This window comes from Streptomyces sp. NPDC104313 (assembly GCF_055583985.1).
In genome coordinates, this window is the sequence record NZ_JBVJMW010000012.1 from 56,782 (window position 1) to 247,820 (window position 191,039).

At 71.6% G+C, this 191,039-nt stretch carries 184 protein-coding genes, 1 tRNA gene and 5 pseudogenes; 86 read left to right on the top strand and 104 right to left on the bottom strand.

Going from position 1 to position 191,039, the window contains the following annotated elements; all coding sequences use genetic code 11:
* Positions 1–140: 140 nt before the first annotated feature.
* Together ACZ60Q_RS25640 and dacB are read right to left on the bottom strand one after the other, a co-directional pair.
* Complete coding sequence (locus ACZ60Q_RS25640) at positions 141–1,277, bottom strand: zinc-dependent metalloprotease (protein ID WP_469639042.1); 1,137 nt, start codon at positions 1,275–1,277, stop codon at positions 141–143.
* Positions 1,278–1,348: 71 nt separating this feature from the next.
* Positions 1,349–2,797, bottom strand: coding sequence for a D-alanyl-D-alanine carboxypeptidase/D-alanyl-D-alanine endopeptidase (gene dacB, locus ACZ60Q_RS25645; RefSeq protein WP_469639045.1), 1,449 nt, complete (start codon positions 2,795–2,797; stop codon positions 1,349–1,351).
* 113 nt (positions 2,798–2,910) lie between these two features.
* Between dacB and ACZ60Q_RS25650 the strand changes: the two genes are divergently transcribed.
* Both ACZ60Q_RS25650 and ACZ60Q_RS25655 read left to right on the top strand, forming a co-directional pair.
* Positions 2,911–3,405 carry an inorganic diphosphatase gene (locus tag ACZ60Q_RS25650; protein WP_018959738.1) on the top strand — a complete coding sequence of 165 codons (495 nt, stop codon included), beginning with the start codon at positions 2,911–2,913 and terminating at the stop codon, positions 3,403–3,405.
* A gap of 211 nt (positions 3,406–3,616) precedes the next feature.
* Complete coding sequence (locus tag ACZ60Q_RS25655) at positions 3,617–5,320, top strand: threonine/serine exporter family protein (RefSeq protein WP_469639048.1); 1,704 nt, start codon at positions 3,617–3,619, stop codon at positions 5,318–5,320.
* 125 nt (positions 5,321–5,445) lie between these two features.
* Here ACZ60Q_RS25655 and ACZ60Q_RS25660 read toward each other — a convergent pair whose 3' ends face one another.
* Positions 5,446–6,171: a DedA family protein gene (locus tag ACZ60Q_RS25660; protein WP_469639050.1), complete on the bottom strand. Its 726-nt coding sequence runs from the start codon at positions 6,169–6,171 to the stop codon at positions 5,446–5,448.
* A gap of 151 nt (positions 6,172–6,322) precedes the next feature.
* Here ACZ60Q_RS25660 and ACZ60Q_RS25665 point away from each other — a divergent pair, with 151 nt between their 5' ends.
* The 4 genes from ACZ60Q_RS25665 to ACZ60Q_RS25680 all read left to right on the top strand — a co-directional run bounded on the left by ACZ60Q_RS25665 (position 6,323) and on the right by ACZ60Q_RS25680 (position 10,430).
* Positions 6,323–6,688 (top strand): YbjQ family protein, encoded by a 366-nt coding sequence (locus ACZ60Q_RS25665; RefSeq protein ID WP_469639053.1) that lies wholly within the window; start codon positions 6,323–6,325, stop codon positions 6,686–6,688.
* Between the two features lie 192 nt (positions 6,689–6,880).
* Positions 6,881–8,173 carry an ion channel protein gene (locus tag ACZ60Q_RS25670; RefSeq protein WP_469639055.1) on the top strand — a complete coding sequence of 431 codons (1,293 nt, stop codon included), beginning with the start codon at positions 6,881–6,883 and terminating at the stop codon, positions 8,171–8,173.
* Positions 8,174–8,337: 164 nt separating this feature from the next.
* The gene (wrbA, locus tag ACZ60Q_RS25675) at positions 8,338–8,961 is read left to right on the top strand and encodes an NAD(P)H:quinone oxidoreductase (RefSeq protein WP_469639058.1); all 624 of its coding nucleotides are present in this window, start codon (positions 8,338–8,340) and stop codon (positions 8,959–8,961) included.
* A 41-nt stretch (positions 8,962–9,002) separates the two neighbouring features.
* Complete coding sequence (locus ACZ60Q_RS25680) at positions 9,003–10,430, top strand: glutamate decarboxylase (protein ID WP_469639061.1); 1,428 nt, start codon at positions 9,003–9,005, stop codon at positions 10,428–10,430.
* Positions 10,431–10,443: 13 nt separating this feature from the next.
* On the opposite strand, the gene ACZ60Q_RS25685 is transcribed toward ACZ60Q_RS25680, so the two are convergent.
* The 5 genes from ACZ60Q_RS25685 to ACZ60Q_RS25705 all read right to left on the bottom strand — a co-directional run bounded on the left by ACZ60Q_RS25685 (position 10,444) and on the right by ACZ60Q_RS25705 (position 15,557).
* Positions 10,444–11,298 (bottom strand): ABC transporter permease, encoded by an 855-nt coding sequence (locus ACZ60Q_RS25685; RefSeq protein WP_469639064.1) that lies wholly within the window; start codon positions 11,296–11,298, stop codon positions 10,444–10,446.
* The gene (locus tag ACZ60Q_RS25690; RefSeq protein WP_469639067.1) at positions 11,295–12,260 is read right to left on the bottom strand and encodes an ATP-binding cassette domain-containing protein; all 966 of its coding nucleotides are present in this window, start codon (positions 12,258–12,260) and stop codon (positions 11,295–11,297) included. The genes ACZ60Q_RS25685 and ACZ60Q_RS25690 overlap by 4 nt, the downstream gene beginning before the upstream one ends.
* Before the next feature lie 77 nt (positions 12,261–12,337).
* Positions 12,338–12,979, bottom strand: a complete 642-nt coding sequence (locus ACZ60Q_RS25695; protein ID WP_469639070.1) for a PadR family transcriptional regulator — start codon at positions 12,977–12,979, stop codon at positions 12,338–12,340.
* A 198-nt stretch (positions 12,980–13,177) separates the two neighbouring features.
* Positions 13,178–14,635 (bottom strand): aldehyde dehydrogenase family protein, encoded by a 1,458-nt coding sequence (locus tag ACZ60Q_RS25700; RefSeq protein ID WP_469639074.1) that lies wholly within the window; start codon positions 14,633–14,635, stop codon positions 13,178–13,180.
* 58 nt (positions 14,636–14,693) lie between these two features.
* Positions 14,694–15,557, bottom strand: coding sequence for a helix-turn-helix domain-containing protein (locus tag ACZ60Q_RS25705; RefSeq protein ID WP_469639077.1), 864 nt, complete (start codon positions 15,555–15,557; stop codon positions 14,694–14,696).
* Between the two features lie 335 nt (positions 15,558–15,892).
* On the opposite strand from ACZ60Q_RS25705, the gene ACZ60Q_RS25710 reads away from it, so the two are divergent.
* Complete coding sequence (locus tag ACZ60Q_RS25710; RefSeq protein WP_469639080.1) at positions 15,893–16,420, top strand: ATP-binding protein; 528 nt, start codon at positions 15,893–15,895, stop codon at positions 16,418–16,420.
* Positions 16,421–16,456: 36 nt separating this feature from the next.
* On the opposite strand, the gene ACZ60Q_RS25715 is transcribed toward ACZ60Q_RS25710, so the two are convergent.
* The gene (locus tag ACZ60Q_RS25715; protein WP_003968242.1) at positions 16,457–16,699 is read right to left on the bottom strand and encodes a DUF397 domain-containing protein; all 243 of its coding nucleotides are present in this window, start codon (positions 16,697–16,699) and stop codon (positions 16,457–16,459) included.
* A gap of 255 nt (positions 16,700–16,954) precedes the next feature.
* Here ACZ60Q_RS25715 and ACZ60Q_RS25720 point away from each other — a divergent pair, with 255 nt between their 5' ends.
* Positions 16,955–17,473 (top strand): hypothetical protein, encoded by a 519-nt coding sequence (locus ACZ60Q_RS25720; protein ID WP_469639083.1) that lies wholly within the window; start codon positions 16,955–16,957, stop codon positions 17,471–17,473.
* A gap of 35 nt (positions 17,474–17,508) precedes the next feature.
* Here ACZ60Q_RS25720 and ACZ60Q_RS25725 read toward each other — a convergent pair whose 3' ends face one another.
* The 3 genes from ACZ60Q_RS25725 to ACZ60Q_RS25735 are packed head-to-tail and all read right to left on the bottom strand — an operon-like array spanning position 17,509 to position 21,796.
* Complete coding sequence (locus ACZ60Q_RS25725; protein WP_469639086.1) at positions 17,509–19,635, bottom strand: FUSC family protein; 2,127 nt, start codon at positions 19,633–19,635, stop codon at positions 17,509–17,511.
* 39 nt (positions 19,636–19,674) lie between these two features.
* Positions 19,675–20,847: a DUF2786 domain-containing protein gene (locus tag ACZ60Q_RS25730; protein WP_469639089.1), complete on the bottom strand. Its 1,173-nt coding sequence runs from the start codon at positions 20,845–20,847 to the stop codon at positions 19,675–19,677.
* A gap of 34 nt (positions 20,848–20,881) precedes the next feature.
* Positions 20,882–21,796, bottom strand: coding sequence for an NADP-dependent oxidoreductase (locus ACZ60Q_RS25735; RefSeq protein ID WP_469639092.1), 915 nt, complete (start codon positions 21,794–21,796; stop codon positions 20,882–20,884).
* Between the two features lie 126 nt (positions 21,797–21,922).
* On the opposite strand from ACZ60Q_RS25735, the gene ACZ60Q_RS25740 reads away from it, so the two are divergent.
* On the top strand, positions 21,923–23,599 hold the full coding sequence (locus tag ACZ60Q_RS25740; RefSeq protein ID WP_469639095.1) for a bifunctional 3'-5' exonuclease/DNA polymerase: 1,677 nt from the start codon (positions 21,923–21,925) through the stop codon (positions 23,597–23,599).
* 192 nt (positions 23,600–23,791) lie between these two features.
* Here the strand turns inward: ACZ60Q_RS25740 and ACZ60Q_RS25745 are convergent, their stop codons facing one another.
* Together ACZ60Q_RS25745 and ACZ60Q_RS25750 are read right to left on the bottom strand one after the other, a co-directional pair.
* The gene (locus ACZ60Q_RS25745; protein ID WP_469639549.1) at positions 23,792–24,643 is read right to left on the bottom strand and encodes a dioxygenase family protein; all 852 of its coding nucleotides are present in this window, start codon (positions 24,641–24,643) and stop codon (positions 23,792–23,794) included.
* 153 nt (positions 24,644–24,796) lie between these two features.
* Positions 24,797–26,167, bottom strand: coding sequence for an alpha-lytic protease prodomain-containing protein (locus tag ACZ60Q_RS25750; protein ID WP_469639098.1), 1,371 nt, complete (start codon positions 26,165–26,167; stop codon positions 24,797–24,799).
* A 251-nt stretch (positions 26,168–26,418) separates the two neighbouring features.
* On the opposite strand from ACZ60Q_RS25750, the gene ACZ60Q_RS25755 reads away from it, so the two are divergent.
* A complete protein-coding gene (locus tag ACZ60Q_RS25755; protein WP_469639101.1) occupies positions 26,419–27,099 on the top strand; it encodes a phosphotransferase in 681 nt (226 codons plus the stop codon).
* A 115-nt stretch (positions 27,100–27,214) separates the two neighbouring features.
* Here the strand turns inward: ACZ60Q_RS25755 and ACZ60Q_RS25760 are convergent, their stop codons facing one another.
* Positions 27,215–27,496: a DUF3263 domain-containing protein gene (locus ACZ60Q_RS25760; protein ID WP_469639104.1), complete on the bottom strand. Its 282-nt coding sequence runs from the start codon at positions 27,494–27,496 to the stop codon at positions 27,215–27,217.
* A gap of 44 nt (positions 27,497–27,540) precedes the next feature.
* Positions 27,541–28,818, bottom strand: coding sequence for an ABC transporter substrate-binding protein (locus ACZ60Q_RS25765; RefSeq protein ID WP_469639107.1), 1,278 nt, complete (start codon positions 28,816–28,818; stop codon positions 27,541–27,543).
* A 425-nt stretch (positions 28,819–29,243) separates the two neighbouring features.
* Here ACZ60Q_RS25765 and ACZ60Q_RS25770 point away from each other — a divergent pair, with 425 nt between their 5' ends.
* The 3 genes from ACZ60Q_RS25770 (at position 29,244) to ACZ60Q_RS25780 (ending at position 32,366) form a co-directional block, all read left to right on the top strand.
* On the top strand, positions 29,244–30,134 hold the full coding sequence (locus ACZ60Q_RS25770; RefSeq protein ID WP_469639552.1) for an ROK family protein: 891 nt from the start codon (positions 29,244–29,246) through the stop codon (positions 30,132–30,134).
* A complete protein-coding gene (gene nagA / locus ACZ60Q_RS25775) occupies positions 30,134–31,291 on the top strand; it encodes an N-acetylglucosamine-6-phosphate deacetylase (RefSeq protein WP_469639110.1) in 1,158 nt (385 codons plus the stop codon). The genes ACZ60Q_RS25770 and nagA overlap by 1 nt, the downstream gene beginning before the upstream one ends.
* A 148-nt stretch (positions 31,292–31,439) precedes the next feature.
* The gene (locus ACZ60Q_RS25780) at positions 31,440–32,366 is read left to right on the top strand and encodes a 1-phosphofructokinase family hexose kinase (RefSeq protein ID WP_469639113.1); all 927 of its coding nucleotides are present in this window, start codon (positions 31,440–31,442) and stop codon (positions 32,364–32,366) included.
* A 55-nt stretch (positions 32,367–32,421) separates the two neighbouring features.
* On the opposite strand, the gene ACZ60Q_RS25785 is transcribed toward ACZ60Q_RS25780, so the two are convergent.
* Together ACZ60Q_RS25785 and cdgB are read right to left on the bottom strand one after the other, a co-directional pair.
* Entirely contained in the window at positions 32,422–33,408 is a 987-nt protein-coding gene (locus ACZ60Q_RS25785; protein ID WP_469639116.1) for a carbohydrate-binding protein, read from the bottom strand.
* 143 nt (positions 33,409–33,551) lie between these two features.
* Entirely contained in the window at positions 33,552–35,207 is a 1,656-nt protein-coding gene (gene cdgB / locus ACZ60Q_RS25790; RefSeq protein ID WP_469639119.1) for a diguanylate cyclase CdgB, read from the bottom strand.
* Between the two features lie 418 nt (positions 35,208–35,625).
* On the opposite strand from cdgB, the gene ACZ60Q_RS25795 reads away from it, so the two are divergent.
* On the top strand, positions 35,626–36,132 hold the full coding sequence (locus ACZ60Q_RS25795; protein ID WP_469639555.1) for a flavin reductase family protein: 507 nt from the start codon (positions 35,626–35,628) through the stop codon (positions 36,130–36,132).
* 56 nt (positions 36,133–36,188) lie between these two features.
* Here the strand turns inward: ACZ60Q_RS25795 and arfB are convergent, their stop codons facing one another.
* The gene (gene arfB / locus ACZ60Q_RS25800) at positions 36,189–36,623 is read right to left on the bottom strand and encodes an alternative ribosome rescue aminoacyl-tRNA hydrolase ArfB (RefSeq protein ID WP_469639122.1); all 435 of its coding nucleotides are present in this window, start codon (positions 36,621–36,623) and stop codon (positions 36,189–36,191) included.
* Positions 36,624–36,839: 216 nt separating this feature from the next.
* Here arfB and ACZ60Q_RS25805 point away from each other — a divergent pair, with 216 nt between their 5' ends.
* On the top strand, positions 36,840–37,415 hold the full coding sequence (locus tag ACZ60Q_RS25805; protein ID WP_219610745.1) for a TerD family protein: 576 nt from the start codon (positions 36,840–36,842) through the stop codon (positions 37,413–37,415).
* Between the two features lie 214 nt (positions 37,416–37,629).
* Here ACZ60Q_RS25805 and ACZ60Q_RS25810 read toward each other — a convergent pair whose 3' ends face one another.
* The 3 genes from ACZ60Q_RS25810 to ACZ60Q_RS25820 all read right to left on the bottom strand — a co-directional run bounded on the left by ACZ60Q_RS25810 (position 37,630) and on the right by ACZ60Q_RS25820 (position 40,994).
* Positions 37,630–39,051, bottom strand: a complete 1,422-nt coding sequence (locus ACZ60Q_RS25810; protein ID WP_469639125.1) for a M1 family metallopeptidase — start codon at positions 39,049–39,051, stop codon at positions 37,630–37,632.
* Between the two features lie 92 nt (positions 39,052–39,143).
* A complete protein-coding gene (locus ACZ60Q_RS25815) occupies positions 39,144–40,394 on the bottom strand; it encodes a hypothetical protein (RefSeq protein ID WP_469639128.1) in 1,251 nt (416 codons plus the stop codon).
* 42 nt (positions 40,395–40,436) lie between these two features.
* Positions 40,437–40,994 (bottom strand): GlcG/HbpS family heme-binding protein, encoded by a 558-nt coding sequence (locus tag ACZ60Q_RS25820; RefSeq protein ID WP_469639131.1) that lies wholly within the window; start codon positions 40,992–40,994, stop codon positions 40,437–40,439.
* Positions 40,995–41,225: 231 nt separating this feature from the next.
* Here ACZ60Q_RS25820 and ACZ60Q_RS25825 point away from each other — a divergent pair, with 231 nt between their 5' ends.
* Together ACZ60Q_RS25825 and ACZ60Q_RS25830 are read left to right on the top strand one after the other, a co-directional pair.
* Positions 41,226–42,632 carry a sensor histidine kinase gene (locus ACZ60Q_RS25825; protein ID WP_469639134.1) on the top strand — a complete coding sequence of 469 codons (1,407 nt, stop codon included), beginning with the start codon at positions 41,226–41,228 and terminating at the stop codon, positions 42,630–42,632.
* Complete coding sequence (locus tag ACZ60Q_RS25830) at positions 42,629–43,273, top strand: response regulator (protein WP_469639136.1); 645 nt, start codon at positions 42,629–42,631, stop codon at positions 43,271–43,273. Before ACZ60Q_RS25825 ends, ACZ60Q_RS25830 begins: the two co-directional genes overlap by 4 nt.
* A 158-nt stretch (positions 43,274–43,431) precedes the next feature.
* On the opposite strand, the gene ACZ60Q_RS25835 is transcribed toward ACZ60Q_RS25830, so the two are convergent.
* Positions 43,432–44,328: an RpnC/YadD family protein gene (locus ACZ60Q_RS25835; protein ID WP_469639139.1), complete on the bottom strand. Its 897-nt coding sequence runs from the start codon at positions 44,326–44,328 to the stop codon at positions 43,432–43,434.
* A 102-nt stretch (positions 44,329–44,430) separates the two neighbouring features.
* Between ACZ60Q_RS25835 and ACZ60Q_RS25840 the strand changes: the two genes are divergently transcribed.
* Entirely contained in the window at positions 44,431–44,928 is a 498-nt protein-coding gene (locus tag ACZ60Q_RS25840) for a hypothetical protein (protein ID WP_469639142.1), read from the top strand.
* Positions 44,929–45,036: 108 nt separating this feature from the next.
* Here the strand turns inward: ACZ60Q_RS25840 and ACZ60Q_RS25845 are convergent, their stop codons facing one another.
* On the bottom strand, positions 45,037–45,765 hold the full coding sequence (locus tag ACZ60Q_RS25845; RefSeq protein WP_469639145.1) for a pentapeptide repeat-containing protein: 729 nt from the start codon (positions 45,763–45,765) through the stop codon (positions 45,037–45,039).
* A gap of 102 nt (positions 45,766–45,867) precedes the next feature.
* Here ACZ60Q_RS25845 and ACZ60Q_RS25850 point away from each other — a divergent pair, with 102 nt between their 5' ends.
* Both ACZ60Q_RS25850 and ACZ60Q_RS25855 read left to right on the top strand, forming a co-directional pair.
* On the top strand, positions 45,868–47,058 hold the full coding sequence (locus ACZ60Q_RS25850; RefSeq protein ID WP_469639148.1) for an NAD(P)-binding protein: 1,191 nt from the start codon (positions 45,868–45,870) through the stop codon (positions 47,056–47,058).
* An 80-nt stretch (positions 47,059–47,138) separates the two neighbouring features.
* Positions 47,139–48,140 (top strand): zinc-binding dehydrogenase, encoded by a 1,002-nt coding sequence (locus tag ACZ60Q_RS25855; RefSeq protein ID WP_469639151.1) that lies wholly within the window; start codon positions 47,139–47,141, stop codon positions 48,138–48,140.
* Here the strand turns inward: ACZ60Q_RS25855 and ACZ60Q_RS25860 are convergent, their stop codons facing one another.
* Positions 48,141–48,575, bottom strand: coding sequence for a hypothetical protein (locus ACZ60Q_RS25860; RefSeq protein WP_469639154.1), 435 nt, complete (start codon positions 48,573–48,575; stop codon positions 48,141–48,143).
* A 48-nt stretch (positions 48,576–48,623) separates the two neighbouring features.
* On the opposite strand from ACZ60Q_RS25860, the gene ACZ60Q_RS25865 reads away from it, so the two are divergent.
* From ACZ60Q_RS25865 to ACZ60Q_RS25900, 8 genes are all read left to right on the top strand, one after another.
* Entirely contained in the window at positions 48,624–49,037 is a 414-nt protein-coding gene (locus tag ACZ60Q_RS25865; protein ID WP_469639157.1) for a hypothetical protein, read from the top strand.
* 422 nt (positions 49,038–49,459) lie between these two features.
* On the top strand, positions 49,460–50,212 hold the full coding sequence (locus ACZ60Q_RS25870) for a DUF6879 family protein (protein ID WP_469639159.1): 753 nt from the start codon (positions 49,460–49,462) through the stop codon (positions 50,210–50,212).
* Complete coding sequence (locus ACZ60Q_RS25875; RefSeq protein WP_469639162.1) at positions 50,209–51,051, top strand: helix-turn-helix domain-containing protein; 843 nt, start codon at positions 50,209–50,211, stop codon at positions 51,049–51,051. The genes ACZ60Q_RS25870 and ACZ60Q_RS25875 overlap by 4 nt, the downstream gene beginning before the upstream one ends.
* 87 nt (positions 51,052–51,138) lie before the next feature.
* Positions 51,139–51,342: a hypothetical protein gene (locus ACZ60Q_RS25880; protein WP_469639165.1), complete on the top strand. Its 204-nt coding sequence runs from the start codon at positions 51,139–51,141 to the stop codon at positions 51,340–51,342.
* Positions 51,339–51,551 carry a hypothetical protein gene (locus ACZ60Q_RS25885; protein ID WP_469639168.1) on the top strand — a complete coding sequence of 71 codons (213 nt, stop codon included), beginning with the start codon at positions 51,339–51,341 and terminating at the stop codon, positions 51,549–51,551. The genes ACZ60Q_RS25880 and ACZ60Q_RS25885 overlap by 4 nt, the downstream gene beginning before the upstream one ends.
* Positions 51,548–51,760: a hypothetical protein gene (locus tag ACZ60Q_RS25890; RefSeq protein WP_469639170.1), complete on the top strand. Its 213-nt coding sequence runs from the start codon at positions 51,548–51,550 to the stop codon at positions 51,758–51,760. Before ACZ60Q_RS25885 ends, ACZ60Q_RS25890 begins: the two co-directional genes overlap by 4 nt.
* A gap of 92 nt (positions 51,761–51,852) precedes the next feature.
* The gene (locus tag ACZ60Q_RS25895; RefSeq protein ID WP_190344470.1) at positions 51,853–51,999 is read left to right on the top strand and encodes a hypothetical protein; all 147 of its coding nucleotides are present in this window, start codon (positions 51,853–51,855) and stop codon (positions 51,997–51,999) included.
* Positions 51,996–53,177 carry a methyltransferase domain-containing protein gene (locus ACZ60Q_RS25900; protein WP_469639174.1) on the top strand — a complete coding sequence of 394 codons (1,182 nt, stop codon included), beginning with the start codon at positions 51,996–51,998 and terminating at the stop codon, positions 53,175–53,177. The genes ACZ60Q_RS25895 and ACZ60Q_RS25900 overlap by 4 nt, the downstream gene beginning before the upstream one ends.
* A 58-nt stretch (positions 53,178–53,235) precedes the next feature.
* Here the strand turns inward: ACZ60Q_RS25900 and ACZ60Q_RS25905 are convergent, their stop codons facing one another.
* Together ACZ60Q_RS25905 and ACZ60Q_RS25910 are read right to left on the bottom strand one after the other, a co-directional pair.
* On the bottom strand, positions 53,236–53,721 hold the full coding sequence (locus tag ACZ60Q_RS25905; RefSeq protein ID WP_469639177.1) for a GNAT family N-acetyltransferase: 486 nt from the start codon (positions 53,719–53,721) through the stop codon (positions 53,236–53,238).
* A 75-nt stretch (positions 53,722–53,796) separates the two neighbouring features.
* A complete protein-coding gene (locus tag ACZ60Q_RS25910) occupies positions 53,797–54,711 on the bottom strand; it encodes an aminoglycoside phosphotransferase family protein (RefSeq protein WP_469639179.1) in 915 nt (304 codons plus the stop codon).
* Between the two features lie 118 nt (positions 54,712–54,829).
* Here ACZ60Q_RS25910 and ACZ60Q_RS25915 point away from each other — a divergent pair, with 118 nt between their 5' ends.
* Positions 54,830–56,230 carry an NAD(P)/FAD-dependent oxidoreductase gene (locus ACZ60Q_RS25915; RefSeq protein WP_469639182.1) on the top strand — a complete coding sequence of 467 codons (1,401 nt, stop codon included), beginning with the start codon at positions 54,830–54,832 and terminating at the stop codon, positions 56,228–56,230.
* Between the two features lie 86 nt (positions 56,231–56,316).
* On the opposite strand, the gene ACZ60Q_RS25920 is transcribed toward ACZ60Q_RS25915, so the two are convergent.
* Positions 56,317–56,763: a MarR family winged helix-turn-helix transcriptional regulator gene (locus ACZ60Q_RS25920; protein WP_469639185.1), complete on the bottom strand. Its 447-nt coding sequence runs from the start codon at positions 56,761–56,763 to the stop codon at positions 56,317–56,319.
* A 233-nt stretch (positions 56,764–56,996) separates the two neighbouring features.
* Here ACZ60Q_RS25920 and ACZ60Q_RS25925 point away from each other — a divergent pair, with 233 nt between their 5' ends.
* The gene (locus tag ACZ60Q_RS25925) at positions 56,997–58,463 is read left to right on the top strand and encodes an MFS transporter (protein ID WP_469639188.1); all 1,467 of its coding nucleotides are present in this window, start codon (positions 56,997–56,999) and stop codon (positions 58,461–58,463) included.
* Between the two features lie 101 nt (positions 58,464–58,564).
* Here ACZ60Q_RS25925 and ACZ60Q_RS25930 read toward each other — a convergent pair.
* The 8 genes and pseudogenes from ACZ60Q_RS25930 to ACZ60Q_RS25965 all read right to left on the bottom strand — a co-directional run.
* Positions 58,565–58,756, bottom strand: a pseudogene (locus ACZ60Q_RS25930) (hypothetical protein); the annotation flags it as partial.
* A gap of 3 nt (positions 58,757–58,759) precedes the next feature.
* Positions 58,760–59,092, bottom strand: a pseudogene (locus ACZ60Q_RS25935) (diiron oxygenase); the annotation flags it as partial.
* Between the two features lie 203 nt (positions 59,093–59,295).
* Positions 59,296–60,588 (bottom strand): cytochrome P450, encoded by a 1,293-nt coding sequence (locus tag ACZ60Q_RS25940; RefSeq protein WP_469639191.1) that lies wholly within the window; start codon positions 60,586–60,588, stop codon positions 59,296–59,298.
* A 103-nt stretch (positions 60,589–60,691) separates the two neighbouring features.
* The gene (locus ACZ60Q_RS25945) at positions 60,692–61,483 is read right to left on the bottom strand and encodes an ABC transporter permease (protein ID WP_469639194.1); all 792 of its coding nucleotides are present in this window, start codon (positions 61,481–61,483) and stop codon (positions 60,692–60,694) included.
* A complete protein-coding gene (locus ACZ60Q_RS25950; RefSeq protein WP_469639197.1) occupies positions 61,480–62,481 on the bottom strand; it encodes an ATP-binding cassette domain-containing protein in 1,002 nt (333 codons plus the stop codon). Before ACZ60Q_RS25950 ends, ACZ60Q_RS25945 begins: the two co-directional genes overlap by 4 nt.
* Positions 62,482–62,611: 130 nt before the next feature.
* On the bottom strand, positions 62,612–63,502 hold the full coding sequence (locus ACZ60Q_RS25955) for a DUF4097 family beta strand repeat-containing protein (RefSeq protein ID WP_469639203.1): 891 nt from the start codon (positions 63,500–63,502) through the stop codon (positions 62,612–62,614).
* Positions 63,503–63,633: 131 nt separating this feature from the next.
* On the bottom strand, positions 63,634–64,161 hold the full coding sequence (locus ACZ60Q_RS25960; protein ID WP_469639206.1) for a type II toxin-antitoxin system HicB family antitoxin: 528 nt from the start codon (positions 64,159–64,161) through the stop codon (positions 63,634–63,636).
* Positions 64,162–64,612: 451 nt separating this feature from the next.
* On the bottom strand, positions 64,613–66,175 hold the full coding sequence (locus ACZ60Q_RS25965) for an MFS transporter (protein WP_469639209.1): 1,563 nt from the start codon (positions 66,173–66,175) through the stop codon (positions 64,613–64,615).
* A gap of 243 nt (positions 66,176–66,418) precedes the next feature.
* Here ACZ60Q_RS25965 and ACZ60Q_RS25970 point away from each other — a divergent pair, with 243 nt between their 5' ends.
* The gene (locus tag ACZ60Q_RS25970) at positions 66,419–66,991 is read left to right on the top strand and encodes a MarR family winged helix-turn-helix transcriptional regulator (RefSeq protein WP_469639558.1); all 573 of its coding nucleotides are present in this window, start codon (positions 66,419–66,421) and stop codon (positions 66,989–66,991) included.
* A gap of 157 nt (positions 66,992–67,148) precedes the next feature.
* On the opposite strand, the gene ACZ60Q_RS25975 is transcribed toward ACZ60Q_RS25970, so the two are convergent.
* Positions 67,149–67,222: transfer RNA gene (locus tag ACZ60Q_RS25975), tRNA-Thr, on the bottom strand.
* A 177-nt stretch (positions 67,223–67,399) separates the two neighbouring features.
* Between ACZ60Q_RS25975 and ACZ60Q_RS25980 the strand changes: the two genes are divergently transcribed.
* The 3 genes from ACZ60Q_RS25980 (at position 67,400) to ACZ60Q_RS25990 (ending at position 69,985) form a co-directional block, all read left to right on the top strand.
* Positions 67,400–68,536 carry an ABC transporter ATP-binding protein gene (locus ACZ60Q_RS25980; RefSeq protein ID WP_469639212.1) on the top strand — a complete coding sequence of 379 codons (1,137 nt, stop codon included), beginning with the start codon at positions 67,400–67,402 and terminating at the stop codon, positions 68,534–68,536.
* A 255-nt stretch (positions 68,537–68,791) separates the two neighbouring features.
* Positions 68,792–69,205, top strand: a complete 414-nt coding sequence (locus ACZ60Q_RS25985; protein WP_469639215.1) for a hypothetical protein — start codon at positions 68,792–68,794, stop codon at positions 69,203–69,205.
* 63 nt (positions 69,206–69,268) lie between these two features.
* Positions 69,269–69,985: a nucleotidyltransferase family protein gene (locus ACZ60Q_RS25990; RefSeq protein ID WP_469639218.1), complete on the top strand. Its 717-nt coding sequence runs from the start codon at positions 69,269–69,271 to the stop codon at positions 69,983–69,985.
* Positions 69,986–70,072: 87 nt separating this feature from the next.
* Here the strand turns inward: ACZ60Q_RS25990 and ACZ60Q_RS25995 are convergent, their stop codons facing one another.
* From ACZ60Q_RS25995 to ACZ60Q_RS26045, 11 genes are all read right to left on the bottom strand, one after another.
* Positions 70,073–71,707, bottom strand: coding sequence for a DoxX family membrane protein (locus tag ACZ60Q_RS25995; protein WP_469639221.1), 1,635 nt, complete (start codon positions 71,705–71,707; stop codon positions 70,073–70,075).
* A gap of 229 nt (positions 71,708–71,936) precedes the next feature.
* Positions 71,937–72,893, bottom strand: a complete 957-nt coding sequence (gene rlmB, locus ACZ60Q_RS26000) for a 23S rRNA (guanosine(2251)-2'-O)-methyltransferase RlmB (RefSeq protein ID WP_007446476.1) — start codon at positions 72,891–72,893, stop codon at positions 71,937–71,939.
* A 98-nt stretch (positions 72,894–72,991) separates the two neighbouring features.
* Positions 72,992–74,392, bottom strand: a complete 1,401-nt coding sequence (gene cysS / locus ACZ60Q_RS26005) for a cysteine--tRNA ligase (protein ID WP_469639227.1) — start codon at positions 74,390–74,392, stop codon at positions 72,992–72,994.
* A 131-nt stretch (positions 74,393–74,523) separates the two neighbouring features.
* Positions 74,524–74,928, bottom strand: coding sequence for a PPOX class F420-dependent oxidoreductase (locus tag ACZ60Q_RS26010; protein ID WP_469639230.1), 405 nt, complete (start codon positions 74,926–74,928; stop codon positions 74,524–74,526).
* Positions 74,929–74,978: 50 nt separating this feature from the next.
* A complete protein-coding gene (locus tag ACZ60Q_RS26015) occupies positions 74,979–76,148 on the bottom strand; it encodes an MFS transporter (protein WP_469639561.1) in 1,170 nt (389 codons plus the stop codon).
* 191 nt (positions 76,149–76,339) lie between these two features.
* Positions 76,340–78,061 carry an ABC transporter permease subunit gene (locus ACZ60Q_RS26020; RefSeq protein WP_469639233.1) on the bottom strand — a complete coding sequence of 574 codons (1,722 nt, stop codon included), beginning with the start codon at positions 78,059–78,061 and terminating at the stop codon, positions 76,340–76,342.
* Positions 78,062–78,065: 4 nt separating this feature from the next.
* Positions 78,066–79,589, bottom strand: coding sequence for an ABC transporter substrate-binding protein (locus tag ACZ60Q_RS26025; protein WP_469639236.1), 1,524 nt, complete (start codon positions 79,587–79,589; stop codon positions 78,066–78,068).
* 31 nt (positions 79,590–79,620) lie between these two features.
* Positions 79,621–80,247, bottom strand: a complete 627-nt coding sequence (locus ACZ60Q_RS26030; RefSeq protein WP_469639564.1) for a GNAT family N-acetyltransferase — start codon at positions 80,245–80,247, stop codon at positions 79,621–79,623.
* A gap of 141 nt (positions 80,248–80,388) precedes the next feature.
* Positions 80,389–80,898, bottom strand: a complete 510-nt coding sequence (gene ispF, locus ACZ60Q_RS26035) for a 2-C-methyl-D-erythritol 2,4-cyclodiphosphate synthase (protein ID WP_469639239.1) — start codon at positions 80,896–80,898, stop codon at positions 80,389–80,391.
* Positions 80,888–81,655 carry a 2-C-methyl-D-erythritol 4-phosphate cytidylyltransferase gene (gene ispD, locus ACZ60Q_RS26040; protein ID WP_469639242.1) on the bottom strand — a complete coding sequence of 256 codons (768 nt, stop codon included), beginning with the start codon at positions 81,653–81,655 and terminating at the stop codon, positions 80,888–80,890. The genes ispF and ispD overlap by 11 nt, the downstream gene beginning before the upstream one ends.
* Before the next feature lie 371 nt (positions 81,656–82,026).
* The gene (locus ACZ60Q_RS26045) at positions 82,027–82,509 is read right to left on the bottom strand and encodes a CarD family transcriptional regulator (protein WP_003953493.1); all 483 of its coding nucleotides are present in this window, start codon (positions 82,507–82,509) and stop codon (positions 82,027–82,029) included.
* A 699-nt stretch (positions 82,510–83,208) separates the two neighbouring features.
* On the opposite strand from ACZ60Q_RS26045, the gene ACZ60Q_RS26050 reads away from it, so the two are divergent.
* Positions 83,209–83,922 (top strand): DUF461 domain-containing protein, encoded by a 714-nt coding sequence (locus ACZ60Q_RS26050; RefSeq protein ID WP_469639245.1) that lies wholly within the window; start codon positions 83,209–83,211, stop codon positions 83,920–83,922.
* 119 nt (positions 83,923–84,041) lie between these two features.
* Here ACZ60Q_RS26050 and phoP read toward each other — a convergent pair whose 3' ends face one another.
* A complete protein-coding gene (phoP, locus tag ACZ60Q_RS26055) occupies positions 84,042–84,713 on the bottom strand; it encodes a two-component system response regulator PhoP (RefSeq protein ID WP_469639567.1) in 672 nt (223 codons plus the stop codon).
* A gap of 5 nt (positions 84,714–84,718) precedes the next feature.
* On the bottom strand, positions 84,719–85,981 hold the full coding sequence (gene phoR / locus ACZ60Q_RS26060) for a two-component system sensor histidine kinase PhoR (protein ID WP_469639248.1): 1,263 nt from the start codon (positions 85,979–85,981) through the stop codon (positions 84,719–84,721).
* A 198-nt stretch (positions 85,982–86,179) separates the two neighbouring features.
* Between phoR and phoU the strand changes: the two genes are divergently transcribed.
* Positions 86,180–86,857, top strand: a complete 678-nt coding sequence (gene phoU / locus ACZ60Q_RS26065; RefSeq protein WP_469639251.1) for a phosphate signaling complex protein PhoU — start codon at positions 86,180–86,182, stop codon at positions 86,855–86,857.
* A 484-nt stretch (positions 86,858–87,341) separates the two neighbouring features.
* Here phoU and ACZ60Q_RS26070 read toward each other — a convergent pair whose 3' ends face one another.
* Complete coding sequence (locus ACZ60Q_RS26070; protein ID WP_469639570.1) at positions 87,342–88,670, bottom strand: MDR family MFS transporter; 1,329 nt, start codon at positions 88,668–88,670, stop codon at positions 87,342–87,344.
* Positions 88,671–88,875: 205 nt separating this feature from the next.
* On the opposite strand from ACZ60Q_RS26070, the gene ACZ60Q_RS26075 reads away from it, so the two are divergent.
* Positions 88,876–89,637: a phosphoglyceromutase gene (locus ACZ60Q_RS26075; protein WP_469639256.1), complete on the top strand. Its 762-nt coding sequence runs from the start codon at positions 88,876–88,878 to the stop codon at positions 89,635–89,637.
* Between the two features lie 79 nt (positions 89,638–89,716).
* Here the strand turns inward: ACZ60Q_RS26075 and ACZ60Q_RS26080 are convergent, their stop codons facing one another.
* Both ACZ60Q_RS26080 and ACZ60Q_RS26085 read right to left on the bottom strand, forming a co-directional pair.
* Positions 89,717–89,878 carry a hypothetical protein gene (locus ACZ60Q_RS26080; RefSeq protein WP_469639259.1) on the bottom strand — a complete coding sequence of 54 codons (162 nt, stop codon included), beginning with the start codon at positions 89,876–89,878 and terminating at the stop codon, positions 89,717–89,719.
* A 516-nt stretch (positions 89,879–90,394) separates the two neighbouring features.
* Positions 90,395–90,595: pseudogene (locus tag ACZ60Q_RS26085) on the bottom strand (tyrosine-type recombinase/integrase); the annotation flags it as partial.
* A gap of 5 nt (positions 90,596–90,600) precedes the next feature.
* Here ACZ60Q_RS26085 and ACZ60Q_RS26090 point away from each other — a divergent pair.
* A pseudogene (locus tag ACZ60Q_RS26090) lies at positions 90,601–90,699 on the top strand (GntR family transcriptional regulator); the annotation flags it as partial.
* A gap of 104 nt (positions 90,700–90,803) precedes the next feature.
* Here ACZ60Q_RS26090 and ACZ60Q_RS26095 read toward each other — a convergent pair.
* The 4 genes and pseudogenes from ACZ60Q_RS26095 to ACZ60Q_RS26110 all read right to left on the bottom strand — a co-directional run bounded on the left by ACZ60Q_RS26095 (position 90,804) and on the right by ACZ60Q_RS26110 (position 93,803).
* Positions 90,804–91,614, bottom strand: a pseudogene (locus ACZ60Q_RS26095) (class I SAM-dependent methyltransferase).
* Positions 91,611–92,030, bottom strand: coding sequence for a hypothetical protein (locus ACZ60Q_RS26100; protein WP_469639261.1), 420 nt, complete (start codon positions 92,028–92,030; stop codon positions 91,611–91,613). Before ACZ60Q_RS26100 ends, ACZ60Q_RS26095 begins: the two are co-directional and overlap by 4 nt.
* Before the next feature lie 268 nt (positions 92,031–92,298).
* The gene (locus tag ACZ60Q_RS26105; RefSeq protein WP_469639573.1) at positions 92,299–92,943 is read right to left on the bottom strand and encodes a hypothetical protein; all 645 of its coding nucleotides are present in this window, start codon (positions 92,941–92,943) and stop codon (positions 92,299–92,301) included.
* A 104-nt stretch (positions 92,944–93,047) separates the two neighbouring features.
* Positions 93,048–93,803, bottom strand: coding sequence for a class I SAM-dependent DNA methyltransferase (locus ACZ60Q_RS26110; protein WP_469639264.1), 756 nt, complete (start codon positions 93,801–93,803; stop codon positions 93,048–93,050).
* A 320-nt stretch (positions 93,804–94,123) separates the two neighbouring features.
* Between ACZ60Q_RS26110 and ACZ60Q_RS26115 the strand changes: the two genes are divergently transcribed.
* The 3 genes from ACZ60Q_RS26115 (at position 94,124) to ACZ60Q_RS26125 (ending at position 95,185) form a co-directional block, all read left to right on the top strand.
* On the top strand, positions 94,124–94,603 hold the full coding sequence (locus ACZ60Q_RS26115; RefSeq protein WP_469639270.1) for a YunG family protein: 480 nt from the start codon (positions 94,124–94,126) through the stop codon (positions 94,601–94,603).
* A gap of 94 nt (positions 94,604–94,697) precedes the next feature.
* Positions 94,698–94,946 (top strand): hypothetical protein, encoded by a 249-nt coding sequence (locus tag ACZ60Q_RS26120; RefSeq protein WP_469639274.1) that lies wholly within the window; start codon positions 94,698–94,700, stop codon positions 94,944–94,946.
* The gene (locus ACZ60Q_RS26125) at positions 94,943–95,185 is read left to right on the top strand and encodes a hypothetical protein (RefSeq protein WP_469639277.1); all 243 of its coding nucleotides are present in this window, start codon (positions 94,943–94,945) and stop codon (positions 95,183–95,185) included. The genes ACZ60Q_RS26120 and ACZ60Q_RS26125 overlap by 4 nt, the downstream gene beginning before the upstream one ends.
* Positions 95,186–95,236: 51 nt before the next feature.
* Here the strand turns inward: ACZ60Q_RS26125 and ACZ60Q_RS26130 are convergent, their stop codons facing one another.
* A complete protein-coding gene (locus tag ACZ60Q_RS26130) occupies positions 95,237–96,037 on the bottom strand; it encodes a hypothetical protein (protein WP_469639280.1) in 801 nt (266 codons plus the stop codon).
* Between the two features lie 308 nt (positions 96,038–96,345).
* Here ACZ60Q_RS26130 and ACZ60Q_RS26135 point away from each other — a divergent pair, with 308 nt between their 5' ends.
* Positions 96,346–97,353, top strand: coding sequence for a phosphotransferase family protein (locus ACZ60Q_RS26135; protein WP_469639283.1), 1,008 nt, complete (start codon positions 96,346–96,348; stop codon positions 97,351–97,353).
* 48 nt (positions 97,354–97,401) lie between these two features.
* On the opposite strand, the gene ACZ60Q_RS26140 is transcribed toward ACZ60Q_RS26135, so the two are convergent.
* Together ACZ60Q_RS26140 and mshA are read right to left on the bottom strand one after the other, a co-directional pair.
* A complete protein-coding gene (locus ACZ60Q_RS26140; RefSeq protein ID WP_469639287.1) occupies positions 97,402–97,914 on the bottom strand; it encodes a type III secretion system chaperone family protein in 513 nt (170 codons plus the stop codon).
* A gap of 72 nt (positions 97,915–97,986) precedes the next feature.
* Positions 97,987–99,378, bottom strand: coding sequence for a D-inositol-3-phosphate glycosyltransferase (gene mshA, locus ACZ60Q_RS26145; RefSeq protein ID WP_469639290.1), 1,392 nt, complete (start codon positions 99,376–99,378; stop codon positions 97,987–97,989).
* 190 nt (positions 99,379–99,568) lie between these two features.
* Between mshA and ACZ60Q_RS26150 the strand changes: the two genes are divergently transcribed.
* The 3 genes from ACZ60Q_RS26150 to ACZ60Q_RS26160 all read left to right on the top strand — a co-directional run bounded on the left by ACZ60Q_RS26150 (position 99,569) and on the right by ACZ60Q_RS26160 (position 103,677).
* Positions 99,569–100,354: a methyltransferase domain-containing protein gene (locus tag ACZ60Q_RS26150; protein WP_469639293.1), complete on the top strand. Its 786-nt coding sequence runs from the start codon at positions 99,569–99,571 to the stop codon at positions 100,352–100,354.
* 395 nt (positions 100,355–100,749) lie between these two features.
* On the top strand, positions 100,750–101,835 hold the full coding sequence (locus tag ACZ60Q_RS26155) for a C40 family peptidase (protein WP_469639295.1): 1,086 nt from the start codon (positions 100,750–100,752) through the stop codon (positions 101,833–101,835).
* Between the two features lie 420 nt (positions 101,836–102,255).
* The gene (locus ACZ60Q_RS26160; RefSeq protein ID WP_469639298.1) at positions 102,256–103,677 is read left to right on the top strand and encodes a PP2C family protein-serine/threonine phosphatase; all 1,422 of its coding nucleotides are present in this window, start codon (positions 102,256–102,258) and stop codon (positions 103,675–103,677) included.
* Here the strand turns inward: ACZ60Q_RS26160 and ACZ60Q_RS26165 are convergent.
* The 3 genes from ACZ60Q_RS26165 to ACZ60Q_RS26175 all read right to left on the bottom strand — a co-directional run bounded on the left by ACZ60Q_RS26165 (position 103,659) and on the right by ACZ60Q_RS26175 (position 105,350).
* On the bottom strand, positions 103,659–103,997 hold the full coding sequence (locus tag ACZ60Q_RS26165) for a DUF2516 family protein (protein ID WP_469639301.1): 339 nt from the start codon (positions 103,995–103,997) through the stop codon (positions 103,659–103,661). The genes ACZ60Q_RS26160 and ACZ60Q_RS26165 overlap by 19 nt on opposite strands.
* Before the next feature lie 145 nt (positions 103,998–104,142).
* Positions 104,143–104,829 carry a hypothetical protein gene (locus ACZ60Q_RS26170; protein ID WP_469639304.1) on the bottom strand — a complete coding sequence of 229 codons (687 nt, stop codon included), beginning with the start codon at positions 104,827–104,829 and terminating at the stop codon, positions 104,143–104,145.
* Positions 104,830–104,864: 35 nt separating this feature from the next.
* Positions 104,865–105,350, bottom strand: coding sequence for a helix-turn-helix domain-containing protein (locus ACZ60Q_RS26175; protein ID WP_469639307.1), 486 nt, complete (start codon positions 105,348–105,350; stop codon positions 104,865–104,867).
* A 302-nt stretch (positions 105,351–105,652) separates the two neighbouring features.
* Between ACZ60Q_RS26175 and ACZ60Q_RS26180 the strand changes: the two genes are divergently transcribed.
* Positions 105,653–106,549: an aminoglycoside phosphotransferase family protein gene (locus ACZ60Q_RS26180; RefSeq protein ID WP_469639310.1), complete on the top strand. Its 897-nt coding sequence runs from the start codon at positions 105,653–105,655 to the stop codon at positions 106,547–106,549.
* Positions 106,550–106,593: 44 nt separating this feature from the next.
* Here the strand turns inward: ACZ60Q_RS26180 and ACZ60Q_RS26185 are convergent, their stop codons facing one another.
* The 3 genes from ACZ60Q_RS26185 to ACZ60Q_RS26195 all read right to left on the bottom strand — a co-directional run bounded on the left by ACZ60Q_RS26185 (position 106,594) and on the right by ACZ60Q_RS26195 (position 110,260).
* Entirely contained in the window at positions 106,594–108,339 is a 1,746-nt protein-coding gene (locus tag ACZ60Q_RS26185; RefSeq protein ID WP_469639313.1) for a histidine kinase, read from the bottom strand.
* Between the two features lie 122 nt (positions 108,340–108,461).
* The gene (locus ACZ60Q_RS26190; RefSeq protein ID WP_469639316.1) at positions 108,462–109,268 is read right to left on the bottom strand and encodes an ABC transporter permease; all 807 of its coding nucleotides are present in this window, start codon (positions 109,266–109,268) and stop codon (positions 108,462–108,464) included.
* Positions 109,265–110,260, bottom strand: coding sequence for an ABC transporter ATP-binding protein (locus tag ACZ60Q_RS26195; RefSeq protein ID WP_469639319.1), 996 nt, complete (start codon positions 110,258–110,260; stop codon positions 109,265–109,267). Before ACZ60Q_RS26195 ends, ACZ60Q_RS26190 begins: the two co-directional genes overlap by 4 nt.
* Before the next feature lie 337 nt (positions 110,261–110,597).
* Between ACZ60Q_RS26195 and ACZ60Q_RS26200 the strand changes: the two genes are divergently transcribed.
* The 3 genes from ACZ60Q_RS26200 to ACZ60Q_RS26210 all read left to right on the top strand — a co-directional run bounded on the left by ACZ60Q_RS26200 (position 110,598) and on the right by ACZ60Q_RS26210 (position 113,187).
* The gene (locus ACZ60Q_RS26200) at positions 110,598–111,242 is read left to right on the top strand and encodes a response regulator (RefSeq protein WP_469639576.1); all 645 of its coding nucleotides are present in this window, start codon (positions 110,598–110,600) and stop codon (positions 111,240–111,242) included.
* Between the two features lie 158 nt (positions 111,243–111,400).
* On the top strand, positions 111,401–112,255 hold the full coding sequence (locus ACZ60Q_RS26205) for an alpha/beta fold hydrolase (RefSeq protein WP_469639322.1): 855 nt from the start codon (positions 111,401–111,403) through the stop codon (positions 112,253–112,255).
* Positions 112,256–112,374: 119 nt separating this feature from the next.
* On the top strand, positions 112,375–113,187 hold the full coding sequence (locus tag ACZ60Q_RS26210) for a phosphotransferase (RefSeq protein ID WP_469639325.1): 813 nt from the start codon (positions 112,375–112,377) through the stop codon (positions 113,185–113,187).
* Positions 113,188–113,256: 69 nt separating this feature from the next.
* On the opposite strand, the gene ACZ60Q_RS26215 is transcribed toward ACZ60Q_RS26210, so the two are convergent.
* Both ACZ60Q_RS26215 and ACZ60Q_RS26220 read right to left on the bottom strand, forming a co-directional pair.
* Positions 113,257–113,967, bottom strand: a complete 711-nt coding sequence (locus ACZ60Q_RS26215; RefSeq protein ID WP_469639328.1) for a TetR family transcriptional regulator — start codon at positions 113,965–113,967, stop codon at positions 113,257–113,259.
* Between the two features lie 19 nt (positions 113,968–113,986).
* The gene (locus ACZ60Q_RS26220; RefSeq protein ID WP_469639331.1) at positions 113,987–114,799 is read right to left on the bottom strand and encodes a TetR/AcrR family transcriptional regulator; all 813 of its coding nucleotides are present in this window, start codon (positions 114,797–114,799) and stop codon (positions 113,987–113,989) included.
* A gap of 157 nt (positions 114,800–114,956) precedes the next feature.
* On the opposite strand from ACZ60Q_RS26220, the gene ACZ60Q_RS26225 reads away from it, so the two are divergent.
* Positions 114,957–115,961 (top strand): ATP-binding cassette domain-containing protein, encoded by a 1,005-nt coding sequence (locus ACZ60Q_RS26225; protein ID WP_469639334.1) that lies wholly within the window; start codon positions 114,957–114,959, stop codon positions 115,959–115,961.
* Positions 115,954–116,790, top strand: a complete 837-nt coding sequence (locus tag ACZ60Q_RS26230; RefSeq protein WP_469639337.1) for an ABC transporter permease — start codon at positions 115,954–115,956, stop codon at positions 116,788–116,790. The genes ACZ60Q_RS26225 and ACZ60Q_RS26230 overlap by 8 nt, the downstream gene beginning before the upstream one ends.
* 120 nt (positions 116,791–116,910) lie before the next feature.
* On the opposite strand, the gene ACZ60Q_RS26235 is transcribed toward ACZ60Q_RS26230, so the two are convergent.
* The 3 genes from ACZ60Q_RS26235 to ACZ60Q_RS26245 are packed head-to-tail and all read right to left on the bottom strand — an operon-like array spanning position 116,911 to position 119,879.
* Positions 116,911–118,161, bottom strand: a complete 1,251-nt coding sequence (locus ACZ60Q_RS26235) for a GNAT family N-acetyltransferase (RefSeq protein WP_469639340.1) — start codon at positions 118,159–118,161, stop codon at positions 116,911–116,913.
* A gap of 24 nt (positions 118,162–118,185) precedes the next feature.
* Positions 118,186–119,172: an asparaginase gene (locus ACZ60Q_RS26240; protein ID WP_469639342.1), complete on the bottom strand. Its 987-nt coding sequence runs from the start codon at positions 119,170–119,172 to the stop codon at positions 118,186–118,188.
* Between the two features lie 50 nt (positions 119,173–119,222).
* The gene (locus ACZ60Q_RS26245; protein ID WP_469639344.1) at positions 119,223–119,879 is read right to left on the bottom strand and encodes an RsiG family protein; all 657 of its coding nucleotides are present in this window, start codon (positions 119,877–119,879) and stop codon (positions 119,223–119,225) included.
* A 116-nt stretch (positions 119,880–119,995) separates the two neighbouring features.
* Here ACZ60Q_RS26245 and dtd point away from each other — a divergent pair, with 116 nt between their 5' ends.
* Positions 119,996–120,445 carry a D-aminoacyl-tRNA deacylase gene (gene dtd, locus ACZ60Q_RS26250; RefSeq protein ID WP_469639347.1) on the top strand — a complete coding sequence of 150 codons (450 nt, stop codon included), beginning with the start codon at positions 119,996–119,998 and terminating at the stop codon, positions 120,443–120,445.
* Positions 120,446–120,468: 23 nt separating this feature from the next.
* On the opposite strand, the gene ygfZ is transcribed toward dtd, so the two are convergent.
* The 4 genes from ygfZ to ACZ60Q_RS26270 all read right to left on the bottom strand — a co-directional run bounded on the left by ygfZ (position 120,469) and on the right by ACZ60Q_RS26270 (position 123,459).
* Positions 120,469–121,434 carry a CAF17-like 4Fe-4S cluster assembly/insertion protein YgfZ gene (gene ygfZ / locus ACZ60Q_RS26255; protein WP_469639350.1) on the bottom strand — a complete coding sequence of 322 codons (966 nt, stop codon included), beginning with the start codon at positions 121,432–121,434 and terminating at the stop codon, positions 120,469–120,471.
* 9 nt (positions 121,435–121,443) lie between these two features.
* A complete protein-coding gene (locus tag ACZ60Q_RS26260) occupies positions 121,444–121,884 on the bottom strand; it encodes a Fur family transcriptional regulator (RefSeq protein WP_469639357.1) in 441 nt (146 codons plus the stop codon).
* A 53-nt stretch (positions 121,885–121,937) separates the two neighbouring features.
* Positions 121,938–122,510: a heme-binding beta-barrel domain-containing protein gene (locus tag ACZ60Q_RS26265; protein ID WP_469639364.1), complete on the bottom strand. Its 573-nt coding sequence runs from the start codon at positions 122,508–122,510 to the stop codon at positions 121,938–121,940.
* Positions 122,511–122,790: 280 nt separating this feature from the next.
* Positions 122,791–123,459 carry a hypothetical protein gene (locus ACZ60Q_RS26270; RefSeq protein WP_469639367.1) on the bottom strand — a complete coding sequence of 223 codons (669 nt, stop codon included), beginning with the start codon at positions 123,457–123,459 and terminating at the stop codon, positions 122,791–122,793.
* Between the two features lie 28 nt (positions 123,460–123,487).
* Here ACZ60Q_RS26270 and ACZ60Q_RS26275 point away from each other — a divergent pair, with 28 nt between their 5' ends.
* Complete coding sequence (locus tag ACZ60Q_RS26275; protein ID WP_469639370.1) at positions 123,488–123,850, top strand: DsrE family protein; 363 nt, start codon at positions 123,488–123,490, stop codon at positions 123,848–123,850.
* Positions 123,851–123,893: 43 nt separating this feature from the next.
* Here ACZ60Q_RS26275 and ACZ60Q_RS26280 read toward each other — a convergent pair whose 3' ends face one another.
* The 8 genes from ACZ60Q_RS26280 to ACZ60Q_RS26315 form a co-directional block, all read right to left on the bottom strand.
* Entirely contained in the window at positions 123,894–124,163 is a 270-nt protein-coding gene (locus ACZ60Q_RS26280) for a DUF3099 domain-containing protein (protein ID WP_469639374.1), read from the bottom strand.
* Positions 124,164–124,313: 150 nt separating this feature from the next.
* The gene (locus ACZ60Q_RS26285) at positions 124,314–124,601 is read right to left on the bottom strand and encodes a DUF1416 domain-containing protein (protein ID WP_003968135.1); all 288 of its coding nucleotides are present in this window, start codon (positions 124,599–124,601) and stop codon (positions 124,314–124,316) included.
* A gap of 39 nt (positions 124,602–124,640) precedes the next feature.
* On the bottom strand, positions 124,641–125,480 hold the full coding sequence (locus ACZ60Q_RS26290) for a sulfurtransferase (RefSeq protein WP_469639378.1): 840 nt from the start codon (positions 125,478–125,480) through the stop codon (positions 124,641–124,643).
* Positions 125,481–125,644: 164 nt separating this feature from the next.
* On the bottom strand, positions 125,645–125,725 hold the full coding sequence (locus ACZ60Q_RS26295; protein WP_350310325.1) for a putative leader peptide: 81 nt from the start codon (positions 125,723–125,725) through the stop codon (positions 125,645–125,647).
* Between the two features lie 285 nt (positions 125,726–126,010).
* Positions 126,011–126,700, bottom strand: a complete 690-nt coding sequence (locus tag ACZ60Q_RS26300; protein ID WP_469639381.1) for an LmeA family phospholipid-binding protein — start codon at positions 126,698–126,700, stop codon at positions 126,011–126,013.
* Positions 126,701–126,841: 141 nt separating this feature from the next.
* The gene (locus ACZ60Q_RS26305) at positions 126,842–128,248 is read right to left on the bottom strand and encodes a hypothetical protein (RefSeq protein ID WP_469639384.1); all 1,407 of its coding nucleotides are present in this window, start codon (positions 128,246–128,248) and stop codon (positions 126,842–126,844) included.
* Positions 128,249–128,258: 10 nt separating this feature from the next.
* Positions 128,259–128,513, bottom strand: coding sequence for a MoaD/ThiS family protein (locus tag ACZ60Q_RS26310; protein ID WP_469639387.1), 255 nt, complete (start codon positions 128,511–128,513; stop codon positions 128,259–128,261).
* 59 nt (positions 128,514–128,572) lie between these two features.
* Entirely contained in the window at positions 128,573–129,415 is an 843-nt protein-coding gene (locus ACZ60Q_RS26315; RefSeq protein WP_469639390.1) for an alpha/beta hydrolase, read from the bottom strand.
* 365 nt (positions 129,416–129,780) lie between these two features.
* Between ACZ60Q_RS26315 and ACZ60Q_RS26320 the strand changes: the two genes are divergently transcribed.
* The 5 genes from ACZ60Q_RS26320 to ACZ60Q_RS26340 all read left to right on the top strand — a co-directional run bounded on the left by ACZ60Q_RS26320 (position 129,781) and on the right by ACZ60Q_RS26340 (position 135,158).
* A complete protein-coding gene (locus ACZ60Q_RS26320) occupies positions 129,781–130,608 on the top strand; it encodes a winged helix-turn-helix transcriptional regulator (RefSeq protein WP_469639393.1) in 828 nt (275 codons plus the stop codon).
* A gap of 24 nt (positions 130,609–130,632) precedes the next feature.
* Complete coding sequence (locus tag ACZ60Q_RS26325; protein ID WP_469639396.1) at positions 130,633–131,673, top strand: LacI family DNA-binding transcriptional regulator; 1,041 nt, start codon at positions 130,633–130,635, stop codon at positions 131,671–131,673.
* 100 nt (positions 131,674–131,773) lie between these two features.
* Complete coding sequence (locus tag ACZ60Q_RS26330; RefSeq protein ID WP_469639399.1) at positions 131,774–132,889, top strand: S1C family serine protease; 1,116 nt, start codon at positions 131,774–131,776, stop codon at positions 132,887–132,889.
* Between the two features lie 77 nt (positions 132,890–132,966).
* A complete protein-coding gene (locus ACZ60Q_RS26335) occupies positions 132,967–133,704 on the top strand; it encodes a response regulator transcription factor (protein ID WP_469639402.1) in 738 nt (245 codons plus the stop codon).
* Positions 133,701–135,158 carry a sensor histidine kinase gene (locus ACZ60Q_RS26340; RefSeq protein ID WP_469639405.1) on the top strand — a complete coding sequence of 486 codons (1,458 nt, stop codon included), beginning with the start codon at positions 133,701–133,703 and terminating at the stop codon, positions 135,156–135,158. The genes ACZ60Q_RS26335 and ACZ60Q_RS26340 overlap by 4 nt, the downstream gene beginning before the upstream one ends.
* A 42-nt stretch (positions 135,159–135,200) precedes the next feature.
* Here the strand turns inward: ACZ60Q_RS26340 and ACZ60Q_RS26345 are convergent, their stop codons facing one another.
* The gene (locus ACZ60Q_RS26345; protein WP_469639409.1) at positions 135,201–136,130 is read right to left on the bottom strand and encodes a phosphatidylinositol-specific phospholipase C; all 930 of its coding nucleotides are present in this window, start codon (positions 136,128–136,130) and stop codon (positions 135,201–135,203) included.
* A 310-nt stretch (positions 136,131–136,440) separates the two neighbouring features.
* Positions 136,441–137,550 (bottom strand): PP2C family protein-serine/threonine phosphatase, encoded by a 1,110-nt coding sequence (locus tag ACZ60Q_RS26350; RefSeq protein ID WP_469639412.1) that lies wholly within the window; start codon positions 137,548–137,550, stop codon positions 136,441–136,443.
* A 279-nt stretch (positions 137,551–137,829) separates the two neighbouring features.
* On the opposite strand from ACZ60Q_RS26350, the gene ACZ60Q_RS26355 reads away from it, so the two are divergent.
* Positions 137,830–138,687 (top strand): L,D-transpeptidase, encoded by an 858-nt coding sequence (locus ACZ60Q_RS26355; protein WP_469639415.1) that lies wholly within the window; start codon positions 137,830–137,832, stop codon positions 138,685–138,687.
* Positions 138,688–138,806: 119 nt separating this feature from the next.
* Here ACZ60Q_RS26355 and ACZ60Q_RS26360 read toward each other — a convergent pair whose 3' ends face one another.
* From ACZ60Q_RS26360 to ACZ60Q_RS26380, 5 genes are all read right to left on the bottom strand, one after another.
* Positions 138,807–140,786, bottom strand: a complete 1,980-nt coding sequence (locus ACZ60Q_RS26360; protein ID WP_469639418.1) for a DUF6923 family protein — start codon at positions 140,784–140,786, stop codon at positions 138,807–138,809.
* Positions 140,787–141,019: 233 nt separating this feature from the next.
* Positions 141,020–141,268 (bottom strand): maleylpyruvate isomerase family mycothiol-dependent enzyme, encoded by a 249-nt coding sequence (locus tag ACZ60Q_RS26365; protein WP_469639421.1) that lies wholly within the window; start codon positions 141,266–141,268, stop codon positions 141,020–141,022.
* A gap of 361 nt (positions 141,269–141,629) precedes the next feature.
* Positions 141,630–142,958 (bottom strand): MFS transporter, encoded by a 1,329-nt coding sequence (locus tag ACZ60Q_RS26370; RefSeq protein ID WP_469639424.1) that lies wholly within the window; start codon positions 142,956–142,958, stop codon positions 141,630–141,632.
* A gap of 619 nt (positions 142,959–143,577) precedes the next feature.
* Entirely contained in the window at positions 143,578–143,775 is a 198-nt protein-coding gene (locus ACZ60Q_RS26375) for a DUF397 domain-containing protein (RefSeq protein ID WP_469639426.1), read from the bottom strand.
* 10 nt (positions 143,776–143,785) lie between these two features.
* Positions 143,786–144,637, bottom strand: a complete 852-nt coding sequence (locus ACZ60Q_RS26380) for a helix-turn-helix domain-containing protein (protein WP_469639429.1) — start codon at positions 144,635–144,637, stop codon at positions 143,786–143,788.
* Between the two features lie 249 nt (positions 144,638–144,886).
* Between ACZ60Q_RS26380 and ACZ60Q_RS26385 the strand changes: the two genes are divergently transcribed.
* The 3 genes from ACZ60Q_RS26385 to ACZ60Q_RS26395 all read left to right on the top strand — a co-directional run bounded on the left by ACZ60Q_RS26385 (position 144,887) and on the right by ACZ60Q_RS26395 (position 148,054).
* On the top strand, positions 144,887–145,339 hold the full coding sequence (locus ACZ60Q_RS26385; protein WP_469639432.1) for an ATP-binding protein: 453 nt from the start codon (positions 144,887–144,889) through the stop codon (positions 145,337–145,339).
* Positions 145,340–146,034: 695 nt separating this feature from the next.
* Entirely contained in the window at positions 146,035–147,351 is a 1,317-nt protein-coding gene (locus tag ACZ60Q_RS26390) for an LPXTG cell wall anchor domain-containing protein (protein ID WP_469639434.1), read from the top strand.
* A gap of 199 nt (positions 147,352–147,550) precedes the next feature.
* A complete protein-coding gene (locus ACZ60Q_RS26395; RefSeq protein ID WP_469639437.1) occupies positions 147,551–148,054 on the top strand; it encodes a GNAT family N-acetyltransferase in 504 nt (167 codons plus the stop codon).
* Between the two features lie 308 nt (positions 148,055–148,362).
* On the opposite strand, the gene ACZ60Q_RS26400 is transcribed toward ACZ60Q_RS26395, so the two are convergent.
* The 3 genes from ACZ60Q_RS26400 to ACZ60Q_RS26410 form a co-directional block, all read right to left on the bottom strand.
* Positions 148,363–148,956, bottom strand: a complete 594-nt coding sequence (locus ACZ60Q_RS26400) for a TetR/AcrR family transcriptional regulator (protein ID WP_469639440.1) — start codon at positions 148,954–148,956, stop codon at positions 148,363–148,365.
* A gap of 142 nt (positions 148,957–149,098) precedes the next feature.
* A complete protein-coding gene (locus tag ACZ60Q_RS26405) occupies positions 149,099–150,778 on the bottom strand; it encodes an ATP-binding cassette domain-containing protein (protein ID WP_469639443.1) in 1,680 nt (559 codons plus the stop codon).
* Between the two features lie 336 nt (positions 150,779–151,114).
* Positions 151,115–152,920 carry a bifunctional metallophosphatase/5'-nucleotidase gene (locus ACZ60Q_RS26410; RefSeq protein WP_469639446.1) on the bottom strand — a complete coding sequence of 602 codons (1,806 nt, stop codon included), beginning with the start codon at positions 152,918–152,920 and terminating at the stop codon, positions 151,115–151,117.
* Between the two features lie 245 nt (positions 152,921–153,165).
* Between ACZ60Q_RS26410 and ACZ60Q_RS26415 the strand changes: the two genes are divergently transcribed.
* The 12 genes from ACZ60Q_RS26415 to pstB all read left to right on the top strand — a co-directional run bounded on the left by ACZ60Q_RS26415 (position 153,166) and on the right by pstB (position 165,858).
* Positions 153,166–153,735 carry a DUF1016 N-terminal domain-containing protein gene (locus ACZ60Q_RS26415; RefSeq protein WP_469639448.1) on the top strand — a complete coding sequence of 190 codons (570 nt, stop codon included), beginning with the start codon at positions 153,166–153,168 and terminating at the stop codon, positions 153,733–153,735.
* Entirely contained in the window at positions 153,725–154,648 is a 924-nt protein-coding gene (gene mshD, locus ACZ60Q_RS26420) for a mycothiol synthase (protein WP_469639450.1), read from the top strand. The genes ACZ60Q_RS26415 and mshD overlap by 11 nt, the downstream gene beginning before the upstream one ends.
* A gap of 165 nt (positions 154,649–154,813) precedes the next feature.
* Positions 154,814–155,233, top strand: a complete 420-nt coding sequence (locus ACZ60Q_RS26425) for a GntR family transcriptional regulator (protein ID WP_469639453.1) — start codon at positions 154,814–154,816, stop codon at positions 155,231–155,233.
* A complete protein-coding gene (locus ACZ60Q_RS26430; protein WP_469639456.1) occupies positions 155,230–156,141 on the top strand; it encodes an ABC transporter ATP-binding protein in 912 nt (303 codons plus the stop codon). The genes ACZ60Q_RS26425 and ACZ60Q_RS26430 overlap by 4 nt, the downstream gene beginning before the upstream one ends.
* The gene (locus ACZ60Q_RS26435; RefSeq protein WP_469639459.1) at positions 156,138–157,145 is read left to right on the top strand and encodes an ABC transporter permease; all 1,008 of its coding nucleotides are present in this window, start codon (positions 156,138–156,140) and stop codon (positions 157,143–157,145) included. The genes ACZ60Q_RS26430 and ACZ60Q_RS26435 overlap by 4 nt, the downstream gene beginning before the upstream one ends.
* Before the next feature lie 356 nt (positions 157,146–157,501).
* Positions 157,502–159,751: an RNA degradosome polyphosphate kinase gene (locus ACZ60Q_RS26440; protein ID WP_469639462.1), complete on the top strand. Its 2,250-nt coding sequence runs from the start codon at positions 157,502–157,504 to the stop codon at positions 159,749–159,751.
* Complete coding sequence (locus ACZ60Q_RS26445; RefSeq protein WP_469639465.1) at positions 159,738–160,916, top strand: CHAD domain-containing protein; 1,179 nt, start codon at positions 159,738–159,740, stop codon at positions 160,914–160,916. The genes ACZ60Q_RS26440 and ACZ60Q_RS26445 overlap by 14 nt, the downstream gene beginning before the upstream one ends.
* Positions 160,913–161,368: an NUDIX hydrolase gene (locus ACZ60Q_RS26450; RefSeq protein ID WP_469639468.1), complete on the top strand. Its 456-nt coding sequence runs from the start codon at positions 160,913–160,915 to the stop codon at positions 161,366–161,368. The genes ACZ60Q_RS26445 and ACZ60Q_RS26450 overlap by 4 nt, the downstream gene beginning before the upstream one ends.
* A 283-nt stretch (positions 161,369–161,651) precedes the next feature.
* Positions 161,652–162,788 carry a phosphate ABC transporter substrate-binding protein PstS gene (pstS, locus tag ACZ60Q_RS26455; RefSeq protein ID WP_469639471.1) on the top strand — a complete coding sequence of 379 codons (1,137 nt, stop codon included), beginning with the start codon at positions 161,652–161,654 and terminating at the stop codon, positions 162,786–162,788.
* Positions 162,789–162,969: 181 nt separating this feature from the next.
* Complete coding sequence (gene pstC / locus ACZ60Q_RS26460; protein ID WP_469639474.1) at positions 162,970–163,962, top strand: phosphate ABC transporter permease subunit PstC; 993 nt, start codon at positions 162,970–162,972, stop codon at positions 163,960–163,962.
* On the top strand, positions 163,959–165,041 hold the full coding sequence (gene pstA / locus ACZ60Q_RS26465; RefSeq protein ID WP_469639477.1) for a phosphate ABC transporter permease PstA: 1,083 nt from the start codon (positions 163,959–163,961) through the stop codon (positions 165,039–165,041). The genes pstC and pstA overlap by 4 nt, the downstream gene beginning before the upstream one ends.
* A 40-nt stretch (positions 165,042–165,081) precedes the next feature.
* Positions 165,082–165,858 carry a phosphate ABC transporter ATP-binding protein PstB gene (pstB, locus tag ACZ60Q_RS26470; RefSeq protein WP_469639480.1) on the top strand — a complete coding sequence of 259 codons (777 nt, stop codon included), beginning with the start codon at positions 165,082–165,084 and terminating at the stop codon, positions 165,856–165,858.
* Between the two features lie 152 nt (positions 165,859–166,010).
* Here pstB and ACZ60Q_RS26475 read toward each other — a convergent pair whose 3' ends face one another.
* Positions 166,011–167,009, bottom strand: a complete 999-nt coding sequence (locus ACZ60Q_RS26475; RefSeq protein WP_469639483.1) for an inorganic phosphate transporter — start codon at positions 167,007–167,009, stop codon at positions 166,011–166,013.
* Between the two features lie 5 nt (positions 167,010–167,014).
* Positions 167,015–167,635, bottom strand: a complete 621-nt coding sequence (locus ACZ60Q_RS26480) for a DUF47 domain-containing protein (protein ID WP_469639486.1) — start codon at positions 167,633–167,635, stop codon at positions 167,015–167,017.
* 304 nt (positions 167,636–167,939) lie between these two features.
* Between ACZ60Q_RS26480 and ACZ60Q_RS26485 the strand changes: the two genes are divergently transcribed.
* Positions 167,940–168,323, top strand: a complete 384-nt coding sequence (locus tag ACZ60Q_RS26485; protein ID WP_469639489.1) for a metal-sensitive transcriptional regulator — start codon at positions 167,940–167,942, stop codon at positions 168,321–168,323.
* Positions 168,324–168,365: 42 nt separating this feature from the next.
* Here the strand turns inward: ACZ60Q_RS26485 and ACZ60Q_RS26490 are convergent, their stop codons facing one another.
* Both ACZ60Q_RS26490 and ACZ60Q_RS26495 read right to left on the bottom strand, forming a co-directional pair.
* Positions 168,366–168,569, bottom strand: a complete 204-nt coding sequence (locus tag ACZ60Q_RS26490) for a hypothetical protein (protein WP_215107999.1) — start codon at positions 168,567–168,569, stop codon at positions 168,366–168,368.
* Between the two features lie 315 nt (positions 168,570–168,884).
* Positions 168,885–169,745, bottom strand: a complete 861-nt coding sequence (locus ACZ60Q_RS26495) for an SCO4651 family lipoprotein (protein ID WP_469639492.1) — start codon at positions 169,743–169,745, stop codon at positions 168,885–168,887.
* Between the two features lie 375 nt (positions 169,746–170,120).
* On the opposite strand from ACZ60Q_RS26495, the gene ACZ60Q_RS26500 reads away from it, so the two are divergent.
* Positions 170,121–170,324 (top strand): hypothetical protein, encoded by a 204-nt coding sequence (locus tag ACZ60Q_RS26500; RefSeq protein ID WP_469639579.1) that lies wholly within the window; start codon positions 170,121–170,123, stop codon positions 170,322–170,324.
* 152 nt (positions 170,325–170,476) lie between these two features.
* On the opposite strand, the gene ACZ60Q_RS26505 is transcribed toward ACZ60Q_RS26500, so the two are convergent.
* The 4 genes from ACZ60Q_RS26505 to ACZ60Q_RS26520 all read right to left on the bottom strand — a co-directional run bounded on the left by ACZ60Q_RS26505 (position 170,477) and on the right by ACZ60Q_RS26520 (position 175,883).
* The gene (locus tag ACZ60Q_RS26505) at positions 170,477–171,208 is read right to left on the bottom strand and encodes a phosphatase PAP2 family protein (RefSeq protein ID WP_398615388.1); all 732 of its coding nucleotides are present in this window, start codon (positions 171,206–171,208) and stop codon (positions 170,477–170,479) included.
* A gap of 423 nt (positions 171,209–171,631) precedes the next feature.
* Positions 171,632–172,627 (bottom strand): C40 family peptidase, encoded by a 996-nt coding sequence (locus ACZ60Q_RS26510; RefSeq protein ID WP_469639581.1) that lies wholly within the window; start codon positions 172,625–172,627, stop codon positions 171,632–171,634.
* A 263-nt stretch (positions 172,628–172,890) separates the two neighbouring features.
* Positions 172,891–173,472: a hypothetical protein gene (locus tag ACZ60Q_RS26515; protein ID WP_469639496.1), complete on the bottom strand. Its 582-nt coding sequence runs from the start codon at positions 173,470–173,472 to the stop codon at positions 172,891–172,893.
* The gene (locus ACZ60Q_RS26520; RefSeq protein WP_469639499.1) at positions 173,469–175,883 is read right to left on the bottom strand and encodes an alpha/beta hydrolase; all 2,415 of its coding nucleotides are present in this window, start codon (positions 175,881–175,883) and stop codon (positions 173,469–173,471) included. The genes ACZ60Q_RS26515 and ACZ60Q_RS26520 overlap by 4 nt, the downstream gene beginning before the upstream one ends.
* 1,058 nt (positions 175,884–176,941) lie before the next feature.
* On the opposite strand from ACZ60Q_RS26520, the gene ACZ60Q_RS26525 reads away from it, so the two are divergent.
* The 6 genes from ACZ60Q_RS26525 to ACZ60Q_RS26550 all read left to right on the top strand — a co-directional run bounded on the left by ACZ60Q_RS26525 (position 176,942) and on the right by ACZ60Q_RS26550 (position 184,328).
* Positions 176,942–177,250 carry a hypothetical protein gene (locus tag ACZ60Q_RS26525; RefSeq protein WP_003968086.1) on the top strand — a complete coding sequence of 103 codons (309 nt, stop codon included), beginning with the start codon at positions 176,942–176,944 and terminating at the stop codon, positions 177,248–177,250.
* A 180-nt stretch (positions 177,251–177,430) separates the two neighbouring features.
* Entirely contained in the window at positions 177,431–178,300 is an 870-nt protein-coding gene (locus ACZ60Q_RS26530; RefSeq protein WP_469639501.1) for a DUF8175 domain-containg protein, read from the top strand.
* Positions 178,301–178,361: 61 nt separating this feature from the next.
* Positions 178,362–179,624: a hypothetical protein gene (locus ACZ60Q_RS26535; RefSeq protein ID WP_469639504.1), complete on the top strand. Its 1,263-nt coding sequence runs from the start codon at positions 178,362–178,364 to the stop codon at positions 179,622–179,624.
* A complete protein-coding gene (locus tag ACZ60Q_RS26540) occupies positions 179,621–181,171 on the top strand; it encodes an SCO6880 family protein (protein ID WP_469639507.1) in 1,551 nt (516 codons plus the stop codon). Before ACZ60Q_RS26535 ends, ACZ60Q_RS26540 begins: the two co-directional genes overlap by 4 nt.
* Positions 181,172–181,285: 114 nt before the next feature.
* Positions 181,286–182,704, top strand: a complete 1,419-nt coding sequence (locus ACZ60Q_RS26545) for an ATP-binding protein (protein ID WP_469639510.1) — start codon at positions 181,286–181,288, stop codon at positions 182,702–182,704.
* Position 182,705: 1 nt separating this feature from the next.
* Positions 182,706–184,328 carry a type IV secretory system conjugative DNA transfer family protein gene (locus ACZ60Q_RS26550; RefSeq protein WP_469639513.1) on the top strand — a complete coding sequence of 541 codons (1,623 nt, stop codon included), beginning with the start codon at positions 182,706–182,708 and terminating at the stop codon, positions 184,326–184,328.
* A gap of 26 nt (positions 184,329–184,354) precedes the next feature.
* On the opposite strand, the gene ACZ60Q_RS26555 is transcribed toward ACZ60Q_RS26550, so the two are convergent.
* The gene (locus tag ACZ60Q_RS26555) at positions 184,355–184,915 is read right to left on the bottom strand and encodes a GNAT family N-acetyltransferase (protein WP_469639516.1); all 561 of its coding nucleotides are present in this window, start codon (positions 184,913–184,915) and stop codon (positions 184,355–184,357) included.
* A gap of 214 nt (positions 184,916–185,129) precedes the next feature.
* Here ACZ60Q_RS26555 and ACZ60Q_RS26560 point away from each other — a divergent pair, with 214 nt between their 5' ends.
* The 3 genes from ACZ60Q_RS26560 to ACZ60Q_RS26570 are packed head-to-tail and all read left to right on the top strand — an operon-like array spanning position 185,130 to position 188,368.
* Positions 185,130–186,116 carry an ABC transporter ATP-binding protein gene (locus ACZ60Q_RS26560; RefSeq protein WP_469639519.1) on the top strand — a complete coding sequence of 329 codons (987 nt, stop codon included), beginning with the start codon at positions 185,130–185,132 and terminating at the stop codon, positions 186,114–186,116.
* A complete protein-coding gene (locus ACZ60Q_RS26565; RefSeq protein WP_469639521.1) occupies positions 186,113–186,988 on the top strand; it encodes an ABC transporter permease in 876 nt (291 codons plus the stop codon). The genes ACZ60Q_RS26560 and ACZ60Q_RS26565 overlap by 4 nt, the downstream gene beginning before the upstream one ends.
* A gap of 18 nt (positions 186,989–187,006) precedes the next feature.
* Positions 187,007–188,368, top strand: coding sequence for a sensor histidine kinase (locus tag ACZ60Q_RS26570; protein WP_469639524.1), 1,362 nt, complete (start codon positions 187,007–187,009; stop codon positions 188,366–188,368).
* A 100-nt stretch (positions 188,369–188,468) separates the two neighbouring features.
* On the opposite strand, the gene ACZ60Q_RS26575 is transcribed toward ACZ60Q_RS26570, so the two are convergent.
* Positions 188,469–188,816, bottom strand: a complete 348-nt coding sequence (locus ACZ60Q_RS26575; RefSeq protein WP_469639527.1) for a hypothetical protein — start codon at positions 188,814–188,816, stop codon at positions 188,469–188,471.
* A gap of 95 nt (positions 188,817–188,911) precedes the next feature.
* Positions 188,912–189,637 carry a dienelactone hydrolase family protein gene (locus tag ACZ60Q_RS26580; protein ID WP_469639530.1) on the bottom strand — a complete coding sequence of 242 codons (726 nt, stop codon included), beginning with the start codon at positions 189,635–189,637 and terminating at the stop codon, positions 188,912–188,914.
* A gap of 570 nt (positions 189,638–190,207) precedes the next feature.
* Between ACZ60Q_RS26580 and ACZ60Q_RS26585 the strand changes: the two genes are divergently transcribed.
* Entirely contained in the window at positions 190,208–190,873 is a 666-nt protein-coding gene (locus ACZ60Q_RS26585) for a response regulator (protein ID WP_469639533.1), read from the top strand.
* Positions 190,874–191,039 lie beyond the last annotated feature (166 nt).

Consider the following 191,039-nt stretch of genomic DNA (forward strand, 5'->3'; position numbering starts at 1 on the left):
GCGTGAGTCCCGTCACTCAGAGTGCGTCGATGGTGACAGAGGCAAGCTGTCCATCGAGCATTGCACGCCTTCCCATGCCTCCATGGTCCCTCGGATGGGTGATTGGAGGGCCAAATATGCGCCTGCGGCCGGGCTGATGGTCAGGATGCGGACTTACGGTGCACCCGTGCGACCCAGTCGGCGGGCTTGGCGATCTCGGCTTTGGTCGGGAGGGTGTTCGGTGAGGTCCAGACGCGGTTGAAGCCGTCCATGCCGACCTCTTCGACGACCGATCGTACGAACTTCTCGCCGTCCTTGTACTGCCGGAGCTTGGCGTCCAGGCCGAGGAGCTTGCGCAGGGCCTGGTCGAGGCGGCCGGCGCCCTGGGCCCGGCGCCGCTGGAACTTCTCCCGGATCTCGGAGACGGAGCCGACGACGTCGGGGCCCACGCCGTCCATCACGAAGTCCGCGTGTCCTTCGAGGAGGGACATGACGGCGGTGAGGCGGCCGAGCACTTCGCGCTGGGCGGGGGGCTGGACGATGTCGACGAGGCTCCGGCCGCCGTCCTCGCCCTGTTCGCCCTCGGGCCGTCCGGCGCCGGAGAGGGACTGGGCGGCTTCGCGGAGGCGTTCCAGGAAGGTCACCGGGTCGACGTCGGTCTCGTCGAGGAACGTCTGGATCTCGCCCCGGAGGTGGTCGCGGAGCCAGGGCACACCGGTGAACTGGGTGCGGTGGGTCTCCTCGTGGAGGGCGACCCAGAGCCGGAAGTCGTGCGGGTCGACGTCCAGCTCGCGTTCGACGTGGACGATGTTGGGGGCGACGAGGAGCAGCCGGCCTCCGCCGTTGGCGGAGGCCGGCAGGTCTCTGGTGGCCGGGGCGAACGTCTCGTACTGGCCGAGGACCCGGGAGGCGAGGAAGGAGAGCAGCATGCCGAGCTCCACGCCGGTGACCTTGCCGCCGACCGCGCCGAGGACGGCGCCGCCGGGTCCGCCGGAGCGGCGGCTCTCCATCTTGGCGAGCAGGGGGCGGAGCAGTTCGCGGAAGCCGGCGACGTTGGCCCTGATCCAGCCGGCCCGGTCGACGACGAGGACGGGGGTGTCCTCGGGTTCGGTCCCCTCGGGGATCATCCGGGTGAAGAGCCGGACGTGTTCCTCCGAGGCCTTGGCATGCCGCCGGAGCTCCGCGACGACGGCGCGGGCCTCCTCGCGGCTGATGTCGGGGCCGGGCCGGACCAGTCGGGTCGCGGTCGCCACCGCGAGATTCCAGTCGACCATCTGGGCACCACCGACGCTCGTCATGCGTCAACCGTACGTGAGCCCGTCGCCCGGTGGTGGGGTCTTGCACGGCTCTTCGGGTGGTGGAGGGCCGCTCAGCGGGCCGGGAGGGCGAGTGCGGTGGCCAGGGCGTCGAGGGCGGGTTCGGCCTCGGCCGCGGAGAGGCTGCCGGAGGCGAGGAAGGCGAAGGCGAGCAGGCGGCCCCGGGGGTCGACGACGGTTCCCGCGAGGGAGTTGACGCCGCTGAGGGTGCCGGTCTTGGCGCGGATCAGTCCGGTGCCTTCGGAGCCGTGCTCGTAGCGGCCGTCGAGGGTGCCGCTGAATCCGGCGATCGGGAGGCCGGTGAGGACCGGGCGCAGTCCGGGGCGGTCGGGGTCGGCGGCGCGGGCGAGGAGCGCGGTGAGGAGGGCGGGGGTGACCCGGTCCTCGCGGTCGAGGCCGCTGCCGTCGGCGAGGCGGGCCCCGGTCACCGGGACTCCCAGCTTCTTCAGTTCGTTGGTGACGGCGCGACGGGCTCCGGCGAAGTCGGCGCTCTCGCCCTTGGCGATGGCGGTCTGCCGGGCGAGGGCCTCGGCGATGTCGTTGTCGCTGTTGGTGAGGGTGCGCTCGACGAGGGCGGCGAGCGGGGCCGAGTGGTGGGTGGCGACGGTGCGGGCCTCGGCGGCCGGACGGGCCTCACCGGGTGTGCCGGTGACCTTGACCCCGGCCTTCTTCAGTTCCGCGGCGAAGGCGCGGGCCGCGTCACCGGCGGGGTCCTCGGTGCGCTCGGCGGGGCCGCGGTCCGTGTCGTCCAGGCGCCCCTCGTTGACCATCAGGGCGGTGACGGGGGCGATGTTGTCGTTGGGGCTGATCGGGTGGAGCACGGGGCCGGTGTAGCGGGAGGTGTCGTACGTGAGGCGTACGGAGGCCCCGCTCTCCTCGCGCAGGGCCTCGGCGGTCTCGGCGGCCATCGAGCGCAGGGCCGCCCTGCTGAGGGTGGGGTCGCCGCCGCCGACGAGGGTGAGGGTGCGGGAGTCGGGGGACAGCGCGGCGGTGGTGGCGATGCGGTGGTCGGGGCCCAGGACGGAGAGCGCGGCGGTGGTGGTGGCGATCTTGATGGTGGAGGCCGGGGTCATCGGGGCGGTGGCACCGGTTCCGTACAGCTGCTTGCCGGTGGCGGTGTCGATGACCGACGCGGCGACCTTGTCGCCGAGTTCGGGCACGCCGATGAGCGGGGCGAGGGTGTCGCGGAGCGCGGCGGCGTCCTGAAGGGCGTCGCGGGTGGTGGTGCCGAGGGCCGGGAGGACGGCCGGGGCGCTGGGGGCCGGGCGGGGGTCGTCGGGCGTCGGGCGGCCGTGATGTGCGCCACCTGTTCGCTCCGCGGTGACTGCCAGTGCCCGCTCGGCCTTACGCTGACCGTTGTCCCAGGGGCCGGCGGCGAGGACGGCGCCGGCAGCGACGACCAGGCCGAGCGTGGCGGAGCCTGCGATGACCTGCCAGGTGTACGACCCGTTGTGTCTGTTCTTCAGGACCTTCAGCCTGCCCCACGGGTCCGACGGGCGCATCGACGGTCTATCCACCGGCTCGGCCACCGTTGACCAGCCCCTTTCGCGAGCACTCTTCTGCGTGGGGGACACTTAATCACCAGTCGTATGTGTTGATCATGGAGGAGCCACCCGTGGAGTTCGACGTCACCATCGAGATCCCGAAGGGTTCGCGGAACAAGTACGAGGTGGACCACGAGACCGGTCGGATCCGCCTGGACCGTCGACTCTTCACCTCGACCAGCTACCCGGCCGACTACGGCTTCGTCGAGAACACCCTCGGCGAGGACGGCGACCCGCTGGACGCGCTGGTCATTCTGGATGAGCCGACCTTCCCCGGTTGCCTCATCAAGTGCCGCGCCATCGGTATGTTCCGGATGACCGACGAGGCGGGCGGCGACGACAAGCTGCTCTGCGTCCCGGCGTCCGACCCGCGGGTGGAGCACCTGCGCGACATCCACCACGTGTCGGAGTTCGACCGCCTGGAGATCCAGCACTTCTTCGAGGTCTACAAGGACCTGGAGCCGGGCAAGTCCGTCGAGGGCGCCGACTGGGTCGGCCGTACCGAGGCGGAGGCCGAGATCGAGGCCTCGTACAAGCGTCTTGAGGCCCAGGGCGGCGCGCACTGACGTCCCTCTTCCGGTTCCGTTTGTGAGCCGGACGGCCGTCCCGGAACGGGCGGTACACCTTCGCGGGTGTGCCGCCCGTTTCGCTGTCCGCACCTCCGCGCGTGCGGGCCCATGTCTTCCGCGCGTGCGGGACCCATGCCCGTGGCCATACTGGGCACACGTGCGGCGGGGTACTCCCCAGGGACATGCGGTCGAGGAGGAGCGAGGTCGAGTGGTGGCGGAATCGGGCGGTCCTGAGGACCAGAAGCCCCAGTCCGACGAGGCGCGGAACGCTTTCTCTCCCCCCGCGGGAACGATGCATCCGGTGTCGCCGCCCGAGGAGGACCATCCGACGTCGGAGTTCGCGCTGCCGACCGGTGTGCACCAGGATCAGGGCGGTCAGGCCGCTTCGGGCGGCGGCTCCGGGGGCGGTACGAACTCCGACACGCTGAGTTCCGCTTTCACCCCGCCGAGCACGTATCAGGCCCAGCAGTCACCGACCGCGTTCACCCCGGCGCAGGGCATTCCGATGGTCAGGCTGACCAAGGAGGCGCCCTGGCAGGACCGGATGCGCACGATGCTGCGGATGCCGGTGACCGAGCGCCCGGCAGCGGAGTCCATCCAGCGCACGGACGACGAAACGGGTCCCGCCGTACCGCGCGTGCTCGACCTGACGCTGCGTATCGGGGAGCTGCTGCTGGCGGGCGGCGAGGGCGCCGAGGACGTCGAGGCGGCGATGTTCGCGGTGACCCGGTCCTACGGTCTGGACCGCTGCGAGCCGACGGTCACGTTCACGCTGCTGTCCATCTCGCACCAGCCGTCGCTGGTCGACGACCCGGTGACGGCAAGCCGTACGGTACGCCGCCGGGGCACCGACTACACCCGTCTGGCGGCCGTGTTCCGGCTGGTCGACGACATCACCAGCACGGACACCGAGATCTCGCTGGAGGAGGCCTACCGGCGGCTCGCGGAGATCCGCCGTAATCGCCACCCGTATCCGGGCTGGGTGCTGACCTCGGCCGCCGGGCTGCTGGCCGGTTCGGCCTCCGTGCTGGTCGGCGGCGGCCTGCTGGTGTTCGTCGTGGCGGCGGCGGGCGCGATGCTCGGCGACCGGCTCGCGTGGCTGTGCGCCGGTCGCGGGCTGCCGGAGTTCTACCAGTTCACGGTGGCCGCGATGCCGCCCGCCGCGATGGGGGTGGCACTGACACTGACCCATTCGACGGACATCCGGCCGTCCGCGGTGATCACCGGTGGGCTGTTCGCGCTGTTGCCGGGGCGGGCCCTGGTGGCGGGGGTGCAGGACGGGCTGACCGGCTACTACATCACCGCCTCGGCCCGCCTCCTGGAGGTCATGTACTTCTTCATCGGGATCGTCGCGGGCGTGCTGATCGTCCTGTATCTGGGGCTCCAGCTGGGGGCCCAGCTCAATCCCGAGGCCCGGTTCGTGGCATACGACGAACCGGCGGTCCAGATCCTGGCGTCGATGGGGCTGAGCCTGGCCTTCGCGGTGCTGCTCCAGCAGGAGCGGTCGACCGTGCTCGCGGTCACCCTGAACGGCGGCGTGGCCTGGATCATCTTCGGGGCGATGGCCCGGACCGGGGGCATCTCGCCGGTCGCGGCGACGGCGGTGGCGGCCGGTCTGGTGGGGCTGTTCGGCCAGTTGTTCTCCCGCTACCGGTTCACCTCCTCGCTGCCGTACATCACGGCGGCGATCGGGCCGCTGCTGCCCGGTTCGGCGACGTACTTCGGTCTGCTGGGCGTGGCGCAGAACGAGCTGGACATGGGGCTCGCCTCGCTGTCGACGGCGGTCGCGACGGCGCTGGCCATCGCGATCGGGGTGAACCTGGGGAGTGAGATCTCGCGGCTGTTCATAGGGGCGCCGGGCGCGGTCGGCGGGGCGAGCCGCCGGGCGGCGAAGCGGACCAGGGGGTTCTGAGCGCGCGGACCCGGGGGCCCGTGCGAACCCCGCGCGGCCCCGTGCCCCGTACGGCGAAGGTGCCCCTCCCCCGGACCCGGGGAGGGGCACCTTCGGTGGGTACGTACGTGGTGTGCGGCGTGGGCTCAGCGCTTGGCGTGCCGGCCGCGCTGGCCGTTGGAAGGGCCGTTGCCGCCCGCCGGGGGGCGGCCGGAGCCGTCGCCCTCCAGTGCCTGGGCCGCGGCGGCCTTCTTGCCCTGGCTGCGGGCCCGCAGCACCTCGACCACGATCGGCACCACGGAGATGAGCACGATCAGGATGAGGATCATCTCGATGTGCTCGTGTACGAAGTCGATCTTGCCGAGCATCGCGCCGAGCACGGTGACGCCGACGCCCCAGAGGATCGCGCCGACGATGTTGTACGTGATGAAGGAGCGGTAGTTCATCCGGCTGACGCCCGCGATGATCGGCGTGAAGGTGCGCACGATGGGCACGAAGCGCGCCAGGACCAGGGACTTCGGGCCGTGCTTCTCGAAGAACTCGTGGGCCTTCTCCACGTTCTCCTGCTTGAAGAGACGGGAGTCGGGGCGCTTGAAGAGGGCCGGGCCGACCTTGCGGCCGAAGAGATAGCCCACCTGGTCGCCGACGATCGCGGCGACGGCGACCAGCGTGCAGACCAGCCAGAGCGGGTACTTCAGCTGCCCCGTGGTCACCAGCAGCCCCGTGGTGAACAGGAGCGAGTCGCCGGGCAGGAAGAAGCCGATCAGGAGGCCGGACTCGGCGAAGACGATGAGGAGGAGGCCGGGGAGTCCGAACGTGTTGAGCAGATAGTCCGGGTCCAGCCAGCTCGGTCCGAGCGCAAGCGTATTCAAGGGTCCGGGCTCCAGGAGGATGGGTACGGTGACGGCTCTGTGGCTGCCCAAGCTATCAACGCCCGGCCGATGCCCTGGGTTCCAGTGGCGCACAGCGGGAATGCGCATCCCATGGAGCGGCCCGAAGCTGATCACAGGAGGTGCCACAAACATGGGCATTGAGGAATTCGGCGGCGGCCAGGCGGCCCAGGCGGACGTGCTGGTCGTCACCACGAACGACGTACCCGGCTATCAGGTGACGCAGGTCATCGGCGAGGTCTTCGGGCTGACCGTACGGTCGCGTCACCTCGGCAGCCAGATCGGCGCCGGGCTGAAGTCGATGATCGGCGGCGAGCTGAAGGGGCTGACCAAGACGCTGGTCGAGACCCGCAACCAGGCGATGGAGCGGCTCGTGGAGCAGGCCAGGGCCCGGGGCGCCAACGCGGTCCTGATGATGCGCTTCGATGTCAGCGAGGCGGCGGACGTCGGCACGGAGGTCTGCGCGTACGGGACGGCCGCGGTGATCAGCAAGACGTGACGCGGGCGCGGGCCGGGCCCCGGACCAGGTGCGACACGGCATGAGCCAGGCCCCGGACCAGGTGCGACACGGCATGAGCCAGGCCCCGGACCAGGTGCGGCACGAACGGGCCGGGCCCCGGACCGGTGCGACGCGGTGCCACCCGGACCACCCTTGGGCGTTATATCCGCTTTGCCGCCCTAGGGTTGCCCGGTGGCCCCTGATTCCCCCGCGCCCCCGCCGGCTCACCCGCACCCTCCGGCCGCCCCGGCCCGGCGGCTGCTGCCGCTCGTGCTGCCCGCGATCGCCGTCGGCGTCGTCTGCGCGCTGATCCTGCTCGGGGTGAGCCTCCTGGCGGAGGAGCTCCAGGACGTGCTCTGGAAGGTCCTGCCCGACGCGCTCGGGGTGGGGCGGTACTCCTCGCTGTGGATGATCGTGATGCTCACCGCGACCGGCCTCGCGGTGGGGCTCGTGCTGCGGGCCGTGCCCGGTCACGGCGGGCCGGACCCGGCCACCACCGGGCTGGTGGACGCGCCGATGAGGCCCGGCATCGTGCCCGGGCTGCTCCTGGTGACCACCCTGGCGCTGGCGGGCGGGGTGAGCCTGGGACCGGAGAACCCGATCACCGCCGCCAACATCGCGCTGGCCTTCTGGCTCGGCCGGCGGTTCGCGCCCGGGGCGCCGGGCGAGCTGTGGGTGGCGCTCGCCGCGGCCGGAACGATCGGGGCCCTCTTCGGGACTCCGGTCGCCGCCGCGCTGGTCCTCTCCGAGACGCTGGCCTCACAGCCGGGCCCCGGGGCGTTCTGGGACCGGCTGTTCGCCCCGCTCGCGGCCGGCACGGCGGGCGCGCTGACCATGTCGCTGCTCGCGCACCCCAGCTTCGACCTGTCCCTCCCGGCGTACTCCGGACCGCACTGGGGCGATCTGCTCTCCGCCCTGGTGATCGCCTCGGCGGGCGCACTCCTCGGCCTGCTCGCGGTGTACGCCTTCCCGGTGGCCCACCGGGTCTTCACGGCGCTGCGGCGTCCGGTGCTCGCCCTGACGCTGGGCGGGCTGGTGCTGGGGCTGCTCGGCGCGCTGGGCGGCCACCTCACCCTCTTCAAGGGGCTCGACGAGGTGAAGGTGCTCGCCGGGGACCCGGACGGCTGGTCGGCCGGGGAGTTCGCGGGGATGGCGGTGGTGAAGACGGCTGCCCTCGTGATCGCCGCGGCCTGCGGCTTCCGGGGCGGGCGGATCTTCCCGGCGGTCTTCGCGGGGGTGTCCCTCGGGCTCTGCGCCCACGCGCTCGTCGACGCGGTCCCGCCGTCGCTCGCGGTCTCCTGCGCGGTGCTGGGCATCTTGCTGGCCGTCACCCGGCAGGGCTGGGTGAGCCTGTTCACCGCGGCGGTGATGGTCGGCGACGCGTCCGTGCTGCCTCTGCTGTGTGCGGCCACCCTGCCCGCCTGGCTGCTGGTCACCGGCCGGGCCCAGATGCAGTTGGACGGGGACGGGAAGTCGCTGCGCTGAGCGGGCGGAGGCCCCGCGCGAGGCGGCACAGGACGTCACGGAGAAGGCCCCGTCCGGCGCGCCGGACGCACGGAACCTCCGTATCGTCTACTGCGTGCGGTATGACCCGTTCCGTGCAATTTGCCCCTTTGTGCTCCCATGCTGCTTCGACGGAGGTCTCCCGTATGCCCGCTCCCGTCAACGTCGCCGTCATCTACTACTCCTCCACCGGCACCGTCGCGGCGATCGCGAAGGCCATCGCCGGGGACGCGGAGCGGGCCGGGGCGCGGGTGCGGCTGCGCCGGGCGGCGGAACTCGCCCCGCAGGCCGCCATCGACTCCAACCCGGCGTGGGCCGAGAACGTGACCGCGACCGCGGACGTCCCCGAGGTCTCGCAGGAGGACATGGCGTGGGCGGACGCGGTGATCTTCGGTTCGCCGACCCGGTACGGGAACATCACCGCCCAGCTGAAGCAGTTCATCGACACGCTCGGCGGAATGTGGCAGGCGGGGCAGCTCGCCGACAAGGTCTACAGCGGCTTCACCTCCAGCGCCACCACCCACGGCGGCCAGGAGTCCACGCTGCTCGCGCTCTACAACACGATCCACCACTTCGGCGGCATTCTCGTCACCCCCGGGTACACCGACCCCACGAAGTTCGTGGACGGCAACCCGTACGGCACCTCCCACGTCGCCGGGCAGGGCGACATCCCGGTCGGCGAGCAGACCCTGACCGCCGCCCGGGTGCAGGCCGAGCGGGTCGTGAAGTTCACCCGGGCGATCAAGGCGGGCCTGGCCGCCGAGAGCTGACCCGCACCCCGACCGCTTCGGCCGAGAGAAGGGCTTCCACCATGCCGCTCCACCGCGGTGCCCACCCGGAACAGGACGAACCCTCCGAGGAGCGGCGCAGGCTCGCCCTGAACCCGTTCTTCGGCGAGGCGGACCCGACGGCCGCGATGAACACCGCGCCGCCCCGGCACCGGCTGCCCGACGGGCCGCTGCCGCCGCTGACGGCGTACCGGCTGGTCCACGACGAGCTGATGCTCGACGGGAACTCGCGCCTCAACCTGGCCACGTTCGTGACCACCTGGATGGAGCCGCAGGCCGGCGTCCTGATGGGTGAGTGCCGGGACAAGAACATGATCGACAAGGACGAGTACCCGCGCACCGCCGAGCTGGAGCGGCGCTGTGTGGCGATGCTCGCCGACCTGTGGAACGCACCGGATCCGCGGTCGACCGTGGGGTGTTCGACCACCGGGTCGAGCGAGGCGTGCATGCTCGCGGGGCTCGCCCTGAAGCGGCGCTGGGCGAAGCGGAACGCGGACCGCTACCCCGCGACGGCCCGGCCCAATCTGGTGATGGGCGTCAATGTGCAGGTCTGCTGGGAGAAGTTCTGCGAGTTCTGGGAGGTGGAGGCCCGGCTCGTCCCCATGGAGGGCGAGCGGTTCCACCTCGACCCGGCGGCCGCCGCCGAGCTCTGCGACGAGAACACCATCGGGGTCGTGGGCATCCTCGGCTCCACCTTCGACGGGTCCTACGAACCGATCGCGGAGCTGTGCGCGGCTCTGGACGCCCTCCGGGAGCGGACCGGCCTCGACATCCCGGTCCATGTGGACGGGGCGTCCGGGGCGATGGTGGCACCCTTCCTCGACCCGGACCTGGTGTGGGACTTCCGGCTGCCGAGGGTGGCGTCGATCAACACCTCGGGCCACAAGTACGGCCTCGTCTACCCGGGGGTCGGCTGGGCGCTGTGGCGTACGGCGGACGCGCTGCCCGAGGAGCTGGTCTTCCGGGTGAACTACCTGGGTGGCGACATGCCGACGTTCGCGCTGAACTTCTCCCGGCCCGGGGCGCAGGTGGTCGCGCAGTACTACACGTTCCTGCGCCTCGGGCACGAGGGCTACCGGGCGGTCCAGCAGGCCTCCCGGGACGTGGCCCGCTCGCTGGCCCGCGCGGTGGAGGAGCTGGGCGACTTCCGGCTGCTGACCCGGGGCGACGAGCTGCCGGTGTTCGCCTTCACGACGAACAGCGACGTCCACGCGTACGACGTGTTCGACGTGTCCCGCCGACTGCGGGAGCACGGCTGGCTGGTGCCCGCGTACACCTTCCCCGCCAACCGGCAGGACCTGTCGGTGCTGCGGGTGGTGTGCCGCAACGGGTTCTCCTCGGACCTGGCCGAGCTGCTGGTCGAGGACCTGAAGCTGCTGCTTCCCGAACTCCGGGACCAGAAACACCCGTTGAGTCATGACCGGGCGGTCCCGACGGCCTTCCACCACTGACGCCCCTGATCTTCTACCGGCTGAGCCGCGCGAACCTGCCGACCGCCAGCGGGAAGAACACCGCGATGATGGCCACCGGCCACAGCACCGCGAGGAGTTGGGCGTGCTCGGCCGCCCAGGAACCGGTCGCGCCGCCCGGATTGCCGAACAGCTCCCGTACGGCGGTGGCCGTGGCGGACATCGGGTTCCACTCGACCACCGCGCCCAGCCGGCCCGGCATGGACTCGGGGGCGGCGAAGACGTTGGAGAGGAAGCCGACCGGCCAGACCAGGATCTGGACCGCCGAGACCATCTCCGGCCGCCCCGCCACCATGGCCAGCAGGATGCCGACCCAGAGCATCGCGAACCGCAGCAGGAGCAGCAGCCCGAACGCTCCTAGCGCGGCGGCGGCCCCGTGGTGCCAGCGCCAGCCGACCGCGTACCCGACCCCGGTCATCACCGCGAGCGCGGCCGTCGACTGGAGCATGTCCGCGGCGCTGCGGCCGACCAGGACGGCGCCGGGGACCATCGGCATCGAGCGGAAACGGTCGATGACGCCCTTGCCGAGGTCCTGGGTGACCGCGAGCATCGTGCTCTCCAGGCCGAAGGCCATGGTCAGCGCGAGCATCCCGGGGACCAGGAACTCGGTGGGGTCACCGTCCACGCCCCGGCCGCCGCCGACCAGATACGTGAACATCAGCAGCAGCATCACCGGGAAGACCAGGCCGACGAGCACCTCGACGGGTTGCCTGGCCCAGTGCGCCAGTTCGCGGCGGGTCATCGTCCAGGAGTCGGCCAGGGCCCAGCCGAGCCGGGAGGACGCCCCGCCCGGTCCGGGGCCGCCGCGCCCGGCGCCGACCGGTCCGGGGGCCGTCGTCGTCGCGCTCATGCCGCCACCTCCGTCTTCTCCGTACGCCGTTCGTCGACGGGCTGCCCGGTCAGCGACAGGAACACCTCGTCCAGGGTGGGGCGGCGCACCGCGATGTCCTCCGCCTCGATGCCCGCCTCCGCCAGCACCCGCACCGTCCGGGCCAGGGACGCCATCCGGTCCGGGGCGGGCGCGCCGATCCGTCGCCGGTCCGCGTCCAGCACCAGGTCCGCGCCCCCGAGCAGGGCGCCCGCTTCCACCAGCCGGGACGCGTCACGCAGGACGATGTCGATCCGGTCGCCGCCGACGAGGGCCTTCAGCTCGTCGGGGGTGCCCTCGGCGACCGTCCGGCCGCCGTCGATCAGGGAGATCCGGTCGGCCAGCTGGTCCGCCTCCTCCAGGTACTGCGTGGTCAGCAGCACCGTGGTGCCGCCGCCCACCAGGGACCGCACCGCGTCCCACACCTCGGTCCGGCCACGCGGGTCGAGGCCGATCGTCGGCTCGTCCAGGAACAGCACGTCCGGATCGGTGATCAGCGAAGCGGCCAGGTCGAGGCGCCTGCGCATGCCGCCGCTGTACCGCTTGACGGCCTTGCGCCCGGTGTCCGCGAGACCGAACCGTTCCAGCAGCTCGTCCGCCCGGCTGCCCGCCCGGCGTGCGCTCAGGTGGTACAGCCGCCCGAACATCTCCAGGTTCTGCCGTCCGCCGAGCTGCTCGTCCACCGCCGCGTGCTGGCCGAGCAGCCCGATCCTGCGCCGCACCTCCCCCGCCCGCTCGCGCACGTCGAGGCCGGCCACGGTCACCCGGCCCGCGTCGTAGCGCAGCAGCGTCGACATGATCCGTACGGCGGTGGTCTTGCCCGCCCCGTTGGGGCCGAGCACTCCGTGCACGGTGCCGCCGCCGACGGCCAGGTCCAGTCCGTCCAGGGCGCGCTTCTCCCCGTACCGCTTGTGCACGCCGTCCATGACGATCGCTTCGGTCACGATGCCCACGCCCTCTCGTAGTCAAACTTGACTAGCAGGCCAAAGGTAAGCCTCCGACCCTCATTCGTCAAACTTGATTAGTCGCGGTCCCCCGGATCGGGGACACCGGTGGCGTAGGGGTTCTCCTCGCCGTCGGCGAGCACTCCGACGAACGGGTCACCCTCGCCCGCGAAGGTGTACGCGCCGCCCTCGATGCGGGCGATCAGGCCCCGGGTCCACTCCGCGCCGGAGTCGGCCGAGTGCACCCACAGGTTCATGATCTCGCCGATGTGGCCGAGGGATTCGGGACCGTCCGCAGGCGTGTAGTACTCGGTGACCGAGTCCCGCCACCCCTTGATGGTCTCGATCCGCTCCTTGAGCAGCCCGACCGCCTCCTCGCGGGGCAGGTCGACGATGAACCCGACCGCCGCCGAGAGGACGTCGGTGTTCTGGTCGTAGGCGCGGATGGCGTCCCGCAGCAGGGTGCGGTACTCCGCCAGCCCCTCGTCCGTAACCTCGTACTCGGTGCGCGGCGGGCCCCCGACCGTGGAGGGGGCCGTCTCGTGCGCGAGGAGCAGTCCCTGCTTCGCCATCTGCTTCAGGGCGTGGTAGATCGACCCGGGCTTGGCGTTGGACCACTCGTGCGCGCCCCAGTACTCCAGGTCGTTGCGGACCTGATAGCCGTGTGCGCGGCCGTGCATGCGCACGGCGCCGAGGACCAGCAGTCGGATAGCGGACATGACACCCAGCACCCCTCTTCCTATTCAACTTTGACTAGGGTAGCCCGCCCGCTTGCGGACAGCCGGTCGGTGGGTCCTCCCGCGCAACCACGTCCACGCGGCGGCGCCGGGCGTCCCGCCGGGCGCCTACCGCACCACGTTCCGGGGGCCGGGGCCGGGGAATTGAGGAAGGCGGAGGGCGGAAGGCGGAGAGCCTCGTCAGAACGGGTAGACCGAGCGGCCGTGCTGGATCGACATCCACCGCTGGGTGGTGAACGCCTCGACGACGGCCTCGCCGTTCACCCGTCCCACCCCGGATGTCTTCTCGCCGCCGAACGCGACCAGCGGATCGTCCTGCACGGTGGAGTCGTTGACGTGGAACATCCCGCTGACGATCCGCTGCGCGAACTTCACCCCGCGCTCCGCGTCCCGGGTGTGCACCGCGCCGCTGAGGCCGTACGGGCCCTCGTTGACGAGCCGCACGGCCTCCTCCTCGCCGTCGAACGTCATCAGCAGGGCCACCGGGCCGAGGATCTCCTGGTGAAGCAGCGGGGAGTCCTCCGCGAGTCCGGTCAGGACGGTCGGGGAGACGACGTTGCCGACGGTCGGGCCACGCACGAGCGCCGTCGCGCCGTCCGCGACCGCCCGTTCCACCAGGGCGTCCAGCGCATCGGCCTGGAAGGCGTTGATGACCGGTCCGATCCGGGTCTCCGGGTCCCTCGGGTCCCCGGTCTTCAGGGCGGCCACCTCGGCGGTGAACCGCTCGGTGAACTCCGCCGCCACCGACCGGTCCACCAGGATCCGGTTGGCCGCCATGCTGAGCTGCCCCTGGTGCAGGAAGCGGCTGAAGACGGCCGCCCGGACCGCGTAGTCGACGTCGGCGTCCTCCAGCACCACCAAGGCGCTGTTCCCGCTCAGTTCGAGGATGGTCCGCTTGAAGGCACCCGCCGCGGTGGCGGCGATGTGCCGGCCGACCCGGTCCGATCCGGTGAACGAGATCACCTTGGGCACGGGGTGCTCGATGAACGCGTCACCGATCTCGGCGCTGTCGGTGATCACCACGTTGAGCAGCCCGGCGGGCAGCCCCGCGTCCTCGAAGATCTTCGCGATCAGACCGCCGCCCACGACGGGCGCGTTCTGGTGGGGTTTCACGACGACCGCGTTGCCGAGCGCCAGGGCGGGCGCGACGGACTTCATCGTCACCAGGAAAGGGAAGTTGAAGGCGCTGATGACGCCCACGACGCCGACGGGCAGCCGGTAGAGCCGGTTCTCCCGGCCGTCCCCCACGGCGGGCAGCAGCCGCCCGGTGGGCCGCAGTGCCTGGCGGACCGCCTCGCGCAGGAACTCCGTCGCGCCCCGGACCTCGTGCTGGGCCCGCAGCCGGGTGCCGCCCAGCTCGTCGATGATCGCCTCGACGATCTCCTCCGTGCGCTCACCGGTGACGCGGAGCGCGCGCTCGAGGACGGCGCGACGCTCATACGGATTGACGGCGGCCCATTCCCGCTGGGCCCGCTCGGCGGCCCGGTAGGCCCGGTCGACCTCCAGCGCGGTGGCCACGGTGACGGCGGCGAGTTTCTCACCGTTGTAGGGATTGAAATCGATGATGTCCCACGAGCCGCTGCCGGTCAGCCACTCGCCGTCGATGTACTGGTGGGCCAGTTCATGGAAGAAGGACATGCAATCCCTTACTGCAGGCGTTCGCAGACTCCTGATGCGACGTCATCGTACTGAGAAATTACGCCAGTTGGAGTAGACCACGCAGAAGATCCCGACTGTCTTCCGGTGTGGGGCTGTCCTGGGCGAGGCCCGCCATGGCCTTTTCGTACTGCGCGACTTCCTCGGGCTTGTCCAGATAGAGCGCGCTCGTCAGCTGCTCCAAATAGACAATGTCCGACAGATCGGATTCCGGGAAACGCAGCATCGTGAATGATCCGCTCTCGCCGGCATGACCGCCGTGACTGAAGGGCATGACCTGGAGCGTGATGTTCGGCTGCTCCGACATATCGATCAGATGCCGCAATTGGGCACGCATGACGTCCCGTTCGCCGTACGGGCGGCGCAGTGCCGCCTCGTCGAGAACGGCGTGGAACGCCGGGGCGCGCTCCGAGACGAGGGCCTTCTGGCGTTCCAGACGCAGGGCCACCCGGCGGTCGATCTCGGCGGGCGAGGCTCCGCGCATCCCGCGCGAGACGACGGCATGGGCGTATGCCTCGGTCTGCAACAGCCCGTGCACGAACTGCACTTCATAGATACGGATGATGGACGCGGCACCCTCCAGGCCGATGTACGTCTGGAACCAGCCGGGCAGCACGTCTCCGTAACTGTGCCACCAGCCCGCCACGTTGGCCTCACGGGCCAGGCCGAGGAGGGAGTCGCGCTCCGCCTCGTCCGCGACTCCGTAGAGCGTGAGCAGGTCCTCGACGTCCCTGGCCTTGAAGCTCACCCGTCCCAACTCCATGCGGCTGATCTTCGATTCGGAGGCCCGGATCGAGTAGCCGGCCGCCTCACGGGTGATTCCGCGCGACTCCCGCAGTCTCCTGAGCTGAGAGCCCAGGAGGATGCGTCGCACCACCGATCCACTCGACTCGCCTGCCGACACTGGTCCGACCCTCCCCATCACGGTCCCTGGCATCCGGAGCCCCCCAACCCCGAGAGCCGGATTCTGCCACCAAAACGCTTCAGCCCGTACTCATTCGATTACGGAAATGGGAAGACGTCCAGAAACCTCCGAAACTGACCCCGGGAAGAAATACCCCAGAACCACCACGCTATCGGGCAGGTCCGGCGCGTGCACGTGCATCTGCCCTTGCATCTGCCCTGCGCATTCGGAACCATGGTCCTCGCGCACCTGCGTGCTCGTGTTGTGCCGCTGTACCCCCCGCAGTACCGCTACAGGCAGTGCCGCTACAGCCGCGAATCCCGGGAGTGCCTCGCATGGGGACGAATGGATCGACGACGCTCGAGCCGTTACGGCAGGGGCTTCCCCCCACCGACCCCTCAGGGGTTGCCGGATCGGCGTCCTGCGCTCTGCCCGCACGCTACGAAGCGGTCGGCGGGGCGCGGAAGTTCACCCGGTCGACGCTGGAGCGATGGGAGCTGGGCGACCGTTTCGACGATGTCGCCCTGGTGGTGTCCGAACTCGTCACCAACGCCCTGCGCCACGCGTTGCCCGGCGATCCGCCCCGGGAGTTCCAGGACCCGCCGGTGCGACTGCACCTGATGCGCTGGACCTCGCGACTGGTGTGCGCGGTGCGCGACCCCAGCCGGGAGAGCCCCGTGGCGGGCGAGGCCGCGGATTCGGCCGAATCGGGCCGCGGGCTGTTCCTGGTGGAATGCGTCAGCGACAGCTGGGGCTGGCACCCCTCTCCCGTACCGCTCGGGGAGCTGCCCTCCGGCCCGCTGCACGGCAAGGTCGTCTGGGCCCTGTTCCGCCTCCAGGAGAACCCGAAGCCGGGCTCGTGAGTACCCCGGTCCGGCCCATGACGGGCCGGACCCGCGTCAGGCGCCGGCGGCGAGATGGTCGAACTCGCCGTCCTTGACGCCGAGCAGCAGCGCCTCTATCTCCGCGGGCGTATAGACGAGGGCGGGACCGTCGGGGTGACGGGAGTTCCGCATCGCCACATTCCCTCCGGGCAGCCGCGCGAACTCCACACAGGATCCCTGGGAGTTGCTGTGTCTGCTCTTCTGCCAGACGACTCCGCGAAGCTCTGTGGCCGCCATGCCGTTGTACACGTGGTGCACAGGACGCTCCCCGATTTGCAAGGTGCAAGTGTCAACTAGCTCGGATCATAGCTCTGTTCATATGCCAATGCATGAGCAGATGCACGTGCACGCGGGGTGTTCCTTTGATTACAGGCTTATCCGCCCCGGTCGCGCCCTCCGGGAAGAGAGACGAACGGCACGCCTATTTCGCTCCCGCTCACGGGAGTTGATCCGCGGGGGCCTTGGTAACGTGGCGCGGTCTTTCGACCGGAAAACAGCAAGGGGGAACTCCACGTGACCAGGTCTCTACGCACCGGCGCCATCACCGTCGCCGCTCTGGCCGCCTCACTGGCGCTGACCGCATGCGGCGGCGACGACGCGAGCAGGGATTCCGGCGCGGATTCCGCGGCGAGCGCGACTGCCGGGAGCGGCGGCGACAGCGGTTCCGGGGAGTCGGCCGGGAGCGGTGCCGTGGACGCCGCGGCGCTGGAGGGCACCTGGGTGGGGCTGACGGACGCGAAGAACGTCACCGTCTCCATCAGCTCCCGCAAGGTCGCCCTCGTCGCCGACCGGGCCGTGTGCCAGGGCGATGTGAAGGACATGGGCGGCGAACCGATGCTGGCGCTGAAGTGCACCGGCGGCTCCGCCGACCGCACGATGGGCGCGATCGAATCCGTGGACGGCACGAAGCTGGTCCTCTCGTGGGACGGCGGCGTCGAGGACACCCTCGCCAGGGCCGACCCGGGCAAACTGCCGAGCGCCATGCCCTCGCTCCCCGACCTCCCCGACCTGCCCGAGGTCCCCGCGCCGTGACGCCCGCCGGGGCCTGACGCCCGGCCGGGGGCCGTTCAGCTCTCGGCCAGCGTGCTGCTGACGCGGGTGGAGCCGCCCCGCTCGTCCAGGGCGCGGGTGAACTCCTCCAGCGCCTCCAGGAGCAGCGCCGCGCCCCGGCGCACGACCGGGTCGCCGACCGGCGTCGTGCCGTCGTCCGTCGGAGTGGGCATGTCCCAGTGGGCCACCGCGTCCACCACCGGCTGCCAGTCGGGCAGCCGGCGCTCCCGTACCGCCCTGGCGCCCTTCTCGGTGGCCCGGCGCAACGCCTCGGCCAGCTGCGCGGCGCCGGGCACCGGGTCGGCCGACCGGGTCGGCAGATGGGCCTCCAGGACCATCGCGGACCGGCCCAGCTGCGCCAGCGCGTGCTGGGCGTCGGTGGCGGCGGCCCGGGAGATGCCCCGGTGGCGTACGGGCTCGTGCTGGGCGGTCTCCAGCGCCTCCTGCCACGCCACACGTGCCTCCCGGGTGGCGATCAGGGCGTCCCGGACGTCCTCGGCGTCCCGGGAGGCGGGGTCCGCGTACCGGTCGACGACCGTGGCCGCGTACCGCCCGTCCGCCACCAGCCACTCGGCCAGCCGGTTGCGCAGCCGCGGGGTCTCCCAGGCCGGGTAGACGGCGTACGAGATCATCGCGAGGAGTCCGCCGACGAGCGTCAGCACGACGCGTTCGGTGATGGTCTGGGACCAGTCGTCGCCGGCCATGCCGAGCAGGAAGACGACGTACGCGGCGACGCAGACCTGGCCGACCGCGTAACCGGTGCGCATCAGCAGGTACATCAGCCCGGCGCAGATCACCGCGAGGAGCGCGGAGAGCCGGGCGTCGGGGTGGGCGGCCTGCACGATCGCGGTGGCCAGCCCGACGCCGACCAGGGTGCCTCCGAAGCGTCCCGCCGAGCGGGCGTACGTCTGCGAGAACTCGGGCCGCATCACCATGACGGCGGTCATCGGGGCCCAGTAGCCGTGGCCGAGCGGCACGGCCTGCCCGACGAAGTACCCGGCCACGGCGACCACCGCGACCCGGATGGCGTGGCGCATGATCGGCGAACCGTGGTGCAGCTCGCGGCGCATCGCGGCCAGCACCACCGGGACCAGTCTCAGCAGCGTGGGCCGGTGCCGGGTGTCCGGGGCGAGGTCGGAGGGGACCCCACTGTCGGTCCCGGTGCCCTCCGCGATCTCCAGGACGTCGTCGAGCAGGGCCGCGAGCCGGTCGGCTGCCCGGCGGGCGGGGCCGACGAGGATCACGTCGTTGTCCGGGGTCTTCAGGACGCCCAGGTCGGTGGCGGAGAGATGGACGGGTTCGCCGTGCCGGACGGCCCGCGCGGCGGCGTCCAGGACCGATCCGGCCGCGCCCAGCAGCTCGTTCACCCAGAGCCGCTCCAGCCCCTCGCCCGGCACCCCCATCGCCGGGTCCGCGAGCGAGGCCAGTACCGGGCGCAGCCGTTCGGCGACCCCCCGGGCCCCGTGCAGTTCGGCCGGGCGGCGGCGGGCCTCACGCGGGGTGACGGCGGCGGCGCTGCGGGCGGTCATCAGGGGCAGCGGGTCGAAGGGGGCGACCGGGTCGTGCCGCAGCCGCCGGGCGTAGTCGGCCTCGGCGGCCAGGGCGTCGGCGAGCGCGTCGCGCTGGGCGCCCCATCTGCGGACCGGGAAGAGGACGATCAGTGCCGCCTGCACGAAGCCGCCGACGGCGATCATCCCCGCGTGGGCGGCGGCGTCCTCGACCGAGGTGGGCAGGGTGATGGTCACCAGCATGATCGCGACGTTGGACGCGGCGATGATGCCGCCCGTGGGGCCCGCCGCCCAGGCGAGTCCGGCGAGGAAGGTCCAGGCGCCGAGCAGACAGAGGAAGAGCACGACGTGCGCGCCGCTGACGTAGCCGACGAACGTGGTGACGGCGAGGCTCACGCCGGAGACCAGGGCGAGGACGGGGCGCGGCCGCCAGCTGCGCTGGAAGGTGGCGACGGCCGCCTGGAACGCGCCGAACGCGGAGCTCGCCGCGATCTCCGGCCCGAACAGCACGAGGCTGACCCCGACGACGAGGGCGAGGCCGGCCGCACCGCGCAGGGCGATGAGGGGTTCCAGCCTCTGCCGCTCGATCTCCAGCCCCGAGCGGGCGGTCTCCTTCAGCGCCCGGAGCCAGCTCATGGGCCGAGCCTAACCCGAGCAATCTCGGACAAGCCCGCCTTACGGCACGATTTCGCCTTCGGGTCCCCGGGGCGTGCCGCCCATGCGGGCCCGGTCGGCGGCCTCGGTGCCGTGCGTCCAGCCGTCCAGGTCGCTGACGCCACGGACCCGGGTGGTCGTGGTCCTCGGGAACATCCGCCCGGCGGTGTCGGTGACCGCGACGTCCCGGGCGGCCAGCACCGGCAGCAGCTCGCCGGCCGGGCCCGCGCCGGCCTCGTCCGCCGCCGCCGTGGCCCGCTCGGCGCTGTCGGCGAGCCGACGGCCGAGCCGCTGGGCGTACCCCATCAGGAACGCCTGCCGGAAGGTCTTGGTCCGCTTGCGTCCCCCGGCGCGCTGCCCGGCCTCCGCCCGGGTCATCGCGGCCGTCCCCTGGACGAGCAGCGAGGTGAACAGCAGCTCGACGGCCTCCAGATCCGGCTCGAAGCCGACGACCGCGGTGAAGCCGAGATCGTCGTTCCACACGGCCCGGCAGCGGTTCGCGGAGGCGACGGCGTCGAGCAGGATCGCCTTGGCGCTCTCGTACGGGGGCTCCACCCCGATCCGGCAGGCCCCGGGCGTCTCACGGCTCCGCGTCCGGGCGGCGAGGAGAGCCTCGTCGACGCTGTGCCGGGCCATCAGCTCCTGCGCCTTGGTGGTCAGCGCCTCGGCCTCCTCCGGGAAGCCGGTCGCCTCCGCCTTCGCCAGCAGTGCCCGGATCCGGGTGAGCATGCGGGGCTCGTCGGCCGCGGGCGGCCGGTGCAGGTGGTCGGCGGCGGCGCCGGGCGGGGGTCCCACGGGCTCGATGGCGGGCAGCCGCAGCAGCAGCCGGTACAGCTCCAGCAGGTCACCCGCGTAACGGAACCGGTCGGGGTGGTTGCGCGGCACGGGGGCGGGCAGCCCGGCGAGCTGCTGGAGCCAGCGGGGCGGCAGCTCCGCGTACCGGGCGGTCTCCGAGGCGATCAGGGTCGCGGCCAGCGCCGCCCGCCGCTCGTCCAGCTCGTGGCGGACGTACCGGACCAGATCGGCCGGGTGCCAGCCCCGGTCCCACGCCCGGCGCACGAACTCCTCGCCGCGCCGGTGCGCCTCCGCGTCCGCCTCCGGGGCGGCGGCGAGCAGGGAGGCCCCGGTGTCCAGGGCGGCGTCGCCCTCCACATAGAGGGCCGCCGCGCACGCCCGGTCGATCACCGATTCCATCCGGCCAAGGGTAGGCGCACTGCCCGGGCACCCCTTACGGCAGCAGGACCAGCTTGCCCCGGACGTGGCCGCCCTCGCTCAGCGCGTGTGCGCTCGCGGCGTCGGCGAGCGGGAAGACCTGGGCGATCTCCACCCGCAGCTCACCGGCCTCCGCCAGCCGGGCGTTCTCCGCGAGGCGTTCTGCCGAGGGCCCGCCACCGCCGGAGGAGAAGGCGACACCCAGCTCGGCGGCGTCCCCGTCGGCGATGGTGACGATCCGGTCGGTCGTGCCGCCGCGCAGCTCGATGGAGGCGGGCAGCGCACCGCGCCCCGACGCGTCGAAGACCGCGTCCACCCCCTCCGGGGCCAGCTCCCGCACCCGCTCGACCAGCCCGTCCCCGTACGCCACCGGGACCGCGCCCAGCACCCGCAGATAGTCGTGGTTGGCCGGGGACGCGGTGCCGATGACGGTCGCGCCGCGGGCCACCGCGAGCTGTACGGCGACGGAGCCGACACCGCCGCCCGCCCCGTGCAGGAGCAGCGTCTCCCCCTCGGCCAAGGCCAGTTCGTCCAGGACCCGGGAGGCGGTGTCGGTCGCGACGGGCAGCGCCGCGGCCCGCTCCCAGGACAGCCCCTGCGGCTTGCGGGCGAGGGAGCCCGCGGCGGCCAGGGTCTCGGTGGCGTAGGAGCCGGTGGCGCTCCAGCCGAGGACCTCGTCACCGGGGGTGAACGCGGTGACGCCCTCCCCCGCCTCCTGGACCACCCCGGCGAACTCGGCACCGGGCGTGGCGGGCAGCGAGGTGGGGAAGGCGCCCTCCATCGAGCCGTTTCTGATCTTGTGGTCGATCGGGTTCACCCCGGCCGCCCGCACGGCGACCCGGACCTGTCCGGGGCCGGGGCGCGGCGGGTCGCGGCGCTCCAGGTGCAGCACGCCGGGGCCACCGAACTTCTCGTACACGATCGCTTCCATGGAGTGATCATCGCCGCCCCCGGAACGTCCGGCCACTCGGCGGAGCGAGTCGGCGGAGCGGGTCGCCGGGGCGGGTCGGGCCGCGGGTCCGGGGTGCTGTCAGTGGCGGGTGCCAGACTCGCACCCATGACCGAACGGTGGGCGGTGGCGGCTGTGGACGGGGGCGGGGCGCTGCTCGCGCCGCTGGCCCGCGACGGCATGCCCGCCGGGCCGGTCCTCGCCGAACCCGACCTCGTCGAGGCGGTCCGCTCCCGGCCCGATGTGGTGCGCTGGGTGTGGCGGTCGACCGCCGGGATCTACCCCCGGCTGCTGGCCGCCGGGGTCCGCGTCGAGCGGTGCTACGACATCGAGTGCGCCGAGCTGCTGCTGCTCGGGCACGCCGGCCGGCTCGGCGAGCCCCGGTCCGCCGCCGCCGCGCTGGCCCGGCTCGACAACGCGCCGGTGCCGCCGGACCCGCCCGCCCGGTCCGCCGAACCGGGCGCGCAGTCCTCCCTCTTCGAGCCGCCGTCGGGCCCCGGGGTGCCGTTCGAGGGGCTGCTCCGGGTCTACGCGGACCAGCTGCGCCGCCACGACGCGGCGGAGCACCCGGACCGGATGCGCCTGCTGACCGCGGCGGAGTCGGCGGGGATGCTCGTGGCCGCCGAGATGTACCGGGCCGGGCTGCCCTGGCGCGCCGATGTCCACCGGAAGGTGCTGAGCGGGCTGCTCGGCGAGCGGTACGCGGGCGGCGGCGAGCCCCGCAGACTCGCCGAGCTGGCGGACGAGGTGTCGGCGGCGTTCGGCCGAAGGGTCCGCCCCGACCTGCCCGCCGATGTGGTGAAGGCGTTCGCGCAGGCGGGGATCTCGGTGAAGTCGACCCGGCGGTGGGAGCTGGAGGAGCTGGACCATCCGGCGGTCGAGCCGCTGATCGCGTACAAGAAGCTGTACCGGATCTGGACGGCGCACGGCTGGTCCTGGCTCCAGGACTGGGTGCGCGATGGCCGTTTCCGCCCCGAGTACCAGCCGGGCGGCACGGTCAGCGGCCGGTGGACGACCAACGGCGGCGGGGCCCTCCAGATCCCCAAGGTGATACGGCAGGCCGTCGTCGCCGACGAGGGATGGTGCCTCGTCGTGGCGGACGCCGACCAGATGGAGCCCCGGGTGCTGGCGGCGATCTCCCGCGACCGGGGCCTGATGGAGGTGGCCGGTCATGACGGCGACCTCTACAAGGCCCTGTCCGACCGGGCGTTCTCCGGCGACCGCGACCACGCCAAGCTGGCGCTGCTCGGTGCGATCTACGGCCAGACGTCCGGGGACGGGCTGAAGAACCTGGCCGCCCTGCGCCGCCGCTTCCCGCTCGCCGTCGCCTATGTCGACGACGCGGCGCGGGCGGGCGAGGAGGGGCGGGTGGTGCGGACCTGGCTGGGCCGGACCAGCCCGCCGGTCGCGCCGGAGGGCCAGGACGAGGAGGCGGGCCTTCCGCAGGAGGGCCCCGAGGGTTCCGGGGCGGCCTCCGACGGCGGTCCGGCGCGGGCCCGGGGGCGCTTCACCCGTAACTTCGTGGTGCAGGGCAGTGCGGCCGACTGGGCGCTGCTGCTGCTGGCCGCGCTGCGCCGGGCGCTCTTCGAGCAGGGGCTGCGGGCGCAGTTGGTGTTCTTCCAGCACGACGAGGTGATCGTGCACTGCCCGGCCGGGGAGAGTGCCGCCGTCGCCGAGGCGATCCGCGCGGCGGGCGAGCTGGCCGGGCGGACCGCCTTCGGTCGGACGCCGGTGCGGTTCCCCTTCACGACGGCGGTGGTGGAGCGGTACGCCGACGCGAAGTGACGCCGCGGCCGCACCGGGAGGACGGCGGCGCTCTCCTCGGCCGTGCTTCGAAAGTCCCGCCTGCCCGGCGCCGCCCTCGTGCGACGTTCCCCGGCCGGGTCCGGACAGCGCGGAGGAACACGAGAAGCGCCCCGTCCACGCGCCGGACGGCGTGAACGGGGCGCGGGCGGTGGTGCGCTCGCTGTTCCTCATCTACCCGCGTTCCCACAACGCGGGGACGTTCGGCGGCTCCCAGCCCGACACGGCCCGGTGCGCCTGCAGACAGCGGTAGGCGACCCCGCCGTACGTCACGCGGTCACCCGCGCGGTAGGAGGTGCCGGTGGCCCAGGTGGTGGACCCCGGCTCGGTGGGCGGATCGGTCGGGTCGGGTGTCTGGGCGACATCCAGCACGAAGTCGAAGGTGCCCTGGCGCCCGTTCCCGACGTCGCGGACGTTCATCAGCAGCTCGGGGTCGAACAGCGCGTCGGTGTTGTTGCGCGGCTCGTTCGGGAAGTACAGCTGGGTGGTGAGGACGCGCCCGCCGGGCGCCTGCGCCTTCACGTGGAGGTGCCGCGTACGGCCCGGGTAGAGGCCCGGCACGATGGTGGTCAGGCCGAACGACCCGTCCGTGCCGGTGAACTGATGCCCGCGGAAGGCGAACCGGGCCATGTCGTACGACCCGTTGGTGTCGGCCTGCCAGAAGTCGAGCAGGGCCCCGGAGACGGGCCGGCAGGCCCGGCCGAAGACGTAGCCGCTGACGGTGAGCGGCACGCCGGGGGTGCTCGGGGTCACCAGGCTGGAGCGGCGCGGCGAGTCGGGCTTGAAGTACGGCCCCTCCATCTGTGGCGGCGTCGTGTCGTCGCCGTCGTCGCACTCCGGGGTGGGAGCCAGGGGCCCGTTCCCGGTGGAGGGGGCGTCCCGGGCGAGCGCGACGCCTCCTCCGGCGAGCAGGGGCGCGGCGCTCGCGACGAGCGCGGCCTTCAGGAGACCTTTGCGGCTGATCCGCCGCCGGTCCCCCGACGCCTCGTCGGACGCGTCGGGCTCATGGGGGGAGGTGCTGTCCATGGGTGGGGTCATGACTGTTTCCTCGGAGTCCTCGGGGAGCCTCGGCGCGGGGAGACGGGAGGCGGGAGGTTCAGGAGGTTCAGGAGGTTCAGGAGGTTCGGTGGCGCCGGACCGGTCCCGGGGGCGGTCGGACCTGGGACCGGTCGTGGGCGGTCAGACCCGCTGCCAGAGCGCCGGCACGGCCGCCGGGGTCCAGCCGGGCTGGGCGGTGTGTCCCTGGAGGCAGCGGTAGGTCGCTCCGCCGTACGTCACCGTGGCTCCGGCGGCGTACACGGTGCCGGCCGCCCAGGTGCCGCCCGGCGGGTCGGTCGGCGGGGTGGTGGGCGGGTCCGTCGGGGTACCGCCGCCGCTGGTGACCAGGGTCAGCCCGTACGCCTGGAGCAGCGGGTTGATGGGCTGGAAGTACGTCGTTCCGCCGGAGGAGCAGTTGCCCGAGCCCCCGGAGGTGACGCCCTGGGCCTGGTTGCCGGAGATGTACGAGCCGCCGGAGTCGCCCGGTTCGGCGCAGACGCTGGTGCGGGTCACCCCGGAGATGGTGCCTTCCGGGTAGGTGACGCTGGTGTTCAGCTGCTGGATGGTGCCGCAGTGCCAGCCCGTGGTGGAGCCGGAGCGGCAGACCGAGGCTCCGACGACGGACGCGCCGGAGCCGGCGACGGTGGCGTCGCCCCGCCCGTAGCCGTTGACCAGCGGACGCGGGGTCCAGTTGGCGTTGGTGGCGACCCAGGCGATGTCCCGGCCCGGGAAGGTCGAGCCCTGGAAGGTGCCCTGGGCCTGCTGGTTGACGCCGGTGGTGGTCGTGCCGACCCGTCCGCAGTGGCCCGCGGTGGCGAAGCCGTTCTGCGTGCCGCGCGTCACCGGGAAGCCGACGGAACACCGGCCGGAGCCGTTCATGAAGTACGCGTCGCCGCCGCGGATGTCGGCGAAAGTGCGGGGCCGCTCGGCGGACCGGGCGACCGTGACGAGGGCGCCGCCGACCCCGGCCGCCTTCAGGAACGCCTGTCCGGCGGCGGTGCTCGCGGCGTTCACGACGACCCGGTTGGTCTCGACGTCGACGTACCAGACGGGCACGTCCTTCGGGGCCTTGCGCAGCGCGGCCCGGTCGAGGGCGTTCTTGACGCCTTCGAGCCGGTCCAGGCTGTGGCCGACGACCTCGGCCTTCGCTCCGGCGTCGGTGATCCGGACGGCCTCGGAGGCATCGGTGGTGGCAACGGTCAGGGTCGCCTTCACACCGCTGACCCGGGCTCCGGCGAAGCTGGCGCCGAGGGAATCCTCCAGCCCGGCGGCGATGGCGGCGGCGCGGTACTCGTGGGCTATCCGGCTCCGGGCGTCGTCCGCGCCCAGGCCGAGGTCGCTCTCCAGGGCGGCCAGCAGTCCGGGGGACAGGCTGTCCTCGGAGACCGGCGGGACGGCGGGCGCGGGGTCGGCGGACGCCACGCCGGTCAGCCCGGCGAGGGCGAGCGCACCCACGGCCACCGCGGCGGTGCCGACGGCGAGGGCGCGTCTGCGGAGCGTGGCACTTTCCACGTGACTCTCCTTGGGCCAGGGGGTGTCCGGATCCAGTGGGGGTTGGTCCGGACCGGGGAATTGCCGAAACCGTAGCGGCGGCGGCACCCGGCGCAGGAGATCCCGTTCGCCCCCTCCCTCCGCGTTATGGGGCCGCGCGGCACCTGCGTCGGCCCACCGCGCAGGCGGGTACGGAGCCGATTTCGCGGCCCGGCCGGGCGAAGCGGGAGCGCGTCTCCCCTTCGGCGGGGCGCCCGGGTAGGTTCGGCCCCATGCACACAGGGCAACTTCTGGGCTCGGGACGCACCGCCGACGTGTACGCACTCGACGACTCCTGGGTCCTTCGCCGTTACCGGGACCGCACCGACACCACGGAGGAGCTGGCCGTGATGAGTTACGTCGGCGCCTTCGGCTTCCCGGTGCCGCGCATCGGTCCGCCCGCCGAGGGGGCCCGCCCCACGGACCTGGTGCTCCAGCGGCTGGCCGGCCCGACCCTGGCCGAGGCCCTGCCGGCGGGGCGGCTGGGGGCGGCCGAGGCGGGCGCGCTGCTCGCCCGGCTGCTGCGCGAGCTCCACGCGATACCGCCCCGGGTCTCGGCGAACCCGGAGGACTGCGTGCTCCATCTGGATCTGCGTCCGGAGAACGTGGTGCTGACGGAGGAGGGCGCGGTGGTGATCGACTGGTCCACCGCGGCGGAGGGGCCACCCGGTCTCGACCGGGCGATGTCGGCGCTGGCCCTGGCCCGGAGCGCGCTCGACCCGGAGTTCCCGGCCGCGGCGGACGTCCGCCACCTGCTGGCGGCGCTCCTCGCGGAACTCGCCGACGACGGCGGCGCGTCGCCTGCCGATCTGGCGCTCGCCCACGCCCGCCAGCGGGTGAACCCGTATCTGACCGACCGCGAACGGGGCCGCCTGGACCGGGCGGTGGACCTGGTACTGGGCTGCGCCCCGTAAGTTCGAGCGCCTCCGGGGGGAATCGAGCCCTCCGGCGATGGAGGAGCGGGGCGCGGCGGGGCGCTTGGGGCGCGTAACGGCGGCCCGGGGCGGAGCCCCCGATCGGCCCGCGCGCTCAGCGCCGCCCGCGCTTCGCGTCGCGCACACGCCGCAGCCGGTTCACCGTGACCGGATCCTCGCGCAGCGCCCGCTCGTCGTCGATCAGCGCGTTCAGCAGCTGGTAGTAGCGGACCGGCGAGATCCCGAGCTCCTCGCGGATCGCCCGCTCCTTCGCCCCGGGCCCCGCCCAGGACCGCCGCTCCAGGGCCAGCAGTGCCCGATCCCGTAGGGACAGCCCGTCGGCGTCGGGGGCGGGCTCGGCCCGGGGATCGTGGGGCTCGTGGTCGGGGGCGGTCATATCAGCCAACCTAATCCCCACCCCCGACACCGCGCCCGCGGCGACTACTCGGCGGCCTCCGCCCGGGATGCCTCGGCGGCTATCCCCCCAAGGATGCTCTCGGGGTTGCTGCCCGGTGCGACCGCGCTGCCGATGTTCTTCTTGATCGCGTCGCTCGCCGTGGCCCAGGACGTCTTGCCGTAGGGGATGAACGTCGAGTTCGGCAGTGCCGCCAGGAACGGACGCAGCTTCTTGTGCTTCTTGTCGGTCTCCATCGCGGCGGAGGCGCTGCCGGTCACCGGGAGCATGTCGTACTGGTCGGCGAACTCCAGCACGTTCTCGTCGGAGTAGGCGTAGTCGAAGAACTTGCCTATCTCCTGGCGGTGGCCCTTCTCCTTGAAGCCCATCATCCAGTCGGCGACGCCCATGGAGCCCTTGGTCGGGCCGTCGGGGCCGGGCAGCGGCACCATGCCGACCTTGATGCCCTTGGCCTCGGCCTTTTCCATCAGGGTGGGATGGCCGTTGAGCATGCCGACCTCGCCGTCGGCGAACGCCTCGAACGCCTTCGCCCGGTCCAGCTTGCCCGGCGCGACCGGGCCGGTGAGGCCCTCACCGACGAGGTTGTCGCGCAGCCAGCGGAACGTGGCGACGTTCTCCGCCGAGTCGATGTCGTACGCGCCGACGTCGTCCGTATAGCCACCGCCACCGCTGAGCAGCCACATGAGGGTCTCGGCCTGGGCCTCCTCCGGGCCGAGCGGCAGGGCGAAGGGGTAGTCGACGCCCTTCGCCTTGAGCGCGGCGGCGTCGCTCCGGATGTCGTCCCAGGTCTGGGGGGCGCCCAGGCCCGCCTGGTCGAAGAGCTTCTCGTTGTAGAAGAGCAGCCGGGTGCTGGTGACGAAGGGCAGGCCGTACAGCGTGCCGTTGATCTTGCCCGCGTCGGTGAGCCTCGGCAGGAAGTTCGCCGTGGTGCGGATCGCGAGCGTCTCGTCGGCGGTGTAGAGCTTGCCCGCCTTGGCGTAGTCCGCGTACGCGCCGATCTGGGCGATGTCCGGGGCGTCGCCGGCCTTGACCATCGCGGCGACCTCGCGGTCGACGTCCTTCCAGTGAAGGACGGAGACGTCGACCTTGATGCCGGGATGCTCCTGCTCGAAGCCCGCCGCGACTCCGCTCCAGTACTTCTCGGAGCTGTTCTCCGGGCCGGTGCCGTAGTCGGCCGCGACCAGCTTGAGCGTGACGTCGCCCGAATCGCCGTCACCGCCGCAGCCCGCCAACGTCGCCGTCATTCCCAGCGCGGCCACCACCGCGGTCAGACCCAAAAAGCGCCGCTGCACAGCCTCGCCCATCCTCGTTGATCGCCTGGCTCACGGACGGTGCGCACGGCACCGGCCTCCGATCGGCCGCGGCAGGACCGCCCTGTCCTGGACACCGTCCGGATGAACTGCGATTTTCCCCCATTGGCGACACGGAGGTCTACACCACCGGAGTATCGCTTCGGCAACGTCTACGGACCCCGGGGGCCACAACTGGCGTACGCGTACTGGCAGTCGGGGACCCCGACGCGTATATTGGTCCAGACCTTTAGCCCGATTCCCCCCGATCCGGCTTCCCCATTAGTGACTTTCCGGCAGAAAAAGACCAGCCTTCACTCGTTCATCATTTTGTATGGGTGCGCAACAAACCGCGCTAGTGGACTAGACCTTTTGGGGGTCGGCGGGCGAAACTGTCTCCCGTGAGACATGTCATCGCCCTCGATGTGGGCGGCACCGGAATGAAGGCCGCACTGGTCGGGACCGACGGCACCCTCCTCCACGAGGCGCGGCGAGCCACCGGCCGGGAGCGCGGCGCCGACGCGGTCGTCGAGACCATCCTCGCGTTCGCGGCGGATCTGCGGGCCCACGGCGAGGAGCACCTCGGTGAGAGCGCCGTCGCCGCCGGAGTCGCCGTGCCCGGCATCGTCGACTCCGAGAAGGGCATCGCGGTGTACGCCGCGAACCTGGGCTGGCGCGACGTACCGCTGCGCGCCCTGCTGGGGACCCGCCTCGGCGTCCCCGTCGCCCTCGGTCACGACGTCCGCACGGGCGGGCTCGCCGAGGGCCGGATCGGGGCCGGGCGGGGCGCGGACCGCTTCCTGTTCGTCCCGCTGGGCACCGGGATCGCCGGGGCCATCGGCATCGCGGGCGCCATCGAGGCGGGCGCCCACGGGGACGCGGGCGAGATCGGCCACATCGTGGTCCGCCCGGACGGCCCCGACTGCAGCTGCGGCCAGCGCGGCTGTCTGGAGACGCTGGCCTCGGCCGCCGCGGTGACCCGGGCCTGGGCCGCCGCCTCCGGGGACCCCGGGGCGGACGCCGCGGACTGTGCGAAGGCCGTCGAGTCGGGCGACCCGGCGGCGGTCCGGGTCTGGCAGGACGCGATCGACGCGCTCGCCGCCGGCCTCGTCACCGCGCTCACCCTCCTCGACCCGGGCACCCTCATCATCGGTGGCGGTCTCGCCGAAGCCGGGGAAACCTTGTTCACACCACTGCGTGCGGCCGTCGAGGAACGCGTCACGTTCCAGAAACTGCCCCACATCGTCCCGGCGGCCCTCGGGGACACCGCCGGATGCCTGGGCGCGGGGCTGCTCGCCTGGGATCTACTCTCCACGGAGGTTTCCGCCTGATGGCCGGACGCGCAGCAGACAGCACCGTTCTCGCCGGCGCCCGGGTGGTGCTCCCCACCGGCACCGTCGAGGACGGCCGGGTGGCCGTCGAGTCCACCCGGATCTCCGGTTCCGCACCGGAGGGCGCCCGGACCATCGACCTCGCCGGCCACTGGGTGGTCCCCGGCTTCGTGGACATGCACAACCACGGCGGCGGCGGGGCCTCCTTCACCTCCGGCACCGTCGACGAGGTCCTCACCGGCATCCATACGCACCGCGAGCACGGCACCACCACCATGGTCGCCTCCACGGTCACCGGCGAGATGGACTTCCTCGCCCGGCGCGCGGGCATCCTGTCCGAGCTGGTCGAGCAGGGCGACCTGGCCGGGATCCACTTCGAGGGCCCCTTCATCTCGCCGTGCCGCAAGGGCGCCCACAGCGAGGAGCTGCTCCGCGACCCGGCCCCGGCCGACGTCCGCAAGCTGCTGGACGCCGCGCGCGGCACCGCCCGGATGTTCACCCTCGCCACCGAACTGCCCGGCGGCATCGACTCCGTACGGCTGCTCGCCGAGCACGGGGTCATCGCCGCGATCGGCCACACGGACGCGACGTACGAGCAGACCGTCGAGGCCATCGACGCGGGCGCGACCGTCGCCACACACCTGTTCAACGCGATGCCGCCGCTCGCCCACCGCGCCCCCGGCCCGATCGCCGCCCTCCTGGAGGACGACCGGATCACCGTCGAGCTGATCAACGACGGCACACATCTGCACCCGGCCGTCCTGGAGCTGGCCTACCGCCACAAGGGCGCGGGCCGCGTCGCGCTGATCACCGACGCGATGGACGCCGCCGGCTTCGGCGACGGGGAGTACCAGCTCGGCCCGCTCGCGGTCGCGGTCACCGACGGGGTGGCCCGGCTGGTGGAGGGCGGCTCGATCGCCGGCTCCACGCTCACCCTGGACACCGCGTTCCGGCGGGCCGTCACCCTCGACGACATCCCCGTCGAGGACGTCGTCCGGTCCATCTCCGCCAACCCGGCCCGGCTCCTCGGCGTCTACGACCGGGTCGGCTCGCTCGACCCGGGCAAGGACGCCGACCTCGTCGTCCTCGACGAGAACTTCGTCCTCAAGGGCGTCATGCGCCGCGGCGAGTGGATCATCGAGCCGAAGACCGTCTAGGCGCGGCGGTGGAGACGTAACGAAGCGGTGGCGGTCGGCCCGCGGGACTGGGCCGACCGCCACCGCTTTGACATGATCATCGGATTGGCGTGCCGCGGACGGGTGCGCGTACCGCTGGGAACACGCACCGAGGAAGGGACCGGCAGAGGTGATCCTGACCGTCACTCCGAACACCGCGCTCGACGTGACCTACACCGTCGACGCGCTCGTCCCGCACCGCAGCCACCGGGTCGGCGAGGTCACCGAACGCCCCGGCGGCAAGGGCCTCAACGTCGCCCGGGTGCTCGGCGCACTGGGCCACGACTGCGTCGTCACCGGCTTCGTCGGCGGCGCGACCGGGGACGTTCTGCGCTCCCTGCTCGCCCCGCTCCCGCCACGCGACGCCCTCGTTCCCGTCGCCGGGAACACCCGCCGCACGCTCGCGATCACCGACCGCTCGACCGGCGACACCACCCAGCTCAACGAACCCGGACCGCAGGTGAGCCCCGCCGAATGGGCCGCCTTCCTGCGGACGTACGAGGAGTTGGTCGCCGGAGCCGACGCCGTCGCGCTCTGCGGCAGTCTGCCGCCCGGCATCCATGTCGGGGCCTACGCGGATCTGATCCGGATCGCCCGCGCCGCCGCCGTGCCCGTGCTGCTCGACACCAGCGGCGAACCGCTGCGCCGGGGCATCGCCGCCCGCCCCGACCTGGTCAAGCCGAACGCGGAGGAGCTGGCCCTGCTGACCGGCTCCCGCGAACCGCTGCGCGCCGCCCGCGACGCCCGCCGCCGCGGGGCCCGCTCCGTGATCGTGTCCCTGGGCCCGGAAGGCATGCTCGCGCTCACCCCGGATGGTGTCTGGCGGGCCGCCCCGCCCGCCCCCGTACGCGGCAACCCGACCGGCGCGGGCGACTCGGCGGTGGCCGGGCTGCTGTCCGCCCTGGCCGAGGGTCTCGACTGGCCGGAGCGCCTCGCCCGGGCGGTGGCCCTGTCGGCGGCGACCGTGCTGGCCCCGACGGCCGGCGAGTTCGACGCGGCGGCCTACGCGGAGCTGCTGCCCCGCGTCACGGTCCAGCCGCACACGCCGACGCCCTGACCACCTCGCGGGCGGTCAGGGCGTCGGATGCCCGGAGCGGATGTCCGGGGTGTGACTAGCTCTTGATGTGGCCGGACTTCATCTCCAGCTGGTCGAGATTGGCGTCGCACTCGTCGCCCGTCTCGCACGACAGCTTGAGGTTGTTGGAGCCCTTGTCGAGCTGGACGTACGCGTACGTGTTCGTCCAGCCCTTCTCCAGATCGCCCTCGGGGGCCCGCGCGAAGTTCTTCATGTTGATGGAGCGGGGCTCCTGCGCGTTGACCGTCAGGGTCGTCTTCGCGTCCTTGCCTGGCACGCCGTACGTCACGTACAGGGTGTACGCGCCGGCCTCGGGAACCTCGACCGTCCAGGTGGCCGACCGGCCGACCTCGTTCAGGTTGATGTAGTTGCCGTTCGCGCCCTTGGCGCCCTTGACCGTGGAGTCCAGGGCCGCTGTGCCGCCCAGCGTCAGCGTCGCCGCGTCCTGCTTCGGCAGCTCGACCGGCTTCGGGTTCTCCTTGGGCTTCTTCTCCGGCTTCTTCGACTCCTCGACCTCGCCGGCGGGACCCTGCGAGGAGGACGCCTCGTTCTTGTTGCCGTCCTGGTCACCGTCGTCGCCCGTGAGCAGGGCGGCGCCGATGCCGATGAGGACGACCGCGACCACGGCGACCGCCGCGATCAGGAGCGCCTTCGTGTTCGGACCGCCCCGGCCCGGACCGCCGCCACGGCCGCCCTGCGCCGGAGGCTGTCCGTTGGACCCGCCGCCCGGGTAGGTCTCGGGGGCCGCGTACTGCGACTGCGGCGCCTGCTGCTGGCCGTAGCTCTGCTGGGGCGGGTAGCCGTACCCGCCCTGCTGCTGCGGCGCCTGACCGTACTGGCGCTCGCCGACGGCACGCACCTGGTTGTAGGACGTTCTGGGCACGCCCGGCTGTGCGGCCGGCCCCGGGTAGCCGTAGCCGCTCTGGCCGGGCGGCTGGGCGCCTGCCGCCATTCCGTCCGCGTACAGATAGCCGAACGGATCGTCGTCCTCGGGCTTGCTCGCGCCGTTGTTTCCGGCCGTCATCCCTGGGTCACTCCTCACCATGTCGCCAGCCGTCGCCGACCGGCCGAGCCTACCTCGAACGGAGCAGGCCCCGAGTTGTTCTCAGTGACCCGGGCGGCCGTCGGGGAACGGGTACGGGGTAGGGGAGGAACGGGTCGTGAACGTCATCCGGCCCTGCGGTGAACCTTCGACCGGGACCGCTTTTCCACGTACATCCGCTGGTCGGCGGAGCGCAGGACCTCTTCGACGGTCATTCCGCACTCGGCCCAGCCGATGCCGAAGCTCGCCCCGACCCGGACCGCGCGACCGTCGACCCTTATGGGCGGAATGATGGCATTTCTCAGGCGAACGGCCAGGTCAGCGGCGTCCGCCGCCCCGAGGCCGTCGGCGAGAACGACGAATTCGTCACCCCCGAGCCGGGCGACGGTGTCGCCGTCCCGCACACAGATGCTCAGCCGCCGGGCGACCTCGATGAGCACGGCGTCGCCGGTGTGGTGCCCGAAACGGTCGTTGATGGACTTGAAGCCGTCGAGGTCACAGAAAAGGACCGCGAGGCCCTTCGTCCCGTCGTCGTGCTCCGGGTCCGGGGCCACCGCGTGCACATGGTGCTCGAAGGGACCGCCGCCCGGGACCGCCTCACCCTCGTAGCCGTCGGCCTGGTAGCCATGGGTCAGGGACGACTCGACGTCCCCGTAGGCCGCGTCCAACGCCTCGATCGCGGTCGCGGCCGGGGAGTGCGGCCGCTCGCAGATCCGGTCGCTGAGCCGCGACTTCAGCTCGGCACTGTTGGGCAGCCCGGTCAGCGCGTCGTGCGAGGCGCGGTGGGCGAGGTTCAGCTCGTGCCGCTTGCGCTCCTCTATGTCCTCGACATGGGTGAGCAGGAAGCGCGGCCCGTCCGCGGTGTCGGCGACGACCGAATTGCGCAACGAGACCCACAGATAGGTGCCGTCCCGGCGGCTCAGCCGCAGCTCGGCCCGGCCGCCCTCGGCGGAGGTGCGCAGCAGGGTGCCGATGTCCTCGGGGTGAACCAGGTCGGCGAAGGAGTAACGGCGCATGACGGAGGCCGGGCGGCCGATCAGCCGGCACAGGGCGTCGTTGGTGCGCAGCAGCCTGCCCTGCTGGTCGCCGCCCATCTCCGCGATGGCCATCCCGCTGGGCGCGTACTCGAAGGCCTGCCGGAAGGACTCCTCGCTGGCCCGCAGCGCCTGCTGCTCCCGCTCCAGGCGGACCAGGGCGCGCTGCATGTTGGCCCGCAGGCGGGCGTTGCTGATCGCGATGGCGGCCTGGGACGCGTACATCTGGAGCGCTTCGCGCCCCCAGGCTCCGGGGCGGCGCCCGTTGCGCGGCCGGTCGACGGATATGACCCCGAGGAGGTCCCGGCCGCCCGCGGAGGCGTACATCGGGGCGTAGAGCCGGTCCAACGGGTGCCACTCGTCCTCGAACCGGGGTTCGGGCCCCTCGGTGTGCCACTGGGGTACGTCGTCGTCGAGGAGGACCCAGCCCTCGGTGTGCGGGATGAAGCGGAGGTTCTCCCAGGCCTCACCCATGGAGAGCCGGCGCTCCCAGGAGGCGCGGGAGCCGACGCGACCGGTGATCAGGGCCTCGGCCGCGGCGTTGCCCGCGAAGGCGGCGATGACGAGGTCGCCGTCCGGCCGGACCAGATTCACGCAGCCCAGCTCGTAGCCGAGACCCTCGACGATCCCGTCGGCCACGGTCTGCAGCGTGTCCGCCAGGCTCCGCGCCGTATTGAGATCAGCGACGGCCTGATGCAGCTGCCGCATGGTCGCAAGGCGGACGTACGGTTCCGACTCGGCCTCCATCGCTCGCACTCCCCGAGACCTCGACAGCAACTCCAGGTTTCATATCGACGTACTTGTTGCAGTGTCACGGCCACTGAATCACAGTGAGCTGTGCACCCGGTACACAGGGTCAGCAGAAAATGGACTCTGTGACTCAAGTCACAACAGATGGTCCGGGGGGTGTCGGCGACTCAGGGTGACGGTCCCCGTTCGGTGCGGAGCGGGAAGGGCCGGTTCCCGTGGTGTGCGCCCGCGTTTCGCACGGCTCGTGTGCCCGCGCACGGCTCGTGTGACCGCGCACGCGGTCCCTGACGGAGTCCTAGGACCGGCCTGGTCCCCTGGCCCGATGCGACCGCCCGGCCCCCGCGGTTAGCGTCTGTGTGTGTTCCAGACGAAGCCGATCGCCCCCCACCCCGAGCCCACCCCCCATGCTGAGGGAGTGAGCAACGACGAGTTCCGTGCCGCACTCGCACGGCTGGCCGCCGGGGTGGTGCTGGTCACCGCCCAGGAGCCGCCCCTCGACGAGGACGGCCGGGGCGAGGACGTGGGCATGACGGCGACCGCCTTCATGTCCGTATCCCTGGAACCGCCCCTGGTGATGGTGAGCCTGCGCAACGGCTCCCGGATGGACGACCTGCTGGACGAGCAGCCGCTGTGGGCGGTCTCCGTCCTGGCCGCCGGCCAGCGGCACATCGCGGGGCGGTTCGCCATGAAGGGCCGGATCAGCGACCGGCTGCTGTTCGAGGACGTCCCGTACGTACGGGGCGAGGTCACGCACGCGCCGCTGATCGGCGGGGCGCTGGCGACGCTGGAGTGCCGTACCGAGCAGCGCGTGGTGGCCGGGGACCACACCCTGGTGATCGGGCGGGTGCTCACGGCGGAGCTGCCGAGCCCGGAGGGCGACCCGCTGGCGTACTTCAAGGGGCGGTATCGCCAGTTGGGCTGACGTTACGTTCCGGCGCCGGCCGCACGGGCGCGGCGCCGGTCACACGGGCGCGGCGTCTACCAGTCGCGGCCCGAGCGCCCGCGCTTGGTGTCGCCGCGCTGCTTCTTCTCCCGCAGTCTGCGCTCGTTGATCCCGCGCGGGATCTTCCGCTTGATCCGGGGCCTGGGCGGCGGCGCCGTGGCCTCGGCGAGGAGTGCGGCGAGCCGCACGGCGGCCGTCTCGCGGTTGCGCCACTGGGAGCGGTGTTCGGAGGCCCGTACGGAGATCACCCCGCCCACCAGCCTGCTCGCGAGCCGCTCCAGCGCCCGCGCCTTCCACACCTCGGGGAGCGCGTCGGTCGCCGCCAGGTCGAGGCGCAGCTCCACCTGGGAGTCGCTGGTGTTGACGTGCTGGCCGCCGGGCCCGGAGGACCGCGAGAAACGCCACATGAGCTCGGCCTCCGGGAGGGAGACCGAGCCGCGGATGACATAGGGCCCGGACATGACACCCATGGTCCCTTCCCGGCACCCCCTTCGTCACCTTCTTTAGCGCGTTCTTCAGCACGCGGGATCCGCGCGGGGTCCGCTGACCGGCTCCACTTCGGCACGAAGTCCGGCAAAGAAAGTAAAGCGACCAGGAACCTCGTGGTCTGCTGCTTGCGTTATGACGGGTGACGGTAGCTTTCGTGATGGCACGAAGCCCGCACACGACGAGGAAAGGGACTTCCCATGGCAGTAAGCCTGTCCAAGGGCGGCAACGTCTCGCTCACCAAGGAGGCACCGGGCCTTACCGCCGTCACGGTCGGCCTCGGCTGGGACGTCCGCACCACCACCGGCACCGACTTCGACCTCGACGCCTCGGCGATCGCGGTCAACCCGGCGGGGAAGGTCGTCTCGGACGGCCACTTCGTCTTCTTCAACAACAAGTCGACGCCGGACCAGACCATCGTGCACACCGGTGACAACGTCACGGGTGAGGGCGAGGGCGACGACGAGCAGATCAACGTCAACCTGGCGGGTCTGCCGGCCGACGTGGACAAGATCGTCTTCCCGGTCTCGATCTACGACGCCGAGAACCGCAACCAGAACTTCGGCCAGGTCCGCAACGCGTTCATCCGCATCCTCAACCAGGCCGGCGGCGCCGAGATCGCCCGCTACGACCTGAGCGAGGACGCCGCCACCGAGACCGCCATGGTCTTCGGCGAGCTCTACCGCAACGGCGCCGAGTGGAAGTTCCGCGCGGTCGGCCAGGGGTACGCCTCCGGCCTGCGCGGCATCGCCCAGGACTTCGGCGTCAACCTCTGACCCGAGCGCGCAACTGCTTCATCGCTTCACCGGAGCCCCCGGCCGCCTTCGCGGCCGGGGGCTCCGGCGTGTGTGAGGCGCCGTCACCCTGCCTGCCCGTACGGCGGAGAATCCGCTACTCCGCCGCACACCCACCACGGCGCGGCGAAGACCTGGACCGGGGTCGACGTCAAGGGACGCGGTACGTCAGCGAGTACGGGAGCCGGTCGGCCCTTCAAACGGGCGGGCGGCTCCTGCCGTACAGCCAGGCGTCCCACAGTGCCGTCAGGTCCCGCCCCGTCTCCTCCTCCACGTAGGCGGTGAAGTCGCCGGTCGAGGCGTTGGCGTGCCGGTGGGCCTTCGTCCACCCCTTGACCAGGGCGAAGAACGCCCGGTCGTCGTCCAGGGCGAGCCGGACGCGGTGCACGGCCATCGCCCCGCGCCCGTAGACCGGCGGCTCGGACAGCTCGGCGGCGGTCGGCGGATCCGCCGGCGGGAAGGCCCAGTTCGCGTCGTCCTCGTACGCCTCCTGGAAGCTCTCCTGAACCGGTACGTCCTCGTGGTCGGCGGCCCAGAGCCACTCCGCGTACGTGGCGAAGCCCTCGTTCAGCCACATGTCCCGCCAGGTCGCGGGGGTGACGGAGTTCCCGAACCACTGGTGGGCCAGTTCGTGGACGAGGAGCGCGGTGTCCGGCGGGCCGGGGTAGACGGGCCGGTTCTGGGTCTCCAGGGCGTAGGCCGAGTCGCCCGTCCGCTCGACGATCGCCCCGGCGGAGGAGAACGGATACGGTCCGAACTTCCCTGCCGACCACTTCAGCACGGCCGGAATCCGCGCCAGCACGTCCTCGCTCGCCGTCGCCGACTCCGGGTCCACGGCGGTGAACAGCCGGATGCCGTCGGGGGTCACCGACTCCTCGGTGGCGAACCGCCCCACGGCGACGGTCGCCAGATAGCTCGCCATCGGTTCGGCGGTCCGCCAGCGGTGGGTGGTGCGGCCGTTCGCCGTACGCCGGGACACCAGTTCCCCGTTGGAGATCCCCGCGAGTCCCTCGGGGACGGTGATCGCGATGTCGTACGCGGCCTTGTCGCTCGGGTGGTGGTTGCCGGGGAACCAGGCCAGGGATCCGGCCGGTTCGCCGAGGGCGACCGCGCCGTCCGCCGTCCACAGCCAGCCCTCCTTCGACCCGTCCGGGTCGGTGATCGTCTCCGGGGGGCCGGAGTAGCGCACGACGGCGGTGAACGTACGCCCTTCGCGCAGCCGGTCCTCGGCCTCGGCCGCCGGACGCAGCGTCAGCTCCCTGCCCGCCCGGTTCACGGCGGCCGGGCGGCCCTCGACCGTGGCGCCGTCCACGTCGAGCCCGGCGAGGTCGAGGTGGAAGGCGCTCAGGTCCTGGGTGGCGCGGGCGGTGATCGTGGCCGTGCCGCGCAGCCGGCCGGCGCCCGGGTCGACGTCGAGCTCCAGGCCGTAGTGGGTGACGTCGTAGCCGCCGTTGCCGAGCCCCGGGAAGTACGGGTCGCGCAGTCCGACCGCTCCCGGGGTCCCCTGCACCCCTCCCGTACAGCCGCCGCCGAGCAGCGCCAGGGCGAGGGCCAGCGGCAGCGGGGTGCGGGCGGTGCGCCGCCGGGCCGGGGCGGGGGCCGGGGTTCGGTGGTCCACGCCGTCGATCCTAGAGACGCGCGTCGGGGGCGAGATGCCCGACGCCCGGGAAGGAGCCGCCCGCCTCGGGGGGAGGAACGGGCGGCTCCAGCTCAGAGGACCGCGATTCCGAGCGGCCGGTTGCCTGCCTCCAGGCGGACCGGCTCGCTCTTCTCGTCGTCCAGGTCGACGGCCGTGATGCCGTTCCAGTAACCGTCGCGGGTGAAGCCACCGGTGACGTACGCCGTCCGGCCGTCCTTCGACACCGCCACGTCCTCGTGCGGCCCGCCCAGTGGGACGACCCGCTCCGTGCCGTCGGGGGACCGGACGGTGAGCGAGGGGTCCTCGTCGTCCGATCCGATCGGGCCGGTGCCCACCACGAGGAGGGTGCCGTCCGGGGCGAGGGCCGCGCCGTGCTGGTGGGTGTTGGCGGTCATCGGCTCGATGGCCACCTCTCCGGTGCGCGGGTCGAGGACCGCGAGCCGCTCCCCCTCGAACGGCAGCAGCAGCTTGCCGTCCTCGGGGCGCACGACGGCGTAGTGCGGCTTCAGCCAGGAGCCGAGCCCGCCCTCCGTGCCGTACGGGGCGACTTCCATGCGCCGGGTCTCCAGCGAGTCGGCGTCCACCGCCGTCACGTCGAAGGAGTCGTGATCGGTGGCGTACACCTCGCGGCCGTCCGGCGACACGTCCACGTCGAAGGGACGCATGCCGACCGGAGCGGCGCCGGTGACCTCGCGGGTCGCGGTGTCGATGACCTCGACCGTGCCGTCGCCGCCGGGCACGTTGACCCCGACGTAGACGTGTTTCCCGTCCGGGGCCAGGGCGATGCCCATGCCGCCGCCCCGGTACTCGCCGGTGGTGACCGGGCCGGACTCCGTCTCGTACGGGACGAGCGCCAGCCGGGTCCGCTCCCGCGTGTCGACGACCGCGACTCCCTCGGCGGTGGCGACCCAGGCCCGCCCGTCCTCGCCGACGACGAGGCCGTAGGGCGCGGTGCCGACCCGCACCGAGGCGACGGGGGCCCCGCCCTTCCCGGACCCGTTCCGGCCGGGGTCGACGAAGGTCACGGTGTCGCCGCCGAAGTCGGCGACGAGGAGGGTGCCTTCAGGAGTGCGGCCGGCGGGGGTACGGGAGGGGTCGGCGGTCGCCACGGTGCCGGACGCGGCGGACGAGCCCGGAATGTCCGGAGCGTCCGGGGCCGCCTCCGTCGGGCCGGCCGAGCACCCGGCGAGCAGGGCGGCGGCGGCGAGCCCGAGGGCGAGGGCGAGACGACGGGTGCGGGTGCCGCCCTCGATCGCGGTGCGCACACCTTCGGTGTCGCCGGTGCGCGCGGCGGTGAGCAGGCCGTGATCGAGGGCGTTCATGGGTACTCCGTTCCCGGCTGTTCCTGTGCGGATGGTGCGTGACTACCGGGCGAGGGCCGCGACGCCCGCCTGGGCGAACTTCTCGTCGAGGTCGCCGCTGGGCGCGCCGGCCACCCCGATGCCGGCTACCGGGGCGCCCTTGACCTGCACCGGGGCACCGCCCCCGAGGAACAGGGTGCCAGGGATGTCCTTCAGGTTCGGGGCCTGCTCCAGGCGCTTGACCAGCTCGGAGGTGGGGGCGTTCCAGGAGACGGCGGTGTACGCCTTCTTCACAGCGGACTCGGGGGACTGCGGGCCCGCGCCGTCGCCGCGCAGGGAGACGATGGTGTTGCCGTTGCGGTCGACGACCGCGACGGAGATCCGCTGGTTCTCCTTCTTCGCCGCGTCCAGTGTGGCCTGCGCGGCCTTGGTGGCGGCGGCCACGGTCAGCTGCGTCGTCTGCTGGAGGTTACGGTTGCCCGTGTCCGCCTTGGCCGCGGCGGCGGGGGCGGCGGCCGGGGAGGAGGCACTCGCGGACATCGCGCCGAACGTGCCGGCCCCGAGGGCGGTGACGACGACGGCGCCGGTGACGACACGGGTGCGCAGCGACAGCTTCTTCATGGTGGCTCCTTGGTGGTCCGGGGGCGGCCCGGTGGTCCGGGCGTTTCGCTCTGGTATCGATCCTCCCGGCGGATCCGGCCCCGTACGGTCGACGTACCGGCTGGAAGCGACGCGCGGGTCGGCCGACGCCCCCGTCAGCCGATCGGTTGATGCAAGGGTGGCCGGATCGGGTCACCATGGAAGATCCACGCAGGTCAGCAGGGGCGGGCGAGACAGAACACGAGGTACGAGGTGGACCACCGGAGCGATCCGCAGACCTCGGAGGGGGGCGGCTCCGCCGACGCCGGACCCGGCTCGGGGCGGGCCGCCGACCCCACTCCGGGTCCCGGCACCGCCCCCGGATCGGGTCTGGGCGCCGACAGTCCGGACCTCGGCTCGGACCCCGGCGCCGACCCAGGCGCCGACCCCGGCTCGGACCCCGACGCCCGCTGGCTCGCGCTCCTGATGCACGCCGCGTTCTTCCTGCTGCTCGGCGCCTCGCTGACCCGGTTCCTGATGCGGCACCCCGGGGAGGCCCGCACCCCGTGGATCATCGCCCTGTCGATCACCCTGGCGGTGCTGTACCTCCTGGGACCCGTCCTGGGTTCACGCCCCACCCCGCGCCGGCTCGCCTGGCTCGGCGTGCTCGTCCTCGTCTGGATGGTGCTGGTCGTCCTCGCGCCGAGCTTCGCGTGGTGCGCGGTGCCGTTGTTCTACACCGGGCTGCGCATCCTGCCGCCGCGCGCGGCCCTCGCCCTGGTCGCCCTGCTCACCGCGTTCGTCGTGGCCGCACAACTGCGCCTGGCCCAGGGGTTCGACCCGAACCTGGTCCTCGCCCCGCCCGCGGTCGCCGCCGTGGCGACCGCCGTCTTCGTCCATATGCGGCGCCAGGCGGTACGCCAGGGGGAACTGGCCGGACGCCAGCGCGAGCTGATCGACGACCTGCTGCGCACCCGGCGCGAACTGGCCGCCACCGAGCGGCGCGAAGGGACCCTCGCCGAGCGCCAGAGGCTCTCCATGGAGATCCACGACACCCTGGCCCAGGGCCTGTCCAGCCAGCAGATGCTGCTCCAGGCGGCCGACCGCACCTGGACGGCCGATCCGGACGCGGCCCGCCGCCATGTCCGTACGGCCACCGGCATCGCGGAACGCAACCTCGCCGAGGCCCGCCGCTTCGTCCACGACCTGGCCCCCGCCGACCTGGCGCAGGGCGGCGGCCTGGAGGCGGCCCTGCACACGCTGGCGGCCCGGGAGAGCGCCCAGGCGCAAGGCGCGCTCACCGTCCACTGCCATGTGGAGGGCGCCCCGCACGCCCCGCTGCCGGACCGGGCGCAGTCCGCCCTGCTGCGCATCGCCCAGGGGGCCCTGGCCAATGTGCGGGAGCATTCCGGGGCCACCGCCGCCGGGCTGACCCTGACCCACCTCGACGACCGGGTGGTCCTCGACATCGGCGACAACGGCCGCGGCTTCACCGTGGAACCCGCGGGCGGCCGCGGCCCCGACACCGTGCGCGGCCATGGGCTCCCAGCGATCCGGGCCCGCGTGCACCAGCTCGGCGGAACGCTCACCATCGAGTCGGCCCCGGGCGAGGGCACGGTGCTCTCGGCCACGGTCCCGCTCGCGCCCGCCCCCCTCACCGTCCCGGAGGACCCCGCATGACCGGCCGAGGCCCGCAGCCGCCCCCCGTACGCATCCTGCTCTGCGACGACCACGTGGTCGTCCGCGCCGGGCTGCTCGCCCTCCTCGGCAGCGAACCGGACATCGAGGTCGTCGGCGAGGCGGGCAGCGGCGAGGAGGCCGTGGTCCTCGCCGCCCGGCTCACCCCGGACGTCGTCCTCATGGACCTCCAGCTCGGCGAGGGCATCGACGGGGTGGAGGCGACCCGCCGCATCGCGGCCGACGGCACGGTCCACGTCCTGGTGCTGACCACGTACGACACCGATGCCGACATCACCCGGGCCATCGAGGCGGGGGCCACCGGCTATCTCCTGAAGGCGGAGCGCCCCGAGGAACTGTTCGCCGCGATCCGGGCCGCCGCGCAGGGCCGCACCACGCTCTCGGCCCCCGTCGCCAGCCGGGTCATGGCCCGGATGCGCAGCCCCCGCCCCAGCCTCACCGACCGTGAACGCGACATCCTGGCCCAGCTCTCCCAGGGCCTCGGCAACCGCGACATCGCCCGCGCCCTGTTCATCAGCGAGGCCACGGTCAAGACCCACCTGGGCCGGATCTACGACAAGCTCGGCGTCGACACCCGTGCGGGCGCGGTGTCGGTGGCGAAGGAGCAGCGCCTGCTGCCGTGAGCCGGGGCGCGGGCCTGGCCCTCACGACGGTCACCCCGCTCGCCGATGCCGCACCGTTCGCCGTGATCGAGGCCGTGGCCGACTGACCGACGCCGAGCGCCGCCGCCAGAAGTTGCCGACGTGCGCGCGAGGACAGGACCTCCGGGACGAACCGGCGATCAGATCTCCTTGAGCACCGCGTCGGCGGTCGTCGCCGTGACGGCCCGCTCGAACCACACATCGAGCACTGTGAGGTCCTTGCAGGCGGCGATCCGCTGCCGGGCTTCGTCCGGCACCGTGACACCGCGCACCATGAGAATCCGCAGGATGTCCTCGGCCCGGCCTTCGACCCGGCCCTCGGCCCGGCCTTCGTCGCGGCCCTCGTCGCGGAAGCTCTCGGCGACGAAGCCGCGGAAGTGACTGAGACCAGTGCCCATCAGGTTCCTCCAGATCTCACGGGCCGGGGTGGCTCCCAGACCCGCCTCGGTGAATTCGGCGAAAACCGCTGCGGCGTCGGCGTCCGTGGCCCGGAGCGCGTCGGCAAGGGCCTCCAGTATGGCAGCGATGCCGTGATCGTTACTATGGGTGATCGCCGAGAACACGGCCATCGGGATGTCTTCGGCCGCCCTGGCGGCGTCCGTGACCATGGGTACGTTGTGCGGCCCGAGCACCAGGGGAAGAACGGCCAGACTCGGGTGCTTCTCCAGGCCGATGCGGATCGGCTCGGCTGCCCACTCCGCCGTCCCCTTGTCCCGGCAGACGACCAGGAGTACGCACGGATAGCGGAACTTCGCATAGAGGTGGGCGAGGTAGTACGCCCAGCTACTGCGCTTGTCCGGGTCCTTCCTGCCCTGAGCCTCGATCGCCAGCAACAGGGAACCCCCGTCGGCCACATCGATGCGCAGCAACGTGTCCACGTGCCGTTCGAGCGGTCTGATCTCCGTGAGATCCGTGTCCATGAGCGACACCGCGACGGGCTCCGGAAAGGGGATGCCCAAGGTGCGGAAGGCACTGGCGAATAGACCCGGATGCTCCTGGAAGATCCGATGATGAGCCTCATGAGGCGAACTGACCATATGCCGGAGACTAAAGACCCTTCGGCATAGGCGTCCGGCATATGCCGACCGCTTCACCCGATCGTGTCGGTCCGCCTCCGGCGGACATGACACCATCGATCCGTGCTCGACATCGGCTACTCCCTCTCCCGCCGCTTCCCCGACCCCCCGCAGACCGACTACCGCCGCGCGGACGTCCGCGCGCTGCGGCACGATCTGTTCTCCGGCGACGTCTACCTCGCGGACACCAAGGCGGACCGCGAGGTGTCCACAGCCTGGGGATGGGTGCCGGTGCTGGACTTCGCGTGGGCGCTGTGCGACATCGTCGAGCAGATCGACCAGGACCCGCGCGGCAACCGCTCGCACCGGCAGCAGTACGCGGAGCTGGACTTCACCGAGTCCTCGGACCGGATGCTGTTCGAGCGGCGCTTCGGCTGGGTCGACGTCGAGGCGGACTGGATGCCGGGCGACGAGCCCCCGCTCACCTTCGGCCACTCCCTCCTGCGCCGGGAGGCCCGCGACTTCCTGCACGACCTGATCGCCGACCTGGCCGACATGCACGAGGGCCTCGCCGACAACCCCGTGATCTGGGACCTCCAGGCCCGCTTCCCCCGTTTGTGAGGTGCCCGGGAGCCGCTTCCCTCGCATGCGAGGGCCCGGGTCCCGCTCCCCGCCCGCGACAAGGCTCCGGGGGCCGCTTCCCCGTGCGTGCGGGCCCCCGGGGTTCGGTCACGCCTCCACCCGCACCCCGATCTGCGCCGCGAACGCCGGGGCCAGCTCCATCAGCTGCGACGGGCTGATCACCGCGCCCGCCAGCCGGTCCACACCCCGCGCGATGTCCAGCTCGGCCACCGCGCGCAGGTCCACCGACTCCATCCGGACCCCGCTGAGGTCCGCCCGCTTCAGCACGCAGTCCCGGAACTCGACGCGGACCAGGTGCGCGTTCCCGAAGTCCGGCTCGCAGAGCACACAACCCTCGAAGACGACGTCCTTCAGCCGGGCCTCGCGCAGATTCAGATAGTCGATCTTGCCGCCCCGCACCACCACCCGCTCCAGCACCGCACCGTGCAGCTGCACCCCGCCCAGGCGCGCGTCCACCACCTCCACGTCCCGCAGTGACGCCTCCGCGAGATCGGTGCCCACTCCCCGTACGCCCGTCAGCACCGCGTCGATGAAGCGGGCCCGCACCAGCTCCGCGCGGTCCAGGGCGCAGCCGTCCAGGGCGCAGTCCATGAACCGGGCCCCCCGGCCCGACGCGTCCGACAGATCCACCCCGTCGAACCGCACCCCGTCGTAGTCCCCGTCCGGCTCCAGGCCCTCGCCGTCGTAGGGAAGGAGCGGCGGCAGCCGCACCTCCGGACGCCGCGCCGCCGCGATGGTGTCCTTCTTGCCCTTGGTCGCTCCGGTCGTCCTGCCCGACCTGGTCGCCCCGGTCGTCCTGCCCGCGCTCGCTGCCATGCCCCCATCGTGACGTACCCCACTGACAACGCCCCGGCGACCGTGTCACGAGCAGCCGCCCCCGATCCGTCGCATCATCAAAGACGCGAAGGAGATCCAGCCATGGAACACATCCACGTCATCGGCGGCGGCCTCGCCGGTCTCACCGCCGCGATCACCGCGGCCGAGTCCGGTGCGCGCGTCACCCTGCACGAGGGCCACCGGACCCTCGGCGGCCGGGCCAGGACCGCGGACGGGCCGTACCGCGCCAACGAAGGCCCGCACGCCCTGTACCGGCGCGGGCCGCACTGGAACTGGCTGGCCCGGCGCGGTCTTCTCGGCGCCGTCGTCCCCGTACCGCCCCTCGAAGGCCTCCGCTTCCGCTTCCGCCGCGCGGGAGCCGCCCGCCGGACCCCGCCCGTGGCCCTGCTACGGCTCGCCCGCAGGGCCCCCCGCACCGCGCCGGTGGAGGACGCCTTCCTGGAGTGGGCCGCCGGACAGGTCGGCGAGGAGGGGGCCAGGGCCGCCGCGAACTTCGCCGCCACCGCGCTGTTCCACCACGACCCCGGGGCGCTCTCCGCCCGGTTCGTCCAGGAGCGCCTGCACCGCCTGGCCTCGTTCCCGCCCGAGGCCCACTACCCGGTCGGCGGCTGGGCGCCGCTCGTCGAGCGGATGGCCGGCCACGCCCGGGGCCTCGGGGTCGGCATCGAGACCGCCGCCCGCGTCGACACCCGGACGCTCGGCGAGCTGGCCCGTACCGGACCGGTCGTCGTCGCCACCTCCCTGGACTCCGCCCGCGTCCTCCTCGACGACACGTCCCTCACCTGGGAGAGCGGCCGCACCGTCCTGCTGGACCTGGCGGTGCGCACCCGCCGCGGCGACGCGTTCGTCGTCTCGGACCTGGACGCGCCCGGCTGGCTCGAGCGGTTCACCGCCCAGGATCCCGGCCTCGCCCCGGCCGGCGAACAACTGCTCCAGGGCCAGTTCCCGATCGGCCCCGACGCCCGCAGGGCGGAGGGGACCGCGCGGGCCGAGGAGCTCCTCGACCTCGGCTTCCCGGGCTGGCGGGAGCGCACCACCTGGCGCGTCGAGGCCCTCGCCGACGGCCGCACCGGAGCCGTCGACCGCCCCGGCACCACTTGGCGGGACCGGCCCTCCGTCGTCCGGGGCGATGGGATCTTCCTGGCGGGCGACCAGGTCGCCGCCCCCGGACTCCTCAGCGAGGTCTCCTTCACCAGCGGCCTCGAAGCCGCGCTGCTCGCCGTACGGGCCGCCGGGCAGCGCTCCCGGACGGGACCCCGGGACCGGGGTTGACCCCAAGCGGACTTGAGGTACGAGGGTGGGGGCACAGCCCGCCGCGGGCACGCCCGCGGCGCGACCCCAGGGAGCCCGTCATGCACGCCGTACGCCTTCACGTCTTCGGCCCCGCCGAAAACCTCGTGTACGAGAGGACCGAGGACCCCGTTCCCGGCCCTGGCCAGGTACGTATCACCGTGGCCGCGGCCGGGGTGCACCTTCTGGACACCGCTCTGCGGGAAGGGGAGCGCGGCCCCTACCCGGAGCCCGTCGGACTCCCCACCGTCCCCGGCCGCGAGGTCGCCGGAACCGTCGAGTCGGTGGGCGAGGGAGTCGACGCCGACTGGCTCGGCAAGCGCGTCGTCGCCCATATCGGCATGGCGCCGGGCGGATACGCCGAACTGACCGTCACCGAGGCCGACCGGCTCCACGAGATCCCCGAGGGGCTCGACGCCGCCGGGGCCGTCGCCATGATCGGCACCGGCCGCACCGCCCTCGGCATCCTCGGGTTCACCCCGCTCGGCCCGGATTCCGTGGTCGTCGTCACCGCGGCGGCGGGCGGGATCGGCACCCTCGTCGTCCAGTACGCGAAGAACGCGGGGGCCACCGTGATAGCGCTGGCCGGAGGCCCGGCGAAGGTGGCCCGGTCGGAGGCCGAAGGCGCCGACCTCGCCCTCGACTACACCCGCCCCGACTGGCCGCGCCTGGCCCGTGAACACCTCGACGCGGCGGGACTGCGGGCCACCGTCGTCTACGACTCCGTCGGCGGGACCATCGGCCGCGCCGCCGTGGACCTCCTCGGCCCCGGCGGGCAGCACGTGGTCTACGGCTGGTCGGGCGAGGGGATCCTCGGCGGAGGACCGCTCACCTTCACCGCCGGAGAGCTGGCCGAACGCGGCATCACGTCCGGGTCCGTCCTCGGTCCGGAGATGATCGAGAAGGGCGGCGGTCTGCGCGCCCTGGAGACCCGTGCCCTCGCCGAGGCGGCGGCCGGCCGGCTGCGGCCCGCCGTACAGCGCTTCCCGCTCGCCGAAGCCGCCGCCGCACACCGCGCGCTGGAGACCCGGGGCACGATGGGCAAGGTGGTCCTGGAGCCGTAGTCAGGCCCTGCGCCCGTCGGCCCCCAGGCGGGCCAGAGCCCCGTCCGTCAGCCGGTACACCGTCCACTCGTCCTGCGGTTCCGCGCCGCCACAGCCTGACTCGGTGATTTCGGTGGACGTGGCAGGCTCCCAGCGCGGAGCTTCGTCATCGGGCGTGTCCGGACTCGCGAAATGGAAGGGAACCGCGAGATGGGCGGCCAAGGCTCTTCCGGCCCTTTCGGCAGCCACTGCCTCCTGGCGACGTAGGCCGCATTCCTCACCCTCTCCGAGATGTCCTCTCGCCGTGCTCGCGTAGATGGTGGCCAGCACATGCTCTTCCACGGGGTCGGCAGTAGTGGCCAGCAGTCTCACAAACCAGTCGTGGACCGTGTCGCCGTCCCAGATCGCCTCGATCGCGACGATCCGACCGGTGACTCCACCGGCACGGTAGGCCAAGGGCTCCAGATCGAGAGGACTCTCCGGAGCGCGAGCGATCCTGTCACCATGGTGGGCATAACGGTCGCCGACGATGAGCTGAGCCGTACCGACTCCCACGTCATCACGGACAAGGCCGACGTCAACGACGACGCGGACCGCTGCGAGCATGGCGTCCTGGCGGTCTTCCTGCGCCGCAGTTGGACCGGTTACGAGATCTACGAAGCAGCATTCGTTCCCGCTGAGAGCGGAGGGTGGACGATCGCCGGCGCCATGGTCGAATCCGACCCGGAGCGCTATGGCGGTACCTCGGACATGCGGGCCGCTCTGACGCTGGAGCTTGTGCGCAGCGCGATCGTGCTGGGTGAGGACGCTACCGAGCTACGAACTCGGCTGGTGGAACTGGCCACCTCGTCCTCCAGCAGCGATGCAACTCCTGGAGTCGTACTGCACAGCATCCTCGGCCTGCACTCGGGAACCTGAACCGTTCAGATTCCCGGGGCCGCGCATCTGCTGGCCGTGCATCGCCGAATCGCGGCAGCTCTGGGTGATCCGGACCTGGGGGGAGCCCCCCAGGTCAAGCAGAGACGGATCGAAGAGTGATAGCAGCTCGGTCTCTGTACGGGTTCCAAGGTCTGCGCGACGACGCGGCGCACACCGGGTACACCTCTGGCCTGCGGATACGCGCTCCCAGAGGGGGCGTAGCACCTTTGCGAGTCAGCCTGACCCCTTGTTTCGGCGCTCTGCCCGTCGCCACCAACCTGACCTCTCGCCCCTCTCCATGCGCCCGGAAGCAGGGCCCTGTTTGCGTCCGACCCGAGAATCATCGCGAATCAAGCAAGACAGGGACACCGCGCCCACCCCATCCTGGTCGGGACTTGTCCGCTGGTGGGAGGGGAACGGCAATGGCACGGCGGCTCCGGTTCATCGGTACCAACTCCGGCAACGACGGATGCCCGACCTTGTACGAGGACCTGGACTCCGGGGAAGTGCTGGTCCAGGGCGACGTCGTGACCGACCCCCACGACGTGGCACAGCTCCGGAACGTCAAGGACGGGGAGGGGTTCGTGGTCGTCCCGCGCGTCCTCCTGGCCGACTTCGCTCCGAGGGATGTGGAGAGGACGCCCGTGCTGATCGGCTTCGAGGAGTTCGCCGGGATGTTCAGGACCTTCGCGCACACGGCCTGGCGTCTGGAGACCCGGCGCCGCTACCAGTCCGACGAGGGGACCGAAACGTACCAGCGGTTCGTCCGGGGCGAGGACGCCGGCTGGGGCCTGAACGACCCCTGGTGCATGTCCCGGCGTGAACAGTCAGCCCTGGGGAAGCGATTCGAGCGGGTGCGCGTCGCCGACAACCCGCCCACGCCCGGTCAGCGCTACCTCCTCGACAACGCCCGCCGCAACAGCGCGGTCGGCGAGGCATCCGCAAACCTGTGGCGCTCCGAGGCCGAAGCGCTCCAACTCCCCGACGAAGACTTCTGGCTCTTCGACTCCCGGGTCATCGCCCGCCTCCACTTCGATGCCGACGACGTGATGACCGGCGTCGAGCTGGTCACGGACCCCGTCGAGGTTGCCCGCGCGTGCCAGGTCCGGGACGCCGCGTGGCATCACGCCGTCCCGTACGACGCCTTCGCGCAGCAGGTGCCGTCCGCCGAGTGAGCACCGACTTCCAACAAGCACGGGTTGCCCTCGGTGCACGGCTGCGCGAGCTGCGCACCGATCGGCGGCTCACCGGGCGCCAGTTGGCGGTTCTGCTCGGCTGGACCCAGTCCAAGATCAGCAAGCTGGAGACCGGCCGCCAGACCGCCACGACGGACGACCTACTGGCATGGGCGCAAGCCACCGGCCATCCGGAGGCGGCGCAGGAGCTGATCACCCGGCTCCGGAGCCTCGAGTCCCGATCCCGCGCGTGGCGCAGACAGCTCGCCGCGGGCCACAAGCCGGTCCAGGACACCCTGACGGCCGAGTACGAACGTACGAGGACGTTCCACGTCTGGCAGGGCTCCACGGTCGTGGGCATGCTCCAGACCGCCGAGTACGCCCGCCACGTCTTCACCCGCTACGCCGACCTCCACCGGTCCGTCCGGGACACCGAGGAAGCCGTACGGGCTCGCGTGAAGCGCCAGGAGATGCTCTACGAGCCGGGGCGCACGTTCCACATCGTGATGTGGGAGGCCGCGCTCCACGCACTCGTGTGCCCTCCTTCCGTACTGGCCGCCCAGCTCGACCGCCTGGCGGGAGTCCTCGGACTGGACACCGTCTCGCTGGGCATCGTCCCGTTCGGCGCCTCCCTGAAGATCCCGCCGGCCAACGGCTTCTGGCTCTACGACGACCGCCTGGTGATCGCGGAGGACTGGCACGCGGAACTCTGGCTGGACGACGCGGACAGCGTGGGCGTGTACCGGAAGGTCTGGCACGCACTCTCCGACTCAGCGGTCTACGGGGCGGACGCCCACCGCGTGATCGCCCGCGCCCGGCGGGCTCTCGACACCGCCTGAGAATCCACCGGAAGATCACGGACCAGCCCGAGAATCCCGGCGAATCAGGCCCCACAGCCCCCAGCGACCGGCCCTAGCGTCCCTCTCATGGACAGCTCGCACGAACTGGAGACAGTGACCCCGAGCACGGTCGTGGAGTCGCTGCGCGAATCGCTGATGGCCGCTGGAATCGTTCTCCCCTCCCTCGGCATCGACCCGGCACCGCCCGGCCCGGGTCTGGTGAGACCGGGCAGTGTCCGCCCCGACGTCGCCATGAAGCTGGCGCACATCGTGAGGCGGGGGCACGCATGACCACTCGCGACGCCCACGAAGGGCGTACGGAGCCCGGCCGGGTGCAGTCCGAGGGCCCGGACCTGAGCCCCGGCAACGCCTTGAAGTGGCGTCCGTGCGAGTGCGGCCGGCCAGTCTGCCCCGACTACCGCGCAGCCACCAGCAGCGCTCAGCAGCTGAACATCAAGGTGACCGAAGCGAACCGGCGGAGCCAGGAGACGGCACGGTGAGCGCCCCGCCGGAGCCGCCCCCCGAGTCCTGGGACGACGTAGCGGCCCAACTCCACGACCTCCGGGAGTGCGGCGAATGGGCCGCACAGCTCTCCCGCCACCTGACTCCGGGAAGTCCCTTTCTGGAGTTCCTGGCAGAGGCCGGAGAAGGGCAGATGGAGGCCCGGCCTGAGCGCACCTCCAAGGCCCGCACCCCAGGGTCCGACTGACCCCACCCACAAACTCCGCCCCGGTGACCGATCCACAAATCACCCAGGGCGGCCCACAGCACCACTCATCCATCACGAGAAGGAGCACGCTCATGGGCGGACAGCACGGCGGAGGTACTGGCTCGGGTCAGGGCGGAAGCCAGCAGGACGACGGCCAGTCGGGCGCCGGTCACGGCGGAGGCGGCTCGGAGGGCCAGGACTCCGGTCACAGCGACACGAAGGGCAGCGGCACCAAGTGACCGAACGCGCCACGACGGAGGCCGGCCCCCAGGGGTTGGCCTCCCGGCTCATGGACACCGGGGCCCTGACGTCCGACTGGCTCCCCGCTTACCAAGCCGTACTCCGGGAGTGGTTCGCCCCGGACGTGATCTGGCCCGGAGTCGGCCCGGCCGACGGCGGACCAGTGGCGGCCATCGACCGCCGGACCGACCCGGAGGCGTGGTTCCGCGCGGTCTACTCGGACACCTCCCTGACCACACAGTGGGACGACGGCGACCACACGGGATCCGACCGGGGCTCCATCCCGACGTGCAGCAACTCCCAGCCCGCCATGGTGTTCTCCATGCTGGCGGCCCTGGACGTGCAACCTGGAGCCAAAGTCCTGGAAGTAGGCACGGGCACCGGCTGGAACGCGGCTCTGCTGTCCGAACGGGTCGGTTCGGAGAACGTGACCACCATCGAGTTCGACCCTGCGAACGCGTCCACGGCCCGAGCCCGCCTGGACGCCACCGGCTACCACCCGGTGGCCGTCGTCGGAGACGGCTCCCAGGGCTGGCCGGGGCGCGCCCCGTACGACCGTGTGCTGATCACGGCCTCCCTCCGGGAGGTCCCGGCGGACATCATCCGGCAGACCCGGCCGGGCGGGGTCATCGTCTGTCCGTACGCCACGGAGTACGGCGGGGAGGCCGTGGTCCGGCTGACCGTCCAGGAGGACGGGAGTGCGTCCGGTCCGTTCGTCGGCTCCTCCGCCTTCATGCGGCTCCGGCAGCACCGCGCCTACCGCACGCACGTGAAGACGTACCTGGGCGGGAAGCCGTGGCCGGCCGACGGCCGCCGTACGACGGCCTCCCTCTCCCCGGAGGACGTGGCCGACTGGCTCCCCATGTTCGCCATCGGACTCCAGACGCAGGGGATGTTCCCTTACCCGGAGAGACTCGACGCCGGGCGCTACACGCTCTGGCTCCGGGACACCCACGTCACGTCCTGGGCGTCGATCGACTTCGTACCCGGCGAGGAGGAGTTCGAGGTCTACCAATCCGGCCCGCGAGAGCTGTGGAGCGAACTCAGAGCGGCCCACGCCTGGTGGAACGACCAGGGCCGCCCCGGGTTCGAGCGGTTCGGCCTCATCGTGAGCCCTGACGGAACCTCCCGGGCCTGGCTGGACTCCCCGGAGCACCCGGTCCCGGCTGTCGGGTAGCTGGACAGCCACGCCGCCCGGGACCGTCTCCTCACGGTCCCGGGCGGGCGCCCGGCGGCTACTCCACCCCGCTGCCCAGCTTGCGCAGCGCATCGTCCGTCAAGCGGTTCACGGTCCACTCGTCCATTGACACCGCTCCGACCGATCGGTAGAAGTCGATGGCAGACAAATTCCAGTCGAGGACGGACCACTCCAGTCGCTGGTAGCCGCGCTCCACGCAGATCCGTGCCAGCTCCGACAACAGCGCCCTGCCGTGGCCGCCGCCGCGCCGGCCGGGGCGGACGTACAGGTCCTCCAGGTAGATGCCGTGCACTCCGCGCCAGGTGGAGAAGTTCAGGAACCACAGCGCGAAGCCGATCACCTCACCGCCGCCGTCGTCGGCCGTCGCCACGTGCGCGTAGGCGGCGGGCCGGTCGCCGAACAGCGCCTCGTTCAGCTGCTCCTCGGTGACGACGACCTCGTCGAGAGCCTTCTCGTACGCGGCGAGATCCCGCACCAGGCAGTGCAGGACAGGGACGTCTTCAGGTGTGGCGGTACGAATCATGGGCGCAGCGTAGGCAACCCTCGGCCGCCACCCCACCGCTTTCTCCCGGACCCGGCACACGGAAGGCGGCGTCCCTCACCGCCCCAGCAGCCGCCGCGCGATCTCCGCGTGGTCGGGGGAGATCCGGCCCTCCCCGCTCCCCGCCGCCCACAGCCCGTTCTGGAGCACCCGCCCCAGCGTCCAGGCCCGTGCCCGCTCCCGGTCCCGCTCCAGGCCCAGCGCCTCCGTCAACGCGTCGAACCGCCACAGCACCTCGTCGGCGTCGAAGAGGTTGTCCAGCGCCGGGAACAGTTCGAAGCCCGGGTCCCCCGCGAGCGGCTTCGGATCGAGCGCCACCCACTCCCCGGCCCGCCCCGCGTCCGCGCGCCCGGCCAGGATGTTGTCGTAGTGCAGGTCCCAGTGCAGCAGCCGGTCCCCCGGCTCCCCCGCGACCTCCCGCACCGCCGCCGCGCAGTCCGCGATCAGCCGCCGGTCCGCCGCGTCGCCCAGCAGGCCCACTCTCTCCGGCACCGCCGCGAGCATCCGCCGCGCCACATCGCCCAGCGTGCGCAGCCCCTCCGGCGCGGGCACCGCCACCAGCCGGGCCAGCACCGCACCGAGGACCGTCACCGCTCCCCGCACGTCGGCCTCGCCGGACAACGGCCGCCGCTCATCGAGCCGTTCCAGCAGCATCGCGCCGGTCTCCGGGTCATGGCCGAGCAGCTCCACCGCCCCGGCCCCCGCGACGGTCCACGCCCGCAGCGCGACCGGTTCGCCCGCCGTCTCCTCGTCCACCGACTGGAGCTTCAGCGCGGCGGACCGCCCGTCCGCCTCCCGCACCACCGGCAGGACCAGCGCGCACATCCCGTACATCGACGGGCCGTCCGGCCGCAGCCCCCACCGCTCCAGGCACCGCTCGGCGAGGTCGGGCAGGGCGGCGACGAAGGCCCGGCCGGCCGCTCCGTTGTAGTGGGACTGCGTCGCGGCCAGCTCCTCGGGGATATCGATCACGCCCTCCAGCTTAGGGAGGCGGCAGGCCGCAGGAGACGGAACGGCCCCGCGCGCAGTAACGTCCCGCCACACGTACGCTCGGCATCTCACCGGACCGGGCAGGGACACCAGGGGCATCATGAACACCGTCAGTACCGTTGTCGGCGGCATATCGTTCTGGTACGCGCAGGAGGGCACCCCCGCCCCGCGCGAACCCCTCCCCGGCGACACGAGCGTCGACGTCTGCATCGTCGGCGGCGGCTACACCGGGCTCTGGACGGCGTACTACCTGAAGAAGGCCGTCCCCTTCCTCAACATCACCGTCCTGGAGGCCAAGTTCTGCGGCTACGGGGCCTCCGGCCGCAACGGCGGCTGGCTGTACAACGGCATCGCGGGCCGTGACCGGTACGCCAAGCTGCACGGCCACGACGCCGCCGTACGGCTCCAGAAGGCGATGAACGACACCGTCGGCGAGGTCGTCAGGGCCGCCGCGGAGGAGAAGATCGACGCCGACATCCACCGGGGCGGCGTCCTGGAAGTGGCCCACACCCCCTCCCAGCTCGCCCGTCTCAAGGACTTCCACAGCGTCGAGATCGCCTTCGGGGAGAGTGACCGGGTCCTGCGCGGCGCCCGCGAGACCGCCGAGCGCGTCCATGTGACCGGGGCCGTCGGCTCGACCTGGACCCCGCACGGCGCCCGCCTGCACCCGGCCAAGCTGGTCAAGGGCCTCGCGGACGCGGTGGAGGCGCTCGGCGTGACCATCCACGAGTCGACGCCGGTCACCGAGATCAAGCCCAAGCACGCCGTGACGCCGTACGGCACGGTCCGCGCCCCGTACATCCTGCGCTGCACCGAGGGCTTCACCGCGAGCCTGAAGGGGCAGAAGCGCACCTGGCTCCCGATGAACTCCTCCATGATCGTCACCGAGCCGCTGCCCGCCCGGATCTGGGACACGATCGGGTGGGAGGGCCGCGAGACCCTCGGCGACATGGCCCACGCCTACTTCTACGCCCAGCGCACCGCGGACGACCGCATCGCGCTCGGCGGCCGGGGCCACCCGTACCGCTTCGGCTCGGCCACCGACCACGACGGGCGCACCCGGCCCGCCACCGTGGCCGCGCTGCGCGACCTGATGGTCCGGCTCTTCCCCACCACGGCGGGCGTCCACGTCGACCACGCCTGGTCCGGCGTCCTCGGCGTCCCGCGCGACTGGTGCGCCACGGTCACCCTGGACCGTTCGACGGGCCTGGGCTGGGCGGGCGGTTACGTCGGCTCCGGCGTCGCCACGGCCAACCTCGCCGCCCGCACCCTGCGCGACCTGATCCAGCAGGACTCCGGCCAGGCGGGCCCGACGGATCTCACCGCCCTGCCCTGGGTCAACCACAAGGTCCGCCGCTGGGAGCCGGAGCCCTTCCGCTGGCTCGGCGTCCACGGCATGTACGCGGCCTACCGCGCCGCCGACCGCCGCGAGAGCACCTCGCCCCGCCCCGGCACGGACCCCGTCGCCAGGGTGGCGGACCGCATCGCGGGCCGCCACTGAGCCACCGGGCCGCGCCCCTGTCCATGCTGTTCCGGGCCGTGCTGTTCCGGGCCGCACCTCTGGTCCGCACTGTTCCGGGCCGTGCTTCAGTCGCGGGGCCAGGGCCGTCCGTCGAGACGCTCGATGGAGAGGTTCAGGCGGCCGAGGGAGGCGGCGAGTTGCTCGGCCTCCTCGGGGGTCCAGTCCGCAAGGACCTTCGCGAGGCCCGCCAGATTCCTGCTCCGGTCGTTGTCGAGGCGGCGTTCGCCCTCGTCGGTGATGGCGAACTTGCGGGCGATGCCGCCGTCGGGGTCCGGGATGCGCTCGACGACCCCGGCCCGCAGCATCGCGGCGGTCTGCCGGTTGAGCGTGGAGGCGTCCAGGCCGAAGGCGTCGCTGAGCTGGCTGATCGCCATGGGGCCTTCCACCTGGATCCGGCTCAGCAGGATGTAGGCGCTGCGGTCGAGCCGCCATTCCACGCGCGGGCTGAGCAGATGCATGTACCGGCCGAGCAGCATGGTCTCGCGTTCGATCCGGTCGATGGGCTTGTCCACGCGCTCTTCCGCTCTCTTCTTCGTTGACCAGGCCTATCACGATAGATGTGCATTATGCACATGCTATGCATGATGCATATTCCATGTATCTTGCATAGTCGAACGCCGAGGACGCGTACACGAGCACGAGCACGCGCACGAACAATCCGCGAACACGAGCACGAGCACGTACGCGAGCAAGAGCGGCCGGAACGAACGACAGGCCCGCAAGGGCAAGAGGGAGAGCAGCACCCGTGGAGAGTTCACCCCCCACAGCCCGCCCGGGAGGCGTGGTCGGCATCCTGGCCTTCGCCGGCATCGTGGCGGCACTCACGCAGACCCTGGTGGTGCCGCTGATCGCGGAGCTGCCGAAGATGTTCGACACCTCCGCGTCGAACGCCTCCTGGGTGATCACCGCCACCCTGCTGGCCGCCGCCGTGGCCACGCCCGTCGCCGGCCGGCTCGGCGACATGTACGGCAAGCGCCGCATGCTGCTGCTCTCGCTCGTCCCGCTGGTCCTCGGCTCGATGGTCTGCGCCCTGTCCTCGTCGGTGGTCCCGATGATCGCCGGGCGTGGGCTCCAGGGCCTGGGCATGGGCGTGGTCCCGCTCGGCATCAGTCTGCTGCGTGATGTGGTGCCGGCCGAGAGGCTCGGCCCGTCCATCGCGATCATGAGCGCCTCGATGGGCGTGGGCGGCGCGCTGGGCCTGCCGTTCGCCGCCGCCATCGCGGAGAACACCAGCTGGCGGGTGCTGTTCTGGGTGGTCGCCGTGCTGGCCCTCGCGGTCGGCGCGCTGATCCTGGCCCTGGTCCCCGGGGACCGCCCGGCCACCAGGTCCACCGGCTTCGACCTGCTCGGGGCCGCCGGCCTCGGCGCCGCGCTGATCTGCCTGCTGCTGGCCGTCTCCAAGGGCGCCGACTGGGGCTGGGGCAGTGCCACCACGCTCACCCTCTTCGCCGCCGTGCTGGTGCTGCTGCCCGCCTGGGGCTGGTGGGAACTGCGCCTGGCCGAACCGCTGGTCGACCTGCGCGTCGCCGTCCGCCCCCAGGTCCTGATGACGAACACAGCCTCGATCCTGGTCGGCTTCGCGATGTACGCGCAGTCCCTCGTCGTGCCGCAACTGCTCCAGCTGCCCCGGGCCACCGGGTACGGCCTGGGACAGTCGATGCTGGCGATGGGCCTGTGGATGGCCCCTGCGGGCCTGATGATGATGGCGATGTCCCCGGTCGGCGCGAAGCTGTCCGCCGCCAAGGGCCCGAAGGTCACCCTGGCCGTCGGCAGCCTCCTCATCGCCGCCGGCTACGGCCTGTCCGTACCGCTGATCGGCGCGGACTCGCCGTGGAGCCTGCTGATCGTCACCCTCGTCTGCAACTCGGGCGTCGGCTTCGCGTACGGGGCGATGCCCGCGCTCATCATGGGCGCGGTGCCCCGGTCCGAGACCGCGTCGGCGAACAGCTTCAACGCCCTGATGCGCTCGATCGGCACGTCCTTCGCGGCGGCGGTGATCGGAGTGGTCCTGGCCCGGATGACCACGGACTTCGGCGGCTTCGCGCCGGCCTCCCAGAACGCCTTCCGCGTCGCGATGCTCATCGGCTGCGGGGTGGGCCTCGCGGCGGCGGTCGTCGCCGCTCTCATACCCGTACGCCCGGCGACCGTGCCGCTTCGGCCGGTCGCGGACGGCCCCACAGGGGTACCGGATGCCTCGGAGTCCAAGGCCTGATCGTCGCCGTCCGGACGGGAGCACGGCCCGTGGCCCGTGGCCCGTGGCCCGACGGCTGAACCGGCGGGTCACGGGCCGGACTGCGGACGGTGACCCCGCACCGCGGTCACGGCACTGCGGTCGCGGCGACGCGTCAGCACGTCAGCCGCCCGGCCCTCGCCGTCGCGACCAGCTCCTCGACGGTGGCGAGCTTCACCCGGGGCAGGCAGTGTCCCGGCGACCGCGTCGCCCAGGAGCGTCCCGACCGTCTCGGCCGCGCAGGTGCGGTTCGCGCCGATCCCGCCGGAGGGCCCCGCTTCCGCGCCCGCCGGGTCCTTCATGTAGATGTCGCGCAGCACCATCTGCTGGAGGATCATCTCGAACCAGATCCCCGCGCCGGCGACCGAGGCCGCCTCCTGCCGGGTGAGTTCCTTGCGCTGCCCCTCGGTCAACTCACCCCAGGAGGGGGTCCCGTAGAGACTGCACCACTCCGGGCTCGCGCCGTGGAACTCCTTGTCCAGCGGTTATTCCCAGTCCACCTCGGTGGCCGGGTCGTACGCCAGCCGCGCGGCCGAGTCGAACAGCCGCCGCGCGACGTCGTCGCCCTCGGGACTCTCCTGGACCTTCGACGGAACGGTGCTGCCGGCCATGCCGCGGCTCCTTGGGTCGAGTGCGGCGATCCTCGATCGTGGTGAGGTGCGTACGTCGGCCGACCGCCGCGTACGGAGTCGGCTCGCGCTGTACGGAATCGACTCGCGCCGTACGGGGTCGGGTCGTGCTGTACGGGATCACCGGGGCCGGGGGCGACGGCCCGCGCCGGACCGGACACCGGCCGACCCGGGAGGGTTCGGCGCTACTCCTCCCCCCAGGCGACCGGCAGGGAGACCACTCCGTAGATGCTGGAGCGTTCACGCAACGGCACTTCCCCCGGTGCGACCGCGAGGCGCAGGGCGGGAAAGCGGGCGAAGAGCGCCGGGAGCGCCACGGTCATCTCGACGCGGGCGAGCTGCTGGCCGAGGCACTGGTGGGGCCCATGGCCGAAGGAGAGATGCCCGGTGGCCCGGCGGTGGATGTCGAGCCGGTCGGGCTCGGGAAACCTGCGCGGATCACGGTTGGCGGCCTGCACGGAGACGGTCACCGTCTCCCCCGCCCTGATCAGTTCGCCCTCCACCTCGACGTCCTCCAGCGCGGACCGCAGCAGCGGGTCGGCCACGCTGAGATAGCGCAGCAGCTCCTCCGCGGCCGGACCGGCGAGATCCGGGTCGGCGCGCAGGGCCTCCAGTTGAGCGGGGTTGGCCAGCAGGGCGAAGACGCCGAGGCCGAGCATGTTCGCGGTGGTGTCGAGCCCGGCGGCGAGGAGCAGCCCACCGATACCGGCCAGCTCCTCGTCGCTGAGGACGGAGGCGGGGCCGGCGCCGGGGGCCGTGCCCGCGCCGGGGCCGGGTGCGGCGAGGTCGCTGAGCAGGTCGTCGGTGGGCTCGGCCCGCTTGGCGAGGACGAGTTCACCGACGTACCGCAGCAGCCCCGCGTAGGCCTCGTCCCTGGCCCCGGCGTCGGCCGCCTGGTCGAAGATGACCTCGACCAGCCCCAGAAAGCGCCCCCGGTCGGCGTAGGGCACACCGAGCAACTCGCAGATCACGAGTGTGGGCACGGGCCGCGCGAAGGCCTCCACCAGGTCGGCCGAGGACCCGGCCCGCTCCATGGCATCCAGGCAGTCGGCGGTGAACCGCTCGACACGGGAGGTCAGTTGGCGCATGCGGCGCACGGTGAACCGGCCGGCGAGCAGTCGGCGGTAGCGGGTGTGCTCCGGGGCGTCGAGGCCGATGATGTCCCCGACGGGTGCCGGCGGCAGCTCCGCCGGCGCGCCTTCCATCGGTATCGGCAGGTGCAGGAGTTCGTAGCGGGAGCTGAAACGCGGATCGGCCAGCACCGCGCGGGCGGCCGCGTGCCCGGTGACCAGTCGGCCCACGTGCCCGTCGGCATAGCGCAGGCGGCGGACCGGCCGGTCGCTCAGCGCGGTGAGCCCGACGGGCGGATCGAAGGGGCAACCGGTGTGCCGGTCGGTGGGCAGGACGGGCGGCTCGTCGGCGTTCGCGGAGCCGGGGTTCGGGGAGTCGGGGTTCGCGGAGTCGGGGTCGTACGGCATCAGGCTCTCCCCGGGTCGTGGGATGGAGGTAAGGCAGATGAGGTCACTGGAGGCGAGATCACTGAAGTCGAGATCGCCGGGGTTGAGATCACCGGAGACGAGGTCACCGGGGGTCCTGCCCGAACTTCGCGGTCGACCAGAAGTAGCCGAGCACCACGAGCCCGAGGCTCCAGCCGACGGCGAGCCACCCGTTGTGCCCGATCTCGCTGCCGAGCAGCAGACCGCGCAGCGTCTCGATGGCCGGGGTGAAGGGCTGGTACTCCGCGATCGGCTGGAACCAGCCCGGCATCGTCTCCACCGGGATGAAGGCGCTGGACAGCATCGGGAGCAGGACCATCGGCAGGGCGTTGTTGCTGGCCGCCTCGGCGTTCGGGCTGATCAGCCCCATGCCGACGGCGATCCAGGTGAGGGCGGCGGAGAAGAGCACGAGCAGCCCGAACGCCGCCAGCCACTCCAGGACCGTGGCGTCCGTGGAGCGGAAGCCGATGGCCACGGCGACCGCGCCGACCAGGACCACGCTGAGCACGCTCTGCAGCACGCTGCCGACGACATGCCCGACGAGCACGGAACCGCGGTGGATCGCCATGGTGCGGAAGCGGGCGATGACACCCTCGGTCATGTCGTTGGAGACGGACACCGCGGTCCCGACCACGGTGGAGCCGATGGTCAGCATCAGCAGCCCCGGCACGATGTAGGCGATGTACGCGGAGCGGTCGGCCCCCCCGCCGCCGATGCCCGCGCTCATCACGTCACCGAAGATGTAGACGAAAAGCAGCAGGAGCATGACAGGCGTGAGGAGCAGGTTCAGGGTGAGCGAGGGGTAGCGCCGGGCGTGCAGCAGATTGCGGCGCAGCATCGTGGACGAGTCGCGTACGGCGAGGGAGAGGGAACTCATCGGGCGGTCTCCTTGGGCTGGTTGTTCCGGGCGGGCGCGCCTGAGCCGGTGAGGGCGAAGAACACGTCGTCGAGGTCGGGGGTGTGCACGGTCAGCTCGTCCGCCTCGATGCCGGCCGAGTCCAGCCAGTCGAGGATGGAGCGCAGTTCGCGCTGGCTGCCGTCGCTGGGGATCTGGAGCGACAGGGTCTCGTCGTCGCGGTTGACCTCGCGCAGCGCCGAGGCGGCTGACCGGTAGGCGTCCGGGCCGGTGAAGCGGAGCTTGACGTGGCCGCCGGGGATCAGGCGTTTCAGCTCCTCGGCGCTGCCCTCGGCGGCGATCCTCCCGTCGTTGAGGACGGCGATGCGGTCGGCGAGTTCGTCGGCCTCCTCCAGGTACTGCGTGGTGAGGAAGACGGTGACGCCGTCGGAGACCAGCTCGCGGATGATGCCCCACATGGTGTGGCGGGAGCGCGGGTCGAGGCCCGTGGTCGGCTCGTCGAGGAAGATGATCCGCGGGGAGCCGACCAGCGTCATCGCGATGTCGAGCCGCCGCTTCATGCCACCGGAGTAGCCCGCGGCGGGCTTCTTCGCCGCCTCCACCAGGTCGAACCGCTCCAGCAGTTCGGCGGCGACCCGCCGCCCCTCGCGCCGGGACAGGTGGTGCAGGTCGGCCATCAGCAGCATGTTCTCCTCACCGGTGATCAGGCCGTCGACGGCGGAGAACTGCCCGGTGACGCCGATCGCGGCGCGCACGGCCTGCGGGTCGACGGCCGGGTCATGGCCGCCGATGCTCAGTTCGCCGGCGTCGGCGGTGATGAGGGTGGAGAGGATCTTGACCGCGGTGGTCTTGCCCGCGCCGTTGGGGCCGAGCAGCGCGAAGACGGTGCCGGCCGGAACGGCCAGGTCGATGCCGTCCAGGACGGCCTTGGCGCCGTAGGACTTGCGCAGTCCGGTGGCGGTGATCGCCTGCGCCGCGGCCTGGGCGGCAAGCGGTACGGAGGCCCGGGTGACAGTCATGCTGTTTCCCTTTCGCGAACGGTGAATCGGAGTGGGCGGAACGAGAGGCGGGCGCGGCGGCACCGGCCGAGCGGGCACGGCGGCACCAGCCGCGGCGGAATCAGGCGCGGCGGAATCAGGCGCGGCGGAATCAGGCGCGGCGGACGATGATGTCGCCGGCCCCGCTCCGGGCGTGCACCTCGACGGTCTCGTCGGATTCCTCGGGCCCGGCGGCGGCGCCGAGCGTATTGCGTACGGTGCCGAACTTGGGGTTCAGGTCGAGCCAGGCCGCGGTGCCCTCGTGGATGCCCACTTCGAGGTCGCCGACGGAGGTGCGCAGAGTGATGCGGCCGCGGATCACGTCGCCGACGCGGATGCGGCCGTTGGAGGAGGTCGCGTCGACCCCGGCGTGGGCGACGCCGACCTCGATCCGCCCGTTGGCCGACTTGGCGACGACGCTGCCGTGTGCGACGCCCACGGAGATGTCGCCGTTGGCCGCGTTGACCTTCAGCTCACCGCCGACCTCGTCGATCCCGGTCGCGCCGTTGCCGTTCTTGACGACGGCCGCCCCGGCGACGGCGCCGACCTCGACCCGGCCCGAGCCGATGACCTCGGCGTCCCCGGTGGAGCGGACCAGCCGGATGTCGCCGTGGTCGGTCCTGAGCTCGGCGACGGCCGCCTCTTCCACCTGGAGGTCGCCGAGCGAGGTCTTGAGCTGCACCTCGCCGAGCGGCCCTTCGCAGAAGAAGCCGCCCAGCGCGGAGGTGCCGCGTACATCGGACCCCGCGGGCAGTTCGATGCTCACCACGACGGCGCCCGGCTTGCCGAACAGGGAGCGCTTCTTGGGCGTCCTGACGGTGAGGCGGCCTCCCGTGCAGGAGACCTGGGTCTGCCGCACGGCGCGTACGTCGTCCTCGTCGGATCCATTGCCGGGCAGCACCTCGACAACCGTGTCGGTGCGCTTGCCGGCGGTGATGCGGGCGGTGCCGGCGTCCAGCTCGATGACGGCGGAGATCGGCTCGGGGGTCTCGAAAGAAGGCATGGCGGTTCCGTCCTCTTGGCTCGGTGAGTGATCAGTGACGTCGGCCGGATCGGCGATCCGCCGGTGAATGTGGTGCGGTTACAAGCTGAGCGGACCCAGCAGACCCAGTGGACCCAGCAGACCCAGCGGACCTAGCGGACCCAGCCGGTGAAGCCGCGACCGCCGCCGGAGTCCTTGCCGCGACCCGGTGCGCTCGCGCGCCCCCCGCCGTCGAGGGACATGGACACGGCCCGCACGAGCCAGGCGTTGGCCGACAGCCCCTCCGCCGCCGCGGCGCTCTCGGCGCGGCCCTTGAGGTGGGCGGGGAGGCGGAGGTTGATCCGCACCATGGCGCCGTCGTCGGCCTCCCCGGCCGCAGCCGCGGCCACCACGGGAGCCACGGCCGCCGCCGGCTCCTCCCGCACCGGCTCGGGCACCGGGGGCGGCGTCACCACGAACTCGGGATCGAGCCCGCGCAGCCGTACGTCGACCGAACCGGGAGCCAGCTCCCGGGTGACGTCACCCATGGCCGCGGAGAGCACGTTGAGCAGGGTCAGCCGGACGGCGGACTCCAGGGGAGCACTGAGCCGTTCGGCCAGGGCGCGGGCTTCGTCACCGCTGGCATCCGCGGCGACGGCGAGTTCCCGCCGGAGATGGTCGACGTAGGGGGTGAGGTCCATGACGCCATCATGGCACACGCATGGCGCCACGTCGAGCCACATTGGCACACCGTCCATCGGAAGGGGTCTGACCTGCGATTTCACGCAAGAGTGCACCGCATTGGCACCACAGGAGTGCCGATGCTGGCGACGCTTGGCGCCACGCAAGGACTATCTGGCACCACATGGCACCACCGAGTGGCTCAGTCACCCCGCCCCCCGCCCCCTTCACGCTTCACGCGCCCGGCGCGCGGCCCGCGCCTCCCGAGGAAGGGCGCGGGGCCGCCACCGAGATCACCCGCGCCGGAACCGCCACAGCAGGAAAAGGGGCGAGGGAAACAAGAGAAACCCAGGTCGGCGTCGCACCCGACCCGGGCTTCCCGCTGATCCCCTGCCGGATGCGAACCGACGGCCCACACATGGCGAGCCCGACAGACATGGCACGACCGTGAGCGATCGCGCTGCCCTCGGATCACGCCCGGTGCGCCGGTCGCAGCCGGCCGAGGCGGAAGCTCAGCACGGCCGTGCCGAGCGCCAGCGCGGCCAGGACGACCGCCGTCAGGTCGAAGGCCGAGGCGAAGTCACCGGGGCCCGTACCGGGTCCGGGCTCCTGGGGGTTCGCGCCGAGGAAGGCGCGGTAGAGCGCGCCGATGAGAGCCACGCCGAGAGCCATGCCCGCCTGCGTCACGGTGTTCAGCACACCGGACCCGGCACCCGCGTCGTCCGGGTGCACCCGGGACAGAACGGTGTCGACGAGCGGCGCCACGACCAGGCCCTGGCCGACACCGCCCAGGCCCATCACCACGGCAAGGCCGATCGCCTGCTGGTCCACCGGAAGACCGGTCACCGCGAACACCGCCGCCAGGCCGGCCGCCATGACGAGGCAGCCGGTCACCGAAACACCGATGCCGAAGCGGGCGGCGAGGGGCCGGCAGGCGGCCGAGGCGGCGATGAACCCGAGGCCCAGCGGGACGAAGACCAGCCCGGTGGCCATGGGGGTCAGACCCAGGCCCGACTGAAGGTGGTAGGTCAGGACCAGGAAGAGTCCGGCGTTGCCGCAGTAGAAGAGCACCACCGCCCCCATGCTCAGCGGGAATCCGCGGGCGCGCAAAAGCCTGCCGGGCAGCAGCGGGTCACCGCCGGAGCGTTCGACGTGCCGCTCCCAGTACAGGAACCCGGCAACGGCGACCACTCCGAGGGTGAGGCACAACCAGGTCCAGGCCGGCCGGCCCGCCTCGGCTCCGAGCATCAGCGGAATGAGCAGCAGCGGCAGCACGAGCGCGGTGAGCAGCGCGCCCACGACGTCGAGCCGAGGGCGCTGGGAACTGCGGCTCTCGGTGAGGGCGGGACCGGAGGCGACCAGAATCGCCAGTCCGACGGGCAGGTTGATCAGGAAGATCATGCGCCACCCCAGGCCCGCCACGTCCAGATCCATCAGCAGGCCACCGCCGATGAGTCCGGCGATCACCCCGGCGCCGATGGCGGCGCCGTACATGCCGATCGCCCGCGCCCGGTCGGCCTCCCGGACGAAGGTGGCCCGGACGATCGAGAGGATCTGCGGAGTCATCAGCGCCGCCGCGAGTCCCTGCAGCACGCGGGCGACGATGAGGGCATCGGCCGTGGGCGCGACGGCGCAGAGCAGGGAGGTGAGGATGAACGCCGCCACTCCGTACTGGAAGATCCGCTTGCGTCCCACCCGGTCTCCCAGGCGGCCACAGGTGACCATGCCCGCCGCGTAGGCGATGACGTACCCGTCGATGACGAACTGGAGCTGCCCGAATCCGGCGTGCAGGCCCGCCTGGATCCCGGGCGCGGCGACGTTCACGATGAACATGTCGATCTGACTCATGAACATCGCGGAGAGCACGACGGCGAGCCCCAGCCACTGCCTGCGGCCCGCGACGGCGGGCTCCGCCGCGTCGCCCTCCGGCCGGTCGGACGCTTGCCCGTGTGGCTCCTCGCCCGTGCGGTCCGGGCCCGACTGCCGCAAAGGCGCCGGGCGGGCGGTCGCCGCTTTCCGCTTCACTGGTTCCATGGGGTCACCCTTCGGTGTCTCGGTGCCGCTGTTGCGTTCACACGTTTAGAGCTAAATTTAGCGCTAAACGTAACAGGCCGGAGAGGTCCCGTCACCCTGTCCGGCAAGGCCGTCGGACAGGGGCCGACCGGCCCGCACGGGCCGCCAGCTGAAAGAGGGTTCATGAATACGCCACGCCCGTCCCAGGCAGCGGACCCGAACGCCGCGCCCCCGCTCCCGTCCGGCGACGCCTGCCAGCAACCGATGGCCGCGGAGCACACGCGGGCGGCCGAGTCGTCGCCCGACCCCGTCGACGCCATCGCGGGCGCTTGGCGGCGGGAGCGGCCCGGCACGCCGGTGGAGTCCATCGGCGTGGTCACCCGCGTCTGGCAGCTCGCCAAACACTTCGGCGACGATCGGCGGCATGTGCTGGCCGAGGCGGGAGTCGATCCGGCCACCCTCGACCTGCTGAGCGTGCTGCGGCGCAGCGGGCCGCCGTACACCGTGAGCACCCGCGACCTGGCCGCCCTGTCCCTGGTCACCGCCGGAGCCATCTCCCAGCGCGTGGCCCGCGCGGAGCGCGAGAACCTCGTCGTACGCCGCCCCGCCCCCGGCCGCACCCGTGCGGTGCTCGTGGAACTCACCCCGGCCGGGCACGACTTGGTGGAGAGCACCGTGGACCGCGTCCTCACCCGGGAGGCCGATCTCCTGGAGGCGCTCTCCCCCACCGAGCGCGACACGCTCACCGAACTGCTGCGAACCCTGCTCAGCGACGTCCAGCACAAGCTCCAGGTGCAGGGCGTCAGCCATGTGGGGCACGACGGGGGCCCGGGCTGACCCCGCCGCGCAAGAGCGGCGGGGTCGAGGAAGAACACTCCGCCCGCTCCGGGCGAGAAAAGACCCGGAGCCCCGGTCAACGGACCCAGATCGGCGAGCTCAGGTCACCAATGAACAAGAGCCCAGGTCAGACAGAGCCTGACCTGGGCTTTCGCGGAGCCCCCTATCGGATTCGAACCGATGACCTACGCATTACAAGTGCGTTGCTCTGGCCAGCTGAGCTAAGGAGGCGTGCCGGAGCAGTCTAACCAACCCCGCGCCCCGCCCGTCCGCTTTTCCCGTGTGCTCCGGACTACTGACAGATCGGGAAACGCCAGGTAGCGTCACGGCAGGTTCGCGTCTGTGGACCAGACCACTCCCTACTCGGATCGTCCGGCACGTTCCTGCCGGTTGAGGAGAAGATTCATCATGGCCAGTGTCACGTTCGACAAGGCGTCCCGCGTCTACCCCGGCTCCACGAAGCCGGCCGTGGACCAGCTCGAGATCGACATCGCGGACGGCGAGTTCCTCGTCCTCGTCGGTCCGTCCGGTTGTGGCAAGTCGACCTCCCTGCGCATGCTCGCGGGTCTTGAGGACGTCAACGGCGGTGCGATCCGCATCGGTGACCGCGACGTCACGCACCTGCCGCCGAAGGACCGGGACATCGCCATGGTGTTCCAGAACTACGCGCTCTACCCGCACATGTCCGTCGCGGACAACATGGGCTTCGCGCTGAAGATCGCCGGTATCAACAAGACCGAGATCCGGGCGAAGGTCGAAGAGGCCGCCAAGATGCTGGACCTCACCGACTACCTGGACCGCAAGCCGAAGGCGCTCTCCGGTGGTCAGCGTCAGCGTGTGGCGATGGGCCGGGCCATCGTGCGTGAGCCGCAGGTCTTCCTCATGGACGAGCCGCTGTCGAACCTCGACGCCAAGCTCCGTGTCTCGACCCGTACGCAGATCGCCTCGCTGCAGCGCCGCCTCGGCATCACCACCGTGTACGTCACCCACGACCAGGTCGAGGCCCTCACCATGGGCGACCGGGTCGCGGTGCTGAAGGACGGTCTGCTCCAGCAGGTCGACTCGCCGCGCAACATGTACGACCGCCCCGCGAACCTCTTCGTCGCCGGCTTCATCGGCTCCCCCGCGATGAACCTCATCGAGGTCCCGATCACCGACGGTGGCGTGAAGTTCGGCAACAGCGTCGTCCCGGTCTCCCGCGAGGCGCTCACCGCCGCCGCGGACCGCGGTGACACCACCGTCACGGTCGGCATCCGCCCCGAGCACTTCGACATCGTCGAGCACGGCGGCGCCGCCGCGAAGTCGCTGGCCAAGGACTCCTCGGACGCGCCGGCCGGTCTCGCCGTCTCCGTCAACGTCGTCGAGGAGCTCGGCGCCGACGGCTTCGTCTACGGCGGCGCGCAGGTCGGTGGCGAGCACAAGGACCTGGTCGTCCGCGTCGGTGGCCGCGCCGTCCCGGAGAAGGGCACGGAGCTGCACGTCGTCCCGCGCCCGGACGAGCTGCACGTCTTCGCGACCTCCACCGGCGAGCGTCTCACCAACTGACGCCCCACCCGCCGCACGTCCGGCCCCGCACTCCCCGCGAGGGATGCCACCAACGGCATCCTCGTAAGGGGGGTGCGGGGCCGTTTGCGTGGTCCCGGAGAGTTTGGGTTTCCGTGCCGGGCGACAGCAAATACCCCGGCACACAGGGCATTTCGCCCTGGTTCGTCAAGCTCGCATTCGAAAGGGCGCGTCGAACCATCCCCCGCAAGGGTGACGAATGGTCGCCAAGTCATCACTGGCCGCTACGCTCGCTGCGTGACCCACACCGCGCGCCGCATCGGCCGATCCCTCGCTCTCGTCCTGCCCGTCGTCATGGTTCTTTCCGGGACCCTCGCGGTCACCAGCGTTCAGTGGGCGGAGTCGGACAACGACTCCCAGCTGCTGGCCGCCTCCTCGGAGACCGTGTCCAAGCCCGCGAAGCCGCACGCCCCGCAGGACGTCCTGCGCGAGAAGCTGCTCGTGGAGCTGCAGGAGAAGGACCCGGGCACCGCGCTCACGGGACTCCAGCGCGCCGTCGAGCAGCGTCCCTCGCTCGCCCGCCACTGCATGTCGATCGCGAAGGCCCTCGGTAGGGCGGCCGTCGAGCAGTACGGCCCGACCCGTGCGCAGCGCTTCTCCCGGCCCGTCTGCGACACCTCGTTCGCCTCCGGCGTCGCGCAGTTCAGCTGAGCCCTGGGGGCGGTCGCGCGGAGCGCCGCCTTCCGCCGGCGGGCACCGCATATCGTGCCTGCCATGCATACGTATCCGACGCAGGCCGTGATCCTTGCCGGTGGCCAGGGGTCGCGGCTGCGGCCGTACACCGACGACCGCCCCAAGCCGATGGTCGAGATCCCCGGAACCGGGACTCCGATCATCGGCCATCAGCTGTCCTGGCTGGCCGCCGAGGGGGTCACCGACGCCGTGGTCTCCTGCGGGCACCTCGCCGAGGTGCTCCAGGAGTGGCTGGACGCCGCCGTACTGCCGCTCCGGGTCACCACCGTGGTGGAGACCGAGCCGCTGGGCCGCGGCGGCGGCCTGAAGTACGCGGCCGGGCAACTACCCGACCCGGAGCAGCCCTGGTACGCCACCAACGGCGACATCTGGACCCGCTTCTCCCTGCGCGAGATGGCCGCCTTCCACGCGGAGCGCGACGCCACCGCCACCCTGGCGCTCGCCCGGCCTCGGATCCCGTGGGGCGCCGTGGAGACGGACGCGTTCGGGCACATCACCGACTTCATCGAGTCGCCGCCCTCCCCGTATCTGATCAACGCCGGGGTGTACGTGTTCTCACCCGCGTTCACGAAGCTGCTGCCGGACCGCGGCGACCATGAGCGGACCACGTTCCCGAGGCTCGCCCGCGAGCGCCGACTGGCCGGGTATCCGCTGCCGAACGGGGCGTACTGGCGGGCCATCGACACCGCGAAGGACCTGACCGAGGCGGCCCGCGAGCTCGGCTCCCACGGCGGCTGACCGCCTCCGTCGCCTTCACACCGAGGGGCGGCCTCCACCCGGTTCTTCCGTCCGGGTGGAGGCCGCCCCTCACTGCTGTCGTACGGGTCAGCCGAGGAGGCCGCCGATCGGGTTCCGGCCGCCGCCCGAGTTCGAGCCCTCGCCGCCGGAGGAGGTCGAACCGCCGGTGGGCGCCGGGTCGCCGCCGCCTCCGGAAGAGGCGTCGCCGGTGGAGCCGGAGGAGGTCGGTCCGGCGCTGGTGGCCGACGGGGGCTCCTGCGGGGTGGACCGCTGCGGGGGCGCCTGGTTGGTGCCCTGGGTCTGGCTGGGCTGGGTGTCCGAACCGGTGCTCCGGCCGCCGGAGTCGCTCGTCGCGCCCGGGGTGGCCTGGCCGCCGGCGGGGGTGGTGGCCGCACCGGAGCGGCTGGGCTCCGGCTGTCGCCGCTGGTCCGGCGTACGGGAGGCCTGGCGCTCGCCGGTGGACTCCTGGGGCAGCGGCATCCCGGGGAGGCGGTTGGTGGGGTTGTCGTTGCGGCCGGGGACGGTGACGACCTCGCTGGAGCGGACCGCGCCGCCGAGGATCGAGCCGACGAGCAGGGTGAGGCCGACGACGACCGTCGCGACGACGGTGCCCCGGCGCAGGACCCGGCGGCGCAGGTCCCAGATCTCCGAGCGCGGGCCGAGCTTGCGCCAGGCCTCTCCGGCCAGCCGGCCGTCCACGGAGTAGACCGGCGAGCCCGCGATGATCAGCGGGCTCCAGGCGGCCAGCAGGATGATGTCGGGTGCGTCGTACACCGCGACCGTGCGCCAGCTCACCGTCACCAGCAGCGCGACGGAGAGCAGCGCGCCGAACGCGGCGGCGACCCGCTGCCAGAGGCCGAGGACGGTGAGCACACCGACCACGACCTGGAGGAAGGCGACGGTCAGACCGGCGCCGACCGGGTGGGAGAGCGCGAAGTCGCGCAGCGGCTCGGCCATCGCCCACGGGTGCAGGGAGGTCAGCCACTTGACCATCGAGCCGCGCTCGCCGCCGTCGAAGTAGACGGGGTCGCTCAGCTTGCCCATGCCGGCGTAGATGGAGATGAAGCCGAGGAGCACCCGCATGGGGAGCAGAACGACGCCCAGGTTCATCCGGTGGCCGGGGTAGTAGGCGTGCCGGACGGGGTCGCCCGCGCCCCGCCGGGCGCGGGACACGACGGCTTCGCCGGCCTCGTCGTAGTCGTCGGCGTCGCCGGGGGCGCCGGTCCTGCCGAGGTCGTCGGACCCGTCGACCGGGTCGTACGCGCCGACGGCCTGTCGCATGGGCGGCAGCAGCGGACCGGCGCGTCCCAGCTGGTGGGGGGCGGTCAGTACGGGGTTGGGCTGCGTCTCCTCCAGGAGCGGGATGACCTGCGTCGCGCCCGCTCCGTGCCCGCCTCCGGACGCCCCGCCGAGTCCGGCGTCGAGGCGTCCGGCGGTGGAGTTGCGCACGGCCTGGAGGAGGCCGGTCGCGCCGGGGTCGCCGGGAGCGGACTTCCCGCTCCAGACGACCGGTGCCCGCCTGCGGCCTCCGCCGACGCCGCTCATGGCAGGGATGCGGGCCGTTTCCGCGGGGGCACCGCGCAGCCGTACACGCTGGCCCGGGGCGAGCCGCACCCGGAAGCTGGCGTGGTTGACGATGACCTGCGCGGGGTCGCTGTCCACCTTGGTCATGCTCAGGGCGGGTTGCTCGTCGAACCGAGGCGTTCTGGTGTCCACACTCATCTAACCGAGTGATGTGTGTTTAGGACACTGCCTTGACCGCACCGGATATGTCCGAGACCCGTCAAGATCAGGCCAAACTCGGGCAACCTGGAACTGCGTTCGGCGTTCGCGCGACAACTCGCCCGGCGGGCGCTTCGATTGCCGCGCGTCGCGGCGCGCGGCTCCGCGCGAACGCCGTGGCACCGACGGGGCGGTCGGCCCGGGCCGACCGCCCCGGGCCGGCGGACGGCTATCCGCGGCGGCGCGCCACCTCGTACAGCACGATGCCCGCGGCGACACCGGCGTTGAGCGACTCCGCGCCGCCCGGCATCGAGATCCGCACCCGGTAGTCGCAGGTCTCGCCGACGAGTCGGCCCAGCCCCTTGCCCTCGCTGCCGATGACGATGACGACCGGGCCCGCCAGCTGCTCCAGGTCCTCCACCGTGTGCTCGCCGTCGGCGGCCAGGCCGACGACCGTGAGGCCCGCCTTCTGGTAGCCCTCCAGCGCGCGGGTGAGGTTGGTGACGCGGGAGACGGGCGTCCGGGCGGCCGTGCCGGCCGAGGACTTCCACGCACCGGCCGTCATGCCGGCCGCGCGGCGCTCGGGGACGACCACGCCGTGGCCGCCGAACGCGGAGACCGAGCGGACGATGGCGCCGAGGTTACGCGGGTCGGTCACCCCGTCGAGGGCGACGATCAGCGGGTCCTCGTTGTTGTCGTACGCGGCGGCGGTGAGGTCCTCCGGGTGCGCGTACTCGTACGGCGGGACCTGGAGGACGAGGCCCTGGTGGTTCAGGCCGTTCGTCATCCGGTCCAGCTCGGGGCGCGGGGCCTCCATCAGGTTGATGTTGCCGCGCTCGCCCGCGAGCTTGAGGGCGTCGCGGACGCGCTCGTCGTTGTCGATGTACTGCTGGACGTAGAGAGTGACGGCGGGCACGCCGTCCCGCAGGGCCTCGTAGACCGGGTTACGGCCGACGACCATCTCCGAGGTGCCCTTCACACCGCCGCGCCGGGGCGCGGGGCGGCGGGCGGCGGCCTGCTTGGCCTGGGCGCCGGCGATCCGGTTCTTCTTGTGTCCCTTGCGGGCGGAGGCGGGCGGCGTTGGTCCCTTGCCTTCGAGACCACGGCGTCGCTGGCCACCGCTGCCGACCTGCATGCCCTTCTTGTTGGACGTGCGGCGGTTCCTGCGCTGGCTGTTCCCGGCCATGATCTACCTGTTTCGTTGCTTTCAGACGTACGTACGTATAAGGAAAGTGTGCCGCCCGGATCGCCGGGCGGCACATCTGCACTGCTCGGCGGGGGCGCTCAGCGCGGTCCCAGCGTCCACCGGGGGCCGGTGGGGCTGTCCTCGATGACGAGGCCGGACTGGTTGAGCTGGTCGCGGATGGCGTCGGCGGCGGCCCAGTCCTTGCGGGCACGGGCCGACTGCCGCTGGTCGAGGACGAGGCGCACGAGGGTGTCGACGACGCCGTGCAGGTCCTCGCCCCGGTCGCCCTCGCCCACCCAGTGCGGGTCGAGCGGGTCCAGGCCGAGGACGCCGAGCATGGCCCGGACCTCGGCGAGGCGGGCGGACGCGGCTTCCTTGTCGTCGGCGGCCAGCGCGCTGTTGCCCTGGCGGACGGTGGTGTGGATGATCGCCAGCGCCTGCGGCACGCCCAGGTCCTCGTCCATGGCCTCGGCGAAGGCGGGCGGCACCTCGGCGGCGGGGGGGACGGTCTCCCCGGCCTTCTCGGTGACGCGCTGGACGAAGCCCTCGATCCGCGCGAACGCGGACTCCGCCTCGCGCAGGGCCTCCTCGCTGTACTCGATCATCGACCGGTAGTGCGGGGTGCCGAGGTAGTAGCGCAGGACGATCGGGCGCCAGTGCTTGACCATCTCGCTGACGAGGACGGAGTTGCCCAGCGACTTCGACATCTTCTCGCCGGACATGGTGACCCAGCCGTTGTGCACCCAGTACTTCGCGAACGCGTCGCCGTAGGCCTTGGCCTGGGCGATCTCGTTCTCGTGGTGGGGGAAGATCAGGTCGATGCCGCCGCCGTGGATGTCGAACGCGGAGCCCAGGTACTTGTGGGCCATCGCGGAGCACTCCAGGTGCCAGCCGGGCCGGCCGCGGCCCCACGGGGTCTCCCAGCTGGGCTCGCCCGGCTTCGCGGCCTTCCACATGGCGAAGTCACGCTGGTCGCGCTTGCCGGTCTCGCCCTCGCCGGAGGGCTGGCGCAGATCGTCCAGCTCCTGGTTGGAGAGCTCCAGATAGCTGCGCAGCGAGCGCACGTCGAAGTAGACGTTGCCGTCGGCCTCGTAGGCGTGACCGCTCTCGATGAGGCCGCGCATCATCTCGATCATCTCGGGAACGTGGCCGGTGGCGCGGGGCTCGTAGGTGGGCGGCAGGCAGCCCAGCGCGTCGTAGCCGTCGTTGAACGCGCGCTCGTTCTCGTAGCCGATCGACCACCACGGGCGGCCCTGCTCGGCGGACTTCGTGATGATCTTGTCGTCGATGTCGGTGACGTTCCGGACGAACGTGACGTCGTAGCCGCGGTACGTGAACCAGCGGCGCATGATGTCGAAGTTCAGGCCCGAGCGGATGTGGCCGATGTGCGGTGCCGCCTGGACAGTGGCGCCACAGAGGTAGATCGAGACGCAGCCCGCTGTGAGCGGGACGAAGTCACGGATCTGCCGGGCGTTGGTGTCGTGCAGGCGAATAGTCACGCCTCAAGGGTAGTAGGCCCGCACCAGTGCCCCGCGACCCTTGGGGATCGCGGGGACAACTTTCTGGTACCGGGATGCCCCGAAACGGCCCGGGAAGGGCCCGGAGAGCGTTCTCACGCCCTCGCCGGGGGCTACAGGCGGCCGACGACCTTGCGCGGGGAGATGCGGACGACGACGCGGGGGTCGTCGTCGCCGGAGCCCGGGTTGAACTCCGCGTACGGCTTGCCGGTGTACTTCACCGAGAGCTCGTCGATCAGCTCCTGCCCACCTTCCGTCGTCAGCGTCGCCTCGCCGCGGATCTCGGCGTAGGTGTACGGGGCGTCGGAGGGCTGGACCAGCACGGTGACGCGCGGGTCGCGGCGGAGGTTCCTCTCCTTGCGGCGGCCGACCGTGGTGGAGATCAGGACGTCGTCGCCGTCACGCTTGACCCAGACCGGGGAGACCTGGGGGCTGCCGTCGGGCTGGATGGTGGCGATGCTGACGAACACGGGGCTGTCGAGCAGGTTCTTGAGCTCGGCGGAGAGTGCGGCGGTCATGCGTACGTCCTCCTGAGTGCTGCGGGCGATCCTGTGGTCCAGTGCTGCTCCTACCCCCCAACCGCGAGCGTTCCCCGATCCTTCCCGCCCCGGCCCGCCGGAAGAGTGAACGCGAGTGCCGCCCCGGCCAGCGGGACCGCCGCGAGCACCGCCCACCGCACGGGCGCGGGCGCGTCGAGCAGCGCGCCGGTCGCCGCGCTCCCCCCGAGGACGGCGATCCCGGAGACGGAGGACAGCGCCCCGGTGGCCAGCCCGAGCTGCCGGTCCTCGACCAGGTCGGGCACCAGGCCCCGGGCCGCGGGGACCAGGAGCATCTGGCCCAGGGTCAGCAGGACGACGAGCACCGCGCCCGGCAGCAGACCTCCGGGGCCTGCCGGGGTGAGCGGTACGGCGGCGAACCCGGCGGCGACGATGACGAGGCCGGTGACCAGCGCGGTGCGAGGGGCGATCCGGTGGGCGGACCAGTGGGTCAGCGGCAGCTGGGCGACGACGACGAGCGACGAGGACAGCGCGAAGAGCCAGCCGAGCGCGGCCGCCGACCCGGTGGCCCGCTCCACTTCGACGGGCAGCGAGAGATAGAGCTGGTTGTAGGCGACGAGATAGCCGCTGTACGCGAGGCAGAGCAGCAGGAACGGCCGGTTGGTGAACACCGCCCGCCACGGCGACCGTCCCGGTTCCCCCTCCCGTTCCCGTACGTGGTCGGCGCGCGGCATCAGGCGGGCGTGGCCGGCCAGCACACCGACGAAGACGGCGGCCCCGGCGAGGCAGGCGGCGCGGAAGCCGCCGCCGAGCAGCAGGAGCAGGGAGCCGAGCAGCGGCCCGATGAACGCCCCGGCCTGCCCGGCGGCGGAGAACAGGGCGAGGACATGGGCGCGCGGGGCGCCGGTGTCCCGTTCGTGCCGGACGGCCTCGCGGGCGGCCTCGGACTCGACGGCCGGGGAGAACAGCGCGGCGGCGAAGCCGATGAGAAGCACGGCGGCGATGACGGTGGCCGTGGACCCGGCGAAGGCGAGCCAGCCGAATCCGGCGATCCGCAGGGCGCAGCCCGCCAGCACGACGGGGCGCGGGCCGTACCGGTCGGTGAGGGCGCCGCCGACGACGAACAGGCCCTGCTGGCTGAAGGTGCGCAGCCCGAGGACGAGGCCGACGAGCCAGCCCGCCATGCCGAGGCCGCTGCCGAGATGGGTGGCCAGGTAGGGCAGGACGGCGTAGAAGCCGATGTTGAAGGCGAACTGGGTGGCGGTGAGGAGCCGGAGGTAGGGGGTGGGTGCGCTCGCGAATCGCGGCCGGCGGCTCTTCTCCCTGGCGGGGGCTTCCGCGGTGGCGTCGGCCTGGGCGGGCCCTGGCTCGTCGGCGGGTGCGGGGGCTCCCGCGTGCGCGGGCTCGTCGGCACGTCTGGGCGTGGGCCGGTTCACTTCAGGCCCGCCGGGGTGCGCCCGCGCACGGCGGCCGAGGTGAGGACGGCCAGTGCGCCGAGGACGGCGAGCGCGGCGGCCGGGGCGAGGACGGCCCACGGGGCGCGCTCCGCGTACGGCATGTTCTCCGACAGCATCCGGCCCCACTCGGGCGCCGGGGCCTGCGTGCCGAGGCCCAGGAAGCCGAGGGAGGCGAGGGCGAGGGCGATGGCGGGGACGCGCAGGAGGGCGTGCCGGGTGACGGGCGGGAGGACTCCGGGCAGGACGTGGCGGCGCAGGAGGTGGGCCCGGTCCGCGCCGAGGGCGACGGCGGCGGCGAGATGCGGGGCCGCCTTCTCCTGGGCGTACAGGGCGGCGGTGTGGGCGGCGAGCGGGGCCCAGGCGACGGCGGCCACCGCCGCGGCGGCGCCCCAGGGGCCCGGCCCGACGATGCCCGCGACGACGAGGCCGGCGAGGACGGCGGGGAGCGCGTTCGCCGTCTCGGTGAGCGCCCCGGCACGTACGGCTCCGAGGACGAGACCCAGCAGGAGGGTGACCGCTCCGACCGCGACGGCCGCCAGCGCGGTGCGGGCCGCGCCGTGGCCGAGGCGGGCGAGGACGTCGCGGCCGAGGTTGTCGGTGCCGAAGGGGTGCGCGGCGGAGGGGCCCGCGAGGCGGGCGGCCGTGTCGACGTGGAGGGGGTCGCGCAGGAGGCCCGCGACGGTGACGGCGATCAGGACGCCGCCGAGGACGAGGGCGGCGACGGCGAGCGCGCGGCGGCCGGGCAGCCGGGGCGCGACGAGGGCGGGCAGCGCGCGGTCGGTGAGCGCCGGGCCGAGGAGCACGCGGACGCCGAGGCGGGCCAGGAGCCCGGCGGCGACGCCGAGGAGCAGCAGCACGAGGACCGTCGCCTGAAGGACGGGCAGGTCCTGGGCGAGGGCGGCGGCCAGGGCCGTTCCGCCGAGGCCGGGGATCGCGTACAGCGTCTCGACGGCGACGGCCCCGCCGGTCAGCCCGACCGCGATCAGGCCGAGCTGGGGCAGCAGGCCCGGCAGCGTCCGGCGCAGGGCGTGGCGGGCGACGGTCCGGCCGGGCAGGCCGCTCGCGGCGGCGGCCCGGGCCCAGGGTTCGGCGAACGCGCCGGGCAGGGCGTCGTCCAGCAGCCGGCCGAGCAGCGCTCCCGCGGGGACGCCCATGGCGAGCGCGGGCAGCACCACCTGGCCGGGCGCGCCCCAGCCGAGCGCCGGGAACCACCCGAGGTGCACGGCGAACACCGTGGCCAGCACGGCGGCGAGCAGGAACTCCGGCAGCGCGGCGAGCACCGCCGCGCCCGCTCCGGCGCGTACCCGGACGATCCGGCGCGCGGACCCGCGCCGCAGGGTGGCGGCGCTCAGCGCGAGGGCGAGGAGCACGGCGATGGCGAGCGAGACGCCCATCAGGGTGAGGGAGTTGCCCAGAGCGGCGGTCACATCGGGTCCGACGGGCTGCCCGGAGACCCAGGACGTGCCGAGGTCGCCGTGTGCGAGCCCGCCGAGCCAGTCGCCCAGGACGTGCGCCGGCCCGCCGTCGAGCCCGGTCCCGGCGCGGATCGCGGCGAGGGTCTCGGGGGTCGGGGCCCGGTCGGCGTATCGGGCGTGCAGGATCGTGCGGGCCGGGTCGGTCCGGGTCAGCCAGGGCAGCAGCCCGATCACCGCGACGACGGCGAGCAGCGCCCCGAGCCGTCCGGCGAGGTACTTCACGCGGTCACCCGATGCGGGTGTCGGCGGTGATGAGGGTGCGTTCCATCGGGTCGAGGGCGACTCCCTGGACGCGGGTGTCGTCGTAGCCCTGCACGAAGCGTTCGTGGACGAGCGGTACGAGGGCGTCGGAGCCGAGGACCGCGGCCTCGGCGGTCATCCCGGCCCGGTGGCGGGCTTCGGTGTCGGCGAGGGCGGCGGCCTTGTCGACGGCGGTGTCGACGGGCTCGGAGCAGAGCTGGGTGATGTTGAAGCTGCCGTCGCAGGTGAAGTCGGAGGCGAGGTAGGAGACCGGGTCGGCGGTGTCCAGGAGGGTGTTGCGGGCCTGGATGAACGCGTCGTACTTCCCGGCGAGCGCGTCGGCCTCCATCTGCGCGTAGTCGCGGACGACCTGCTTGACGGTGAAGCCGCGCTTCTCCAGCTGCTGCTGGACGACGGTGGCGGCCTCGGGCAGCTCGGGCCGGTTGGTGTAGGTGGCGAGGACGATCTGCTTGGTCTTCGCGACCTCGGCCGGGGTGGCGGCCTTAGCACGGCCGGTGGGGGCGGTGCGCAGGTCGGCGGCCCACGGGACGCCGGGCCCGAGGAGTCCCTGGGCGGTGTCGGCGCGCCCCTCGTAGACGCCGTCGACGAGGGCCTGGGAGTCGATGGCCTCGCGGGCGGCGGCGCGCATCGCCGGGTCGGCGAAGACGCCGCGTCCGGTGTTGAGGGAGAGGCCGTTGGTGCGGGCGGAGGGGAACTCGTGGACCAGGCCGTCGCCGAGCAGTGAGGCCTGCGAGATCGGTACGTACTCGGCGACGTCGACGTCCTTCGTCCGCAGCGCGTTGGCGCGGGCGGTGCCGTCGGCGACGAACCTCACGTCGGCGCCGGGGGCTTCGGCCTTGTCGCCCCAGTAGGTGTCGTTGCGCTCCAGGATGGCGCTGACCGCGCCGTTCACCTCGGCGAGGGTGAAGGGCCCGGTGGCGTGCCCGGCGGGGTTGACCTTGGACGCGTCCTTGTACGCGGCGGCGGACAGGATGCTCAGGGAGGGGTTGGCGAGCCGCTGGGGCAGCAGCGGGTCGGTGTCCTCCGTGGTGATCCGTACGGTTCCGGCGTCCGCGGCCGTGGCGGTGAGCGTGGTATCGGACAGCACCCGGGGCTTGGGGGACGCCTTCTGCGCGGCGGTCAGCGAGCGGACCACGGCGGCGGCGTCGAGCTTCGTCCCGTCCTGGAAGAGGGCGCTCTCGCGGACCGTGAACTCCCAGGCCCGGTCGCCGTCGCGCTTCCAGGAGGCGGCGAGCGCGGGCCCGGCCTCCCCGTTCCGGTCGAGCCGGGTGAGCCCCTCGACGACGGCGAGCCGGCTGAGGGTGACGGCGTCGTCGCCGTACGGGGACATGGCCTGGGCGGGAGGGAAGGCCATGGCCACCTTCAGCCGCTGGTCCCCGCCGGAGTCCGTGGACGAGGTACAGGCGGTGGCGACGGGCACGAGGAGCGTGGCGGCGGCGAGGGGCAGCGCGACGCGGCGGCGGGGAAGGCGGGGGCGGGAGGGGGGCATAGCGACAACCTTATATGAAAACGATTGTCATCTAACCGGCGGGGGTGGTCCCGGTGGAGCCACCCGCGGAAACCGGGGCCGCCCCGGGCAGCGGCAGCTCGAAGTGGACGATCCCCTGCCCGCCATCGGGCAGCGTCCGCTCGTCGCACACCTCGCGGGCCAGCGAACGCCAGAAGGGCTCGGCGCCCGGCACGGCGGGGTCGGTGTGCAGGTACAGCGCCTCGTAGCCCCCGGCCCGGGCGGCGAACTCCCCCAGTTCGCGCACCAGCCGCCGGGCCAGTCCGTGCCTGCGGTGCCCGGGGCGCACGTAGATCCGGCAGAGCTGCGCGGTGGTCCCGGAGGGGAAGCGCTCGGCGACCCACCGGGGATTGGGCGGCGCCTGCGGCCCCCGGTCGCGTACGGCCCCGGTGGCGACGATCTCGCCGCGGTGCTCGACGACGAGCAGGGTGCAGCGCTCCGGGCGCAGATAGGCGGCCCGGGGGTCGATGATGTCGGCGTGCCAGCGGGGTACGTAGCCGGACTTCAGGTCGCGGTAGACGGTGTCGAGCATCACGGCCCGAGCTCCACCGAGGTCGTCGGCGGTGGCGGTGCGCAGGACGTATCCGGCGTCCCCGTGGCCCCCGTCGGCGCCGGTCCGGCCGACCGCCTCCCCCGTCATCACCGTGGTCGCGCTGGTCACCGGTACCACTCCCGCCTCCTGCCGCACATCGCTCGCACCTTCAGCGTACGTGCAAGCGATGTGCGACAGGGCGCGGGTGACGTGCGGTGGGCGCGGGGCCGGGGCGCCGCCGCCCGCGCGTCAGGCGGTCCGGTAGACCAAGGCGGTCGCGATGCCGGCGATGCCCTCACCGCGGCCGGTGAAGCCGAGCCCGTCGGAGGTGGCGGCGGAGAGCGAGACCGCGGCGCCCACGGCGGCGGACAGCACCTTCTGCGCCTCCTCGCGCCGCTTGCCGATCTTCGGGCGGAGGCCGACGACCTGGACGGCGACGTTCCCGATCTCGAAGCCCTCGGCGCGGACGATCCGGGCGGCTTCGGTGAGCAGCGTGACGCCCGCGGCCCCGGACCACTCGGGGCGGCCGGTGCCGAAGTGCCGGCCGAGGTCGCCGAGGCCGGCGGCGGAGAAGAGCGCGTTGCAGGCGGCGTGCGCGACGACGTCGGCGTCCGAGTGACCGGCCAGACCGGGGCCCTCGCCTTCCCACTTCAGGCCCGCGCACCACAGCTCACGGCCCTCCTCGAAGGCGTGGATGTCGGTGCCGATGCCGACGAGCGGGATGACAGGGGCTCCCGCCCCGGGGTTCTCAGAAACCATCGTTGGCCCTCCTGCGGGCGAGTACCGCCTCGGCCAGCACCAGATCGAGCGGCCGGGTCACCTTGAACGCCTCCTCGTGGCCGGGAACGACGACCACCGGTGCGCCGAGCCGTTCCACCATGCCCGCGTCGTCCGTGGCGCCCTCGCCGTCGACCGCGACCTCGGCGTGCGCCCGCACCAGCGTGTCCCGGTCGAAGCCCTGCGGCGTCTGCACCGCGCGCAGCCTGGCCCGCAGAGGGGTGGCGAGCACCGGCTCCGGCTCCCCGGGCGTCCCGGCGGGCTCCACCTCCTTGACGGTGTCCGCGAGGGGCAGCGCGGGAACGACGGCGGGCGCTCCCTCCCGTACGGCCGAGGCGACCGCGTCGACCGTGTCGACCGGCACCAGGGGGCGGGCGGCGTCGTGGACCAGGACGACGGAGATGCCCTCGGGCAGCGCGTCGAGGCCCAGGCGGACGGACTCCTGGCGGGTCCCACCGCCCGGCACCACCAGATAGTCGGTGTGCTCGGGCAGCGCGTGCTCGTCGAGGAGGTGCTTCACCTCGGGCGCGCCGTCGGGCGGGGCGACGACCACGACGAGGGAGACGGCCCGGGACGCGGCCATGGCGCGGATGGCGTGGATCAGCATGGGCGTCCCGCCGAGCACCCGGAGGGCCTTGGGCGCGCCCGGCCCGAGCCGCACGCCCCGTCCGGCAGCGGGGATCACCGCGGCGGTACGGGGAGGGCGCGGCCGGTCGGTCGGGGGTGGCGTCGATGACATCGGTTGCACTCCGAAGGTCCGAGAAGGTCCGAAGGTTCGGCAGGTTTGTTTCCACGACCGACATGGGTAGGGGCCCAGCGAGCCGGGCGTGACCCCGGTCTCGCACCGGGCCCCTTCCGTGACACCCGGTCGAGCACAGGTCGCGTCAGGCTACTCACGCAGCACGGGGGCCGTCCTTCGCCGGCGGCCGCCGCGTACGCGGATCACACCGCGAGCACGAGGCCTACCGGCAGTCGGGCACCAGATGGGGAAGGCGGGTCCGAACATGCCTCAGCGCCCGACGACACAGCGTGAAAACGACTGGTCAGCGGGCACCGCGGCACATTCATACAACCGGCTATCCGGCATGACCAGCCGGAGTAGTCCCGTTCTCAGGACGCGAGGACCTCATCGAGCAGAGCCTCGGCCTTGTCCTCGTTCGTGTTCTCCGCGAGAGCGAGCTCGCTCACCAGAATCTGGCGGGCCTTGGCGAGCATGCGCTTCTCTCCGGCGGAGAGACCGCGCTCGCGCTCCCGACGCCACAGGTCACGCACTACTTCGGCGACCTTGATGACATCGCCGGAGGCGAGCTTTTCGAGATTTGCCTTGTAGCGCCGGGACCAGTTCGTCGGCTCTTCGGCATACGGTGCGCGCAGCACCTCGAAGACCCGGTCCAGCCCGTCCTGCCCGACCACGTCGCGCACGCCCACGAACTCCGCATTGTCCGCGGGCACACGAACCGTCAAGTCGCCCTGGGCGACCTTGAGCACCAAGTAGGTCTTGTCCACGCCTTTGATCTGGCGGGTTTCGATAGCCTCGATCAGCGCGGCCCCGTGATGGGGATAGACCACGGTGTCGCCAACCTTGAACGTCATGTGACAGGTACCCCTTCCGTGGCTATCCAGAGTAACACGAGAACCGCATCTCCTGAATGGCGTTTTCGCAGGTCAGAGCATATCTCGGGGCTTGACAACAGCAACACGAACGTGCTGCGGAAGGCTTCTGGAAGACGGTATTCGCAGGTCGGAGCCACTGTGCACCCGGAGTGAAACATCCACGTCACACGGCCCGGAAGCCCTACAGAAGAGGACGAAAGTCCCGTTTTGTCGGTTTCGAGATGGCAATCATTCCGTACTCCGTTCGGTGATCGCTCACCCGTACGGGTGTAACTGTCCTATCGCAATGAAATTGATCAAGCCACATGACGCCCGGCCCCTTTCCGCCGCGAAGCCGGGAATGACGGAGAAGCCACGACGGAGCCACGACACGGGCAGAAGAATTGATCACGCGGATTATGTGAACAGCGCATGGCCTACCCGCCGGTAGAACATCTCGCGGGCCCTTCGGCGGGCTCGCCGCCGAAGGGCCCGGGCCGCTCCCTCACCACCCCGGGGGACGCCCCCCACCGCCACCGGGGAAGAGCCGAAGCGCGTTGGGGCGGGTCGGGTGCAGGGCGTGCACGGCGGCTCGGTAGCCTAAGGCCGCTGACACACCCTTAGGGCGGCTTTACACCGCCGCTCGACGACTGACGTCCGAAGTCCGCAGTCCGACTCGTTCAAGGAGTTGCCGCCGCCGTGAGCCGCAGCCTTCGACACGGCGCCCTCGCCGCCACCGCCACCGTCTTCTCGATCGTCTCCCTGTCCGCCTGCGCGGCGGGCAACAACGCCGAGACGCTCAAGGTCAGGCCGGACAACCCGGCCACCTCGGTGGGCGACATCAAGATCCAGAACGTGAACGTGCTCACGCAGCCCGAAGGTGGCACGGACGGCCCCGCCGTCGTCGCCGCGACGCTGTTCAACGACGGCACCGAGCGCGAGGTGCTGGAGTCGGTCACGCTGCCCGGCAGCAACGTCGAGGTGAAGCTCCAGGCTGCCAAGGGCAACGGTCCCGTCGTGGTCCCGGCCGGCGGCCAGATCACCATCGGCGGCAAGGGCAACGCCGCCGCCGTGATCGAGAACAGCGGCGAGGCGGCGCGCAACGGCGACGTCCAGCAGGTCGTCTTCAAGCTCAGCCGGACCGGCGACATCGGCCTCGGCGCCAGCGTCTTCCCCGCCGAGGGCTTCTACAAGGACTTCGGTCCCAGCCCGAAGGCGGAGGCGCCCGCGTCGAAGCCGAGCACGACGCCGTCGGGCGACGCCTCCGGCAACGGCGATGGGGAGACCACCCCCGGCGCGACCGAGGGCGAGACGTCCGGCACGCCGGGCAACGGCGCGAGCACCGAGGGCGCCCAGGGCGAGACGGCCACGCAGGGCACGGGCGACGCCGCCTCGGTGCCCGCGGCCGGCTGACGCGGAACTCCGCCCCGTAACGCAGACGCGGGCGTGCGGTATGCCGAAGGGGCGCTTCCCGGCCGGGGAGCGCCCCTTCGGCATACCGCGGGTGTCCCCCGGCGGCCTTCGGTTTCGGTCTACGGCTCGAACTTGTACCCCAGGCCCCGCACGGTGACGAGGTGGCGCGGGGCGCCCGGGTCGGGCTCGATCTTGGCGCGCAGGCGCTTCACGTGGACGTCGAGGGTCTTGGTGTCGCCGACGTAGTCCGCGCCCCAGACCCGGTCGATGAGCTGCATCCGGGTCAGCACGCGGCCCGCGTTGCGCAGGAGCATCTCCAGCAGGTCGAACTCCTTGAGCGGGAGGTCGACCTTGCCGCCGGAGACGGTGACCACGTGCCGGTCCACGTCCATCCGGACCGGGCCCGCCTCCAGGGCGGCCGGGCTGACCTCCTCCGGCTCCCCGCGACGGCGCAGGACGGCCCGGATCCGGGCGACGAGCTCCCGGGAGGAGAAGGGCTTGGTGACGTAGTCGTCGGCTCCTATTTCCAGCCCGACGACCTTGTCGATCTCGCTGTCCTTGGCGGTGACCATGATCACCGGAACGTTGGAGCGGCTGCGGAGCTGGCGGCATACCTCGGTGCCGGGCAGGCCGGGCAGCATCAGGTCGAGCAGGACCAGGTCGGCGCCGTTGCGCTCGAACTCGTCCAGCCCGTCGGGGCCGGTCGCCGCGATGGCGACCTCGAAACCTTCCTTGCGCAGCATGTAGGACAGGGCGTCGCTGAAGGATTCCTCATCCTCGACGACAAGCACTCGGGTCACGGTCGAGCCTCCGGGGCAGGGAAGGGGTCAAAGGTGTCGGTCTCGTACGGCCCCTCGTCGTCGCCGTTGACGATAAGCGGTCCGCCGGTGGTGCGCTCCCTCACGACACCCGATTCGGGCAGCCGGAGGGTGAAGGTGGAGCCCTGTCCCTCGGAGCTCCAGACGGTGACCTCCCCGCCGTGCGAGGCGGCCACGTGTTTGACGATGGCGAGGCCGAGACCAGTGCCACCGGTGGCCCGTGAGCGGGCCGGGTCGACCCGGTAGAACCGCTCGAAGACCCGTTCGCGGTCCTTCTCGGAGATGCCGATCCCCTGGTCGGTGACGGCTATCTCGATGAGGTCCCCGCCGAGCGAGGTCAGGCGCCGTGCGGCGATGCCGACGCGGGTGTGGGCGGGACTGTAGTTGACGGCGTTCTCGACGAGATTGCCGAGCGCGCCGACGAGCTGGCCGCGGTTGCCCCAGACTGTGAGGCCCTCGGCTCCCGCGGAGGCCATGGTGATCTGTTTCGAGCCGGCCTGCTGGCGGCAGCGGTCGATCGACTCGGCGACCAGCGTCTCCACCTTGACCGGCTCGGCGTCCTCCAGCGGGTCGTCGTTCTGCACCCGGGAGAGGTCGATGAGCTCCTGGACGAGGTTGGTCAGCCGGGTCGCCTCGATCTGCATCCGCCCGGCGAACCGCTCCACCGCCTCCGGGTCGTCGGAGGCGTCCATGACCGCTTCGGAGAGCAGGGAGAGTGCTCCGGTCGGTGTCTTCAGCTCATGGCTGACGTTGGCGACGAAGTCGCGCCGTACCGCTTCTATCCGGCGGGCCTCGGTGAGGTCCTCGACCAGCAGCAGCACCAGCCGCGAGCCCAGCGGGGCGACCCGGGCGGAGACCGCGAGGGTGTCCCCCCGGCCCGTGCCGCGCCGGGGCAGATCCAGCTCGCCCTGCCGTATCTCTCCGTCCCGTCGGGTGTCCCTGGCCATGTTGAGCATGGGCTCGACGGCCAGCCGGCCGCCTCTGACCAGGCCCAGGGCGTACGCCGCCGAGCTGGCCTTCACCACGCCGTCGCTCTCGTCGAGGACGACGGCGGAGGAGCTGAGGACGGAGAGGACGGTATCCACTCCGGGGGGCAGGGCCGCGTTGCCGTCCGGCCGCAGCGAGGTGCGCGTGGGCCGTTTCAGGTCGCGCTCGCTCCAGCGGAACGCCAGCATGGCGATCAGACCGGTACAGAGACCGGCGATCGCTGCGGCTGCGGCGACCGCCGCGTTCACGTCCATGCTTCAAGGTTATGCGGGTGCGACGACTCCCTCCCAGCCGTCCGAGTGCCATCTCGAACACTCGTCGCCCAGAGTTCACCGAGGGGTAGGAGTCGGTTCACTTAGGGGGACGGATCCGGACGCGTTCCGGCCCCACCGTGTAACCGTGGGGGTCGGTCCGAGACCCCGGCCTCAGTTGGGAACTGGAGAGGGACTTCCATGCGCGACGCTTACCACGAAGAACTCGATTCGATCGGAGAAGGCCTGGTCGAGATGGCCCGGCTGGTCGGCTCGGCGATCGGGCGGGCGACCACGTCCATGCTCGACGCCGACCTGGCGCTGGCGGAGAACGTGATCGCCGGCGATCAGAAGGTCGACGAGCTCCAGCACGACCTGGAGGCCCGCGCCATCGCGCTCCTCGCCCGCCAGCAGCCGGTCGCGACCGATCTGAGGATCGTGGTGACCTCGCTGCGGATGAGCGCCGACCTGGAGCGCTCGGGCGACCTCGCCCAGCACGTGGCGAAGCTGGCCCGGCTGCGCTTCCCGCAGACGGCGGTCCCGCACGACCTGCACGCCACCATTCTGGAGATGGGCCAGCTCGCCCAGCGCCTGATGGCCAAGGCGGCCGAGGTCATCATCACCAAGGACGTCGATCTGGCACTCCAGCTGGAGCAGGACGACGACGAGATGGACCTGCTGCACCGCACGCTGTTCCAGCACCTGATGGACGACCGCTGGAAGCACGGCATCGAGACGGCCGTCGACGTGACGCTGCTGGGCCGCTACTACGAGCGCTTCGCCGACCACGCGGTGTCGGTCGCCAAGCGCGTCGTCTACCTGGTGACGGGCGAGCACGCGGACGAGATCCAGGCGGCGGCCCCGGTCGAAGGCGCGTAGCGGCCTCTTCTGCCTCTTCTGCCTCTTCTTCCGCTTCGGCCACCGGCAGCTCCGGCAGCCACTGTCGTACCGGAGTGTCGACGGCGCACGCGGGTCGCACACATGTTCCTGCACGCGTGCGCCGTTGATGCGCCCGAGGGGATGGGCATGCAATGGGGCGGGGGGCGGCGCCACGGCCGTGAGCGGTGGGTCATGCCGTACGTCCCCGGCGGCGGCGCACCGGCGTCCGCCGTCCAGCCGTATGCCCTGAGGAGGGACCATGGCCGATTCCCCCGTGACCGAACCCCAGCAGGAGACCCCGACCGAAGTGGGGCGCCGAACCGTGCTCGGCGCCTGCGGCTGCGGGTCGGGCTGCGGGTGCGGCTGCCAGTCCGGTGCCCCGTGCCAGTGCGGCGGCTGCTCCGGCTGACCCGCGCCGTGCACGAGCGCACGGTGCCCGCCCGGCTTGCACTCCGGGCGCCGTGCGCGTTGCCGGTCCCCCGGATCAGCCCGCCCGCTCCACCGCCGCGGCGGGTGCGGCCTCCGGCTCGGCCCGGTCCGGCTGGGCCTCGGCGGGTACGGGTACGGGCGCGGGCAGTACGTCCGCCACCGCGTACTCCTCGCGCGGCAGGTTGCGCATCAGCAGCCAGTAGCCGCCACCGGCGACCGTGCCGATCACGGCGCAGGCGGCCCAGAGCCAGGCGGGGCCGTAGTGGTCGATCACGAAGCCGGACATCAGCGGCGCCACGAGCGCGGCCACCGACCAGGACATCGTGTACATGCCCTGGTAGCGGCCCCGGCCCTTGGCGGGCGACAACTGCACGACCAGGCCCGTCTGCGTGGGCGCGTTCACGATCTCGGCGAGGGTCCAGACGCACACCGTCAGGGCGTACGCCGCGACCGACCCGGCGAAGGCCGTCAGCCCGAAGCCGTACCCGGCGAGCAACGAGGAGATGATCAGCAGCCGGCGCGGGTCGCGGTGCTGGATGAAGCGGGTGACGGGGATCTGGAGGACCACGATCAGCACACCGTTGACGGCGATGGCGGTCCCGAAGTCGGAGCTGGAGAGCCCGTCCGTACCCATCGCCACCGGCAGCCCCACGTACCCCTGCTGGAAGATCAGCGACACCAGGAACGAGAGCCCCACAACCCCCATGAAGCGCCCGTCGCGCAGGACGGTGGTCAGCCGCACCTCGTCCTTGGGCCGCTTGCCGCCGACGGTCTTCACGGCCGCTTCCTCGGGCCGCGACTCCGGCACCTTCATGAAGACCAGCACGGCGCACACGAGCGTCATCAGGGCCTCGCCGATGAAACCGGCGAGGTAGCTGTACTCGGCGATGAAGCCGGCCCCGGCGGAGGAGATCGCGAATCCCAGGTTGATGGCCCAGTAGTTGAGCGAGAAGGCCCGGACCCGGTCCTTCGGGGGCACGATGTCCGCCATCATCGCCTGGACGGCGGGGCGGGAGGCGTTGCTCGCCATGCCGACGAAGAACGCCACGGCGCCGATGGCGAAGGGGTGCACCATGAACCCGAGCACCGCCACCGACACCGCGGTGGAGACCTGGGCGATCAGCATGGTGGGCCGCCGCCCGAGCCGGTCGGTCATCACACCCGCGCCGAGCGAGGAGATGACCCCGCCGAGGCCGTACAGGGCGGCGACGAGACCGGCGTACGAGGCCGAGTAGCCCCGGTCCAGGGTCAGGTAGAGGGCCATGAAGGTCGCGACGAACGCCCCGAGGCGGTTGACCAGGGTGCTGGTCCACAGCCACCAGAACGCGCGGGGCATCCCGGAGACGGTCTCGCGGGCGGCTGTGCGCAGACCGGCGACGGACATAAGGGTTCCCCCCACGGGACGTACGGAACGAGGTCTCGGGTAACACCCCCGACAACGATCGAGACCTTACGAAGCCCGGCTGCCCGCCCGCCACCGGATTGACGCTCCCCGTCAATCGTCGGACCGCCGAGCACTCCCGGCCCTGCGCTGTCCGCTGTGCGGGCGGGCGCGCGGAGCCCGCACGGGTTCGATTACGCTCGGACTCATGGCCGACGCACCGTACAAGCTGATCCTCCTCCGCCACGGCGAGAGCGAATGGAACGCGAAGAACCTGTTCACCGGTTGGGTGGACGTCAACCTCACCGAAAAGGGCGAGAAGGAAGCAGTCCGCGGCGGTGAGCTGCTCAAGGACGCCGGTCTGCTCCCCGACGTCCTGCACACCTCCCTCCAGCGCCGCGCGATCCGGACCGCCCAGCTGGCCCTGGAGTCCGCCGACCGCCTCTGGATCCCGGTCCGCCGCTCCTGGCGCCTGAACGAGCGCCACTACGGCGCGCTCCAGGGCAAGGACAAGGCGCAGACGCTCGCCGAGTTCGGCGAGGAGCAGTTCATGCTGTGGCGCCGCTCGTACGACACCCCGCCGCCGCCGCTGGCCCACGACGCCGAGTACAGCCAGTTCGACGACCCGCGCTACGCGACCCTCCCCCCGGAGGTGCGCCCGGACACGGAGTGCCTGAAGGACGTCGTCGTCCGCATGCTCCCGTACTGGTTCGACAGCATCGTCCCGGACCTCCTCACGGGCCGCACGGTCCTGGTCGCCGCCCACGGCAACAGCCTCCGCGGTCTGGTGAAGCACCTGGACGGCGTCTCGGACGAGGAGATCTCGGGCCTCAACATCCCGACCGGCATCCCGCTCTCCTATGAGCTGGACGCCGACTTCAAGCCGCTGAAGCCGGGCGGCACCTACCTGGACCCGGACGCGGCGAAGGCCGCCATCGAGGCCGTGAAGAACCAGGGCAAGAAGAAGTAAGCAGAGCTGAAGAAGCCCCCCACCTGCGGGTATTTCGCGTGGTGGGGGGCTTTCGGTGCGCTGGACCGTCTGTGGGCCGTCAGACTTGACCGCGCCAGAAGCGCACGCGGATGTCGAGCATGATCAGTAGAGCAGCCGGGATGGCGATCTCAGGGGATGCGGCTGCCCACAGCGCGAGCGCCCCGCCGCCCGTGCCGATCAGAACAATCGGTAGATCACGTGGGTGGACGTCGATGCTCATGCCCGTACGTGGGACCATGAAGTTCTCCTGCTGTGCTTTGGTTACACCGGATCAAGGTCATGACCGAAAAGTGGCACGGAGTCGAATGCCGCCCCTGGCCGGGCGGCATTCCTATGCCGTTGAGACTTTCCCATGAAGGTTGCTCCGGCGACAAACTCCCAGCTTGCAGGCGGCGTTACGGAGAAACCCGTGGGGCACTTTCGCGTTGTACGTGCATAACTGCATGCGCGCAAAAAGCACTGCTCCTGCTGTCCAGCGCTGTGCACAAATCGTCCCAGCAGCGGGACGGGGCAGGTGGGGTGCTGGGCCCGGGTGGGAGGTGGTGGGCCCGCAGGTGGAAGGAGCCGGTACGTTGCGGTGCCCCCTGCTGGGAGATTTCAGCGAGCTTTCTAGCTAGCTAGCTTTCTCTCAAGAAAGAAACATTGCTTGCGTGAGAGATACGTTCCTCTCATGGACGGTACGTACCATCCATGAGAGGAACGTCGACCAGCTTGCTGGAAAGTACTTGCCAGTGCTCTACGGGCTGGCAGGGAACGGGTTGGACGTTGAGCAAGCAGCAGAGACTGCATTCCGAGTCCGCTCCTGGGTCGATGACATCAGGTGCGCGTACACCCAAAGCGTCAGACCAGGGTCCGAGTGCCCGAGGTACTCGGCAAGTGCCTTGATGTTCTCCCCGGCGTCCAGCAGCACCGACGCGAAGAGGTGCCGCATCGCGTGCCGGGACCTACTACAGCGACCAGGGCCACCCCGTGGAGACGGCAGCCATTGTGGTGCCCGCAGCACACTGCGGGATCGTCCACATGGTCCCGATCAGCCGCTGACGAGAGGACCCGGCAGCTCCAAAGCTGTGCCCAGCCGTGCCCCCCTTCCCTTTTTGGTGGCTCCGCATTGGGGCTCCCGGCCTCCATGTACGGGGTGGCAGGACTCATCGGCAGACAAGCATGCCGCCCAGACAAGTGACGCGGAAGGCGCCCTCTGCCTGAATGGTCTCGTTGACCCGCTCCCGGGCGCGCTCGATCGTCTCCCGGAAAGGAACGCTCATCTTGTCGGCCCAGGCTTCGTACGAGGCCAAGTGCGCGACGACCGGTTCGGCGTCGGTCACCTCGATCACCCCGGGAATGGGGGATCGTGCGGATCTCGCCGAAGACCGTACCGAGGATCGCCGGCGCGTCCTCCAGGGTGAAGCGGGCGGACAACTGCACTCGGGCCGGGCCCTCCTGGATACCCAGCACATCGCCCGCGGCCCGGCGCCAAAGGTGCTCCAGTTCCCGCTTGTCGGTCTGACTGTTCGTGGAGACGATCGCGATGCCGTCGGGTGCCCGTACGCGGCCCAACTCCCGTACGGCCTGGAGCTGGTCCTCCACGTGGTAGAGCATGTGCAGCGCAAGGACCGCACCGAGGGCTCCATCCGCGATGGGCAACTGTTGGACGTCCGCGACGACCGCTCCGGGGATGGCGCCGAGGATGCCGTGAGAGACGTCCATGGGCAGCACGTTCAGGTCGGGACGGTCGTCCCGCACCCGGGCGACGAACTTCCCGTTACCGCAACCCATGTCAGCGATCACACCGCGTACGTCGGCCAGTTCGTTCACGACGATGCCCGGAAGATCGTGGCTCGGGGTCTGCCATTGGTAGAGGGACTGACGGGCGGCCAGGTGCTGCCCCGTGCCGTACGCCTTGGTGGAGAGAAGGCTGCGATCGGTCACCAGATGATCATGCGCGGGCTGGGAGGTCACCGGGGCTCCGTAGGATTGCTGGCGAGAGCGGGCCGGACGGTCACCTCGTGAATGTGCGCGCGGAGATCGACTGCCGACCGTGCGCCACGGTACGGCTCGCTTCCGAGGAGCGCGGCCGGACTGCGAAGCCTGATGGTGATGCTCGCCGTGTATCCCTCGGCGCCGAACACCTCCGAGAGCTTCGCACCGGCTCCCTCGACCTCACCGCCGGCGAGGTAGGCCGTGGCCAGGTCCAGATGGGCGGCCTGTAGATCGCCGGGAGAGCGGTCGCCTTCCGGCCCGGCCCGGTACAGCTCCACGGCACGATGGGACGCGCTTATGGCGTGCTGGACCTGGTCGTCGCCCGCGACGGCCAACAGGGTGGTCCCGGCGTAGACCCACTGCTTGGCCTCGGGAAACGAGAAGACCCCGGGCAACTCGTCGGGGCCCGCTACACGAAGCTTGACCCCGACTTAGCAGGTGAGGTGGCGATCCGGTTCTACCGGTGCGGACCTGGCATGCGCCCCACTCCCCTCGGCCGTGCTCGCCGTGGGGCGGGTGTCGGAGTTCTCGCGGGTGCGACTGCCCGTTCCTCGCGCTTCTTCGGCGCGAACGGGCGGGTTCCGTCGCGGGCTTGTGCATGTCCAACCGGGCCCGGTCGCAGCCCTGCGGGCCGGCGCGCCTTGGTGGCCGAAGGGCTCGCGCTCAGCCGATGCCGCTCATGTCCACGACGTCAGCCTTGTCCGGGGGACGGATGTCCAATGACTCGTCGAAGCCGCTGAATGACGTCGTGTTGTCGAACGTGGCGTCCTTGTAGAGGACCTTGAGGATGTACGGCTTGCCCTCAGTGGCCACGTGGAAGCCGAATTCGCCCTTGTTCTCCTTGTCGGCCACCTTCAGCAGAACCGTCGGCACTCCGTCGATCTCGGATGATCCGCCCTTGGTGGCCTTGCCGAACGAGGTGAACTCGTGTGTGCAGTCGGAAAGTTCGTCGCCCGGTTGCGACTCGCTGGACAGTTCCTTGACCCACAGTTCCTGCTCGCCCTTGCCCGCGACCTTCCGGCCCGAATCCTCCATGTGGGCCCGATTGGGGCGGATGTAGTCCGACCCGTCGATCCGGATCTGGTCGAGTCGGGCGCCCGAGGCCGTGGCCGTCCTGTACGCGCACGTGGCCTTGAGGTCGGTCACCAGATGGCTGGACCGGTCCTCGCCCCCGGTCACCTTGGTGGCCGTCTCGATGGTCACCGACTTCAGATCGCTCATCGCGGCGTTCGCGTCGTCGAGCAGCTGAGTGGCGGAGGGTTCCTCCGATGTGCCGCCGTCCGTGCAACCGGTCCCGGCCACACCCATGATCAAGCTCGCCAGCACCGCTGTCCCAGCGGCCGATATCCTTCGCACACGCCCCCCAAGTTTGCATCGGATCATGTTGGACGGGAAGGCCCCGGCCCGCTGTCTCAGGGCACCGGCTTGCGCCAGACCGAGATGTGGCGCTCCGAGTCCCCGGCGAACGGTGCCTTGTTCCAGTCCGCGAAGCGGTGTTCCCGCTCCAACCCCGCGATACGGGCCATCAGGTCGAGCTCCGCCGGCCAGGCGTACCGGTGCCGGGAGGCGTCTCGGCGGTAGTGGCCGTCGTCGCCGTCAGCCTCGGCTTCGCGGGTGAAGTGGTGCGAGACGAGGATCTGCTCGACCAGGTCGAAGGTGTCGAAGCCGAGATGCCGCTCGGATACGTCGAACGGCACCGCGATCTGGCCGGGCGGCAGGAACCGCAGGGGCGGCACGCCCAGTTCGATGACGAATCGGCCGCCGGGCTCGAGGTGCCGCGCCGCGTTGTGGAAGCATGCGACCTGCTCGTCCTGGGTGAGCAGGTTCGAGATGGTGTTGTAGACGAGGTAGACCAGGGTGAACGCGCCGGGGACGACCGTCGTGGCCATGTCCCCGATGGTTACCGGGAGGGTCGCCTCGTCCGTCTTGCGGCGGAGCACCTCCGCCATGGGCTCGGACAGTTCGATGCCCACCACCGGCACGCCACGCTCCCGGAGCGGCACGCCCACGCGGCCCGTCCCGATGGCGAACTCCAGGGCACGGCCGTCTCCGGCGAGTTCGGCGAGGAAGGCGAGGGTCGGTTCGAGGGCGGCGGCCGAGGAGTTCTCGGCCTCCTCCGCGTCGTAGCGGTCGGCGGTCGCGCGGGTCCACAGTTCACTGCTCGTCACGGGCGACCACTCTGCCCGGCGTCCGCGGCGCTGTCGACTCGTTTGATGGCGGTCCCTCTCTGCTCGCGTGCTCGGCTGCCGCCCTGGGGGGCCTCGGACCCGAGTGGGTGTGGGCCGGGTTTCCCGCCGCCTCTGTCGCGCCGCGCCTCGGCTTTCAGCCGGCCAAGCGCCGCGAGCGGCGTCCGGCCGCTGCCGCTGCCGCTGCCGCTGCCGCCGTCGATCGCTGGCCGCTGGCCGTCGGCCGTCGGCCGCTGGCCGCTGGCCGTTGACGCAAGCGGTCAGCGGGACCCGTTGTCAGTGACCCCTGCCACCCTGGTCATATGACGACCTATCTGCTTTCCGACATCGAACAGGCCCTGCGCGGCAGTTGGAGCGCCGAGACCTGCACCCCGGAGTACCGGGACCGCTGGAATCCGGACAATCCGGCGCGGGACCAGTGCGGGGTGACCGCCATGGTGCTCAACGACCTGCTCGGCGGGGAGCTGATCCGGGGCGAGGTCCATGTCGAGGGGGTGCGCACCGACTTCCACTGGTGGAACCGCCTGGGCCCGGGCGTGGAGATCGACCTGACCCGGGAGCAGTTCGGGCCGGAGGAGACCGTCGTCGGCGGTGACGTCATCGTCAGGCCGCCCGTCGGCGAGTGGCGGCGGCTCCAGGAGGAGTACGCGATCCTGCGCGACCGGGTCGCGGAGCGGCTCGGGCGGGAACCGGCGGCGGACCCGGCGGCGGCGGTGCCGTCGGACAGCGCGGGCCGAGTCGCTCCCGGTCCACGGCCGACCCGGTCCGTACCCGGTCCGTGACCCCGTCGGACCGGCCGAAGTGCCCCTCGTACGCACTACGGTGGGCGCATGCCGTCCGTGTGCTTCCAGGGCAAGGAGATCGAGGTGAGCGATCATGGGTGAGTCTCTGAAGACCTTCGTCGGCGGTGCCGAGGTCGAGGTGCCCAACAGCATCCCGGACATCCGGGCCGCGCTGCCCGACGAGAGACGCGAGGAGTTCGATCTCGCGATCAACGAGGCCGGGGTGCACGAGATCCAGGCTGTCATGCGGCACTGGATGCTGGAGGCCGTCCCCGATCCCGAGGCCGAGAAGATCCTTGACCGGCTGGCGCAGGACGAGGCCGAGAGGCGGAGCGTCTCTTGAGCTTCCGTATCTCCTACGCACCGCCCGCCGACGACACCCTGGCCAAGATGCGTGGCTGCGAGGCCTTCCGGGACGAGATGGCGCGCACCCTCGGCGAGGAGCCGTACGGCCACGGCTCCTCCGCCGTCAAGAGCGAACGGGACCGGCGTGAGGCGACCGTCTGCGGGGCGATCGTCCTCTTCTACGTCTCCCGGTCCGTCCTGACCGTCACCGTCGTCCGCCTCGTCCCCCTGCCCTGACCGCCCGAGGGGCGGGCGGGAAGGGCAGGGGCGCGGCCCGGCGTCCGTACGTCAGGCGAGCTTCTTGTCCTGTGCCGCCACGACCTCCGCCGGCACCTCGAACTTCACGTCGCCGCCCGCCGCCGCGAGGTTGAAGGAGAAGAACGTCGCCACGGTGCCTTCCTTGCGCAGCGCCACCAGCTTGAACGGGGTCTGGTCGCCGTCGTCCTCGGAGATGACCGTCCAGGCCGCGGCCTCGTCTCCGCCGGTGACCTTCTCCTGGGTGATCGAGGCGACCTTCGTCGGCGTGCCCGCGACCGTGGCGGTGAAGCCGCCCGCACAGTCCGCGACGGCCTTCTTCAGCACGGCGAACGCGTCCTGGCCCGCCGTCCCCTCGTAGGAGTGCAGCGCGACGAAGGTGGACGTCAGGTTGAAGGCGTCCTCGAACGCCTCCCCGGCTTCGCCTTCCGCCATGTCCTCCAGCGACTTCTTCTTGCCGTCGGTCTTCGGCTCGTCGATCACCTTGCGCTTCGTGGAGGCCACCGAACCCTTCTGCGCCACGCCGAACATGGCGTGGGCGACCGGCAGGCAGGCTTCCTTGTCGACCGTGACGCCGTCCGCCGGGACCTCGTCGGCCGGGCCGGCCTTGGTGACCTTGCGGCCCTTCAGGTCTCCCTGGGCGAGGGTGGCCTTCTCCAGCTCGGCGGCGGTGAGCGCCTCGGCCGGTGTCTCCGGGGCCGAACTGCTGCGGCTCGCCGTGCCCTTGTCGTCCTTCTTGTCGGCGTCCGTCGTGCCGCCGCAGGCGGTGGCCAGCAGGGTGAGGGCAGCCGCGGAGGCGGCGAGGGCGGTTCGGCGTACGGCAGTGGCGCGCATGGTTCTACTTCCCGCAATCTCAGGTTCGGAAGCAACCACCCGTCCCTCGTACGGCACTTCGACGCCGTCTGGGACGGGCCGTCGCAGTGAGCCACACCCTACGATCGAACCTGTGAGCGACGATCGGTCCAGCGGCACCCTCCGGTAATCGTGATTCGGCCGTGATCATCCTGTGAGCACACTGTGCGGCTCCGCTGTACAACCCGGCCCCGCCGCACGGCCCGCGCCCCGCAGCCCCGTCCCGCCGCACCCCACCTGCGCACCCCACCTCCGTACAACCCGCCGCACCACGAAAGGTCCTCACCCGCATGTCCGGCCACGCCCCCGTCCCGCCACTCGACCGCGTCCTCGACGCCCTCGGGGTCGGCGAACGCGACATCGCCTCGCGCGCCACCCTCACCGGAGGCACGTACAACACCGTCACCCGCGTCACGCTCACCGACGGCCGCGACTGGGTCGTCAAGACGCCCCCGCCGCACTCCGCCGCCCTACGGCACGAACGCGATCTCCTCGTCAACGAGGTCGCCTTCTACACCGCCGCCGCGCAGGCCGTCGGCCCCGCGGTACCCCGCGTCGTCCGCGCCGAACCGGACCCGGCCTCGCCGACCGGCGCGTACCTGGTCATGACCGCCCGCCCCGGCCGCCCCTGGCACGAGGCCGCCGCTACGGCGAGCGCCGGCGACGAGGCCCGGCTGCGGGCCGAACTGGGCGGCGCCGTCGGCCGGTTGCACGGCGTGACCGGTCCCGCCGGCTTCGGGTATCCGGGCCGGCCGTTCGGGCCGCTCGCCCCCACCTGGCGCGCCGCGTTCACCGCGATGACCGAGGCCGTGCTCGCCGACGCCGAGACCTACCGGGCCCGGCTGCCCTACCCCGTCGGCCGGATCCGCACGGTGCTGGCGGGCGCGGCCCACCTGCTGGACGACGTCACCCGTCCCGCCCTCGTCCACTTCGACCTGTGGCCGGGAAACCTGCTGGTCACGGGAGATCCCGGCACGCGCGCCATCGGTGGGATCATCGACGGGGAGCGGATGTTCTGGGGCGACCCGGTGGCCGACTTCGTCTCCCTCGCGCTCTTCGGGGACATCGAGCGGGACCGGGACTTCCTCGACGGGTACGAGCGGTCCACGGGTGGGGCGGTGGAGTTCACCGACTCGCTGCGGACCCGCTACGCGCTGTACCGGAGCTACCTCTACCTGATCATGCTGGTCGAGACCGTGCCCCGCGCCGTCGGGCCCGAAGCCGTCGAGGAGACGTGGAAGTCGGTCGCGCCCCACCTGGTCGCCGCCCTGGACGCCGTCCGCGGCGGCGGCGCCTGACGGGCCGGCACACCCGCACGCGCCGCCGCACCCGGGTGGGGGCGGACGTCAGCTGTCGGACGGACGCCGGGTCAGATGACTGAACGCGTCCAGGTTCCGGGTGGACTCACCGCGCGACACCCGCCACGCGTACTCCTTGCGGATCGAGCTCGCGAAGCCGAGCTCCAGGAGGGTGTTGAACGCCCCGTCGGCCGCTTCAAGCACCACGCCGAGCAGCCGGTCCAGCTCGTCGGCGGTGACCACCGACAGCGGCAGTTTGCCGGCCAGGTAGACGTCGCCGAGCGAGTCGATCGCGTAACTCACTCCGAACAGGCGGAGATTGCGCTCCAGCAGCCAGCGGTGCACCTCGGCGTCGTTCTCGTCGGGGTGCCGGACGACGAACGCGTTGAGGGAGAGGGAGTGCTTGCCGACCATCAGGGAACAGGTCGTCGACAGTTTGCGGGTGCCGGGCAGCGTCACGACGTAGTTGCCGCGCTCCGGGCTCTCCCATGCGAGCCCGGCATCGTTCAGCGTCGCCTCGATGACCTGGGCCGCTGCGGTCTCGTCCGGTACGTCAACCATGCAGCGAGCGTACGACAGGGTCGCGCCGCGCACGGCACGGGACCAGCGGTGCCCGCCCCGCGCGCGGCGGCCTCAGCCGTGGTGCGCCCGGGCCCGGCGGCGGTGGTCGCAGAGCGCGGCCGTGTACACGTCGGCGGTCGCCGAGGCGGCCGTGTCCCAGCCGAAGGACTGGGCGTGCGCCGCGGCGGCCGCCCCCATGCGCTCGACCAGCTCCGGCGCGTCCGCGAACCGCCCGAGCACGCGGGCGTAAGCCTCCGGCTCGTGCCCCTGCACCAGGAAGCCGCCGACCCCGTCGCGCACCGCCACCGGCAGCCCGCCCACGGCCGCGGCGACCACCGGGGTGCCGGTCGCCTGCGCCTCGATGGCGACCAGCCCGAAGGACTCGCTGTACGACGGCATGACCAGCACCGACGCGGCGCGGAACCAGTCGGCGAGCCGGTCCTGGCCCACCGGCGGATGGAACCGTACGACGTCGGCGATGCCGAGGCGGGCGGCCAGCTTCTGCAGCCCTTCGGGCTTGGCGAGTCCGCTGCCGCTCGGGCCGCCGACCACCGGCACGACGATGCGGGACCGCAGGGACGGGTCCCGGTCCAGGAGCACCGCCACGGCGCGCAGCAGCACGTCCGGGGCCTTCAGCGGCTGGATGCGGCCCGCGAAGAGCGGGATCAGCGCGTCCTGCGGCAGGCCGAGCCGGGCCCGCGCGGCGGCGCGGGCGGATGGGGCGCCCTCCGGACGGAGCTTGTCGGAGTCCTTGGGGAAGGGGCGGAAGCGGTCCAGGTTGACGCCGGGGTGCACGACGGCGACCGCGGCGGGGTCGGCGTCGTAGAAGCGGACGAGCTCGTCGGCCTCCTCGGCGGTGTTGGCGATCAGCCGGTCGGAGGCGTTCACGATCTGGGTCTCGCCGATGACCCGGGCGGCCGGCTCGGGGGTGTCGCCCTCGGCGAGCGCGGCGTTCTTGACCTTGGCCATGGTGTGCATGGCGTGCACGAGTGGGACGCCCCAGCGCTGGGCGGCGAGCCAGCCGACCTGACCGGAGAGCCAGTAGTGGGAGTGCACGAGGTCGTAGTAACCGGGGCGCTGACCGGCCCAGGCCTGCATCACGCCGTGCGTGAAGGCGCAGAGCTGGGCGGGCAGCTCCTCCTTGGCGAGACCTTCGTACGGGCCGGCGTCGATGTGCCGGACCAGGACCCCGGGCGCCAGCTCGACCGCGGGAGCCAGCGAGCCGGTGGTGGCCCGGGTGAATATCTCGACCTCGATGTTGATCGCGGCGAGGCGCTTGGCCAGTTCGACGATGTAGACGTTCATCCCGCCCGCGTCGCCCGTGCCGGGCTGGTGGAGCGGGGACGTGTGCACGGAGAGCATCGCGATCCGGCGTGGCTTGCGGGAGGCTCCGGAGAAACCACCGGGAAACCTGAGACGCGCGGCCGTGCGGGTGGAGCCGAGCCGGGAGACGTACTGGCTCACCTCGTCGGTCCTCCTCGATCGGGGCATGCTGACCGGAGGGCACGGAGCCCCTCCGAAGGGCGAGAACAGTGGAATCCCGTCGTTCATTTCCGCTTTGCCAAATCATTACGTTGCCGGACGGCGCGTCGCACAACGACGGCGGGATGTCCGGGCAGCCACCGCGCCCCGCCCCGTCGCATACGCTCGACCCATGCGTCAGCGCCCCATCGGCACCGCCACCCGCGGGACCACCAACCCGAACCGGCTGCGCCGCATGGACCGCTGGATCGCCGACGCGCACGGCCCCGCCCTGCGCCGCTCCGGGACGCCGGTCGCCGTCGACCTCGGTTACGGGGCGGCTCCCTGGACCGCGGTCGAGCTGTTGGACCGCCTGCGCACCGCCGAGCCGCGCACCGTGGTGGCGGGCATCGAGATCGACCCGGAGCGGGTCGCCGCCGCGCAGCCGTACGCCCGCGAGGGCCTCACCTTCGTCCACGGCGGCTTCGAGGTCCCCCTGGACGTCCGCCCCCTGCTCATCCGGGCGGCGAACGTACTGCGCCAGTACGACGAGGACCAGGTCGCCGAGGTCTGGGGGCGGCTGTGCTCCCGGCTCGCCCCGGACGGCCTCCTGGTCGAGGGGACCTGCGACGAGATCGGGCGCCGGCACGTCTGGGTGGCGCTGGGGCCGAAGGGGCCGCGCACGGTCACCTTCGCGACCCGGCTCGGCTCGCTGGGGCGCCCCTCGGACCTCGCGGAACGGCTGCCGAAGGCACTGATCCACCACAACGTGCCGGGGGAGCCGGTCCACTCGTTCCTGCGGGACTTCGACCGGGCCTGGGCGACGGCCTCCCCGTACGCCTCGCTCGGCGCGCGGCAGCGCTGGATCGCGGCGGTGCGGGCGGTATCGGCCGACTGGCCGGTGACGGACGGGGTACGGCGGTGGCGGCAGGGCGAGATCACCGTGCCGTGGGACGCGCTGCGGCCCGACAGTCACTGAACCCTTGCCCGGAAGGGCAGAATTCCTCCGCCCCTGGAACGCCGCAGGGGCACCGTTCGTCCCAGTGAGGGGAGACGGCGCAGGTCGAAGAGGTGCGCGAGCCGGGCAGGCCGGGGGGAATCATGACGAAGCAGCCCTGCGGGGGCGGTATGTGACGCGTCGGGTACCGTCGGCCCCTGTTGCTTTACGGGACGACATGGCACGATCGCGACGTTGCCGAAAAGTTACTGACGGTAAGTCAGATGTGGGGTTCCTGACTTCTCTTGCTTTTCTCGCATGCACTGCACCCACCGCATTCACTAGGGTTTATTGCATTCGCCGCACTCATCACCTTCATCATCTTTGTCGCCTTCGTCCGGAGGCGGGCCCGGAGTAATCACCCGGAGGGGGAGCTCGTGAACCGACGCCACCGCGCCACTGCCGCCATCACGCTGGTCTGTGCGCTGGCCCTGCTGACGTCCACGGGCCAGGCCATGGCCGCCCCGGTTCCGGAGCCCTCGCCCTCCCCGTCCTCCTCCCCCGGCGGCTCGCCGTCCCGCTACTCCAACGCGGACCTCGAAAAGGTCCGCGAGCAGATCGACACGCTGTACCGGAAGGCGGGCGCGGCGACGGACGCGTACAACCTCGCCGAGGAGCAGACGAAGAAGCAGTCCGGCGAGATCGTGCAGCTGGCCAAGGCGATCGTCGACGGCCAGGCGCGCATCGCCGCCCTGAAGGACCGGGCCGGGGCCCAGGCCCGCGAGCAGTACCGCAACGGCGGCCTGCCGCCCGGTGCGCAGCTGGCCCTGAGCAACGACCCGAAGCTGTTCCTGGACGGGCTCAACAACGTGCGCCAGAGCCAGCAGGCCTCCAAGTCGCTCCTGACCGACCTGACCCAGACGCAGGAGGACCTGGAGACGTACACCCAGGACGCCAGCGCGAACTGGGAGAAGCTGGAGACGATCCGGGTCCAGCAGGCCAAGGCCAAGAAGAAGATCAACGGCCGGATCAAGGCGGCGGAGAAGCTCGAATCGCAGCTGGTCGGGAAGGAGCGCGACCGGCTCCGCCAACTGGAGCGGGACGCCGCGGACAGGGCGCAGAACGCCTGGCTCTCCACCGGCGCCGTCAAGGACGTCAGCGGCGAGGCGAGCGAGGGCGGAGCGGCGGCGGTGGCCTTCGCGACGGCGCAGATAGGCAAGCCGTACGCCTGGGGAGCCGAAGGCCCCGGTTCGTACGACTGCTCCGGGCTGACCTCGCAGGCCTGGCTGGCGGCGAAGCGTCCGATCCCGCGCACCTCGCAGGAGCAGTGGCGGCTGCTGCCGCGTATCGACATCCGGGACATGCGCCCCGGTGACCTGATCATCTACCACGCCGACGCCAGCCACGTCGGGATGTACGTCGGCGACGGCGAGATCGTCCACTCCCCGCGCCCCGGCCGCAACGTCACGCTGGCGGGCGCGGGCTCGATGAAGATCCTCGGCGTGGTCCGCCCGGACAGGTAGGACCGACCGGCCAGGTACGCGGGACCGGCGACCGACCGCCGACGTCCGGCCCTCGGAGGGCCGGGCGCACACACGGGACCGGCCGCCGCCGTCCGGCCGTGGAGGGCCGGCTCCCTGACGCGGGACCGGGGCGCCCCGGGCGGGGACGCGGCCCTCGCGAGGCCGTGAGCGGGGCCACGTGAGCGGCGCCACGCCACCGCCCACGGGCGCGTGATGTTTGTCATGCACGCTTCTCCGCCGTTCTGGCGGCCCAGCGCGCCGGATCCGTGTCGGGACGCGGCTTATGGCGGCGCGTTCGACGGGGGCCGGTCACCGTGCGCCATTCCGTTCCCCCACCGCGGACCGCTATCGTCCCCGACTGGCGGATCGTCGATCGTCGACCCGCCGCACCCTCGGGGGGAGGGAAGGAAACCCGAACCGATGCCCGTACCCGTACCGCGGCAGCGATCCGTTCCCGCTGCGGAGACTTCGCACGGCGGACTCACCCTGCTGGTGATCGAGGACGACCCGGCGGGCACCACCATCACCGTCCCCGAACTCTCGGCAGCGGCCGGGACCCGGGTCCGCATCCGTACCGCCCGCAACCTCACCGAGGCCGCGCGACTGCTCACCGACGACGTCGACTGCATCCTGCTGGACCTGGCGCTGCCCCTCACGGGCGGCGGCTCCGGCCCCGGCACGCCCACCACGGACGCCGGGACCGCCGGAACCGGGCCCTCCGGCAGCGGACCGCGGCCCGAGCCCGTCTCCGAGCGGGCCGGCGAGCTGGCGGCCCTCACCCACGTACTCCGCATAGCGCCACTGCACGCGGTCCTCGCACTGACCGCGCAGGACGACACGGAGCTGGCGGCCGAGGCGGTCCGGGTCGGGGCGCAGGACTACCTCTTCCGGGGTGAGCTGGACGCGCGCGTCCTGAGCCGCGCCATCCGGTACGCCGTGGAGCGCAAGCGCGCCGACATCGCCCAGCACCAGCTGACCGAGTCCCGGCTGCGCGCCCAGGAGAACGCCCGCCTGGAACGCGGCCTGCTTCCCACCCCGCTGCTGGACGGCTCCGGTCTGAGCTTCGCCGCCCGCTACCGCCCCGGCCGCAGCCGTGCCCTCCTCGGCGGCGACTTCTACGATGTCGTCCGCACCCCGGACGGCACGGTGCACGCGATGATCGGCGATGTCTGCGGACACGGCCCGGACGAGGCCGCGCTCGGTGTCGAGCTGCGGATCGCCTGGCGAGCGCTGACCCTGGCCGGGCTGTGCGGGGACGAGCTGCTCTCCACGCTCCAGCAGGTGCTGGAGCACGAGCGGCAGAGCGAGGAGATCTTCGCGACGCTCTGCACCGTGGACATCGCACCCGACGGGCGACGGGCCGGGCTCTGCCTGGCCGGGCATCCCGCACCGCTGCTCGCCCGCCACGGCCTGCCCGCCCGACTGCTCCCGTACGAGAACGGCGGCCCGGCCCTGGGGCTGCTGCCGCGGGCCCGGTGGCCCCGCCGCCAGGTCGAGCTGGGCGGCGCCTGGAGCCTGATGATGTACACGGACGGGCTCATCGAGGGGCGCGTGGGGAACGGCGGCAGCGAGCGGCTCGGCCAGGACGGCATGGTCGCGATGGTCAACAGCCGGCTCGAAGAGGGTCTGACGGGCGAGGAGCTGCTGGAGGCGGCGGTCACCGAGGTGCGGGAGCTGAACGGCGGCGAGCTGACCGACGATGTGGCGGTCCTGCTGCTGGGCCGCGATCCGGAGTGGATACGACGACGGGGCGGCAGCGCACCGCGCTCCCGCCCCGTGCCCGTCGACCGGCCGCCGTCCCCGCCCGCCTGGGCGGCGAGGGTTCAGCGCCCGCCGTTGTAGGGACCGTACGGACCGTCGCTGCTGGAGCCGCCGCTGCGGCCACCGCCGCCGCCCGAGACCTCCTTGAGCGCGGGACGCACGTCGACCATGAACACGATCGACGCGACGACGCCCGCGAGCTGCAGGAACAGCATCGGGATCAGCAGGTTCACGGCGACGGCGACACCGAGGATCACCAGCCAGAAGGACTTCTTCTTCTTGTCGGCGGCACGGTAGGCGTCCTCACGGGCGGTCGCCGCGAAGACGAACGCGACCACGGCCAGCACCAGCATCGCCAGATAGAGCAGCTGGAGGAGTGAGCCGAACGCTGAGAGCAACATGGTGTGTACCGCCTAGTGAGTGGATGAGCGCCCTGCGGCCGGAAGGGCCAAGGTACCGGGACAACGAGCAGGCCACCCGTAAAGGTGCCCGCCCCGCGCCCCGGTCACGCGTCCCGCTTGCCGCGTACCGGAAGGACCCATGGGGTCACTTGTCGGCGGGCGGCGGGGTCTTCCTGGCCGTGGGCTTGCGCGGCGCCGGCGTCTTCTTGGCGGGCGCGGCCTTGGCCTCGGCGGGCTTCACCGGGACGGCGGGCTTGGCCTCGGCGGGCTTCACCGGCGCGGCCTTCGTCGCCGCGGGCCGCGCCGTGGCGGGCTTGGCGGCGGGCGCGGCCTTCGTCGTGGTGGGCGCGGCCTTGGGCTTGGGCGCGGCCTTGGGCTTGGCCTCGACGACGGCGGCGATCTCGACGATCTCCTCGGCCGTCTCCCCGCGCCAGGTCCGTACGGTCTGCTCACCGTGCTCGGCGACCTTCTCGTACGTCTCCCGGGCCCTGATCGCGTACTCGGCGGCCACACCCACCCCGCGGAGCGCCAGGTCCTGCGCGTTCTCGCCCAGCTTCTTCAGGTCGGCGGCGTCGAGCGAACCGAACACCTCGGTGACCTTCGCCTGCACGGTGGCCTGGGCCTCCTTGGCCTGCGTGGTCACCTTCTCCTGCACGGCCTTGGGGTCGGTGTTGCGCACGGCGTCGATCCGCTCGGGCGCCTCGGCCCGCAGCTGCTCGATCAGCGCCGGAACCTTGCGCGCCTGCCGCACGGCCAGGTCGGCCGTGCCGGCGGCGAAGTAGAGGGGGGTCGGGTCGGTGAGGGTCTTGCGCAGGTCATCGGTGATGGCCATGACTGTGGTCCTCCCGGATCATCAGAACCAGCTGTTCAGCTGTGAGGGTGTTGAGGGTGTTGAGGGTCTTGGTCTTCGGTGGCGTCCGCGCCGGCGCCGTCGCCGTTACGGGGCCCGGCGTCGGCGTCCGCGGCGGCGTCAGCGTCCGCTTTCCCGTCCGCATCGGGCCCGGGGACGAATCCGTTCTCGCGGCGGAAGGAGTCGTAGATCTGCAGCAACACGTTCTTCTGCCGCTCGTTGATCGACGGATCGGCCAGAATGACCGCCCGCGTCTCCAGCTCCTCCCGCTCCCGCTCGTCGAGGATCCCCGCACGTACGTACAGGGTCTCGGCCGAGATCCGCAGCGCCTTGGCGACCTGCTGGAGGACGTCCGCGCTGGGCTTGCGCAGACCGCGCTCGATCTGGCTGAGATACGGGTTCGACACCCCGGTCGCATCGGCGAGCTGCCGCAGCGAGAGCTGCGCCGCACGACGCTGCTCCCGCAGGTAATCACCGAGATTGCCGACGTTGAGTGATGCCATGACTCGATGGTGCAACACCTCCGCTAACTTTTGCAAGCACATGCTTGCAAAAGTGTCGTGTACCACCCGGTCGGCCACGGTGCTCACTCCGTACGGGTGTCCGTTCCCGCTACATCCGCACATCCGCGGTTTCCCGCCGGACCTGCGAGGTGAACCGGCCAGGTCCCGTTCGATCCGCGGAGCCGACCGTCCTCCGACGAGTAGCCGCGCATGGCGGTAAATCGGTCGACAGGCAGAACCGCGACACACTGTGATGGCCCCTACCGTCCGCCGCACGGAGTGGACCGACCGCAGGAGCTGTCTTGGCAACCGCGAGAACCGCGGACATCCGACCCGAGATCGATGCCGCACTCGTCAGGCGCCTGATCGACACCCAGTTCCCGCAGTGGGCGGGACTGCCTCTGAAACTGCTCGACCCGGCCGGCTCCGACCATGTGATCTACCGGCTCGGCGACGGGCTGGCCGTCCGGCTGCCCCGCCATGCCGGGGCCATCGGTCAGGCCAGGAAGGAGTTCCGGTGGCTGCCCCGGCTCGCCCCACACCTCCCGCTGACCATTCCGGTACCGGTAGGGGTGGGGGAACCCGACTTCGGCTATCCGTGGCCGTGGGCGGTGTCCCGATGGCTCGAAGGCGAAGTGGCGACCGTCGACGCACTGGCCGACTCCACCAGGACCGCCGTCGAACTGGCGCACTTCCTGGCCGCTCTTCAGCGGTTCGCGCCCGAGAACACGCCCAGGGCCGCCCGCGAACACCTCACCGGTTGGTCGCTGTCCGACCGAGACCACGCGACGCGGGTCGCCATCGCTGAGGTCGATGGCGTCTTCGACGCCACGGCGATGACCAGGCTGTGGGATGCGGCCATGAGCGCCCCCGGATGGGATGGCCCTCCGGTGTGTTTCCACGGCGACTTCCACACGGGCAACCTGCTGACCCTCCACGGCCATCTCAGCGCCGTCATCGACTTCGGCGGGCTCGGTATCGGTGACCCGGCTTGCGACCTGATGATCGCCTTCACCCTGATGACGGCCGGCAGCCGAGCCTCCTTCCGTGACACGCTCGGCGTGGACGACGCCACCTGGTTGCGAGGCCGCGGCTGGGCCATGGCCACCGGCCTCAACGCCTACACCACCTACGCCGCCGTCAACCCCCGGGTCGCCGCGCAGACCACCCGGCAGATCACCGAGGCGCTCATCGGCTGATAGGGGCATCAGCGGTGCTGATCTCCCCACGGACCGTACGGGCGTCAGGGGCGGCTTGCGGGCACGGTGTCCTTGGTCAGCAGCCTGTTGCCGGACCAGCAGAGCCGGTAGAGGTCGACTTCGTCCAGCAGGTCGCGGCCGGACCGGTAGAACTCGCAGCGGGCGCCGGGCGGCCGGGATGCGGAACGGGCCCGGTCGGACGGGTAGGGATAGGCGCGGGCCGGCAGCAGAGGGGCGAGTTCGGCGCGCGGCCGGCCGATGGTCAACTCGTCGAACCGGGAGGGCGGGAGCACGCTCGTCGTCAGCTGCCACGCCAGGTAGACGGCGGACGGCACGAAGAAGACGGCCGCGACGGCAGGTGCTACGAAGGCGACGGCCGAGCGGCGACGGGCATCACTCCGTACGGAGGCGAGCCGCTCGGCGGACTCCGGAAGGACCGTGCCCGGGGCCGGGACGGGGGCCTGGGCTGTGAACAGGACCGTGCCCGGGGCCTGTTGGGGAGCGGTCTCGGACGGCGCCGCGGGCCCTCGGGCCCCGACCGGGGTTCCGGGCGCCGGCACCGGCGCAGGCGTCCCGGTACGCGCCGGCACCGGTCCCGGCGCGGGCGTCCCGGTACGGGAGGGTGCCTGGTGGGGGAGGACGGCGGTGACCTTGAACCCGTCCTCGTCGGGCCCGGTCCGCAAGGAGCCGCCGAGGACCGTCACGCGCTCCTGAAGTCCGGTCAGCCCCCGGCCGACGCCGCCTGCCGGGCCCGCGCTCGCGTGCGCCGGTCCGCCGGCCGACGGGACGGCGTTCATGACGCTCACCCGGGTACGGTCGGGCTCGTGGGTGATCCGCACGCTGATCGGACAGTCCGGCGCGTGCTTCGTCGCGTTGGTGAGGGCCTCCTGCACCACCCGGTACATCCCGCGCTCGACCAGGCAGGACAGGGGAGGCGGCTCCCCGCGCCGCTCCCAGCGCACCGGCACTCCGGAGGCGACCGCCCGTGAGAGGAGGTCCTCGACGGTGTCGTTGACCGGCAGGCCCGCACCCGTGTCCCTGCCGGGCGGGTCCTGAAGGATCGCGACGGTCTCCCGCAGTTGCTCCACCGCGTCCGCGATCGTCCCGCGCAGATCGGCGAGGTCGGCACGGTCGCGGTCGGTGAGGTCGGGCGAGAGTTCCAGAGCCCCGGCGCGCAGGGCGACGAGACTCAGGGCGTGGCCGAGGGAATCGTGCGTGTCGGCCGCGATCTGCGCCCGTTCGGTCAGCCGCGCCCGCTCCGCGACCAGATGCTGCCGCTCTTCCAGGCCGCGGGCCAGCCGCCAGCCCTCCCGCACCAGTTGGCGCCGGCCACGCCAGTGCCGCCCCGCCAGCCAGGGCAGCAGCAGAGCCGCGGGCAGGACGGTCAGCGCGTAGAACCACCACACGGGCTGCGCCCGCAGCACGGCGCAGGTCGCGAGATCGACCGCGGCGCACCCGGCGAGCAGCAGGAGCGGGCGCCCTGCCGCGGCGACCCGGGCGCCGAGCAGACAGCTCAGGGCGGCCAGCGACAGGACGTGGGCGTTGCCGGGAGTCGCGGTGTCGGCCAGGCCCACCACGCACAACCCGTTGACCAGTACGACCGCGGCTCCCGGGCGGCGGCGGGACCACGGCACGGCCACCGCCAGGACGGCCAGGGGGAGGAACAGGTCCAGCGTCAAGGAGGCCGTGCCCGCGTCCCGGTATCCGTAGCCGGTGGCGGCGGCGAGCACGGCCCACAGAGCCGCGTCGCCGCGCGCGGACCTGGCTGAGGTGGTACGCGTGTGCGGCACGGTGCTTCGGCCGTCCTTCCGCTGGATGTCCTCACCTGTCAGGGCCGATTCTCCGGGGCGGGCCCGGACACCCGCCGGGCGGGCGGGCCCGGTGCGATGCTCCGGGGCGGTTCCGTCGCTGTTCAGGCGTCCCGACGTCGCAGCACGAGAAGTCCGGCCACCTGGGCGGCGGCGGCCCACACCAGCAGGATCAGCAGACTCACGGCGTCCGGGAACGGGGCTTTCCCATCACCCAGCATGAAATATCCCCCCACGGTCTGCGGCATGTACTCGTTGATGGCCAGCAGCACCGGACCGCCCAGTCCGACCAGCATGCCGGGCAGGGCGGACACCACGAAGAAGATCACGGCCACGGTGCCGGCTGCCGTCCGCAGGGCGAACGACACCCCTACCGTCAGCACGCAGATGAGCGCGGAGTACCCGCCCATGGCGACGGTCTGGTACGCCACCTTCGACAGCTCGAAGTCGGCGTGCCCCTGGAAGGGGCCCCAGGCCATCGCAGTACCCAGCACCGCCCACACCACCGCGGTGACGAAACCCACCAGGGCGCTCAGCAGCGCCTTGGCCAGCTGCACGCGCGGCCTGACCGGCACCCACAGCAGCGAGGTGCGCACGCTGCTCGTGGAGTATTCGCTCGTCACCGTCGTCATCGCCAGAACCACCAGGGCGAACTGGGTGAGGACGACCGAGGACACCGAGGCGTTGCCGACCGGCTGGATCGGTTTGTCGTTGATCCGGGCGATCGACCCGTAGTAGAAGGTGAAGACCGCGGTCACGACGAGGCCGGCGAGCAGGCAGACGTACGGCGTGCGGATGGTCCACAGTTTGGTCCACTCCGCGGTGAACGCGCCGACGAATCCGCCACCGGTGTGCCCGGAGACCACGCGGCCACGGGGGCCTTCGCTCACCTCGGCCGGTACGGTGCTCATGCTCCCCCTCCCCGCGTCTGCGCGGTACCCGTGCCGCCGGGCACCGGGTCGCCGGACGCCGGGTCGCCGGGCACCGGGTCGCCCGTTTCGTACTCCACGCTTCGCGCGGTCAGTTCCATATAGACCTGTTCCAGCGAGGCGGAGACGGTCCGCAGTTCGTGCAGCCGCAGTCCCAGGTGGTGGGCCAGGTCACCCACCTGCTCGGCACTGCGGCCCTTCACGACGAGCTCATCGGCCGCGGGCGTCTCCACGTTCACGTCGCCGTCCTTCAGGAGATGCCCGATCAGCGTGCGCAGGTCCGCCTCGTCGGGGGTGCGCACCCGCACCGACGACAGCGCGCTGCCGGCCAGCAGGTCGGCCATCGACGTGTCGGCCAGCAGCTTCCCCCTTCCGATGACGACCAGTTGGTCGGCGGTCAGCTGCATCTCGCTCATCAGATGACTGGACAGGAAGACCGTCCGGCCCTCCGCGGCCAGGGACCGCACGAGCTCACGCACCCAGCGGACACCGTCGGGGTCGAGGCCGTTGACCGGCTCGTCGAAGATGAGCACCCGCGGGTCGCCGAGCAGCGCGCCCGCCACGCCCAGCCGCTGGTACATCCCGAGGGAGAACGCCCCGGCGGAGCGCCGCGCGACCTTCGCCAGGCCGACCATCTCCAGCACCTCGTCCACCCGGCGCAGTGGAATGCCGTTGCTGCGTGCCTGCGCCACCAGGTGGCCGCGTGCGGAGCGAGCCGGGTGCAGGGCCTTGGCGTCGAGAAGCGCGCCGACCTCGCGGATCGGGTGACGCATCGAGGCGTACGGTCTTCCGTCGATGAGCGCCTCGCCCTCGGAGGGGTGGTCCAGGCCGAGAATCATGCGCATCGTGGTCGATTTGCCGGCGCCGTTGGGACCGAGGAAGCCGGTCACCAGACCACCCTTGACGTCCAGTGTCAGACCGTCCACGGCGACGGTCCCGCCGTACCGCTTGGTCAGTTCTCGAAGGGTGATCACAGAGCTCCTCGGTGCCGGTCACGGAACGCGGAAATCGCCGACGGCGCGCACCGGCCGGCACATGGTGCCCGGCCCGGAAGCGGAGCGGAGACGCCCGGCCCGGAAGCGGAGCAGTGATACTCGGCCCGGAAGCGGGACGCCGCGATTCCTGTACGAGAGCGACGCTAGGAGTCCGCGGCGCCGGTGCCCATCGGTCGAACGGCAGCGACGTCCTGCCGTTCGTCAGGGGTGTCCCCCGCCCCGGGGGTGATCCCCGAAGGCGACCGTTCGCACGGCGGTGCGTCGGCCGTAGGCTCGCCGCGTGGAAGAGACGACACCGGACAGCCGGCCGGTCCGGGTGCTGATAGCCGACGACGAGGCGATGATCCGGGCGGGGGTGCGGGCCATCCTCGCCCGGGACCCGCACGTCGAGGTGGTCGCCGAGGCGGGCGACGGGCACGAGGCCATCACGCTCACCCGCGAGCACCGGCCGGACGTGGTCCTGCTGGACATCCAGATGCCCGGCCTGGACGGGCTGACGGCGGCGGCGCGGCTCCACCGGGAATCCGTGACGGTGGGCGTGATCATGCTGACGACCTTCGGTCAGGACGAGTACGTCACCCGCGCCCTGGAGGAGGGCGCCGACGGCTTCCTGCTGAAGGCGGACGACCCGAGAGAACTCCTCAACGGGGTACGGGCGGTGGGAGCCGGCGGGGCCTACCTGTCCCCGCGGGTCGCCGGCCGGGTCATCGCCCGGATGCGCGCGCACCGGGCGGCACACCCCCACCGCTCACTGGAGCGGCTCACGGAACGGGAGCGCGAGGTGCTGGCCGGACTCGGGACGGGCCTGTCCAACGCGGAGATCGCGAGCCGGCTGCACCTTGTGGAGGGCACCGTGAAAGCACATGTCAGCGCGGTACTCGCGAAGCTGGGCGCACGCAACCGGGTGGAGGCGGCCATCTCCGCGTACGAGGCCGGCCTGGTCCCACGGGGCCCCCGCTGATCCGGGCATCGGTCGCGTGCGAGCCGGTAAGGGGGATCAGCCGGACCTGTTTCGACGTGGAACGCTTTGATGAAGTGTCTTCAGGTCGGTTTGGGCAGCGTCCCCCTCGTCTCGATCCTGGACCTTGTACCGAAGATCGTTCTGTTGGAGGCTGAGGTATGCCGAATCAACCGACGTTCGTCCTTGTCCACGGGGCCTTCACAAGTTCGTTCTCGCTCGCGCCGCTCCAGGCCGAACTCGCCCTGCTCGGGCACCGCTCGGCCGCGGTCGACCTTCCGGGGCACGGATTCGAGGCGACGTTCCCGGCGTCCTACCAAGCCCCCCAGGATCTCGACGCCCTCGCCGCGGAACCGGGAGGCATCAAGGGAGTCACACTCGCGGAGAACGCCGCCCGCGTGATCGAAGTCCTCGAACGGGCCAGGCGGAACGGGCCCACCGTCCTCGTCGCCCACAGCAGGGGCGGCATCACCGCCACCGCTGCCGCCAACGCCCGGCCCGACCTGATCGACCGCATCGTCTACGTCTCCGCCTGGTGCCCCGTCGATCTGAACGTGGACGGCTACTACGCCCAGCCGGAGATGGCCGACGTCGACGCGGGAGCCCTCACCGCCGCGCTCGTCGGGGATCCGGCCGAACTCGGGCTGCTGCGATTCAACTTCCGTACGGCCGACCCGACGGCGCTCGCCGTGCTCAAGCAGGCCTTCGCCGCCGACCTCACCGATGACGAGTTCCGGACCTTCCTCAACACCTTCCAGCCCGACGAGAACCTCGACGGCGGTACGTCCGACGACCGGGCCCAGGCCGCGACCTGGGGCCGGGTGCCCAGGACCTATGTGCGTCTGGCCTCCGACGCCAGCCTTCCGCCCGCCTTGCAGGACCGCATGATCCGCGAGGCGGACACGCTCACACCCGACAACCCCTTCGATGTCCGGACGCTCGAAGGAAGCCATCTGCACTGGCTCGTCCACCCCAAGCCCGCCGCCGAGCTGCTCGTCGGCCTCGCAGCGCTCTGACCTCCCGGCGGCCGGTCGACCGTTTCGCAGGCGGAGGCCGGCCGGCAGGAGCCCGGGGTCGGGTCGGGGTCGGGCCCGACGACCGGGCCGGTGCGGAACTCGGCCCACACATCAGCGCGTTGAGCCCGATTGACCGGGACCCGGAGGTGCTGTCCGGGGGACTGGTCAACGCGGGAGCCGTCCTCCGTCACGGTGACGCCGTCGAACGCCCCGCGCCGCCGCATGCCGCCCTCCTGCACGCCCATCTCCGAGCCCTCCGGGAGCAGGGGTTCGACGGTGTTCCCGTACCCCTGGGAGTCTCCGCCTCCGGGCGCCGCGAGTGGCTCTCGTACGTCCCCGGCGAGGTCGCCGTCGCCCCGCACCCGCCCTGGGCCTGGACGGACGGGTCCCTGCGCTCCGTGGGGGCGCTGCTCCGGCGTATGCACGAGGCGGCGGCGGCCGTCCCGTCCGGCCGCGAGACCGGCCGGCAGGCCCGCTGGCCCGCCGACCTGGCCGACCCGGAGGGGGCCGCGGCTCCCGGCGCGGTGGTCTGCCACAACGACGTGTGCCTGGAGAACGTGGTGTTCCGGGACGGCCGCGCCGCGGCCCTCATCGACTTCGATCTGGCCGCGCCCGGCCGCCCGGTGTGGGACGTGGCCATGGCGGCGCGCTACTGGGCGCCGATGCGGGGCCGCGCCGGCCTCGACCCGTCGCACCGCCTGCGCGTCCTGGCCGACGGCTACGGACTCGGGCGCACGGACCGGGCCGCCCTGCCCCGGGTGATCGAGCAGGCCACCGCGGTGTGCCGGGCGTTCGTCGAGCGGCGGGTGGAACGGGGGGACGCGGCGTACTCGGCGGCGTACGAGGAGAGCGGGCGCGCGGTGTGGGACCGGCACCAGACCTGGCTGGCGGACCACCGCCGCGCACTGACCGCGGCCCTGCTCGCCGACTGACCACCGCGGACCGGCCGGTACCTGTCACCGACCCGGCCGAAGCCCGGCCTGCGGACCGTCGAACGCCCCTCAACCACGCGGCCCCGGTCCCGGCTCCAGGCCCGTCCGCAGCTGGACGAACGCCTGCTCGGCCGCTCGCACCGCGGACGCGTGGACCCGGTCCGCGCTCTCTCCCGCGTCGATCCGCCGCCAGTTCTCCAGGGCCAGGATGCGCAGGACGGCGACGATCTGCCCGGCCGCGAGCCGTCCGGGCAACCCGCCGCCGAGGACGTGCGCCAGCGCCGCCTCGGAGCGGCCCTGGTAGGCGTACATGCGGGCGACCAGCGACGGCGTTCCGTACAACAGGCGGTGAAACTTCAGCACTTCGGGTACGTCGCAGAGCCCGGTCACCGGGTCGCGCCGGTCCAGGCCGTCGAGGAAGTGGCGACGCAGGGCACCCAACGGGCTCTCACTGGGCGACCGTTCGGCGACCACCCGGGCCGACTCGTCCTCATGGTCGGCGAACCGGTGCAGCACCAGGTCCTCCTTGGCGGGGAAGTACCGGAAGAGCGTCGGCTTGGAGATGTCCGCCGCTGCCGCCACCTCCGCCACGGACACCTTGTCGAAGCCGCGTTCCAGGAACATCGCGATGGCCGCGTCGGAGACCGCCTGATAGGTCAGCCGCTTCTTGCGCTCCCGCAGACCGACCGGCGCGGGGGGACGCTCCGGCGCCCGGCCGGGAGCCCGCGCACCGGCCCCGCTCCCGGGATCGCCCCCGGCCTTCTCTCCGCTCATGACCATGAAGCGTACGCCCCCGGCCTCAAGCGGATTCGACGCCGCCGGAGGAGGAGCCGGAGACGCCGGGGGCACCGGCCGCCCTGCGGATCAGCGCCTCCACCCCGTCCAGCAGCACGCCCATGCCGAAGTCGAACTCGTAGTCCGCCTCGTCCGGCTCACTCATCACCCCGGTCTCCAGCTGCCGGGTGATCCCGGGGTGCCGCTCGGGGTCGACGAGCCGTTTGAGGGTGCGTTCGTGGGAGGCGGCCAACTCCTCGGGCGTGATCCCGCGCGCGGCGACAGCGGCCTTCAGGTCGCTCATCATCAGCGCCTCGCTGCGCACGAAGTTGGAGACCAGCAGGATCACCGAGGTCTTGTCGCCCTCGCCGAGTCCGCTGTCCCCCAGCGCCTGGAGCCCCTGTTCCCACCACGCGATCGAGTTCGGGGTCGCGGGCGGGCCTCCGATGGGGATCCGGAGCGCCCAGAGGTGGCCGCGGTAGCGCTCGCGCTGCGTGGACGCCCATTCGATGAGCGCCGCCCGCCAGCCCGCACCCGCCTCCAGGGCGGCCAGGGGCTCCGGCGGACCGACGGCCGCCTCCTGCATCAGGACGTACAGCTCGTCCTTGGCGGAGACGTACCGGTACAGGGACATCGTGGACGCGCCGAGCTCCTGGGCGACCCGGCCCATCGACACGGCCGCGAGTCCGTCGGCCGCCGCGACGCCCACCGCGGCGGCCACGATCCGCTCCAGGCTCAGGCCGGGCTTCGGGCCCTTGGCCGGGCGGTCCCGCAGCCCCCAGGCCGCCTCCAGGCTGGCCGGCAGGTCGCTGCCGCCCGAGCCGCTCTTCTCCGTCACCGCATCCCCTTCACCCGGCATCCCGGCCACGCCACCGTCACGCCGCCGTCATACCGCCGTAAAACGCCCCGCGCCCCCGTGCGCCTTGACCTCATCCTAGAGATGCGTAATGCTTACGCAGTAACGCGTATGCCATACGCAGAAGGAGACCCGAACCATGACCGGCCCGATCAGAACCACCGGCAACGGCGGCGGCGACGCCTACGGCGCCCACACCATCGAGGTGCACGGCCTCACCAAGTCCTACGGAGAACCCGCCGTCCGGGTCCTCGACGGCATCGACCTCCTGGTCGGGCGCGGCACCGTCTTCGCCCTGCTCGGGCCGAACGGGGCCGGCAAGACCACCACCGTGCGGATCCTCGCGACGCTGACCGAGGCCGACTCCGGTTCCGCCCGCATCGCGGGGTACGACGTCGTCGCCGAGCGAAGCTCGGTGCGCCGGTCGATCAGCCTCACCGGCCAGTTCGCCGCCGTGGACGAGACCCAGACCGGCGAGGAGAACCTGCGGATGATGGCCCGGCTCACCGGGCTCTCCCGGGCCGCCGCCCGGCGCCGGGCCGGGGAACTGCTGGAACGCTTCGACCTCACCGCGGCGGCCCGCCGCCCCGCCCGGACCTACTCCGGGGGCATGCGCCGCCGCCTCGACCTGGCCGCCGGGCTCGTCGGATCGCCGGAGCCCGGGGTGTTCTTCCTGGACGAGCCGACCACCGGCCTCGACCCGCGCAGCCGCCAGGAACTCTGGGAGGTCGTCCGGGAGCTGGCCGGGCGCGGGGCGACCGTCCTGCTCACCACCCAGTACCTGGAGGAGGCCGACCGCCTCGCCGGCCGGATCGCCCTGCTGAACCGCGGCCGGATCGCCGCCGAGGGCACCGCCGCCGACCTCAAGTCCCGTGTCGGCGGCCACCGTCTCGACCTGGTCCTCACCAGCAGCGAGGCGTACCTCCGGCTGGCCGGGCGGGCCGTCCACCACTCCCCCGAGACCCTGACGCTCGGCCTCCCCACCGACGGCTCGGCGGCCCAGGTGCGCGCCCTGCTCGATGAGATCGACCCCATGGGCCGCGAGATCGAACGCTTCAGCCTGCACAGCGCGACCCTCGACGACGTGTTCCTGGCCCTGACCTCGAACGCGCCCACGACCCCGGAGGCATCCACCCATGTCTGACACCGCCGTTCAGCGCAGAAGCGCGGCCCGGCTCCCCGACGGGGCCGCCCACGCCTCCGGCCGGGGGCCCGGCCCGCTCACCCACACCGCCGTCCTGACCGGCCGGGCCCTGCGCATCAGCCGCCGCAACATCGACGCGCTGATCATGTCCCTGGCCCTGCCGGTCATGCTGATGCTGATCTTCGTCTACTTCTTCGGCGGCGCGATCGACACCGGGACGGACTACGACTCGTACGTCATGTACGTCGTCCCGGGCGTCCTGCTCCTGTCCGCCGGGTTCGGCGCGGCGACCACCGCCACCGCCGTCAGCGAGGACATGAAGGGCGGCATCATCGACCGCTTCCGCTCCCTGGACGTGGGCGGTACGCCGGTGCTCGCCGGACATGTGGCGGCCAGCACCGTCCGCAACCTCTGTGCCACCGCCCTGGTCTTCGGCGTCGCGCTGCTGATCGGATTCCGCCCCGCCGCCTCCTGGGACGGCTGGCTGCTGGTGGGCGTCGTGCTGATCGCCTACATCGTGGCCCTGTCCTGGATCTCCGCGGCGATCGGCCTGCTGGCCCGGACCCCGGAGACGGCGAGCGGCTTCACGTTCTTCATGTCGTTCCTGCCCTACCCGAGCAGCGCGTTCGTCCCGACCGACTCGATGCCCGACTGGCTGCACGGCTTCGCCGACCACCAGCCGATCACCCCGGCCATCGAGTCCCTGCGCGGGCTGCTGCTCGGCCAGGAGGTGGGCAACACCCCCTGGATCGCGCTCGCCTGGGCCGCCGGGATGCTCGCCGTGGCGATCGGCGCCTCGGGGACGCTGTTCCGGATCCGGACGCGCTGAGGCCCGTAACCCATAACAGGGACGTGCGGCTGCCCGTACAGGGGACGCGCTGACCGCCCGCCCCGGTCAGCGCTCCCCCGAACGGCTCAGAACACGTCCGGGCACCACGGACCCAACCGCTCAGAACACATCCGGGCACCACGGCCGCCGGCCCGTACGGAACATCGCGTCCGCCGTCGTCGCCGCCCCCGCCCGCGACTCCTCGGCGCGGCCCAGGTCCACCAGCCGGCGCGCCGACTCGTCGCCCAGATACAGGGTGGCCAACTCCGCTACGCCCAGCGCCAGATCGGCGCTCCGGGTGGTCGGGACGCAGCGCGCGCCGGCGTCCGACGCGTCCAGCAGGAAGCGGCCGCCGGCCAGCCCCGCGTCATCCCGCACCTCCAGGACGAGCGACGCCTCGGTGCCGTAGGTCCGGGCCTCCAGGGCGCGCGGCACGTCCAGCATCCGCAGCCACAGCCAGTCCATGGCCGTGACCACCCGGGCCGCGCGCGGGTCGGGGAGCAGCAGCGGGAGCAGGTCGTCGGGGGCCCGGTTGCCGGAGCGGACCGTGGTGATCCAGTCGATCGAGCAGAGGTAGTGCCACAGGGCCCGTTCGGCCACCGGGTTCAGCGCGATCATGTCCCGTACGGTGGCCGTGTTCAACGGCTGCCCGGCGTCGCCCCACGTGCTGTCCGCGCCGTACACCATCAGGCCGTCGACCGTACCGTCGGCGGCCCGGTGCACGACGTAGAAGGGCTCGGTCCACTTCTCGTGGGCCGAACTGGGCGCGACCCCCGTGTGCTGCCGCCACCAGCGCTCGTCGCGGGTGACGACGCCCGGCTGCCGGGCCGCCAGCGCTCCATGCACCTCGGGGCCGATCTTGCGGATGTCGGCGCCGTCGACCATCTCGACGCGGCCCCCGCCCTCCGGCTGCCCGGAGCGGCGCGGGTCGAGGCCGGCCCGGTGCACGGAGACCTCCCACACGGAGGTCCAGGCGGCGGGGCCGAAGCCGTACCGCCCGTAGATCGGGTACTCGGCGGCGATCAGCGAGGCGACGGACTCCCCGCGCTCCTTGGCCGCCGCCAGGTCCGTCGCCATCATCCGGCTGAGCAGTCCGCGCCGACGGTGCGTGGGCGTCACCGTCACGCCGGTGATCGCGTCGGCCGTCACGGTGGCCCCGCCGACCACCGTCAGCTCCTGGGCGAACGAGCGGAATGTCGCCACACAGCGCCCGGCCTCGAAGGCTCCCTGCATACGGGAGAGGTCGGCGTCGGCGAACCGGTCCGCGACCAGCTCCTCACTCGGTGTGCCCGCCGTGAGGAAACCGGTGGTCACCGCCCTCATCCAGTCGGCGGTCTCGGACGGGGTGACGGTGCGGACATCAAGACTCATTCCCCCACGCTAGGCATGCGCCCCTCAGAATGTCGCGCGAATTTCCCCGACCTCCGCCGCCCCGCCCAGCAGCGGCGAGCGTCCGATCCGGGCGACCACCGGGGCGGCCACGCCCAGCAGCCCCAGGGCACGGGCCAGCACCGGGCCGAGCGCCCGGACCGACCCGTCGTCGATCTTGAAGGCGAGGGCCCGGCCGTCGGCCAGCGCCACCGCCTGGACCGCCTCGGCGCCCATCTTGGAGAGCGTCCCCGGCACCTCGCGCATCAGCCAGGTGTCCGGACGCCGGGTGCCCGCGACGTACTCCGGGTGGGTGCGCATCGCGTCCGCGACCCGGCGCTCGGCGCTCCCGGGCTCCGCCAGCACGAAGGACCGGAAGGCGCGGGCCAGGCCGGTCAGCCCGATCGCCATCAGCGGGGCCCCGCAGCCGTCCGTGCCGAGCGCCGCGACCGGCTCGCCCGCCGCCTCGGCGACGACCCGGCCGACGAGCTGCTGGAGCGGGTGGGCGGGGTCGAGATAGGTGGCGGTGTCCCAGCCGTTGCGGACGCAGACGGCGAGCATCGCCGCGTGCTTGCCGGAGCAGTTCATCGTGATCCGCTCGCGTACGTTCCCGCTCGCGAGGTAGGCCTCCGCCTCCGCCGGGTCCAGTGGCAGGTCCGGCGGGGTCTGGAGGTCGGCAATGCTCAGCCCGTGCTCGGCGAGCATCTTCCGCACGAGGGCTAGGTGGAAAGGCTCCCCGGAGTGGCTCGCGGCGGCCAGTGCCAGCCGTTCGCCCGAGAGGTCGAGGCCGGCCCGCAGGATCGCGGCGGCCTGCATCGGCTTGTTGGAGGACCGGGGGAAGACCGGCGCCGCCGGATCGCCGATCGCCCGCTCCACGCTGCCGTCGGCGGCCAGCAGGACCAGCGATCCCCGGTGGTGCCCCTCCGTGAACCCGGAGCGCACGACCTCGGCCAGGACGGGCGGGGCGGGGGCCGGGGCGGAGGATATGACGGACGGGGCGTCGGTGGACGTCATGGTGGCCTTCCGGGGACGGGGGTGCGGGACCCGCGCCCGGAAGGATCGCTTCAGGCGAGCAGGTCCTCTACTTGTGCTTCCCCGTCACGGTACCTGCGGGCCATCTCCGCGCCGCAATCGTCGGCGGTGCGCTGGAGCTCGTGACGGCGGCGGGAGACCTGCTGTTCGTAGCGGACGAGCCGCCCCATCGCCGTGTGCAGTTCCTCGTCCGTCCGGGCGTCCAGATCGGACAGCTCGACCTCGGCGAGGTTCTCGGCGGCCAGCTGCCGGAACTCGTCGCCGCGCGGCGTCGTCAGCGTGACGTGCCGGGCGGAGGAGCGGTGCCGGGACGGGGCGTCGGCCAGGATCTCCGAGAGCCGGCTCACCACCGCCGCGTCCTCCACCGGTGCCTCCGGATCCTGGCGGCGGGCCAGTTCGGCGCGCAGGATGTCGATCCGGCCCTGCACCAGCCGGCGTACGTAGCTCAGATCGGCCTCGTCGCGCTGGGCGTCCCGGCGCAGCGTCCGCAGTTCCGGCAGCCGCAGCCCGCCGAAGCCCGCGTCGCCGCCGGTCTGTCCGGGCACGGTGGCGGCTGCCGCGGGCTTCGCGGGCGGCAGCACGACACCCTGCGCGGGCAGACTGCGCTGTACGGGTGACCGCAGGGTGTTGGTGCGGTGACGTGCGCCCGGTACGGCACCGGGAGATTGTCCGGTTCCATATGTACTCATGCTGTTCCGTCCCCTCGACCGGTGTGTCGGCACACCGGTCATCGTGCATCGTGCCACTCCGCACGGTGCCGATGCAGGTGCTCTGTACCCGTTCAGCCCAAGATAGGTTGGTCTGTATGCGTGCAGTGGTGCAGAGAGTGGACGGCGCGAGCGTCTCCGTCGCCGGGACGACCACCGACCCCTCGGCCTCCGGAATCGTCGGGGAGATCGTCGGCGAGGGCCTGTGTGTGCTGGTCGGGGTCGCCCATGACGACACCCCGGAGAAGGCCGCGCGGCTGGCCCGCAAGCTCTGGTCGGTGCGCGTCCTGGAGGGCGAGAAGTCCTGTTCGGATGTGAACGCGCCCCTTCTGGTGATTTCTCAGTTCACTCTCCACGGGGACGCCCGCAAGGGCCGCCGGCCCACCTGGAACGCCGCCGCGCCCGGCGAGGTGGCCGAACCGCTGGTGGACGAGGTCGTGGCACGGCTGCGGGCGCTCGGGGCGCATGTGGAGACGGGCCGGTTCGGAGCGGACATGCGGGTCTCGCTCACGAATCACGGCCCGTTCACGATGATCATCGAGGTGTAGCCGTACGGAACCCGGCACCGGGTCTACGGTTCGACGACCGTCTCCTGGGCGGCCGCCGTGTCCCCGGCGAGCAGCTCCGCGTCGACGGCCACGTTCCGCTTGACCAGAGCGAGGGCGATCGGGCCCAGCTCGTGGTGGCGGGCCGATGTGGTGATGAAGCCGAGCTGGCGGCCCTCCTGGCCATCGGCCGCGAGCCGCACCGGCGTCCCGTGTCCGGGGAGGTGCACCTCGCTGCCGTCCAGGTGCAGGAAGACGAGCCGGCGCGGCGGCTTCCCCAGGTTGTGGACGCGGGCCACCGTCTCCTGCCCCCGGTAGCAGCCCTTCTGGAGGTGGACCGCGCCGCCGATCCAGCCCAGCTCGTGCGGGATGGTGCGGTGGTCGGTCTCGAAGCCGACCCGCGGCCGGTGGCCCTCCACGCGCAGCGCCTCGTACGCCAGGATCCCGGCGGCGGGACCGTTGGCGGCGGCGTACGTCTCCAGGTCCGCGCGCGGCAGGAACAGGTCCCGGCCCTGCGGGGTCTCCCTTACGGTCGCCCCGTCCGGGGCCCGGGCGATGGAGCCGGCCGGGAGGTGGACCACGGCGGTGTCGCCGGTGCGGTCGGCGACCTCGACCCGGTAGAAGAACTTCATCGACTCCAGGTAGGCGATCAGGTCGCCCTGGGTGTCCGGCTCGACGTGCATCCACACCGTCGTGCCGTCGTCCACCAGGTACATCGCGTGCTCGATATGCCCGTTGGCGGACAGGATCAGCGCCTCGGTGGCCTGGTGCGGGGGGAGGTCGCTGACGTGCTGGGTGAGCAGCAGGTGCAGCCAGCTCAGCCGGTCGTCGCCGGTGACGGCGACGACGCCCCGGTGGGAGAGGTCGACGAAGCCGTTGCCGTCGGCCAGGGCGCGTTGCTCACGGAACAGGTCGCCGTAATGCGCGGCGACACCTTCGTCACGGCCTTCGGCGGGGACGGCACCGGGCAGGGACAGCAGGGGGCTCTTCATACGCCCAGCCTACGACTCGGGCGCGGCGCTCCTCGCAGCCGTACAGTCCTGGCACCGGCCGAAGATCGCGAAGTGCTTCATATCGGTCTCGAAGCCGAAATCGGCGCGCAGCTTCTCGGTGAACTCGGCGACGACGGAGAGATCCGCCTCGATGACGTCCGCACAGTCCCGGCAGACCAGGTGGATGTGGTGGTGCCGGTCGGCCAGGTGGTACGTCGGAGCGCCATGCCCCAGATGGGCGTGGCTGACCAGCCCGAGCTCCTCCAGGAGCTCCAGGGTCCGGTACACCGTGGAGATGTTCACGCCGGACGCGGTCCTGCGCACCTCGCACAGGATGTCGTCCGGCGTCGCGTGCTCCAGGGCGTCGACCGCCTCCAGGACGAGCTGACGCTGAGGCGTCAGCCGGTAGCCGCGCTGCCGAAGATCGGTTTTCCAGTCGGTGCTCACCACACGCCCAGTCTAGGGCGTGCGGTCAAACCCCTCCCGGTCTCCGCCCGGTGCGGCTACTTGAAGAACGCGATGCCGTCGTCGGGCATGTCCTCGAGGTTCCGCGCCATCTCGGCGACCTCCTCGGGGGTGACGACCTTCTTCAGGTGCGCCGACATGTACGGGCGCAGCTCGACCTCGGGGGTGGCCTTCTCGCCGACCCACATCAGGTCGCTCTTGACGTACCCGTAGAGCCGCTTGCCGCCGCTGTACGGGCCGGAGGCCGCCGTGCGGGCCACCGCGTCGGTGACCAGGTCGATCTGCGGCTTCTGGTCGGCCAGCTCGCCGTACCAGATCTCGATGACGCCCTGGTCACGGGCCATGACGACCTCGACCTTGCGGTCCTTGTCGATGCGCCAGTAGCCGCTCTCCGTCTCCAGCGGCCGGACCTGCTTGCCCTCGTCGTCCAGGACCCAGGTGTGGGAGACGTACTCCAGGAAGTCCCGGCCGTCCTGGCTGAAGGTGACTTCCTGGCCGAAGTTGCACTTCTCGGCGCCGGGGAAGTCGGACACGCCCGCGCCCGCCCAGTTGCCGAGGAGGAAGGCCAGCGGGACGAGGTCCGGGTGGAGGTCGGACGGAATCTCGATCATGAGCGGCTCAGACGATCTGTGAGGGTGCGGGAGGTGGTGGGCGGGAACCGTGGAGCGGCGCGGGTCAGCGCTGGCCCTGGTACAGCTTCTTCACGGTGAGCGCGGCGAACGCGGTGACGCCCACGGCGACCAGGATCAGCAGGGCGGTGAAGAATGCCTCAAGCACAGGGGGCTCCTCGTGACGAGCGGGTGGCGGCGGTGACAGGGCCTGGCCCCCAGCCTAATGGCTGGGGGCCAGGCCTTCTCGTCCAGGTGTCGGCCGGGGGACGCCCCGCCGGTCTCAGGCGAGCAGCTGGTTCTGCAGGATCAGCGTCTGCTGGAAGGGGACGCGGTCCGTCTCCCGCTTCCCGGCACGCTCGTGCACGACGAGGGCGACGGTGTCCCCCGCCAGGGTGTACGCCTGCCGGACGTGCTCGGCCCCGAAGGGCGCCTGCTCGGCGAAGACGAACGAGGAGAGGTTCTCGATGTCGTTGTCCGAGCCCCAGTTGTCGTCGAACTCCGTGGTGTCCGCGCGCTCCAGCGGCGTACCGGCCGAGTAGCCCACGTTCAGGTCGTCGACCATACGGCTCGCGAACGCGATCGAGTTGAACCGCACCAGGTAGATCCGCGACGTCGTGCCGTCGGGCATGGTCCAGCCGCGTGCCGCGATATGGCGCGGGGCGGCGTCCGCGAGGAGCTGGGCCACCGACTCGTACGCGATGCAGGTGACGCCGTCGAGGGTGCGCTTGTCGCCCTTGGGCAACCGGTAGCAGGTGACCTTCTCGTGGCCGTCGATAGACGGCCCCTCGCGGAGGACGTCGAAGGAGTCCAGCACCTTCTTGCGGTTCAGGTACGCCGCCCGGACCGCCCGCTTGTCCCGCATCTTCATGACCTGGACGTTCACGACGAGGTCGTTGGCGTCCGAGGCGTACGAGCGCTGCGCGATGCCCTGGATACGGAGTTTCTCCACGGCGTCCCGGACGATTACAGTTCGACATATGCCGAAGAAGCTTGTGATCAAGGTGACCGCCGGGCCCGAGGCCGCGGAGCGCTGCTCACAGGCCTTCACCGTGGCCGCCGTGGGCGTCGCCAGCGGTGTGGAGGTCTCGCTCTGGCTGACCGGCGAGTCCTCGTGGTTCGCCCTGCCGGGCCGGGCCGCCGAGTTCGAACTGCCGCACGCGGCCCCGCTGCCGGACCTGCTGGACTCGATCCTGGCGGGCGGCCGCATCACCCTGTGCACGCAGTGCGCGGCCCGGCGCGACATCACCGAGAAGGACGTGCTGGAGGGCGTGCGGATCGCGGGCGCGCAGCTCTTCGTGCAGGAGGCCATGGCGGACGGCGCCCAAGCGCTCGTCTACTGACCCGTCTGCATCTTCCCCACGCCCCGGGGCGTCGAGGCCCGTCTCAGTGGCGCTTCCTGTCGTCCGGCTCGTCCGGCCCCGCGTCCCGGCCCTCGCCGGGCTTCTCGTCCCCGGAGGGGTCGTCCCACCAGTAGTCGTCGGGACCCCGCCGGTTGGCGACGATCGCCGCGATCGGCGGGATGACCATGGCGACCACGCACATACCGATCGCGACCGGTACGGACCACAGGCGCACCACCGCCCAGGCGGACACGAAGAGCGTGATGCATCCGCCCATCATGAGGAAGTAGATCCGCCTGCGTCGGGCGTACATGCTTCCAGCGTAGGACTCCTCGGGCCCCTCGCCCACCCGGTGGGGACCCGGACGGCACGAAGGGCCGCACCCCGCGTCAGGTGGCGTCCAACCCCCTGGGGTGCGGCCCTTCGGCCGTTCCGCGTGCCGCACGGAACGGCGCTCCGTGGATCAGACGGCGATGGCGACCTCGGAGAGCCCGCCGGTCTGCGCGACGACCGTGCGGTCGGCGCTGCCGCCGGGAACGAGGGCGCGGAGCGTCCAGGTGCCTTCGGCGGCGTAGAACCGGAACTGTCCGGTCGCCGAGGTCGGGACCTCGGCGGTGAACTCGCCGGTCGAGTCCAGCAGCCGCACGTAGCCGGTGACGGGCTCGCCGTCGCGGGTCACGCTGCCCTGGATGGTGGTCTCACCGGGCTTGATCGTCGAAGCGTCGGGGCCACCGGCCTGTGCTCCACACATGGTTCTGTCCTTCTGGTCGGGTCGTGCGGGGCGGTCGGACTACTTGGCGGGGCCGAGCTCGATCGGCACGCCGACGAGGGAGCCGTACTCGGTCCAGGAACCGTCGTAGTTCTTGACGTTCTCCTGGCCGAGCAGCTCGTGGAGCACGAACCAGGTGAGCGCGGAGCGCTCACCGATGCGGCAGTAGGCGATGGTGTCCTTCGCCAGGTCGACCTGCTCGTTCTCGTAGAGGGCCTTGAGCTCGTCGTCCGACTTGAAGGTGCCGTCGTCGTTGGCGTTCTTCGACCACGGGATGTTGCGGGCGCTCGGCACGTGGCCGGGGCGCTGCGACTGCTCCTGCGGGAGGTGGGCCGGGGCGAGCAGCTTGCCGCTGAACTCGTCGGGCGAGCGCACGTCGACCAGGTTCTGGCTGCCGATGGCCTTGACGACGTCGTCGCGGTAGGCGCGGATCGACTCGTCCTGCGGCTTGGCCGTGTACTGGGTGGCCGGGCGCTTCGGGACGGCGTCGGTCAGGTCGCGTGAGTCGAGCTCCCACTTCTTGCGGCCGCCGTCGAGGAGCTTCACGGGTCCGTGGCCGTACAGCTTGAAGTACCAGTAGGCGTAGGAGGCGAACCAGTTGTTGTTGCCGCCGTAGAGGACGACCAGCGTGTCGTTGCCGATGCCCTTCTCGCTGAGCAGCTTCTCGAAACCGGCCTGGTCGACGAAGTCCCTGCGGACCGGGTCCTGGAGGTCCTTGGTCCAGTCGATCCGGATCGCGTTCTTGATGTGGTTCTTCTCGTACGCCGAGGTGTCCTCGTCCACCTCGACGATGGCGACCTGCGGGTCGTCGATGTGGGCCTCGACCCAGTCGGCGTCTACCAGGACGTCGCTGCGGCTCATGTTGTTCTCCTCCGGGGCAGTCTGCGGCGGTGTGGTGCGAGATGCGGAGTTGCTGGGTGCGGGTGTACGCGCGGAGGCACGGAACGCGGCGCGTACGGGGCACGGCGCCGACCCTGACGACGGTCGAGGGGCCGGGGGGAAACGGGACGGTGCGAACGCCCCGCTCAGAACGTGCGACAGAGCATGGCGGCGACGCGGCACAGGTCTACTGCCCGCCGCTTCGTGAGATCCGCCTGTCGCTTCATGGGTCCGATCGTAGGGAGGTACGGACGGAGATGTCACCGTCGTATCGCATGCCGAGACACGATCATCCGTGATGTGAGACGGAGAAGGGGTGAACGGGCTACGGATCCCGCGCGGGGCTCCCTCGGTCCTTCCCCGCATCTGCGGACCGGACACGAACGTCTCACTATCCGGATAAGCCTGATCGGCAGGTCCGGTTGGAGGGGTCGGGGGAGGCCGGGGAGGATCGCCGTCGGGAGGCCGGGGCGGTCGGGAGGCCAGGGCGGTCGGGAGGTCGGGGCGGTCGGTCAGCCCGTCAGAGAGACGTCCGAGCCGGTCACCGAGATCTCCAGGCCCTTCTCGGTCGCCTTGACCTCCCGGAGCTCCAGGCCCTTCGGCAGCCCGTCGATGTCGCCCTGGAAGTCGGTCCTCTCGCGGACCAGTTCCTCGACGCCGGGAAGCCCCTCGCCCGGCACCTCGTCCGCGCGCACCTTGATCGTGTGACCGTCGACGCGGGTCACGGTGGACAGCACGCTGCGCGAGATCGGCCGGCCGAGGATCTCGACCGTGCCGGTGACCTTCGCCTTGCCGTTGCCGCCGTACTCCACGACGACGCCGTCGCCGGCCGCCGCCGTCAGGTCTTCGTAGCTGACGAGCGCGGTGCCGGTGGCGCGGGCGGCCGTGGCGCTCCGGTAGCCGGCGCCGAGCTTCACGTCACGCAGTTCGGCCCGGACCTCGCTGACCCGTATCGCGCGGCCGGCGGCGCGGGTCTTCATGCCGGTGAGCTCGACGTCGACCCGGTCGAGACGCGAACCGGCGAGCTGCGTGAGGAAGGGGAAACCCTTGACCGAGATCTCCGTCGTGGCGGGCCCGCCCCCGCCGATCGTGACCCGGTCCTCGGCCTCGGACTCGGCGAAATAGACGGCCGCACGGTCGACGGCGAGGAAGAGGCCGCCGAGCACCACCACCAGGACCAGCAGTATTCGCAGCGCGCGCATGTGTCGTTCCCCCACCTGTGCCGATCGGTCCCCCGGCGCCCGTGAGCCTGCTGGTGCAGGAGAGGACGCCCTAGGTGATCGACGACCGACGGCCCCCGATCGGTTCCCGAGGTGCCGTCGGCGCCGGTGGCCGTGCGGCGGTCAGAGGATGGCGCGGCCGACCAGATAGACGGCCGGCGCCGCCACGGTCAGCGGCAGCGCCACCCCGGCGGTCATGTGCACGAACCGGGACGGGTAGTCGTAGCTCGCCACCCGCAGCCCGATGAGCGCGCACCCGCCCGCCGCGAGACCGAGCAGCACACCCTTCGCCCCGAAGTCGGTCATATTGCCGAAGGTGAGGCCCGCGCCCGCACCCGCGAGCAGGGACACCGCGAGGGAGGCCGCGCCGGGCAGCGGAAGGGCACGGACGAGCGCGGCCACCGCGACGGCCGCTCCGCCGACCGTCACCGCGTCCGGGACGGCCGCGAGGTATCCGCCCGCGAGCACCGCGAGGGACGCCGAGACGACCGTGGCCATCAGGCCGTACATCCGCTCGTCGGCCCCCGCGTGGCTGCGGAGCTGGAGGACCACGGTGAGCAGCACCCAGACGCCCAGGGTGCCCAGCAGCGCGGCGGGGCCGTGCTCCCGGCCCGCCGCGAGCAGGACGACGTCGCCGACCAGGCCCCCGGCGAAGGCGAGCGCGATGCCCTGGCGGGCGGGCCACATGCCGTTGAGTCGGAACCATCCGGCGGCCGTCACCGCCTGGAGGAGCACCACCGGGACGAGCAGGGCGTACGGCCCGATCGCCGCGCCCCCCGCGAGCAGCAGGCCGAGCACGGCGGTGAGCACCGCCGGCCGCATCCCCGGCGCGATGATCGGCGAGCGCCCTTCCGCGCGGGCCCGCTGGGCGTCGGTGAGCCGGGCGTTGCCCAGCGTCGTGGGCGCGCCGTAGCCCGTGTCGCCGGCCTCCGGCCGCACGGTCACGGGCTCGGGGGCGGGTACGGATGGGGCGGGGGCGACGGGCACGGCCGGGACCTCGGGCGGTAGCGGGAAGGAGCCCGAGGCCCCCTGGGGCGGCAGATAGGCGGTGTCGGCCGCCGAGGGCCGGTACGGCTGCTGCCCCTGCCCCTGCCCCTGCGGTTCCCGATACCGCGGCTGGTGCTGGTGCGGCTCCTGGTACTGCGGCTGGTGCTGGTGCTGGTACGGATCCTGGTACTGCGGCTGCTGATACGGGGAGTGCGGCTCCGGTGTCCCGTACGGACCCGGCTGCTGCTGTCCGTACGGACCCGGCTGTGGCGTCCCGTACGGCCCCGGCTGCGGCGTCGGCGTCCCGTAGCCCTGCGCCTGCCCCTGCGCCCGGTGCTGTTCCCCGTCCGGGCGGATCGTCGGCTGGTACTGCGTGTCCCAGGTCGGCGCCTGCCACGTCTGCGTCGCGCCCTGGTCGAAGGCGGCCGGGTCCTGGGGCGCGGCGGACTGCCCGGCCGTCCCGTCGGGCCAGTGCGGCGACGCCGGCCGCTGCTGCCGCTCGGGGTCGTACGGATACGGGTACTGCTGATCGCTGCTGCTCATGGCCTGCGGTTCACCCTCCTGCGAACGGCGGGAGCACCTCGACCGTGCCGCCCTCGGCAAGGCGTACGCTCTCATGCCCGCGGGTCCCGACGGGGTTCCCGTCGATGAGGAACGAGCACCGGCGGAGCACCTGGCTCAGTTCGCCGGGATGCCTCTCACGCACCGCGTCGAGCGCCTCGGCGAGGTTGTCCGCCGCGTACGGTTCCTCCGCGGTGCCCGCCGCGGCCTTGGCCGCGGCCCAGTAGCGGATCGTCCCCGCTGCCATGGCGCCACTCCTTCGGGTCGGTTCGTCGGACGCCTCGTGCGTCAGCTCTCCATGATGGGTCACGCGGGCGGTGCGGCCGTCGCCCAGTCGGCGATACGGGCCAGCAGGGCGTCGTCCGCCGCGTTCTCGGCGTGGCCCATGCCCCGTTCCAGCCACAGCTCCGCGCCGCCGGGACCGGCCGCCTCCGCCAACGCCCTCGGATGATCCAGCGGGAAGTAGGGGTCCCGGTCCCCGTGCACGAGCAGCAGCGGGACCGGGGCGATGAGCGGGACAGCGGCCACCGGGGAGAGCGGCACGGGGTCCCACTCCTCGGTCGCGATGCGGGTACGGAGCCCGTAGCGCCCGACGAGGCGGCCCGAGGGGCGGGTGACCACCCAGTGCAGTCGGCGCATCGGGGCCGTCCCCCGGTAGTACCAGCGAGCGGGAGCGCTGACGGAGACCACCGCGTCCGAGTGCGCCCCCGAACTCCCAGTGCGCCCCACGCGCGCCGCCACCCGAACGGCCGTACGCCCCGCCACGGATTCCGCCGTGTACAGAGCGCCGTGCCGGAGCACCACCGAGCCGCCCATCGAGAACCCGACCGTCACCACCCGGGAGTGCCCCAGCTCCCGCGCCCAGGCCACCGCCGCGGCCAGGTCCAGCACCTCGCGGTCGCCCACCGTGGAGCGCCCGCCGGACCGCCCGTGGCCCCGGAACGAGAACGTGACCACGGCCGCGCGCCGGGCGAAGACCCGGGCGGCGCGCCGTACGGCGGGGCGGTCGGCCGAGCCGGTGAAACCGTGCGCGACGACGATCACGGGCGCCGCCGCGGGCCCCTCGGCCGCTTCGTCCCCCGGCGTCCCGGCACCCGCCGTACACGGTTCGTACACCGCCTCGACCGGCACGCCGTCATCGGTCAGCAAGGTGGCGCACCGCGAGGGAGGCGTGAGCAAGGGAACAGAAGAACTCAGGAATCGGCCCTCGGGCACGGAACTCATGTGGGCTATTGTGCTGCGGAGAGGATCCGGGCAATGCAGCCCCCGGGTCCTTTTGTGCTTTACCAGCGTTGTTACGACGACATTTCCACAAGCTCAGCGGTCCCAGGGAGCGGGACCGCACCGTAAGACATGCGTGCCGCGTGACACGTGACGCATGACGTACGAAGCAGTGCCGCATACTCCCCCGGGTCCGACCCGGGAGTGCCCCTTTCGCAGGGAACGAGGAGGACCGACGTAATGGGCGAGCGAACCGTGCAACACGATCGACCGAACCGGGCAGGTGACCGGCGATGAGTTCACTGCTGCTGCTGACGAACGCGCTCCAGCCGTCGACGGAGGTGCTCCCCGCCCTCGGCCTTCTGCTCCACAGCGTGCGGGTGGCCCCCGCCGAGGGCCCGGCCCTCGTGGACACCCCGGGCGCCGACACGATCCTCGTCGACGGGCGGCGCGACCTTCCGCAGGTCCGCTCGCTCTGTCAGCTGCTGCGCTCCACGGGGCTCGGCTGTCCGCTGATCCTCGTCGTCACCGAGGGCGGTCTCGCGGCCGTCACCGCCGACTGGGGCGTCGACGACGTCCTGCTGGACACGGCGGGACCCGCCGAGGTCGAGGCCCGGCTGCGGCTGGCCATGGGCCGTCGGCAGATCGCCTCCGACGACTCCCCGATGGAGATCCGCAACGGTGACCTCTCCGTCGACGAGGCGACGTACAGCGCGAGACTCAAGGGCCGGGTCCTGGACCTGACCTTCAAGGAATTCGAACTCCTGAAATACCTCGCCCAGCACCCGGGCCGGGTATTCACCCGCGCCCAGCTCCTCCAAGAGGTCTGGGGCTACGACTACTTCGGCGGTACGCGGACGGTCGACGTCCATGTACGGCGGCTGCGCGCCAAGTTCGGCCCCGAGCACGAGTCGCTGATCGGCACCGTGCGCAACGTCGGCTACCGCTTCGTCACGCCGGAGAAGCCGGAGAAGGTCGAGCGTGCGACGGAGGAGGCCAAGGACCGGGCCGCGGCACAGCGGCTGCGCCGGTCGAGGGAGACGGAAGCCGTTGCCCGTTCGGAGCGGTCCACGGCCACCGGGACGGCCGAAGAAGCCCCGGTGGAGGCTGCCAAGAGGTAGGTCCATCCGCGTAGACTGCGGCGCGTGGCCAAGGTGACGCGGGACGATGTGGCGAGGCTGGCGGGGACGTCGACCGCGGTCGTGAGCTATGTCATCAACAACGGACCCCGGCCGGTCGCCCCGGCCACGCGCGAGCGGGTGCTCGCCGCGATCAAGCAGTTGGGCTACCGGCCCGACCGGGTCGCCCAGGCCATGGCCTCGCGTCGCACGGACCTGATAGGCATGATCGTGCCGGACGCCCGGCAGCCGTTCTTCGCGGAGATGGCGCACGCGGTCGAACAGGCCGCCGCCGAGCGCGGGAAGATGGTGCTCGTCGGCAACTCCGACTACCGCGACGAGCGCGAGGTCCACTATCTGCGGGCCTTCCTCGGTATGCGCGTCTCCGGGCTGATCCTGGTCAGCCAGGGCCCCAGCGAGCGCGCCGCCGCCGAGATCGAGGCCTGGGACGCCCGGGTCGTGCTGCTGCACGAGCGCCCCGAGGCGATCGACGACGTCGCCGTCGTCACCGACGACGTGGGCGGCGCCCAGCTCGCCACCCGGCATCTGCTGGAGCACGGCAACGCGTACGTGGCCTGCCTCGGCGGTATGGAGTCGACCCCGTCGGTCGGCGACCCGGTCGCCGACCACGTCGAGGGCTGGCGGCGGGCGATGCACGAGTCGGGCCGCTCCACCCAGGGCCGGCTCTTCCAGGCCCCTTACAACCGCTACGACGCCTACCAGGTGGCCCTCGGGCTGCTGGCGGGCCCGGACCGGCCCCCGGCGATCTTCTGCGCCACGGACGACCAGGCTTTCGGCGTGCTGCGGGCCGCCCGTGAGCTGCGCATCGACGTGCCGGGCGAGCTGGCGGTGGCGGGCTTCGACGACGTGAAGGAAGCCGGTCTCACCGATCCGCCGCTGACCACGGTCCACTCCGACCGCCCGGCGATGGCGCGGGCGGCGGTGGATCTGGTGCTGGACGACTCGCTCCGGGTCTCGGGATCACGGCGCGAGCGGCTGAAGCAGTTCCCCTCCGCGCTGGTGGTGCGACGCTCGTGCGGCTGCGGGGAGCCCTCGTCCCCTGCCTGACCCGATCACGATCGGCCTTTACAGCGGGCATACGCCGTTCTTCCGGGCTTCTCAGGACGTATTCAGGCCCTTCTCATCTTCGCTGACCAGCCTGGTGCACATGACGGAGAACCTTCGCCCGAGCGGCGCGCACTCGACGGACCAGGACCCGGCCCCGTACGCCTCGTCGTACGCGTACGACGGCACGGCGCACGACGGCACCGCGCACGACGGCACCGCGTACGCCGGCACCGCTTACGCCGGTACGTCCGGTGGCTACCCGCCGCCGCCCCCGTACGCCCCCACCAGCCGGCGCCGGGCGAAGCGGCCGGTGGCGCTGCTGGCGGCGGTGGCGCTCGCCGCGGCAGTGATCGGCGGCGGCACCGCCACCCTCGTCGGGCAGATGAACGGCGGGGGCCCCGGAGTCACCGGCCCGGGCGGCGCGGTCAACGGCACCACCGTCTCGCAGAGCAGCAAGGGCACCGTCTCGGGCGTCGCGGAGGCGGTCGCGCCGGCGATCGTGGAGATCGGCGCGGCCTCGTCGGCGGGCGGGTCGACCGGGTCCGGAGTCGTGATCACCGAGGACGGCGAGATCGTCACCAACAACCACGTCATCTCGGGCGCCCAGCAGATCCAGGTCACCCTCTCGACCGGCAAGACCTACACGGCCGACGTCGTGGGCACCGACCCCGACAAGGATCTGGCGCTCATCAAGCTCCGGAACGCGAGCGGCCTGAAGACGGCCACGCTCGGCGACTCCTCGCAGGTCGAGGTCGGCGAGCAGGTCGTGGCGATCGGCTCACCGGAGGGTCTGACCGGCACCGTCACCAGCGGCATCATCTCCGCGCTCGACCGGGACGTCACCATCGCCAAGGACGACTCCGGCAGCTCCGGTCAGGGCCAGGGCCAAGGCCAGGGCCAAGGTCAGGGCGGGCAGGGCGGCGGCCAGCCGTGGCCGTTCGAGTTCGGGGGGCAGCAGTTCAACGGCGACACGGGCAAGAAGACGACCACGTACAAGGCGCTCCAGACCGACGCCTCGCTCAACCCCGGCAACTCCGGCGGCGCGCTGATCAACATGGACGGCGAGATCATCGGCATCAACTCCGCTATGTACGCGCCGAGTTCATCGGCAGCGGGTGGCGGTTCGGCGGCGGGCAGCGTGGGCCTCGGCTTCGCGATCCCGGTGGACACCCTCAAGGCCGACCTGGACACCCTGCGCGCGGGCGGCGGCTCCTGATCCCGCACACCGCCCCGGCCGTGCGAGGCTGAGGCACCCCCGCGGAACGGGTCGACACGAGAAGAGGACCAGCAGCGATGAGCCCCGCCGAAGACGATCCCCAGCGCATCCTGATCGTCGACGACGAGCCGGCCGTGCGCGAGGCGCTCCAGCGCAGCCTCGCCTTCGAGGGATACGGGACACGGGTCGCGGTCGACGGGTACGACGCCCTGGCGATGGCCGAGGCCTACGCCCCCGACCTCATCGTCCTGGACATCCAGATGCCCCGGATGGACGGCCTCACCGCCGCCCGCCGCATCCGGGCCACCGGCTCGACCACGCCCATCCTGATGCTCACCGCCCGGGACACCGTCGGCGACCGGGTCACCGGCCTCGACGCCGGGGCGGACGACTACCTGGTCAAGCCGTTCGAACTGGACGAGCTGTTCGCCCGCATCCGGGCCCTGCTGCGCCGCAGTTCCTACGCCTCGGCGGCAGCGGGCGCGGACGTTCCCGACGACGACGTGCTGTCCTTCGCGGACCTGCGGATGGATCTGGCCACCCGCGAGGTCACCCGGGGCGAGCGGCGGGTCGAGCTGACCCGCACCGAGTTCATGCTGCTGGAGATGTTCCTGTCCCACCCGCGCCAGGTGCTGACCCGGGAGCAGATCCTCAAGGCCGTCTGGGGCTTCGACTTCGAGCCGAGCTCCAACTCCCTGGACGTGTACGTGATGTATCTGCGCCGCAAGACGGAGGCGGGCGGCGAGCCGCGCCTCGTCCACACCATGCGCGGGGTGGGCTACGCGCTGCGCACGGGCGGGAGCGGGGAGGCGTGAGCGGTCCGGCGCCCACGGCGAGCGGCGGGCGGGAGCGGGAAGGCGTGAGCCCGGTGCGCCGGTTCCGGACGCTGCCGCTGCGCTCCCGGCTCGCGATGCTGGTCGCGACGGCGGTCGCGGTGGCGGTCACCGCGGTGGCCGCCGCCTGCTGGCTGACCACCCGGGACCGGCTGACCGAGCAGCTCGACACGACGCTGTCCCAGATCAAACCGAACGAGAACGCGATCAGGCTGCTGACGGCGTCCTGCACGAGCGGACTGCCCGGTGACCTCCAGGTCGTGACCGGCCCGTACACGATCCAGCTGGTGCCTGCCGTGGGTGCGAAGCCGTGCACGGTGCCCGGCAAGTCCGCCATCCCGATCGACGCCGCCGACCGGGCCGTCGCCGCCGGGCTGCGCGAGGACGCGACACGCACCACGACGGCCGAGGACGGCACGGAGATGCGGGTCCACACCTCGCCCGCCGGTCCGGACCGGCCGGGCCTCGCGGTCTCCGTGGCCGTCCCCATGGCGCAGGTCACCGATCCGCTGAACCAGTTGGCCTGGGTCCTGCTCATCGTCTCCGGCATCGGTGTCGTCGGGGCGGGCGCGGCCGGGCTGTGGATCGCGCGCGCCGGGCTCCGGCCGGTCGACGAACTGACCGAGGCCGTCGAGCACGTGGCCCGTACCGAGGACCTGACCGTACGGATCCCGGTGGACGGCGAGGACGAGATCGCCCGGCTCTCCAGCTCGTTCAACTCGATGACGGCCCAGCTCGCCTCCTCCCGCGACCGCCAGGCCCAGCTGATCGCGGACGCGGGCCACGAGCTGCGCACCCCGCTGACCTCGCTCCGGACGAACGTGGAGCTGCTGGCCCGCAGCGACGAGACGGGCCGGATGATCCCGCCGGAGGACCGCAAGGCGCTGATGGCCTCGGTGAAGGCCCAGATGACGGAGCTGGCCGCACTGATCGGCGACCTCCAGGAACTGGCCCGCCCCGACGCGGCCGAGCCCGGCCCGCTCCAGGTGGTGGCCCTGCACGAGACCACCCGCAGCGCCCTGCGCCGCGCCCGCCTGCGCGGCCCGGAGCTGACGATCACGGAGGACCTGGCCCCCTGGTACGTACGCGCGGAACCGGCGGCCCTGGAGCGGGCGATCGTCAACGTCCTGGACAACGCGGTGAAGTTCAGCCCGCCGGGCGGCACGGTCGATGTGCGGCTGCACCGGGGCGAGCTGACGGTGAGGGACCGGGGCCCCGGCATCCCCGCCGAGGATCTCCCGCACGTCTTCGAGCGCTTCTGGCGCTCCCCGACCGCCCGTATGCTCCCCGGCTCGGGCCTGGGCCTGTCCATCGTGGCCCGTACGGTGCACCAGGCGGGCGGCGCGATCGCCCTGCGTCCGGCCCCGGACGACGGCCCCGGCACCATGGCGGCACTCACGCTGCCGGGGGCGCCGACGCCACCGCCGGAGATGTGAGGACGGTCCGGCCGTCAAAGGAGCCCCTGCCCGGGCCGTCCCTCACCCCACCGGGTTGTGCCGGATCAGCGACTCGACCAGGCCGGACCGCTGGTTCGGGTAGTCCAGCGGCACGATGCCGAGCCCCGTCCACCCGGCGGTCTCCGCACGGTCGAGGAAGGAGTGCACCTGCGGGTTGAGCCGGTCGGCGTTCCAGCGGGGCGGCATCAGGGCGGCGGTGGACACGTAGTTCATGAAGAACCTGCCCGGCTGCTGGGCGGCCTTGCGGAACTGCGCCTCGATCTTGGGGTACTTGGCGAACGGCTCCGCCATGTAGTCGTCCTGGATGTCGAAGAGGGCCGGGTCCCCGTACCGCACTCCGGGCAGCCCGCCGTTGTCCGCGAGCAGCACCACCTTGCCCCGGGCGCCGCCGAGGTCGGGAAGCGTGCCGTCGAGGCGGAACAGGGACCGCCAGCCCCTCGCGTCCAGATAGTCGTCGAAGACCGCCCGGAACGCGGCGTCGCTCTCCGAGGAGTACTCCTGCTTGACCCGCATCAGCACGGTCTCGGTCGGGCGTGCGGCGAGGAAGTCCCGGCAGGCGACGAGGACGTCGCCGAACATCAGGTTCTGGAACGACGCCCCGTGGTGGATCGCGAACGAGCCCCCGGTGATCCGGCACCGTACGTCGAGGAAGCGGATGCCGCTCGTCAACTGCTGGGCGATCGTGGTGTTCTGGCACTCCGACCACGGACCGCCGAACCGGGCACCCGAGTCGTGCGTGCCCGGGATCGTGAGCCGCTGGAGTGCGGTGCCGTCGGGCAGGGCGGCCATCCAGTCCCGCGTCCCCCGGACCGCCCCGCGGGCCTCCCGTGCGGCGGCGACGGTGGGTGCGGCGCCGACGATCGCGGTGGCGGACACGGCGAGGGCGCCGGCCAGAAAGCCTCTGCGGGAGGGCCGGGAAAGGGGCTGGGGCGTGCGCGCGGGGCTGGACATGGGGGGTGCCTCCAAGGGCCGTGGGGGTGCGCCGGCCCTTGGATTCTGTCGGGTGCACGTCACGCGGGAAAGGGGGCGATCCCCTCGGAGCGGACCCACCTCGTCGCCGGACCGCCCGTGCCCGACCGAGCCGCCGCCGCCGCGGGGCACACGGGCGTCTGCGCGCACCCAAGGCCACCGGGCCGACGTACGCGCCGAAGAGGACCGCTCCCGTACGCGCCGCGCGCCCGGTCCATCGACATCACGGGCCGTGGGCACGGTTCGCCCCGTACGAGATCGGGAACCGACCCCGCCGCCGGGCCCGGGGCGGTCAGGACGCGCGGTCGGTCCCGGGCTCCGCCGGGGGGACGGACCCGGCGGCCGGGAGGTACTGGAACAGCAGGAACGCGGAGTCGTCGCCCAGCGGTCCCTCGGTGAAGCGGGCGACGTCCTCGTGCAGGCGGTCGAGCGCCTCCTGCGCGTCGGGGTCCGACAGTGGCTCCCCGGCACGGTCGAGGACGGGGTAGAACGTGCCGGAAGGGTCGCGTGCCTCGGTCAGGCCATCGGTGTAGAAGAGGATCCGGTCACCGCCGTCGAGAGTGATCCGGAGACGGCCGGGGCCGGCGTCCGTCAGCGGGCCGAGGCCGAACGGCGGGCCGGGGCTCTCGGGTTCCGCCGGCTCCAGCAGACCGTTGCTCCGGCGGACCAGCGGGGCGGGGTGGCCGTAGTTGAGGATGTCGACGGACCCGTCGTCGGCGATCTCGGCCAGCACCGCCGTCACGAAGCGTTCGCCGTCGGTGTGCCAGTTCAGGGACCGCTCGATCCGTCTGCCCACCTCGGCCAGCCGGTCGACGTAGGGTGCGCTCTCCCGGAACGCGGCGAGAACCACCGAGGTGGTGCGGACGGCGGGCAGGCCCTTGCCCTGGACGTCGGCCACGATGATCCGCACTCCGCCCGCCGGAAGAGGCATGGCCTCGTAGAGGTCCCCTCCGACGTGGGCGGACTCGATCGCCGAAACGTACGAGACCGCCAGTTCGCCGTTGCTCGTGCGGGCGGGCACCGCGCCGAGCAGCACCTGTTGGACCGCGTCGGCGACCGCTCTGACGCTGGTGAGTTCATCCTCGGTGCGCAGCCGGGCCGTCGCCACGAACCAGGCGGCGACCGTGAGGGCGACGACGCAGATGAGGGCGACCGAGAACCGGATCGAGTCGATGTGGCCGTTGAGGCCGGCCGTCGCCGCACACAGCACGAGGGCGACAGCGGCGACACGGAGCACACGACGCCTGGGTCCGGCCGCCGCCGCGAGCGCCGGACCGACCGCGAAGACCGGCATCAGCCCGTAGTCCTCCCCGGTGAGGCGGTCCGCCACGATGACCGCGCCCATGGCCGCCCATGGCAGCCAGCGGTTGAGGCCGATGACGGCCTCGCCGGGGTTCTTCACGACGTCGTCCCTTCCCACCTCATGGAGCGACTGTACGTAACCATGGTGTTCCGCAGCCATGGGACAGAGCCGTTCCGCCGCAGGAGGGGCCGCAGAGACCCGGCCGGCCACGGATCCGGCCGTCCGAGGCCTTGCCGTACGGACGGGTGAAGCCGGTGGGTGGCCGGGTGAATGTGCGGCGCGGCGGATTGCCATGCCTCCGCCCGGGCTATCGATCCGCACGATGCGGTGACCCGGTGGTGCGCCGCCGCGCACCCGTGATCGTGTGGAGGTGGACCGATGAGGACGAAGCTCCCGCCGGCGTCCGTGGCAGCCGGGCTTCTGGTGATAGCCATGGCTCTGACCGCGCCACTGGCGGGCATCTCGACGGCGGTGGCTTCGACCACCCCGGCGGATTCACGCACGGCGGGTTCACTCACGGCGGGTTCACGCACGGCGGGGACGCACACGGCGGGTTCACGCACGGCGGGGACGTCGGAGCCGGTGGAGACGGAATCGGAGGCGGAGACGCGGGCGAGGGCGCGGGCACGGGCGGAGGGGACGATCAAGCCGGAGTGCACGACGTCCACCGGCCCGTACCAGCGCGAGGCGGAGAAACACCTCGGGCTGCGGGTGGACGGCAAGCAGTCGGCCGCCGACTGTGAGGCGATCGCCGATTTCCAGCGTAAACACGAGATCGAACCGGACCAGGGATACGCCGGGCTGTACACGCACCGGGCGATCATGTGGGAGCAGGCGCTCGCGGAGGGCTCCCGCATCAAGGGCTGCCCGGACACCAAGGGTGTCGTCGTGTGCATCGACAAGAACCGGCAGATCCTGTGGGTCGAGGACGCGGGGCGCGTCGTGGTGAAGCCGGTGCCCGCGCGTACGGGCAAGCCGGGTTACCAGACCCGTTCGGGGTGGTTCAAGATCTACAAACGGGAGAAGAAGTTCTGGTCGACCCAGTTCGACGGGCCGATGCCGTTCGCCCAGTTCTTCAGCGGCGGCCAGGCCCTCCACGGCAGCTACCGGCCGATCTTCGAGGACCCCGGCTCCCACGGCTGCGTCAACCTCCGTTACGACGAGGCCAAGGCGCTCTGGAGCAAGCTGCGCAGGAACGACGCCGTCTACGTGTGGGGGACCCGGACCGAGGGCTGACCGGCCCTCGGGACAGCCTGCCCGCAAGGTGTGAGCGGGGCGGGCCTCCGGCATGGCACAACACCGGAGGCCCGCCCCGCTCCCCCGCTCCCGTCACCTGACGGCGACGAGTGCGCGGGTCACTTGTCCTTGTCGCGGACGTCGACCTTGCCCACGGTGGTGCAGTTGGTGTCCTTGCTTCCGGAGGGGCAGTTGTTGCCGGGGGTCTTGGAGACCACGGTGTTGCGCAGCTTCGCGTCGCCGAAGGGGCGGGCGTCGGTGGTGATGGAGAAGGTGATCGTCGCGCTCTGTCCGGGTGCGAGCGCACCGCTCCAGGACAGGGTGGGGTTCTGGTAGCTGACCGTGCCACGGGTGGCGGCGGCGTCCTTGTTGTAGCGGGCGTCGTCGAGCAGTTCGGTCAGGTTGTCGGTGAACGACGCCGGATTCGCTTCGGTGTAGGTGGTGGTACCGGTGTTCTTGACGGTGATCGTGTAGCTGACCTCGGCCCCGGGCTTCACCGTCTTGGGGCCGTTCTGCTTCTTGACGATCTTCAGGCCCGGCTCGCCCTTGACGTCGGTGTCCGTGGTGTCCTGGTTGTTGTCGGGCTTCGGGTCGGGCTCGTTCCCGGTCACCACGGCGGTGTTGGAGATCTTTCCGGTCGCCTGGGCGGACACGGTGCCTGACACCTCCAGCGTCCGGCTGTCCCCGACCGCCAGCGCTCCCCCGGTGCAGGTGAGTTCGCCCGCCGCGATGGCGCAGCCGGCGGTGCCGGTGCTCGCGTTCTGGATCTGCGCGGGGATGGTGTCGGTCAGCGTCCAGCCGGTCGAGGGGTTGGGTCCGTTGTTCGTGACGGTGATCGTGTAGGCGATGTCCCCGCCCGGTGAGACGGTCGCGGGGCCCGACTTCACCACGCCCAGGTCGACCGACTCGTCCACCTTGGTGGTGGTCGTGTCCTGGTCGTTGTCCGGGTTCGGGTCCGGGTCGTTGCCGGAGACCGTGGCGGTGTTGACCACCTCGGACACCCCTTCGGCGGCACGGCCGGTCAGTACGATCTCCACGGTGTCACCGACGGCGAGCGCACCGCCGGTGCACGACAGCGAGCCCGACACGATCGTGCATCCGTCGGTGGTCGTGGCCGCACCGGCCAGACCCGCCGGGATCGGGTCGGACAGGGTCCAGCCCGAGGAGGCGTTCGGGCCGTTGTTCGTGATGGTGATCGTGTAGGCGATGTCCCCGCCCGGTGAGACGGTCGCGGGACCCGACTTCACCACGCCCAGGTCGACCGGCCGCTCGAAGCAGGAGGTGGCGTCCACGGCGGACGACATCGCCGGGGCGTCCTGGGTGGAGAGGAGATCGAAGGTCGGCGATTCGGGGTTGGTGACCGCGACGCGCAGAACGCTTCCGGTGTTGCTGAAGAACCCGAGGTCGCCGTTGCCGTAGGTGAACGCCCCGCCGTAACCGGTGGTGACCGGGACGATATCGGGGTACGGGGTCACCACTCCGGTGCCGGTGGCGATCCGGACGACGGAGCCGTTCCTCGACGCGCCCCAGAAGAAGCCGTCGCTGTAGGCGAAGTCGATGACACCGTCGAGCACCTGACTGAGAACGATCTCGGTGGACTGCTTCGTGTCCAGGTCGACCCGGAACATCCGGTCGTTGTAGCCGTTGGCGACGTAGTAGTTCCCCGCGTCGTCGAACCCGCCGGAGGCGTAGTTGTTCGCCCCGGTGGTCGGGGTCGGAAGCCCGACGGAGCCGAGGTCGGTCACCACCCCGGCGTCATCGATACGGAGCAGGTTGAGCGAGGTGCGGTCGATCGCGTAGATGAACTTGTCGTCGGGGTTGACGCCCATGGCGTTGTACTTCTGGGTCGCGGCTCCGACTGCCTGGAAGTCGATGGTGCCGGGACCGGTGACGCCCTGGAAGAGCTGTGTCGCATCGTCGCCGGCGGCCAGCAGGATGTCACCCGCGCACGTGAACGGTGCCAGGGCGCGCGTGGCGGCGGGGCTCTGCTGGGCGGAGGGCACAGAGGCCGGTGACTGCGCCTGCGCGGGCACGGACAGGGGGGAGGCGACGATGGCGGCGGCCAGGCCGGTCGCCAGGAACCATTTCCTTCTGAGCATCCGGATGAGATCTCCTTGGGTTCGCACACGAGTGCGCCGGTAAGCCGGGACAGGAGCCGGACGGCACGCCGAACGCGAGCCGCGGGCTGCGTACCCATGGGAATGGCTCGTCGGGAGCAACGGCCGGAGACACCGCTTCCGCGGCCATCTTTCACCCCGACAGACCACCCGATAAGGCGCTGTTCATACGAATGCCGACCACGGAAGACGTACGCGGAAGGTCGCCGACTGCCTCACGCCCCGGGCCGGACCGCGTCGGGCCGGCCGCACGCATCCTCCGTGGCCGGCCAGGACCTCGCGAAGCCGGTACGCGTCGTGAGGGCGGTATCGACCAGATGGGCGGCCACGTCGCGCACCGTCCATCCCGCGCAGAGCGACGGCGTCTCCCACTGCCGGGGCTCCAGCCGCGCGAGGTCCTCGATCAGCGCGGCGCGCTCGATGTGCACCATGCGCCAGATACCGCGCTTCGCGTCACGCTTCACGGCTGCCTCCATCGAACCGATGACCACGTCCGCCGTAGGAGACCTCGGACGCCGCCGAAAATCGTCGCGTCCCCGGCCACCGGATACCGGATACCGATCAAGAAAGGTGATCTTGTCCTACCGTGCCATGACTTCGTAACGGCACGCCGACTGCGCGACTCCGCCACGTCACGACCTGCCCCAACGGAATATGCCTCACGCCACTCCGAGGGACGTGGATCCAGACGCCCGACCAGGCGTCACGCAGTGACCGAATCAAGAAACCGGGGAACGACATGACCAATTTCCGACGCGCGTCGGCCATCTGCGCCGCCGCCACCGCCCGCACCACGATCGCCGTCGCCCCGGCCGCCCCAGCTGGCTACCTCTCCGCCCGCACCCTGGCCACGACCCCGTCGGCGTCCGTGGCCGTCTCCGGCGCGAGGCAGAGCCCACGGACCTGAGAGACGGCCAGCGGCACGACGGCGGCGGCCGTGATGACCAAAGCGCCCGTCGCCAGGGTCGTGCGCAGCCCGAACAGCTGGGAGGCGGGGCCGGCGAGGAGGTAGCCGAAGGGCACGGGCAGGATCTGCCCGAGCGTCGAGTAGGACAGGGTCCGGCCCAGCCGGTCCGCCGGAATCCTCTCCTGCACCAGCGAGGCCCACACGGTCATGCTGACCGCCAGCCCCGTGCCCGCCACTCCCGTGGCGACCACGAGCACGGGCAACGGCACGGCCGTGGCCATCGCCGCCAGCGGTACCGCCATCGAGCCGGTGCCCGCGCAGACGACGAGCCCGACCCGGTGCGGCTTCCACATCAGGGCGAGTGCCGCCCCGGCCACCAGCCCGGCGGTGAAGCCGGACACCACCAGACCCCACGGGGCGGCGCCACCGAGAACTCGTTGTCCGTACACCGGGCCGAGGAGCTGGTAGCCGACCAGCCATACGGGGACGATCACGGCGGCCTGGCAGACCATCACCCACATCCAGCGGCGGGAGCGGAAGTCATCCCAGCCTTCGCGCAGATCGGCGGTGAAACCGGTTCGGACCTTCACGTTCTTGGACTTGAGGCTGATCCGGGAGAAGAGCAGGGCCGAGGCGGCGAACGTCAGAGCGTCCCAGCCGAGGGCCCAGCCGGGGCCGACCACGGCGACCAGGACACCGCCCAGGGCGGGGCCCGCCACCTTCACGGTGTTCTGGCCGATCTTCAGCAGAGCGTTCGCCGCGTGCCGAAGTTCAGCCGGGACCACCTCCACGACCATGCCTCCGGCCGCCGGGGTGAAGAACGCTCCCGCCGCCCCGCAGACGGCCGACATCGTCACAAGATGCCAGACCCGGGCCGTGCCCGAGACCAGCAACAGCACCGCCGCAGCCTCCGCGACCGCACAGACGACGTTGGACCACACCATGACCCGAGCCCGGGACAGTCGGTCCGCGACGACTCCGCCGACGAGCAGCAGCAGGATCTGAGGCACGACACTTGCCGCGAGGACCGCACTCAGAGCACCTGGTCCGCCGCCCATTTCCAGGACCGCGAAAGCCAGGCCGATGGGTGCCACGGCCGAGCCGGTCCAGGAGAGCAGGCGGGCGGCGAAGTGCAGGCGGTACGGCCTGACAGCCAGCGGAGCGCCTGCCTCCCGGACCCGGGCCGCCCAACCGATACGGGGAACGGGCCCCGCTGGATTCCGGTCGTGCGGTCGCGCCTTACGCAAGATCAAACTCCGCCGGGAGAACACGAAATCCCGGCAGCGAGATGCCACCGGGAAGGTCTTCCCGACTCTAGAGCAACCCAAAGATCGCGTGTCGCAGACGCACCAACTGCGCGAACCGGTACCACCACTCCACCGCCAACCGCCCGTCCCACCAATCCGCGGTCGTACTCCGTCCGAAGAGCAAGCCTTGCTTGCCGGGACGATTCCCACTCCGCGCACCTGGGCTTCAGCTTGACAGCACTGGATAGCCATCGCCGCTGCGCAACAAGGGGCACCAGTAGGCATGAAGGGCGAAGCCTTCGGGTCGCGTTGGGTCGGGATCGGGGTCGCACATGACACAGCCTCCTGATGTGGCACCAGGAACGCCCCCCGCCCACGGCCGGCGTGACGAGCCGCGGGAAGGGGGCGCACTGGATCGCGACTCCCCCAACGGGCGCAGACGAAAGGGGAGTTGGCCGCGCGCAGGTGCGGCGACACATCAGGAAGCTAGCGTGTTACACCAACCCGTTTCAAGTGTTTGACGTCTAACGGGTGAGGCGGGAATCTGCCGATGGGACAGAAAATGCGGGCGGCCTCCACCTGCGCCGGTGGAGGCCGCCCGCTGCCGGAGCATGGAAGCTCAGGCCAAGTCGTCGAACTCGCCCTCCTTCGCACCACCCAGGAACGCCCGGAGCTTGGCCCGTGTCGTGTGAACGACCACATCGGGGTTGTCACTTTCGCGCAACAGGATCTCGCCGCCGTGCTCAGCCAGCTCCAGACAGTCGGAGCCCTCCGCATTCGAGGACTTCGACGACTTGCGCCACTGAATTTCCAACATTCTCACGCCTTCATACTTGTTGAGCGACTCCACGAATGAAGTCTCGCGAGCTCTCCGGGTCGAGAGATCTCTCCTCGGTTCGATCCAGCGCGACTCGCCAGTTCTCCAGACTCGTCTCCGAATCCAGGAAACCCGACCCGGTCGAGGTGTCCGTCTGAACGGTGTCGAGCTGCGGGACGACACCGTAGACGTAGTGTGCCGAACTGCTGGCGTACGGGAAACCGCCCGCCGCGAAGGGAATCGCGCGGATAACAACGTTCTCTCGATCCGACTGGCGGAGCAGGTGGTCGAGTTGACTGCGGGCAACCGCCGTACCGCCATAGGTCATACGCAGCGCAGCCTCGTGGATCAGGAACGTGCAGGAGGTCAGCTCGGCCCGATCAAGGACATCGCGACGTCTCAGCCGATGCGACAACTGGCGCCTCTGGCGGGCAGGAGTGGGCGGCGGCACGCTCTCAGCGAAGACGGCGCGTGCGTAGTCCTCGGTCTGGAGCAAGCCGGGCATATACATGATCTGTACCGACCTGATGCCGACCGCGTGATGCTCCAGCTCTGCCAGATCAAGGGCATCGCTGGCGAGGTGCCCTCGGTAATCCTCCCACCAGCCATTTATGCGCTCGGTTGCCATTCCCGCGAGAGCCTCGATGTAGGCGTGGTCGGGACACCCGTAATGACCGGCCCACGCACGAACCCGCTCGGCGCTCACACCGAACCTTCCGGATTCGATGTTGCTGATGGTGGTGCGGTCCGTACCGAGCATCGCCGCCGCCCCGGTGAGCGACAGCCCGGTGTGCTCACGAACTCGACGCAGCTCGGTACCCAGCCGACGCTGACGCGCCGTGGGTGCCTTCCTCGATGGCATCGGGCCCTCCTCTTGTCGGAACCCAGTGTGGACCCCCACTCGATAGGTATCCAACCAGTCGATGACGTTACGAGTATGCGTCTAACGCGTTAGACAATGCGCTACGGTGCGTACCAGTACCGCGCTACACCTCGGAACCCCGAAGTGCAGCCGCTTCGACGCGCGTTGACACGTGCGGCACGGCGGCCATCGCCACGGGCCGGGCGCAGCGCATCCGTTCACCGCACCGGACCGCATGAGGAGAGCGCCATGGCCGCTGCAATCCCCACTCCCGTACAACCGAGCTCGTTCGGCGGCGAGATCTACCGCATCTCGCTGCCGAACACCGCGAGCGCCCCGCGCCTCGCGCGGGACTTCCTCACCTCGCTGTTGGACGTCAACCGACACCTCGGGCTGGTCGACGACGCCCGGATCTGCGTGACCGAACTGGTCACCAACGCCCACCGTCACACCGGTACGCCACGGATCCGGATCCACGCGGCCGTCAACCGCAAGCGGGTCACCGTCACCGTCACGGACGAGGGCAGCCCGCTCCTCGGTGAGCTCGGCGCACTGCGCGCAGGTCCGGAGGAGGAGCACGGACGGGGGCTCGCCCTCGTCGAGAACCTGGCTCTGGCCTGGGGGGCACACGGCGGCGGGTCCCGGCACCCCGGACGCAAGGCCGTCTGGTTCACGCTCGGGCGACCGGAGGCGACCCCGTGAGCGTCGCCCCGTGGGGCTTCGCTGCGGCAGCCGTCGTCCTCGGTGCACTCGCCGCCGGGATCACCCTCGCGCCGGTGCCCGGAGCGAGGGAAGCGCCGCCGATGGATCCCGGCCCGCCCGCCCGGCCGCCTGCTCCGGGCGGACGGCCCTAGCCCTCGTCCCGGCACCACGTGGTGGCGATCCCCTCCTCCCGGCATCACGTGGTCGCGCCGCCCGACGAGCCGCAGCCCCCGTCCGGACGCTCGCCGCCCGGGTCGGCCCGCCGTCGGCGGTCGGCCTGCGGCGGCGGTCCCGTACGGCACCCGTGCCGGCGTCCGGCGCGTACGGTGCGCCACCCGTGCCGGCGCCGGTGGCGCCCAGCGTGCCTACGACGGCACGGCCACGACCACGAGCCGCGACCTGCGCGACCCGTCGCGCACCCGGCGCCGCGCCACCTGGTCGGCCATCGGTTCGCGGAACCCGGCCGGGCGGGCGCATGGCCTTCGTCACAGCGAAAGAGGGATCCCGAGGGCAACTGCGCACTTTGGTGAAGTCTGTCCGCTCCGCGCGACGTCGTCCCGCTCCCGGGCCGGAATAATCACCCGGCCCCCTCACAGGATCCCCATACCATCGGCACCGGACGCCCGCGTGATCGTTCCGCCGTGGCAGCCGCTCTCGACGTCTTTCCGCCGTTCGGACCCGACCCAAGGGATCATGTGAAGATTCGCCGCGCTCTCGCCACCGCCGTCGCCGCCGCCGTGACCGCCCCCGCCGTGCTGCTCTCCGTCACCCCCGCCTTCGCCGACACCAAGCCGGCGGCGCAGACGCAGAACAAGCAGAACAAGCCGACCCTCAAGGAGTTGGAGAAGGCCGCCGCCGAGGCGCAGAAGGCGTACGACAAGGCAGCCCAGGCGAAGGCGGACGCCATCCTGCTGCTGGAGGAGACGCTCGAGGCCCTCAAGAGCACCCACCCCCTCGCGGTGGCCGATGCCGCTGCCGAGCAGGCCGCCAAGGACGCCGCCGCCGCGAAGTCCACCGCCGACCAGGCCGTGACCGACGCGAAGGCCGCCGTCGACGCGCTGCCCGAGGGCGCCACGGAGGAGCAGAAGACCGCCGCCGCAGCCGCTCTCTCCGAAGCGGAGGCGAGCGCGGCGACGGCTGCCACCGCCAAGACCGCCGCCGACACCAAGGCCGCCGAGGCCGACGAGGCTCTGGATGACGCCCGGGTCGCGGCGTTCCGCGCCTACGGCGTGGTCGACCGGGCCCTGGACGACGCACTCGCCGCGAAGGTCGCCGCCGACGCGGCGCTGGCCAAGGCGATCAAGGAGGCCGAGGAGGAGGGCGAGGACTGCGAGCCCGAGCACGACCTCACCGCCAAGGTGACCGGCCTGCCGACCAAGCTCGTCGCCGGAACGACCACCGCCTTCTCCGTCCGGGTGACCAACGGCTCCGACCGGCACATGGACGAAGTCATCACGTACGCCGGAGTCCACGCCACGGACAAGACCGGACTCAAGGACACGGGCAAGTTCTTCCGCCTCCAGTGGTCCACCGAGTCGTCCCCGAAGTGGCAGAACGTCAAGGACAACTACATCGACGGCGTCGGCGCGCTGAAGCCGGGCGCCCGGGCTGACCTGAAGCTGCGCCTCACGCTCGACGCGGCCACCCCGGCCGGCAACGGTGTCGCGTTCATCGCGGCCGACTTCTTCAACGAGGACGGCTCCTGCGGCGGGGCGCCCGGCGCGGACATGTACGAGTTCGACGTCAAGGCCGCCGGCAGCAAGCCCGGCAAGACCGAGGACGCCAAGCCCAAGCCCTCCAAGACCACGAAGCCCGGCGACAACGGCTCCGGGCACAAGCCGCAGGGCTCGGCGTCGGGCACCCCGGCGAAGACCGGCACGGACGGCGGCCTCGCCGCCACGGGTTCGTCCTCCGCCACCACCTCGATCGCCCTCGTCGGCGGTGCGGCCGTCGTGCTCGGCGCGGCGGCGGTGTTCGTCGTCCGCCGCCGTAAGGCCGGCGACAACGCCTGACGGTAGATCAGCAGTAGTGGTGTGAAGGGGTGGTGGGCCGAGACGGCCCACCACCCCTTCGGCTGCGCCCTCAGCCCGTGCGGGCGGTCCGGAAATCGCTCGGACGTGAAGGAGCCCGGGAAACAGCCCGGACGGGGGCGGCCCTCGGGCCGGAAATCCACGCGCGCCCCGTCCGTACCGCGTGGTAGACCTCCCTGCCATGACCGACCTGGTGACCGAGCGGCTCGTACTGCACCCGATATCCGTGGACGAGGCCGAACGGATGGTGGCGGGCGAGCCGGGCTCCGACACGGCCTGGGAGCCCGGATTCCCGACCGGGGACGACGTGTCCGTGGCCGAGCGCCTCCTGGAACGCTGCTCGACCACCGGCGATCCCCAGCCGTTCGGCCCGTATGCGATCCGCCGTCGCTCGGACCACCGGGTGATCGGCGGCGTGGACTTCCACAGCCCCCCTGACGAACACGGCCACGTCACGATCGGCTACGGCGTCGTCCCGTCGGCCCGTGGCAGGGGCTACGCCTCCGAAGCCCTCCGTGCCCTGCTGTCGTTCGCCCGGGCCAACGGCGTCGCCTCGGTGAAGGGCGACGCCGACCACGACAACATCGCGTCCCACCATGTGATGACGGCAGCGGGAATGCGTCCGGTCGGGGAGGACGAGCACGTCAGGTACTTCGCCGTCTCCTGGACCGCTACCGCGCCGTGAACCCGGGCGGCCGGCCGGACACTCCGCCGTTCCCGCGTCAGCTCGTGGCGGCCGGTACGGCTCCGGCGGCGAGGGGCAGTGCGACGACGACGGCCGTGACGGTGCGCACGATCTCGCCATCTCTGTAGGCGACTTGCCGGGACAGCATCACGGCCCGACAAGGCGCACTCCCGGCTGTCCGGCTGATCGGCCGATCGGCCGATCGAGAGGGCGGTCGGCACCCGCTGCCGGTGACACAGCCGGTCCGAAGTTCCTGTGTACACGGCTGAGACGGCGCGTGACGTCAGAGCACCGGGCGTCACGCGCCGTCAGGTCACCAGCACCGAGCGCAGCTGCGCCCGCAGCGTTCTGCGCACACGCTCGGCGCCGAGTGATCCATGCGGTGTCACCGCGTCGAGAATCAGGCCGCCCAGGACCGCGATGAGCCGCTCCGCCTCTTCGGCCGGCTCGGACACCTCGAGAACGTCCAGGGCATGCGTGATCACCTGCCGCATGTCGGCGGCCATCCGCTCGGCCACAGGGCGGAAGATCGGATTCACCCGTGCCGCGACGATGAACTCGGTCAGGACGATCGACTCGACGCGCCGTTCGTCGTCGAGCGGAAGCAACTCCTCGAGGAGAGCCTGCAAAGCGTCTACGGCAGATTCGCCGTCGAGTCCGACCAGGGTGTCGGCCGAACAGCGAGTGAGCCTCTTCCCCATGCGGTCGCCGACTTCGTTCGCGGCCGCGACGAGAAGGTTACGGTGATCGTCGAAATAATGACGCACCGACCCGATGTTCAGCCCCGATTCGACGGAGACCTTCCGCAGCGAAATACCGGTGACGCCTTCAGCGACCACAAGGCGAAAAGCCGCCTCGATAACATCCTTGCGACGCTGTTCGAGGTCAATCCGAGCTGGCATTCCCCTAAAATATCACAGCCGTGATAACAACGAGATGCCTGCCCCGCCCGAAACGGACGAGCGGGGGCGGAGGCCGCGATCACAGCGGCATCCGCCACGACCGCCCCTGATTCCGCGCGCCTTCGCCGGAACCCGGCACCGCTCAGCCGCGCCGGCGCACGACACGCTTCTCGTCCCACACCGGATCGGGCGACTCGCGGACGGTGCCGTCGGCGCCGAAGACCAGGAACCGGTCGAAGTCCCGGGCGAACCACCGGTCGTGCGTCACCGCGAGCACCGTCCCCTCGAAGCCGCGGAGCGCGTGCTGCAACGCCTCGGCGGAAACGAGATCGAGGTTGTCGGTGGGTTCGTCCAGCAGGAGCAGCGTCGTTCCGCCGAGCTCGAGCAGGAGGATCTGGAAGCGCGCCTGCTGCCCCCCGGACAGCGAGTCGAACTCCTGCTCCGCCGCACCCGCCAGTTCATAGCGCGCCAGCACCCGTGAGGCCTCCTCGCGCGGCAGCCCCTCCCGGCGCTCGTCACCGCGGTGCAGGACGGACACGAGGGTGCGGCCGGCGAGATCGGGCCGCCCGTGGACCTGTGCGAACCAGCCTGGACGCACCCGCGCGCCCAACCGTGCCATGCCCTGGTGCGCCACAGGCTCGACCGGCAGGTCGCCCACCGGCTCGTGTTCGGGCTCGGGGGCAGTACCGCCGGCGGCGAGAAGGCGCAGGAAGTGCGACTTGCCCGAACCGTTGGAGCCGAGCACGGCGACCCGGTCACCGAACCGGACCTCCAGGCCGAACGGCTTCATCAGCCCGGTGAGCTCCAGGCCGGCACAGACCACGGCCCGCTTTCCCGTACGCCCGCCGCGCAGCCGCATCGCCAGCCGCTGCTCGCGCGGCTGCGCGGGCGGCGGGCCCGCGCTCTCGAACCGGTCGAGGCGCGTCCTGGCGGAACGGTAGCGGGACGCCATGTCCGAGTTGTAGGAGGCCTTCTGCTTGTACATCCGCACGAGGGCCTTCAGCTTGGCACGTTCCTCGTCCCAGCGGTTACGCATCTCGTCGAACCGCTCGAACCGGTCGGTCCGCGCCTGGTGGTAGCTGCCGAATCCGCCGGGGTGGACCCAGGCGGTGTTCCCCGCAGCGCCGAGCTCGACCGTGACGATACTCTTCGCCGTGCGTGCGAGCAGCTCGCGGTCGTGACTGATGTACAGGACGGTCTTCGGCGTCTCCAGGAGACGGCTCTCCAGCCAGCGCTTGCCGGGAACGTCCAAGTGATTGTCGGGCTCGTCGAGCAGCAGCACCTGGTTGGGGCCCCGCAGCAGCGCCTCCAGGACGAGCCGCTTCTGCTCGCCGCCCGACAGCGAGTCCACCGCGCGCCGCCCGCACCGGTCGAAGGGGATACCGAGGGCCTCGGTGGCGCAGACGTCCCACAGCACCTCCGCGCCGTAGCCGCCGGCGTCGCCCCAGTCCGCCAGGGCGGCCGCGTAGGCCAGCTGCGCCCGGGTGTCCCCACTCGACTCCAGGGCGGCTTCCGCCGCGTCCACGGCGGCGGCGGCCCGGCGGATCCGGGGATCCGCCACCGATAACAGCAGGTCGCGAATCTGGTCGCCCTCGCGGGCGATGAACTGCCGCATGATTCCCAGGCTTCCACCCCGGCTCACCGCGCCACCGTGCGCCGTCAGGTCTCCGGCGATGATCCGCAGCAATGTGGTTTTACCGGACCCGTTGGCGCCGATCAGCGCGGCCTTGGCCCCCTCTCCGACCCGGAACGAGATCTCGTCCAGCAACACCCGGCCGTCCGGCAGCCCGTAAGAAACAGAGTTGACATCGATATATCCCACAGCAGTGACATTATCACGCGTGTGATAGAAGGACGGAATCCGCGATTTCGACCGTCGCTACGACTGCGGTGGGCACAAACCCCTAGAGTCCCAGCGCCGCATGGCCGATCTTTTCGATCTTCACGTGGCCAGGGCGGACACCCGCTCCATCGGAAACCCACCCAAAGGTGTTCTCGGTGATGGTGTCGGCATTCCCCAGCCGCCGGAAACAGGAAGTCCCGGGCAGACACAGCCGTGGCGCCCGGGACGAAGATCTCCAGGGAAGCGACGAGACGGAAGAGGGGCGGCAGGCCCGCAGGCCCACCGCCCCTGATTCACGCGCGAGTTACTGGATGACTACCGGATGACCGTGATCCGGTCCGTCGCCGGCGGGGCCAGCGGGGCGGTGGCCGAGGAGTGGGCCGCCAGGTAGGCGTTGAACAGGTCCAGGTCGGAGGCGCCGACCAGCTTGTTCGTGCCCTGGCCGAGGGCCGGGAAGCCGTCGCCGCCGCCCGCGAGGAACTCGTTCATCGCGACGCGGTAGGTGCGCGCCGGGTCGATCGCCGCACCGTTCAGCTTGATGGTGTCGGCGACCACGCGGGCCGCGCCGCTCTTCGTCAGGTCGAGGGTGTAGGTGAGGCCCCTGGAGACCTGGAGGATCTTCGGGCCGGCCTCGTTGGAGCCGCTGACCTGCTGCTGGAGCGCGGCGACCAGCTGGGCGCCGGTCAGGTCGACGACGTTCATCATGTTGGTGAACGGCTGCACGGTGAACGCCTCGCCGTAGGTGACGACCCCGTCGCCCTCACCACCGGACGCCTTGTGCACCAGGTCCGCGCGGATGCCGCCCGGGTTCATGAACGCGATTTCCGCGCCGCCCTTGTCGGCCGGGGCGAGGCCTTCGAGCTGGGCGTCGGCGATGACGCTGCCGAGCGGCTTCTCGGGGGCCGTGGAGCCGCGACCGTTGATGTCGGCGCTGATCCAGCCCTGCGGCTTGCTCGCGATCGGGGCGGCGAGCTTGTTCCACCGGTCGATCAGGCGCGTCATGTCGGTGGCCCTGGGCTGGTCCCGGGTCACGACGTGGTTGGCGGACTTCACCGACGTACGGACGATGTCCTTGGTGCGGCGGTCGTAGGTGAGCGTGCTGTCCGTGTAGAGCTTGCCGAACGACGAGGCCGAGGTGACCATACGCGGCTTGCCGGACGGGTCCGGGACGGTGCACACGTACGCCTGGTGGGTGTGGCCCGTGACCAGGGCGTCCACCTTCGGCGTGATGCCCTTGGCGATGTCGACGATCGGGCCGGAGATGCCGTCGCCCGCGCCGGGGCTGTCGCAGCCGTAGTTGTACGAGGTGGAGGCCGGGGCCCCGCCCTCGTGGATCAGGGCCACGATGGACTTGACGCCCTTGCGGTCCAGCTCGCGGGCGTACTTGTTGATCGTCTCGACCTCGTCGTGGAACTTGAGGCCCTTGACGCCGTTCGCGGTGACGATGTCCGGGGTGCCCTCCAGCGTCACGCCGATGAAGCCGATCCTGACGCCGTTCTTCTTCCAGACGGTGTACGGCTTCAGCAGCGGCTTGCCGGTCTTCTCCTTGGTCACGTTGGCCGCGAGGTAGGGGAAGCCCGCTCCACGGAACTTCTTACCCTTCTCGTAGCAGCCCTCGACCGGGTGGCAGCCACCGTTCTGGAGGCGGGCCAGCTCGGTCGCGCCCTCGTCGAACTCGTGGTTGCCGACCGCCGAGACGTCCAGGTCGAGGCCGTTGAGCGCCTCGATCGTCGGCTCGTCGTGGAAGAGGCCCGACAGCAGCGGGCTCGCGCCGACCATGTCGCCGCCGGCCGCCGTGACGGAGTACGGGTTGCCCTGGCGCGCGGTGCGCAGCGAGGTCGCCAGGTACTCGACGCCACCGGCCGGGATCGCCTTCACCGTGCCGTCGGGCTGTATCTCGGAGACGTTGCCCGCCGAACCGGCCGGCGGCTCCAGGTTGCCGTGCAGGTCGTTGAACGACAGCAACTGCACGTCGACGGTACGGGGTTCGTGACCGTGACCGCGGCCCCGGTCATGGGCGCCGGCCGGCATCGCGGCGACGAGCGCGCCCACGGTGGCCAGACCGGCCGCGGCGGCGAGCACCCGCCGGTTCGCACGGTTCTTCTGCGGAGTCGCTGGCATCGGTCCCCTTGTGTGTCAGTGCTGTCGGTGGTGTCAGTCGTGTCGCTGGTGTCACGTCTGGGATCCTGCGTGCCGCAGCCTAGAGTCAACGCGCGTAGCGCAACAGGTGTTCGGGGTTACGGACTGGTTGCCATCCGGCCAAATGGCTCGCCCGAACCGTTCCACAAGCGCTCACATCACCCGTTCAGCTCATAAATTCGGGCAGAAACGTCACGGCATGCATCGCACCCGGAAGTCTGTACGCCGTGGAGAACGAACTAACGAGCAGGGCGACGGGCAAAGCCACGGTGCCGGGCCAGCAACAGTCGCCGTCGTCGGAACTTCCCGCCGGATTCCTCGACATGGTCGACGACCTCAAGTCGATCGTCCGCGGCGCCCACGTCCGGGCCCAGCTCAAGGTCAACACCGAGATGCTCCGGATGTACTGGGAGATCGGGCGGACCATCCTGGAGCGCCAGCGCGGGGAGAGGTGGGGCACGAAGGTCATCGAGCGGATCGCCACGGAGCTGCGGACGGAGTTCCCGCGGCAGCGGGGATTCAGTACGCGCAACCTTCAGTACATGCAGCAGATGGCCAGGATCTGGCCCGACTCGATTGCGCAACAGACTGTTGCACAATTGCCCTGGGGTCACGTCGTCCTCATCATGGGCAAGTGCTCGACCCGCTTCGAGCGGGACTTCTACGCCCAGCCCGCCGTCCACCACGGCTGGTCGCGTACGGATCTGGAGTCAGTGATCCACCGGCAGCTGCACCTCGCCCCACCGCGCCGCCGCCGAGCGCACCGCTCGCCGTACGCTCAAAGGCATGACGACTGACGCACCCCTCCCCGCTCCCGGACGCGAGATCCACACCCTCGACGCTCTCGACTCCGCGCAGGCCGACGCCGTCCTCGCCCTGCTCGCCGAGGCCGCCCGGTCCGACGGCCGGCAGGCGGTATCCGAACAAGGCAGGCTACGGATCCGGGGCGGGCACCGCGACGGCGTACGGCACCTCCTCCTCATCGTCGACGGCACACTCTCCGGGTACGCCCAGCTGGAGGACACCGATCCGGTCGAGGCCCCGGCCGCCGAGCTGGTCGTCCACCCCGGCCGACGCGGCCACGGGCACGGCCGGGCACTCGGCGCGGCTCTCCTCGCCGCGACCGGCAAGCGACTGCGGGTCTGGGCGCACGGCGGCAGCTCCGCCGCCCGCCACCTGGCCCAGGTCCTCGGCCTCTCCCTCTTCCGCGAACTGCGCCAGCTCCGGCGGAGCCTGGCCCCGCTCGACCTGGCGGAGCCGGTGCTGCCCGGGGGCGTCACCGTACGGACCTTCGAGCCGGGCCGTGACGACGCCGCCTGGCTCGCCGTGAACCGTGCCGCGTTCGCCCACCACCCCGAGCAGGGGTCCCTGAGCCAGCAGGACCTGGACGACCGCAAGGCGGAGCCCTGGTTCGACCCGAAGGGCTTCTTCCTGGCCGAGCGGGACGGGGAGATCGTCGGCTTCCACTGGACGAAGGTGCACGCCGAGGAGGGGATCGGCGAGGTGTACGTGGTCGGCGTACTGCCCGAGGCCCAGGGCGGCGGCCTCGGCAAGGCACTGACCTCGATCGGCCTGCACCACCTCGCCGCCGAGGCGCTGCCCACCGCGATGCTCTACGTGGACGCGGACAACACGGCGGCCGTGACGGTGTACGAGCGCATGGGCTTCACCACGCACGAGGTGGACCTGATGTACCGCACGGAGTCCTGACACCCACGTTCTGAAGCCCACGTTCTGACACTCATGTCCTGACATCCACCTCCCGACACCCACGTTCTGACACGCGGCCAGGCGGGCCAGGGGCGGCGTCACTTGACGCCGCCCCTTCTTTGCACCACCCTTTCACTACTCAATTAGTGAAAGGGTGATGTGCTCATGGCTGCCGAGTCCGCAGCGGTCGAGTTCCGCATCGACCGGCGCAGCGGTGTCGCCACCTACCTCCAGATCGTCCAGCAGACGAAGCAGGCCCTGCGCCTGGGCGTGCTCGAACCGGGCGATCGGCTGCCGACCGCCCGCGAGGTCGTGGAAGCCACCGCGATCAACCCGAACACCGTCCTCAAGGCCTACCGCGAGCTGGAGCGCGAAGGGCTCGTCGAGGCCCGCCGCGGGCTCGGCACCTTCGTCCGCAGGACCCTGGGCGGCGCGGCCGACGCGACCGCCGCCGACGCACCGCTGCGCACCGAACTCGCCGACTGGGCCCGCCGGGCCCGGGCGGCCGGCCTGGAGAGGGACGACGTCGGCGCGCTCTTCACCGCCGTACTGGACAGCACGTACAAGGGGGACGAGGAACGATGACCGGCGTCGCGATCGAGGCACACGGCCTCGGAAAGACCTACGGGCGCGGGGGCGGCGCCCACCGCGCCCTGCACGACTGCTCGTTCCGGCTGCCCGCCGGACGCGTCTGCGCCCTCGTCGGGCCCAACGGCGCCGGCAAGTCGACCCTGTTGAACCTGGCCGCCGGGCTGGACCGCCCCAGCGCCGGGTCCCTCACCGTCCTCGGCTCCGGCGGCCCCGGCGACGTACGCGACCGCCTCGCCTTCGTCCCCCAGGACAAGCCCCTGTACCCGCAGCTCACCGTCGCCGACACGCTGTGGGCCGGGGCCGAGCTGAACCCCGGGCGCTGGGACCGCGCCACCGCCGACCGGATCGCCGGACCCCTGCCGCGCAAGGCCCGCGTCCGCACCCTCTCCGGCGGGCAGCGCACCCGGCTCGCGCTGGCCCTCGCACTCGGCAAGAGGCCCGAACTGATGCTGTTGGACGAGCCGATGGCCGACCTCGACCCGCTCGCCCGGCACGAGCTGATGGGCGTCCTGATGGCGGAGACCGCCGAGCACGGCACCAGCATCGTCATGTCGTCGCACATCCTCACCGAGCTGGAGGGCGCCTGCGACTACCTCCTGTTCGTCGACGGCGGGCGCGTCCGGCTCGGCGGCGAGAGCGACGACATCGTCGGCGCGCACGCCCTGCTCACCGGCCGGGCCCGGGACCTCTCCCCGCACACCGTCGTCGAATCCCGCACGACGGGACGTCAGCTCACCGCGCTCGTCAGGAAGGAGGGCCCCGTGGACACCACCGCCTGGGCCGTCACCCAGCCGTCCCTGGAGGAGCTGTTGCTCGCCCACCTCCGCTCCCCGGACGCCCCGCCGCTGCTCATGCCGAGCGCCTCTCCCGCCGGGGCCCGTGCGGAGGTGGCGTCCGCATGAGCACGCTGACACCCCCGAAGGCCGACGCGGTCACGGCCGTCCCCGCCCGCGCCTCCCTGCGGGGAGCCGTGCGGGTGGTCCTGCGGGTGCACCGCAAGGCCCTCTGGACCGGGGCCGCCCTGCTGGCTCTCGGCATCGGCATCGTCGTCGCGCTCCGTCTCTGGATGGCCTCCGCGAAAGAGCTGTGCGCGGACGGCGACATCACCCCGTGCGGCGGCGCCACCTACCAGCCCAGCTACGCCCGTACGTCCTCCGAGCTCTTCCTGTCCGACGGCGGCACGGTGCTTCTCCTGCTGGCCGGGGCCATCGGCGTCTTCGTCGCGGGCCCGCTGATCGCCCGCGAACTGGAGAGCGGCACCTTCCGGCTGGCCTGGGCCCAGTCGGTCTCCCCCGCCCACTGGCTCGCCGCCCGGCTCGCCGTGCCCGCCGCGCTGACGGTCACCGGCCTGACGGTCCTGGTCATCGCCTACCGCTGGGGGCTGTGGGCGCTGCGGGGATACCCGTACTCGCACATGACCCCCTGGTACGCATCCGGCATCTTCCCCGGCACCGGTCCGGCCCTCCTCGGCTTCGGGCTGCTCGCCGTGGCCGTCGGCGCGCTGTGCGCGGTGCTCGTCCGGCGCACGCTGTTGTCCATGTCCGTGACCGCGCTGGTACTCGGCGCGGTGGGAATCTGCTTGGGTCTACGCCGCTACGAACTGTGGCCTTCCGCTTTCCGGAAGAGCGCCGAAGTCATGGACTACGACCGCGGTGACTGGCCGATCGACTCCGGCATGCTCACCGCGTCGGGCGAGCGGCTGTACTGGCAGGACTGCTTCGAGGCCGACATGACGCAGGACGTCACGGCCTGCATGCGCGACCGGGGCGGCATCGGCTACTTCTCCGAGTACCACCCCGCCTCCCACTACTGGCCCCTCCAGCTCGCCGAGACCGGCATCCTGCTGGCCCTCGCCGCCCTGGCCGTGTTCCTGGCCTTCCGGGCCCTGCGCCGCCTCCACGGCTGACCGCACCCGTCCGGCACAAGCCGCCGTCCGGGCCCCGCGAGGGGTGGGCCCGGACGGCGAACACGTACCACCGGCCCCCTCGGGCCGACCCGGCACGACGAACACGTACAGTGACGACGCGACCCACCCGCAGCCACACCGCTTCCTGTACGTCATCTCACCGTTACCGGCCATTCAGACGCCCTTGCGACCCTCACGGGATGCAGCCAGCTGTGCCCGTCCCCCGCCGCGACGGGAGAGCCCGGGGAAACGCCGCTCAGGGCTTCCCGGGCCGTGACCCGGGGTTTCCCGGACCTTCCGCGATCTTTCCGGGCTCCGACGCGCCCCAGGGGCGCTCCGCGCGGAACAATAGGTCCATGAGCCAGCAGCCCAGCTCCGAGGTCCCGGTCCAGCCCGCCGCCCAGCCGTCCGTCGGCTCACTCGCCGCGCACCGGCCGCACGCCACCCCCGCCTCCAACGGGGTCGGCTTCTCCACCGCCGCCGACCTGGATCCCGATCTCGACGCCGACGCGGACGCCTACGAGCCCGACCGGGACGGCGACGAGCTGCCCCGGGGCCGCTTCCTGGACCGCGAACGCAGCTGGCTCGCGTTCAACGAACGGGTCCTGGAACTGGCCGAGGACCCGGCCACCCCCATCCTGGAGCGGGCCAACTTCCTCGCCATCTTCGCGTCGAACCTGGACGAGTTCTTCATGGTCCGGGTGGCCGGCCTCAAACGGCGCATCGCCACCGGAGTCGCCACCCGCTCCGCCTCCGGGCTCCAGCCCCGCGAGGTCCTCGAGCACATCTGGACCCGCTCGCGCGAACTCATGGCCCGGCACGCCGCCTGCTACCAGCAGGACATCGCCCCGGACCTGTCCGACGAGGGCATCCAGCTGATCCGCTGGCCGGACCTGACCGAGAAGGAGCAGGCCCGCCTGTTCACCTTCTTCCGGCAGCGCGTCTTCCCGGTCCTGACCCCGCTGGCCGTCGACCCCGCGCACCCCTTCCCGTACATCTCCGGGCTCTCCCTCAACCTCGCCGTCGTCGTCCGCAACCCGGTCAGCGGCCACCGCCACTTCGCCCGGGTCAAGGTCCCGCCGCTGCTGACCCGCTTCCTGGAGGCCTCGCCCCAGCGGTACGTGCCCATAGAGGACATCATCGCGGCGCACCTGGAGGAGCTGTTCCCCGGCATGGAGGTGCTGGCGCACCACATGTTCCGGGTCACCAGGAACGAGGACCTGGAGGTCGAGGAGGACGACGCGGAGAATCTCCTCCAGGCCCTGGAGAAGGAGCTCATGCGCCGCCGCTTCGGCCCGCCGGTACGCCTGGAGGTCGAGGAGTCCATCGACCCGTACGTCCTCGACCTGCTGGTCCGCGAGCTGAAGGTGTCCGACGCGGAGGTCTACCCGCTGCCCGGACCGCTCGACCTGACCGGACTGTTCGCCATCGCCTCGCTGGACCGGGCGGAGCTGAAGTTCCCCAAGTTCATCGCGGGCACCCACCGGGACCTGGCCGAGGTGGAGTCCGCCTCGGCGCCCGACATCTTCGCCGCCCTGCGCGAGCGGGACGTCCTGCTCCACCACCCGTACGACTCGTTCTCCACCTCCGTCCAGGCGTTCCTGGAGCAGGCGGCGGGCGACCCGGACGTCCTGGCCATCAAGCAGACCCTGTACCGCACCTCCGGCGACTCCCCGATAGTGGACGCCCTCATCGACGCCGCCGAGTCCGGCAAGCAGGTCCTCGTCCTCGTCGAGATCAAGGCCCGCTTCGACGAGCAGGCCAACATCAAGTGGGCCCGCAAGCTGGAGGAGGCCGGCTGCCACGTCGTGTACGGACTCGTCGGGCTGAAGACCCACTGCAAGCTCTCCCTCGTCGTCCGCCAGGAGGGCGACACGCTGCGCCGCTACTCCCACGTCGGCACCGGCAACTACCACCCCAAGACGGCCCGGCTGTACGAGGACCTCGGCCTGCTCACGGCGGACCCGCAGGTCGGGGCGGACCTCTCCGACCTGTTCAACCGGCTCTCCGGCTACTCCCGCCGCGAGACCTACCGCCGCCTCCTGGTCGCCCCGAAGTCCCTGCGCGACGGGCTGATCGCCCGGATCAACAAGGAGATCGCCCACCACCGCGCGGGCCGCCCCGCCTACGTCCGGTTCAAGGTCAACTCGATGGTCGACGAAGCGATCATCGACGCCTGCTACCGGGCCGCCCAGGCGGGCCTCCCCGTCGACATCTGGGTGCGCGGGATCTGCGCGATCCGCCCCGGCGTCGCCGGACTCTCCGAGAACATCCGGGTCCGCTCCATACTCGGCCGCTTCCTCGAACACTCCCGGGTCTTCTCCTTCGGCAACGGCGGCGAGCCCGAGGTGTGGTTCGGCAGCGCCGACATGATGCACCGCAACCTCGACCGGCGCATCGAAGCCCTGGTCCGGGTCACCGACCCCGCCCACCGCGCCGCACTCAGCCGACTCCTGGAGACCGGTATGGCCGACACCACCTCCTCCTGGCACCTGGGCCCCGACGGGAACTGGACCCGGCACGCCACCGACGCGGACGGCCAGCCGCTGCGGCACGTCCAGGAAATGCTCATCGACGCCCGGAGGCGCAGGCGTGCGACACCCTGACCAGCAGACGACGACCCAGCCGACGCCGGACGCGACCCCCGGCACCACTCCGGACGCGCCGCCCGCCGCAACCCCCGGGCCGGGGGCACAGCGCCTCGCCGACACCACCGGTGCGGCGAACCCCCCGAACCCCGGATCCCGCCCCACCGGATCCCACCCCGCCAGGTCCCGGCCCATCGGATCCCATCCCGCCGGGGACCTGACCACGGAGGCGGTCCTCGCGCCCTACCTCCGGGGGCAGGCCGCCGAGTTCCTGCGCAGCCTGCGCCTGCACCACGAGCACAGCGCCCCGGCGGACTCCGGCGGCCACGACGCCGCGGCCGCCACCCGCGCACTGCGCCGCTCGGCCCGCCGGATCAGCGGCTCCCTGCACACCTTCCGGGCCGCGCTCGACCCGCTCTGGGCCGACCATCTCCGCGCCGAACTGGCCTGGCTCTCCGGCACCCTCGCCCGCGAACACGCCTACGCGAACCACCTCACCCGGCTCGTCGAGGCCCTGCACCACCTCTCGGGCCCGGCCCTCCCCGCAGCCCGGGGCGTCCGGGCCGCCGGGGCGGGCGCCGCCGCCGACGCCCAGGGCCGCGCCGCCCTCGGGGTCGGGGCCGCGCGGGCCGGAGCGCTGCTGGAACGCCGCCTCACCCTCGCCCGGACCCGCTCCCACTCCGCGGCCCTCCAGGCGCTCGGCTCCTCCCGTTTCCACGCGGTCGCCGACGCTGTGGCGCTCCTGGCCTCCGACGTCCCCCTGGCCCCCGGCCCCGCGCGCCGGACCGCCGAGGCCCTCCTGGAGCCCGCCGAACGCGCCGAGCAACGCCTCCTCACCGCCGTGGCCGCCCTGCCGCCCGACGACACGGAGCCGTACGACGAGGCGCAGGACGCGGCGTGGCACCAGGCCCGCCTGCTGCTGCGGCTGCACCGGTACGCCCACGAGGTCGTCCTCGGCGCCACCGACCCGGCCCTGACCGGCGCGGGCCACGCCCTCGACCTGCACCGGGACGCCGTGGAGGCGGCCGGGGCGGCGGCAGCGGCGGCCCGCACCCCCCGGATCGCCCCGGCCACGGCGTACGCGCTGGGCGTCCTCCACGCGGACCAGCGCCACGAGGTGGAGGCCGCCCGGGCGGTGTTCCGGGAGAACTGGCCGTACGCCACGGCCGTGAGCGCCCCATGAGCCGGGGGCAGGCGCACCGCGCGCCCGGGGAGCCCCCCGCGCGGACCGGCACCGTCCTGGCCGCGGGCTGCGTGCTGTGGCGCCGCGCCCCCGACGGGGCCGGGGTACAGGTCTGCCTGGTCCACCGGCCCCGCTACGACGACTGGTCCTTCCCCAAGGGCAAGCTGAAGCGCGGCGAGGACCCGCTGGCCGCCGCCGTACGGGAGGTGCTGGAGGAGACCGGCCACCACTGCGCCCCGGGGGACCGGCTGCCGACCTCCCGCTACCCGGTGGGCGGCCGGCCCAAGGAGGTCGCCTACTGGGCGGCCGAGGCGACCGGCGGCTCCTTCACCGCCAACGACGAGGTGGACCGCATCCTGTGGCTGGCCCCCGACGCCGCCCGCGTCCGGCTCACCCAGCCCCACGACGTCCGCCAGCTGAACGCCCTGCTGGACACCCTCGCCACGCCCTGAACCGGGCCCTGAACCACGTCCTGAACCGGGCCCTCTGATCCGGGTCCTGAACCGGCCCCCTGATCCGCGTCCTGAACCGCGTCCTGGCGACCGCCCGGACCGGCCCGCACCCGCCTGCCCGACACGGTTCACCTGCCGTTCACCCTCCCCCGTCGGCGGCTTCACCTGTTCTGCCTAATTTCGGACGTACACGGTGCGCGGCGGCAAGCCACCGCACCGCTCCTCATCGCACGCCGTCGTAGAACGAACTGACCACGGCGGCTCCTGGAAGGAACACCCGAAAGTGAAGCTTCAGCGCAAGAACCGGCTTCGTGCCACCGCGCTCGGTGCCCTCGCCGTCTCCGGCGCCCTGGTCCTCACGGCGTGCGGTTCGGATGACAACACCGGTGGCGGTACGGCCGGGACGGGCGAGAAGACGACCACCGCGTCGAACGTCGACTGCGGCAAGGCCAAGGGCCAGCTGCGCGCCTCCGGCTCCAGCGCTCAGAAGAACGCCATGGACCTCTGGGTCAAGAACTACATGGCCGCCTGTTCCGGGGTGGAGATCAACTACAACTCCTCCTCCTCCGGCGAGGGCATCGTCGCCTTCAACCAGGGCACCGTCGGCTTCGCCGGCTCCGACTCGGCGCTGAAGCCCGAGGAGGTCGCCGACTCCAAGAAGATGTGCAAGACCGGCCAGGGCATCAACCTCCCGATGGTTGGCGGCCCGATCGCGATCGGCTTCAAGCTGGAGGGCGTCGACAGCCTGACCCTGGACGCCCCGACCCTCGCCAAGATCTTCGACAGCAAGATCAAGAAGTGGAACGACCCGGCGATCGCCAAGCTGAACGACGGCGTCGAGCTGCCGGACAAGGCGATCCAGGCCTTCCACCGCTCCGAGGACTCCGGCACCACACAGAACCTCGGCAAGTACCTCGGCGCAGCCGCCCCGAGCGACTGGAAGTACGAGGCCGAGAAGAAGTGGCCGGCCCCCGGTGGCCAGGCCGCGTCCGGCTCCTCCGGCGTCGCCGCCCAGGTCAAGCAGGTCGACGGAGCGATCGGCTACTTCGAGCTCTCCTACGCCAAGTCCCAGTCCATCCCCACCGTGGACATCAACACCGGTGGCGCCACCCCGGTGAAGGCCACCTCGGAGAACGCCTCCAAGGCCATCGCCGCCGCGAAGATCAAGGGCACCGGCAAGGACCTGGCGCTCGACCTCGACTACACCACCAAGGCCGAGGGCGCCTACCCGCTGGTCCTGGTGACGTACGAGGTCGTCTGCGACTCCGGCAACAAGCCCGAGACGCTCGACACCGTCAAGTCCTTCCTCTCCTACGCCGCCTCCGACGACGGCCAGAAGATCCTGACCGACGCCGGCTACGCGCCGATCCCGGCCGAGATCAACGCCAAGGTCCGCGAGACCATCGGCTCCCTCTCGTAGCACCCGGGGCGGCCGGGCCCACCCGGCCCGGCCGCCCACCGGCGTAACGCGCCACCGGCAGGCCGGTCCGGCACACCCCTCCGGACCGGCCCGCCACCCCCACCGCCCCTCCGCCCCACTCTCCATCCGGTGCACCGCCGCCAGGGGAGCACACCGCTCCCCCACACAGACCGGAAAGACCATGGCCTCCACCACACCGACAGACACGCCACCGGCGCCGCCGGTCCCGCGGCCCAGCCCCCGGTCCACCGGGCGCATGGGCGACAAGATCTTCCTGGGCCTCTCCCGCGGCTCGGGCATCCTGCTGCTCGTGATCATGGCGTCGATCGCCGTGTTCCTCACCTACCGCTCGGTGCTCGCCATCTCGAAGGACGAGGGCAACTTCCTCACCACCTTCGACTGGAACCCGGCCGGCGACCCCCCGGTCTTCGGCATCGCGGTCCTGCTCTTCGGCACCGTCGTCAGCTCGATCATCGCGATGGTCATCGCGGTTCCGATCGCTGTCGGCATCGCCCTGTTCATCTCGCACTACGCGCCGCGCAAGCTGGCCGCCCCCATCGCGTACGTGGTCGACCTGCTGGCCGCCGTGCCGAGCATCGTCTACGGCATCTGGGGTGCGCTCGTCCTGGTGCCGTACCTGGAGGGCCTCAACCTCTGGCTCGACCAGTTCTTCGGCTGGACGTACATCTTCGAGAAGACCGAGGTCGGCGTCGCCCGCTCGCTCTTCACCGTCGGCATCCTGCTCGCGATCATGATCCTGCCGATCGTGACCAGCGTCAGCCGTGAGGTCTTCCTCCAGGTCCCGAAGATGAACGAGGAGGCCGCGCTCGCGCTCGGCGCCACCCGCTGGGAGGTCATCCGCCTCTCGGTGCTGCCCTTCGGCCGCTCCGGCGTCATCTCCGCCTCGATGCTCGGCCTCGGCCGGGCGCTCGGCGAGACGATGGCCGTCGCCACGGTCCTCTCCCCGAGCTTCCTCATCTCGCTGCACGTGCTCAACCCGGGCGGCGGGACGTTCGCCCAGAACATCGCGGCCAAGTTCGGCGAGGCCGACGCGTTCGGGCGGGACGCCCTGATCGCCTCCGGCCTCGTCCTCTTCGTCCTCACCCTGCTGGTCAACGGCGCGGCCCGGCTCATCATCGCCCGCCGCAAGGAGTACTCGGGGGCCAACGCATGAGCCACGCACCCACCGGCGTCATCGAGCGCCCGACACCCGCGTCACCCGGTCCGGGGGGCAGCCTCGGCAGCCGCTCCCTGCCCCGCCTCGCACCGCTCGGCTTCGCCGCCGTCTCGGTCGCGCTCGGCGTCGGCATCTCGCTGGCCGCCGGCTGGGAGAGCCGCATCCAGTGGGGCATGATCTCGGCCCTGCTCTTCCTGGCCATCTCCTACGTCGCCACGACCGTCGTCGAGAACCAGCGCCAGGCCCGGGACCGCCTCGCCACCAGCGTGATGTGGGTCTGCTTCCTGATCGCCGTCGTCCCGCTGGCCTCCCTGCTGTGGACGACGATCGCCCGCGGCTCCGAGCGCCTGGACGGCTACTTCCTCACCCACTCGATGGCCGGTGTGCTCGGCTCCGAGGCCAGCGGCGGCGTCTACCACGCGCTGGTCGGCACCCTGGAGCAGGTCGGCATCGCCACGGTGATCTCCGCCCCGCTCGGCCTGCTGACCGCCGTGTACCTCGTGGAGTACGGCAAGGGCCCCCTGGCCAAGGCCGTCACGTTCTTCGTCGACGTGATGACGGGCATCCCGTCCATCGTGGCCGGTCTCTTCATCCTGTCGATCATGCTGATCGCCAACCTGGAGCCCTCCGGCCTGATGGGCGCGCTGGCCCTGACGATCCTGATGATCCCCGTCGTGGTCCGCTCCACCGAGGAGATGCTCAAGCTCGTCCCCAACGAGCTGCGCGAGGCCTCCCTCGCGCTCGGCATCCCGAAGTGGCGCACCATCCTGAAGGTGGTCCTGCCCACCGCGATCGGCGGCATCACCACGGGCGTCATGCTCGCCATCGCCCGTATCGCCGGTGAGACCGCGCCGATCATCCTGCTGGTCTTCGGCAGCCAGCTGATCAACACGAACCCCTTCGAAGGCGCCCAGTCCTCGCTGCCGTTCTACATCTACGAGCAGTACAAGATCGGCGAGGCCGCGTCCTACGACCGCGCCTGGGCCGCCGCCCTGGTACTGATCGCCTTCGTCATGATCCTGAATCTGGTGGCCCGCGGCATAGCCCGCTGGAAGGCCCCGAAGACCGGTCGCTGACGCGGCCACAGCGACCTCCCGAAAGAAGCAGTGATCTTCCATGGCCAAGCGCATCGACATCAGCGGCCTCAACGCCTTCTACGGCAGCCACAAGGCCATCGAGGACATCTCGATGACCGTGGAGCCCCGCTCCGTGACCGCCTTCATCGGCCCGTCCGGCTGCGGCAAGTCCACCTTCCTGCGCACCCTGAACCGGATGCACGAGGTCACCCCCGGCGGCCGCGTCGAGGGCAAGGTGCTGCTGGACGACGAGAACCTCTACGACTCCAACGTCGACCCGGTCACCGTGCGCCGCACGGTCGGCATGGTCTTCCAGCGCCCGAACCCCTTCCCCACCATGTCGATCTTCGACAACGTGGCGGCGGGTCTGCGGCTGAACGGCAGCTACCGCAAGAGCGAGCTGAACGACGTCGTGGAGAAGTCCCTGCGCGGCGCGAACCTCTGGAACGAGGTCAAGGACCGCCTGAGCAAGCCCGGCTCCGGACTCTCCGGCGGCCAGCAGCAGCGCCTGTGCATCGCCCGCGCCATCGCGGTCGAGCCGCAGGTCCTGCTGATGGACGAGCCGTGCTCGGCACTGGACCCGATCTCGACGCTCGCCATCGAGGACCTGATCGGCGAGCTGAAGGAGCGCTTCACGATCGTCATCGTGACGCACAACATGCAGCAGGCGGCCCGCGTCTCGGACCGCACCGCGTTCTTCAACCTCTCGGCGGTCGGCAAGCCCGGCCGGCTCATCGAGATAGACGAGACGCAGCGGATCTTCTCCAACCCGTCGGTGCAGGCCACGGAGGACTACATCTCCGGCCGCTTCGGCTGAGCCACCCGCCCCACCCCACCCCCGCAGACAGCCTTGTGGTGCTGCATGGCGGTGCCACCACAAGGCGAAAGGGTCCGCCCCCGTTCTCGTACGAGAACGGGGGCGGACCCACTCGTGTGACCGGCCCGGCCGGATCACCGCGCACCGGCGGCTCAGCCGAAGAGCACGAGCACCGCTCCGTAGCTCAGCGCGGCGACCAACGCCGCGGCCGGCATGGTGATGAACCAGCCCAGGATGATGTTCTTCGCGACGCCCCAGCGCACCGCGTTCACCCGCTTGGTGGCCCCGACACCCATGATCGCGGAGGTGATGACGTGTGTCGTCGAGATCGGCGCGTGGAACAGGAACGCCGAACCGAACATGATCGAGGCGCCGGTCGTCTCCGCCGCGAATCCCTGCGGCGGGTCCAGCTCGATGATCTTGCGGCCGAGGGTCCGCATGATGCGCCAGCCACCCGCGTACGTCCCGAGCGAGAGCATCACGGCACAGGCGACCTTGACCCAGACCGGGATCTCGTCGTTGGGGCCCTCGATGTCCGCGATGACCAGGGCCATCACGACGATGCCCATCGTCTTCTGCGCGTCCTGGAGGCCGTGGCCGAGCGCCATGCCCGCCGCCGAGACCGTCTGCGCGATCCGGAAGCCGCGCTTGGCCTTGTGCGGGTTGGCGTTCCGGAACATCCACATGATGCCGACCATCACCAGATAGCCGACGATCAGGCCGACGAACGGGGAGATGAACATCGGGATGACGACCTTCTCCAGCACGCCGGACCAGATGACGTCCGTGCCGCCGGCCAGCGCCGCCCCGACCATGCCACCGAACAGGGCGTGCGAGGACGAGGAGGGGAGGCCGTAGTACCAGGTGATGAGGTTCCAGATGATCGCGCCGACCAGCGCCGCGAACAGGATCCCCATCCCCTTCTGCCCCACGGGCGTCGCGATCAGGCCCTCGCTGACGGTCTTGGCGACCCCTTGGCCCAGGAAGGCGCCGGCGAGGTTCATCACCGCCGCCATCGCCAGAGCCGCACGCGGGGTCAGCGCCCGGGTGGAGACCGAGGTGGCGATGGCGTTCGCCGAGTCGTGGAAGCCGTTCGTATACGTGAAGCCGAGCGCGACACCGATGGTCACGATCAGCGCAAAGGTGTCCACGAGGTTCAGGACTCCTTGACCGCGATGGTCTCCACGGTGTTCGCGACGTGCTCGAACGCGTCGGCCGCCTCTTCCAGCGCATCCACGATCTGCTTGAGCTTCAGCACCTCCATGGCGTCGTACTTGCCGTTGAAGAGCTGGGCCAGCAGCTTGCGGTGAATCTGGTCGGCCTGGTTCTCCAGGCGGTTGACCTCGATCCAGTACTCGGTGAGGTTGTCCATGGTCCGCAGCCCCGGCATGGCCTCGGCGGTCAGTTCCGCCGCCCGGGCCAGCACCTCGATCTGCTGCTCGACGCCCTTGGGAAGCTCCTGGACCTGGTAGAGGACGACCAGGTCGACGGCCTCCTCCATGAAGTCCATGATGTCGTCGAGCGAGGACGCCAGCTTGTAGATGTCCTCACGGTCGAACGGCGTGATGAAGGAGGAGTTCAGCTGGTGGAAGATCGCGTGGGTGGCATCGTCCCCCGCGTGCTCCGCTGCCCGCATACGCTCCGCGATCTCGACTCGGGAGGCAGAATCCGCCCCGAGCAGTTCCATCAGGAGTTTCGAGCCCGTGACAATGTTGTCCGCGGACGCGGAGAACATGTCGTAGAAGCTCGTCTCCCTGGGGGTCAGACGAAAGCGCACGTGGGATCCTCGGGATGCTTTGGATTCGGTCAGGCTGATGCTAGGCGCATCATCCGGCCACGGCTAACCGGCGTTCTTCAGTGTCGCCCATCGGACACGGCGATCAGTACGAACCCCCGGTCACGGTTCAGCAGGATTCGTTACGATATACCCGGCGGGGGTATCAATACGGCAGGGTGCGGCGGAGACGGAGCAGGACGGCGGAACCGTCCGAAACGGCCACCGCGGCACAACGGCAGGCCCGCGGGTCCACATTCCCGCGTTCCGGCAGGGACACTTAGAGGACGACAACGGGAGGACGCAGATGACCACGACCGGGACCACAGGGGCGGAATCGACGGGCTTGGCGGCCCCGGACGCGGGGACGGCCGCTTCGGTGGACATCGTCACCGACCACGACCGCGGCATCCACGGCTACCACCACCAGAAGGACGAGCACCTCAAACGACTCCGCCGGATCGAGGGCCAGATCCGCGGCCTCCAGCGCATGGTCGACGAGGACGTCTACTGCATCGACATACTGACGCAGGTATCGGCGTCCACCAAGGCGCTCCAGTCCTTCGCCCTCCAGCTGCTGGAGGAGCACCTGCGCCACTGTGTGGCCGACGCGGCCGTCAAGGGCGGTGAGGAGGTCGACGCGAAGGTCGAGGAGGCCACGAAGGCCATCGCCCGCCTGCTCCGCACCTGAGGCGCGACCCCGCCGGCGGTGGCGGTGCGGGGGAAGCGGGCGTCACCCCCGGCGAGCGGCCTGCCGGGGGACCGTCGCCCAGGACTCCGCACCGCGTACGTCGAGCACTTCGTCGATCCGGTCGGGACTGAGGCGTTCCTCGCCCGCGGCCGACGCGGCGATCATCAGCTCGCCGCACAGCTCGATCTCGGCGAGGGCCACACAGTCCTGAGCGTTCGGAGCGCTGAGCGTCACCACCTGCGTCACCTCTCTCTGCCGTCTCCCGGCCGTCACCGGCCCCTGGCACACCGGCTTCCCAGCCTAGGGAGCGCGGTACGCACCGCGCATGGCACGGACGGACCATTTTGCGCCCCCTCACAACCGGCCCCCACCACCCGGCCCGTCCCGGCCGCCCCGCCGTCCTCCCCAGGAGCCCACGGCCGACCGGGCAATCGAACGACCTGCCGCCCGGATGACCTGCCGATCTACCGACCGATGTCGCACCGGCCCGGCGCGGGTCGTCAAGGTCAGCGCGAGTCGTCAATCCCGGCGCTTCCCAGCCGTCCCGTCGGCCCGCCGGCCTCACCCCTGCCGGATCTCGCCTGTGTAGATGGCGTCCTCGTCCGGCAGCGTCACCGTGACCGGCAGCCCGAACCCGTACAGCAACAGCGTCGAGACCACCGACACCTCCGGGCCCTCGGAGGAGAAGGTGAACCGGTGCCGGACCTTCCGCAGGCGGCCGTCCTCGTCCACGTAGGCGTCGAACGGGACGGCGTCCTTGCTGAACCCGTTCGCCGCCGCGCTCAGCGCCCCGCGCGACTGCGGCGACGCGGCCCGGGCCGCGCGCCCCAGATCCGCGACCCCCCGGTAGTGGTGCACCGTCACCCCGGCCAGCTCGGACTTCCCCGCATAGGTCACATCTGCCGCGCCGCGCAGCAGTTCGGCCGCCGCCATCGGGTCGGTGACCCCGCCGGTGAGGAGGTTGCCGTCCTTCAGCGCGGTCGTGTCGATCCTGACCCACTTGTCGTCGGGCACCCCGGCGCCGCGGTTCTTCATGTACAGCGCCCCGGGGGCCAGCAGCTCGGTGATCGGCCGGTGGCCGTCCACACCCGCGGCGTTCTCGGGAAGCACCACCCTGAGCCGCCCCATCTGCTTGCGGAAGTCGTACGCCCCCTGCCCCCGGATCGTCACCCGCGTCCCGCCGGACGCCGTCTCCATCGACGTACGGGTCTCCGCACCGCCCGCCGCGACGAGGACGTCCGCCGCCTGCCCGAGCAGATCGAGCGGGCGATCGGCGACCACGGACCGCTGCCCGGAGCCGTCGCCCGCACCGCCCTCCTCGTCCCCGCCGAGGCACCCGGCGGTGACCGCGATCACCCCGGCCACGGCGAGGGTGCGAACAGCACGGGCCCCGCCTCCGTCCCTGTACCGCTGCACCGCCATCGCCTGCCAACCCCCAACGACTACCCGGCCGAGCCCTCACCCGCCCCGCATAACGACCGCCGACGCCCCCCGTCACGCGCCCCGGGCGCGTCGCCGCGCCCGGGGCGGGGGCATGGCGGGGCCCGGGGCACGGGCCCGGCGGGGGCATGGCGGGGGCATGGCGGGGCCCGGGGCACGGGCCCGGCGGGGGCGTGGCAGGGAGCGGCCTCGCTCCGGGTGCGGTGGCCTGTGAGGGGAAGCCCGGGCACGGCCGCCCGTTTCGCCGACTGTGGCCAGTACCGTGGTCGGGTGCATGAGGATCCCCCCGCCCCGGCCCGCACCACCGCCCCCCGCACCCCCGTGCGGACGGCCCCGGCTCTCTCGGCGGCCCCCGTCGTGGTCCCGGCTTCCACCGCCCCGGGACCCCCGCCCGTCTCAGCCTCGGCTCCCCCTCCCGGCCCGCCGGCCGGGCACAGCGCCACGACGATCGAGCGCGGCTCGTTCTGCCTGGCCCGCTGCACCTGCGGCTGGTCGGGACCGGCGCGCAGGTCCCGGGACCGGGCCCGTACCGACGCCACGGAACACCTCGCCACCCCCTGACCCGCCGGCCGGACCTGGTCGAAGCACGATCCCCCCGGACGCTCAGAGGCGTCCGGGGGGATCGGGGAACCGGTCGATCAGCGATGAGAAGGGCGGAAGGAGAGCGGAGGCAGAACCCGGGACGGAGGACCGAGGACCCGGGACGGAGACCGTCAGGCGGCCAGGTCCTTCTCCCCCGGGTCGCCCCGTCCGGAACCGGGCCGCGGCTCGGGGATACCCATCGCCTCACCGTGTTCGTCCGCGTACGCGACGGCCGCGCTCTTCGACCGGACGAACCAGCCCACACGCGGCGAGCGGGCGACCGCCGCCATCAGCGGGGTCAGCAGCGCCATGGCGAGCGGGGCCAGCAGCAGGGCCACGGCCGTACCGAGAGCGAACCCGCCGATCACATCGGTCGGGTAGTGGACGCCCATGTAGATCCGGCTGAAACCGGCGAAGAGCGCGAGGCCGATCGCGACGAAGCCGAACTTCCGGTTCGCCACGAAGATGCCGACGGCGATGCCCATCGCCAGGGTGGAGTGGTCGCTGACGAACGAGAAGTCCGTCTTGCCGTGTATCAGGACCTCAAGGCCTTCGTGGTCGTTGAACGGCCGCGGCCGTTCGACGAAACCGCGGATCGGGACGTTGATGAGGATCGCGATGGCGGCGGCGAGCGGCGCCCAGACGATGGCGGCGGCAGCCGTCACCGAGTCCTCGGCCGTCCCGCGCTTGCGCATGCTCCACCAGCACCACAGGCCCACCAGGACCAGGCCGAACATGATCCCGTACTCGCCGACGAACTCCATGACCCGGTCGAACCAGGTCGGAGCGGCCTTCGCTAGACCGTTGATGTCGTAGAGCAGACTGACGTCCGGGTTCGACCCGTCGAGTTCGAGTCCAGCCATCTGCTGCGGCCCCTTGCCTTGTCTGCTTCTTCTGCTGCGACGCGCGTCCTTGCACGCCGCCGTGGTCGAACCCCCGTGTCCGGTGCTGTCCGCCACCGCACCGCACAGCATCGCTGTACCGCCGCATCACCGCTGTACTGCCGCGGTACCGCGACACTGCGACGCATGGTCAGTGCGCATGCCGTTCCCGTCCCCTGTCCAGGAAACGGCCCGGCCGTCGTATGCGTTCCGCTCTCCACCGAATGATCACCATGACGTTATCGAAGAGTGACTCGTCATCGCAGCTCAGGGCCCAGGCTTCACGGAGAGTTCCGATCACGGCCGACTGCCCGTCAGGGCCCTTGGCCGCTCCGCAAGCCCCGGACGGGACACCCGTACGGGAAACGCCGGGAAGACGCCCCGGAGACGCCCGGGAGACATCCGTCACCCTGTGGGCAGATCCGTCGGAAGGGCGGCGGCACCGTCCTTGGTGACCCGTGTCGCACCGAAGTAGTCCGGCGTATCGATCTTGTCGAACCGGATGACCGACCCGGTGAACGGCGCGTTGATCATATAGCCGCCCCCGACGTACAGACCGACGTGCCGGATCGCACGCGAGTTGGTGAGGTCGTCGGAGAAGAACACCAGATCCCCCGGGAGCAGCTCGTCCCGTGAGGGATGCGGGCCCGCGTTGTACTGGTCATTGGCGACGCGCGGCAGCTCGATGCCGACGGTCCGGTACGCCGCCTGGGTCAGCCCCGAACAGTCGAACCGGCCCTGCTGCTCCGGCGTCCCGTTGCCGCCCCACAGATACGGCGTGCCGAGCCTCTTCTGTGCGAAATAGATGGCACCGGCGGCCTGCCGGGAGGGTGCGACGCGGCCGACGGGCCGGGCGAAGCTCTTCTCCAGCGTTCGGATGATCTTGACGTAGTTCTGCGTCTCCTTGTACGGCGGGACACCGCCGTACTTGATCACCGCGTAGGCGCCCGCGTTGTACGCGGCGAGCATGTTGCCCGTCGGGTCGCCCGGCACCTTCTTCACGTACCCGGCGAGCTCGCAGTCGTACGAGGCGGCCGAGGGGATCGCGTCGGCGGGGTCCCACACGTCCCGCTTGCCGTCGCCGTTGCCGTCGATCCCGTGCGTGGCCCACGTACCGGGGATGAACTGAGCGATGCCCTGTGCGGCGGCGTGGCTCTGCGCCCGCGGGTTCCAGCCGCTCTCCTGGTACAACTGCGCCGCCAGCAGCGCCGGGTTGATGGCGGGACAGAGGTTGCCCCACTTCTGCACCAACGGCTGGAACCGAGCCGGGACCGCCCCCTTGGCCAGCGCGACGGCACCGCCGCCCCCCGATCCGGCGAGCCCGGCGGCGGCCGAGTACGTACCGACGACGAGCAGCGCCAGGAAGCACAGGACCATGCCGACGCCGACGCCACCGAACACCCAGAATTTCCGCACCCCTCAACCATCCCCCATCGGGGCGCGCTTCAGAGCCGTTTTCGACGGTGTGTGCGAGTCATCCGCGGCACACCACCGGCGCACCCGAAGCACACGGGGGCGCCGACGGCTCACCACTCACAGGACTGAAGAACGACAGGACGACAGGACGACAGGACGACAGGACGACAGGATGAGAGAGCACCGGGCCACCGCGCCACCAGGTCACCAGGTCACCAGGTCACCTGGTCACCAGGACTGACGAGACCTCAGCCGCCCGTCCCCGACCAGAAGTCGGAACGGACGTTGGGACGGGGCAGCGGATAGACGTCCTTGTACGCCGGACCGTTCGGCTCGGCGGTGGAAGCGGCCACCTCGGACTCCTTCACGCACGGGCTGTCGGCCTCCAGGAAGGCTTGTCCCTTCCCCCGGAAGGAGACGCTGACACCGAATCCGCTCTTCGTGACCGCGTACACCGCCGGGAACTTCTCGTCCTTGTTGACCGCCTTGATCCGGTAGTCGTTCTTCCGCCAGAACGTCTCCGCACGGTCCAGGAACGTCTGACGGAGTTCGGGGGAGACGACGGTCATGACGGCCCGCCGGCGGGTCACACCGCAGGCCCGGGTGGTGGTCGGCCCGTGCGCCCACCGCACATCGGGGTCGATGCCCTTCAGGACCGCGTCCAGCATCGCGTCGGACCGCTCGGCAGCCTCCTGCATGTCCATCCCGCGCTCCGTTCCGCTCTCCGTCACGCCGCCGTCCCGCACGCTCTCACTCCCGCATCCGGACAGCGCGACCCCCAGGGCCAGGACCACCGCGACGAGGGGCAGGGCCTGCTTCGCTCGACTCACTTCGGTTCCTCCATCTTGAGCCGGCCGGCGTTGCCCGACACGATCAGGGCGATGCTGTCCGCGGACACGGCGTCGCGTTCCGGGCTGAAGTAGTTCGAGTGCGAGTCCAGACTGACACCGCTCCCGCTGACGAGCGGGGGACCGTCGGCCACCGGGAAGCGCCGCGCCCCGAACGCCTTGCTCGCCGGATCCTTCCCGAACCACAGGTCGTCGTCACCCGGATCGGCGAGATCGCCGGCCAGGTAGCCCCCGCCGGGACCGCCCAGGGCCAGCCCGATGCCGCCCACCACCACCTGGGTCTTCGAGGGCAGCTTGGTCACCGGGTCATTGGCGGCGGCCCCCACGAAGACGTGCTCGCTGCCGACACCGAGGTCCACGGCGTGGTCGACGCCGACCCCCGGACTGCCGACCAGGATGATGTCGTCGACCCCGGGAATCCCGCCGGGCCGGGCCGCCGCGGCGCCCACGGTCCGGGATCCGTAGGAGTGCCCGATGGCCGTCATGTGCGGGTCCTTGTTCTGGTTGGTCACGGAGATCCCGCCCATGAAGTCGCGGTAGGCCGCCCCACCCTTCTCGGCGCGCCCCGTTCCCATGACGGCGAAGTAGCCCGCCGCCCCGTCCTTGTCCGGCAGCTGCGGCGCGTCGTACCCGAGCCAGACGATGGACGCCGTGGAGTCGTCGTACCCCTGCGCCCCGATCGCGGTGTCCCGGGCCCGCCCGAGGTCGTTCTTGGCGAACTCCTCGTCGAGCGAGGTGTTGAGCCCCGGTACGTACGCCGACACATGCTGGGAGGCATCCGGATTGCCGAACGAGACGATGGCCCGCCCGTTGCCCTCGTCACCGATCCCGATGAGATACATGGGCGGCTTGCTGTCCTCCTTGAGCTGCCGCTCGATCTCCCGCAGCCCGGCCAGCTGGTCACGGGCCTTGTCGGTGTCGACCCCCTCCAGCTTGTCGATCAGCGCGGGAAGATTCCTGCGGTTGGCGGCGTCGCGCGCGAGGACCGGGATGCCGTCGAGACTGCCGATCCGCTCCGGGACCAGCTCGATGTACCGATCGCGTTCCTCCGGCGACAGCCCGTCCCACCAGGCCTTGTTCCCGGCGGGCGTGGCGTTGTGCGGGATCCGCCCGCTCAGGTGCGCGCGCTCGGCGTCCCGCACCTCGGCATCGACCCGCGCCCCGGAGCCGGGTATCTCCAGCCCGGCGCCGGCGCCGCCGACCGCCTTGTTCCAGTCCCAGGCGGCGCCGACGTAGTCGCCCCGCTCCCACTTCTCACCCGCGCCCCGGGTGTCGCGCGCCCACTGGTCGACGATGCGCCGACCGCTCTCGCCCGGCCGCAGGACCGCGTCGACGACCCCTTGGACGTCGCCGCCCAGCCCGTCCCCGAGGAACCCGTCGAGGAACCCGCCGCCGTTGGGGCCCGCGGGTCTACCCGCGTCGACCGGCACCATGACATCGCTCGGGGGGAAGGCGTCGCCGCCTTGGTCGCCGCCTTGGGGGGACGAGGCGTTGCCCTGGGGGCCTGAGGTGTCACCGGAGCCGCTACTGCCGCTCCCGGCGGTACTGCCGCTGTCTCCGACGGTGCTGCCGGTGCTGCCGGTGCTGCCGGTGGTCGCGGCCCCTCCGGTGCCGCCGGTGGTACTGGTGCTGCCGGCACCGCCGGTGAGGCTGGACTCGTCACCGCCGCCAGCGGCACCAGCACCGCCGTCCGTACCAGCGCCCGGAGCACCCTCGTAACCGCTGCCGTCACCGCTGCCGCTGCCGTTGTCGTCGTCGTTGCCGTTGCCGCTGCCGTTGCCTTCGGCGCTTCCGCCACCGGCTACGACGTCATGCCCCGGCGCCGGGCACGAGCCCCCGGTAAGCTCGCAGATCGCGCTGCGGATCTCTGCGGTGAGCTGCCTGCCGGTTCCGGTGGCCATCAGCCCGCCGACGAGCGCGACGACCACGAGGACGAGGCCCAGATACTCCAGCGCGGTCTGCCCACCGTCGCGGCGCAACCTCATCATCCGGGCGAAACTGAACAGCCGCTGCTCGGCCCGCTGCTCCAGACCGCTCCGGAACCATCGACGACTTCCCGGCCGGCACAGCAGCACGATGACGGCCGCCGGAATCACCAGCCGGGCGACATCCCCCGCCCCGGTCCCGCCGCTCAACTCCGCGAGGGAGCCGAGGACTATCCACGCCTGAACGGCGAGGAGCCCGTACCAGACCCGGACGCCGCCCTTACGGACGTACAGCGCCAGCACGAAGGCAGCGATGCCGGGTAACGAGGCGTAGAGCAACAGCCCGAGGAGGTACCCGTCGACGGCGTCCACCGAGGACGCCGTCGACAGGGCCCTGACCGCACCCACCAGGGTGGCCACGAAGAGAACGTGAAGCAGGATCAGCACCGCCTGCAACGGCCGGGGCATCACCCGCCCCGAACCCACTACGGCAGCGCTTACATCGACGCCAAGAGGAACCGCGCTTCTTCGTATGCCGGACAAGAGCAGTCCCCTACCTCGTGAGTGGGCGGAACGGGCGACAGATCAGTCACTCCGCGTATGCGACCACACGGGCAGGGGACACGACATGGGCCCCAGGGCCCAATACAGGGCTCAAAGCCCGTACGCACCAGCCCAGTTGAGCCGACATGCCCCGATCACGACCTTCTTGTCGCCTCCACGGGGGCGACTGCCGACCAGAAGTCGGAGTGGATGTCGGGGCGGGGGGACGAGCCGCGCTTCCGGATCGAGGAACGCGGTGGCACGGCTGGTGGAGTCGACGGCCATGGTTACTCCACCCACACCGCTCACCCCGTTCCTCTTGGTCATGGAGCGGCACTGCGCCAAACGCGCGGTACGCGACATGCCGTACGCCAATCCGCCGAGCCCCGGCTCCGTACGCACCCGCTCCCGTGAATCCTGGGCGGGCAGAGCGAGGCCGCCACCTCCCGCGGAGCCGCGCGGTCCACCCGAACGAAGGCGGAGCCGAGCGCAAGCATCCTCGCCGGCGCACAACTAGCCGCACAGCCGCACAGCTGCACAGCCGCACAGCTGCACGGACGAGCCCCGCCGACCGCGGACCCGTCGGCCCTGCACCCCCCACCCTCCGGGCTCCGCTCGCTCCCAGCGCACGGTTCCCCACCCACCCCTGAAGAAGCATCGAACAGGAGGCCGACCGGCGCACCGGCGGCTCTCGAACGGCGCATACGAACACGCCGTGCCCCGCGAACGCTGCAACCACGTCAGGAACCCAGGGCCACCGTCGTTGCTCCTGGTCACAGCCCGTGATACACAGAGTAACCAGACGTATGCCTGAAGAACCCCGGCGAGTCACAGTCAGGGCGGGCGCCCCGGTCAAACGTGCGAGATCCGGGTAAAGAGACCCGGGAAGACGTCGTGCGAGCGCGGTTTCATCAGCGAAGATAGAAGGCGACTCGTGCCGGACGGCACGGGCAGCGAACTACCCAACAGGGGCGGTGACTTACATGATCCTGGCAGCAGAGAAGGGCGACATCACCACCATCATCGGCGGAATCGCTCCGGACTGGGGGCCGTTCGGGACGCTGGGCAACGAGGCGCGCATCATGATCGAGGTGGTGATGGCCATCGCCATTCTGCTCTGCCTCGGCATCGCGATCTGGGGCGCGGCGAAGCAGCGTATCGGAGCGACGGCACTCCGCGACACGTTCAGCGCGGAGCAGGGCAAAGGCCTGATCGTGGCAGGACTGACAGGGGTCTTCATCATCGGCTCTCTGGGGACCCTGTTCACCATCGTGTACGGAATGGCCGTCTGACCCACCGTCGGCCGCTTCCTCCGGATCGCCCCGGCCCGCTCCCCACCATCCGCCCGTCGCGCCCACCGGCTGAGGTTGCGTTTCCCTGATGTCGAGTCACCACACCGCGCTCAAGCGGCAACCAGCACAGCTACCGTCGTCCTGCGCGGACCCGCACACGACCGAGGGAGCGAACGCGGCATGAGTCCCGGTGACGAGCACGACTACCGCGGCAACGACCAGGGGGGCCGGCCGGACGACCCGTACAGCACCCTCGGCGGCACCCGTCAGACCCGAACCCGTCTACCCGACGGCGACTCGGGACTCCCTCACGCCCGCCGCCCGGTCCGCAACTCCCGTTCTCTCGTGACCATCACCGGCGTCGTGGTCCTCCTCATCGCCGCCATCGCCTTCGCCAATCGCGGCGGTGGCAGCGACGAGGACGCCGCACCTGGCGCCAAGAAGCCCGGAGCCACAGGAAGCGCCCCCACCGCGGCCACCGGCACCAAGCCCGTCCAGGGCAAGAACGGCACGATCGCCTCCGGCTTCGCCCACGACGAACAGGGGGCGCAGAGCGCTGCGGCGAACTACTCCGTGGCGTTGGTTTCCGCAGAGATCCTTAAGCCTGAGAGACGACCAGAGATCGTTGGCCGCATCTTCACTGCAGATAGGGCGAACGAGCTTGGGGAGAAGTTCGACCAGGCGTATAGCAAGGACTTTCTCGACAAAGTAGGCCTGGATGAAAGGGGCTATGCCCCTGACGGACTGACATACATTTCGAGGACAGCACCGGTCGGAACCAAAGTCACCGACTACACGGAGTCAACCGCCACCGTCGAGGTCTGGTGCACCGGAGTGTTCGGCACGGCCGGTGTCAGCTCGACCAACCCGGTAAGCAGCGACTGGTTCACGATGTCACTGAAGCTTCGCTGGGTCGAGGACGACTGGAAGGCCGAAAGCTTCATCCAGAAGGACGGCCCTGCTCCTGTGAACATGGATCGCACTGCTTCGAGCGCTGATGAAATGGCCAAGGCAGTAAAGGAGTTCGGGGGGTTCACCTATGCTCGCTAAAGCCCGGCGGGCAGTCACCGCTGCTGTCCTGCTCACGGGAGCACAGGCGGCCATGGTTGCCATGGCAAGTCATGCCGCTGCTGCTCCCACGCCGACGCCGACACCGTCCGACCAGGATAGGTGCGACCTGATTGTCGGCCCCGCCAAGGACTACTGCGAAGGCGGCGAAGGAGCCGGTTCACGTACCCAGGACGTCCCCTCCACCGACGCCCTCGACCCCCTCTCCTCCCTCGCCCGAGGCTGCGCCGACGCCGCCTCCTGGATCGTCGGAAAGCTCAGCGAGGCCGTCGAGTCCACGGCCGACGTCGACTTCACCAACCCCAAGTTCCTCCAGCAGTACGCCGTCATCTTCGCGGCCTCCACCATCCTCACCCTCGTCCTCTGGCTCCTCGCCGTAGCCAAGCGGGCCATCCGCGGCGTCCCCCTCACCACCGCGATCTCCGAGGCCGTCGGCTTCCTCTGGCTCACCGTCCTCGCCTCGGCCTTCACCCCGCTGATCCTCTACACGATCGTCTCCGCCACCGACGGAGTCACCGAGGTCATCTCCTCCGCCACCGGCGGCCAGACCGACGTCTTCTTCGGCTCGTTCGCCGAAGCCCTCAAGAAGGGCGAAGACATCGGCGGCGGACCGATCATGCTGATCGTCGTCTCGCTCGTCTCGATCCTCGCCGCCGGCGTCCTGTGGCTGGAGCTCGTCATCCGCGCCGCCCTGCTCTACGTCGGCGCGCTCCTCGGGATCGTCGTCTACGCCGGCCTCGTAGACAAGAACATGTGGGGCCACGTCCGCCGCTGGGCCGGCATCATGATCGCGGTGATCATGGTCAAGCCGGTCATCGTCATCGTCCTCGGCCTCGCCGGAGCACTCTCCGCGGACGACGGCCCCGACGCCTTCTCCGCCGTCGTCTCCGGCCTCTCCATCATCCTGCTGGCCATCTTCGCCTCCGCCATGATCTACCGCTTCGTCCCCGGCTTCGGCGACGAGATCCAGGGCGCCCGCACCAACCGCAAGCAGGCCACCGACGGCGCCCAGGCCGCCGCCCTGATCAGCTCCCCGGCCGCCCTCGTCTCCCAGGGCATCAAGACCCACAGCGGCCGAAACGACCAGAACAGCGGCGGAGGCGCCCGCCCCGCCAACCCGGTCAGTGGCGGCGTCGCCGCCCACAGCTCCCGCAGCTCCGGCGGCGGGACCGGCGGCGGCTCCGCGCCCTCGCCCCGCAGCGGGTCCGCGCCCACCTCCGGGACCCCCCACAGCAGCCGCTCCCCCCGAGGCGGAGGCGGCTTCGGCACCACAGGTAACTCGAACACAGGAGGTGGAGGGCGTTGACGACCCAGACCCACACGATGACGCCCCGCCGCACGTATCTCATCGGCCGCGCCCGGCCGAACGCGATCGTCGGCAAGAACCGCGAGACCGGCGAGATCGCCCTCATCATCGTCGGGGCGTTCCTCGGCATGATGAGCGGACTCCTCGTCCCGGTCCTCTCCCTCCGCATCGTCTGCCTCGTGGGCTTCCCGATGCTGGCCCTCACCATCGTGTACGTCCCGTACAAGGGACGGACCTTCTACAAGTGGTTCGAGATCAACCGCAGCTTCAAGCGCTCCCTGCGCCGCGGCACCGCCTACCGCTCCACCGCTGTGGAAGCGGGCGTCAGCTCCGACGGCCTTGAGGTCGAGATCGGCCCGCCCCCCGGCATCGGCCGGATCAGCTGGCTCGCCGCCCCCTTCGGACCCGACGAGATCGCCGTTCTCCTCCACGCCGACCGCCGCACCGTCACCGCCGCCATCGAGATCGAGGGCCCCGGCGTCGGCCTCCGCGACAGCGAGGACCAAGAAGCTCTCGTCGACCGCTTCGGCACCCTCCTCAAGCATGTGGCCAACGGCGACGGCTTCGTCACCCGAATCCAGATGCTCGCCCGTACCCTCCCCGCCGACCCCGACGCCCACGCCAAGGACGTCGCCCAACGCGGCGACAAGGCTTCCCCGGGCTGGCTCCAGGAGTCCTACGACCAGCTCCAGTCCATGGTCTCCACCTCCAGCGAGCAGCACCGCGCCTACCTCGTCGCCTGCATGCACTACAGCCGCGAGCTGGCCGCCGAGGCCCATGCCATGGCCCGCGCCGCCCGCCCGCACGGCGGCCGCAAGCTCGACCGCGACGCCGGCCTCGCCGTCGTCATGGCCCGCGAGCTCACCGACATCTGTGCCCGCCTCGCCGAGGCCGACATCCGGGTACGCCAGCCGCTCGGCCAGAGCCGCCTGGCCTCCCTCGTGCACTCCATGTACGACCCGGACCACCCCATCGACCACATCCAGGCCATGACCAAGCGCAACGCCTGGCCCGCCGAACTGGACGCGGTCGAGCCGACGTTCCTCCAGGCCAAGACCCGCGAGTCCACCACCCGCGCCCCCTGGTGCCACGCCACGGCCTGGGTGAAGGAATGGCCGATGACTCCCGTCGGCGTCAACTTCCTCGCCCCTCTTCTCGTCCACACGCCCGACGTCATCCGCACCGTCGCCGTCTGCATGGACCTCGAACCCACCGAGGTCGCCATCGAACGCATGCTGACCGAGAAGACCAACGACGACGCCGAGGCCAGCCGCCAGGCCAAGATGAACCGCACCGTCGACCCCCGCGACATCGCCGCCCACGGCCGGCTCGACCAGCGGGGTGAAGATCTCGCCAGCGGCGCGGCCGGAGTGAACCTGGTGGGGTACATCACGGTGTCGTCCCGCTCACCCGAAGCCCTCGCCCGCGACAAGCGCACGATCCGCGCCTCGGCCGGCAAGTCGTATCTCAAGCTGGAGTGGTGCGACCGCGAGCACCACCGGGCCTTCGTGAACACGCTCCCGTTCGCCACCGGCATCCGCCGCTGACGGCCTGACGCCGTATCGATCGCCGCTCCAGCACCCGGTCGATCACCGCTCCACCACCCGCAGGAAGAACCGCAGCGGTCGCAGCAACCGCAAACAAGAGAGGGCACCCCCACCATGCGAGACCCCCTGTCCGCATTGTCGGATGCCTTCACCTCCTTCCTCTTCGGCAAGGTGGAGACGACCCGCCTCCCCGTCCGTACGTCGACGGGCCAGGCCCAGGCCGTCTACCTCCCCACCGCCGCCCCGGGCCTCGGCGACTCCGGCGTGATCATCGGCCGCGAGGTCTACAGCGGCAAGGGCTACATCTACGACCCCTTCCAGCTCTACGGGCAACAACTCCCCGCCCCCCACTGGCTCGTCCTCGGCGAGTCCGGCAACGGCAAGTCGGCGCTGGAGAAGACCTACGTCCTGCGCCAGCTCCGCTTCCGTGACCGCCAGGTCGTCGTCCTCGACGCCCAGGGCGAGGACGGCGTCGGCGAATGGAACCTCATCGCCCAGGAGCTGGGCATAACCCCCATCCGGCTGGACCCCACCGCAGCACTCAACGGCGGCATCCGGCTCAACCCCCTCGACCCCTCCATCACCACCACCGGTCAGCTCGCCCTGCTCCGTACGATCATCGAAGTCGCGATGGGCCACGGGCTCGACGAGCGTTCCGGCTTCGCCCTGAAGGTGGCCCACGCCTACGTCACCGCGACCATCACCGACCGTCAGCCGGTCCTGATGGACATCGTGGAGCAGCTGCGCCACCCGGAGCCCGAGTCCGCCGAGGCGATGAACGTCGACATAGACGATGTACGGGCCTGGGGCCTGGACGTCGCCCTCGTCCTGGACCGCCTGGTCGACGGTGACCTGCGGGGCATGTTCGACGGCCCCACGACCTTCGGCATCGACCTCGACGCGCCCCTCATCGTCTTCGACCTCTCGCACATCGACCGCAACTCGATCGCGATGCCGATCCTGATGGCGATCGTCGGCGTCTGGCTGGAGCACACCTGGATCAGGCCCGACCGCAAGAAGCGCATCTTCCTGGTCGAGGAGGCGTGGCACATCATCAACTCACCCTTTGTCGCCCAGCTCTTCCAGCGCCTCCTGAAGTTCGGGCGCCGGCTCGGCCTCTCCTTCGTCGCCGTCGTCCACCACCTCAGCGACGTGGTGGACGGAGCCGCGGCGAAGGAAGCGGCGGCCATCCTCAAGATGGCCTCCACCCGCACGATCTACGCCCAGAAATCGGACGAGGCCAGAGCGACCGGCCGGGTCATCGGCCTGCCACGCTGGGCCGTCGAGATCATCCCGACCCTCACCCCCGGCATCGCCGTCTGGGACGTCAACGGCAACGTCCAGGTCGTCAAACACCTGATCACCGAAGCCGAACGCCCCCTGGTCTTCACCGACCGCGCCATGACCGAGGGATCGACGGACGACCTGCTTCCCGAGGACATCCGCGCCGCCGAGCTGGAGGCGGAACAACGGGCGGCCCGGATCGAGCACCAGCAACGGATGAACGAGTCGTCAGAGTCAACGGTGGCATGACATGGCACGCCAGGCATCGCGGGGCCGGGGCCCGGCCCATCACGACGGACACGACCGGCCCCAGGGCGGCGGCGTCCCCGACGGCATGCTGATCGGCCTCCTGGGGCTCCTCTTCGCCGCCACCCTGGTCGCCTGGACGGCCACCGGCCTCGCCGGGCTCTTCGCCCACGGGGCCTGGCCACATGGCGTGACGTTCACCCGGTCCCCGCTCGCCCTGCGCGAACTGGCCACCTCCCCCCAGGACCTCGCCGCGGCCTGGCCGGGGACACCCCCGGCCCAGCTCTCCGGGTACGGCCTGTTCTGGGGCCTGTTCATCGGCGAACTGATGGTGCTGGTGGTCCTCGCGGTGTTCGCGCTCGGAGTCGTGGCCCGTGGTCGTGCCGTACGGGAACGACGCCGCGAGGAACGAGCCTTCGGAGCGCACGAGAAGCAGGCCCCCGCAGAGAGCCCGCCCCCAACACTGCCGACCCCGGCCCAGCCCCAAGCACCAGCACCAGCACCAGCACCAGCACCAGCACCAGCACCAGCACTGACGAAACCCCGCCCCACCACAGCCGCAAGCACACCCACGGCCGCGGCCGCGGAGACGCCCGCTCCCCCCGAGGCCCCCAGGACATCCGAGGAGACCCCCGGATTCCCTCCCTCCGACCCCCCTCTCCTCCCCCTCCCCCTCCCTTCCCCCCGCACCCCTCTCCTCGTCTACGCCCCCGCCCCCGCCCGGCGCCCCACCGTCGTCCGGGCCGTCCACGACGCCGAAGGTCCTGCCCTCGTCGTCACCTCGGACCCCACCGTCTGGGCCGAGACGAAAGACGCCCGCGCCAAGCTCGGCCCGGTCCTCGTCTACGACCCGGGCCACCTCTGCGACACCCCGGCCCGCCTCCACTGGTCGCCCACCGCGGGCTGCGAGCTCCCCGAGGTCGCCGCCGCACGCGCCGCCGCCCTGCTCGCCCCGGTACGCCCGGGGGCCCGGATCGACGCGGCGGTGGCCGACACGGCGCAGACACTCCTCCAGTGCTGGCTGCACGCCGCCGCGGTGGACGGCCGCCCCTTCCGCCAGGTCCTTCGCTGGGCCTCCGGGTCCGGCGCCCACGAACCGGTACGCCTCCTCCGTACGCACCCCAAGGCCGCGTCCGGACTCGCCGGGCTGCTGGAGTCCGCCCTCACCGCCTATCCCGAACGCCGCGAAGTGGCACAGGAACTGACGGTACGGGCGTTCGCCGCACTGTCCACGGTGCACATCCGGGAGGCCTGCACGGCGAATCGAGCGGATTCTCTCGCACTGGATTCTTTTGCGGACGAAGGGGGAACGCTCTATCTGGTGGGCGAATCCATCGAGGATCCCCGCTCCCGCCCCGGCGCGATGCCCCTCCTCACCGCGTTGGCCGCAGACGTGGTCGAGCACGGCCGCCGCATGGCCGCACGGTCATCCGACGGTCGGCTCGACCCACCAATGACGCTCATCCTCGACGACGTCGCGGCCGTGGCACCCCTGCCCCAACTCCCGGAACTGCTGACGACAGGACAGAAACGGGGCATGCCTGCCCTCGTGCTGCTCCGCTCCCGGGAACAGGGAAGGGCCCGCTGGCAGGAACGCCTGCACGCACCCGCCCCTGGCGCCGGCTAGACAAAAGCCCCCCGAAGCTGCCGCCGCTACCCCTCGCGCCCGAGGACGTACTCCAGCTCCAGCTCGCCCCGACCGCCCGGAGCCGGAATCCGCTGCCCGGAGGGGACGAATCCGAACCGCCGGTAGAACGCGGCGGCCCGCGGGTTCTTCTCGTGTACATAGAGGCGCACCCGCTCCAGCCTGGGAGAGGACCGCGACCACACCCACGCGACGGCCTCCCGGAACAGCGCGTCCGTCACCCCGGTCCCCCGCACCTCGGGACGGACGAACACGCCGACCAGGTGCGCCTGTTCCACTGCGGGCGCCTCCCCGAAGCGCACATCGTCCTCCGGGCTCTCGACGAGCACGGTGACCGACCCCACCCACATCCCCTCGGGTGACTCCGCGACGAACTGCCGGACACGATCGCCCCCGCCCTCGGCCGCGGCGGCGGCCCACTCCACCCAGAAGGCGTCCGGCTTCGCCACGGCCTCCTCGTACGACTCCAGAAACGCCACCGGGGCCACCGGGTCCTTCAGAGCATCCAGCCGCAACTGCCTGACCTGCGGCCATTCCTCGGCCCGCACCGCACGCATCACATAATCCATGCCCCGATCCTCACCCGCGCCCGTCCCACGTTCAACCGACTAATCCCACCGGGCGCCACCACCAAGGCCACCTCCGCCACCAAGGCCACCGCCACCACCACCCACAAAGCGACCGCACCGCACCCGCACCCGTCGTACCCCGGTACTACGCCCCAGGCCCACGTCCAGCCCCGGTCGGACGACCGTGCCCCGTCGGCTCCGTAGCGTCGACCGCATGATCAAGGCACACGGACTCACCAAACGGTACGGCGACAGAACCGTCGTCCAGGATCTCGACTTCACCGTCCACCCCGGCACGGTCACCGGCTTCCTCGGCCCCAACGGCGCCGGGAAATCCACGACGATGCGCATGCTCCTCGGCCTCGACGCCCCGACGCACGGCCGCTCCACCGTCAACGGGTGCTCCTACGCCACCCACCCCGCACCCCTCACCCAGGTCGGCGCCCTGCTGGAGGCCCGGTCCGTCCACCCCGGCCGGTCCGCCCTCAACCACCTGATGGCTCTCGCCCACACCCATGGCATCCCGCGCCGCCGCGTCGAGGAGGTCATCGACCTCGCCGGACTCACCGACGCCGCCCACGGGAGGGTCAGGGGTTTCTCCCTCGGCATGGGCCAGCGGCTCGGCATCGCCGCCGCACTCCTCGGCGACCCCGCCACGGTCATCCTGGACGAACCGGTCAACGGGCTGGACCCCGAAGGCGTCCTGTGGATCCGCACCCTCCTCACCTCCCTCGCCGCCGAAGGCCGTACGGTCCTCGTCTCCTCCCACCTGATGAGCGAGATGGCCCTCACCGCCGACCATCTGATCGTCATCGGCCGCGGCAGGCTCCTCGCCGACACCACGGTCACCGAGCTGATCCGCTCGGCGGGCGGGACGTCCGTCAAGGTCATCACTCCGCGACCGGACGAACTGGCCGCACACCTGAGGGACCCGGGCGTGACCATCACCGCCACCCGCGCCCCCACCACCGACGCCCCGGCCCACGAACTCCGGATCCGAGGTGTGGACGCCGCGCACATCGGTGGCGTGGCCGCCGCCCACGCGATCACACTGCACGAACTCACGCCGCTGACCGTGTCGCTGGAGCAGGCGTTCATGGACCTCACCCAGGAATCGGTGGACCACCGGCCGCAGCAGCGGACACCGTCCACTCCCACCCCCTCCCTCGACTCCTCCCCTCGCACCGGAGCAGCAGCATGACCACAGCCCACCCCACCCCTCAATCCCCAGGCCGGATCACACCGTCACCGCAACCGCCATCGCCATCGCCATCGCCACCGCCATCGCCATCGCCATCATCGTCACCGCAGTACCGCATCACCCCGATCCGGATCCTGCGCTCGGAATGGCACAAGCTCCGCTCCCCGCACTCCACCTGGATCACCGTCATCTCCGCGGTCGTCATGGTCCTGGGCGTCGGCCTGATCATGGGCGGGACCTACACCTCCGGCGGCGGGGACTCCGACGTCGACACCGTCGTCCTGACCCTGTACGGCAGCATGCTCGGACAGTTGTGCCTGGTCGTCCTGGGCATCCTGATGACCGCAGGCGAGTACGCGACCGGCATGATCCGCTCCTCGCTCACCGCCGTACCCGCCCGGCACCCCGTCCTGTGGGCCAAGGCCGCGGTGTTCGCCGTCACCGTCTTCACCGTCATGTTCGCGACGGCCCTGGCCACGGTCGCGGCGGCCCAGGCCTTCCTCCACGACACCGACCAGGCCGCCTCGCTCACCGACCCGGGCATCCTGCGCGCCCTGGCGGGGAACGCCGGAGCTCTCACCTTGCTGGGCCTGGTCGCTCTCGGCCTCGGCGCACTGCTGCGCTCGGTGCCCGGCGCGATCGGCGCGTTCATCGGCGGGGTCATGATCCTGCCGGAGATCCTCGGGATGCTCCCGTACGACGCCGTAGAGCGCGCCATCATGTACTTTCCCACCCAGGCCGCCGGTGCCCTGGGCTCCGCCACCCCCATCCCTGGCACCGTCTCTCCCGGCCCCGCCCTGCTCGCCCTGTCCCTGTGGGCGGGCACGACGCTGGCCGCGGCGGCGCTGGCGCTCAACCGCCGCGACGTCTGACCCGCCAGGAGCGACCAGGTGACGGACCACCCCCAAGCCGCCGGCACACCCCCGGCGCCCGACGCCGCCCCGGCATCGCCCCCACCCACCGACCCCACCGGCACCACCGGCACGGCCCCCCTCACCCGGATCATCCGCGGTGCCCTGGACCGCCTCCGTGCCTTCGACCGGCGTCGGCCACTGGTCTGGGACGCGGCGGTGACCGCGTTCTGGACCGTGGCGGCGGTGCTCGACTACACCTCCGGCGGCTGGCGGACCGTCGCACGCGACGACGTGACGGCACCCGAACCGCTGGTGCTCCTGATGAGCATCTGCTTCTCGCTACCGCTGCTCCGGCGCCGCACGCACCCCATGGCCCTGCTGCTGCTGATGGCACCGGTGTCCCTGGTGAACATCTGGACGGGCGCCGTGGTCCAGGCCGCACTCCTCCAGCTGATCCCGGTGTTCCAGATCGTCCTGCGCTCCTCCTTCCGCACGGTCGGGGCCGCGGCTGCGCTGTTCGTCGCCCCGGTCCTGGCCATCGGCATCCGTATCCCCTCCACCTGGGGCCAGGAAGTGGTCTCGTACGTCTGGGGCCTGGTCTTCGTCGTCCTGCTGGGCATCGCGGTACGGACGCGCCGCGAGTACACCGAGGCCCTGGTCGAGCGCGCCCACCGGCTGGAACACGGACGCGACCAGCAGGCCCGGCTCGCCGCCGCCGCCGAACGCACGCGCATCGCACGGGAGATGCACGACATCATCGGCCACAACCTGTCCGTCATCACGGGCCTGGCGGACGGCGGCGCGTACGCGGCCCGGAAGAACCCGGAGCGTGCGGGCCAAGCACTGGAAGCCATCGGCGCCACCAGCAGGCAGGCCCTGTCCGAGCTGCGCCGACTGCTGGGCGTCCTGCGCGACGACCGCCCCGAGGCCGAACGCACCCCGCAGCCGACACTCGACGAACTGGCCCCCCTCATCGAACGCGTACGCCGGGCGGGACTGCCCGTCCACCTGGAACTCCACGGCGAACCCCGCACCCAGTCACTCACCGCGGGCCGCCAGCTCACCGTGTACCGGGTGATTCAGGAAGCCCTGACCAATACCCTCAAGCACGCCGCCCCACCCGCCATGGACCGGCAACCCCCGCAAGAGCCGCGCCTGGAGCCTCTGTCCGCGACGGTCACCCTCACGTACACGCCCACGCACCTGGACGCCCGCATCACCGACACCGGTGCCGGAACCGGCCCGGCCCCGGGCACCGAGGAAACACCGCTGCCGGCCCAGGGCATCATGGGCATGCGGGAACGCGCCGCACTGTACGACGGCACCCTCGAAGCGGGACCGCTGCCGGAACACACCGGATGGCGGGTACACCTCCGCCTTCCCCTGGAGGGGGTGTGAGCGAGACAGCAGCTGGGCGGTGCCGATCGTGGGATCGTCTTCGACCCAGCCCTGGCGCTGCCACCAACCGATCGCCCTGCGCGCGATGGACAGCTCCCGGTCAACGGTGTCGGCGTCCATTCCGCCCGCCGCCCGCCCGCGCCGCCGCCGGCTCGGCCAAGACCTCCGGCAGTGCCGGATGGTCGATCGCGGCGACGGGGAAGACGGGCGGCTCTACGCCCCGGCGGGCGGGTCCGGTCGGCGCGGGTTCGCCGACGAGCATCCACCCCCATGTCGTTGGCGAGTTCCGGCAGATCCGTGCGGATGACTTCCCGATGCCCGCACGGGTGAGGTACCGCCCAACCAGCGCGGTGTACGACGCGGGCGAGGCGGACAGGGGCACCATCCGGGCGCGCGGCACACGCAGCACGCCCCCACTCCCGAGTTCGGCCGCCAGTTCGATCGACATACGCCTCCGCCCGAGTGCGGTTCCCCTGTGCGGACTTGAGGGGAGGGGACTGTCAGTGCCCGGCGCCGGCATGCTCACCTGGGTCATGCCCCAGATCACTCCGTGATGGGCAGGCACTCGGCGAGCAGGGCGACGACGTCGCGCCAGGCTCGCCGCGCGTGCCGTGGGTGGTAGCCGACGCCGGGGAGCACGGGGTGGTCGACCGGCGGGTGGTGGAAGGCGTGCAAGGCGCCGCCGTAGACCGTGAGGCGCCAGTCGACGCCCGCGGCCTGCATCTCAGCGGTGAACGCGTCCCGTTGCGCGGGCGGCATGATCGGGTCTTCCGACCCGACCCCGGCCCACACCGGGCAGCGAATGCGTGCTGACTCGCCCGGTCGGCCCGTGGTAGTCGCGTTGACTGTCCCGATCGCCCGCAGGCTGACGCCGCCGCGCCCGAGTTCCAGCCCGACGGCGCCCCCGGTCCCGTAGCCGACGGCGGCGATCCGGTCGGGGTCGGTCCGCGGTTCGGTACGCAACACGTCGAGCGCCGCATGGCCGATGCCCCGCATCCGGTCGGGATCAGCGAGCAGCGGCAGGCAACGGGCCAGCATCTCCTCCGGGTCGCCCAAATAACGCCCGCCGTGAAGGTCGAAGGCCAGCGCTACATATCCCAGTTCGGCGAGAGCGTCGGCCCGGCGGCGCTCGACGTCGCTGAGCCCCATGCCCTCCGGGCCGAGCAGCACCGCGGGCCGGCGGTCGGCACCGGCAGGGAGCGCGAGGTGCCCGATCATCGTCAGACCGTCGGCCGGATACTCGACTGTGCGCGTCGTCATCGTCGTCATGAGATGGGACTGTAGTGATCGTCGAGCCGGTCCGGCCGGTGCTCTGCCGCCGGCAGAACAGCGCGGGTATCCCGCTGAAATACGGCGAGGGCTCACGCCAACCGTCACGAACCCCGTTCCCACGGCAGCGCTGCGAAACACTCCCCCAGGCCTCGGTGTTGGAAACCGACCCCTCGCGGCCGGATCTCTGGCGCGCACAGGCCCGCTCCCGTGAAGGGCGTCACCAGTTGGTTCATCACGAAGAGTCCACCACCATCTCCGGGGCGTTCTCCAGCGCCGGGAATCATCCCCTACGCCGGTACGATTTCGGCATCGACGGCAGAACCAGCACATGCTCAGCTCGCAGTCCGTGGCATCGGCCGCCCCTCTCCAACTCAGCGCGAATCGGAGAGAAGAACAGATGCGGCTCATGCGCGGTGATCAGCCGCCTGAACCGCGGATACGCGGTCCTCGCGATCGATCGACAGCCGAATGGATGACGGGCGACCGGAGCTCAGGGCTTCAGGATCACCCCGACCCGAATCCCCCTTTGAGGCGTATCTCGGTCACAGCCCTGGAGGACACGCACCAGTGACAACCGTGCTCATCGCCGATGACCAGCCGATGCAGCGCTTCGGCTTCCGCATGCTGCTGGAGAGCCAGGACGACATGACGGTCGTCGGCGAGGCCGGCAACGGCAACGAGGCCGTCCACCTGGTCGCCCGCCACCACCCGGACGTCGTGCTGATGGACATCCGTATGCCCGGCCTCGACGGCATCGAGGCGACCCGGCGCATCATCGCCTCGGGCGCCCGCGCCCGCATCCTGATCGTCACGACGTTCGACCTCGACGAATACGCCTACGACGGCCTGCGCGCCGGCGCCAGCGGCTTCCTGGTCAAGGACGCCCTGCCCGAAGAACTCCTCGCCAGCCTCCGCGCCGTGGCCCCGGGCGACGCGGTGGTCGCCCCGACCCTGACGCGTCGTCTCCTCGACGCCTACGTGCACCACCTCCCGGCAGTGCCGGGCACGCCCGCGGCGTCGGACCCGCGCCTCACCACACTGACGGAACGGGAACGGGAGATCCTCACCGTGATCGGACAGGGCTGGTCGAACACGGAGATAGCCGCCCGTCTCCATCTCGCCGAGTCCACCGTGAAGACGCACGTGACCCGCATCCTCGCCAAGACCGGCGCGAGGGACCGCGTCCAGGCAGTCATCCTGGCCTACGACACCCGCCTGGTCAGCCCGACGTAGACGAGTGTCGGGCGATACAAGAAGAACAAGGAACAAAACCGAAAGGTCAAGACGGTCAAGGCCGGCCAAGACCAAAGGTACTGAAACGCAGAAAAGCCCCGTGCCAATGGCACGGGGCTTTCCCGGAAAAATTGTTCGGCGGCGTCCTACTCTCCCACAGGGTCCC

Excerpts from the sequence above, each read along its gene's own strand:
- ACZ60Q_RS25640 (WP_469639042.1), bottom strand. The coding sequence starts at position 1,277 with ATGACGAGCGTCGGTGGTGCCCAGATGGTCGACTGGAATCTCGCGGTG.
- dacB (WP_469639045.1), bottom strand. The coding sequence starts at position 2,797 with ATGCGCCCGTCGGACCCGTGGGGCAGGCTGAAGGTCCTGAAGAACAGA.
- ACZ60Q_RS25665 (WP_469639053.1), top strand. The coding sequence starts at position 6,323 with ATGGGCATTGAGGAATTCGGCGGCGGCCAGGCGGCCCAGGCGGACGTG.
- wrbA (WP_469639058.1), top strand. The coding sequence starts at position 8,338 with ATGCCCGCTCCCGTCAACGTCGCCGTCATCTACTACTCCTCCACCGGC.
- ACZ60Q_RS25680 (WP_469639061.1), top strand. The coding sequence starts at position 9,003 with ATGCCGCTCCACCGCGGTGCCCACCCGGAACAGGACGAACCCTCCGAG.
- ACZ60Q_RS25685 (WP_469639064.1), bottom strand. The coding sequence starts at position 11,298 with ATGAGCGCGACGACGACGGCCCCCGGACCGGTCGGCGCCGGGCGCGGC.
- ACZ60Q_RS25695 (WP_469639070.1), bottom strand. The coding sequence starts at position 12,979 with ATGTCCGCTATCCGACTGCTGGTCCTCGGCGCCGTGCGCATGCACGGC.
- ACZ60Q_RS25700 (WP_469639074.1), bottom strand. The coding sequence starts at position 14,635 with ATGTCCTTCTTCCATGAACTGGCCCACCAGTACATCGACGGCGAGTGG.
- ACZ60Q_RS25710 (WP_469639080.1), top strand. The coding sequence starts at position 15,893 with ATGGGGACGAATGGATCGACGACGCTCGAGCCGTTACGGCAGGGGCTT.
- ACZ60Q_RS25725 (WP_469639086.1), bottom strand. The coding sequence starts at position 19,635 with ATGAGCTGGCTCCGGGCGCTGAAGGAGACCGCCCGCTCGGGGCTGGAG.
- ACZ60Q_RS25730 (WP_469639089.1), bottom strand. The coding sequence starts at position 20,847 with ATGGAATCGGTGATCGACCGGGCGTGCGCGGCGGCCCTCTATGTGGAG.
- ACZ60Q_RS25735 (WP_469639092.1), bottom strand. The coding sequence starts at position 21,796 with ATGGAAGCGATCGTGTACGAGAAGTTCGGTGGCCCCGGCGTGCTGCAC.
- ACZ60Q_RS25740 (WP_469639095.1), top strand. The coding sequence starts at position 21,923 with ATGACCGAACGGTGGGCGGTGGCGGCTGTGGACGGGGGCGGGGCGCTG.
- ACZ60Q_RS25745 (WP_469639549.1), bottom strand. The coding sequence starts at position 24,643 with ATGGACAGCACCTCCCCCCATGAGCCCGACGCGTCCGACGAGGCGTCG.
- ACZ60Q_RS25755 (WP_469639101.1), top strand. The coding sequence starts at position 26,419 with ATGCACACAGGGCAACTTCTGGGCTCGGGACGCACCGCCGACGTGTAC.
- ACZ60Q_RS25760 (WP_469639104.1), bottom strand. The coding sequence starts at position 27,496 with ATGACCGCCCCCGACCACGAGCCCCACGATCCCCGGGCCGAGCCCGCC.
- ACZ60Q_RS25765 (WP_469639107.1), bottom strand. The coding sequence starts at position 28,818 with ATGGGCGAGGCTGTGCAGCGGCGCTTTTTGGGTCTGACCGCGGTGGTG.
- ACZ60Q_RS25770 (WP_469639552.1), top strand. The coding sequence starts at position 29,244 with ATGAAGGCCGCACTGGTCGGGACCGACGGCACCCTCCTCCACGAGGCG.
- nagA (WP_469639110.1), top strand. The coding sequence starts at position 30,134 with ATGGCCGGACGCGCAGCAGACAGCACCGTTCTCGCCGGCGCCCGGGTG.
- ACZ60Q_RS25785 (WP_469639116.1), bottom strand. The coding sequence starts at position 33,408 with ATGACGGCCGGAAACAACGGCGCGAGCAAGCCCGAGGACGACGATCCG.
- cdgB (WP_469639119.1), bottom strand. The coding sequence starts at position 35,207 with ATGGAGGCCGAGTCGGAACCGTACGTCCGCCTTGCGACCATGCGGCAG.
- arfB (WP_469639122.1), bottom strand. The coding sequence starts at position 36,623 with ATGGGTGTCATGTCCGGGCCCTATGTCATCCGCGGCTCGGTCTCCCTC.
- ACZ60Q_RS25805 (WP_219610745.1), top strand. The coding sequence starts at position 36,840 with ATGGCAGTAAGCCTGTCCAAGGGCGGCAACGTCTCGCTCACCAAGGAG.
- ACZ60Q_RS25815 (WP_469639128.1), bottom strand. The coding sequence starts at position 40,394 with ATGAACGCCCTCGATCACGGCCTGCTCACCGCCGCGCGCACCGGCGAC.
- ACZ60Q_RS25820 (WP_469639131.1), bottom strand. The coding sequence starts at position 40,994 with ATGAAGAAGCTGTCGCTGCGCACCCGTGTCGTCACCGGCGCCGTCGTC.
- ACZ60Q_RS25830 (WP_469639136.1), top strand. The coding sequence starts at position 42,629 with ATGACCGGCCGAGGCCCGCAGCCGCCCCCCGTACGCATCCTGCTCTGC.
- ACZ60Q_RS25835 (WP_469639139.1), bottom strand. The coding sequence starts at position 44,328 with ATGGTCAGTTCGCCTCATGAGGCTCATCATCGGATCTTCCAGGAGCAT.
- ACZ60Q_RS25845 (WP_469639145.1), bottom strand. The coding sequence starts at position 45,765 with ATGGCAGCGAGCGCGGGCAGGACGACCGGGGCGACCAGGTCGGGCAGG.
- ACZ60Q_RS25850 (WP_469639148.1), top strand. The coding sequence starts at position 45,868 with ATGGAACACATCCACGTCATCGGCGGCGGCCTCGCCGGTCTCACCGCC.
- ACZ60Q_RS25855 (WP_469639151.1), top strand. The coding sequence starts at position 47,139 with ATGCACGCCGTACGCCTTCACGTCTTCGGCCCCGCCGAAAACCTCGTG.
- ACZ60Q_RS25865 (WP_469639157.1), top strand. The coding sequence starts at position 48,624 with ATGGTGGGCATAACGGTCGCCGACGATGAGCTGAGCCGTACCGACTCC.
- ACZ60Q_RS25870 (WP_469639159.1), top strand. The coding sequence starts at position 49,460 with ATGGCACGGCGGCTCCGGTTCATCGGTACCAACTCCGGCAACGACGGA.
- ACZ60Q_RS25880 (WP_469639165.1), top strand. The coding sequence starts at position 51,139 with ATGGACAGCTCGCACGAACTGGAGACAGTGACCCCGAGCACGGTCGTG.
- ACZ60Q_RS25885 (WP_469639168.1), top strand. The coding sequence starts at position 51,339 with ATGACCACTCGCGACGCCCACGAAGGGCGTACGGAGCCCGGCCGGGTG.
- ACZ60Q_RS25895 (WP_190344470.1), top strand. The coding sequence starts at position 51,853 with ATGGGCGGACAGCACGGCGGAGGTACTGGCTCGGGTCAGGGCGGAAGC.
- ACZ60Q_RS25905 (WP_469639177.1), bottom strand. The coding sequence starts at position 53,721 with ATGATTCGTACCGCCACACCTGAAGACGTCCCTGTCCTGCACTGCCTG.
- ACZ60Q_RS25915 (WP_469639182.1), top strand. The coding sequence starts at position 54,830 with ATGAACACCGTCAGTACCGTTGTCGGCGGCATATCGTTCTGGTACGCG.
- ACZ60Q_RS25940 (WP_469639191.1), bottom strand. The coding sequence starts at position 60,588 with ATGCCGTACGACCCCGACTCCGCGAACCCCGACTCCCCGAACCCCGGC.
- ACZ60Q_RS25945 (WP_469639194.1), bottom strand. The coding sequence starts at position 61,483 with ATGAGTTCCCTCTCCCTCGCCGTACGCGACTCGTCCACGATGCTGCGC.
- ACZ60Q_RS25950 (WP_469639197.1), bottom strand. The coding sequence starts at position 62,481 with ATGACTGTCACCCGGGCCTCCGTACCGCTTGCCGCCCAGGCCGCGGCG.
- ACZ60Q_RS25955 (WP_469639203.1), bottom strand. The coding sequence starts at position 63,502 with ATGCCTTCTTTCGAGACCCCCGAGCCGATCTCCGCCGTCATCGAGCTG.
- ACZ60Q_RS25960 (WP_469639206.1), bottom strand. The coding sequence starts at position 64,161 with ATGGACCTCACCCCCTACGTCGACCATCTCCGGCGGGAACTCGCCGTC.
- ACZ60Q_RS25965 (WP_469639209.1), bottom strand. The coding sequence starts at position 66,175 with ATGGAACCAGTGAAGCGGAAAGCGGCGACCGCCCGCCCGGCGCCTTTG.
- ACZ60Q_RS25970 (WP_469639558.1), top strand. The coding sequence starts at position 66,419 with ATGGCCGCGGAGCACACGCGGGCGGCCGAGTCGTCGCCCGACCCCGTC.
- ACZ60Q_RS25980 (WP_469639212.1), top strand. The coding sequence starts at position 67,400 with ATGGCCAGTGTCACGTTCGACAAGGCGTCCCGCGTCTACCCCGGCTCC.
- ACZ60Q_RS25990 (WP_469639218.1), top strand. The coding sequence starts at position 69,269 with ATGCATACGTATCCGACGCAGGCCGTGATCCTTGCCGGTGGCCAGGGG.
- ACZ60Q_RS25995 (WP_469639221.1), bottom strand. The coding sequence starts at position 71,707 with ATGAGTGTGGACACCAGAACGCCTCGGTTCGACGAGCAACCCGCCCTG.
- rlmB (WP_007446476.1), bottom strand. The coding sequence starts at position 72,893 with ATGGCCGGGAACAGCCAGCGCAGGAACCGCCGCACGTCCAACAAGAAG.
- ACZ60Q_RS26010 (WP_469639230.1), bottom strand. The coding sequence starts at position 74,928 with ATGACCGCCGCACTCTCCGCCGAGCTCAAGAACCTGCTCGACAGCCCC.
- ACZ60Q_RS26025 (WP_469639236.1), bottom strand. The coding sequence starts at position 79,589 with ATGCCCCCCTCCCGCCCCCGCCTTCCCCGCCGCCGCGTCGCGCTGCCC.
- ACZ60Q_RS26030 (WP_469639564.1), bottom strand. The coding sequence starts at position 80,247 with ATGACGGGGGAGGCGGTCGGCCGGACCGGCGCCGACGGGGGCCACGGG.
- ispF (WP_469639239.1), bottom strand. The coding sequence starts at position 80,898 with ATGGTTTCTGAGAACCCCGGGGCGGGAGCCCCTGTCATCCCGCTCGTC.
- ispD (WP_469639242.1), bottom strand. The coding sequence starts at position 81,655 with ATGTCATCGACGCCACCCCCGACCGACCGGCCGCGCCCTCCCCGTACC.
- ACZ60Q_RS26045 (WP_003953493.1), bottom strand. The coding sequence starts at position 82,509 with ATGACGTTCAAGGTTGGCGACACCGTGGTCTATCCCCATCACGGGGCC.
- phoR (WP_469639248.1), bottom strand. The coding sequence starts at position 85,981 with ATGGACGTGAACGCGGCGGTCGCCGCAGCCGCAGCGATCGCCGGTCTC.
- phoU (WP_469639251.1), top strand. The coding sequence starts at position 86,180 with ATGCGCGACGCTTACCACGAAGAACTCGATTCGATCGGAGAAGGCCTG.
- ACZ60Q_RS26070 (WP_469639570.1), bottom strand. The coding sequence starts at position 88,670 with ATGTCCGTCGCCGGTCTGCGCACAGCCGCCCGCGAGACCGTCTCCGGG.
- ACZ60Q_RS26075 (WP_469639256.1), top strand. The coding sequence starts at position 88,876 with ATGGCCGACGCACCGTACAAGCTGATCCTCCTCCGCCACGGCGAGAGC.
- ACZ60Q_RS26080 (WP_469639259.1), bottom strand. The coding sequence starts at position 89,878 with ATGAGCATCGACGTCCACCCACGTGATCTACCGATTGTTCTGATCGGC.
- ACZ60Q_RS26105 (WP_469639573.1), bottom strand. The coding sequence starts at position 92,943 with ATGGGTGTGGCCGGGACCGGTTGCACGGACGGCGGCACATCGGAGGAA.
- ACZ60Q_RS26115 (WP_469639270.1), top strand. The coding sequence starts at position 94,124 with ATGACGACCTATCTGCTTTCCGACATCGAACAGGCCCTGCGCGGCAGT.
- ACZ60Q_RS26120 (WP_469639274.1), top strand. The coding sequence starts at position 94,698 with ATGGGTGAGTCTCTGAAGACCTTCGTCGGCGGTGCCGAGGTCGAGGTG.
- ACZ60Q_RS26130 (WP_469639280.1), bottom strand. The coding sequence starts at position 96,037 with ATGCGCGCCACTGCCGTACGCCGAACCGCCCTCGCCGCCTCCGCGGCT.
- ACZ60Q_RS26135 (WP_469639283.1), top strand. The coding sequence starts at position 96,346 with ATGTCCGGCCACGCCCCCGTCCCGCCACTCGACCGCGTCCTCGACGCC.
- ACZ60Q_RS26140 (WP_469639287.1), bottom strand. The coding sequence starts at position 97,914 with ATGGTTGACGTACCGGACGAGACCGCAGCGGCCCAGGTCATCGAGGCG.
- ACZ60Q_RS26150 (WP_469639293.1), top strand. The coding sequence starts at position 99,569 with ATGCGTCAGCGCCCCATCGGCACCGCCACCCGCGGGACCACCAACCCG.
- ACZ60Q_RS26160 (WP_469639298.1), top strand. The coding sequence starts at position 102,256 with ATGCCCGTACCCGTACCGCGGCAGCGATCCGTTCCCGCTGCGGAGACT.
- ACZ60Q_RS26165 (WP_469639301.1), bottom strand. The coding sequence starts at position 103,997 with ATGTTGCTCTCAGCGTTCGGCTCACTCCTCCAGCTGCTCTATCTGGCG.
- ACZ60Q_RS26170 (WP_469639304.1), bottom strand. The coding sequence starts at position 104,829 with ATGGCCATCACCGATGACCTGCGCAAGACCCTCACCGACCCGACCCCC.
- ACZ60Q_RS26175 (WP_469639307.1), bottom strand. The coding sequence starts at position 105,350 with ATGGCATCACTCAACGTCGGCAATCTCGGTGATTACCTGCGGGAGCAG.
- ACZ60Q_RS26190 (WP_469639316.1), bottom strand. The coding sequence starts at position 109,268 with ATGAGCACCGTACCGGCCGAGGTGAGCGAAGGCCCCCGTGGCCGCGTG.
- ACZ60Q_RS26205 (WP_469639322.1), top strand. The coding sequence starts at position 111,401 with ATGCCGAATCAACCGACGTTCGTCCTTGTCCACGGGGCCTTCACAAGT.
- ACZ60Q_RS26215 (WP_469639328.1), bottom strand. The coding sequence starts at position 113,967 with ATGGTCATGAGCGGAGAGAAGGCCGGGGGCGATCCCGGGAGCGGGGCC.
- ACZ60Q_RS26225 (WP_469639334.1), top strand. The coding sequence starts at position 114,957 with ATGACCGGCCCGATCAGAACCACCGGCAACGGCGGCGGCGACGCCTAC.
- ACZ60Q_RS26230 (WP_469639337.1), top strand. The coding sequence starts at position 115,954 with ATGTCTGACACCGCCGTTCAGCGCAGAAGCGCGGCCCGGCTCCCCGAC.
- ACZ60Q_RS26235 (WP_469639340.1), bottom strand. The coding sequence starts at position 118,161 with ATGAGTCTTGATGTCCGCACCGTCACCCCGTCCGAGACCGCCGACTGG.
- ACZ60Q_RS26240 (WP_469639342.1), bottom strand. The coding sequence starts at position 119,172 with ATGACGTCCACCGACGCCCCGTCCGTCATATCCTCCGCCCCGGCCCCC.
- ACZ60Q_RS26245 (WP_469639344.1), bottom strand. The coding sequence starts at position 119,879 with ATGAGTACATATGGAACCGGACAATCTCCCGGTGCCGTACCGGGCGCA.
- dtd (WP_469639347.1), top strand. The coding sequence starts at position 119,996 with ATGCGTGCAGTGGTGCAGAGAGTGGACGGCGCGAGCGTCTCCGTCGCC.
- ygfZ (WP_469639350.1), bottom strand. The coding sequence starts at position 121,434 with ATGAAGAGCCCCCTGCTGTCCCTGCCCGGTGCCGTCCCCGCCGAAGGC.
- ACZ60Q_RS26265 (WP_469639364.1), bottom strand. The coding sequence starts at position 122,510 with ATGATCGAGATTCCGTCCGACCTCCACCCGGACCTCGTCCCGCTGGCC.
- ACZ60Q_RS26275 (WP_469639370.1), top strand. The coding sequence starts at position 123,488 with ATGCCGAAGAAGCTTGTGATCAAGGTGACCGCCGGGCCCGAGGCCGCG.
- ACZ60Q_RS26280 (WP_469639374.1), bottom strand. The coding sequence starts at position 124,163 with ATGTACGCCCGACGCAGGCGGATCTACTTCCTCATGATGGGCGGATGC.
- ACZ60Q_RS26285 (WP_003968135.1), bottom strand. The coding sequence starts at position 124,601 with ATGTGTGGAGCACAGGCCGGTGGCCCCGACGCTTCGACGATCAAGCCC.
- ACZ60Q_RS26290 (WP_469639378.1), bottom strand. The coding sequence starts at position 125,480 with ATGAGCCGCAGCGACGTCCTGGTAGACGCCGACTGGGTCGAGGCCCAC.
- ACZ60Q_RS26295 (WP_350310325.1), bottom strand. The coding sequence starts at position 125,725 with ATGAAGCGACAGGCGGATCTCACGAAGCGGCGGGCAGTAGACCTGTGC.
- ACZ60Q_RS26300 (WP_469639381.1), bottom strand. The coding sequence starts at position 126,700 with ATGCGCGCGCTGCGAATACTGCTGGTCCTGGTGGTGGTGCTCGGCGGC.
- ACZ60Q_RS26305 (WP_469639384.1), bottom strand. The coding sequence starts at position 128,248 with ATGAGCAGCAGCGATCAGCAGTACCCGTATCCGTACGACCCCGAGCGG.
- ACZ60Q_RS26310 (WP_469639387.1), bottom strand. The coding sequence starts at position 128,513 with ATGGCAGCGGGGACGATCCGCTACTGGGCCGCGGCCAAGGCCGCGGCG.
- ACZ60Q_RS26320 (WP_469639393.1), top strand. The coding sequence starts at position 129,781 with ATGAGTTCACTGCTGCTGCTGACGAACGCGCTCCAGCCGTCGACGGAG.
- ACZ60Q_RS26330 (WP_469639399.1), top strand. The coding sequence starts at position 131,774 with ATGACGGAGAACCTTCGCCCGAGCGGCGCGCACTCGACGGACCAGGAC.
- ACZ60Q_RS26335 (WP_469639402.1), top strand. The coding sequence starts at position 132,967 with ATGAGCCCCGCCGAAGACGATCCCCAGCGCATCCTGATCGTCGACGAC.
- ACZ60Q_RS26345 (WP_469639409.1), bottom strand. The coding sequence starts at position 136,130 with ATGTCCAGCCCCGCGCGCACGCCCCAGCCCCTTTCCCGGCCCTCCCGC.
- ACZ60Q_RS26355 (WP_469639415.1), top strand. The coding sequence starts at position 137,830 with ATGAGGACGAAGCTCCCGCCGGCGTCCGTGGCAGCCGGGCTTCTGGTG.
- ACZ60Q_RS26360 (WP_469639418.1), bottom strand. The coding sequence starts at position 140,786 with ATGCTCAGAAGGAAATGGTTCCTGGCGACCGGCCTGGCCGCCGCCATC.
- ACZ60Q_RS26375 (WP_469639426.1), bottom strand. The coding sequence starts at position 143,775 with ATGTTGGAAATTCAGTGGCGCAAGTCGTCGAAGTCCTCGAATGCGGAG.
- ACZ60Q_RS26380 (WP_469639429.1), bottom strand. The coding sequence starts at position 144,637 with ATGCCATCGAGGAAGGCACCCACGGCGCGTCAGCGTCGGCTGGGTACC.
- ACZ60Q_RS26385 (WP_469639432.1), top strand. The coding sequence starts at position 144,887 with ATGGCCGCTGCAATCCCCACTCCCGTACAACCGAGCTCGTTCGGCGGC.
- ACZ60Q_RS26395 (WP_469639437.1), top strand. The coding sequence starts at position 147,551 with ATGACCGACCTGGTGACCGAGCGGCTCGTACTGCACCCGATATCCGTG.
- ACZ60Q_RS26400 (WP_469639440.1), bottom strand. The coding sequence starts at position 148,956 with ATGCCAGCTCGGATTGACCTCGAACAGCGTCGCAAGGATGTTATCGAG.
- ACZ60Q_RS26410 (WP_469639446.1), bottom strand. The coding sequence starts at position 152,920 with ATGCCAGCGACTCCGCAGAAGAACCGTGCGAACCGGCGGGTGCTCGCC.
- mshD (WP_469639450.1), top strand. The coding sequence starts at position 153,725 with ATGACGACTGACGCACCCCTCCCCGCTCCCGGACGCGAGATCCACACC.
- ACZ60Q_RS26425 (WP_469639453.1), top strand. The coding sequence starts at position 154,814 with ATGGCTGCCGAGTCCGCAGCGGTCGAGTTCCGCATCGACCGGCGCAGC.
- ACZ60Q_RS26430 (WP_469639456.1), top strand. The coding sequence starts at position 155,230 with ATGACCGGCGTCGCGATCGAGGCACACGGCCTCGGAAAGACCTACGGG.
- ACZ60Q_RS26435 (WP_469639459.1), top strand. The coding sequence starts at position 156,138 with ATGAGCACGCTGACACCCCCGAAGGCCGACGCGGTCACGGCCGTCCCC.
- ACZ60Q_RS26440 (WP_469639462.1), top strand. The coding sequence starts at position 157,502 with ATGAGCCAGCAGCCCAGCTCCGAGGTCCCGGTCCAGCCCGCCGCCCAG.
- ACZ60Q_RS26450 (WP_469639468.1), top strand. The coding sequence starts at position 160,913 with ATGAGCCGGGGGCAGGCGCACCGCGCGCCCGGGGAGCCCCCCGCGCGG.
- pstC (WP_469639474.1), top strand. The coding sequence starts at position 162,970 with ATGGCCTCCACCACACCGACAGACACGCCACCGGCGCCGCCGGTCCCG.
- pstA (WP_469639477.1), top strand. The coding sequence starts at position 163,959 with ATGAGCCACGCACCCACCGGCGTCATCGAGCGCCCGACACCCGCGTCA.
- pstB (WP_469639480.1), top strand. The coding sequence starts at position 165,082 with ATGGCCAAGCGCATCGACATCAGCGGCCTCAACGCCTTCTACGGCAGC.
- ACZ60Q_RS26485 (WP_469639489.1), top strand. The coding sequence starts at position 167,940 with ATGACCACGACCGGGACCACAGGGGCGGAATCGACGGGCTTGGCGGCC.
- ACZ60Q_RS26495 (WP_469639492.1), bottom strand. The coding sequence starts at position 169,745 with ATGGCGGTGCAGCGGTACAGGGACGGAGGCGGGGCCCGTGCTGTTCGC.
- ACZ60Q_RS26505 (WP_398615388.1), bottom strand. The coding sequence starts at position 171,208 with ATGGCTGGACTCGAACTCGACGGGTCGAACCCGGACGTCAGTCTGCTC.
- ACZ60Q_RS26520 (WP_469639499.1), bottom strand. The coding sequence starts at position 175,883 with ATGCCCCGGCCGTTGCAGGCGGTGCTGATCCTGCTTCACGTTCTCTTC.
- ACZ60Q_RS26525 (WP_003968086.1), top strand. The coding sequence starts at position 176,942 with ATGATCCTGGCAGCAGAGAAGGGCGACATCACCACCATCATCGGCGGA.
- ACZ60Q_RS26530 (WP_469639501.1), top strand. The coding sequence starts at position 177,431 with ATGAGTCCCGGTGACGAGCACGACTACCGCGGCAACGACCAGGGGGGC.
- ACZ60Q_RS26535 (WP_469639504.1), top strand. The coding sequence starts at position 178,362 with ATGGCAAGTCATGCCGCTGCTGCTCCCACGCCGACGCCGACACCGTCC.
- ACZ60Q_RS26545 (WP_469639510.1), top strand. The coding sequence starts at position 181,286 with ATGCGAGACCCCCTGTCCGCATTGTCGGATGCCTTCACCTCCTTCCTC.
- ACZ60Q_RS26550 (WP_469639513.1), top strand. The coding sequence starts at position 182,706 with ATGGCACGCCAGGCATCGCGGGGCCGGGGCCCGGCCCATCACGACGGA.
- ACZ60Q_RS26555 (WP_469639516.1), bottom strand. The coding sequence starts at position 184,915 with ATGGATTATGTGATGCGTGCGGTGCGGGCCGAGGAATGGCCGCAGGTC.
- ACZ60Q_RS26560 (WP_469639519.1), top strand. The coding sequence starts at position 185,130 with ATGATCAAGGCACACGGACTCACCAAACGGTACGGCGACAGAACCGTC.
- ACZ60Q_RS26565 (WP_469639521.1), top strand. The coding sequence starts at position 186,113 with ATGACCACAGCCCACCCCACCCCTCAATCCCCAGGCCGGATCACACCG.
- ACZ60Q_RS26575 (WP_469639527.1), bottom strand. The coding sequence starts at position 188,816 with ATGTCGATCGAACTGGCGGCCGAACTCGGGAGTGGGGGCGTGCTGCGT.
- ACZ60Q_RS26580 (WP_469639530.1), bottom strand. The coding sequence starts at position 189,637 with ATGACGACGATGACGACGCGCACAGTCGAGTATCCGGCCGACGGTCTG.